This is a genomic window from Mycobacterium hackensackense (genome assembly GCF_025822555.1).
GTDB classification, from domain to species: Bacteria; Actinomycetota; Actinomycetes; order Mycobacteriales; family Mycobacteriaceae; genus Mycobacterium; species Mycobacterium fluoranthenivorans.
Genome location: NZ_JACKUC010000031.1, coordinates 1 through 230,686 on the forward strand (window position 1 = coordinate 1; position 230,686 = coordinate 230,686).

The 230,686-nt window shown below is 67.1% G+C and carries 214 protein-coding genes, 1 tRNA gene, 1 other RNA gene and 5 pseudogenes (1 of these 221 cut by a window edge); 94 read left to right on the forward strand and 127 right to left on the reverse strand.

Annotated features, from left to right (window positions below; all coding sequences use genetic code 11):
• The 8 genes from H7J86_RS20130 to H7J86_RS20165 form a co-directional block, all read right to left on the reverse strand.
• Positions 1 to 1,877 (reverse strand): glycosyl hydrolase 53 family protein (locus H7J86_RS20130; RefSeq protein WP_267293063.1); only part of this gene is annotated, 1,877 nt, incomplete at its 3' end.
• 1,156 nt (positions 1,878 to 3,033) lie between these two features.
• Positions 3,034 to 3,525, reverse strand: coding sequence for a Dps family protein (locus H7J86_RS20135; protein ID WP_187096034.1), 492 nt, complete (start codon positions 3,523 to 3,525; stop codon positions 3,034 to 3,036).
• A 47-nt stretch (positions 3,526 to 3,572) separates the two neighbouring features.
• Positions 3,573 to 5,318, reverse strand: a complete 1,746-nt coding sequence (locus H7J86_RS20140) for a DUF2339 domain-containing protein (protein ID WP_267293065.1) — start codon at positions 5,316 to 5,318, stop codon at positions 3,573 to 3,575.
• A 44-nt stretch (positions 5,319 to 5,362) separates the two neighbouring features.
• Positions 5,363 to 6,055 (reverse strand): response regulator, encoded by a 693-nt coding sequence (locus tag H7J86_RS20145; protein WP_235632669.1) that lies wholly within the window; start codon positions 6,053 to 6,055, stop codon positions 5,363 to 5,365.
• The gene (gene macS, locus H7J86_RS20150; protein ID WP_267293067.1) at positions 6,016 to 7,146 is read right to left on the reverse strand and encodes a MacS family sensor histidine kinase; all 1,131 of its coding nucleotides are present in this window, start codon (positions 7,144 to 7,146) and stop codon (positions 6,016 to 6,018) included. Before macS ends, H7J86_RS20145 begins: the two co-directional genes overlap by 40 nt.
• A gap of 14 nt (positions 7,147 to 7,160) precedes the next feature.
• Positions 7,161 to 7,913 (reverse strand): amino acid ABC transporter ATP-binding protein, encoded by a 753-nt coding sequence (locus H7J86_RS20155; protein WP_267293883.1) that lies wholly within the window; start codon positions 7,911 to 7,913, stop codon positions 7,161 to 7,163.
• A gap of 29 nt (positions 7,914 to 7,942) precedes the next feature.
• Complete coding sequence (locus H7J86_RS20160) at positions 7,943 to 8,827, reverse strand: amino acid ABC transporter permease (RefSeq protein WP_235632691.1); 885 nt, start codon at positions 8,825 to 8,827, stop codon at positions 7,943 to 7,945.
• A gap of 32 nt (positions 8,828 to 8,859) precedes the next feature.
• Positions 8,860 to 9,762 (reverse strand): ABC transporter substrate-binding protein, encoded by a 903-nt coding sequence (locus H7J86_RS20165; protein WP_090353878.1) that lies wholly within the window; start codon positions 9,760 to 9,762, stop codon positions 8,860 to 8,862.
• 181 nt (positions 9,763 to 9,943) lie between these two features.
• Here H7J86_RS20165 and H7J86_RS20170 point away from each other — a divergent pair, with 181 nt between their 5' ends.
• The 6 genes from H7J86_RS20170 (at position 9,944) to H7J86_RS20195 (ending at position 16,792) form a co-directional block, all read left to right on the forward strand.
• Complete coding sequence (locus H7J86_RS20170; RefSeq protein WP_372517323.1) at positions 9,944 to 10,567, forward strand: HdeD family acid-resistance protein; 624 nt, start codon at positions 9,944 to 9,946, stop codon at positions 10,565 to 10,567.
• A gap of 104 nt (positions 10,568 to 10,671) precedes the next feature.
• Positions 10,672 to 12,120: a cytochrome ubiquinol oxidase subunit I gene (locus H7J86_RS20175; RefSeq protein WP_267293069.1), complete on the forward strand. Its 1,449-nt coding sequence runs from the start codon at positions 10,672 to 10,674 to the stop codon at positions 12,118 to 12,120.
• Positions 12,121 to 12,130: 10 nt separating this feature from the next.
• Complete coding sequence (gene cydB / locus H7J86_RS20180) at positions 12,131 to 13,171, forward strand: cytochrome d ubiquinol oxidase subunit II (RefSeq protein WP_267293071.1); 1,041 nt, start codon at positions 12,131 to 12,133, stop codon at positions 13,169 to 13,171.
• Positions 13,172 to 13,191: 20 nt separating this feature from the next.
• The gene (gene cydD, locus H7J86_RS20185; protein ID WP_267293885.1) at positions 13,192 to 14,790 is read left to right on the forward strand and encodes a thiol reductant ABC exporter subunit CydD; all 1,599 of its coding nucleotides are present in this window, start codon (positions 13,192 to 13,194) and stop codon (positions 14,788 to 14,790) included.
• Entirely contained in the window at positions 14,768 to 16,285 is a 1,518-nt protein-coding gene (locus tag H7J86_RS20190; protein WP_267293073.1) for an ATP-binding cassette domain-containing protein, read from the forward strand. Before cydD ends, H7J86_RS20190 begins: the two co-directional genes overlap by 23 nt.
• A 15-nt stretch (positions 16,286 to 16,300) precedes the next feature.
• On the forward strand, positions 16,301 to 16,792 hold the full coding sequence (locus H7J86_RS20195; RefSeq protein ID WP_187096039.1) for a DUF4190 domain-containing protein: 492 nt from the start codon (positions 16,301 to 16,303) through the stop codon (positions 16,790 to 16,792).
• Here the strand turns inward: H7J86_RS20195 and H7J86_RS20200 are convergent.
• The 6 genes from H7J86_RS20200 to H7J86_RS20225 form a co-directional block, all read right to left on the reverse strand.
• Positions 16,789 to 17,652 carry an acyl-CoA thioesterase II gene (locus tag H7J86_RS20200; protein ID WP_090353868.1) on the reverse strand — a complete coding sequence of 288 codons (864 nt, stop codon included), beginning with the start codon at positions 17,650 to 17,652 and terminating at the stop codon, positions 16,789 to 16,791. The two genes, H7J86_RS20195 and H7J86_RS20200, sit on opposite strands and share 4 nt — an antisense overlap.
• Positions 17,653 to 17,676: 24 nt before the next feature.
• A complete protein-coding gene (pyk, locus tag H7J86_RS20205) occupies positions 17,677 to 19,098 on the reverse strand; it encodes a pyruvate kinase (protein ID WP_090353866.1) in 1,422 nt (473 codons plus the stop codon).
• Positions 19,099 to 19,148: 50 nt separating this feature from the next.
• Entirely contained in the window at positions 19,149 to 20,663 is a 1,515-nt protein-coding gene (locus tag H7J86_RS20210; protein WP_267293075.1) for a glutamate synthase subunit beta, read from the reverse strand.
• Entirely contained in the window at positions 20,656 to 25,212 is a 4,557-nt protein-coding gene (gene gltB / locus H7J86_RS20215; protein ID WP_267293077.1) for a glutamate synthase large subunit, read from the reverse strand. Before gltB ends, H7J86_RS20210 begins: the two co-directional genes overlap by 8 nt.
• A gap of 80 nt (positions 25,213 to 25,292) precedes the next feature.
• Positions 25,293 to 25,688 carry a DUF2752 domain-containing protein gene (locus tag H7J86_RS20220; RefSeq protein WP_090353861.1) on the reverse strand — a complete coding sequence of 132 codons (396 nt, stop codon included), beginning with the start codon at positions 25,686 to 25,688 and terminating at the stop codon, positions 25,293 to 25,295.
• Positions 25,678 to 26,070: an NINE protein gene (locus tag H7J86_RS20225; RefSeq protein ID WP_090353859.1), complete on the reverse strand. Its 393-nt coding sequence runs from the start codon at positions 26,068 to 26,070 to the stop codon at positions 25,678 to 25,680. Before H7J86_RS20225 ends, H7J86_RS20220 begins: the two co-directional genes overlap by 11 nt.
• A 199-nt stretch (positions 26,071 to 26,269) precedes the next feature.
• Here H7J86_RS20225 and H7J86_RS20230 point away from each other — a divergent pair, with 199 nt between their 5' ends.
• Positions 26,270 to 27,616: an HNH endonuclease signature motif containing protein gene (locus H7J86_RS20230; RefSeq protein ID WP_267293079.1), complete on the forward strand. Its 1,347-nt coding sequence runs from the start codon at positions 26,270 to 26,272 to the stop codon at positions 27,614 to 27,616.
• Between the two features lies 1 nt (position 27,617).
• Here H7J86_RS20230 and H7J86_RS20235 read toward each other — a convergent pair whose 3' ends face one another.
• From H7J86_RS20235 to H7J86_RS20250, 4 genes are read right to left on the reverse strand one after another with little or no spacing between them, the layout of a single operon-like run.
• Complete coding sequence (locus H7J86_RS20235) at positions 27,618 to 28,010, reverse strand: universal stress protein (RefSeq protein WP_267293081.1); 393 nt, start codon at positions 28,008 to 28,010, stop codon at positions 27,618 to 27,620.
• Positions 28,007 to 29,560 (reverse strand): tripartite tricarboxylate transporter permease, encoded by a 1,554-nt coding sequence (locus H7J86_RS20240; protein ID WP_267293083.1) that lies wholly within the window; start codon positions 29,558 to 29,560, stop codon positions 28,007 to 28,009. The genes H7J86_RS20235 and H7J86_RS20240 overlap by 4 nt, the downstream gene beginning before the upstream one ends.
• 1 nt (position 29,561) lies before the next feature.
• Positions 29,562 to 30,071 (reverse strand): tripartite tricarboxylate transporter TctB family protein, encoded by a 510-nt coding sequence (locus tag H7J86_RS20245; protein ID WP_090353853.1) that lies wholly within the window; start codon positions 30,069 to 30,071, stop codon positions 29,562 to 29,564.
• Positions 30,068 to 31,048, reverse strand: coding sequence for a Bug family tripartite tricarboxylate transporter substrate binding protein (locus H7J86_RS20250; protein ID WP_267293085.1), 981 nt, complete (start codon positions 31,046 to 31,048; stop codon positions 30,068 to 30,070). The genes H7J86_RS20245 and H7J86_RS20250 overlap by 4 nt, the downstream gene beginning before the upstream one ends.
• Positions 31,049 to 31,158: 110 nt before the next feature.
• Between H7J86_RS20250 and H7J86_RS20255 the strand changes: the two genes are divergently transcribed.
• The 4 genes from H7J86_RS20255 to H7J86_RS20270 are packed head-to-tail and all read left to right on the forward strand — an operon-like array spanning position 31,159 to position 35,356.
• Positions 31,159 to 32,742: a sensor histidine kinase gene (locus H7J86_RS20255; RefSeq protein WP_267293887.1), complete on the forward strand. Its 1,584-nt coding sequence runs from the start codon at positions 31,159 to 31,161 to the stop codon at positions 32,740 to 32,742.
• Positions 32,735 to 33,400 (forward strand): response regulator, encoded by a 666-nt coding sequence (locus tag H7J86_RS20260; protein ID WP_267293087.1) that lies wholly within the window; start codon positions 32,735 to 32,737, stop codon positions 33,398 to 33,400. The genes H7J86_RS20255 and H7J86_RS20260 overlap by 8 nt, the downstream gene beginning before the upstream one ends.
• A gap of 40 nt (positions 33,401 to 33,440) precedes the next feature.
• A complete protein-coding gene (locus H7J86_RS20265) occupies positions 33,441 to 34,622 on the forward strand; it encodes a serine hydrolase domain-containing protein (RefSeq protein ID WP_267293889.1) in 1,182 nt (393 codons plus the stop codon).
• A complete protein-coding gene (locus tag H7J86_RS20270) occupies positions 34,622 to 35,356 on the forward strand; it encodes a type 1 glutamine amidotransferase (protein ID WP_267293089.1) in 735 nt (244 codons plus the stop codon). Before H7J86_RS20265 ends, H7J86_RS20270 begins: the two co-directional genes overlap by 1 nt.
• On the opposite strand, the gene H7J86_RS20275 is transcribed toward H7J86_RS20270, so the two are convergent.
• A complete protein-coding gene (locus tag H7J86_RS20275; RefSeq protein WP_267293891.1) occupies positions 35,335 to 36,684 on the reverse strand; it encodes a TIGR01777 family oxidoreductase in 1,350 nt (449 codons plus the stop codon). The two genes, H7J86_RS20270 and H7J86_RS20275, sit on opposite strands and share 22 nt — an antisense overlap.
• Before the next feature lie 97 nt (positions 36,685 to 36,781).
• On the opposite strand from H7J86_RS20275, the gene H7J86_RS20280 reads away from it, so the two are divergent.
• A complete protein-coding gene (locus H7J86_RS20280; RefSeq protein ID WP_267293090.1) occupies positions 36,782 to 37,450 on the forward strand; it encodes a phosphoribosyltransferase in 669 nt (222 codons plus the stop codon).
• Here H7J86_RS20280 and H7J86_RS20285 read toward each other — a convergent pair.
• The 19 genes from H7J86_RS20285 to H7J86_RS20375 all read right to left on the reverse strand — a co-directional run bounded on the left by H7J86_RS20285 (position 37,447) and on the right by H7J86_RS20375 (position 57,396).
• Positions 37,447 to 37,755, reverse strand: coding sequence for a DUF308 domain-containing protein (locus H7J86_RS20285; RefSeq protein ID WP_267293092.1), 309 nt, complete (start codon positions 37,753 to 37,755; stop codon positions 37,447 to 37,449). The genes H7J86_RS20280 and H7J86_RS20285 overlap by 4 nt on opposite strands.
• A 28-nt stretch (positions 37,756 to 37,783) precedes the next feature.
• On the reverse strand, positions 37,784 to 38,599 hold the full coding sequence (gene wag31 / locus H7J86_RS20290; protein ID WP_090353841.1) for a DivIVA-like cell division protein Wag31: 816 nt from the start codon (positions 38,597 to 38,599) through the stop codon (positions 37,784 to 37,786).
• Between the two features lie 190 nt (positions 38,600 to 38,789).
• Entirely contained in the window at positions 38,790 to 39,092 is a 303-nt protein-coding gene (locus H7J86_RS20295; protein ID WP_090353839.1) for a YggT family protein, read from the reverse strand.
• A gap of 131 nt (positions 39,093 to 39,223) precedes the next feature.
• Entirely contained in the window at positions 39,224 to 39,886 is a 663-nt protein-coding gene (locus H7J86_RS20300; RefSeq protein ID WP_090353838.1) for a cell division protein SepF, read from the reverse strand.
• A gap of 64 nt (positions 39,887 to 39,950) precedes the next feature.
• The gene (locus tag H7J86_RS20305; protein WP_267293094.1) at positions 39,951 to 40,706 is read right to left on the reverse strand and encodes a YggS family pyridoxal phosphate-dependent enzyme; all 756 of its coding nucleotides are present in this window, start codon (positions 40,704 to 40,706) and stop codon (positions 39,951 to 39,953) included.
• 13 nt (positions 40,707 to 40,719) lie between these two features.
• Complete coding sequence (pgeF, locus tag H7J86_RS20310; RefSeq protein WP_090353835.1) at positions 40,720 to 41,421, reverse strand: peptidoglycan editing factor PgeF; 702 nt, start codon at positions 41,419 to 41,421, stop codon at positions 40,720 to 40,722.
• A gap of 5 nt (positions 41,422 to 41,426) precedes the next feature.
• On the reverse strand, positions 41,427 to 42,578 hold the full coding sequence (gene ftsZ, locus H7J86_RS20315; RefSeq protein WP_090353833.1) for a cell division protein FtsZ: 1,152 nt from the start codon (positions 42,576 to 42,578) through the stop codon (positions 41,427 to 41,429).
• A 206-nt stretch (positions 42,579 to 42,784) separates the two neighbouring features.
• Positions 42,785 to 43,726: a cell division protein FtsQ/DivIB gene (locus tag H7J86_RS20320; RefSeq protein ID WP_267293096.1), complete on the reverse strand. Its 942-nt coding sequence runs from the start codon at positions 43,724 to 43,726 to the stop codon at positions 42,785 to 42,787.
• Positions 43,726 to 45,111: a UDP-N-acetylmuramate--L-alanine ligase gene (gene murC, locus H7J86_RS20325; protein ID WP_220388603.1), complete on the reverse strand. Its 1,386-nt coding sequence runs from the start codon at positions 45,109 to 45,111 to the stop codon at positions 43,726 to 43,728. Before murC ends, H7J86_RS20320 begins: the two co-directional genes overlap by 1 nt.
• Positions 45,112 to 45,143: 32 nt before the next feature.
• Complete coding sequence (gene murG / locus H7J86_RS20330) at positions 45,144 to 46,196, reverse strand: undecaprenyldiphospho-muramoylpentapeptide beta-N-acetylglucosaminyltransferase (protein ID WP_235683703.1); 1,053 nt, start codon at positions 46,194 to 46,196, stop codon at positions 45,144 to 45,146.
• A gap of 62 nt (positions 46,197 to 46,258) precedes the next feature.
• A complete protein-coding gene (gene ftsW, locus H7J86_RS20335; RefSeq protein ID WP_372517324.1) occupies positions 46,259 to 47,845 on the reverse strand; it encodes a putative lipid II flippase FtsW in 1,587 nt (528 codons plus the stop codon).
• A gap of 152 nt (positions 47,846 to 47,997) precedes the next feature.
• A complete protein-coding gene (gene mraY / locus H7J86_RS20340) occupies positions 47,998 to 49,077 on the reverse strand; it encodes a phospho-N-acetylmuramoyl-pentapeptide-transferase (protein ID WP_090353826.1) in 1,080 nt (359 codons plus the stop codon).
• Positions 49,074 to 50,558 carry a UDP-N-acetylmuramoyl-tripeptide--D-alanyl-D-alanine ligase gene (locus H7J86_RS20345; RefSeq protein ID WP_267293102.1) on the reverse strand — a complete coding sequence of 495 codons (1,485 nt, stop codon included), beginning with the start codon at positions 50,556 to 50,558 and terminating at the stop codon, positions 49,074 to 49,076. Before H7J86_RS20345 ends, mraY begins: the two co-directional genes overlap by 4 nt.
• Complete coding sequence (locus H7J86_RS20350) at positions 50,555 to 52,078, reverse strand: UDP-N-acetylmuramoyl-L-alanyl-D-glutamate--2,6-diaminopimelate ligase (protein WP_372517312.1); 1,524 nt, start codon at positions 52,076 to 52,078, stop codon at positions 50,555 to 50,557. Before H7J86_RS20350 ends, H7J86_RS20345 begins: the two co-directional genes overlap by 4 nt.
• Before the next feature lie 47 nt (positions 52,079 to 52,125).
• Positions 52,126 to 54,075: a peptidoglycan D,D-transpeptidase FtsI family protein gene (locus H7J86_RS20355; protein WP_267293106.1), complete on the reverse strand. Its 1,950-nt coding sequence runs from the start codon at positions 54,073 to 54,075 to the stop codon at positions 52,126 to 52,128.
• Positions 54,072 to 55,094: a cell division protein FtsL gene (gene ftsL, locus H7J86_RS20360; protein ID WP_267293108.1), complete on the reverse strand. Its 1,023-nt coding sequence runs from the start codon at positions 55,092 to 55,094 to the stop codon at positions 54,072 to 54,074. Before ftsL ends, H7J86_RS20355 begins: the two co-directional genes overlap by 4 nt.
• Positions 55,091 to 56,236, reverse strand: a complete 1,146-nt coding sequence (gene rsmH, locus H7J86_RS20365; protein WP_187096055.1) for a 16S rRNA (cytosine(1402)-N(4))-methyltransferase RsmH — start codon at positions 56,234 to 56,236, stop codon at positions 55,091 to 55,093. Before rsmH ends, ftsL begins: the two co-directional genes overlap by 4 nt.
• The gene (locus H7J86_RS20370; protein WP_090354020.1) at positions 56,211 to 56,645 is read right to left on the reverse strand and encodes a division/cell wall cluster transcriptional repressor MraZ; all 435 of its coding nucleotides are present in this window, start codon (positions 56,643 to 56,645) and stop codon (positions 56,211 to 56,213) included. Before H7J86_RS20370 ends, rsmH begins: the two co-directional genes overlap by 26 nt.
• 346 nt (positions 56,646 to 56,991) lie before the next feature.
• Positions 56,992 to 57,396, reverse strand: a complete 405-nt coding sequence (locus tag H7J86_RS20375) for an SCO2097 family morphological protein (protein ID WP_090353819.1) — start codon at positions 57,394 to 57,396, stop codon at positions 56,992 to 56,994.
• Between the two features lie 258 nt (positions 57,397 to 57,654).
• Between H7J86_RS20375 and H7J86_RS20380 the strand changes: the two genes are divergently transcribed.
• The 4 genes from H7J86_RS20380 (at position 57,655) to H7J86_RS20395 (ending at position 61,754) form a co-directional block, all read left to right on the forward strand.
• Entirely contained in the window at positions 57,655 to 58,278 is a 624-nt protein-coding gene (locus tag H7J86_RS20380; RefSeq protein ID WP_170847078.1) for a GNAT family N-acetyltransferase, read from the forward strand.
• A 34-nt stretch (positions 58,279 to 58,312) separates the two neighbouring features.
• Positions 58,313 to 58,984, forward strand: coding sequence for an LppM family (lipo)protein (locus H7J86_RS20385; RefSeq protein ID WP_090354017.1), 672 nt, complete (start codon positions 58,313 to 58,315; stop codon positions 58,982 to 58,984).
• Between the two features lie 120 nt (positions 58,985 to 59,104).
• Positions 59,105 to 60,199, forward strand: coding sequence for a bifunctional (2E,6E)-farnesyl/geranyl diphosphate synthase (gene idsA2, locus H7J86_RS20390; protein ID WP_090353817.1), 1,095 nt, complete (start codon positions 59,105 to 59,107; stop codon positions 60,197 to 60,199).
• A 4-nt stretch (positions 60,200 to 60,203) separates the two neighbouring features.
• Positions 60,204 to 61,754, forward strand: coding sequence for an alpha-(1->6)-mannopyranosyltransferase A (locus tag H7J86_RS20395; RefSeq protein WP_267293110.1), 1,551 nt, complete (start codon positions 60,204 to 60,206; stop codon positions 61,752 to 61,754).
• Here H7J86_RS20395 and H7J86_RS20400 read toward each other — a convergent pair.
• Positions 61,723 to 62,127 carry an Rv2175c family DNA-binding protein gene (locus tag H7J86_RS20400; protein WP_090353814.1) on the reverse strand — a complete coding sequence of 135 codons (405 nt, stop codon included), beginning with the start codon at positions 62,125 to 62,127 and terminating at the stop codon, positions 61,723 to 61,725. The genes H7J86_RS20395 and H7J86_RS20400 overlap by 32 nt on opposite strands.
• A 45-nt stretch (positions 62,128 to 62,172) precedes the next feature.
• Between H7J86_RS20400 and H7J86_RS20405 the strand changes: the two genes are divergently transcribed.
• Entirely contained in the window at positions 62,173 to 63,399 is a 1,227-nt protein-coding gene (locus tag H7J86_RS20405) for a protein kinase domain-containing protein (protein WP_372517313.1), read from the forward strand.
• 6 nt (positions 63,400 to 63,405) lie between these two features.
• Here the strand turns inward: H7J86_RS20405 and H7J86_RS20410 are convergent, their stop codons facing one another.
• Genes H7J86_RS20410 through H7J86_RS20420 form a run of 3 tightly spaced genes read right to left on the reverse strand, consistent with a single transcriptional unit; the run spans position 63,406 to position 66,230 of the window.
• The gene (locus tag H7J86_RS20410) at positions 63,406 to 64,791 is read right to left on the reverse strand and encodes a class II 3-deoxy-7-phosphoheptulonate synthase (protein ID WP_187096059.1); all 1,386 of its coding nucleotides are present in this window, start codon (positions 64,789 to 64,791) and stop codon (positions 63,406 to 63,408) included.
• Positions 64,792 to 64,843: 52 nt separating this feature from the next.
• Positions 64,844 to 65,344, reverse strand: coding sequence for a polyadenylate-specific 3'-exoribonuclease AS (locus H7J86_RS20415; RefSeq protein ID WP_090353810.1), 501 nt, complete (start codon positions 65,342 to 65,344; stop codon positions 64,844 to 64,846).
• Between the two features lies 1 nt (position 65,345).
• Positions 65,346 to 66,230: a hypothetical protein gene (locus tag H7J86_RS20420; protein ID WP_090353809.1), complete on the reverse strand. Its 885-nt coding sequence runs from the start codon at positions 66,228 to 66,230 to the stop codon at positions 65,346 to 65,348.
• Between the two features lie 83 nt (positions 66,231 to 66,313).
• On the opposite strand from H7J86_RS20420, the gene H7J86_RS20425 reads away from it, so the two are divergent.
• Positions 66,314 to 67,555, forward strand: coding sequence for a glycosyltransferase 87 family protein (locus H7J86_RS20425; protein ID WP_267293114.1), 1,242 nt, complete (start codon positions 66,314 to 66,316; stop codon positions 67,553 to 67,555).
• A 9-nt stretch (positions 67,556 to 67,564) separates the two neighbouring features.
• Here H7J86_RS20425 and H7J86_RS20430 read toward each other — a convergent pair whose 3' ends face one another.
• From H7J86_RS20430 to H7J86_RS20450, 5 genes are all read right to left on the reverse strand, one after another.
• The gene (locus tag H7J86_RS20430; protein WP_090353806.1) at positions 67,565 to 68,266 is read right to left on the reverse strand and encodes a lysophospholipid acyltransferase family protein; all 702 of its coding nucleotides are present in this window, start codon (positions 68,264 to 68,266) and stop codon (positions 67,565 to 67,567) included.
• A 100-nt stretch (positions 68,267 to 68,366) separates the two neighbouring features.
• Entirely contained in the window at positions 68,367 to 68,753 is a 387-nt protein-coding gene (locus tag H7J86_RS20435) for a hypothetical protein (protein ID WP_090354015.1), read from the reverse strand.
• Complete coding sequence (locus tag H7J86_RS20440; protein ID WP_267293116.1) at positions 68,750 to 70,003, reverse strand: ArsA family ATPase; 1,254 nt, start codon at positions 70,001 to 70,003, stop codon at positions 68,750 to 68,752. Before H7J86_RS20440 ends, H7J86_RS20435 begins: the two co-directional genes overlap by 4 nt.
• Positions 70,004 to 70,020: 17 nt before the next feature.
• The gene (locus H7J86_RS20445; RefSeq protein ID WP_090353803.1) at positions 70,021 to 70,464 is read right to left on the reverse strand and encodes an SRPBCC family protein; all 444 of its coding nucleotides are present in this window, start codon (positions 70,462 to 70,464) and stop codon (positions 70,021 to 70,023) included.
• 38 nt (positions 70,465 to 70,502) lie between these two features.
• On the reverse strand, positions 70,503 to 70,895 hold the full coding sequence (locus tag H7J86_RS20450) for a polyketide cyclase / dehydrase and lipid transport (protein ID WP_267293118.1): 393 nt from the start codon (positions 70,893 to 70,895) through the stop codon (positions 70,503 to 70,505).
• Positions 70,896 to 70,991: 96 nt separating this feature from the next.
• Here H7J86_RS20450 and H7J86_RS20455 point away from each other — a divergent pair, with 96 nt between their 5' ends.
• Entirely contained in the window at positions 70,992 to 72,773 is a 1,782-nt protein-coding gene (locus H7J86_RS20455; protein ID WP_090353800.1) for an AMP-dependent synthetase/ligase, read from the forward strand.
• Here the strand turns inward: H7J86_RS20455 and H7J86_RS20460 are convergent.
• The 4 genes from H7J86_RS20460 to H7J86_RS20475 all read right to left on the reverse strand — a co-directional run bounded on the left by H7J86_RS20460 (position 72,770) and on the right by H7J86_RS20475 (position 76,291).
• Complete coding sequence (locus H7J86_RS20460) at positions 72,770 to 73,924, reverse strand: glycosyltransferase family 4 protein (protein WP_267293120.1); 1,155 nt, start codon at positions 73,922 to 73,924, stop codon at positions 72,770 to 72,772. The two genes, H7J86_RS20455 and H7J86_RS20460, sit on opposite strands and share 4 nt — an antisense overlap.
• A 10-nt stretch (positions 73,925 to 73,934) precedes the next feature.
• A complete protein-coding gene (locus H7J86_RS20465) occupies positions 73,935 to 74,759 on the reverse strand; it encodes a peptidase (protein ID WP_372517325.1) in 825 nt (274 codons plus the stop codon).
• A 1-nt stretch (position 74,760) separates the two neighbouring features.
• Positions 74,761 to 75,921: a peptidoglycan hydrolase RipC gene (gene ripC, locus H7J86_RS20470; RefSeq protein ID WP_090353797.1), complete on the reverse strand. Its 1,161-nt coding sequence runs from the start codon at positions 75,919 to 75,921 to the stop codon at positions 74,761 to 74,763.
• A 148-nt stretch (positions 75,922 to 76,069) separates the two neighbouring features.
• The gene (locus H7J86_RS20475) at positions 76,070 to 76,291 is read right to left on the reverse strand and encodes a hypothetical protein (protein ID WP_090354012.1); all 222 of its coding nucleotides are present in this window, start codon (positions 76,289 to 76,291) and stop codon (positions 76,070 to 76,072) included.
• Between the two features lie 187 nt (positions 76,292 to 76,478).
• Between H7J86_RS20475 and H7J86_RS20480 the strand changes: the two genes are divergently transcribed.
• Positions 76,479 to 78,263, forward strand: coding sequence for a DEDD exonuclease domain-containing protein (locus H7J86_RS20480; RefSeq protein ID WP_235632664.1), 1,785 nt, complete (start codon positions 76,479 to 76,481; stop codon positions 78,261 to 78,263).
• Here the strand turns inward: H7J86_RS20480 and trpD are convergent.
• Positions 78,247 to 79,317 carry an anthranilate phosphoribosyltransferase gene (gene trpD / locus H7J86_RS20485; RefSeq protein WP_267293122.1) on the reverse strand — a complete coding sequence of 357 codons (1,071 nt, stop codon included), beginning with the start codon at positions 79,315 to 79,317 and terminating at the stop codon, positions 78,247 to 78,249. The genes H7J86_RS20480 and trpD overlap by 17 nt on opposite strands.
• A 147-nt stretch (positions 79,318 to 79,464) precedes the next feature.
• Between trpD and ctaE the strand changes: the two genes are divergently transcribed.
• Genes ctaE through qcrB form a run of 4 tightly spaced genes read left to right on the forward strand, consistent with a single transcriptional unit; the run spans position 79,465 to position 83,709 of the window.
• Complete coding sequence (gene ctaE / locus H7J86_RS20490) at positions 79,465 to 80,076, forward strand: aa3-type cytochrome oxidase subunit III (protein WP_090353794.1); 612 nt, start codon at positions 79,465 to 79,467, stop codon at positions 80,074 to 80,076.
• The gene (qcrC, locus tag H7J86_RS20495; protein ID WP_170847077.1) at positions 80,073 to 80,915 is read left to right on the forward strand and encodes a cytochrome bc1 complex diheme cytochrome c subunit; all 843 of its coding nucleotides are present in this window, start codon (positions 80,073 to 80,075) and stop codon (positions 80,913 to 80,915) included. Before ctaE ends, qcrC begins: the two co-directional genes overlap by 4 nt.
• Positions 80,912 to 82,078, forward strand: a complete 1,167-nt coding sequence (gene qcrA / locus H7J86_RS20500) for a cytochrome bc1 complex Rieske iron-sulfur subunit (protein WP_187096062.1) — start codon at positions 80,912 to 80,914, stop codon at positions 82,076 to 82,078. The genes qcrC and qcrA overlap by 4 nt, the downstream gene beginning before the upstream one ends.
• A complete protein-coding gene (gene qcrB, locus H7J86_RS20505) occupies positions 82,075 to 83,709 on the forward strand; it encodes a cytochrome bc1 complex cytochrome b subunit (RefSeq protein ID WP_090353789.1) in 1,635 nt (544 codons plus the stop codon). Before qcrA ends, qcrB begins: the two co-directional genes overlap by 4 nt.
• Before the next feature lie 87 nt (positions 83,710 to 83,796).
• Here qcrB and H7J86_RS20510 read toward each other — a convergent pair whose 3' ends face one another.
• Together H7J86_RS20510 and H7J86_RS20515 are read right to left on the reverse strand one after the other, a co-directional pair.
• On the reverse strand, positions 83,797 to 85,434 hold the full coding sequence (locus H7J86_RS20510) for a SulP family inorganic anion transporter (RefSeq protein WP_267293124.1): 1,638 nt from the start codon (positions 85,432 to 85,434) through the stop codon (positions 83,797 to 83,799).
• Entirely contained in the window at positions 85,434 to 85,808 is a 375-nt protein-coding gene (locus H7J86_RS20515) for an ArsR/SmtB family transcription factor (RefSeq protein WP_090354011.1), read from the reverse strand. Before H7J86_RS20515 ends, H7J86_RS20510 begins: the two co-directional genes overlap by 1 nt.
• A 73-nt stretch (positions 85,809 to 85,881) precedes the next feature.
• Here H7J86_RS20515 and H7J86_RS20520 point away from each other — a divergent pair, with 73 nt between their 5' ends.
• Positions 85,882 to 86,301 (forward strand): DUF5313 domain-containing protein, encoded by a 420-nt coding sequence (locus H7J86_RS20520; protein ID WP_090353786.1) that lies wholly within the window; start codon positions 85,882 to 85,884, stop codon positions 86,299 to 86,301.
• Positions 86,302 to 86,308: 7 nt separating this feature from the next.
• Here H7J86_RS20520 and H7J86_RS20525 read toward each other — a convergent pair whose 3' ends face one another.
• The 4 genes from H7J86_RS20525 to ctaC form a co-directional block, all read right to left on the reverse strand.
• Entirely contained in the window at positions 86,309 to 86,932 is a 624-nt protein-coding gene (locus tag H7J86_RS20525; RefSeq protein WP_267293126.1) for a DUF2561 family protein, read from the reverse strand.
• Positions 86,932 to 87,753, reverse strand: a complete 822-nt coding sequence (locus H7J86_RS20530) for an MmpS family transport accessory protein (RefSeq protein WP_090353783.1) — start codon at positions 87,751 to 87,753, stop codon at positions 86,932 to 86,934. The genes H7J86_RS20525 and H7J86_RS20530 overlap by 1 nt, the downstream gene beginning before the upstream one ends.
• A gap of 128 nt (positions 87,754 to 87,881) precedes the next feature.
• Complete coding sequence (locus tag H7J86_RS20535) at positions 87,882 to 88,301, reverse strand: cytochrome c oxidase subunit 4 (RefSeq protein WP_090353782.1); 420 nt, start codon at positions 88,299 to 88,301, stop codon at positions 87,882 to 87,884.
• Between the two features lie 12 nt (positions 88,302 to 88,313).
• Positions 88,314 to 89,417, reverse strand: coding sequence for an aa3-type cytochrome oxidase subunit II (gene ctaC / locus H7J86_RS20540; protein WP_443677660.1), 1,104 nt, complete (start codon positions 89,415 to 89,417; stop codon positions 88,314 to 88,316).
• Positions 89,418 to 89,506: 89 nt separating this feature from the next.
• Between ctaC and asnB the strand changes: the two genes are divergently transcribed.
• Entirely contained in the window at positions 89,507 to 91,438 is a 1,932-nt protein-coding gene (gene asnB, locus H7J86_RS20545) for an asparagine synthase (glutamine-hydrolyzing) (protein WP_267293128.1), read from the forward strand.
• On the opposite strand, the gene H7J86_RS20550 is transcribed toward asnB, so the two are convergent.
• Positions 91,435 to 92,406: a carbohydrate kinase family protein gene (locus H7J86_RS20550; RefSeq protein WP_090354009.1), complete on the reverse strand. Its 972-nt coding sequence runs from the start codon at positions 92,404 to 92,406 to the stop codon at positions 91,435 to 91,437. The genes asnB and H7J86_RS20550 overlap by 4 nt on opposite strands.
• 232 nt (positions 92,407 to 92,638) lie before the next feature.
• Here H7J86_RS20550 and H7J86_RS20555 point away from each other — a divergent pair, with 232 nt between their 5' ends.
• Positions 92,639 to 93,136 (forward strand): Rv0361 family membrane protein, encoded by a 498-nt coding sequence (locus H7J86_RS20555; RefSeq protein WP_235632663.1) that lies wholly within the window; start codon positions 92,639 to 92,641, stop codon positions 93,134 to 93,136.
• Position 93,137: 1 nt separating this feature from the next.
• Here the strand turns inward: H7J86_RS20555 and H7J86_RS20560 are convergent, their stop codons facing one another.
• Positions 93,138 to 93,494, reverse strand: a complete 357-nt coding sequence (locus H7J86_RS20560; RefSeq protein WP_090353777.1) for a HesB/IscA family protein — start codon at positions 93,492 to 93,494, stop codon at positions 93,138 to 93,140.
• Positions 93,495 to 93,557: 63 nt separating this feature from the next.
• The gene (locus tag H7J86_RS20565; protein WP_090353776.1) at positions 93,558 to 94,604 is read right to left on the reverse strand and encodes a glycerate kinase family protein; all 1,047 of its coding nucleotides are present in this window, start codon (positions 94,602 to 94,604) and stop codon (positions 93,558 to 93,560) included.
• A gap of 70 nt (positions 94,605 to 94,674) precedes the next feature.
• Here H7J86_RS20565 and H7J86_RS20570 point away from each other — a divergent pair, with 70 nt between their 5' ends.
• Genes H7J86_RS20570 through H7J86_RS20595 form a run of 6 tightly spaced genes read left to right on the forward strand, consistent with a single transcriptional unit; the run spans position 94,675 to position 100,291 of the window.
• Positions 94,675 to 95,340, forward strand: coding sequence for a DUF3043 domain-containing protein (locus H7J86_RS20570; RefSeq protein ID WP_090353775.1), 666 nt, complete (start codon positions 94,675 to 94,677; stop codon positions 95,338 to 95,340).
• A gap of 4 nt (positions 95,341 to 95,344) precedes the next feature.
• The gene (locus tag H7J86_RS20575; protein ID WP_090353773.1) at positions 95,345 to 95,884 is read left to right on the forward strand and encodes a bifunctional adenosylcobinamide kinase/adenosylcobinamide-phosphate guanylyltransferase; all 540 of its coding nucleotides are present in this window, start codon (positions 95,345 to 95,347) and stop codon (positions 95,882 to 95,884) included.
• A complete protein-coding gene (gene cobT, locus H7J86_RS20580) occupies positions 95,881 to 96,921 on the forward strand; it encodes a nicotinate-nucleotide--dimethylbenzimidazole phosphoribosyltransferase (protein ID WP_267293130.1) in 1,041 nt (346 codons plus the stop codon). The genes H7J86_RS20575 and cobT overlap by 4 nt, the downstream gene beginning before the upstream one ends.
• A gap of 13 nt (positions 96,922 to 96,934) precedes the next feature.
• Positions 96,935 to 97,657 (forward strand): adenosylcobinamide-GDP ribazoletransferase, encoded by a 723-nt coding sequence (locus tag H7J86_RS20585; RefSeq protein ID WP_267293132.1) that lies wholly within the window; start codon positions 96,935 to 96,937, stop codon positions 97,655 to 97,657.
• Positions 97,658 to 97,681: 24 nt separating this feature from the next.
• Positions 97,682 to 99,064, forward strand: a complete 1,383-nt coding sequence (locus H7J86_RS20590) for a protein adenylyltransferase SelO (RefSeq protein WP_267293134.1) — start codon at positions 97,682 to 97,684, stop codon at positions 99,062 to 99,064.
• A gap of 57 nt (positions 99,065 to 99,121) precedes the next feature.
• On the forward strand, positions 99,122 to 100,291 hold the full coding sequence (locus tag H7J86_RS20595) for a zinc-binding dehydrogenase (protein WP_090354007.1): 1,170 nt from the start codon (positions 99,122 to 99,124) through the stop codon (positions 100,289 to 100,291).
• Here the strand turns inward: H7J86_RS20595 and H7J86_RS20600 are convergent.
• A complete protein-coding gene (locus tag H7J86_RS20600) occupies positions 100,288 to 101,394 on the reverse strand; it encodes a branched-chain amino acid aminotransferase (RefSeq protein WP_090353767.1) in 1,107 nt (368 codons plus the stop codon). The two genes, H7J86_RS20595 and H7J86_RS20600, sit on opposite strands and share 4 nt — an antisense overlap.
• Before the next feature lie 22 nt (positions 101,395 to 101,416).
• On the reverse strand, positions 101,417 to 102,553 hold the full coding sequence (gene gcvT / locus H7J86_RS20605; protein WP_187096070.1) for a glycine cleavage system aminomethyltransferase GcvT: 1,137 nt from the start codon (positions 102,551 to 102,553) through the stop codon (positions 101,417 to 101,419).
• A gap of 42 nt (positions 102,554 to 102,595) precedes the next feature.
• On the opposite strand from gcvT, the gene H7J86_RS20610 reads away from it, so the two are divergent.
• Both H7J86_RS20610 and H7J86_RS20615 read left to right on the forward strand, forming a co-directional pair.
• On the forward strand, positions 102,596 to 103,684 hold the full coding sequence (locus H7J86_RS20610) for an adenylate/guanylate cyclase domain-containing protein (RefSeq protein WP_090353764.1): 1,089 nt from the start codon (positions 102,596 to 102,598) through the stop codon (positions 103,682 to 103,684).
• Positions 103,685 to 103,689: 5 nt separating this feature from the next.
• On the forward strand, positions 103,690 to 105,207 hold the full coding sequence (locus H7J86_RS20615; RefSeq protein ID WP_267293136.1) for a leucyl aminopeptidase: 1,518 nt from the start codon (positions 103,690 to 103,692) through the stop codon (positions 105,205 to 105,207).
• A gap of 11 nt (positions 105,208 to 105,218) precedes the next feature.
• On the opposite strand, the gene H7J86_RS20620 is transcribed toward H7J86_RS20615, so the two are convergent.
• Positions 105,219 to 105,557: an oxidoreductase gene (locus tag H7J86_RS20620; protein ID WP_090353763.1), complete on the reverse strand. Its 339-nt coding sequence runs from the start codon at positions 105,555 to 105,557 to the stop codon at positions 105,219 to 105,221.
• Positions 105,558 to 105,703: 146 nt separating this feature from the next.
• Here H7J86_RS20620 and sucB point away from each other — a divergent pair, with 146 nt between their 5' ends.
• From sucB to H7J86_RS20650, 6 genes are read left to right on the forward strand one after another with little or no spacing between them, the layout of a single operon-like run.
• Positions 105,704 to 107,431, forward strand: coding sequence for a 2-oxoglutarate dehydrogenase, E2 component, dihydrolipoamide succinyltransferase (gene sucB / locus H7J86_RS20625; protein ID WP_267293138.1), 1,728 nt, complete (start codon positions 105,704 to 105,706; stop codon positions 107,429 to 107,431).
• Positions 107,431 to 108,351: a TIGR01777 family oxidoreductase gene (locus tag H7J86_RS20630; protein ID WP_267293140.1), complete on the forward strand. Its 921-nt coding sequence runs from the start codon at positions 107,431 to 107,433 to the stop codon at positions 108,349 to 108,351. Before sucB ends, H7J86_RS20630 begins: the two co-directional genes overlap by 1 nt.
• Before the next feature lie 9 nt (positions 108,352 to 108,360).
• Positions 108,361 to 109,023 carry a lipoyl(octanoyl) transferase LipB gene (gene lipB / locus H7J86_RS20635; RefSeq protein WP_267293142.1) on the forward strand — a complete coding sequence of 221 codons (663 nt, stop codon included), beginning with the start codon at positions 108,361 to 108,363 and terminating at the stop codon, positions 109,021 to 109,023.
• Complete coding sequence (gene lipA / locus H7J86_RS20640) at positions 109,020 to 109,952, forward strand: lipoyl synthase (protein WP_267293144.1); 933 nt, start codon at positions 109,020 to 109,022, stop codon at positions 109,950 to 109,952. Before lipB ends, lipA begins: the two co-directional genes overlap by 4 nt.
• A 16-nt stretch (positions 109,953 to 109,968) precedes the next feature.
• The gene (locus H7J86_RS20645) at positions 109,969 to 110,721 is read left to right on the forward strand and encodes a DUF4191 domain-containing protein (protein ID WP_187096075.1); all 753 of its coding nucleotides are present in this window, start codon (positions 109,969 to 109,971) and stop codon (positions 110,719 to 110,721) included.
• A gap of 53 nt (positions 110,722 to 110,774) precedes the next feature.
• Positions 110,775 to 112,502: an amidohydrolase gene (locus H7J86_RS20650; protein ID WP_267293146.1), complete on the forward strand. Its 1,728-nt coding sequence runs from the start codon at positions 110,775 to 110,777 to the stop codon at positions 112,500 to 112,502.
• Here H7J86_RS20650 and H7J86_RS20655 read toward each other — a convergent pair.
• A complete protein-coding gene (locus H7J86_RS20655; protein WP_267293148.1) occupies positions 112,499 to 112,957 on the reverse strand; it encodes an RDD family protein in 459 nt (152 codons plus the stop codon). The two genes, H7J86_RS20650 and H7J86_RS20655, sit on opposite strands and share 4 nt — an antisense overlap.
• 117 nt (positions 112,958 to 113,074) lie before the next feature.
• Here H7J86_RS20655 and glnA (H7J86_RS20660) point away from each other — a divergent pair, with 117 nt between their 5' ends.
• The 4 genes from glnA (H7J86_RS20660) to H7J86_RS20675 all read left to right on the forward strand — a co-directional run bounded on the left by glnA (H7J86_RS20660) (position 113,075) and on the right by H7J86_RS20675 (position 116,378).
• Positions 113,075 to 114,511 (forward strand): type I glutamate--ammonia ligase, encoded by a 1,437-nt coding sequence (gene glnA, locus H7J86_RS20660; protein WP_090353750.1) that lies wholly within the window; start codon positions 113,075 to 113,077, stop codon positions 114,509 to 114,511.
• A 101-nt stretch (positions 114,512 to 114,612) separates the two neighbouring features.
• Complete coding sequence (locus H7J86_RS20665) at positions 114,613 to 115,464, forward strand: hypothetical protein (protein ID WP_187096077.1); 852 nt, start codon at positions 114,613 to 114,615, stop codon at positions 115,462 to 115,464.
• A gap of 35 nt (positions 115,465 to 115,499) precedes the next feature.
• Positions 115,500 to 115,925: a DoxX family protein gene (locus tag H7J86_RS20670; protein ID WP_090353746.1), complete on the forward strand. Its 426-nt coding sequence runs from the start codon at positions 115,500 to 115,502 to the stop codon at positions 115,923 to 115,925.
• 24 nt (positions 115,926 to 115,949) lie between these two features.
• On the forward strand, positions 115,950 to 116,378 hold the full coding sequence (locus tag H7J86_RS20675) for a DoxX family protein (RefSeq protein WP_372517314.1): 429 nt from the start codon (positions 115,950 to 115,952) through the stop codon (positions 116,376 to 116,378).
• Between the two features lie 3 nt (positions 116,379 to 116,381).
• On the opposite strand, the gene H7J86_RS20680 is transcribed toward H7J86_RS20675, so the two are convergent.
• The gene (locus tag H7J86_RS20680; RefSeq protein WP_090353745.1) at positions 116,382 to 117,011 is read right to left on the reverse strand and encodes a PaaI family thioesterase; all 630 of its coding nucleotides are present in this window, start codon (positions 117,009 to 117,011) and stop codon (positions 116,382 to 116,384) included.
• A gap of 205 nt (positions 117,012 to 117,216) precedes the next feature.
• Complete coding sequence (locus tag H7J86_RS20685; RefSeq protein WP_267293150.1) at positions 117,217 to 117,633, reverse strand: hypothetical protein; 417 nt, start codon at positions 117,631 to 117,633, stop codon at positions 117,217 to 117,219.
• On the opposite strand from H7J86_RS20685, the gene H7J86_RS20690 reads away from it, so the two are divergent.
• Positions 117,602 to 121,906: a cadherin-like domain-containing protein gene (locus tag H7J86_RS20690; protein ID WP_267293152.1), complete on the forward strand. Its 4,305-nt coding sequence runs from the start codon at positions 117,602 to 117,604 to the stop codon at positions 121,904 to 121,906. The two genes, H7J86_RS20685 and H7J86_RS20690, sit on opposite strands and share 32 nt — an antisense overlap.
• On the opposite strand, the gene H7J86_RS20695 is transcribed toward H7J86_RS20690, so the two are convergent.
• Positions 121,903 to 124,869 (reverse strand): bifunctional [glutamine synthetase] adenylyltransferase/[glutamine synthetase]-adenylyl-L-tyrosine phosphorylase, encoded by a 2,967-nt coding sequence (locus tag H7J86_RS20695; protein WP_267293154.1) that lies wholly within the window; start codon positions 124,867 to 124,869, stop codon positions 121,903 to 121,905. The two genes, H7J86_RS20690 and H7J86_RS20695, sit on opposite strands and share 4 nt — an antisense overlap.
• A gap of 31 nt (positions 124,870 to 124,900) precedes the next feature.
• Positions 124,901 to 126,241, reverse strand: a complete 1,341-nt coding sequence (glnA, locus tag H7J86_RS20700) for a type I glutamate--ammonia ligase (protein WP_090353738.1) — start codon at positions 126,239 to 126,241, stop codon at positions 124,901 to 124,903.
• Between the two features lie 102 nt (positions 126,242 to 126,343).
• On the opposite strand from glnA (H7J86_RS20700), the gene H7J86_RS20705 reads away from it, so the two are divergent.
• Complete coding sequence (locus tag H7J86_RS20705; RefSeq protein WP_187096082.1) at positions 126,344 to 127,402, forward strand: ABC transporter permease; 1,059 nt, start codon at positions 126,344 to 126,346, stop codon at positions 127,400 to 127,402.
• 10 nt (positions 127,403 to 127,412) lie between these two features.
• Here H7J86_RS20705 and H7J86_RS20710 read toward each other — a convergent pair whose 3' ends face one another.
• The 3 genes from H7J86_RS20710 to H7J86_RS20720 form a co-directional block, all read right to left on the reverse strand.
• Positions 127,413 to 128,963: an alpha/beta hydrolase gene (locus tag H7J86_RS20710; RefSeq protein ID WP_267293156.1), complete on the reverse strand. Its 1,551-nt coding sequence runs from the start codon at positions 128,961 to 128,963 to the stop codon at positions 127,413 to 127,415.
• Positions 128,964 to 129,069: 106 nt separating this feature from the next.
• Positions 129,070 to 130,578, reverse strand: coding sequence for an alpha/beta hydrolase (locus H7J86_RS20715; protein ID WP_267293158.1), 1,509 nt, complete (start codon positions 130,576 to 130,578; stop codon positions 129,070 to 129,072).
• 47 nt (positions 130,579 to 130,625) lie between these two features.
• Positions 130,626 to 132,038 carry a WS/DGAT/MGAT family O-acyltransferase gene (locus H7J86_RS20720; RefSeq protein ID WP_267293160.1) on the reverse strand — a complete coding sequence of 471 codons (1,413 nt, stop codon included), beginning with the start codon at positions 132,036 to 132,038 and terminating at the stop codon, positions 130,626 to 130,628.
• A gap of 159 nt (positions 132,039 to 132,197) precedes the next feature.
• Between H7J86_RS20720 and panB the strand changes: the two genes are divergently transcribed.
• Positions 132,198 to 133,028 carry a 3-methyl-2-oxobutanoate hydroxymethyltransferase gene (panB, locus tag H7J86_RS20725; RefSeq protein WP_090354001.1) on the forward strand — a complete coding sequence of 277 codons (831 nt, stop codon included), beginning with the start codon at positions 132,198 to 132,200 and terminating at the stop codon, positions 133,026 to 133,028.
• A 12-nt stretch (positions 133,029 to 133,040) separates the two neighbouring features.
• On the opposite strand, the gene H7J86_RS20730 is transcribed toward panB, so the two are convergent.
• Both H7J86_RS20730 and H7J86_RS20735 read right to left on the reverse strand, forming a co-directional pair.
• Entirely contained in the window at positions 133,041 to 133,820 is a 780-nt protein-coding gene (locus tag H7J86_RS20730) for an enoyl-CoA hydratase/isomerase family protein (protein ID WP_267293162.1), read from the reverse strand.
• A 13-nt stretch (positions 133,821 to 133,833) separates the two neighbouring features.
• Positions 133,834 to 134,502 carry a TetR/AcrR family transcriptional regulator gene (locus H7J86_RS20735; protein WP_267293164.1) on the reverse strand — a complete coding sequence of 223 codons (669 nt, stop codon included), beginning with the start codon at positions 134,500 to 134,502 and terminating at the stop codon, positions 133,834 to 133,836.
• Between the two features lie 153 nt (positions 134,503 to 134,655).
• Here H7J86_RS20735 and H7J86_RS20740 point away from each other — a divergent pair, with 153 nt between their 5' ends.
• The 4 genes from H7J86_RS20740 (at position 134,656) to H7J86_RS20755 (ending at position 139,522) form a co-directional block, all read left to right on the forward strand.
• Complete coding sequence (locus tag H7J86_RS20740; protein WP_267293166.1) at positions 134,656 to 135,399, forward strand: DUF1989 domain-containing protein; 744 nt, start codon at positions 134,656 to 134,658, stop codon at positions 135,397 to 135,399.
• A 22-nt stretch (positions 135,400 to 135,421) separates the two neighbouring features.
• Positions 135,422 to 136,024, forward strand: a complete 603-nt coding sequence (locus tag H7J86_RS20745; protein WP_090353727.1) for an urea amidolyase associated protein UAAP2 — start codon at positions 135,422 to 135,424, stop codon at positions 136,022 to 136,024.
• 23 nt (positions 136,025 to 136,047) lie between these two features.
• On the forward strand, positions 136,048 to 138,021 hold the full coding sequence (locus H7J86_RS20750) for a 5-oxoprolinase/urea amidolyase family protein (protein WP_372517326.1): 1,974 nt from the start codon (positions 136,048 to 136,050) through the stop codon (positions 138,019 to 138,021).
• Positions 138,022 to 138,082: 61 nt separating this feature from the next.
• Positions 138,083 to 139,522, forward strand: coding sequence for a CYTH and CHAD domain-containing protein (locus H7J86_RS20755; RefSeq protein ID WP_187096088.1), 1,440 nt, complete (start codon positions 138,083 to 138,085; stop codon positions 139,520 to 139,522).
• Positions 139,523 to 139,539: 17 nt separating this feature from the next.
• Here H7J86_RS20755 and rnpB read toward each other — a convergent pair.
• Positions 139,540 to 139,921, reverse strand: an RNA gene (gene rnpB / locus H7J86_RS20760) — RNase P RNA component class A.
• 23 nt (positions 139,922 to 139,944) lie between these two features.
• On the opposite strand from rnpB, the gene H7J86_RS20765 reads away from it, so the two are divergent.
• Together H7J86_RS20765 and H7J86_RS20770 are read left to right on the forward strand one after the other, a co-directional pair.
• On the forward strand, positions 139,945 to 140,376 hold the full coding sequence (locus tag H7J86_RS20765) for a helix-turn-helix domain-containing protein (protein WP_090353722.1): 432 nt from the start codon (positions 139,945 to 139,947) through the stop codon (positions 140,374 to 140,376).
• A gap of 10 nt (positions 140,377 to 140,386) precedes the next feature.
• Positions 140,387 to 140,827, forward strand: a complete 441-nt coding sequence (locus H7J86_RS20770; protein WP_267293169.1) for a VOC family protein — start codon at positions 140,387 to 140,389, stop codon at positions 140,825 to 140,827.
• Here H7J86_RS20770 and H7J86_RS20775 read toward each other — a convergent pair.
• The 4 genes and pseudogenes from H7J86_RS20775 to H7J86_RS33700 form a co-directional block, all read right to left on the reverse strand.
• Entirely contained in the window at positions 140,824 to 142,194 is a 1,371-nt protein-coding gene (locus H7J86_RS20775; RefSeq protein WP_267293170.1) for an HNH endonuclease signature motif containing protein, read from the reverse strand. The two genes, H7J86_RS20770 and H7J86_RS20775, sit on opposite strands and share 4 nt — an antisense overlap.
• 21 nt (positions 142,195 to 142,215) lie before the next feature.
• The gene (locus H7J86_RS20780) at positions 142,216 to 142,911 is read right to left on the reverse strand and encodes a trimeric intracellular cation channel family protein (RefSeq protein ID WP_263987750.1); all 696 of its coding nucleotides are present in this window, start codon (positions 142,909 to 142,911) and stop codon (positions 142,216 to 142,218) included.
• Between the two features lie 12 nt (positions 142,912 to 142,923).
• Positions 142,924 to 143,574, reverse strand: coding sequence for a methyltransferase domain-containing protein (locus H7J86_RS33695; RefSeq protein WP_235683705.1), 651 nt, complete (start codon positions 143,572 to 143,574; stop codon positions 142,924 to 142,926).
• Between the two features lie 93 nt (positions 143,575 to 143,667).
• Positions 143,668 to 144,621: pseudogene (locus tag H7J86_RS33700) on the reverse strand (NAD(P)/FAD-dependent oxidoreductase); the annotation flags it as partial.
• Between H7J86_RS33700 and H7J86_RS20795 the strand changes: the two are divergent.
• Positions 144,521 to 145,087 carry a helix-turn-helix domain-containing protein gene (locus H7J86_RS20795; RefSeq protein WP_267293171.1) on the forward strand — a complete coding sequence of 189 codons (567 nt, stop codon included), beginning with the start codon at positions 144,521 to 144,523 and terminating at the stop codon, positions 145,085 to 145,087. The pseudogene H7J86_RS33700 and the gene H7J86_RS20795 sit on opposite strands and share 101 nt — an antisense overlap.
• A 1-nt stretch (position 145,088) precedes the next feature.
• Here H7J86_RS20795 and H7J86_RS20800 read toward each other — a convergent pair whose 3' ends face one another.
• Entirely contained in the window at positions 145,089 to 145,721 is a 633-nt protein-coding gene (locus tag H7J86_RS20800) for a TetR/AcrR family transcriptional regulator (protein ID WP_267293173.1), read from the reverse strand.
• Positions 145,722 to 145,916: 195 nt separating this feature from the next.
• Between H7J86_RS20800 and H7J86_RS20805 the strand changes: the two genes are divergently transcribed.
• Positions 145,917 to 146,468: a redoxin domain-containing protein gene (locus tag H7J86_RS20805; protein WP_267293175.1), complete on the forward strand. Its 552-nt coding sequence runs from the start codon at positions 145,917 to 145,919 to the stop codon at positions 146,466 to 146,468.
• A 91-nt stretch (positions 146,469 to 146,559) separates the two neighbouring features.
• Complete coding sequence (locus H7J86_RS20810) at positions 146,560 to 147,690, forward strand: redoxin domain-containing protein (protein ID WP_267293177.1); 1,131 nt, start codon at positions 146,560 to 146,562, stop codon at positions 147,688 to 147,690.
• 13 nt (positions 147,691 to 147,703) lie between these two features.
• Here the strand turns inward: H7J86_RS20810 and H7J86_RS20815 are convergent, their stop codons facing one another.
• Positions 147,704 to 148,273 (reverse strand): TIGR03086 family metal-binding protein, encoded by a 570-nt coding sequence (locus H7J86_RS20815; RefSeq protein ID WP_267293179.1) that lies wholly within the window; start codon positions 148,271 to 148,273, stop codon positions 147,704 to 147,706.
• A gap of 94 nt (positions 148,274 to 148,367) precedes the next feature.
• On the opposite strand from H7J86_RS20815, the gene H7J86_RS20820 reads away from it, so the two are divergent.
• Entirely contained in the window at positions 148,368 to 148,958 is a 591-nt protein-coding gene (locus H7J86_RS20820; RefSeq protein ID WP_267293181.1) for a CGNR zinc finger domain-containing protein, read from the forward strand.
• A 20-nt stretch (positions 148,959 to 148,978) separates the two neighbouring features.
• Here the strand turns inward: H7J86_RS20820 and H7J86_RS20825 are convergent, their stop codons facing one another.
• Genes H7J86_RS20825 through cobC form a run of 4 tightly spaced genes read right to left on the reverse strand, consistent with a single transcriptional unit; the run spans position 148,979 to position 152,959 of the window.
• Positions 148,979 to 150,061, reverse strand: coding sequence for a bifunctional RNase H/acid phosphatase (locus H7J86_RS20825; protein WP_267293182.1), 1,083 nt, complete (start codon positions 150,059 to 150,061; stop codon positions 148,979 to 148,981).
• Positions 150,058 to 150,786: a zinc ribbon domain-containing protein gene (locus tag H7J86_RS20830; protein WP_187096096.1), complete on the reverse strand. Its 729-nt coding sequence runs from the start codon at positions 150,784 to 150,786 to the stop codon at positions 150,058 to 150,060. The genes H7J86_RS20825 and H7J86_RS20830 overlap by 4 nt, the downstream gene beginning before the upstream one ends.
• Positions 150,786 to 151,913 carry a Nif3-like dinuclear metal center hexameric protein gene (locus tag H7J86_RS20835; RefSeq protein ID WP_267293184.1) on the reverse strand — a complete coding sequence of 376 codons (1,128 nt, stop codon included), beginning with the start codon at positions 151,911 to 151,913 and terminating at the stop codon, positions 150,786 to 150,788. Before H7J86_RS20835 ends, H7J86_RS20830 begins: the two co-directional genes overlap by 1 nt.
• A complete protein-coding gene (cobC, locus tag H7J86_RS20840; protein ID WP_267293186.1) occupies positions 151,910 to 152,959 on the reverse strand; it encodes an Rv2231c family histidinol phosphate aminotransferase CobC in 1,050 nt (349 codons plus the stop codon). Before cobC ends, H7J86_RS20835 begins: the two co-directional genes overlap by 4 nt.
• Positions 152,960 to 152,975: 16 nt before the next feature.
• On the opposite strand from cobC, the gene H7J86_RS20845 reads away from it, so the two are divergent.
• From H7J86_RS20845 to H7J86_RS20855, 3 genes are read left to right on the forward strand one after another with little or no spacing between them, the layout of a single operon-like run.
• Positions 152,976 to 153,641, forward strand: a complete 666-nt coding sequence (locus H7J86_RS20845) for an HAD hydrolase-like protein (RefSeq protein ID WP_187096099.1) — start codon at positions 152,976 to 152,978, stop codon at positions 153,639 to 153,641.
• Positions 153,634 to 154,152 carry a low molecular weight protein-tyrosine-phosphatase gene (locus H7J86_RS20850; protein ID WP_308204854.1) on the forward strand — a complete coding sequence of 173 codons (519 nt, stop codon included), beginning with the start codon at positions 153,634 to 153,636 and terminating at the stop codon, positions 154,150 to 154,152. The genes H7J86_RS20845 and H7J86_RS20850 overlap by 8 nt, the downstream gene beginning before the upstream one ends.
• Entirely contained in the window at positions 154,149 to 154,985 is an 837-nt protein-coding gene (locus H7J86_RS20855) for an SURF1 family cytochrome oxidase biogenesis protein (protein WP_267293188.1), read from the forward strand. The genes H7J86_RS20850 and H7J86_RS20855 overlap by 4 nt, the downstream gene beginning before the upstream one ends.
• Here the strand turns inward: H7J86_RS20855 and H7J86_RS20860 are convergent.
• A complete protein-coding gene (locus tag H7J86_RS20860; protein WP_267293190.1) occupies positions 154,930 to 155,889 on the reverse strand; it encodes a cobalamin biosynthesis protein in 960 nt (319 codons plus the stop codon). The two genes, H7J86_RS20855 and H7J86_RS20860, sit on opposite strands and share 56 nt — an antisense overlap.
• A gap of 37 nt (positions 155,890 to 155,926) precedes the next feature.
• Here H7J86_RS20860 and H7J86_RS20865 point away from each other — a divergent pair, with 37 nt between their 5' ends.
• Positions 155,927 to 156,754 carry an oxygenase MpaB family protein gene (locus H7J86_RS20865; protein WP_187096102.1) on the forward strand — a complete coding sequence of 276 codons (828 nt, stop codon included), beginning with the start codon at positions 155,927 to 155,929 and terminating at the stop codon, positions 156,752 to 156,754.
• A gap of 11 nt (positions 156,755 to 156,765) precedes the next feature.
• A complete protein-coding gene (locus H7J86_RS20870) occupies positions 156,766 to 157,161 on the forward strand; it encodes a VOC family protein (protein ID WP_187096103.1) in 396 nt (131 codons plus the stop codon).
• Here H7J86_RS20870 and H7J86_RS20875 read toward each other — a convergent pair.
• Entirely contained in the window at positions 157,092 to 157,724 is a 633-nt protein-coding gene (locus H7J86_RS20875; protein WP_267293192.1) for a TetR/AcrR family transcriptional regulator, read from the reverse strand. The two genes, H7J86_RS20870 and H7J86_RS20875, sit on opposite strands and share 70 nt — an antisense overlap.
• Positions 157,725 to 157,861: 137 nt before the next feature.
• On the opposite strand from H7J86_RS20875, the gene H7J86_RS20880 reads away from it, so the two are divergent.
• Positions 157,862 to 158,890: an aldo/keto reductase gene (locus H7J86_RS20880; protein WP_267293194.1), complete on the forward strand. Its 1,029-nt coding sequence runs from the start codon at positions 157,862 to 157,864 to the stop codon at positions 158,888 to 158,890.
• 234 nt (positions 158,891 to 159,124) lie between these two features.
• Positions 159,125 to 159,859: a class I SAM-dependent methyltransferase gene (locus H7J86_RS20885; RefSeq protein WP_267293195.1), complete on the forward strand. Its 735-nt coding sequence runs from the start codon at positions 159,125 to 159,127 to the stop codon at positions 159,857 to 159,859.
• Here H7J86_RS20885 and H7J86_RS20890 read toward each other — a convergent pair.
• The 4 genes from H7J86_RS20890 to H7J86_RS20905 all read right to left on the reverse strand — a co-directional run bounded on the left by H7J86_RS20890 (position 159,798) and on the right by H7J86_RS20905 (position 162,801).
• The gene (locus tag H7J86_RS20890) at positions 159,798 to 161,135 is read right to left on the reverse strand and encodes an NAD(P)/FAD-dependent oxidoreductase (protein ID WP_267293197.1); all 1,338 of its coding nucleotides are present in this window, start codon (positions 161,133 to 161,135) and stop codon (positions 159,798 to 159,800) included. The genes H7J86_RS20885 and H7J86_RS20890 overlap by 62 nt on opposite strands.
• A gap of 163 nt (positions 161,136 to 161,298) precedes the next feature.
• Positions 161,299 to 161,586, reverse strand: a complete 288-nt coding sequence (locus H7J86_RS20895) for a DUF1905 domain-containing protein (protein WP_267293199.1) — start codon at positions 161,584 to 161,586, stop codon at positions 161,299 to 161,301.
• Between the two features lie 9 nt (positions 161,587 to 161,595).
• Complete coding sequence (locus H7J86_RS20900) at positions 161,596 to 162,243, reverse strand: class I SAM-dependent methyltransferase (protein WP_267293201.1); 648 nt, start codon at positions 162,241 to 162,243, stop codon at positions 161,596 to 161,598.
• Between the two features lie 33 nt (positions 162,244 to 162,276).
• Entirely contained in the window at positions 162,277 to 162,801 is a 525-nt protein-coding gene (locus tag H7J86_RS20905) for a P-loop nucleotide/nucleoside kinase family protein (protein WP_220388597.1), read from the reverse strand.
• 244 nt (positions 162,802 to 163,045) lie between these two features.
• On the opposite strand from H7J86_RS20905, the gene H7J86_RS20910 reads away from it, so the two are divergent.
• Together H7J86_RS20910 and H7J86_RS20915 are read left to right on the forward strand one after the other, a co-directional pair.
• Positions 163,046 to 163,729 carry a GAP family protein gene (locus tag H7J86_RS20910; RefSeq protein ID WP_267293202.1) on the forward strand — a complete coding sequence of 228 codons (684 nt, stop codon included), beginning with the start codon at positions 163,046 to 163,048 and terminating at the stop codon, positions 163,727 to 163,729.
• 188 nt (positions 163,730 to 163,917) lie between these two features.
• Positions 163,918 to 164,301 (forward strand): DUF4345 domain-containing protein, encoded by a 384-nt coding sequence (locus H7J86_RS20915; RefSeq protein ID WP_267293897.1) that lies wholly within the window; start codon positions 163,918 to 163,920, stop codon positions 164,299 to 164,301.
• A gap of 84 nt (positions 164,302 to 164,385) precedes the next feature.
• Here the strand turns inward: H7J86_RS20915 and H7J86_RS20920 are convergent, their stop codons facing one another.
• Positions 164,386 to 164,949, reverse strand: a complete 564-nt coding sequence (locus H7J86_RS20920) for a hypothetical protein (RefSeq protein ID WP_267293204.1) — start codon at positions 164,947 to 164,949, stop codon at positions 164,386 to 164,388.
• A gap of 287 nt (positions 164,950 to 165,236) precedes the next feature.
• Here H7J86_RS20920 and H7J86_RS20925 point away from each other — a divergent pair, with 287 nt between their 5' ends.
• Complete coding sequence (locus tag H7J86_RS20925) at positions 165,237 to 165,800, forward strand: shikimate kinase (protein WP_267293206.1); 564 nt, start codon at positions 165,237 to 165,239, stop codon at positions 165,798 to 165,800.
• A 117-nt stretch (positions 165,801 to 165,917) separates the two neighbouring features.
• A complete protein-coding gene (locus tag H7J86_RS20930; RefSeq protein ID WP_267293208.1) occupies positions 165,918 to 166,535 on the forward strand; it encodes a nucleotidyltransferase domain-containing protein in 618 nt (205 codons plus the stop codon).
• Between the two features lie 119 nt (positions 166,536 to 166,654).
• Here the strand turns inward: H7J86_RS20930 and H7J86_RS20935 are convergent, their stop codons facing one another.
• The 14 genes from H7J86_RS20935 to H7J86_RS33420 form a co-directional block, all read right to left on the reverse strand.
• Complete coding sequence (locus tag H7J86_RS20935) at positions 166,655 to 167,707, reverse strand: protein kinase family protein (protein ID WP_267293210.1); 1,053 nt, start codon at positions 167,705 to 167,707, stop codon at positions 166,655 to 166,657.
• A complete protein-coding gene (locus H7J86_RS20940) occupies positions 167,700 to 168,233 on the reverse strand; it encodes a GNAT family N-acetyltransferase (RefSeq protein WP_267293212.1) in 534 nt (177 codons plus the stop codon). Before H7J86_RS20940 ends, H7J86_RS20935 begins: the two co-directional genes overlap by 8 nt.
• 112 nt (positions 168,234 to 168,345) lie before the next feature.
• Complete coding sequence (locus H7J86_RS20945) at positions 168,346 to 169,140, reverse strand: HAD family hydrolase (protein ID WP_267293899.1); 795 nt, start codon at positions 169,138 to 169,140, stop codon at positions 168,346 to 168,348.
• A gap of 62 nt (positions 169,141 to 169,202) precedes the next feature.
• Positions 169,203 to 169,688 carry a GNAT family N-acetyltransferase gene (locus H7J86_RS20950; RefSeq protein ID WP_267293214.1) on the reverse strand — a complete coding sequence of 162 codons (486 nt, stop codon included), beginning with the start codon at positions 169,686 to 169,688 and terminating at the stop codon, positions 169,203 to 169,205.
• A 3-nt stretch (positions 169,689 to 169,691) separates the two neighbouring features.
• Positions 169,692 to 170,417: a Type 1 glutamine amidotransferase-like domain-containing protein gene (locus H7J86_RS20955; RefSeq protein WP_267293216.1), complete on the reverse strand. Its 726-nt coding sequence runs from the start codon at positions 170,415 to 170,417 to the stop codon at positions 169,692 to 169,694.
• Between the two features lie 420 nt (positions 170,418 to 170,837).
• A complete protein-coding gene (locus H7J86_RS20960) occupies positions 170,838 to 171,515 on the reverse strand; it encodes a hypothetical protein (RefSeq protein WP_267293218.1) in 678 nt (225 codons plus the stop codon).
• A gap of 77 nt (positions 171,516 to 171,592) precedes the next feature.
• Positions 171,593 to 171,976, reverse strand: coding sequence for a hypothetical protein (locus tag H7J86_RS20965; protein ID WP_267293220.1), 384 nt, complete (start codon positions 171,974 to 171,976; stop codon positions 171,593 to 171,595).
• Between the two features lie 410 nt (positions 171,977 to 172,386).
• Entirely contained in the window at positions 172,387 to 172,920 is a 534-nt protein-coding gene (locus tag H7J86_RS33630) for a DNA cytosine methyltransferase (protein WP_372517315.1), read from the reverse strand.
• Positions 172,921 to 172,989: 69 nt separating this feature from the next.
• Positions 172,990 to 173,337 carry a histone-like nucleoid-structuring protein Lsr2 gene (locus tag H7J86_RS20970; protein WP_267293222.1) on the reverse strand — a complete coding sequence of 116 codons (348 nt, stop codon included), beginning with the start codon at positions 173,335 to 173,337 and terminating at the stop codon, positions 172,990 to 172,992.
• A gap of 252 nt (positions 173,338 to 173,589) precedes the next feature.
• Positions 173,590 to 174,471, reverse strand: coding sequence for a glycoside hydrolase family 5 protein (locus H7J86_RS20975; RefSeq protein ID WP_267293224.1), 882 nt, complete (start codon positions 174,469 to 174,471; stop codon positions 173,590 to 173,592).
• Positions 174,472 to 174,876: 405 nt separating this feature from the next.
• Positions 174,877 to 175,689, reverse strand: coding sequence for a hypothetical protein (locus tag H7J86_RS20980; RefSeq protein ID WP_267293226.1), 813 nt, complete (start codon positions 175,687 to 175,689; stop codon positions 174,877 to 174,879).
• Positions 175,690 to 176,877: 1,188 nt separating this feature from the next.
• Entirely contained in the window at positions 176,878 to 177,225 is a 348-nt protein-coding gene (locus H7J86_RS20985) for a histone-like nucleoid-structuring protein Lsr2 (protein ID WP_267293228.1), read from the reverse strand.
• Positions 177,226 to 177,500: 275 nt separating this feature from the next.
• Positions 177,501 to 177,815 carry a contact-dependent growth inhibition system immunity protein gene (locus tag H7J86_RS20990; protein WP_267293230.1) on the reverse strand — a complete coding sequence of 105 codons (315 nt, stop codon included), beginning with the start codon at positions 177,813 to 177,815 and terminating at the stop codon, positions 177,501 to 177,503.
• Entirely contained in the window at positions 177,812 to 179,812 is a 2,001-nt protein-coding gene (locus H7J86_RS33420) for an RNase A-like domain-containing protein (RefSeq protein WP_267293232.1), read from the reverse strand. Before H7J86_RS33420 ends, H7J86_RS20990 begins: the two co-directional genes overlap by 4 nt.
• Positions 179,813 to 180,437: 625 nt before the next feature.
• On the opposite strand from H7J86_RS33420, the gene H7J86_RS21000 reads away from it, so the two are divergent.
• Positions 180,438 to 180,707 carry a hypothetical protein gene (locus H7J86_RS21000; RefSeq protein ID WP_267293234.1) on the forward strand — a complete coding sequence of 90 codons (270 nt, stop codon included), beginning with the start codon at positions 180,438 to 180,440 and terminating at the stop codon, positions 180,705 to 180,707.
• A gap of 71 nt (positions 180,708 to 180,778) precedes the next feature.
• On the opposite strand, the pseudogene H7J86_RS33705 reads toward H7J86_RS21000, so the two are convergent.
• Positions 180,779 to 180,886, reverse strand: a pseudogene (locus tag H7J86_RS33705) (MspA family porin); the annotation flags it as partial.
• Positions 180,887 to 181,674: 788 nt separating this feature from the next.
• Between H7J86_RS33705 and H7J86_RS21005 the strand changes: the two are divergent.
• Positions 181,675 to 182,160, forward strand: a complete 486-nt coding sequence (locus tag H7J86_RS21005; RefSeq protein WP_267293236.1) for a GNAT family N-acetyltransferase — start codon at positions 181,675 to 181,677, stop codon at positions 182,158 to 182,160.
• Positions 182,161 to 182,209: 49 nt separating this feature from the next.
• Here the strand turns inward: H7J86_RS21005 and H7J86_RS21010 are convergent, their stop codons facing one another.
• From H7J86_RS21010 to mobF, 8 genes and pseudogenes are all read right to left on the reverse strand, one after another.
• A complete protein-coding gene (locus H7J86_RS21010; protein ID WP_267293238.1) occupies positions 182,210 to 183,865 on the reverse strand; it encodes a DUF5677 domain-containing protein in 1,656 nt (551 codons plus the stop codon).
• A gap of 523 nt (positions 183,866 to 184,388) precedes the next feature.
• Complete coding sequence (locus H7J86_RS21015) at positions 184,389 to 185,579, reverse strand: hypothetical protein (protein ID WP_267293240.1); 1,191 nt, start codon at positions 185,577 to 185,579, stop codon at positions 184,389 to 184,391.
• 584 nt (positions 185,580 to 186,163) lie between these two features.
• Positions 186,164 to 187,354 carry a restriction endonuclease gene (locus tag H7J86_RS21020; protein WP_267293242.1) on the reverse strand — a complete coding sequence of 397 codons (1,191 nt, stop codon included), beginning with the start codon at positions 187,352 to 187,354 and terminating at the stop codon, positions 186,164 to 186,166.
• A gap of 501 nt (positions 187,355 to 187,855) precedes the next feature.
• Positions 187,856 to 191,206 carry a DEAD/DEAH box helicase gene (locus H7J86_RS21025; protein ID WP_267293244.1) on the reverse strand — a complete coding sequence of 1,117 codons (3,351 nt, stop codon included), beginning with the start codon at positions 191,204 to 191,206 and terminating at the stop codon, positions 187,856 to 187,858.
• 164 nt (positions 191,207 to 191,370) lie between these two features.
• The gene (locus tag H7J86_RS21030) at positions 191,371 to 192,231 is read right to left on the reverse strand and encodes a hypothetical protein (protein ID WP_267293246.1); all 861 of its coding nucleotides are present in this window, start codon (positions 192,229 to 192,231) and stop codon (positions 191,371 to 191,373) included.
• A 191-nt stretch (positions 192,232 to 192,422) separates the two neighbouring features.
• Positions 192,423 to 192,815, reverse strand: a pseudogene (locus tag H7J86_RS21035) (integrase core domain-containing protein); the annotation flags it as partial.
• 231 nt (positions 192,816 to 193,046) lie between these two features.
• Positions 193,047 to 193,526, reverse strand: a pseudogene (locus H7J86_RS33730) (AAA family ATPase); the annotation flags it as partial.
• 491 nt (positions 193,527 to 194,017) lie between these two features.
• Positions 194,018 to 194,902, reverse strand: a pseudogene (mobF, locus tag H7J86_RS33735) (MobF family relaxase); the annotation flags it as partial.
• 507 nt (positions 194,903 to 195,409) lie between these two features.
• On the opposite strand from mobF, the gene H7J86_RS21045 reads away from it, so the two are divergent.
• The 4 genes from H7J86_RS21045 to H7J86_RS21060 all read left to right on the forward strand — a co-directional run bounded on the left by H7J86_RS21045 (position 195,410) and on the right by H7J86_RS21060 (position 198,725).
• Positions 195,410 to 195,607: a helix-turn-helix domain-containing protein gene (locus H7J86_RS21045; RefSeq protein WP_267293248.1), complete on the forward strand. Its 198-nt coding sequence runs from the start codon at positions 195,410 to 195,412 to the stop codon at positions 195,605 to 195,607.
• Positions 195,608 to 195,972: 365 nt separating this feature from the next.
• A complete protein-coding gene (locus H7J86_RS21050) occupies positions 195,973 to 197,112 on the forward strand; it encodes a site-specific integrase (protein ID WP_267293250.1) in 1,140 nt (379 codons plus the stop codon).
• A 179-nt stretch (positions 197,113 to 197,291) separates the two neighbouring features.
• Positions 197,292 to 197,993 (forward strand): GIY-YIG nuclease family protein, encoded by a 702-nt coding sequence (locus H7J86_RS21055; protein WP_267293251.1) that lies wholly within the window; start codon positions 197,292 to 197,294, stop codon positions 197,991 to 197,993.
• Between the two features lie 411 nt (positions 197,994 to 198,404).
• The gene (locus H7J86_RS21060) at positions 198,405 to 198,725 is read left to right on the forward strand and encodes a hypothetical protein (RefSeq protein WP_267293253.1); all 321 of its coding nucleotides are present in this window, start codon (positions 198,405 to 198,407) and stop codon (positions 198,723 to 198,725) included.
• A gap of 10 nt (positions 198,726 to 198,735) precedes the next feature.
• Here the strand turns inward: H7J86_RS21060 and H7J86_RS21065 are convergent, their stop codons facing one another.
• The 5 genes from H7J86_RS21065 to H7J86_RS21085 form a co-directional block, all read right to left on the reverse strand.
• Positions 198,736 to 199,668 (reverse strand): hypothetical protein, encoded by a 933-nt coding sequence (locus tag H7J86_RS21065; protein ID WP_267293255.1) that lies wholly within the window; start codon positions 199,666 to 199,668, stop codon positions 198,736 to 198,738.
• A gap of 191 nt (positions 199,669 to 199,859) precedes the next feature.
• Positions 199,860 to 199,931: transfer RNA gene (locus tag H7J86_RS21070), tRNA-Val, on the reverse strand.
• Positions 199,932 to 199,967: 36 nt separating this feature from the next.
• On the reverse strand, positions 199,968 to 200,426 hold the full coding sequence (locus H7J86_RS21075) for a peroxiredoxin (RefSeq protein ID WP_267293257.1): 459 nt from the start codon (positions 200,424 to 200,426) through the stop codon (positions 199,968 to 199,970).
• Between the two features lie 79 nt (positions 200,427 to 200,505).
• Entirely contained in the window at positions 200,506 to 200,931 is a 426-nt protein-coding gene (locus tag H7J86_RS21080) for a DUF3052 domain-containing protein (protein WP_090353684.1), read from the reverse strand.
• Positions 200,932 to 201,023: 92 nt separating this feature from the next.
• On the reverse strand, positions 201,024 to 201,608 hold the full coding sequence (locus H7J86_RS21085) for an Rv2240c family protein (protein ID WP_187096117.1): 585 nt from the start codon (positions 201,606 to 201,608) through the stop codon (positions 201,024 to 201,026).
• Positions 201,609 to 201,765: 157 nt separating this feature from the next.
• Here H7J86_RS21085 and aceE point away from each other — a divergent pair, with 157 nt between their 5' ends.
• The 8 genes from aceE to H7J86_RS21125 all read left to right on the forward strand — a co-directional run bounded on the left by aceE (position 201,766) and on the right by H7J86_RS21125 (position 212,068).
• Entirely contained in the window at positions 201,766 to 204,555 is a 2,790-nt protein-coding gene (aceE, locus tag H7J86_RS21090; RefSeq protein WP_267293259.1) for a pyruvate dehydrogenase (acetyl-transferring), homodimeric type, read from the forward strand.
• A 103-nt stretch (positions 204,556 to 204,658) separates the two neighbouring features.
• The gene (locus H7J86_RS21095; RefSeq protein WP_187096119.1) at positions 204,659 to 205,945 is read left to right on the forward strand and encodes a PucR family transcriptional regulator; all 1,287 of its coding nucleotides are present in this window, start codon (positions 204,659 to 204,661) and stop codon (positions 205,943 to 205,945) included.
• 128 nt (positions 205,946 to 206,073) lie between these two features.
• Entirely contained in the window at positions 206,074 to 206,979 is a 906-nt protein-coding gene (locus H7J86_RS21100; RefSeq protein ID WP_267293261.1) for an ACP S-malonyltransferase, read from the forward strand.
• Positions 206,980 to 207,061: 82 nt separating this feature from the next.
• Positions 207,062 to 207,355, forward strand: coding sequence for a meromycolate extension acyl carrier protein AcpM (gene acpM / locus H7J86_RS21105; protein WP_090353678.1), 294 nt, complete (start codon positions 207,062 to 207,064; stop codon positions 207,353 to 207,355).
• Positions 207,352 to 208,602, forward strand: coding sequence for a 3-oxoacyl-ACP synthase KasA (gene kasA, locus H7J86_RS21110; RefSeq protein WP_090353676.1), 1,251 nt, complete (start codon positions 207,352 to 207,354; stop codon positions 208,600 to 208,602). Before acpM ends, kasA begins: the two co-directional genes overlap by 4 nt.
• Positions 208,603 to 208,628: 26 nt before the next feature.
• Positions 208,629 to 209,882, forward strand: a complete 1,254-nt coding sequence (kasB, locus tag H7J86_RS21115) for a 3-oxoacyl-ACP synthase KasB (RefSeq protein ID WP_090353675.1) — start codon at positions 208,629 to 208,631, stop codon at positions 209,880 to 209,882.
• A 34-nt stretch (positions 209,883 to 209,916) separates the two neighbouring features.
• Positions 209,917 to 211,338, forward strand: a complete 1,422-nt coding sequence (locus H7J86_RS21120; protein ID WP_090353674.1) for an acyl-CoA carboxylase subunit beta — start codon at positions 209,917 to 209,919, stop codon at positions 211,336 to 211,338.
• Positions 211,339 to 211,423: 85 nt separating this feature from the next.
• Positions 211,424 to 212,068 (forward strand): dihydrofolate reductase family protein, encoded by a 645-nt coding sequence (locus H7J86_RS21125; protein WP_090353672.1) that lies wholly within the window; start codon positions 211,424 to 211,426, stop codon positions 212,066 to 212,068.
• A gap of 18 nt (positions 212,069 to 212,086) precedes the next feature.
• On the opposite strand, the gene H7J86_RS21130 is transcribed toward H7J86_RS21125, so the two are convergent.
• Both H7J86_RS21130 and H7J86_RS21135 read right to left on the reverse strand, forming a co-directional pair.
• A complete protein-coding gene (locus tag H7J86_RS21130) occupies positions 212,087 to 213,595 on the reverse strand; it encodes a glycerol-3-phosphate dehydrogenase/oxidase (protein WP_267293263.1) in 1,509 nt (502 codons plus the stop codon).
• A complete protein-coding gene (locus H7J86_RS21135; protein WP_090353669.1) occupies positions 213,592 to 214,176 on the reverse strand; it encodes a TetR/AcrR family transcriptional regulator in 585 nt (194 codons plus the stop codon). Before H7J86_RS21135 ends, H7J86_RS21130 begins: the two co-directional genes overlap by 4 nt.
• 20 nt (positions 214,177 to 214,196) lie before the next feature.
• Here H7J86_RS21135 and H7J86_RS21140 point away from each other — a divergent pair, with 20 nt between their 5' ends.
• From H7J86_RS21140 to H7J86_RS21150, 3 genes are read left to right on the forward strand one after another with little or no spacing between them, the layout of a single operon-like run.
• Positions 214,197 to 215,777: an FAD-binding oxidoreductase gene (locus H7J86_RS21140; protein ID WP_187099451.1), complete on the forward strand. Its 1,581-nt coding sequence runs from the start codon at positions 214,197 to 214,199 to the stop codon at positions 215,775 to 215,777.
• Entirely contained in the window at positions 215,774 to 216,664 is an 891-nt protein-coding gene (locus tag H7J86_RS21145) for a diacylglycerol kinase (protein WP_090353668.1), read from the forward strand. The genes H7J86_RS21140 and H7J86_RS21145 overlap by 4 nt, the downstream gene beginning before the upstream one ends.
• A gap of 58 nt (positions 216,665 to 216,722) precedes the next feature.
• A complete protein-coding gene (locus tag H7J86_RS21150) occupies positions 216,723 to 218,027 on the forward strand; it encodes a methyltransferase regulatory domain-containing protein (protein ID WP_267293264.1) in 1,305 nt (434 codons plus the stop codon).
• Here H7J86_RS21150 and H7J86_RS21155 read toward each other — a convergent pair.
• On the reverse strand, positions 217,964 to 218,608 hold the full coding sequence (locus tag H7J86_RS21155) for a TetR/AcrR family transcriptional regulator (protein WP_090353665.1): 645 nt from the start codon (positions 218,606 to 218,608) through the stop codon (positions 217,964 to 217,966). The two genes, H7J86_RS21150 and H7J86_RS21155, sit on opposite strands and share 64 nt — an antisense overlap.
• Positions 218,609 to 218,689: 81 nt before the next feature.
• Between H7J86_RS21155 and H7J86_RS21160 the strand changes: the two genes are divergently transcribed.
• Complete coding sequence (locus H7J86_RS21160; RefSeq protein ID WP_267293266.1) at positions 218,690 to 219,553, forward strand: SDR family oxidoreductase; 864 nt, start codon at positions 218,690 to 218,692, stop codon at positions 219,551 to 219,553.
• Entirely contained in the window at positions 219,550 to 220,998 is a 1,449-nt protein-coding gene (locus H7J86_RS21165; protein ID WP_187096126.1) for a flavin-containing monooxygenase, read from the forward strand. Before H7J86_RS21160 ends, H7J86_RS21165 begins: the two co-directional genes overlap by 4 nt.
• Here the strand turns inward: H7J86_RS21165 and H7J86_RS21170 are convergent.
• Together H7J86_RS21170 and H7J86_RS21175 are read right to left on the reverse strand one after the other, a co-directional pair.
• Positions 220,995 to 221,507 carry a DUF3145 domain-containing protein gene (locus tag H7J86_RS21170; protein WP_090353990.1) on the reverse strand — a complete coding sequence of 171 codons (513 nt, stop codon included), beginning with the start codon at positions 221,505 to 221,507 and terminating at the stop codon, positions 220,995 to 220,997. The two genes, H7J86_RS21165 and H7J86_RS21170, sit on opposite strands and share 4 nt — an antisense overlap.
• A gap of 111 nt (positions 221,508 to 221,618) precedes the next feature.
• Positions 221,619 to 222,443, reverse strand: a complete 825-nt coding sequence (locus tag H7J86_RS21175) for a serine hydrolase domain-containing protein (RefSeq protein ID WP_267293268.1) — start codon at positions 222,441 to 222,443, stop codon at positions 221,619 to 221,621.
• A gap of 121 nt (positions 222,444 to 222,564) precedes the next feature.
• Between H7J86_RS21175 and H7J86_RS21180 the strand changes: the two genes are divergently transcribed.
• Positions 222,565 to 224,208, forward strand: a complete 1,644-nt coding sequence (locus tag H7J86_RS21180) for a peroxidase family protein (protein ID WP_267293270.1) — start codon at positions 222,565 to 222,567, stop codon at positions 224,206 to 224,208.
• 4 nt (positions 224,209 to 224,212) lie between these two features.
• Here the strand turns inward: H7J86_RS21180 and H7J86_RS21185 are convergent, their stop codons facing one another.
• Positions 224,213 to 225,061: a chemotaxis protein CheY gene (locus tag H7J86_RS21185; protein WP_267293272.1), complete on the reverse strand. Its 849-nt coding sequence runs from the start codon at positions 225,059 to 225,061 to the stop codon at positions 224,213 to 224,215.
• 115 nt (positions 225,062 to 225,176) lie between these two features.
• Here H7J86_RS21185 and H7J86_RS21190 point away from each other — a divergent pair, with 115 nt between their 5' ends.
• From H7J86_RS21190 to H7J86_RS21205, 4 genes are all read left to right on the forward strand, one after another.
• Entirely contained in the window at positions 225,177 to 226,262 is a 1,086-nt protein-coding gene (locus H7J86_RS21190; protein WP_267293274.1) for an S-(hydroxymethyl)mycothiol dehydrogenase, read from the forward strand.
• Positions 226,259 to 226,879, forward strand: a complete 621-nt coding sequence (locus H7J86_RS21195) for an MBL fold metallo-hydrolase (protein WP_267293276.1) — start codon at positions 226,259 to 226,261, stop codon at positions 226,877 to 226,879. The genes H7J86_RS21190 and H7J86_RS21195 overlap by 4 nt, the downstream gene beginning before the upstream one ends.
• Positions 226,880 to 226,881: 2 nt before the next feature.
• On the forward strand, positions 226,882 to 227,739 hold the full coding sequence (locus H7J86_RS21200) for a DUF7161 family protein (RefSeq protein WP_267293278.1): 858 nt from the start codon (positions 226,882 to 226,884) through the stop codon (positions 227,737 to 227,739).
• Positions 227,740 to 227,802: 63 nt separating this feature from the next.
• Positions 227,803 to 229,164 carry a styrene monooxygenase/indole monooxygenase family protein gene (locus H7J86_RS21205; RefSeq protein WP_267293280.1) on the forward strand — a complete coding sequence of 454 codons (1,362 nt, stop codon included), beginning with the start codon at positions 227,803 to 227,805 and terminating at the stop codon, positions 229,162 to 229,164.
• On the opposite strand, the gene H7J86_RS21210 is transcribed toward H7J86_RS21205, so the two are convergent.
• The gene (locus tag H7J86_RS21210; protein ID WP_267293282.1) at positions 229,161 to 229,889 is read right to left on the reverse strand and encodes an SHOCT domain-containing protein; all 729 of its coding nucleotides are present in this window, start codon (positions 229,887 to 229,889) and stop codon (positions 229,161 to 229,163) included. The genes H7J86_RS21205 and H7J86_RS21210 overlap by 4 nt on opposite strands.
• A 65-nt stretch (positions 229,890 to 229,954) precedes the next feature.
• Here H7J86_RS21210 and H7J86_RS21215 point away from each other — a divergent pair, with 65 nt between their 5' ends.
• A protein-coding gene (locus H7J86_RS21215) for a class I SAM-dependent methyltransferase (RefSeq protein WP_267293284.1) crosses the window boundary here: on the forward strand, positions 229,955 to 230,686 show its 5' portion. Its footprint extends 357 nt past the window's final position; 732 of the gene's 1,089 nt are visible here — the first part of the coding sequence; its start codon is at positions 229,955 to 229,957; the stop codon falls past the right edge of the window.

The following is a 230,686-nucleotide window of genomic DNA, read 5'->3' on the forward strand; positions in this document are numbered from 1 at the left end:
GACTCCGAGGAATCCGACCCACCGGACGCCCCGGTGGTGGTCGTCGCCCGCGGCTTCGGCTTGGGCCAGCGGAGACCGGGGCGGGACTTGACACCCGTGGAGCCGGCCTCGGAACCGTCGGCTGCCGCAGCGGTATCGCTCTTGGCGACATGACGCGGGCCGAACCGCCACGTCTTACGCGGTCGATCGGCGCCGGACTTGGCGTCGGTCGATGACTTGACGTCGGTAGCCGTCTGGGTGGTGGTGGCGGACTGGTCGTCGGTGCCGGCCGTATCGGTCGACGCCGCCGGGGTGGTTGCCGGTTCGGTGGCGGCGACCGGTTCCGCTACGGTTGCCGGTTCGGTCACGGTGACGGGTTCGGCCACGGTGACCGGCTCCGTCACGACCGGCTCCGTCACGGTGACGGGTTCGGTCACGACCTCCGGCTGGGACCCCACCTCCGCCGCCGTAGTGGCGGAGGCTTTCACGGGCGCCTCGCCGGTCGCCGCCTCCACCGTCGCGGTCTTGGTGACCTCCGAGGTCCCCGCGTTCGTCACTGCCTCAGCCGTGGTCGCATCGACGGGTGCGGCCGCGACACTGAGCGCCGACACGGTCGCACCGGCTTTGGCAGCGGCGGTGGTCGGCGTCCTCGTGAGCGCCTTCTTCAGATTCGCGATCGCATTGGCGATCGAACTCGCCACGTTGAGGGCCATCTTCACCGGGGACATGACGACACCGGCGACGGCGTTGACGATCTGGTTGACCGCCGCGGCGACCTGCTGCGCGAGCGCACTGAGCGACCCCGTCACCGTGCCCGGCAGCGTCCCCGGGAAATCGATGACCGCCGACGGATTGGCGATCAACTGCTTGACGATCCCCGCCGCGTACTTGGCCACCCAGTTGTAGGTGAAGAGTCCGAAGTTGTACTCGGCGTTGGAACTGTTCGGGTAGGTGTCGTGGGCGGTGTACAGGAAGATCGGGCCGCCGCCGTCGAACGTCTGCCAGTAGTTGATCAGGTCCGCGATGAACTTGGCCTGCTTCAACTGCTCCGCTTCGGAACCACCCACGGTCGAATAGCCGTACTCGCTGATCCAGATCTTCAGGTCATCGTCGCCGTTGGCGGCCATCAGCGCGCGGATCGCCTTCACCTGCTGAACGGCAGACAATCCACCGGGCAGGGTGGCGTTGACACCGGAACTGAACGGCAAGCTCTGGCTGTAGGGATGAAACGACAACGCGTCGAAGAAGTCCTTGGCGCCCGCCGCGTACATGGCCGCCACGAAGCCCACCGGGTCAACCGACAGGCCGGGGACTCCCCACCCCGCTCCCACCACTCCACCGATGACCTTGATATCGGTGTTGACGGCCTTGATGGCGGTGTAGGCGGCCTTCAGGATGGCGGTATACGCCGCGGGATCCGACGGATTCCACTCGAGGGCACCATTGGGCTCATTCCAGATCTCATAGGACGAGATCGCACCGGCGAAAGCTCCCGTGGAGTAGCGATTGGCCACAACCGAGGTGAAATCCGCGAACTGCGAAGCGAATTGGGAGAGCGCCGCCGCCTGATCGGTACTGGGATGGGCACTGCCGATACCGCCACCCGCCCAGGACGGCGCATGACTGATAGACGCCAGGATGCCCATTCCGCGCTTCTGCGCCTCCGACACGATCATGTCGGTGACGGACCAGTTGTACTTGCCGTCCGCAGTCTCGACCGCGTTCCACGGAATGCCGATCCGGACGTCACTGGCGCCCACCGACTGCAGGGCGTCCAGCGCCTTGTTGATCAGGGACTGCCGTTCCGCCGTCGTGGTGGCATTGGCCACCTCGTAATAAAGGTAGGACTCGGCAATTCCGACCGTGGCAGCCTGCTCGTCAACGGCGGCTGTGTTCACGATGTCATAGGACGCATGCCGGATCGCTGGCAAGGACACTGGCGATGCGAATTGACCCGGCGATCCCGCTATTAACGCCGTTGCTGTCACCGCAATAGCGCAGCGCGTGGCGACCTTTTTGACCGGCTTATGCACCGCATGCCGGATCGCTGGCAAGGACACTGGCGATGCGAATTGACCCGGCGATCCCGCTATTAACGCCGTTGCTGTCACCGCAATAGCGCAGCGCGTGGCGACCTTTTTGACCGGCTTATGCAAAGAATTACTCATGGCTGACTCCTGTTCGAACGCAGTGTTATTCGTGAATTTGAATAACTTCGATATGCGCTCACGTTAGGCGCCGCCGAGCTGGCGATATACGGACTTTAGTCCTCGCCCGAAGGCAATAGGTCCTCGACTAGGACCAGCTGATACTTCGAGTTATTTACGCCCATGCTCAATCAAATCTGGCAAATATATTGAAGATTGTAGATCTCTAAATATCACCCCTCATCATTGCTATTTGGCAAATTTTCTATACGCTTCTCCAGATTAAGAGCAAATGCGGACGGCATTTGGATTGCAAGCACTTCCATTGCAGCACAGTACTTTCTGATCGGTTTCACTGATCGACCTCGCGGTTCAGGGACTGCGATAACGACCGACTATGCGGGTATGGCAAATATCACTTCACCCCGGTTCTCCCTGACTCACATGCGCTTGCGCGCAGCCTTGGACAACAATTATCTGTTGCATAGTTGGGCTCCCGACCCCGATTCGATCCGGTGCCGCAGCTAATATGTAGCTGACAAATGTTTCGCGTGTTGCACCTGAGGCTTGAGGTATGTCGCGGTTTCAGTTGCGCTCCGACATCCAGTGGGAGTTGATGCGGGATCCGCTTCCGGTACCTACGGGCAAGAAGGCAGGCTTTTCGAGATGCCACCAGATCGCATGGAGAGGATCATCTATTGCTACCGGCGTGGGCTGCAGTGGCGGGATGTGCCCGCAGTTTTGGGCCTGGCAAACGATCTGGACGTGACCCCGTCGGATAGGCGAAGAAGGCACCTGGGATAGATCGCCGCGCGCATCAGCACGCCACGACATCACCCGCCGCACGGAGGGCTGGGCCGCATTTCACCATCTGGCTCGTCGATCTAGCGGACACGTTCTACCTTGCTCACACCTTGCGATTCTCCGACTTGATGAGCCAGGCCAGTTTCTCCAGGCCGTCGATCAGCTGATGCAGGATGTCCGCGGTGGTCGGATCCTCGTCGTCCACGGCGTCGTGCACATCGCGCAGCGTCTGCACTGCGGCATAGATACGTGTGGCGATCAGGTCCACCACCTCTGCCGTGCCGCGCTCGTAAGGAGGGAACTCCGGCAGCGTGGTGGTGGCGGCCACGGTGTCGGAACGGCCGTCCGCGACCGCATCGAGTGCCCGCAAGCGCTCGGCGACGGTATCGCTGCCCGCACGTGCGAAGTCGACAAGCTCGTCCAATTGCAGATGGAGATCCCGGAAGTTCGTGCCGACGACGTTCCAGTGCGCCTGCTTGCCCTGCAGATGCAGTTCGATCATGTCGACCAGGACCTGCTGTAGGTGGGCGCTCAGCGCTGCGGAAGCCTGGAATCCCTTGACATCGGTTTCGGTGCGGCGAGTTGACGTGGTCATGCACATTGCAACCCGGCATTTTCTGGAATGATTCCAGAAAATGCCGATCAGTTCCGGTGCTGCTGGCTCAACAGTCGGGCATAGCCGGCACCCATACCCAGTAACACCAGGCCGACCACGATGAACACGGCCACCCGGAACATGCCGTCGAGCGTGCCCAGGTCGAACACGAAGAGCTTGGCCACGGCGGCGGCGACCAGCGCCATCCCCGCACCGATGGGTAGTGACCGGTCCTCACGGGCCCGCCGGGCCGCGTAGCCGAACAGCGCTGCCGCCAGGGCGATCCAGCAGATGGTCGCAGCCATCTGCCCGGCCAGGAAGCCCCCTTCGGGGCCCGCGATCAGAACGCCGGCCGTCACGGTGAACACGGTGACGGTATAGACCAGGATGGCTGCCGCTCCGGCCAGCAGCAGTCGCGCGCGGTCACCGTCGAGGCGCGACCGGGTCGCCCAGCACTGCGCACCCGCGTAGCCGCCCAGCAGCACGCTGGAGATCAGCACCGACACCGCGTCCGGTGCCGTGAGCACCGTTGCCGACGTCAAGGTGGCCGGTCCGGCCATCGACAGGAGATATAGCCCCCCGAAACCACCGAACAGCACCGCGGACCACTGCGCGGCGACGCTGTGCCGGCCCGCCACCGCGGCGAGTATCGCCATGGCCAGCAGCAGCGGCCCGGCCACCGGCGCGGCGAAACCCACGCCGACGGCCACCAGTGCAGAGACGGCCGATAACGCGGTCCACACCTGGCGCACCGGCGCCGTCACTCCGGGGATGCGGTGCCCTGACAGCACGAGCGCCAGCACCGCAGCCGACAACGCGGCGGCCATCAGGGCCGCGACCACCTCGTGCACCGTCGCCCCGACCGCCAGCACCGGAAGCGCCCCCGCGGCCGCCAGCAGCGCCACCGGCCCACGATGGGTGCTGTGCGGCAGCACCACCAACGCCGATCCCAAGGCGAGGATCGCCGCGAGCGCGCACGCCCCGGCCAGCCACGCATCGCGGCCCGAGCCGAACGCCACGCCCATCAGCGCGAGCATCACCGGCGCGCTGCCGGCCGCCGTGCGCGCCGCGAAGGTCCACACCCAGTCCCGGCCGATCTGCACCGGCAGGGTCGCCGCCGACAGCGCAAGCATGAAACCGACCAGCAGCAGCGTGACACCACCCGCCACGATCGGCGCAAGCACGATCAATGGCACCAACACCAGCAGCGCCAGCTGTTCGGTGTCCCAACGCCGCGCCAGCAGCAACCCGCCGCCGCCCACCATTGCCGAGACCGCCAGCCCGGCCGGCGCGGGCAGCCAGTCGTACATGGTCGTGACCGCAAGAACATCGATGTAGGCAGCAGCGATTCCGGTGGCGGCCAGCGCGATGGCGCCCACCGCCCCACCGGGGCGCGACCGCTGCCACAAGGCACACGCCACCAGGGCGGCCGCCAGCGCCACGCCACCGGCCACCCGCACGGGCGGGGCGAGCAGGCCGGCCTGGGCGGCGAGCACCACCAGCAGCACCACTCCGATCAACGTCACCGCGACCCCGGCCGCGGCGAGCGCCTTGCCGATCCAATTCGTCGGCTCCCGAGGCACCGGCGCCGGCTGCGGCTGCGGCTGCGGCTGCGGCTGTGGCTGTGGCTGTGGCTGTGGCGGGTAGGGCCAATACACCGGCGCGGGCACGGCGGGTTGACCGTTGAGCCGGACGCCGAGGTCGTACAGCTCGGCGGAGGCACGGGTCAACTGGCCGGCGATGGCGGCGAACTCGGCCGACAGCCGGACGAGAGCCTGCTGGGGTTCGGTCATACCCGCCATCGTGACGCGGGTGCGGACCCAGCGGATGAGTAGGACTACTCGACTTCGGGTTCGCGATCCAGGCCGTGTTCGATCGCATAGCGGGCCAGCTCGACCCGGTTGGCCACCTGCAACTTGCGGAAGGTGGCCTGCACGTGGTTCTCCACGGTGCGGTGGCTGAGCGACAGACGCTCGCCGATCTGCTTGGCGGTCAACCCCTTTGCCACGTACCGCAGGATCTCGGTCTCCCGGTCGGTGAGGCTGGGGCCGGCCGGTCCGGGGTGTGGGTTCTGCGCGATTCGCCGGTACTCCCCCAACACCAACCCGGCCAAGCCCGGTGTGAACACCGCCCGGCCCTGCGCGGTGGCGCGGACCGCGTCACCCAGCTCCGCCTTGGAGGCGCTCTTGACCAGATAGCCGGTGGCGCCGGCCTTCACCGCCTCCAGCACGTCGTCGCGCTCATCTGAGGCGGACAGCACCAAGACCCGTGATGCCGGCGAGACAGCCAGCACCTCGAGGGTGGCCTGCGCACCGGTGCCGTCGGACAGTCGCATGTCCATCACCACCACATCGGGCTTGACCGCCCCGGCCCGCCGCCGCGCCGACCCGACGCCATCCGCGGTGGCCACCACCTCGAACCCGGCCTCGGCCAGATCGCGTGCCACCGCGTCTCGCCAAATGGGGTGGTCGTCGACCACCATGATGCTCGTCATCGCGTTGTCGATTCCCGTGGCACCGTCAGTTCCCATTCCGTCCCACCACCCTCCGACGTCGTCAGGACGGCGTCGCCGCCCAACGCCTGCATCCGCCCCCGAATGGATTTCGACACCCCGACCCGCCCTTCGTTCTCGGCCTCGGCCAGCCGGCCGGCCGGGATACCGGGGCCGTCATCGCGGATGCTCACGACCACCGATCCACCGAGATCCTCCAGGAGCACATAAGCCTTCGCGCCCGGGCCAGCGTGCCGCTCGACGTTGGTCAGCACATTGACGGTGGCGGCCAGCACCTCGTCGGCCACCCGGGCGTCGAGGTATACCGCGGCAGCGGGCAAGCTCACCGCGACGCGGTCGGATGCATATCCGCGCAATAGCGCACCGAGATCGGTCACCGATATGCCCCCGTCCTGCGCGGTATCGGCGACGCTGACCAACCGCCGCAGCGCCCGCTCCTGCTCACCGGCCACCTCGGCCAGTTGCGCTGCCTCACCGCCGATCTCGCGACCCCGCCGGGACACCAGGGCAAGCACCTGCATGACGCCGTCGTGCACCTGCCGGGACAGGCGTTCGCGTTCGGCCAGCGCCGCGGCCAGGCGGGTGGCCCGCTCCAGTTCGGCGTGCGCGCGCCGGGCTGTGCTGGCCGCCATGCCGACGGCCAGCCCCACCGCCAGCTCGATGAGGATGGTCGGGGTGCGCACCAGATCGACGGCAATGGTGCCCTTCAGCGCCGCCGCGGTGCCCATCACGATCAGACCCGTGACCATGCCCGGCACCGGCCCGGCCAGAATCGCCGACGAGACAACGGCATTGGTGGCCCACAACGTGGTCGGCCAGGCTTGGTTGGCCGACGTCCACTGTGCGGAGGCGACGACCGGCGTGGAGGCCATCAGCACCACGACCACCGCCACCTCGGCGAGCACCCAGACGCGGTTGCGGCCGAACCCGCGCAGATACGCCACCGCGCACGCCACGCTCCACACCGTCAGCACACCGAACAGCACCATGCCCAGCACCGGACGATCCAGCTCGGAGTTCTTCGACACGAAGAACACGCCCGCGTAGACCCAGCTGAACAGCCTGAACACCTGCGCGGCCCGCCACAGCGGGGCCGCCGGGTCGGACATGCTCCGCACCGCGGCTACATCACCTTGGACAGAAAGGCTTTCGTGCGTTCGTGCTGAGGGTTGGTCAGCACGTCACGTGGAGCACCGCTTTCCACCACGACACCGCCGTCCATGAACACCACCTTATCGGCGACCTCACGGGCGAAACCCATCTCATGGGTGACGACGACCATGGTCATGCCCTCGCTGGCGAGGTTCTTCATCACCCCGAGCACCTCCCCGACCAATTCGGGATCCAGCGCGGACGTGGGTTCGTCGAACAACATCAACTTGGGGCTCATCGCCAGCGCCCGCGCGATCGCCACCCGCTGCTGCTGACCGCCGGACAACTGGGCCGGGTAAGCATCGGCCTTCTCACCGAGCCCGACCTGCGCAAGCAGATCCTTGCCCCGCGCCAACGCGGCGTCGCGCTTCATACCCTTGACGTGGACGGGCGCCTCGATGATGTTCTCCAGCGCCGTCCGGTGCGGGAAGAGATTGAAATGCTGGAACACCATGCCGATCTCGCGACGCTGCTTGGCCGCGTCCTTCGGGCTCATCTCCAGCAGCTTGCTGCCCCGCTCGCGATACCCGACGAGTTCGCCGTCGACATACAGCCGTCCCGCGTTGACCTGTTCCAAGTGGTTGATGCAGCGCAGGAAGGTCGACTTGCCCGAACCGGATGGCCCGACCAACACCAGCACCTCACCCCTGCCGATCTCCAGGGTGATGCCCTTCAACACCTGCAGGGCGCCGAAGCTCTTGCAGACCTGTTCGGCCTTGACCATGGGCTGCGCGGGAGCCGAGTTTTCCACTGTCACATTCCACCTGTCCCGGCTTGTGCTTTGGCCAGTGCCTCAAGCTGTTTGGTGGTCAGCTTGCGCGAGGCGCCCCGGGAGAAGTACCGCTCCAGGTAGTACTGACCGACCATCAGCACGCTGGTGACCGCCAGATACCAGGTCGCGGCGACCATCAGCATCGGCACGGGTTCGAAGATCCGGCCACCGATATCGCGCACCGCGATGCCGTACAGGTCATACGAATACGGCACGGCCGTCACCAGCGAGGTGGTCTTGAGCATACTGATGATCTCGTTGCCGGTCGGCGGGATGATCACCCGCATCGCCTGCGGTAACACCGTGCGGCGCATGGTCATACCCCAGGACATGCCCAGTGCCGTCGAGGCTTCGGACTGGCCCTCCGGCACCGAGGAGATGCCGGCACGGATGATCTCGGCCATGTACGCGCCCTCGTTGAGACCGAGGCCGATGACCGCGAGCAGGAACGGAATCGAGAGCGACTGCAGGTTGAACGTGAAGAACGTCGGGCCGAACGGGATACCCAGCTGGAGATTCTTGTAGATGGTCGGGAACAGGCCCCAGAACACCAGCTGCACGTACACCGGGGTACCGCGGAAGATCCAGAGAAACACCCAGGACACCCACCGGAACACCGGATTGGGCGAGAGCCGCATCACCGCCAGGATGATGCCGAGCAGGATCGCCAGCACCATCGAATAGATGGTGAGCTGCAAGGTGTTCCATGCACCCTCGAGCAATCGCTGGTCGAACAGGTACTTGCGGTACACCGACCAGCGGTAGGCGTCGTTGGTGGCCGCGCCGTAGAGGAACAGCGCGGTCAACGCAACGATCACCGCGGCCCCCACCCACCGCCACGGGTGGCGCAGGGGCACCGCGTGTATTACCGGTGGAGCCTCCGGAGCATCGGTAGTGGTCAGCTGATCGCTCCGTTGATCACCGGTTTGTCGATCATGCCCGGCTCGACACCCCAGTTGGCGGCGATCTGCTTGTAGGTGCCGTTGTCGATCAGATGCTGCAGCGCCTGCACCAGGGACTGCGCCAGCGGCGAGCCCTTCTTCACCGGCCAGCCGTAGGGCGCGGATTCAAAGGTCTCCCCGGCGGTCACCAGCTTGCCGTTGCTCTGCTTGATGGCGTACAGCGTGACCGGGGAGTCCGCCGACATGGCGTCGGCCTGGCCGAGCACCACCGCGTTGGTCGCGGCATCCTGGCTGTCGAACTTGAGGATGTCGATGGCCGGTTTGCCGGCATCGGTGCACGCCTTGCTCTTGGCGGGCAGTTCGTCGGTCTCCTCGGTGGTGGTGGCCTGCACCGCCACCTTCTTACCGCAGGCGTTGTTCGGGTCGATCGAGCCGCCCTTCGGCTGGGCCCACTGGATACCGGCCGAGAAGTAGGTGACGAAATCGACCGCCTGCTCCCGCTCCTTGGTATCGGTGAACGACGACATCCCGATGTTGAAGGTGTCACCCTGCACCGCGGGGATGATCTTGGCGAAATCGGACTCGCGGAACTCCGCCTGCAGCCCCAGCGTGGCCGCGATCGCGTTGACCAGGTCGACGTCGAATCCGACGATCTTGCCGGTCTCATCCTTGAACTCGTTGGGGGCGTACGGAATGTTCACGCCCACCACAAGCTTGCCGGACGACTTGATCGCCTCGGGAACGGTGTTGGCGATGGATTCGACCTTCTCCGCCGACGCGGCCTTGGTCGTGGAGGACGGTGCGGCGGAGTCCTCGTTCTTGGCGCAACCCGACAGGGCCAGCGCACCCGTGGCGACGAATACCGCCGCGACGCGCCACACCCTGGTCCGGCGACTCATACATCCAACTGACACGTTTCCTCTTTCCTCGTCGGTGGTCATCCACCTGCGTCGACTTCCGACATCTTTGTGCCCCAAGGCGAAGACGTTAACCACAGTGGCCCCAGCTCGCAGCGCCGGTAACCGAAGGTTAACGATCTTCTGATCATGGTGTGCCGTAATCGTCCAGCGGTGTTTGACGCTGTGGGAGACTGCGCCTATGACAACCGTCGCTCCCCCAAGCCTGCTGCCACACCTGTGGAAATCCACCCTGGTCTCGGGCGTTCTCGCGGTGGCACTCGGCGCCGCAGTGCTCGCCTGGCCGAAGATCTCGATCGTCGTCGCAGCCAGCTTCTTCGGCGCCTATCTGCTGATCACCGGTATCGCGCAGGTGATCTTCGCGTTCAGCCTGCACGTGTCGGCCGGCGGCAGGGTACTGCTGTTCATCAGCGGCGCGGCATCGGTGATCCTGGCCGTGTTGTCTTTCCGCCACCTTTACGACGCCGTGCTGCTGCTGGCGATCTGGATCGGCATCGGGTTCGTGTTCCGGGGTGTGGCCACCGCGGTATCGGCGATCAGCGACCCCACTCTGCCCGGCCGGGGCTGGAACATCTTCGTCGGCGTCATCAGCCTGATCGCCGGCATCGTCGTGCTGGCCTCACCGTTCGATTCGATCGCCACGCTGGCCCTGGTGACCGGCATCTGGCTGGTGGTCATCGGTCTGATGGAGGTCGTCACCGCCTTCGGCATCCGGTCGACCTCCAAGAAACTGACCGAGGCGCTGGGCGGAGGTCTGAGCCAGGAACCGGCTCAGACGTCGTCATGAGTTGTCTGCACCACGTTTTCTACGCATGCGGACCATCAGCTACTACAGTGTGTCGTAGTTCTACAGAGCCGTAGAGAGACCCGCAGCCCGGGGAGTTGGTGCACATGGACGCGCTGGACGTGTCGCGATGGCAGTTCGGGATCACCACCGTCTACCACTTCATCTTCGTCCCGCTCACGATCGGGCTTGCCCCGCTCATCGCGGTGATGCAGACGGTGTGGGTCATCACCGGCAACACCGCGTGGTACCGGCTCACCAGGTTCTTCGGGAAGCTCTTCCTGATCAACTTCGCCCTGGGCGTGGCCACCGGCATCGTCCAGGAGTTCCAATTCGGGATGAACTGGAGCGAATACTCCCGATTCGTCGGCGACGTGTTCGGGGCGCCGCTGGCCATGGAGGGCCTGGTCGCCTTCTTCTTCGAATCGACCTTCCTCGGGCTGTGGATCTTCGGTTGGACCAGGCTGCCCCGCCTGGTGCACCTGGCCTGTATCTGGATCGTCGCCATCGCCGTGAACGCCTCGGCGTTCTTCATCATCGCGGCCAACTCGTTCATGCAGCACCCCGTCGGCGCGCACTACAACCCCGAGACCGGCCGCGCCGAATTGACCAGCATCAGCGCCCTGTTCACCAACAACACGGCGTGGGCGGCGTTCCCGCACGCCGTCGCCGGCGCGTTCCTGGTGGCCGGAACCTTCGTGGCCGGGGTGTGCGCATGGTGGATGGTGCGCACACCCGACTCGGATGAAGCACGCACGATGTACCGCCCGGCGACCATCGTGGGCTGTCTGATCGCCTTCATCTCCGCGGCGGGCCTGTTCTTCACCGGTGACGCCCAGGGCAAGCTGATGTTCCAACAACAGCCGATGAAGATGGCGTCGGCGGAATCGTTGTGCCACACCGAAGTCGACCCGAAGTTCTCCGTCCTCACCGTCGGCACGCACAACAACTGCGACAGCGTCACTCACCTCATCGAGGTGCCCTATGTGCTGCCGTTCCTGGCCGAAGGCAAGTTCACCGGCGTCAAGCTGGACGGCGTCAAGGATCTTCAGGACAGCTACCAGGAGAAGTTCGGTCCCGGTGACTACCGGCCGAACCTGTTCGTCACCTACTGGTCTTTCCGCGCGATGATCGGATTCATGGCGGTGCCGATGCTCTTCGCACTCACCGCGCTGTGGCTCACCAGGGGCGGACGAATACCGCGGCAACGCTGGTTCGCGTGGTTCGCACTGCTCACCCTGCCCACCCCGTTCCTGGCCAACAGCGCCGGCTGGGTGTTCACCGAGATGGGCCGGCAGCCCTGGGTGGTGGCACCCAACCCCACCGGCGACCAACTGGTGCGGCTCACCGTGCAACAAGGGGTGTCCCACAACTCCGCGGCCATGGTCTGGCTGTCGCTGATCCTGTTCACCGCGCTCTACGCGGCGCTCGCGGTGATCTGGTTCTTCCTGATCCGGCGTTACGTCGTCGAAGGACCACTCGAGCACGACAGCGAACCCGTCCCACCCACACCACCCGGCGAGGACGATGTCGCGCCGCTGTCGTTCGCCTACTAGGAGGTGCACCATGGACCTGCAGACGTTCTGGTTCATCATCCTGGCCGTGCTGTTCATCGGCTTCCTGGTGCTGGAAGGTTTCGACTTCGGCGTCGGGATGCTGATGGCGGTGTTCGGGCGAGTTTCATCAGGTGACCCCGAGAAGCACCGCCGCGCAGTCCTCAACACCATCGGCCCCGTCTGGGACGGCAACGAGGTATGGCTGATCACCGCGGGCGGTGCGATGTTCGCGGCCTTCCCCGGTATGTACGCCACCATGTTCTCCGGCCTGTACCTGCCACTGCTGGCCATCCTGCTGTCGATGATCATGCGCATCTGCGCCATCGAATGGCGCGGGAAGATCAACGACCCGAATTGGCGGCGGTGGGCCGACATCGGCATCGCCGTCGGATCATGGGTGCCCGCGCTGCTCTGGGGTGTCGCCTTCGCCATCCTGCTGCGGGGCCTGCCGGTGGATGCCGACCATCAGATCCACCTCTCGGTCGGCGACGTCCTGAACCCGTACACCCTGCTCGGCGGGCTGGCGACCTGCGGCCTGTTCCTGTTCCACGGGGCGGTGTTCCTGGCGCTGAAAACCGAAGGCGCCGTGCGTGATGACGCGACCAAGTTCACCATCCGGCTTGCTCTGCCCGTGACGGTCATCGTCGCCGGCTTCGGCCTGTGGACTCAGCTGGCGTACGGCAAGGACTGGACCTGGCTGGTGCTCGGTGTCGCCGTGGTGGCCCAGCTGGGCGCGGTGATGCTGGTGTGGAGCCGCGGTGGGGACGGCTGGGCCTTCACGGCCACGGCTACGGTGATCGCCTCGGTGGTGGTGCTGATATTCGGCTGCCTGTACCCGAATCTCATTCCCTCCACCCTGGATCCGGCGTGGAGCCTGACCATCCACAACGCCTCGTCGACGCCCTACACCCTGACCATCATGAGCTGGGCCGCGGTGTTGGTCACGCCCCTGGTCATCGCTTACCAGGCCTGGACCTATTGGGTGTTCCGGCAGCGCATCTCGGCCGACCGCATCCCCGACCCCGCGGGACTGTCACCGCGCCTGCCGTGACACTGCGATCCTCCCCCGCCATGCGGCGCTACCTCGTCGCGTCCGCGGCATGCGGGGTGCTGATCGGCGGTGCCACCGTGGCGTCGGCTTGGGTGCTCGCCCACCTGGTGGCCGGGGTGATCACCGACCCGGCGTCGCGCACCGTCGCGCATTGGTCGGGGCAACTACTGATCCTGGCCGGGCTGTGGGCCATCCGCACCACCGGATCATGGCTACAGGCCCGGCTCAGCCAGCGGGCCGCGACGGCGGTGATCGGCGAACTCAGCGCCGAGGTGTTGCGCTCGGTGACCGCCCGAGCCCCGCACGAGCTGACCTCGGTCCGCGACGAGGCCGCGGTGATCCTCACCCGAGGGCTGGATGGGTTGCGCCCGTACTTCACCGGGTATCTGCCCGCGGCGGTCCTGGCCGGGATCCTCACGCCGCTCACGGTGATCGTGATCGCCGTCGCCGATCTGCAGGCCGCCGTCATCGTCGCGATCGCACTACCACTCATCCCACTGTTCATGATCCTCATCGGCCGGCTCACCGCGGATCGCTCGGCGGCCGCACTGGCGGCGATGACGACGCTGCAGTCCCGGCTACTCGACCTGGTCGCCGGGATCCCCACCCTGCGGGCCCTGGGCCGGGCCGGCGGGCCGACCCATCGGATCGCCGAACTGGCTGCCGCGCATCGCCGTTCGGCGATGGCCACGCTGCGAATCGCCTTCCTGTCGGCCGCCGTGCTGGAACTGCTCGCGACCCTGGGCGTCGCACTGGTCGCCGTCAGCGTCGGGTTGCGGCTGGTGTTCGGTGAGGTGACGCTGGCCGCCGGGCTGACCGCACTGCTGCTGGCCCCCGAGGTGTTCTGGCCGTTGCGCCGAGTGGGTGTCCAGTTCCACGCCGCGCAGGACGGTAGGACCGCCGCCGACGCGGCGCTGCGCCTGCAGGTTGCCGCTCCCGTCCGCACCCCCGGGCACCTCACCCCGCACGCCGGCACCATCCGGCTGGACGAGCTGACCGTCGTCAGGCGCGACGGTCCGGCACCGGACCGGCTGAGCGCCACCGCATTTCCGGGTGAAGTGACCGTGCTCACCGGGCCCAACGGCAGCGGCAAGTCCACCACCTTCGAGGTGATCTTGGGTCTGTCCCCGGCCTCGTCGGGCCGGGTGCTCATCGGCGACACCGATATCGCCGACGCCGATCTGCCGACGTGGTGGCCGCAGGTCTGTTGGCTGCCACAGCGACCGGTCCTGCTGCCCGGCACGGTGCGGAGCAACCTGGAACTGTTCGGGCCGCTGGCCGATATCGACAAGGCCTGCCGCGCGGCGGGTTTCGACGATGTGCTCGCCGCCCTGCCCGACGGCCTGGACACGGTGATCGGGCGCGGCGGGGTGGGGTTGTCGCTGGGCCAGCGGCAGCGGCTGGGCCTGGCGCGCGCGCTGGGGTCGACCGCACCCGTGCTACTGCTCGACGAACCGACCGCGCACCTGGACGCCGGAACCGAAAGCCGGGTACTAGAGGCGATAACGGAGCGCGCCCGAGAGGGCGCCACCGTGCTGGTGATCGCCCATCGGACACCGGTGCTGGCCGTGGCCGACCGGGTGGTCACCGTGGGAGGTGCCCTCAGTGTCCCCTCGTGAGGTGCTGAGCCTGCTGCGGCCACGATTGCCGCGGCTGGCCCTGGCCGTGCTGTTCGGCACCCTCGCCCTGGGCAGCGCACTGGCCCTGGCGACGGTGTCGGCCTGGCTGATCACCCGGGCCTGGCAGATGCCGCCGGTGCTGGACCTCAGCGTCGCGGTGGTCGCCGTGCGCGCACTGGGCATTTCGCGGGGCGTGTTCAGCTATTGCGAACGGCTGGCCATCCACGACGTCGCACTGCGCTCGGCCGGCCACGCCCGGGCCGGACTGTACCGCCGGCTGACCCAATTGCCACAGGACACCGCCCTGCGATTGCACAGCGGCGAATTGGTGGCGCGCCTGGGCAGCTCGGTCGACGAACTCGCCGATGTGCTGGTGCGGGCGGTGCTGCCGATCTGCGTCGCGGTACTGCTGTCGGCAGCCGGGATCACGATCATCGGACTGATCTCGCCCGCTGCCGCAGCGGTGCTGGCCGGCTGCTTGCTGGTGGCCGGGGTGCTGGCGCCGTGGCTGGCGGCCCGCGCGTCGAACGCCGCCGAACAGCTCGCCGCCGACCAGCACAGCGCCCGCGACACCGCCGCCGTCCTCGCCCTGGAACACGCCGCCGAATTGCGAGTGTGCGGCCGGCTCCCCGAGGTGATCGCCGAATCCGAGCGGCGGCAACGGGATTGGGGTCACGAACTGGACCGCTCGGCGGCGCCCGCCGCGCTGGCCGCCGCCGCGACCACCGCCGCCATCGGCGCGGCGGTCCTGGCCGCGGCCTTCATCGGCATCACCCTGGCCCCCGTCACCGCACCGACCACACTGGCCATCCTCATGCTGGTGCCGTTGTCGGCGTTCGAGGCGACCACCGCACTTCCGGCCGCAGCCGTGGCCTTGGTGCGCGCCCGGCTGGCCGCCGGCCGGATCGGCGATATCGTCGCGCCGGTTCCCGATGGCCGGCAGCGGCCCGCTACCCCGGAGGTGGCGCTGGAACCGGGCGGCCGGCTGGCCGTGATGGGACCGAGCGGATGCGGAAAAACCACCATGCTCATGAGAATTGCCGACGAATATCCCGAGAGTCCCCTGACTGCAGCATTTTTCGCCGAAGACGCGCACCTGTTCGACACCACCGTGCGGGACAACCTGCTGGTGGCCCGCGGGGATGCGACCGACGGGGAACTGCTGGCGGCACTGGACAGGGTGGGACTTCGGGAGTGGCTCGACCGGCTGCCCGACGGGCTGAGCACCATCCTGACCGGCGGTGCGGCGGCCGTCTCCGCCGGACAGCGCCGGCGCCTGCTGCTGGCCCGCGCGTTGATCTCCGACTTCCCCGTCGTGCTGCTCGATGAGCCGACCGAGCACCTGGACGAGGCCGACAGCGACCGGTTGCTGCGCGGATTGCTCACCCCCGGTGAACTGTTCGCCCGCGAGCGCACCGTCGTCGTCGCCACGCACCACCTGCCCGCGGACATCGGCGCTCCGACGGTGAAGTTACGCGGCACACCGGATCAGTGAGTACCCTCACCATCCATGAGCTCCTATGGGCCGTACGGCGGACAGTACGGCGAGCAGTATCCGGGTCAGGGCCCCTATCCCCCGCCTCCCCCGCAGCCCTACGCCGGCTACAGCCCACCACCGATCGGTCCGCGTAACGGACTCGGTATCGCCGCACTGATCCTGGCCGTCGTGGGACTGCTGTTCTCCTGGACCATCGCCGGTGGCATCATCCTCGGGCTGGTCGCCCTGATCATCGGGTTCGCGGCACGGGGCCGCGTCAAACGCGGCGAGGCCACCAACGGCGGACTGGCGCTCTCCGGAATCGTGCTGGGCGCCTTGGCGATCGTGCTCGGGCTGGTGTTCATCCCGGTCTGGATCGGCTTCTTCTCCCAGCTGGGCGTCGGTGACTACGTGGACTGCATGCAGAAGGCCGGCAACGACCGGGCCGCCCAGTTGCAGTGCGAGAACAACATGCGCGACAAGATCGAGACGGACTACGGAGTGACGATCACGCCCACGCCCTAACGAGGCGGGAAGTACTTGATGATGCCCTCCTGCATCACCGTCGCCACGATCTGACCGTCGCCGCGGAAGAAGTGACCGTTGCTCAGGCCGCGCGAGTCGGCCGCCACCGGCGACGACGTGGCGTACAGCATCCACTCGTCGAACCGCACCGGCTGGTGGAACCACACCGTGTGGTTCATCGTCACCGCGAAGATCCGATCGAAACCCCAGGACAGGCCGTGCCGGGTGATGATCGGGTCCAGCACCGTGGTGTCCGACGAATACACCAGCGCCGCGGCATGCAGCACCGGATCGTCGGGCATCGGGCCGTCAGCGGTCAGCCAGACCCGGTTGTGCTCCAACCGCTCGCCCTTGTCGCGCATCACCCACGCCGGGTCGTTCGTGTACCGCCACTGGATGGGTTTCAGCGCAGCGACGAACAGCGGCACCGTCTCCTCGTAACCGATCAGCAAGTCGTCGATGGTGGGCAGGGTCGCCGGATGCGGCACGTCGGGCAGCGCAACGTTGTGCTCGAGTCCGCGGCCACCGGCCAGATGTGACACCAGGGCGGTGCCCAGCAGCACCCCGTCCTGGGTGACATCCACGCGGCGATTGGCGAACCGCCGTTCGTCGCGCAACCGAACCACTTGGAATTCCAGATCTTTGGCCGGATCGCCGCCCGCGATGAAGTGCATCGACAACGTGGTCGGCGGTAGGTGTTCGGGCACCGTGCGGCTGGCCGCGACGAACGCCTGCGCCATCATCTGGCCGCCGAACGTGCGAACGGGGTTCAGGCTCGGATGCGTTCCGGTGAACGCATCCTCGCCCACCCGGGTGAGGTCAAGGACCGTCAGCAGTTCCTGAAGGTGCTCTGCCGACAAAAGTCCCCCCGGTTTCTCTACACCCTAAGCGTGGTCGTCCTCGCCGATCCGGTGCACATGGATCAGGTTGGTCGAGCCTACTGTGCCCGGCGGGGCACCTGCGACGATGACCACCAGGTCACCGCGCTTGTAGCGGCCCAGCCCCAGTAGGGACTCGTCGACCTGCTTGATCATGTCGTCGGTGGTCTGCATGTGCGGGACGATGAAGGTCTCGGTGCCCCAGGTCAGGGCGAGCTGGCTGCGCACCTCCGGCAGCGGGGTGAACGCCAGCAGCGGCAGCGGGGTGTGCAGCCGGGCCAGCCGGCGCACGGTGTCACCGGACTGGGTGAAGGCGACCAGCGCCTTGGCGTCGAGGCGTTCGCCGATATCGCGTGCGGCGTAGGAGATGACGCCCCGCTTGGTACGCGGCGTGTGGGTGAGCTGCGGCACCGCCGTGGAGTTGTCCTCGACCGCAGCCACGATGCGGGCCATGGTGCGCACCGTTTCCAGCGGGTATTTGCCCACCGAGGTCTCACCCGAGAGCATGACGGCGTCCGCACCGTCCAGCACGGCGTTGGCGACATCGGACGCCTCCGCGCGGGTGGGTCGCGAGTGGTCGATCATCGACTCCAGCATCTGGGTCGCGACGATGACGGGCTTGGCGTTCTCGCGGGCCATCTGGATGGCGCGCTTCTGTACCAGCGGCACCTCTTCCAGCGGGAGCTCGACACCCAGGTCGCCGCGGGCCACCATGATCGCGTCGAAGGCCAGCACGATGGCCTCCAGGTTGTCGACGGCCTCCGGCTTCTCCAGCTTGGCGATGACGGGGACGCGGCGCCCGACCCGGTCCATCACCTCGTGCACCAGCTCGATATCGGCCGGGGACCGCACGAAGGACAGCGCGATCAGGTCGACGCCGAGGTTGAGCGCGAACTCCAGATCGGCGATGTCCTTCTCGGACAGCGCGGGCACCGAGACGTTCATCCCGGGCAGGGAGAGGCCCTTGTTGTTGCTGACGCGGCCACCCTCGGTGACGGTGCAGACCACGTCGTTGCCGTCGACATGCTCGACCACGAGTCCGACGTTGCCGTCGTCGACCAGCAGCCGGTCGCCGGGAGAGGCGTCATTGGCCAGCTGCTTGTACGTGGTGGACACCCGGTCATGGGTGCCCATGAAGTCGTCGACGGTGATCCGGATGGTCTCACCGGCCTGCCACAGCGTGGCACCGGTGGCGAACCGACCCAGCCGGATCTTGGGTCCCTGCAGGTCGGCGAGGATGCCGACCGCGTGCCCGGTGGCATCCGAGGCCGCCCGGACGCGCCGGTAGCTCTCCTCGTGGTCGGCGTGACTGCCGTGGCTGAAGTTGAGTCGCGCCACGTCCATTCCGGCTTCGACCAGGGCTTTTAGCATCTCGTCGGTGCCGGTCGCCGGGCCGAGGGTACAGACGATCTTTCCGCGTCTATTCACGTCACGTGAGCATAGTCATGATCGATTCAGATGACCATTCAGACGGAGTCTCACACGACGGCCAGGGGCAGGGTTCCGGGTCGCACCGGCGCGGGCAGATCCGACTCCCCCATCAGGAACGCGTCGACCGCATGCGCGGCGCTGCGGCCCTCGGCGATGGCCCACACGATCAGCGAGGCCCCGCGGTGGGCGTCTCCGCAGACGAACACCCCAGGCGCGTCGGTCTGCCAGTCCGAACCGCACGACACCGTGCCACGTCTGGTCAGCGACAGGTCCAGGCCGTCCAGCAGGGCCATGTGTTCGACACCCTCGAATCCGATCGCCAGCAGCGCCAGATCGCACGGGATCTCCATCGGCTCGCCGACCGGTGTGATGATCCGGCGGCCATTCTCGTCGCGTTCGACCTTGACCTCGGCGATCTCCATGGCGCGCAGATTGCCGGTGGTGCCGTCGGCCCCGTCACCGATGAAGCGCTGCACGGCGACCTCGAACCGCCGCGCCCCGCCCTCGGCGTGCGCGGGCGAGGTCCGCAGCACCAGTGGCCAGGTCGGCCACGGGCTCACGGATTCGTCACGGAGTTCCGGTGGTTCCGGGTTGTAGTCGAGTTGGGTCACCGAGATCGCGCCCTGCCGATGGGCGGTGCCCAGGCAGTCCGCACCGGTGTCCCCGCCGCCGATGATCACCACATGCTTACCCGCCGCGGACAGACCCGAGGCGCCGTCGCCCTCGCACTCCTTGTTGGCCGGCACCAGGTGTTCCATCGCGAGGTGCACCCCGTCCAGATGACGGCCCTCGACCTGGTTGTCGCGCGCGCGCAACGCACCCACCGCCAGCACCACGGCGTCGTACTCCGCGCGCAGGCGGTCCACCGTCAGGTCGACACCCACCTCGCAGTCGGTGACGAAACGCGTTCCCTCGGCCCGCATCTGGGTCAGACGCTGGTTGAGCGTCGACTTCTCGAGTTTGTACTCCGGGATGCCATAGCGCATGAGTCCGCCGATCCGGTCATCGCGTTCGTACACGGTGACGTGATGGCCTGCCCGGGTGAGCTGTTGCGCCGCAGCGAGACCGGCAGGTCCCGACCCGACGACCGCGACGCTCTTACCGGTCGAGATGGCCGAGGGCTGCGGCTCCACGGTGCCGGCCAGCCAGGCCTGGTCGACGATCGTCTGCTCGATCCGCTTGATGGTGACGCTGCCACCGGTCTGCTCGTCGGAGATGGACAGCACGCACGCCGCCTCACAGGGCGCCGGACACAACCGCCCGGTGAACTCCGGGAAGTTGTTGGTGGCGTGCAGCCGATCACTGGCGGCATCCCACCTGCCACGGCGCACCAGGTCGTTCCATTCCGGGATGAGATTGCCCAGCGGGCATCCCGCGGTGCCGGAGTGGCAGAACGGGATACCGCAATCCATGCAGCGCCGCGCCTGCTGGGACACCTCGGCGGCCCGCTTGCGTGGTTCCTGCGACTCATAGACTTCGCGCCAGTCGCCGACGCGCTCGTCGACGGAGCGTTTGGCCGCTTCGCGTTTGGTGACTTTCAGGAATCCGGTGGGATCAGCCACGGCTAGCCTCCATGATCGCGGTATCCACGTCGCGCCCTTCGGCTTTCGCCATCCGGGTGGCCTGCAGGACACGCTGGTAGTCGGTCGGCATGACCTTGGTGAACTCGGCGCTGCGCCGGGGCCAGTCCGAGAGCAGTGACCGCGCCACCGTGCTGTCGGTGAACTGGGCATGCCGGGCGACCACCTCGTGCAACCAGGTCAGGTCCTCGGGTTCGAGATGCTGCAATTCGACCATTTCGGGGTTCACCTTCGCCGGATCCAGACCCAGGACGAACGCGATCCCGCCGGACATCCCGGCCGCCATGTTGCGGCCGGTGTCACCGAGCACCACCACGCGGCCGCCGGTCATGTATTCGCAGGCGTGATCACCCACGCCCTCCACGACCGCCAGCGCACCGGAGTTGCGGGCGCAGAACCGCTCCCCTGCCCGTCCACGCAGGAACACCTCACCCGAGGTGGCGCCGAACACCAGCGTGTTGCCGGCGATCACGTTGTCCTCGGGCAGGAACAGCACGTCATCCGGTGGCCGGACGATCACCCGTCCACCGGAAAGGCCTTTGCCCACATAGTCGTTGGCATCACCGACGAGTTCGAGGGTGACCCCGGGCGGCAGGAACGCACCGATCGACTGCCCCGCCGACCCCGTGAGAGTGACATGGATGGTGTCATCGGGCAGACCAGTGGCACCGTAGCGCCGCGTCACCTCGGCGCCGAGCAGTGTGCCCACGGTGCGGTTGACGTTGCGCACCGGCAGTTCCAGCCGGACCGGGTGGGCGTCCTCCAAGGCCCCCTCGGCGAGCTGGATCAGCGTCTGATCGAGCGCCTGATCCAGACCGTGATCCTGATCCCGCAGCCGTCGGCGCTGGGGCAGCTTGGCTCCGTGCGCATCGGTCGGCTGCACGAAGATCGGACTCAGATCCAGACCGCGGCTCTTCCAGTGCGCCACACCCTGCGCGGTGTCGAGCATCTCCACCCGGCCGATCGCCTCGTCGAGGCTGCGGAACCCGAGCTCGGCGAGATAGATACGGATGTCCTGGGCGATGAACCGGAAGAAGTTCTCCACGAACTCCGGCTTGCCGTTGAACCGGGCCCGTAGTTCAGGGTTCTGGGTGGCCACGCCCACCGGACAGGTGTCGAGGTGACAGACGCGCATCATGATGCAGCCCGCGACGACCAGGGGCGCGGTCGCGAAACCGTACTCCTCGGCCCCGAGCAGCGCCGCGACCATGACATCGCGGGCAGTGCGCATCCCACCGTCGCACTGCACGGTGATGCGATCACGTAAACCGTTGAGCACCAACGTCTGCTGGGTGTCGGCCAAGCCGATCTCCCAGGGCGCGCCGGCGTGCTTGAGGCTGGTCAGTGGCGCCGCACCGGTGCCGCCATCATAACCGGAGATCAGCACCACATCGGCATGCGCCTTGGACACCCCGGCGGCGACGGTGCCGACACCGACCGAGCTGACCAGCTTGACGTGGATGCGGGCCTGGTCGTTGGCGTTCTTCAGGTCATGGATGAGCTGCGCCAGATCCTCGATCGAGTAGATGTCGTGGTGCGGCGGTGGCGAGATGAGACCCACTCCCGGTGTGGAATGCCGGGTCTTGGCGACATTGGGATACACCTTGTAGCCCGGAAGCTGGCCGCCTTCACCGGGTTTGGCGCCCTGGGCCATCTTGATCTGGATGTCGGTGGCGTTCACCAGGTAATCGCTGGTGACCCCGAACCGGCCCGAGGCCACCTGTTTGACCGCACTGCGCCGCTTCGGGTCGTACAGCCGGTCGACATCCTCGCCGCCCTCACCGGAGTTGGACCGGCCACCGATGTTGTTCATCGCGATGGCCATGGTCTCGTGCGCCTCCGCCGAGATCGACCCGTAGCTCATCGCCCCGGTGTTGAACCGGGACACGATCGAGTCGACGGGTTCGACCTCCTCCAGCGCCACCGGCGGCCGCACGCCCTTCTTGAACTCGAACAGCCCGCGCAGCGCGCCACCCTCGCGGTTGAGCCGGTTCACTTCCTCCGAGTACTGGGCGAAGACGTCGCTGCGGCCGGTACGGGTCGAATGCTGCAGCAGGAAAACCACTTCCGGCGTGAAGAGGTGAAGTTCGCCGTCCCGGCGGAACTGGTACTCACCGCCCACCGACAACCGCCGGTGGGCCCGCTCGGTGGGGTTCTCCGGGTAGGCACGACGGTGCCGGAATCGGACCTCTTCGGCGAGCACGTCCAGCCCGACACCGCCGAGTTGCATCGGCGTCCCGGTGAAGTACTCATCGATGACCTCACGGTCGATGCCGATGGCCTCGAAAGCCTGCGCGCCGGTGTACGACGCCACCGTCGAGATGCCCATCTTGCTCATCACCTTCATGACGCCCTTGCCGAGCGCCTTGAGGTAGTTGCGCACCGCGGTGGCCGGCTCGATACCGGTCAGTTCACCCTCGCGGATCAGGTCCTCGATGGATTCGAAGGCCAGGTACGGGTTGACCGCGGCGGCACCGAAACCGATGAGCATGGCGATGTGGTGCACCTCGCGGGCGTCACCGCTTTCCACCACCAGCCCGACCCCGGTGCGTTCCTTGGTGCGGACCAGGTGGTGATGCACCGCCGAGACCGCCAACAGCGACGGGATGGGCGCCCTGGTGTGGTCGGAGTCGCGGTCCGAGATCACCAGTGTGCGAGCACCTTTCGCGATCGCTTCGCAGGCGCGGGCGCGCAGGTCCTCCAACGCCTCGGCCAGGCCCTCGCCACCACGTTCGACGTCGTAGAGGGCGCGCAGCACCGCGGTCCGCAGGCCCGGATGTTCACCGTCGTCGTTGATGTGCACGATCTTGTTGAGCTCGTCGTTGTCGAGCACCGGCCAGCCCAGCATGATCTGGCGCACCGAGGCCGCGCTCGGCTCCAGCAGGTTCTCTTCCGGACCCATCACCCGTCCCATGGACGTGACGACCGCCTCCCGAATGGCATCCAGCGGCGGGTTGGTGACCTGCGCGAACAGTTCCACGAAGTAGTCGTAGAGCAGCCGGGACCGCTGTGAGAGCACCGCGGTCGGGGTATCGGTGCCCATCGAGCCGAGCGGTTCGCCGCCGGAGGCGGCCATCGGGGTGAGCAGGATGCGCAACTCTTCCTCGGTGTATCCGAAGGACACCTGGCGGCGCACCACGGACTCGTGATTCGGTTGCACCCGAGCGCGATCCGGCAGGGTGCTCAGATCGAGCAGGCCGGAATGCAACCACTCGCCGTACGCCTCGGCCGAGGCCATCTGATCCTTGATCTCGTCATCGGACACGATGCGGCCGGCCGCCGTGTCGATCAGGAACATCTTGCCGGGCTCGAGACGTCCCTTGGCCACCACTTCGCCGCTGGGGATGTCGAGCACACCGCTCTCGCTGGCCAGGATGATGCGGTCGTCCATGGTGCGCCACCAGCGCCCTGGCCGTAATCCGTTGCGATCCAGTACCGCACCGACGACGGTGCCGTCGGTGAACGTGACACAGGCCGGACCATCCCATGGCTCCATCAGCGACGCGTGGAACTGCCAGAAGGCCCGGCGCTGCGGGCTCATCGTGGTGTTGTTCTCCCACGCCTCGGGGATCATCATCAGCACCGCGTGCGGCAGGCTGCGCCCGCCCAGGTGCAGCAGCTCGAGCACCTGGTCGAATGACGCGGAGTCTGAACCGTCACGGGAGCAGATGGGCGAAAGCCGGCTCAGGTCACCGGGAATGAGGGCGCTGGCGAGTTTGGCCTCGCGGGCGTGCATGCGGTTCCGGTTGCCGCGGACGGTGTTGATCTCGCCGTTGTGGGCGACGAATCGGAATGGGTGCGCCAGGGGCCAGGACGGGAACGTGTTGGTGGAGAAGCGGCTGTGCACGATGGCGATGGCACTGGTACACCGTTCGTCGCGCAGGTCCGGAAAGAACTGCGGCAGCTGCATGGTGGTGAGCATGCCCTTGTAGGCCATGGTGCGGCTGGACAGCGACGGGAAGTAGACATCCCCCGCCTCGGCGCGCTTGCGCAGCGGGTAGACCCGCCGGTCCAGGTCCAGGCCGCCGAGCCGGGTGCCGGCACGCTCGGGTGCCGCGACGAACAGCTGCGACATGTACGGCATACAGCTGACCGCCGTGGTGCCGACATCGGCACCGGCCGGATCGACCGGAACCTCGCGCCAGCCGAGCACTTCCAGGCCTTCCTCGGCGGCGAGGGTCTCGATTCGGTCGCGGGCGGCCGTGCGCTCGACCGGATCCTGCGGCAGGAAGCAGATGCCCGCGGCGAAGGTGTTCTCACCGTTCGCGTTCGGTGCGGGTAGCGCGAAATCGACGACCGCGCCGAGCAGTTCCACCGGCAGCTGCAGCAGGATGCCGGCACCGTCACCGCTGTTGGGCTCGGCACCGGCCGCGCCGCGGTGTTCGAGATGTTCCAAAGCTGTCAGGCCGTCGGAGACGATGCCGTGGGTACGACGTCCGCGAATGTCGGCGATCATGGCGACGCCACACGAATCGGACTCGTTGTCCGGGTCGTAGAGACCCTGTGCTTTGGGAAGTGCCGAGAACAGCAACTGACTACCTCGCAGTCTTCGAGATGGTGTCGAGGGACTGCGTCGGCCCGAAACGTCAGTGTATCAGCGCAGACACCTGTCTACACACCGATAAACGTGGGGACCAGCGGGAACCCCGGCCAGTTACGCACGACCGTCCAGAGTGCGGCCGCGGCGATGACCGTGACCGTGGCCGCGGTGGGCATCAGCTTCTGGCCGCGGCGCCACCGCACCACCAGCCAGCTGAGCAAGATCGGTAGCCCGACGAGCAGGAAGACGTTGTCCACGACCGCGGCGCCGACATTGCCGGTCAGCAGATCGTGGGTCATCCGCAGCCCGCCACAGGCCGGGCAGTTGAGGCCGGTCAGCATCTTGAACGGGCAGCCGGGAAACAGGAACCCCGGGCGGTGCGGGTCGGCCAGACCGATGTAGAGCAGACTTCCGGCCAGCACCGCGCCGGTGCCGATCGCGCCGTACTGGGCGGTCTTAAGTGCCATCGCGCAGGGGGCGGCCCTGCGGGTCGCGGACCTTGTCGGTGAGCAGCAGGATGGCGTCGATGATGCCCCAGATCACCGCGCCCAAGCCGCAGGTGACGAGCCCGACCAGCAGCTGGGCGATGCCCAGGCCCGTGTAGCCCAGGTACATGCGGCCGATACCGACCAGGCCGAACAGCCCGAGGAGCTGCAGCAGGCCGGCCACCACCTTTGATTTGTCCGAGAAGGGCTCACCGGTGAGCGGGTGCCGGCCGTACGGCGCGGCCGGGTCGTAGTACGCACCCGGGTAGGCCGGGGGCGGATACGGCGGTGGGTAGGGGTGCGCTCCGGGCGGGGGCGGCGGGATGCTGCCCGGGTCGACACCATAGGGCGGCTGATCGGTCATGGCTTCAGGATGCCAGAGATCGGGGTCACTTCGAGGCCGCACGGCAGATCAACGTGGGAGACGGCCGCGGTCGGCGCACGGCGCGTGGACGAGAGGCGCGAATTCAGTTCTGTCAAGGGGCCTTTCGTGATCTGTGGATGACTTCTTGGGCTGTGGATAACGTCTGATCTTGTCGGTGGTTCGTACTAGTGTTCGAGTCATGGAGGGTGTGGTCGATCTGGAGGCGGTGCTCGACAAGCTGTCGGGCGCGGTCTTTGACGATGCCTCGGTGGCCGAGTTGCTGGATGTTCAGACCGTGTTGGAGCGGGTGTATCGGCGGGTTCCGGCGATACAGCATCGGGTGATGGCGGCGGTGAAAGCCCACGCCAGCCCCGCCGACTTGGGGGCCCGTAGTTGGCGGGATGCGTTGGGGATCCGGTTGCGACTCTCCCCGCAGGAGGCCGGGCGCCGCTTGGCCGAGGGGGAACTGCTGGCCCCGCGGCGGGCGGTGACAGGGCAGCCGTTGGCGCCGGTGTATCCGGGTACCTCGGCTGCGCAGGCGCGCGGGGAGATCACCGCCGAGCATGTCCGCATCATCACCACCACCATGAAAAAGATTCCGTTTCGGGTGGATGAGCCGACCCGCGCCGATGCCGAGGCCCGCCTGGCCGGGTACGCGAGCGCCCATGACCCGGACACGTTGCGCGCGCTGGCCAAGCATCTGCTGGCGGTGCTGGACCCGGACGGGCCCGAACCGAGTGATGACGAGGACGTCGAGCGGACCGAGGAGCGCCGGACGTTTGTGCTGGGCCCGCAGGACGAGGACGGCAACAGTGAATTCCATGGCACCCTCACCGCGCAGGGGCGGGCGTATCTGGAACCGGTGCTGGGCAAGCTCGCCGGGCCGGGCATGTGTAATCCCGCCGATGAGTCCCCGTGCACCAAGGGCACCCCGTCGCAGGAGGCGATCGACGCCGATACCCGCACCCGCGGGCAGCGCCAGCACGATGCGTTGATCACCGTCGCCCGTGAGGCGTTGATGTCCGGGGACTTGGGTGAGCACAACGGGCTGCCGGTGACGGTGGTGGTGAGCACCACGCTCACCGAGCTGGAGGCTGCGGCCGGGGTCGCTCATACCGGTGGCGGGTCGAGGGTGGCGATGCGTGATCTGATCCGGATGGCCGGGCACGCCCGCCACTATCTGAGCATCTTCGACGAGCACACCGTGGTGCCGCTGTATCTGGGTCGGGCCAAGCGGATCGCCTCACCGGGGCAGCGTCTGGTGCTCACCTACCGCGACCGGGGCTGCACGTTCCCCGGGTGCCGGGTCCCGGCGTATGGCTGCCAAACCCACCACGCGGTGCAGGATTTCGCCCAGGGCGGCGCCACCGATATCGACCAACTGGTGCTGGCCTGCGGCCCGCACAACCGCCTGGTCAAAGACGGCGGCTGGACCACCGTCCTCACCACCACCGGCAGTGTCGAATGGATCCCCCCACCGCTACTGGACACCGGCCAAGCCCGCACCAACCTCTACCACCACCCCGAACAGATCCTGGACGGGTAGCTCAGAGATCCTCGGGTTTCACGGCCAACACCGGTTTGCGGCATTCCAGAAGAAGTTGCTGGGACACGCTGCCCAGCAACAGCTTTCCGACCGGGTTGCGGTGCCGGATGCCGATCACCAACAGGTCGGCATCCGGGCTGTCCATCGCGTCGAGCAGCTCCTCGGCCGGGTCGACACCCACCGGTTGGGACACCTCGAAGGGCACACCGGACGCCTCGAGCTGGTCCCGAAGGGCCTGCAACGCACCGGACTGCGCGAACTGGGGGTCGGCGAGCGCATCGCCCTTGGTCGCGTTGATCACCCGCAGGGTGGTGTTGCGCAGCCGGGCCTCGATGACCGCGTGTTCCACTGCGGCACTGCCGAACTGGTCCGCGGTGTATCCGACCACGATCATGACGCCGAGCCTTCCTTGAGAGCCTTCTGCTGCTGGTCGGCGTCATCCTCGACGATCAACAGGGTTTCCTCGCTGCGGTGCATCAACCGCAGGATCAGCGGCATCAGCAGCAGGACCGCCATGAGCACATAAGTGGCGATCGCGACCGGCTCGGTGAACAGACTGCCCCAGTCTCCGCTGCCCAACTGCAGACTCTGGCGCAGCTGGCGCTCGATGCGCGGACCGAGGATCACGCCGATGATCAAGGGCAGCACCGGCAGACCGAACCGGCGCATCATCAATCCCAGCAGACCGAACACCAACAGCAGTGCCAGATCCAGCGGCTGCACGTTCACCGCGAACGCACCGAGCGTGGCGAAGAACAGGATGCCGGCATACAGATACGGCCGCGGGGTGCGCAGCAGTTTCGCCCACAGCGGCGCCAACGGCAGGTTCAGCACCAGCAACAGGAAGTTGCCGATGAACAGGCTGGCCACCAGCGTCCAGATCAGCAGGGGTTCCTTGTCGAACAGCGTCGGCCCGGGCTGGATACCGTAGGACACGAACGCCGTCAGCATGACCGCGGCGGTCGCGTTGGTGGGCAGGCCCAGCGACAGCATCGGCACCAGAGTGCCTGCGGCCGAGGCGTTGTTGGCCGCTTCCGGACCGGCGACACCCTCGATCGCGCCCTTCCCGAACTCCTCGGGATGCTTCGACAGCTTCTTCTCGGTGATATAGCTCAGGAACGTCGGCAGCTCGGCACCACCGGCCGGCAACGCACCGAACGGGAAGCCGTACGCGGTACCGCGCAGCCACGGTTTCCAGGACCGCTTCCAATCCGATTTGCTCATCCACGGCCGACCGACCGGGATCACGTCAGCGGGCCGGCGCCGCAGATGCGCGGCCACCCACAGCGCCTCACCGAGGGCGAAGATCGCCACCGCGATCACCACGATGTCGATACCGTCGGACAGCAACGGCAGCCCGAACGTCGCGCGCGGTTGGCCCGTCAGGAAATCGATGCCCACGATGCCGATCGCCAATCCCAGGAACAGTGAGATCGCACCGCGCAATTTGGAAGATCCGAGCACGGCGGTCACCGCCACCAGCGCGAACAGCATGATCGCCAGATACGAAGGCGCACCGAGCGTCACCGCGAACCGCGATACCGCCGGCGCGAACAGCACCAGCAGCATCGTGCCGATGGTGCCGGCGACGAAGGATCCGATCGCCGCGGTGGCCAACGCCTGGGCGGCGCGGCCGGCCTTGGCCATCCGGTTGCCCTCGATCGCGGTGATCACCGACGAGGATTCACCAGGCGTGTTCAGCAGGATCGAGGTGGTGGACCCGCCGTACATCCCGCCGTAGAAGATGCCGGCGAACATGATGAAGGCCGCGCTCGGACTGACGTTGTAGGTGATGGGCAGCAGCAGCGCCACCGTCATCGCCGGGCCGATACCCGGCAACACCCCGACCGCGGTACCCAGCAGCACGCCGATCACGGCGTAGAGCAGATTCATCGGGGTGGCCGCCTCGGCGAACCCCTGCATGAGCCAGTTCAGGTTGTCCATATCAGAGGATCCCGTCCAGAATGCCTGCGGGCAGCGGAATTCCGAGCCCGGAGTAGAACGCGTAGAAGCTGCCCACCGACAGCACGCCGCCGATCACCAGATTGCGGATGTAGTGCTTGCTGCCCAGCACGGTGGCCGCACCGGCGAACATCAGACCGGCCGTGATCGCCCAGCCCAGCGGTTTGACCAGAACGATGGTGGCCACGAACAGCGCGACCAGCAGCCCGACGGTGCGCCAGTCGCTGGGCATATCGGGGTCGATGTCCTCCCCCGCATCCGCTTCACCGACCGACCCGCGTGGGATCGCGACCGCCAGGATCACCGCCAGCACCAGCAGCACGATGCCGATGAACATCGGAAAGAACTTGGGCCCCACCGGATCGACCTGCGCATAGCCACCGGGCAGGGTGAGCGCGTTGTAGATCAGGAACCCGCCGACCGCGACGAGAACGACCACCACCAGGTACTGGGCCTTGTCCACCCGGCGTGTGCCGGGATCCGGGGCGCTCACAGCAGCCCCAGTTCGGTCAGGGTCGAGGACACCCGCTGGTCCTGATCCTTGAGGAACTGTTCGAACTTCTCCCCGGTCATGAACGCGTCACTCCATCCGTTACGCACCAGGGCCTCCTTCCATGCATCGGTGGCGTGCAGGTCTTCGAGCACCTTGACCAGCGCCTGCCTGGCGTCCTCGGAGATACCCGGTGGCGCCAGGACACCGCGCCAGTTGGTGAAGGTCAGATTGATTCCCGCCTCGGTCAGCGTGGGGGCGTCGACGCCCTCGACACGTTCGGTCCCGGACACCGCCAGCACCCGGACCTGGCCGGCCTCGATCTGATCCACGTACTCGCCGAGTCCGGAGGTGCCCACGGCGACCTTCTTGCCGAGCAGCGCGGTCAGCAGATCGCCGCCACCGTCGTAGGTGATGAAGTTGACCTTGCGGGGATCGACACCGACCGCGCGGGCGGTCTCCATCGGGAACAGGTGATCAGGTCCGCCGGGCGAGGAACCACCACCGATGGTCACCTTCGCGGGATCGGCCTTCCAGGCCGCGACCATGTCCTGCACCGTCTTGAACGGTGAATCCGCCGGAACCAGAATGCCTTCCTGCTCCTCGACCATCTTGGCCAGTGCGGTGGCATTCGAGGCCCGCGCCGAGGATCCGTTGGTGTACACCGCGCCGACCACCCCGAGCCCCATCATCATCATGAGGTCGCCGTTGCCCCGTTCGTTCATCAATCGGGCCATCGCCACGGTGCCGCCGGCGCCGATGACGTTGAAAACCTCGACACGCCCGGTGATATCGCGATCCTCCATGATCTTCACCGCGGTGCGGGCGGTCAGGTCATACCCGCCACCGGGGCTGTTGGGCACCATCATCCGCAGTCGATGCAGGCCGCCGGCCTGTTCGCCGCGGGTCACCCCACACGCGGTCAGCAGCAGTGCCACTGCCAGCAGCACGGCCAGTCCCGTCTTGGAACGCACGGTCATCCCCCATCGTCTCCTGTGATGTTCGGCAATACTGGACCCGCACAGTGATGCGGGTCACGCATGAGTTCGCAAAGGAAGTTGTGGTCGTTAAGTTCACGAAGCGGGTGCTGATGCTGCCGGGGCGCAGCCTGGCCGGCCAGTTCCTGCTGTTCCAGCTGGTGGTGGTGGCGGTGGTGCTGATCGCGGTGGCCGCGGTGTCGGTCGCGCAGTCCACCCGCGAGTTCCGCGACGTCCGCGGCCAGCGGATGATCGCCGTCGCCGAGAACGTGGCGTCCACCCCGATCGTCCGGGACCGTTACGCAGACCCCTTCGCCGCCCGGATCCTCGCCCCCGAGGTGGACCGCGCGGTGGCCCTGTCCGGGGCCGGCCTGGCCGAGATCCTCGATCCCGACGGCCGGGTGCGGGTGTCCACGGACCCCGCCCGGGTCGGTTCCCGAATGGACCTTTCCGCCAGCCGCGCCGACGAAGGCCGAGCCTGGTTCGGCGACGGCGATATCGACGGGGTACGCAGCTTGATCGGTCAGGTCCCGATCCTGGCCGCCAGTGGTGCGGTGCTGGCCGTCGTCTCGGTGAGCGAACGCTACCCGACGGTGTGGGAGCTGATCGGCGGCGCAGGCGAACGACTGCTGCTGTATCTGAGCCTGGGTGCGGTGCTCGGTTTGGCGGCGTCATGGCTGCTGTCACGGCGGATCAAACGCCACACCCGCGGGCTCGAGGTGGCCGAGATCGCCGGCCTGGCCGATCACCGGGAAGCGTTGCTGCACAGCATCCGTGAGGGCGTGGTGGCGGTCAACCCCGACGGTGTGGTCACCGTGCTCAACGACAGCGCGCAGGAACTGCTCGGCCTCGGCGCCGAGGCCGTCGGGCGCCGCGTCGACGAACTCGGCCTGGAACGCGCCGTGGTGGATTTCCTGATGTCGGGTGAGGAGGGCCGCGACGTCATCATCGCCACCGGCAAGCACGTCCTGGCCCTCAACCGGCGGGCGGCCCGCAGCCAGGGCCGGCACATCGGTACCGTCACCACGATGCGCGACAGCACCGAATTGGCCGCGCTGCAGGCGCAGTTGTCCTCACACCGCAGCGTCACCGACACCCTGCGTGCCCAGACCCACGAGTTCGCCAATCAGCTGCACACCATCTCGGGGCTGGTGCAGCTCGGCGAGTTCGACGCCGTCCACGAATTGGTCGGCACCCTGACCCGGCGCCGGGCGCAGATCAATGATGCTGTCACCCAACGTATCTCCGATCCGGCGGTGGCCGCGCTGCTGATTGCCAAGACCTCGCTGGCCGCCGAGAGCGGAGTCATCCTGACACTCGATCCGGACAGCCGGCTGCGGGCCCTGTCACCGGCGCTGGCCACCGATGTGATCACCCTGCTGGGCAACCTGATCGACAACGCGGTGGACGCCTCGGTGGGCGCCAACCGGGCCGAGGTGAACGTCACGGTGTGCGATGCCGACGGCCTCACCCTCACCGTCACCGACTCGGGACCCGGTGTGCCACCGCATCTGCGGGAGTCGCTGTTCGCCCGCGGGGTGACCTCCAAACCGGCTGGTGCAGGCGGTCTGGAGAAACAGCGTGGTATCGGGCTGGCCCTGGTCCGGCTGGTCACCACACAGCACGGCGGACACGTCGAGATCACCGACGGTCCCGATGGCGGTGCCTCGTTCGTGGTGCGGTTGGCCCATGCGTGACGTGCTGATCGTCGACGACGATTTCATGGTGGCCGAGATCCACCGTCGCTTCGTCGACCGGATCGACGGTTTCCAGGCGGTCGGCGTGGCCCGCACCGGGGCGGACGCGCTGAGCGCCGCCGAAGAGCTGAGTCCCGATCTGATCCTGCTGGACGTGTACCTGCCCGATATGTCCGGGCTCACCGTGCTGCAACGGCTGCGTGCCTGCGGCAACCACGTCGGCGTCATCATGATCACCGCGGCGCGGGAACTGGACACCGTCCGCGGGGCCCTGGACGGCGGCGCCGCCGACTACCTGATCAAACCGTTCGAGTTCGACCAGCTGCACGTCAAGCTGGGCACATTCGCGGCACGCGCCGACGCACTGGCCGCCGACGGCGGCGCCGACCAGACGATGATCGACGCGCTGTTCAGCGGCGCCACCCCCGCCGCCGCACCGGTGCTGCCGAAGGGTCTGGGCGCCGAAACCGGCCAGTTGGTGCTCGACGCCGTCCGCACGGCCGAAGAGGTGTCCGCCGCGGAATGCGCCGACCGGGTCGGTATCTCCCGGGTGAGTGCGCGCCGCTACCTGGAGCACTACCTCGGCACCGGTCTGCTGGAACTGCGTCTGCAATACGGTGCCGGCCGCCCCGAACGCCGCTACCGGATCGCCGAATAGCGTGTCCGTGACGCGGCGGTGCCTGGCGCTGATACTGACGATGATGGTCGCCGGCTGCGCGCCGGCCACCCCGCCGAGCGCACCCGGCACCGATTCCGCCCAGGCCGAGGCGGTCATGCGGATCGTCCGCGACACCGTGACCCAGGCACACCTGAGATCGGCGATCGTGCGCGTCACGATCGGTGGCGCGGAAGTGGTCACCCGGGCCGTCGGAGAGTCGATGACCGGCGTGCCCGCCACCCCGGCCATGCATTTCCGCAACGGCGCCGTGGCCATCTCGTATGTGTCGACGCTGCTGCTCATCCTGGTGGACGAGAAGAAGGTCAGCCTCGACGACAAGCTGTCGACATGGTTGCCCGACATCCCGCACGCCGACCGCGTGACACTCGGCCAGCTGGCCCAGATGACCTCCGGCTACGTCGACTACGTCATCGGCAACACCGCGATGAACGACGCGCTCTATGCAAACCCGTTCCGGCACTGGACAACCCAGGAACTACTGGACTTCGCGGTGCATGAGCCACTGCTCTACGAGCCCGGCACCAACTGGAACTACGCCCACACCAACTATGTGCTGCTCGGACTGGCCCTGGAGAAGGCCACCGGCACCGATATGCCGACATTGTTGTCCGAGAAGGTACTACGCCCGCTGGGGTTGACGAACACCGCCGCGGCCGAGACCGCGGCGATCCCGCCACCGGTACTGCACGCGTTCAGCTCCGAACGCCGGGCGGCACTCAAGATCCCGGCCCGCACCCCGTTCTACGAGGAGACGACGTTCTGGGATCCCTCCTGGACCATCACCCACGGTGCGATCCAGACCTCGAACATCTACGACCTGGAGGCCACCGCGGTCGGGATCGGATCCGGTCGGCTGCTGTCCGCGCAGTCCTACCGCAGGATGGTCTCCACCGAGCTGCGCGGCCAGACCCACGCGCAGCCGGGCTGCACCACCTGCGCCGAGATGACCGACGGCTACACCTACGGGTTGGGCCTCGTCATCTCCGGGAACTGGCTACTGCAGAACCCGATGTTCGCCGGGTACGCCGCCCTGGAGGCCTACTTACCGGCGCGCAAGATCGCCATCGCGGTCGCCGTCACGTTCGCCCCGGGTGCGTTCGACGATCAGGGCGATTACCGCAACGAAGCCGAGGCCCTGTTCCGCAGGATCGGCGCCGAACTCGCCCCCGAGGATGCGCCACCGGTGCCCCCGGCGAAATAATGGCGCGCGTGGCGCCCAAGGTTCTCTTCCTCTACAACGAACACCTCGCTTCCGAAGCCCTGCTGGGCGAGGCGTTCACCGAACAAGGCTTCGATGTGCACACGTTCGAGGTGGTGCCCGCGGAGCGGGTCGACGACCCCGCCGGTGACGTGGTCTTCCCCGCTGCCGCCGACTACGACGTGCTCGTCCCGCTGGGGGCGCGGTGGCCGGTGTACGACGAAGCCCTGCGACGCACCTGGGTGGGCGCGCAGACCCAGCTGCTCCACGACGCCGCCGACGCCGGCGTGGCGATGCTCGGGGTGTGCTTCGGCGGCCAGCTGATCGCCCAGGCCTTCGGCGGCACCGTCAGTCGGGCCCCGATCGCCGAGATCGGCTGGACCGATATCAGCACCGACCAGCCCGACCTGGTGCCCGGCGGCGCGTGGTTCGAATGGCACTTCGACCGCTGGACGCTGCCGCCCGGCGCCGTCGAGGTGGCCCGCACCGCCAACGCCTCGCAGGCGTTCGTCCTCGGGCGGGCCCTGGCACTGCAGTTCCATCCCGAGATCGACCACCGGCTGCTGTCACTCTGGCTTGCCGAGGACCGTGACGGCGAGGTCATCGGGCACGGTCTCGACCACGACGAAATACTCTCCAGGACAAACGAATTGAAGGACGACACCGCCAAACGGGTGCGCGGCCTGGTGGACGGTTTCCTCAGGCACGTGGCACGTCAGCCGTGCCCCAGCTCGTGAGCCAGCGCGGCCCCGATATCCGGGCGGCGAAACCGGTGCCCGAGACGCTGCAGCCCGACGGGCAGGACCCGCTGGTCGGCCTCCGCGAGTTCCCGCACGCCCTGCTCCCCCAGCAGTAGCTTCGGCCCGAACGACGGCACGGGCAGCAGCGTCGGCCGGTGCAACACCTGCCCGAGCGCGGCGGTGTAGTCGGCATTGGTCACCGGCTCGGGCGCCACCGCGTTGACCGGTCCGGCGAGCCGGTCGTCGTAGAGCGCGCGGTAATAGATGTCCAGCAGATCGTCCAGCCCGATCCACGACAACCATTGCGCGCCACTGCCCAGCCTGCCGCCCAGCCCCGCCGCGAACAGCGGCCGCAGCAGTCGCAGCGTGCCACCCGCGCTGGATTGCACCACGCCGGTGCGGACGTTGACCACGCGCAGCCCCGCCGCGGCGGCGGGGCCGGTCGCGGCCTCCCAGTCGGCGACGACATCGGCCAGGAACCCCTCGCCGCGATCGCTGGTCTCATCCAGCGGCTCGTCGCCGCGGTCGTATCCGTAGAAACCGATCGCCGAAGCGCTGACGAAAGCCTGCACCCCGGATGTCCGGGCAGCCAGTTCGGCCAGGGCCCGGGTCGGGCCGATCCTGCTGTCGCGGATGGCCGTGCGATGCCCTTCGGTGAACCGGCCCGCGATGGACGCACCGGCCAGATGTATCACCGCGTCCACCCCGGCCAGCAGTCCGGCGTCGGGTTGGGACGGATTCCATTGGCGCTCATGGGATCCGGTGGGCTGATGACGCACCAGCCGGATCACCCGGTGACCACCGGAGGTCAGGAAGGCCGCCAGCGCCGAACCGACCAGGCCACTGGCGCCGGTGAGGGCGATGACCAGCGCTCCCGTGCCCGACGCCGCGGCGTCACGGTGGGCGGCCAGGTCGTCGGCGAGCTGAGCGTGCCGGTAGACGAACATCGGCCGCAGCGCGGCCGCCGGCACGACCGTCTGCACGGTGTCGGACACCCGTGTCGAATCCGGTCCGGTCGCGGCGAACTCGTGGATGTGCCGCCACTGCCCGATCGCCCGTGCCGGCCATGACCGCAGACCGTCGGAGTCGAGGGTGTCGACGAAACGGTGCGGTGGGTCGTATCCGGCGGGATCGTGGCGGGCGATCCAGCGCAGGCCGCCCGGTAGCCCCAGTGCGGCCCGGCCGTCAGCCAGTGACGGTGTCTCGGCGACCACCGTCATCGGCTGCCACGGCGGTACCAGCCGTCGCATCGCACCGGGGCGGGCGTGCCAGGCGAACACCGTGTCCAGCGGATGATCGACGACGCTGTCGTATTCAATGCCCATCTTCATGCCCATCGCTGATTTGCCACCTCCGCAGCCGGGGTACCCCACCCGGATTCGCCGTACGCTCGAAGTGTCCCCCATCACGAAGCCGAGTCCGATGAGAAAGACCCTCCGGCGCACCGCCGCGCCGGGCAGGTTCGCCGACCGCCGGGATGCCGGCCGTGTCCTGGCCGGCCATCTGTCGCCCTATCGCGGCCGGACCGATCTGCTGGTCCTCGGCCTGGCCCGTGGTGGGGTGCCGGTCGGGTGGGAAGTCGCCGCCCACCTGAACGCCCCGCTCGACGCGTTCCTGGTGCGCAAACTCGGTGTACCGGACTGGACCGAGCTGGCCATGGGCGCCCTCGCGAGCGGCGGCGGGCTGGTGCTCAACCGAGACCTGATGGACAAGCTGAGGGTCACCGAGGAACAACTCCAGGAGACGATCCGGGCCGAGACCGCCGAGTTGCACCGGCGGGAGTGGGCATATCGCGGCAACCGGCCGCCACCGGATATCGAGGGCCGCTCGGTGATCCTGGTCGACGACGGATTGGCCACCGGGGCGAGCATGTTCGCCGCGGTGCGCGCGGTGCGGGCCGGCGGCCCCGCCGCGGTGGTGGTGGCGGTCCCGGTCGGCTCCGATTCGACGTGCCGGGCGTTGCGCGCCGAAGCCGATGCGGTGATCTGCGCGTGCTCGCCGCAGGACTTCAGCGCGGTCGGGCAGGTGTACGACGACTTCCGTCAGACCAGCGACGACGAGGTCCGACGGCTGCTGGCGACCCGGCCTTAGCTTTTGTGCTCGGCCTCGGCGTCGGTTTCGGTTTCGGGCGCCTCGTCGGCGGTATCCGCCGGGACGGGCTCTGCCGCGACAGCCTCTTCGTCGGGGTAGTCCTGGACCGCCTCGGGCTCTTCAGCCGCGGTGTCCTCGTCGGCATTCTGCCGGGACCGGTCGCGCAGCGCATCGACGATGAGCAGCACCACGCCGATGACGCTGGCACCGATGCAGACCCAGGCGATGACCTCATTGCTGGTGACCACCGCGGCCACCAGCGAAGCCAAGCCGACAACGGCGAGGACGAGCGCAATGATCAGCATTGATCGACGTTAACCGACGAGGGGCCGGTCAGTTGTTTCCGCGGTTGAACTGGTTGAAGCCACCGGAATCGTTGGTCGCACCGGAGTCCACGGGTGCGGCCGAACCGCGCTGCCCGAGCTCTTCGAGCTGCGATTCGAGGTAGGTCTTCAGACGGGTGCGGTACTCGCGCTCGAAGGTGCGCAGCTGCTCGAGGCGTCCTTCGAGCACCGTGCGCTGCTGGTTGATGGTGCCCATGATCTCGGAATGCTTGCGCTCGGCGTCGGCCTGCAGTGCGTCGGCCTTCTCCTGCGCCTGGCGCAGCTGGGTCTCCGACCGGGTCTGCGCGTCGGACAGCAGCGCGTCGGCGCGCTGGCGGGCATCGGCGAGCGTGGTCTCCGCGGTGTGCCGGGCCTCGCTGACCAGGGCATCAGCCTGGGCGCGGGCATCGGAGAGCAGCTTCTCGGACTCCGCCTTGGCGGATCCGGTGAGCCGGTCGGCGGTGTCCTGAGCCAGGCTGAGCACCTTGGCGGCCCGGACGTGGTGGTCTTCGGATACCGGGGCTGCCGGCTGGGCCACCGGCGCCGGGGCCTCGTACACCGGCTGCACCACGGGCTCCGGCTCGGGCTCGGGCTGGTAGGCCGGGATCGTCTGGGTGGGCTGTGCACCCCCGGCACGCGCTCCGGCCAACTCCTGATCGAGTTCGGAAACCCGCTGGCGGAGGTCGGCGTTCTCCTCGATCAACCTGGTGAGTTCGTTCTCCACCAGGTCGAGGAAGGCATCGACCTCATCCTCGTTGTAGCCGCGTTTACCGATGGGCGGCTTACTGAAAGCGACGTTGTGAACGTCGGCTGGTGTGAGCGGCATCGCCTGCCCCCTTGAAGTCTGGACCGTCAACCGGTTTCAAAGTGTAGAGCGTCGGTACGAGTAACTGGCGTCCATCCTGTCACAGCAGACCCGGCGGTTGCAGAGGAGGTTCATAATTAAGAGCGAATTTCAATCTTCGACGCTGGTCGGAAGTGGATCCAGCGCCGGAGCCGGCGCGGTCGGACGACGGTCAGCCGGCCGAGCCCGCGGCCGCCCCGAAGGCCAGTTGCATGCCGATGAACGCGACCAGAAGCAGCACCATGATCGACAGGTCGAAGCGCACCGCGCCGATGGTCAACTGCGGGATCAAACGCCGCAGCAGCTTCACCGGAGGGTCGGTGACGGACAGGATCAACTCGAGGATCACCACCGTCACACCCTTGGGGTGCCAGTCCCGACTGAACGACCGGATGAACTCCACGACCACTCGCGCGATCAACAGGAGCCAGAACACGAACAGCGCGAAACCCAGGATTTCGAAGAACAGCGCCAACGGAAGCCGACCTCACTACGGCGGAAAAACGTGATTGCAAACCGGTGGGACCAGCCAGTCCCTCGGGATTCAGCCTACTCGGCATCTCCGGTGCGCCCCCTGCCAGGAACTACCGACAGGGGGTCGACCGGCTACTGGTAGGAGTAGAAACCCGCTTCGGCGATCCGGCGGCGCTCTTCGGCGCTGACGTCCACATCCGCCGGGGAGAGCAGGAAGACCTTGGTGGCCACCTTGTCGAAGGAGCCGCGCAGCGCGAAGGCCAGGCCGGCGGCGAAGTCGACGAGTCGCTTGGCGTCGGCGTTGTCCATCGACACCAGGTCCATGATGACCGGCGTGCCGTCGCGGAACCGCTCACCGATGGTGCGGGCTTCGCTGTAGTCCTTGGGCCGCAGCGTGGTGATCTTGGCCAGCGGGCTGCCGGCCTCGAACAGTTCGGCCATCCGGCGGGGCTCCATGGCCAGCGCGCCCCGGGTCGGAGCGGCGGGAAAACGCGGGGCGGGACGGTCGAACTCGCGCGGGGCACGCAGGCGGCCTTCGAATCGCGGTGAGTCGTATCCACCGCGGTATGCGCCCGGGGCCATCTCCATCTCGCGCTCGTACTCGCGGGGACCGCGGTCCTCGAAGCTCCGGCTATCGCGCGCGTCGCGCACTCCGTAGCCGTCCTCCTCGAACCGATCCTCCGCGCCGCGGCGCGGGTACGACCGTGACGGACGGTCGTCGTCGTAGTAGTCGTCCTCGTACTCGTCCAGCGGCGCCATACCGAAGTAGGCCTTGACCTTGTGCAGTGTGCTCATCGCCTGCCCCTTCTGCTGCTGATAACTATGTGGTTTGTGATGAAGATGTGACTGGAGTGACTACTCAGGGTGACGTTAGCGGGCGTTGACCCATCAACGCGGTACCGACACGCACACACGTGGATCCGTGTCGCACAGCTACTTCGAGATCGCCGGACATCCCGGCCGAAAGTCCCAGCCGGTGGGTGAAACCCCGCTGCACCCGGTCCCGTTCGGCGGCCAGCTGGGCGAAAGCCTCGTCGGTGTCCCAGCCGAGCGGCGGAATCCCCATCAGGCCAACGAATTCCAGGGCGTCGATGGCGTGGGCCGCTGCGCACAGTTCCAGAATCAGATCCGGCCGGCTGACCGGCACCCCGCCGCGGGCGGGATCGCCGTCCAGACTCACCTGCAGGTAGATCCGCAACGGCTCGGTACGCCGGCCCGCGGCGATCTCCTCCTCGGCGGCCCCACCGAGCGCGGAGATCAGCCGGGCACTGTCCACCGAGTGGGCGGCGTACGCCCACCGGGCCACCGCGCGCGCCTTGTTGCGCTGGATGCTGCCGACCATGTGCCAGCGCACCGCACCGGGCGGTTCGCCGGGAAACGCCGCGGCGACGGTGGCCGCCTTCTCGGATGCCTCCTGTTCGCGCGATTCACCGAACTCGGTGCAGCCCAGGCGGCGCAGGATGATCACATCGGAAGCCGGAAAGAACTTGGTGATGGGCAGCAGGTCGATATCGCGGACATCGCGTCCGGCCGCCTCGGCGGCGGCGGCCAGCCGAGCCCGGACCGCGGCCAGCGATCCGGCCAACTCCGCGTCCCGGTGCGGGGCCCCCGTCATGTCGTGAGCACCGTCATTCCATCCACACCAACGACGCCAGGCGTCCGGTGGGCGCGTCGCGCCGGTGACTGAACAGTGCGCGGTCCTCGACGGTGCAGCGCGGGTCGATATCGATGGTCGTGATCCCCAATGTCGTCAATTGGCGGGCGATTCCGGCCCGGATGTCCAACCCGGGGGTGCCCTTCTCGGTGGTCGTGCGACTGCCGGGCAGCGCGGCTTCGACCTCGTCGGCCATGAGGGCGGGCACCTCGTAGTGGCGGCCACTGACCGCGGGGCCGAGCAGCACCGAGATATCGTCCGGCGAAGCACCCAGCGCCACCATCTTTTCGACGGTGCGCGCCACGATGCCCAGCTGCGCCCCGACCCGGCCGGCATGTGCGGCGCCGATCACCCCGGCCCGCGCGTCGGCCAACAACACCGGAACGCAGTCGGCCGACAGCACCGCCAGCGCCAGCCGCGGCGTCGTGGTCACCAGCGCATCGGTGTCGTCGACGGTGGCGCCCGGGTCACCGTCGACCACCACGACACGGTCGGAATGCACCTGATTCATCCAGACCACGCCGTCGGCACCGATGGTGTCGGCCAGGCGTTTCCGGTTGGCCGCAACGGCGGCCGGGGCATCGCCGACGTGATCGCCGAGATTGAAGGTGTCATAGGGCGGCCGCGAGACACCGCCCTGGCGGGTGGTCGTCACGCGCCGAACCCGGACGGGCACGGCGTCTAGTGGCGCATGAAGGGCGGCACGTCGACATCGTCGTCGGAGATGCCGCCGTCATCAGGTCCGCCGATGCGCACCGTGGCCCCGTTGGTGTGCCCGGCCGGGACGCTGACCGCGTCGGCCGGTTCGAAGACCGTGGAGCGCACGTTGCCCGAGGCCGCGGGCGCGATGGTCTGGGCACCCCCGGTGACGGGTTTGCGGCTCGGGGTCACGCTGTCGAAGCCGGCCGCGATGACGGTGACCCGGACCTCGTCGCCCAGCGAATCGTCGATGACGGTGCCGAAGATGATGTTGGCGTCCGCGTGCGCGGCCTCCTGCACCAGCGAGGCGGCCTCGTTGATCTCGAACAGACCGAGGTCACTGCCACCGGCCACCGAGAGCAGCACGCCCTGGGCACCCTCCATGGACGCTTCCAGCAGCGGCGAGTTGATGGCGATCTCGGCGGCCTTGAGTGCACGACCGTCCCCGCGCGCGGAGCCGATGCCCATCAGCGCGGTGCCCGCGCCGCTCATCACACCCTTCACGTCGGCGAAGTCGACGTTGATCAGACCCGGCGTGGTGATCAGGTCGGTGATGCCCTGGACACCGTTGAGCAGCACCTCATCGGCACTGCGGAACGCGTCCATCAGCGAGACGGCGGCATCGCCCATCTGCAGCAGCCGGTCGTTCGGGATGACGATCAGGGTGTCGCAGCTCTCGCGCAGCGACTGGATGCCGTTCTCGGCCTGGTTGGACCGGCGCTTGCCCTCGAAGGAGAACGGCCGGGTGACCACGCCGACGGTCAGCGCGCCGAGCTTGCGTGCGATGGATGCCACCACGGGCGCGCCACCAGTGCCGGTGCCACCGCCCTCACCTGCGGTGACGAACACCATGTCGGCGCCGCGCAGCAGTTCTTCGATATCGTCCTTGGCGTCCTCGGCGGCCTTGCGGCCCACCTCGGGGTCGGCGCCTGCGCCCAGACCGCGGGTGGAGTCCCGGCCGACGTCGAGCTTGACGTCGGCATCACTCATCAACAGCGCTTGGGCGTCGGTGTTGATGGCGATGAACTCCACGCCCTTGAGACCGTGTTCGATCATCCGGTTGACGGCATTCACGCCGCCGCCGCCGATGCCGACCACCTTGATGACCGCGAGGTAGTTGTGCGGGGGGGTCATGGGTGCCTTCCTCCCAGAATGTTCGAGTCCAGTGCGAAACCTTCAACGAAACCCTCAACCTCAACCATAGGTTTAAAGTTATGTCAAGTAGTTCCGCGCAAACAGAACGGTAGGGCCGCCCGCCCGCCACGCCGGGCAGGCGCGCCGAAGCAACGCGACAAAAATTCGATCTGTGAATCGGTACGGAGCTAGGACTATTCGCAGGACTATTTGACCGTCGGCAGGTCCGGGCTCGACACGTCATAGGTACGGCCCGGCTGGGTCAGCAGCGCCGCGAGTTTGGCCGCCTTCTCCTCGGTGCGATCGTTGGTGCCCCACACCACCACCCGGCCGTCGACGAGGGTCAGCGTGATCGCCGCGACCGACGGCGCCGCGATCCGGCTGACCTGCCCGGCCACCTCCGGCGGCAACGAGGTGAGCACCTGCAGCGCCGCCTTGGTGGCGGGATCCTTGGGACCGGGGGTATCGGCGTCCAGGTACGGAAGCCCCGGCGGCGGTGGCCCGGTGACGAAATCGACACCGTCCTTGTCGTAGAGGTGAGGGCCGTCCGGAAGGTCCTTCACCACCAGCGGTATCCGCTCCAGCACGGTGATGCGCAGGGTGGACGGGTACTCGCGCTGCACCCGAGCGCTGGCCACCCGGCGCAGCGTGGCCACCCGTTCGGCCACCGAATCGGTGTCGACCTGCAGCAGCGGCGTGCCGGCGGGAACGGCGGCCGCCGCGGTGATCTCGTCCTCGGTGAGCACGCTCAACCCGGTTATGACGGTCTCGCGCACGGACATGACCGGTGTGAAGTACAGCACCAGGCCCAGCGCCACGGCCACCACCGACGCCAGCGCCGACCACATCAGCAGTTTCAGACCGCGGATGACCCGGCGGGCCGGCACGGCCTGCTGGGGCTCCGGCCGGCCGGACACCTTGCGTTTGGCCGCCCGGCGCGCCTCCTCGATCGCCATGGCGCGCGCCTGCGCGGCGCGGCGCTCCTCGCGTTCACGCCGTGCACGCCGGCGCGGTCCTTCGAAATCCTCTGCCGCCTCGGCGGTTTCGGGCTCCAGCGGAGACTCGGCGGACTCCGAGGACTCGGCGGCCTCGGCGGGCTCGACCTCGGGCTCCACCGGCTCGACGGGTTCCGGTCCGGGTTCGGTCATCACCGCACCGGCCGACGCGCCAGCGCGTCGAGGATTTCGCGGCCCAGCAGGGTGACGTCACCGGCACCCATGGTCACCACCACGTCCCCCGGTCGGGCGACCGCCGCCACCCGCTCGGCCACCGCCGAGAAATCCGGCACGTAGTGCACCGCAGAGGTGACGTGCTCGACGATGCTGCGCCCGCTCACCCCCGGGATCGGCTGTTCGCGTGCGGCATACACATCGAGCACGAACACCTCGTCGGCGGCGCTCAGCGCCGTGCCGAACTCGCGCGCGAAAGTCTCGGTCCGCGAATACAGATGGGGCTGGAACACCACGATGGCCCGGCCCTTGGACTCCGCCGCCAGCGTGCACACCGCCGACAGCGCGGCCGTCACCTTCGTCGGGTGATGGGCATAGTCGTCGAAGACCCGGACCTCGGCCGCGGTGCCCACCAACTCGAAGCGCCGGCGGACGCCCTCGAATCCGGCCAGCGCCTCGAGCACGACATCCGGGTCCGCGCCGGCCTGTACCGCCGCCAACAGCGCGGCGAGCGCATTGAGTGCCATATGCCTGCCGGGTACCGACAACCGCATGGTGCGCGGGTGCGTCTCCCCCGCCAGTTGCACCGTGGCGATCGCGCTGGTGCCCCGCTGCTCCCATTCCAGCAGTGCGCCCGCCAGATCGGGGTGCCCGGCACTGCCGTAGCGCAACACCCGGATCCCGAGTGCCGCAGTACGTTCTGCGAGGGCGGCTGCCCCCGGGTCGTCGACGCAAACCACCAGGGCACCGCCCGGCGTCAGACGTTCCATGAACGCGTCGAACACGGCGACGTAGGCCTGCTCGCTACCGAAGAAATCCAGATGGTCGGCCTCGACATTGGTCACCACCGCGATATCGGGCCGGTACTGCACCAACGATCCATCGCTCTCGTCGGCCTCGGCCACGAAGAAGGGACCGCTGCCGTGATGCGCGTTGGTACCGGCCGCGCCGAGGTCACCGCCCACGGCGAACGACGGGTCGAAGCCGCTGTGCTGCAACGCGACGATCAGCATGGACGTGGTCGTGGTCTTGCCGGCCGTCCCGGTCACCATGAGCGTCGTGTCACCGGCCATCAACTTGGCCAGCACGACCGGACGCAGGATCACCGGGATACCGCGGCGGCGGGCTTCGACGAGTTCGGGATTGGTCTTGGGGATCGCGGCATGGGTGGTGACCACCGCGGTGGGACCGCCCTCGAAGATGTCCAGCGCCGCGGCGTCGTGGCCGATCCGGATATCCGCACCCCGGGCCCGTAACGCCGCCACACCGCGTGACTCCTTGGCATCCGAGCCCGACACCAGCCCACCGCGGTCCAGCAGGATTCGTGCGATACCCGACATACCGGCGCCGCCGATACCCACCATGTGCACCCGCGCCAGTTCGGGCGGCAATCCCTTCACGACGTCGACTTCCGGTGCGCGCGGCCCTGCCGGGCCACCTCCAGCGCCACCTCGGCCACGGCGCGGGCGGCGTCGCGGTGCCCGGCCAGCGCGGCCGCGGCCGTCATCCGGCGCAGGCTCTCGGCATCGGTGAGCAACGGCAGCACCCGCTCGGCGATGAAGCCGGCGGACAGTTCGGCGTCGTCGACGAGCAGACCGCCGCCGGCCGACACCACCGGCAGCGCGTTGAGCCGCTGTTCCCCGTTGCCGATCGGCAACGGGACATAGACGGCGGGCAACCCGACCGCGGTGACCTCGGCCACCGTCATCGCACCGGACCGGCAGATGGCCAGGTCGGCGGCGGCGTAGGCGAGGTCCATCCGGTCCAGATACGGCACTGCGACGTACTTGCCGGCCCCGGTCAGTTCGGGAAGATCCAGGGTGTTCTTCGGGCCGTGCGCGTGCAGAACCGAAACCCCTTTACCGACAAGATCTTTGGCCGCCGCCGCCACAGCCCGGTTGATCGACTGGGCACCTTGGGAACCACCGAACACCAGCAGCACCACGGCGTCCTCGTCGAATCCGAAGGCCGCGCGGGCCTGCGCCCGCAGCGCGGTGCGATCCAACGCGGTGATGCTGGCCCGCACGGGCACCCCGACCACCTCGACGTGCCGCAGACCGGGATCGGGTACCGCGGCGAGCACCCGCCGGGCCGATCGGGCGCCGACCCGGTTGGCCAATCCGGCGCGGGCGTTGGCCTCGTGGATCACCACCGGAACCCGGCCCCGGGCGGCCAGATAGGCCGGCAACGCCACGTACCCGCCGAACCCGATGACCACATCGGCGGCCGTCTCGTCGAAGATCGCGCGGGTCTCGCGGATCGCGTTGCGCACCCGCCACGGCAGCCGCACCAGGTCACCCGACGGTTTACGGGGCAGCGGCACCGGAGTGATGAGCCGCAGGTCGTAACCGCGTTCGGGTACCAGCCGGGTCTCCAGCCCACGGGCGGTGCCCAGTGCGGTGATACGCACCTCGGGGTCCAGCTCGGTCAGGGCATCGGCCACGGCCATCGCGGGTTCCACATGTCCCGCCGTCCCGCCACCGGCGAGAACGACCGATATCCCCGTACTGCTCACCCGTAACGCTGACCTTCCAATGCGCGGGCCCGCCGGCCCTGCTGACGCGGTTCGCCGGTCGCTCCGCGGCCGGCCCGGGCCGGCTGGCCGGAGCGCTGGCCGCCTCCATGATGCCCTGCGCGCCGTCCCGACCGATCAGCCGGATGGTCGGTTTTGCGGCCGGCGCCGGTCTTGGCTTTGGCGGGCGCTTTGACGGGGGCTTTCGCGATGGCCTTCTGCGGCTTGCGGCCGGACTTGTCACCCTTGGCTCGCATCCGGTCCCGCGCCATGTCGATCCGCGGCGGCACGTACGGCTCGGGCAGCGGCAGTCGCAGCAGGCGGTTCACCCGATCGTCGCGGCCGGCCCGCAACGCGGCCACCGCCTCCGGTTCGTGCCGCGCCGCGTTGGTGATCACTCCGAGAATGAAAAGCGTTGTGGCCGTCGATGTTCCGCCGGCCGAAATGAGTGGCAACTGCAGGCCGGTGACGGGCAGCAGGCCGATGACATAGCCCACATTGATGAACGCCTGGCCCAGCACCCACAGCGTCACCGTGGCGGTGAGCAGCCGCAGGAACGGGTCCGCCGAGCGGCGCGCGATGCGCATCCCGGTGTAGGCGAACAAGCCGAACAGGCACAGCAGGCCCGCCGCGCCGATGTAGCCCAGTTCCTCACCGATGATGGCGAAGATGAAGTCGTTGTGCGCGTTGGGCAGATAGTTCCACTTGGCCGTGCCCTGGCCCAGGCCGTCGCCGAACACCCCGCCGTTGGCCAGCGCGTACCGGGCCTGGCGGGACTGATAGCCCGAACCCATGGCGTCCGCGCCGGGATTGAGCCAGGACTGCACCCGGTCGGACCGGTAACCGCGGGACATCGCCAAGATCGCCGCGGCGACCACCGCAGCGCCCAGCGAGCTCACGAACACCCGCAGCGGCAAGCCGGCGAACCAGAGCAGACCGAGCAGGATGATGGCCAGCGAGACCGTCTGGCCGAGGTCGGGCTGCAGCACGATGAGGGTGGCGGCCAGCAGTGCGGCCGGCACCAGCGGGACCAGCATCTCGCGCAGCGAGGCCTGTTCCATGCGGCGCGCGGCCAGCAGGTGTGCCCCCCAGATGGCGAAGGCGATCTTGCACAACTCCGACGGCTGCATGGACAACCCGGCGACGACGAACCAGCCGCGCGAGCCGTTGGAATACGTGCCGATACCGGGGACGAGCACGAGGGCGATCAGCACCACCGTCACGGCGAAGGCGGGCAGGGCCAGCCGGCGCATGAGCGAGATCCGGGTGCGCAGCGCGATGTAGAACGCCACCAGGCCGACGCACGTCCACAGCACCTGCTTGCCGAAGATGGTCCACGGCGAACCACCCTCGTCGTAGGAATGCACGCCGGAGGCGGACAGCACCATGATCAGTCCGAGCGTGATGAGCAGCCCGGTGACGGCGATGATCAGATGAAACGACGTCATCGGCCGGCTCAGCCAGACGCCGAACCTGGTGCGGGGCTCGCCTTTCGGCGGCACCGCTTTGACAGTCTCGACCGGCTCCTGCTTCGCGCTGTCGTCGGCTTTGCTGGAACGTCGCAGCCTGGAGCGCAACGCGGTCAGCAAGCCGTCCTCCGGCGATTCACAAGAGTCACAGGTGTAACACCCGCCCCACTAGTCCCTTGCACCCGAGAATCCTCCCCCGGCCCGCGGCCGAGCGCCGGGACATCCGAGGCGTGTCGCGATAACGATCAGGCAGCAAACGGCCTAAGCGCCTACGCGCCGACGGCCGACAGCCATTCGCCGTAGAACAGCGCCACACCCAGCCCGCACGCGATGGCGGTCAGTAGCCAGAACCGGATGATCACCGTGGTTTCCGCCCAGCCCACCAACTCGAAATGGTGATGGAACGGCGCCATCCGGAACACCCGACGACCCGTCGTGCGGAAGGCCAGGATCTGCACCACCACCGAGGTCACCTCGGCGACGAAGAGCGCCCCCAGCACCACCGCCAGCATCTCGGTGCGGCTGGTCACCGACAGCCCGGCGATGATGCCGCCCAGCGCCAGCGAACCGGTGTCCCCCATGAAGATCTTCGCCGGGGCGGCATTCCACCACAGGAACCCCACACAGGCACCCGCGGTGGCCGCGGCGACCAGCGCCAGATCCAGCGGATCGCGTACGTTGTAGCAGCCCAACCCGGGACTGCTCGCGCAGGCGTTGCGGTACTGCCAGAAGGTGATCAGCACATAGGCCGCACTGACCATCGCCATGGCACCGGCCGCCAGCCCGTCCAGCCCGTCGGTGAAGTTCACCGCATTCGACCAGGCGCTGACGACCACCACCACGAACACCACGAACACCAGCGGCGCCAACGTCACGGTGGCGATCTCACGCACGTAGGACAACCCGGCGCTACCCGGGGTCAACCCGTCACCATTGCGGAACTGCAGCACCAGCGCACCGAACAGGATGGCGGCGCCCAACTGGCCCACGGTCTTTGCGGTCTTGTTCAGCCCCAGATTGCGCGAGCGCCGGATCTTGATCATGTCGTCGACGAAACCCACCACACCGAGCGCGGTGGCCAGCCCCAGCACCAGCAGACCCGATGCGGACGGGCCCTCGCCGTCGAACGCCAGCCCGACCAGATGGGTGCCCAGATACCCGGCCCAGATGCCGGCGACGATGGCCACCCCGCCCATCGACGGCGTGCCGCGCTTCTTCTGGTGACTGGCCGGGCCGTCCTCGCGGATCTCGTGGCCGAAGCCCCGCCGGGTGAACAGCCGGATCAGTGCCGGGGTCAGCACGATCGACACCGCCAGCGCGATGGCGACGGCGATCAGGATCTGCTTCATGCGTCAGCCACCGCGTCGGCGAGCACACCGAGCCCGGCCGAGTTGGACGCCTTCACCAGCACCACGTCGCCCGGGGCCAGTTCGGCGCGCAGCAACGCCAGCGCGGTGTCGGCGTCGGGGACGAGCACGGATTCACTGCCCCACGACCCTTCCATCACCGCCCCCTGGTGCATTGCGCTCATCGCTCTCCCGGCTCCGACAACAATCAGTCGAGACACATCTAAGCGCACCACCAGGCGTCCGATGCGATCGTGTTCGGTTATCGCGTCCTCGCCCAGCTCGGCCATCTCGCCCAGCACCGCCCAGCTCCGCCTGCGTTCACCACCGGAACGCGCCATCCAGGCCAGCGCCTTGAGCCCGGCCGCCATCGAATCGGGATTGGCGTTGTAGGCGTCGTTGATCACGGTGACCCCGTCGGCGCGGGTACTCACCTGCATCCGGCGCGCCGAGACCGGCGCGGCCGTCGCCAGTGCCGCGGCGACCTGGGGCAGGCTCGCTCCGCACTCGAGCGCCACCGCGGCCGCGGCCAGCGCGTTGGAGACCTGGTGCTCGCCGTGCACCGCGAGCGCGACATCCACCTCATCGCCGCCCGCATGCAGGGTGAACCGCGGCCGGGCCAGGTCGTCGAGGGTGACCGGACCGGCCCAGACATCGCCGCCGGACGTCCGCGACACCCGGACCACCCGCGCGGCGGTCTTGTCCGCCATGGCGGCCACCGCCGGGTCGTCGGCGTTGAGGATCGCCACCCCGGATGACGGAACCGCTTGTGGCAGTTCAGACTTCGTCGCTGCGATGATCTCGCGTGAGCCGAACTCGCCCAGGTGCGCCGTGCCCACGTTGAGCACCACCCCGATCGACGGGGGCGCGATCGCCGCGAGCGCCGCGATATTGCCCGGATGGCGGGCAGACATCTCCAGGATGAGGAAGTCGGTGTCGGTGGTGGCGCGCAGCACCGTCCACGGATGCCCGAGTTCATTGTTGAACGAACCGGGCGGGGCGATCACCTCACCCAGCGGTACCAGCACGGCGGCGAGCAGATCCTTCGTCGACGTCTTGCCCGACGATCCGGTCACCCCGATGATCCGCAGGCCGTCGGCCGTGAGTTCGGCGGCGACCGCCTGCGCGAGCCGTGCCAGCGCGGCCAGCACCGCCGCGCCCGAACCGTCGGCGTCGTATTCCAGTGCACCCGAGGATGTGTCCGTGGCGTCGGTGACGTCCAGGGGCGGCACCACGATGGCGGGCACCCCGACGGGCCGGGCCGCCAGCACCGCGACCGCCCCGGCCGAGACCGCGGTCTCGGCGAAATCGTGTCCATCCGTCTTGGCCCCGGGTAACGCCAGGAACAGGCCGCCGGGCGTGATCTTGCGGGAGTCGAACTCCACGGTGCCGGTGACGACGGTGGCCTCGGCGTCGGCCCGCGTGATGTCGGCCAACTCGCCGCCGACGATATCCGCGATCTGCGCGACGGTCAGGGTGATCATGTGCGTGACCTCAACATCTCCAGCGCGGCCGCCAGCTCCTCGCGGTCGTCGAAGGGCCGGGTGTGGCCCTTGGCGGTCTGCCCGGACTCGTGGCCCTTACCCGCGATCAGGACGGTGTCCCCCGGACCTGCCCAGGCCACCGCGTAATCGATGGCCGCCCGCCGGTCCCCGATCTCGACGACCTCGGCCCGCAGGCCGGCCGCGCCGCCCAGGATGGCGGCCCGCACCGTGGCGGGGTCCTCATCGCGCGGATTGTCGTCGGTGACGACCACCAGATCGGCCAGCTCGGCGGCCACGCGGCCCATCGGTGCGCGCTTGCCCGCGTCCCGGTTGCCGCCCGCACCGAACACCACCGCCAGCCGGCCGGTTCCGCGCAGCGTCTGTAGCACCGCCTCAAGGGCACCCGGCTTGTGCGCGTAGTCCACCAGGGCCAGAAAGTCCTGGCCCCGGTCGATGGCCTGCAGTCGGCCCGGCACCGCGGCCTCGCGCAGCCCGGGGGCACTCTGCTCCGGCGAGACGCCGACGACATCGAGCAGGGCGAGCGCCAGCAGCGCGTTCGCCACGTTGTAACGGCCGGGCAGACCGATACGCAACCGGTGATGCACCCCGGCCGGATCGACGGCGACGAACTCCTGAGCGCCCCGCCCGACGGCGTGCACCTCGTCGATGCGCCAGTCGGCGTCGGAGCCGGTCGTGCTCACCCGCACCGGATCCACCGACCGGGCGGCGATCTGGCGGCCCCACTCGTCGTCGACGCACACCACCGCGTGTGCGGCGTGGGTGGGTGAATCCGGTTCGAACAACTTGGCCTTGGCGTCCAGGTAATCGGCCATCGTCGGGTGGAAATCCAGGTGATCGCGCGACAGGTTGGTGAAACCGCCCGCCTCGAAGGCCAGGCCGTCCACCCGCCCCTGCGCCAGCGCGTGACTGGACACCTCCATCACGACGGTGTCCACCCCCTGCTCGACCATCACGGCGAACAGGGCCTGCAGATCGGGTGCCTCCGGCGTGGTGAGCGAGCTCGGCTGATCGCGTCCGTCGATCCGGACGCCGACGGTGCCGATCAGGCCGGCCACCCGTCCGGCCGCCCGCAGCCCCGCCTCCACCAGAAACGTGGTGGTGGTCTTACCGGACGTCCCGGTGACACCGATGACGCGGAGTCGCCGGGACGGATCGCCGTAGACGGCGGCCGCGAGCTCACCGAGCACCGCCCGAGGCTCGGGATGGACCAGCACCTCGACCTCATGGCCCGGCGGCAGCAGTGCCAGCCCCTCCGGGTCGGTGAAGACCGCCACGGCGCCGGCGGCGATCGCGTCGGCGGCGAACCGGGCGCCGTGCACCGCCGAGCCCGGCAGCGCGGCGAACAGATCACCGGGTACGACGTCCTGGCTACGCAGCGTGACCCCGGTGACGCGGGTGTCTTGAGCGTTCGAGGCGGGCACGCGGCCGGCTCCGATACGCGCGGCCAACGGGCGTAAGAATTCGCCGGCGGGATGCGAGGGACGCAGTTTCATGGCCATGCCACAGTACCGGTCGGGTCATGGCCCACCGCAGGTGTGGATCTGGCTCAGTCGGCCTGCAGGACCAGCGGCGGTCCCGGGTCCGGGGACAGCGGCACGTTCTCCCGCTGCAGCAGCCACGCGGCGATGTGGTGGAACAGCGGCGCCATCGTGGTACCCGGCTGGCCGTCGGCCGTCCGGTGCGGATTGTCGGCCATGATGCCGACGACGTAGCGCGGATTGTCCGACGGCGCCATCCCGGCGAAGGTGATCCAGTAGTGGTCGTCGTAGTAGCACCCGCACGCCGGGTTGATCTGCTGGGCGGTGCCGGTCTTGCCTGCGATCTGGTAGCCCTCCACCGCAGCACCGGAGCCGGTGCCCTGCTGGATCCCGCGCGGGTCCTTCTGCACGACGGCGCGCAGCATGTTGCGCACGGTCTGGGCGGTCTGCGGCGAGACCACCCGGATACCCTCGGGCTGCGGCTCGTCGGCCCGACTGCCGTCGGCACCGATGACGGACTTGATGATCCGCGGCGGAATGCGCACCCCGTCGTTGGCGATCGCCTGATACATGCCGGTCATCTGCAACAGGGTCATCGAAAGACCCTGTCCGATGGGCAGGTTCGCGAACGAGCTGCCGGACCACTGGTCGATCGGCGGTACCAGACCGGAGCTCTCACCGGGCAACCCGACATTGGTGCGCTGACCCAGGCCGAATTTCTCCAGCATGTCGTAGAAGCGTTCCGGTCCCACCCGCTGAGCGAGCATCAGGGTGCCGACGTTCGAGGACTTACCGAACACACCCGTCGTCGTGTAGGGCATCACGCCGTGCGGCCATGCATCGCGCACGGTGACGCCGCCCATATCGATCGAGCCCGGAACCTGAAGTACCTCATCGGGATTGGTCAGACCCAGCTCGATCGCGGTGGACGCGGTGACGATCTTGTTCACCGATCCGGGTTCGAACGGCGAGGACACCGACGGGTTGCCCATCTGGCGCTCACCCTGGCGGCCGATGTCCTGGCTGGGGTCGAACGTGTTGTCGTTCGACATGGCCAGCACTTCACCGGTTTTCGCGTCCAGGACCAGCGCGGAGACGTTGTTGGCGCCCGAGGCGTCCTTGGCCGCCTGCACCTGCTGCTGCACGTAGTACTGGATGTCGTCGTCCAGTGTCAGCTGCACCGACGAGCCGTTGACCGCGTCGTGCTTGTTGCGCATGCTGCCCGGGATCATCACGCCGTCGGAGCCACGGTCGTAGGTGACCGAGCCGTCGGTGCCCGACAGCTTGGCATCGTAGGAGTCCTCCAGGCCGAGCAGACCGTGTCCGTCCCAGTCGATGCCGCCGACGATGTTCGCGGCCAACGATCCACCCGGGTACTGCCGGATGTCCTGGCGTTCGGTGCCGACCTCGCGGAACTTGGTGGTGATGGCGTCGGCGACGGCGGGGTCCACCGAGCGGGCCAGGTAGACGAAAGAGTCTTTGCCACTGAGCTTCTTGAGCAGGGTGGCCTCATCCGGCTTGTCGTTCAGCCGGGTGGCGATCTCCTTGGCGATCGCCCGCAGACGCTGCGCTGGATCCGGCGCATCGGGATCGGCGGCCTTGGCGTCGGCCAGTTCTTTCTGCACCTTGGCGGGCTGGAAGGTCAGCGCGCGCGCCTCGATGGTGAACGCCAGCTTGTCGAAATTGCGGTCGACGATGCTGCCGCGCACGGCCTTCTGCACATCGGTGACCTTCAGCTGGCCGAGCGCCTCGGCGCGCAGGCCCGCCGCGTTGGAGATCTGCAGGTTGAACAGCTGGGCCGCGGCGACCACCAGGACCAGGAAGATGACGACATTGCCGACGCGGTGCCGGAAGACGAACGACGAACTGCGCGAAATGGTTTCGCCGCCGGGCTTGAAGGGCTGACGGATACGCCGCTCGGTGGCCGAATGCTCCTGGGTGGGAGCTGGGCGGGTGGCCGGGGCGCGCCGCTTGGCGGGCTGGGCGGGCTGGGCCGGCTTCTTCCTGCGGCCGATCATGCCGGTGCGCCCAACGGCGCGGCCGGGCCGGGCTGCGCCGGGAGCTGCGGGGTGGCCAGATGCGGCGCGCCGTCAACCGGCACCGCGGGCGGCACGGCCTCCGGTGCGACCGGGGCCAGGACTTCGGGTGCGGGCGCGGCGGGCAGCACCGGGATGGTGACCGGCGGGACGGCGGCAAGCGGGACCGCCGGTGCGGCCGTAGGGGTCTCGGGGAGCCGGACGACGACCTCACGGGGATCCACGACTCGCGGTCCGGGCGGGACCGGGACCGGGGCTGGGGCGGCCGGCACGGATGCGGCCGGCCGGGCGGGTGCTGCCGTCGCCGGATTGTCGTCGGGCAGCGGGGTGTTCAGTGGCGGTGGCGGAACGCCCTCGGCCGGCTTGGGTGTACCGACCACCATCCAGTTCCCGGTCGGATCCTGCACCAGATGGGCGGTGTCACGGGACGGGATCATGCCGAGGTTGCGGGCCGCCTCGGCCAGTGCGGGGGCGGCCTGCGCCTCCAGCACATCGCGTTCGAGGCCCTCCTTCTGCTGCAGCAGGGCCTGGTTGAGCTGCCGTGCGTGGCCGAGCTGGTAGGACCGCTCGGCGGCGTCGGTGGACAACCACAACGTCATCCCCAGACCGACGCCCAGTGCGCCGATCACGAGCACCACGAACGGCACCCGCGCCACCATGGCGCGCGGGTTCAACTCGATCGAGGCCAGCCGGGTGATCAGCCGTTCCCGCAGCGGGATCCGGACAACCTTGGGAGCCTTGGCTTTCCGTGCCTTCGCCCGGGCCTTGGCCTGCTTGGCACTCTTGGCCATGGTCGGCGCGGGCGCAGACCGCGGGATCGGGCTGGTCTGCGGCGCCGACCGCTGCGGCCGGTGCGTGCGCTGTTCGGGCGCCGGGCGGCGGGCGTTTCGCCGCCGGGGCTGCTGCTCCGGCTGCTTCTTGCCGTCCTGCGCCTTCTTCTTGGGGTTGCTGCGCCGGCGCTCATCGGTGCCGCGCACCGGTGCGGTTCGCTTGACCTTCATGAGTCATCCTTTCCGGCAACCTTTTCCAGCGCGCGCAGGCGCACCGATGCGCTGCGCGGGTTACGTGCGATCTCGTCGGCATCGGCCTGCTCGGCGCCGCGGGTCAACGCGACGAACTCGGCTTCGTAGCCGGGGAGTTCGACGGGCAGGCCGGGCGGGGTGCGGGACGCGGTCGCGGTGGCGAACAGCCGCTTGACGATCCGGTCCTCCAGCGACTGATAGGCCATCACCGCGATCCGGCCGCCGCCGGTCAGCGCATCCAGGGCCGCGGGTATGGCGGCACTGAGCGACTCGAGCTCGGCGTTGACGGCGACCCGCAGTGCCTGGAAGGTGCGCTTGGCGGGGTGACCTCCGGTGCGCCGGGTGGCGGCCGGAATCGCCTCGTACAGCAATTCGACGAGTTCGCCTGTGGTGCGCAACGGTTCGCGATCCCGTCGGCGCACGATGCGACCGGCGATACGGCCGGCGAACTTCTCCTCGCCGTACTCGCGCAGGATCCGGGCCAGCGCCTTCTCGTCGTAGGTGTTGAGAATCTCGGCCGCGGTCAACGGTGCGTCGGGGTCCATCCGCATGTCCAGCGGAGCGTCCTGTGCGTAGGAGAACCCGCGCTCGGCGCGATCCAGCTGCATGGACGACACCCCGAGATCGAAGAGCACCGCATCGACCTCGGCTTCGTCCCGGTCGTCCCAGTACCCGTCGTAGCGGGTCCGGACGAACTTCATCCGGTCGCCGAACGGTGCGAGCCGGGCGGTGGCGATCGCCAGGGCGTTGGGGTCCCGGTCCAGGCCCACCACCCGCAAGCCCGGGAAGTCGGTGAGGAAACGGTGCGAGTGCCCGCCCGCGCCGAGGGTCGCGTCCACCAGCACGGCGCCGGTGCCATCGGCGTGGCGGCGGGTCAGTGCGGGGGCGAGCAGTTCGACGCAGCGGTCGATCAGGACCGGAACGTGGCCGTGAGCGGCGCTGTCCTCAGGCGTGCGGTTGTCGGACACCTTGGCCCCCCGGCGCTGGAGATGGTGAGCCCGTGGGGCGAGGTCTCTGTCCGAAGTGATGGACCTGGCGTCGGGGAAGTACGCCAGGGCCGGTTCGGGCAGAGGCCACGCTGCACGGGCATCGTGATCAGAGAATGTCGCGAAGAGTGTCATCGCTGGCCGCGGAGAAAGTCTCTTCGTGGGTGTCCTGGTATTCCTGCCACGCTTGCGCGTCCCAGATCTCCAGGAAGCGAATCGAACCGGTCACCACGCACTCCCGGGAGAGATTCGCGTAGCGGCGGTGTTCGGCGGACAGGGTGATCCGGCCCTGTGCGTCGGGGTGTTGTTCGTCGGTTCCGGCTGCCAGGTTGCGGACGTAGGCACGTTCCTGCGGGCTGCCCCGCCGCGCCTTCTCGTCGAGCTCGATGATCATCGATTCGAACGCCGCACGTGGATAGACGGCAAGGCTGCGGTCCTGACTCTTGGTGACCATCAACCCTCCTGCCAGTGCGTCGCGGAACTTGGCGGGCAACGTCAGTCGCCCCTTGTCGTCGAGCTTGGGCGTGTAGGTGCCGAGAAACATCTCGCCACCTCCCAGCACCCCTCCGGAGCCCCGGCCGCTCCGTTGACTGCCACTTTACCCCACTTTCCCCCACTAAGCGCCATTTGCTGCCACGAACTTGGTCGCACACCCCACCTCGGCCCACTCAGACACCCATCCGACGCCACCGACCACCACCCACAGGGGCCACCCGGAACAAAAAGGCACAGGTCAGCCCAGATCAAGGCGTCCGACGCCCTGGTGGGGGAAAGTGGGGAGAACGCCCGGCACCCGCCCTGGCCGACAGCCCTCCCAGCCGACACGCCGGGCGTTTCCGGGCACAAAAAAGGGGCAGTCCCTTACGGAACTGCCCCGGAACCGGAACCGGTCACTCGTCGAAACGACGCCGGAAGCGATCCTCCATCCGACTGGTGAACGACCCACCGCCGCTCTTGCCTCGCTTACCGCGGGCCGAACCGCCGGCCGGAGCCGACTTGTCCCGCGGGCCGGCCACGCGCGGACCGGTGACCGCGTACACCACGCCACCGAACATCAGCACGAAGCCGATCACCGACAGGACCGGGAAGCTGCCGATCATGGTGGCCTTGAACGCCACACCCGACACCAGCAGGGCCAGCCCGATCACGAACAGCGCCGCGCCCTGCAGCCGGCGGCGGGTCGACGGGGCACGCAGCGTGCCACCCCGGACGCTCGAGGCGAATTTGGGGTCCTCGGCGTACAACGCGCTCTCGATCTGGTCGAGCATGCGCTGCTCATGATCGGAGAGTGGCATCCGTCCCTCCTCAGGATCGATGCAGCGTCGTTGCAGCCGCGGCCATGTCGTCAAGTCGATTACGTCCGCGCGTACGGACGCTTAATAACCATGATACGAGGTCGATCTGACCCGTACCACCTACTTGACCGACGATTCTATGACGTCGAACACGGAAAGCTGTTCAGCACCCATGCCACACCCCCGGAACGCCGCCGCGCGGGACCGGCATCCGATAATGGAGGGGTCCGAACACACCCAGACCGCGAAGGGCACCCGTTGGCGACGTATCTGGTGGATCTGTCGCCTGCGACGATGCAGCGGCGACTCGACGAGGCCCTCTCGGTCTACGTCGATGCCATGCGCTATCCCCGCGGCACCGAGAACCAGCGCGCCTCGATGTGGCTGGAGCACAGCCGGCGCCCGGGCTGGAAAGGGGTGGCGGCCATCGATATCGATACGGCCGCGCCGGCCGGCCCCGACGGCACCCCCGACCCGAACTCCGGCGACCTGGTCGGCATCGCCTACGGCTATTGCGGCGCACCCGATCAGTGGTGGCAGCAACAGGTGGTGCAGGGGCTACGACGCGTCGGCGTCGACCAAGCCCACGTCAATGCCCTGATGTCGAGTTATTTCGAGCTCACCGAACTGCACATCCACCCCCGCGTCCAGGGCCGTGGACTGGGCGAAGCCCTGGCGCGCCGACTGCTGGCCGGCCGCGACGAGACCCATGTCCTGCTGTCCACACCGGAGATCAACGGTGAGGCCAACAGGGCCTGGCGGCTGTACCGCAGGCTCGGTTTCACCGATGTGATCCGGGGCTACCACTTCGCCGGCGATCCGCGGGCCTTCGCCATCCTGGGCCGGTCGCTGCCCCTCGACGGTGCCGGTCTGGCACGATGACCGGGTGCCGCACCAGCTCGCCGCAACGAACCCGATGAGATCGAGGCACCCCCACCGACGGGCGCGGGCCCTGGTCCTGCTGTTGCTGATCCTGACGCCGCTGGCCGTCGGGTGCGTCCGGGTGCGGACCTCGATCACCGTGTCCCCCGACGACCGGGTGTCCGGCCAGATCGTGGCCGCGGCCAAAGCGCGCAACGCCGACGACAAAGGCCCGCAGCTGCTCAACACCCTGCCGTTCAGCAACAAGGTGGCCATCTCGCAATACGACCGCGGCGACTATGTGGGCTCGCAGGCGGTGTTCTCCGACCTCACGTTCGCCGAGCTTCCGCAGCTGGCCAATATGAACCGGGACGCCGCGGGGGTGGACATCTCGCTGCGGCGCGCCGGTGAACTGGTGATCCTGGAGGGCCGGGTCGATCTGACGACGCTCAACGACCCCGACGCGGACGTGTCGATGAGCGTGTCGTTCCCCGGCGAGGTGACCTCGACCAACGGCGACCAGGTCTCCAGCGATGTCGTCGAGTGGAAGCTCAAACCCGGCATCGTGACCACGATGAACGCGCAGGCGCGCTACACCGACCCGAGCGCGCGCTCGTTCACCGGCGCCGCGATCTGGCTCACCGTCGGCTCGTTCGTGGTGGCCGGGATCATCGGCGCCGTCGCATGGATGGCGCGTGACCAGTCGCCGAAGGTCGGCCAGGACTGACCAGAGCCGGCTGATCGGTGCCGGACGCGGCACCGCTGGCTACTACAAACTCGTATCGAAGCTCTAGGCTGGGAACCGTCGGGGCCGATTCGGGGCAGCAGAAAGGGGCATCCGCTGACCGTGGATACAGCGGCACCATCAGCAGTGCAACTGGCCGGCGCCGTCGTCGACCAGTTACGGCGCTACCTGTCCGATCGCCGCCGCGACAGTGCCTATATCGGTCCCGAGTACGCCGAGCTCACCGCCGCACTCGAAGAGTTCGTGCTGCGCGGTGGGAAGCGGATCAGACCCGCGTTCGCCTATTGGGGCTGGCGTGCGGTCGTGGGCGCGGACCGCGACCCCGCCACCGACGATGCCCGCGTGCTGCGCCTGTTCTCGGCGCTGGAACTTCTGCACGCCTGCGCGCTGGTGCACGACGACGTCATCGACGCGTCCGCGACGCGACGCGGCCTGCCCACGGTGCACCGGTTCTTCACCGACCTGCACCGCACCCGCAGCTGGCACGGGTCCAGCGAACAGTTCGGTCTCTCGGCGGCCATCCTGGCCGGCGACCTGTCCCTGGTGTGGGCCGACGATATCGTCGCCACCGCCGAACTGCCCGCGGAAGCGCATATCCGCGTGCACAAGGTGTGGGCCGATATCCGCACCGAGGTGCTGGGTGGCCAGTTCCTGGACATCGTCGCCGAATCCAGCGGCGCCGATTCGGTGGCCTCGGCGATGACCGTCAACACCTACAAGACCGCGTCGTACACGGTGTCCCGCCCGCTGCAGCTCGGGGCGGCCGCCGCGGGTGACCGGCCCGATGTGCAGGCCCTGTTCCACCAGGTCGGCACCGATCTCGGCGTGGCCTTCCAGCTGCGCGACGACGTGCTCGGCGTGTTCGGCGACCCAGCGGTCACCGGCAAGCCGTCCGGTGACGATCTGCGCTCGGGTAAACGCACCGTGCTGCTGGCCGAAGCCGTCGAGCTGGCCGAGCGATCCGACCCGGTGGCGGCCAAACTGCTGCGCACCTCGGTCGGCAGCGAGCTGTCCGATGCGCAGGTGCGTGAACTGTGCCAGGTCATCGAGTCCGTGGGCGCGCTGGCCGCCGTCGAGGACCGCATCGACACCCTCAACCGCCGCGCGCTGGATGCACTGCGCTCCGCCCCCATCGACGAGCACGCCAAGATCGGCCTCGCCGAGATGGCCGGCCTGGCCTCCAACCGGTCCGCCTAGGAGAATGACCACCCCGACGACGATCGGCCACGAACCGGACGGGCCCGCGGGCGCACTGCGCCGACACCTGGCCCGCCTGTTGTTGTTCGCGGGCTCGCCCGAGGCCGGTCCGGCACGGTTGGGCTTCCTGGGTGCGGTCCTGATCACCGCGGGTGGTCTGGGTGCGGGCAGCACCCGGCTGCACGATCCCCTTCTGGAGTCCCTGCACCTGTCCTGGCTGCGGTTCGGGCACGGCCTGGTGCTGTCGTCGGTGCTGCTGTGGGGCGGTGTGGCGCTGATGCTCATCGCGTGGCTGGGTCTGGGAAAGCGGGTGGTGGATCGCACCGCGACCGAATACACCATGCTGGCAACCACCGGATTCTGGTTGCTTCCCCTGCTGCTGAGCGTTCCGGTGTTCAGCCGGGACACCTACTCGTATCTGGCTCAGGGCGCGCTGCTGCGCGACGGATTGGACCCGTACCTGGTCGGCCCCATCGACAATCCGAACTCCTTACTGGACAACGTCTCCCCCATCTGGACCACCACCACCGCGCCCTACGGGCCGGCTTTCATCCTGGTGGCGAAATTCGTCACGATGGTCGTCGGCAATCACGTCGTCGAGGGCACGATGTTGCTGCGGCTGTGCATGCTTCCCGGACTCGCCCTGTTGATCTGGGCCGCCCCGCGGGTGGCGCGCCACGTCGGCGCCAACGGCGCGGTCGCGCTGTGGATCTGCGTGCTCAACCCGCTGGTGATCATCCATCTGATGGGTGGTGTGCACAACGAGATGCTGATGGTGGGCCTGATGATGGCCGCCATCGCCCTGACCTTCGGCGGCCGCCCGGTGTGGGGGGTGAGCCTGATCGCGATCGCCGTGGCGGTGAAGGCCACCGCGGGAATCGCGTTGCCCTTCATGGTCTGGGTGTGGACCCGGCAGCTGCGCAGTCGGCACGGGTACGGCCCGGTCAAGGCGTTCACGGTGGCGACGGCGGCCTCGGGGGCGATCTTCGTGGCCGTGTTCGCCGTGCTGTCCTGGCTCGCCGGTGTCGGCCTGGGCTGGCTCACCGCGCTGGCCGGGTCGGTGAAGATCATCAACTGGCTGACCATTCCGACGGCCACCGCGAACATCGTCAACACCGTTGGCGGGCTGTTCATCCCGATCAACTTCTACGCCGTGCTGGACATCACGCGAATCGCCGGCGTCGCCGTCATCGCGATCGCGCTGCCCCTGCTGTGGTGGCGATTCCGCCATGACGACCGCGAGGCGTTGACCGGCATCGCGTTGGCGATGCTGGTCGTGGTGCTGTTCGTGCCGGCCGCGCTGCCCTGGTACTACACCTGGCCGCTGGCGGTGGTGTCGGCGCTCGCCCAGTCCCGGGCGGCGATCGCGCTGATCGCCGGCTTCTCGACGTGGATCATGGTGATCTTCAAACCCGATGGGTCCCACGGCATGTACTCGTGGATCCACGTCGCGCTGGCCACCGCGTGCGCGGTCGGCGCGTGGCGACTGCTGGCCACCACGCCGGAGGACCGGGAACCCGAGGTCAGTACGCCATCGCCTGAGCCCGCCGGATGACCTCGCGGGCCTGATGCGAGTGCAGGGCATCCACCGGTCGGGCGTTGGGCTGCCGTTCGGTGCTGCCGTCCCGGCTGATGGTCAAGGACGGGTCCGGGGTGAACAGCCACCGCACGATCTCGGTCTGGTGGTAGCCACCGTCCTGCAACACCACCAGTAACCCCTGCAGCGTCTTCACGACGTGACCGGTGTCATCGAAGAAGATCTTGGGCACCACCACCGCACCGTTGCGCCGCACGCCGACCAGATGGCCATCGCGCAGCTGCTGGTGCACCTTGGTCACCGAGATGCCCAGGAGGGCCGACACCGCGGCCAGGTCATAGACGGATTCGTCGGGGTCCAGAACGTCGTCGGCCGCCGGAATACTGCTCACCGCACAGAGTCTAGGGGTCAGACCGACTCTCGTACCATGTGTTCGATGGACACCTACCAGCGCGCCGACCCGCTCGTGGGCACCTTGCTGGACGGGCGCTACCGCGTGGACGGGCCGATCGCGTCCGGCGGGATGTCCACGGTGTACCGCGGGCTGGACGTCCGGTTGGACCGGCCGGTCGCGCTGAAGGTGATGGATTCCCGGTATTCCGGCGACCAGCAGTTCCTGACCCGGTTCCAGCGCGAGGCCAAAGCCGTGGCGCGGCTCAAGGATCCCGCCCTGGTCGCCGTCTACGACCAGGGCGGCGGCGGGGCCAGCGGACAGGCCCCTTTTCTGGTGATGGAGCTGGTCGAGGGCGGCACGCTGCGCGAGCTGCTCAGTGAACGCGGGCCGATGCCACCCCACGCGGTGGCCGCCGTGCTGACCCCGTTGTGCCGCGGGCTGGCGGTGGCCCACGCCGCCGGGTTGGTACACCGCGACATCAAACCGGAGAACGTCCTCATCTCCGACGACGGCGAGGTCAAGATCGCCGATTTCGGATTGGTCCGTGCGGTCGCCGAGGCCGGAATCACCTCGACGAGTGTGATTCTCGGCACCGCCGCCTACCTGTCCCCCGAACAGGTCGGCACCGGGGAGTCCACGCCGCGCAGCGATGTGTACGCCGTCGGGGTGCTGGCCTACGAACTGCTCACCGGTGTCACCCCGTTCACCGGTGACACCGCACTGACGGTGGCCTACCAGCGGATGGATCACGACGTGCCGCCGCCGAGCGCCGCGATCGCCGGGGTGCCCAGACAGTTCGACGAACTGGTCGGGCGTGCGACCGACCGCGAACCGGCCGCGCGCTACGCCGACGCCGGCGATATGGCCGACGCGCTGGCCGAGGTGATCGACGAGTTGGGACTGCCCCCGTTCCGGGTGCCGGCTCCGCAGCAGTCGGCACAGCACCGGGCCGCCACCATGTTCGGCTCCCACACCACCCACCAGGTCGACGGCCGAGCGCGCACCGTGCACGTGCCGAACCCGACGCGTGAGTACTGCGCCGATTTCGCCGACGAGCTGGGCAGCGCGCTGGCCGAACCGGAAACCGAGCCCGAATACGCGCCGGTGCCAACACAATTCGCCGGGATCGCGATCGACGATTTCGAGTGGGCACGCCAGCGGGCCAGGCGCGCCGCAATGATCTGGCTGCTGGTGCTGGTCACCCTGACCGGGCTGGTCGCCGCCGGCGCGTGGACGCTCGGCAGCAACCTGCCCGGGCTGCTGAACTAGCGGGCGCTAGCCCCGCAGCATTTCCGCGACCAGGAACGCCAGCTCCAGGGATTGCTGGGTGTTCAGCCGCGGATCGCATGCCGTCTCGTAGCGGCCGGCCAGGTCGTCATCGGAGATGTCCTGCGCACCACCGAGACATTCGGTGACGTTCTCACCGGTGATCTCGACGTGGATACCGCCCGGGTGGGTACCCAGCGCGTGGTGCACCTCGAAGAAGCCCTGCACCTCGTCGACGATGCGGTCGAAGTGCCGCGTCTTGTATCCGGTGGAGGATTCGTGGGTGTTGCCGTGCATCGGGTCGCACTGCCAGATGACCTGATGCCCGGACGCCTGCACCTTCTCGATGATCGGCGGCAGCGCGTCGCGCACCTTCTGGTTGCCCATCCGGCTGACCAGGGTGAGCCGGCCGGCCTCGTTGCGCGGGTCCAGCTTCTCGACGTACTCGACGGCCAGCTCCGGCGACGTGGTGGGACCGATCTTGATGCCGATCGGGTTGGCGATGGTCTCCACGAACGCGATATGGGCGCCGTCGAGCTGGCGGGTGCGCTCACCGATCCACACGTAGTGCGCGGACAAGTCGTACAGCCGCGGCTCGTCGAACTCGGTGGACAGCCGCAGCAGGGCGCGCTCGTAGTCGAGCACCAGGGCCTCGTGGCTGGCGAAGATCTCGGCGGTCTGCAGGTTACGGTCGTCCACGCCGCAGGCGCTCATGAAGCGCAACCCGCGGTCGATCTCACCGGCCAGCGCCTCGTAACGGGCCCCCGCCGGCGAGGTCCGGACGAATTCGCGGTTCCAGTCGTGCACCTTCTGCAGCGATGCCATACCCGAGGCGGTCAGCGTCCGCACCAGGTTCATCGCGGCACTGGCATTCGCGTACGCCCGTACCAGGCGCGAGGGGTCGTGATCGCGCACGGCGGCATCGGGGGCGAATCCGTTGACCATGTCGCCGCGGTAGGACTTCAACCCCAGCGCGTCGGTGTCCGAGGACCGCGGTTTGGCGTACTGGCCCGCGATCCGGGCCACCTTCACCACCGGCATGCTGGCGCCGTAGGTCAGCACCACCGCCATCTGCAGCAGGGTGCGGATGTTGGCCCGGATATGGGGCTCGGTGTTGTCGACGAACGTCTCGGCGCAGTCCCCGCCCTGCAGCAGAAACGCCTCGCCACGGGCGACGGCGGCCAGCTGCACCTTCAGGTTCTCGATCTCGGTGGGCACCGTGATGGGCGGCACGCTCTCCAGCACCGTGCGCATCGCCTTGGCCTGGTCGGCATCCCAGCTGGGCTGCTGCAGCGCGGGCTTGGCCAGGGCGGCGTCCAGGCGGTGGCGCAGATCCTCGGGCAGGGCCGGCAGCTCCGGCAGCTGGTCGATGGGTACGTCGACGGTCCAGTTCACCGCTCTATGGTAACCGCGCCCGCACGCCGATTTTACCGGCCATACGCCCAGCTCAGGCTCGTGCGGCCCAGCCCCCGTCGTCACTCATCAGCTGGAACCGACGCAGATTGTGACGTGCGTCAACCAGTGCGTCATGGGAGTCGGTGGGCCGCGGTGGCATCCGCGGGCTGCCCCGCTCCTCCCAGAACTGGCGCAACTCCCGGGTGAACCGGGGCATCGCCGGTGGCAGATCGGTCATCGGCCCCCACAGCTGACACAGCACGACGTGGTCATAGGCGCCGACCCAAGCCCACAATTCGATGGTCTCGTCGCCGTCGATATCGAAGAAATCCTCCAGCTCGGCCCGGATCTGCCTGCGCGAGCGCCACAGCTTCGACGACGGCGACGGCAACTTGGGCAGCACGTTCTTGCGGACCCAGCTGCCGGCCCGGTCCGGATCGAACTCGGTGGATATCGCGTAGTACTCGCGGCCGTCTTCGGCCACCACCCCGATCGAGATGAGCTCGATGGTGCGGCCGTTGTCGATGAACTCGGTGTCGTAGAAATAGCGCATCTCAGCGGGCTTCCTTGGTTGCGAGGGGCGCCGCGGGCGCAGGGGCTGCGTGGATCTCCCGGTCCAGTTCCTGGTCGACCAACGCGTCATCGGGGAATTGTGGTTCACCCGCCACGATGTGCTGGAGCCACAACTTGGCCTGCACCACCGGCCGGCGCAGATGACGCTCGCGTTCGAGCGCCTTGTGCATCTTCCTCGGCCGGGTGGTGTACCGCCACCGCGCCCACGGCGCGTGCGGGCGCGACAGCCGGATCGCCCCGACGATCAGCAGCGGGGTGATGAACATGCCGACCAGTCCCGTCCACACCTTGCCCTTGAGCAGCACCACCACGGCCAGCGCCAGCGTCAGCACCGCGACGGCGATCACCACGGCCCGCGCTTGCCAGGTGTCATCGGCCCGCCAGATGCCGATATCGAAGAAGGACAACGGGTTGAACCCGAGCACCAGCAGGCCGGCCACGGCGATCGCGACGAACACGGCGTCCACCGAGGTGCGGCCATCCTCGGCCCAGTACACATCCTGCAGGTGCAGGATCAGGGCGAACTCGTCGAGCACCAGTGCCGCGCCGATCCCGAAGAACACCGCCGCGACCGTGAATTCGGGCACACCACCGTTTACCGCGAGGGTCACCATGGACACTCCGGACACCATCACCAGAATGACGCCGATCACCACATGGTGCAGGTGCACGCCGCCGCCGACCGAGAGGTTGCGCGGTTGCCACCACTTGCGCGGCGCGTCGCCCGCGGGATGGCTGCGGATGTAACGGACGATGAGGCGGGTCAGGAAGAACGTGAGGATGAATGCGATCAGGCAGCACAACAGCGGCAGACGATCGCCGGTGATGAAGTCGAGCTGGATCCGCAGATGCACGGTCGAGAACATACGCCGACCTGCAACCGAAACGCGGCACCAGTCGTCCTGCGCCGTCCGGCGCGCCGGACCCTCCCGATAGGCTGGGCGGCGAGATGAGCACTCAGGCGGGTTTACGGACGACTGTGGCGTGGCGGTTGGTCCAGCTGCTGATCCTGGCCGCCCTGGCCTGGGCCGGATGGCGCCTGCTCGGCCATGAGCCCTACCGCATCGACATCGACGTGTACCGGATGGGCGGGCGGGCCTGGCTGAACGGCACCCCGCTGTACGCCGACAGCACCAAGTTCCAGACGCAGGCCGGCCTCGACCTGCCGTTCACCTATCCCCCGCTGGCGGCGATCGTCTTCGCCCCGTTCGCCTGGCTCTCGTTGCCCGCGGCCAGTGTGGCCATCACCGTGACCACGCTGGTCCTGCTGATCGTGTCCATGACCATCGTGCTGACCCGCCTGGAGGTGGCCGCGACGTGGCAGCACCGGGTCTGGCTGGCCGCGGCGATGGTGGCCCCGGCGGTGGTCTTCCTGGAGCCGATCCGGTCCAACTTCGCCTTCGGCCAGATCAATGTGGTGCTGATGGCGCTGGTGATCGCCGACTGCGTCCCGCGCAAGACTCCGTGGCCGCGCGGGCTGCTGCTCGGTGTGGCCATCGCCGTCAAACTGACCCCGGCGGTGTTCCTGCTCTACTTCGTGTTGCGGCGCGATACGCGCGCGGTGCTGGTGACGGCGGCATCGGCCTGCGCGGCCACCGTCGTCGGATTCGCCCTGGCGTGGCGGGATTCGTGGACGTATTGGACCGAGACGCTGCATGACACCGACCGCATCGGCAACGCGACGCTGAACACCAACCAGAACATCTCGGGCACGCTGGCCCGGCTGGGGATCGGCGAGGACGAGCGCTTCGTGCTGTGGGCCGCGGCGTGTGTCGCGGTGCTCGGCCTGACGGTGTGGGCCGTCCACCGGGTGCTGCGGGCCGGCCAGCCGGTGCTCGCCCTGATGTGCGTGGCTCTGTTCGGGCTCGCGGTGTCACCGGTGTCGTGGTCGCACCACTGGGTGTGGGTGTTGCCGGCGACGCTGACGGTCTCGGTGCTCGGGTTCCGCCGGCGTTCGGCGCCGCTGCTGCTGGTGGGTGCCGTCGGGATCGCGCTGATGGTGTGGACACCGATCGTCTTGATGCCCGAGCACCACGAGACGGCGGCCTCGCTGTGGCGTCGCCTGCTCGGCGCGTCCTACCTGTGGTGGGGCCTGGCCACGATCGCGGTGGCCGGAACCGTGGCGCCGCGCCTCGCGGAGCGGCCGGTCGCACCGGTCGGCGCCGACCCGCAGATCACCGCGGCGACGTAGGTCGGCGGGTCAGCCCGCCTTGGCGGCGGGTTGCGGGCACTTGCCCTCTTTGACGTCGGCGGCGTACAGGTCCACGTATTCCTGGCCGGACAGCCGCATGAGTTCGTACATCACCTCGTCGATGACCGCGCGTTCGATGAACCGGTTACCGGCCAGCCCCTCGAAACGGCTGAAATCCATCGGCTTGCCGAAGCGGACCTCGACGCGGCCGAAGTGCCACATCTTGCTGCCGGGCGGGTTGACGGAATCGGTGCCGATCATCGCGACCGGAATCACCGGGATCCCGCTTTCCAGCGCCACCCGCGCCAGCCCGGTCTTGCCCTTGTAGAGCCGGCCGTCCGGTGACCGGGTGCCCTCGGGGTACATCCCGAGCAGCTTGCCCTCGGCGAGGATGCGCTGGGCGGTGGTCAGGGCGGCGGCGGCGGAATCGGCGTCGGTGCGGTCGATCGGCACCTGCCCGGTCGACGAGTAGAAGAACTTGGTCAGCTTGCCCTTGAAGCCGGTGCCGGTGAAGTACTCGGACTTGGCCAGGAAGGTGATGCGGCGCCGGAGCACCAGCGGCAGGTAGAAACTGTCCGCGACGGCGAGGTGGTTGCTGGCCAGGATGACCGCTCCGGAGTCCGGAACATATTCCAGCCCCTGCACTTTCGGCCTGCCCAGCAGACGCAGCAGGGGGCCCATCAGGATGTGCTTGTAGAACCAGAAAAACATGGACCCTCCTGCGCCGACGCCCCGACGAGCGTTCCGCGACAACTTTACCCACGCAATGTTGCGACGACCACACAGCAGCCTGAGAGTTCGTCGGCCCGCGTCACTCCTGGAAGCTCACCGGGATGTGCTCGTAGCGACCCGACGGGGCCGGGTCCGGGTCTGGGTCACCGCCGTGCCGCGGCGGGCCCGACGGGTCGTCCGGTGGCGGCGGGGTGGGTTCGGCACCGGGCTCGGCGACCATGGCGCGCACGATGGTGAGCAGGGCGACGCTGTGCTCGGCGATGACCGACAGCAACGGATGTTGTTCGCCGGCCACCAGCGCGGCCAGCGCACAGACCGGACACCACACCTGCTGGCACTGTCCCTGGCCGGCACCGGCGGCCGCGGCGCGCGCAGCCGCCACCCGCACCGCCGGGTCCAGGCGGTCCAGGATGGCCTGCGCCAGCTGCCGCAGTTCGGGAGGGAGATCGTGGTGCACCCCAGTCACGCCGGCCACACCTTTCGATCGGGGCGGAATCGCACCGTGAGTTCGGTGCCGCGCAGCTGCGCATCGATGACGAGGCAACGCCGCAGGACCGAGGCCAGCCGCACCCGGCGGCGCATACCGCCTGAACCGATGATCAGATCGTCGTCGACTCGGCCGAGCGTCAACGAACCCGGATCCACGTGCGGCAACTCTAGCCGCATCCGGTACACCGCTTCGAGCCCAGTTCCGGATTCCCGGTCCACCACCGGCCGCAACGGACCCGGCGGTGGCGCACCGTCGCGCCGCCGGGCACCGTCGAGCAGTTCACCGAGCGCTTTGGGCCCGATCGGTTCACCGGCCAGATGCGGCACCAGCACCAGCTGCACGTCGCCGATGGCGGCATCCAGCTCGTCCAGGACGGTGCGCTGCTCGGCGATCCGCTCGGTGTACCAGTCGAACGCGGGATGTTCGGGCAGGTTCCGGTACTCGAATGAATCGTCCTGCACCAAAATCTGATTGACCAGCAGTTCGGCCACCCGCACGCCCATCAGGGCCAGCGACCCGATGGTGCGGATCGCCTCGGCGGCCACCACCCGCTCCGGGGTGAGCACCAGGTGGGCACTCACCCGCTCGACGTCCGCGAGCAGCGCCGACAGCGACTCGGTGCCCGCGGCGACCCGCTCGACCAGCATGACCACACCCGCCGATACGGGGTCGGTGCTCGACGGGGACAGGCGCCGGTGCCGGGGCCACATCCGCTCCAGGTACAGGCCGAACGTCGCGGGCAGGGTGAGCATCCGCAGTGCGTCGGCGGTGGAGGCACAGTCCACGACCACGTGATCCCAGCGACCTGAGTCCGCCAGCTCCCCCACTTCGTACAGGCCGAGCACTTCCTGGACTCCGGGCAGCGCCGAAAGTTCTTCGGGGGCAACATTTCCCAGATCGGATTCGGGAAAGCGGTCGGCGAGCAGACCGGCGATGTCACGCCAGCGGTTCTCCAGCAGGGCCAGCGTGTCCAGGGCCAGCGCATCGAGGTGACCCCCGGAGGAATCGGCGACCCCGGCGTCCAGGTCGGCGAGCACCCGGGTGGGCGCACGGTCGCCGGTGGGGGTCACCACCACGCCGAGCACGTCCCCTGTGGAGTGCGCCTGGTCGGTCGACACGATCAGCACCCGCTGCCCGCTGCGCGCATCACGAACGGCGGTGGCGGTGGCCAACGTGGACTTGCCTACCCCACCCTTGCCGACGAACAGGCTGATCCGGGCGGGCACGGGTGCTTGCTCACCACTCAGCTCACACCCACCTCGACTCGCTTCTTGAGGTCCTTGAGCGCGGTGTCGGTGAGTCGGCGTTCGGCCTTGCGCTTGAGCAGGCCGATCATCGGGATCAGCAGGTCGACGGACAGCTCATAGGTGACATCTGTCCCAGAGCCCTTGGGCGACAACTTGTATGCGCCCTCCAGACCGCGCAGCAGCGAACTGGACACCAGGGTCCAGGTCACCGATGTGCGGTCGGCGGGCCACTGGTAGGCGAACACCATGGTGTCCTTGAGCACCGCCGCGTCGAGCACCAGGCGGGCCGTCTTGGGATTACCCTCGCCGTCGGCGTCGAGCACTTCCGCTTCCTTGTACTCGGCCACCCATTCCGGGTACGAGCCGATATCGGCGATCACGTCCATCACCGTCGAGGGATCGGCATCGATGTAGATCGTCTGAGCCGTCTTCTCTGCCACGCACAGAAATGTACCCGCACCGCCAAACGGGCTGCTCGCTATCGGGCCAGCCGTGACACCCCGACCGGCCGGTGCCGCTCCAGCCGGGTCTTGACCTCGAAGGCCATGTTCTTGCCGGCGACCCGGCGCACGTGGTTGAGCTTGGCCAGATCCATCCGGGCCACCTCGTGGGCGGAGGCCCCGGCCGGCTCGGCATGCAGGAAATAGTGCAGGATGACGCCGTCCATCATGGTTTCCAGCCAGACCTCCATGGTGCCGGTCAGTGCACCCGTGACGGTCCAGCGCACCCCGACCGGGCCGCGGTCCTCGACGACGGTCAGGTGCAGATCCGGCCACCAGCGGCGCCAGCTCGCCGGGTCGTTCACCGCCCGCCCGACATCGTCGGGATCGGCGCATACGAAGGTCTCGTCAGAGATCTGCACGCTGCTCATGGCTGTCCAGCATCACACATGCGATACCGCCGGTCCGAGGCGGGCGACTAGGCTGTCGCGCGGAAGTTCCGCCACGGACCTAGAGGGGCCAAGATCGTGCGTGAGTACAGCGTTCCGGCAACGTTTCAGATCGGCGCGAGCGACACCGTCGTCGACGCCGTCTACGCGCACGAACGGGATGACCCGAACCATGTCATCCTGCAGCGCCAGACCGGCGCCGGCTGGACCGATGTCACCTGCGCCCAGGCTGCCGCCCAGATTCGTTCTGCCGCTTTGGGTTTGATCGCCGAAGGCGTGCAGGCCGGGGACCGGGTGGCGATCCTGTCCGCCACCCGCTACGAGTGGCCGATCCTCGACTTCGCCATCCTGTCCATCGGAGCGGTCACCGTACCCATCTACGAGACGTCGGCGGCCGAGCAGGTCCGCCACGTGCTGGACAACTCCTCGGCGGTGCTGGTGTTCGCCGAGTCCGACGCGCACGCCGCCACCGTCGAACAGATCAGGGACACCCTGCCCCAGCTGCGCAAGGTGCTGCGCGTGGCGGCGCTGGACGCCCTGGCCGAGACGGGCGCCGGCGTGGACGCCGCCGAACTGGACGCCCGCCGCGCGGCCATCAAATCCTCGGACCCGGCCACCCTGATCTACACCTCGGGCACCACCGGCCTGCCCAAGGGCTGCCAGCTGACCCACGCCAACCTGCTCTCGGAGATCCACGGCGCCAAGGCCTGCTTCCCCGATCTGCTGGCCAAGGGCGAGCGGATGCTGGTGTTCCTGCCGCTGGCGCACGTGCTGGCGCGGGCCATCACCGTCGCGGCCTTCACCAACAAGGTGGCCCTCGGCTTCACCAGCGATATCAAGAACCTGGTGCCGACGTTCGGGGTGTTCAAGCCGACCCTGGTGGTCTCGGTGCCGCGGGTGTTCGAGAAGGTCTACAACACCGCCGAGCAGAACGCCCGCGACGGCGGGAAGGGCTGGATCTTCGGCCCTGCCGCCGACACCGCGATCGAGTACAGCAAAGCCCTGGACACGGGTGGGCCCGGCCTGCTGCTCAAGGCCAAGCACGCGGTGTTCGACGCGCTGGTCTACGGCAAGCTGCGCGCCGCGCTGGGCGGGGACTGCCGGGCCGCCATCTCCGGCGGCGCGCCGCTGGGCGCGCGGCTCGGGCACTTCTACCGCGGTGTCGGGCTGACCATCTACGAGGGCTACGGCCTGACCGAGACGAGCGCGGCGATCACCGTCAACCAGGTCGGCGCGCTCAAGGTCGGTTCCGTCGGAAAGTTGTTGCCGGGCAACAGCATGCGGCTCGGCAGCGATGACGAACTGCTGGTCTCCGGCGGTGTGGTGTTCGGTGGCTACTGGCAGAACGAGGAGGCCACCGAAGACGCCTTCACCGACGGCTGGTTCCACACCGGTGACCTCGGCGCGATCGACGACGACGGGTTCCTGACCATCGTCGGCCGCAAGAAGGAGATCATCGTCACCGCCGGCGGTAAGAACGTCGCGCCCGCGGCGCTGGAGGACCGGCTGCGGGCCCACCCGCTGATCAGTCAGGCCATGTGCGTGGGCGACCAGCAGCCGTTCATCGCCGCGCTGATCACCATCGACCCGGAGGCGTTCCCCGGCTGGAAGCAGCGCAACGGCAAGGATGCCGCCGCGACGGTCGGTGACCTGGCCGACGATCCGGACCTGATCGCCGAGATCCAGTCGGCGGTCGACGAGGCCGACCAGACGGTGTCCAAGGCCGAGGCGATCCGCAAGTTCCGGATCCTGCCGGTGGATTTCACGGAGGACACCGGCGAGCTCACCCCGACGCTCAAGGTGAAGCGCAAGGTGGTCGCGGAGAAGTTCGCGGCCGATATCGAGGCGCTGTACTCCTAAGCCGGTTCGGCGCCGCTGAGCAGCCGGTGCAGGCGCGCCCCCTGGGCGCTCCACTGCCAGTGCTGCACGGCCCACTGCCGACCCGCGGCGCCCATTGCCGCAGCGGCATCCGGGTCGGCCAGCACACCGCTGACCGCAGCCGCGATGGCGGCCACGTCGGTGCCGTCGACGACCACACCGGTCTCCCCGTCGCGCACCGTCTCCGGTGCACCCCCGGAGCGGCCAGCCACCACGGGCACCCCGCATGCGGAGGCTTCCAGGTAGACGATGCCCAGTCCCTCGACGTCCAGACCGGCGCCGCGGGTGCGGCACGGCATCGCGAACACGTCGGCCATGGCGTGATAGGCGGGTAGCTCCTCGCCGGGGACGCCGCCGGTGAACACCACATCGTCGGCGACCCCGACCGTGCGGGCCAGCGTGTGCAGGGTGTCCCGATAGGGCCCGCCACCGACCACGACCAGCGCGGTGCCCGGTACGGCGTCGCGGATGGCGGGCAGCGCGCGGATCAACATGTCCTGGCCCTTGCGCGGCACCAGCCGCGACAGGCAGACCACCACCGGCCGCTCCCCCAGCCCGTGCCGGGCCCGCAGTTCGGCGCGGGCGACCGAGTCGGGCACGAAGCGGTCCACGTCCACTCCGGGTGACAACCGCTCCAGGCGAGCCTGGGGCCCGAACGCCGAGGCGAACCTGCCCCGGGTGTAGTTGCTGACATAGGTGACGACGTCGGTGTCGTTACCGATGCGCCGCAAGGCATTCCGCGCCACCGGCAACATCGACCAGCCCACCTCGTGGCCGTGCGTGCTGGCGATCACCCGGTCCGCCCCGGCCGTGCGGGCCAGCGGTGCCAGCAGCGCCAGCGGGGCGGCCGCGCCGAACCAGACGGTCTGGATGCCACGTTCGGCGATCAGTGCGCGCATCCGACCGGCCACCGTCGGCTCGGGCAGCATCAGCGTGGTGGGATGGCGCACCACGTCGTAGCCGAGCTGCCCGGCGGCACTGTCGTACTCGGGAGCGCCCTTCCACTTCGGCGCATAGACGGTGAGCTCGTGCCCGCCGGACTGCAGCAACTGGCCGACGAACGCCTCCAGATAGGACTGGATGCCACCACGGCGCGGCGGAAAATCGTTGGTCACCAGCAGAACCCGAGTCATCGTGACCACGCTATCCGCTCATCCAGTCCCGCCAGCCGGCCAGTACCCCGTCCAACCCGGTGCCCAGGGTGTCGGCCACCGCCACCGCCACGTCCGGGTGCCCAGGCTCGCTGGCCCGCAGGTACAGCGCTTTGAGCGTGGCCGGACCGTAGCGGGCGGCGATATAGCGGCTGAACCACCAGGCCTGGTCGTAGGCGGCCGAGCGCTGCGGCCCCACGGCGTCCAGGTCGGCGTCGGTGGGCAGCCGCGCCAGGGTGGCCGCGGCGCCCGGCCCGGGTACCGGAGTCGCCGGCCGCCCCACATAATCGGCGACCCCCTCGGCGAGCCAGCGCGGGGCGTCGGCGGCGGTGTGGGCCCGCGCCGCATAGTGAAAAAGCTCGTGCCGCAGCACGATCCGCAGGGAGTCCGGACTCATCGCGGCAGCCCCGGGCGCGAACACGATTCCGTCGGCGGTGGTCGCGGCCGCGATATCGGGACCGTCGAAGCCCAGCACCCGGAACTGCTCATCGGTCTCGGTCGCGATCACGACGATATCCCGCGGCCAGTCCGGTCCCCAGAATGCGGTGACGGCCGCCGCGGCGGCGTCGAGTTCGCCGGCGATCCGGTCCAGCAGCGGCTGGGTGTGGGCGCCGCCGAGGCCGCGCAGGTGTGCGGTGCGGCCATCAGAGAGGGGCAACGGCTGCGTGTCGGCCGCGGCCGTTGCTGCCGATGAGGTGGGCGCTGCCGATGACGTGGGCGCTGCCGATGAGGTGGTCGCCGGGCCACCGGGCTGCCGGCACCCGGCCGACAGGACCCCGACAACCAGGAGCAGGAGGGCCGACGCCCGCCGGGTCAGGTCAGTAACGGCGGACGTTGTAGATCGGCGCGTTGTTGACCGGCGCGACGCGGACGGGCACACCGAAGGTCGATGCGTGCACCATCATGCCGTCGCCGATGTAGATGCCGACGTGGGAGGCATCCGAGTAGTAGGAGATGACGTCACCGGGCTGCATCTGGTCGGTCGAGACCGGCTGGCCACCGGCGGCCTGCGCGTAGCTGGAGTGCGGCAGCGAGACACCGGCCTGCTGGAAGGCCCATTTGACCAGTCCGGAGCAGTCGAAGGCGCCGGGCCCCTCGGCACCCCAGGAGTAGGGCGAACCGATTCGGGTCAGCGCGGCCTGCACGGCGGCCATGCCCTCGTTGGTACCGCTGACACCGGGCACCACCGCACCGTCCGGCGGCGGCGCCATATCGCCGGGCGGGATGCTCTCCGGGGGCGCGGCGAGGATGGCGGGATCCTGTCCCGGCAACGCTGCGGGCGGCGGTACGTCGGCCGGCGCCGGCGCGGCGGGCGCGGGCGGAATGGCGGCCAGCGCCTCTCGCTGCGCCGGGGTGAGCACCTGGTACTGGGACTTGACGACGGCGATCTGGACCTGCAATTTGCTTTGCTTGGATTGCAGATCGGCGCGCACCGCGGCGGCCTGCTCGGCGGCCGTCTTGGCGTCGGCGGCCGACTGGGCCGAGGCCGTCTCAGCCTGCGCGGCCCGCAGGCTGGTGGTCCGGAAGTTCTGCATCTGCGCCGACATCTCGGTGGCCATCACCCGCTGCACAGCGAGCTGGTCGATCAGCCCCTGCGGCGACGCGGCGGTGAGCATGGCGTCCAAGCCGTCCGTCCGGCCGCCCATGTACTGGGCGGCAGCGATCCTGTTGACCGAGGTCTGGAAGGTTGCCAGCGCAGTCTTGGCGGTATCGGCGGCGGCGAGGTCGGATGCGTGCTTGGCCTCGGCCGCATGCTGTGCTGCCAGCTTGTTGTCCAGATCCAGCTGTGCCGCGTGCATGGCCTCGGTGGTTGACTCGGCCTGCCGAGAAAGTTCGTTGAGCTTTGCCAGCGCATCGTCGGCCGGATCGGCGTGCACACCTCCGGCAAGGAGGCTACCGAGGACGGTCAGGCTCGCTAACGCACCGACTAGGGCTCTCTTGACGCCACGCTTTGGTCGGTGTGTGCGATCAGGCCTCAAGGTTTTGCGTCCTTAAACTGCTTACGATCCGCTCGAACTCAATTAGGTCTCAGACAGGTTACGAAACGGCATCGAGCTTGTCCAACAGGAGACGCAAATTTAACAGCCCATCGGGATGAATTTTTGCCTCCGCAGAGTGTGCGTGTCATCACGCCACACCTGTTCTACCACCTCTGTCCTGCGACCGTCGGATCGGCACCAGCCTCAGCCGCGGCGCCAGACCGGCGTCGGCCAGCACCTCCAGCGCCCGGCGCTCGTCGTCCAGCAAAGTTTCAGGAACCCCGAGCAGCACGCTGACCACACAGTCCTGACATCCGGGACCACGCACCGCGCAGTCATCGCAGTCGATCACCACCGTGCCGGTGTCCAAGTCCGGACCGGGACTCGGATCCGGCCGGCGGTTCCCGGTCTCCCCGGTTGGCTGCTCTACAGGCTTCACGGCACGCCCTCTCATAATCTTTTCGGTCAGCGATGACTTTTTCGCTCTGTGCCGCACCGTAACGAGGGGTACCGACAGATCCCGCCGCTCGTCGGTCTACCCAGATACCGTCTCCCCTGTGTCGCAGCTGAGCTTCGCCGATGTCGAGCCGCTCGCCGATATCGCACTCGCCGACACCACCTTCGTCGTGGTCGATCTGGAGACCACCGGCGGACGGGCCGCCGGTGACGGCCATGACGCCATCACCGAGATCGGCGCGGTCAAGGTGCGCGGCGGTGTGGTGCTCGGTGAACTGGCCACGCTCGTCGACCCGGGCCGGGCCATCCCGCCGCAGATCGTTCAGCTGACCGGCATCACCTCGGCGATGGTGCACGACGCCCCGCGGATCGACAGCGTGCTACCCGCTTTCCTGGAGTTCGCCCGCGGCGCGGTGCTGGTGGCCCACAACGCCGGGTTCGACATCGGGTTCCTGCGGGCCGCGGCCGAGCGGCTGGGGCTCACCTGGCCGCGCCCGCCGGTGCTGTGCACCGTGCGGCTGGCACGCCGGGTGCTCACCCGCGACGAGGCGCCCAGCGTCAAGCTCTCGGCGCTGGCCCGGCTGTTCGGCGCCGGCACCACCCCCACGCACCGCGCGCTCGACGACGCCCGCGCCACCGTCGACGTGTTGCACGGTCTCATCGAGCGGGTCGGCAACCAGGGTGTGCGCACCTACCCGGAACTGCGCGCGTACCTGCCCGACAAGGCCGCACCCCAGCGCCGCAAGCGCCATCTGGCCACCGGCATCCCCGGCACGCCCGGGGTCTATCTGTTCCGCGGCCCGGGCGACGAGGTGCTCTACATCGGCACCGCGGTGGACCTGCACCGCCGGGTCAGCCAGTACTTCACCGGAGCGGACCCCCGCACCCGCATGAAAGAGATGGTGGCGCTGGCCACCCGCGTCGACCACGTCGAGTGCGCGCATGAGCTGGAGGCCGGGGTGCGTGAGCTGCGACTGCTGGCCGCGCACGCACCGCCGTACAACCGGCGTTCCAAGTTCCCCCGCCGGTGGTGGTGGATCGTGCTCACCGATGAGGCGTTTCCGCGTTTCTCGGTCGTCCGGGCACCGCGCAGCGCCCGCGCCCTCGGCCCGTTCACCGCGCGTGGCGACGCCGCCGCGACCGCGGAGATCCTGGCCCGCGGGACGGGTGTGCGCACCTGTACGGCGCGGCTGTCCCGAACCGCCGAACACACCTGCGCCGACCACGAACTGGCCCCGTGCCCCGCCCCGCGCGGCGCCGATGCCGCCGGCTACGCCCCGGCGACCCGGGCGGCCGCCGCGCTCATCGAGGGCACCGACAGTTCGGCGTTCGGCACCCTGCTGGCCCAGATCGAAGCGCTGGCCGGCCTGCACCGGTACGAGAGTGCCGCCCGGCTGCGCGACCACACGGCCGACGCGGTGGACGTGGTGTGCCGCGGCCAGCGGCTGCAGGCGTTGTCCGCCGTCGACGAACTGGTCGCCGCCCGGCCCGACGGCCGCGGCGGCTGGGAGCTGGCGGTCATCCGGCACGGACAGCTGGCGTCGGCCGGATGTGCGCGCCGCGGCGTGCCCCCGATGCCGGTGGTGGACGCCATTTGCGCTGCGGCACAGACGATTCTGACCGAATCGGCACCCCTGGGCGGGGCTCTGGTCGAGGAGACCGGACTGATCGCACGGTGGCTGGCCGGTCCCGGCGTGCGCATCGTGCGCGCCCAACCGGGCTATGCCAGCCCCGTCGGGTCCGCCGCCCGCTGGGCCGACTGGGCGGCGGCGGCGCGGTCGGCCCGGCTGGCCGCGCAGCAGCAGGACGGCACCGACCTCGCCGACGACCGGTTCGGAATCGACCCGCCGGCCCGAAAGGCCGTTACCGTCAAGCTTTCTGGGTGAACCTGGCCCACTTGGCCAGCAGCTGCTCGGCCGCACCGGAATCGATCGCCTCGGCCGCCCGACGCAGACCGGTCTCCCAGGCCGGGACCCACTTGGCGTCGCCGGACAGTCCGGCGTGCGCCACCATCGCGCCGGCCGCATTCAGCACGACCGCATCCCGCACCGGCCCCATCGCCCCGCCCAGTACCGAGCGCACCGACGCGGCATTGGCCTCCGCGTCCCCGCCGATGAGCTCGCTGAGATCGGCCCGCTGGAAGCCGAACGCGGCCGGGTCCAGCGTCAGCCGCTCCACCGTGCCCGCCTGCACCCGCCAGATGGTGCTGGTCGTGGTGGTGGTCAACTCGTCGAGACCGTCATCGCCGTGCACCACCAGCACGCTGGATCCCCGCGCGGCGAACACCCCGGCCATCACCTCGGCCAGTTCCCCCCAGGCACAGCCGATCAATCCGGCCCTCGGCGAGGCCGGATTGGTCAGCGGGCCGAGCAGATTGAACACCGTCGGCACCCCGATCTCGCGGCGCACCACCGAGGCGTGCCGGTAGGACGGGTGGAACTGCGGAGCGAAGGCGAAGCCGATACCGACCTCGCTCAGACTGCGCGCCACCTCCTCGGGTCCCAGGTCGATGCGGACGCCGAGGGCTTCGAGGGTGTCGGCACCGCCGGACAGCGACGAGGCGGCCCGGTTGCCGTGCTTGATCACCGGCACACCGGCCGCGGCGACGACGATCGCGGCCATCGTGGACAGGTTCACCGTGTTGGAACCGTCGCCCCCGGTGCCGACGATGTCGACGGCGTCGTTGCCGACCGCACCCGACGGCAGCCGCCGGGCGTGTTTGAGCATCGTGTCGGCCAGTTCGCGGACCTCGGCGGAGTTCGGCCGCTTCATCTTCATCGAGACGGCGAACCCGGAGATCTGGGCGGGTGTCGCGGCACCGGTCATGATCTGGTCCATCGCCCAGCCCGCTTGCCCCCGGAGCAGATCCTGGTGTGTCGTCAGCCGGCCCAGAATTTGAGGCCAGGTGGTGGTGTCGAGTTGCGGTTCTGCGGAAGGCACCAGGTGATGCTATCGCCCGGTCGGGCACGGTCCCACGGCCCGATCACGAGGCCGGTATGACGCGCACCCGACCCGAGCCCGACACGATCGAGACCAATTCGGAACCCGGGTGGAGTTAATCAACTACAAAGCGTCATACTTGCACCTGTGACGAGCGCTGTAGGGACCTCCGGAACCGCGATCACATCTCGCGTACATTCGCTGAACAGGCCAAACATGGTCAGTGTCGGCACCATCGTCTGGCTTTCCAGTGAACTGATGTTCTTCGCTGGTCTGTTCGCGATGTATTTCACTGCGCGGGCCCAAGCACACGGCGTCTGGCCGCCGCCCCCCACAGAACTGAACCTGTGGCTGGCCGTGCCCGTCACCGCCGTGCTGATCGCCTCATCGTTCACCTGCCAGATGGGCGTGTTCGCGGCCGAGCGCGGCGACGTGTTCGGGCTGCGCCGGTGGTACGTGCTCACGTTCCTGATGGGCGCATTCTTCGTCGGCGGCCAAGGCTACGAGTACATCCACCTCGTCGAGCACGGCACGACCATCCCGGGCAGCGCCTACGGCTCGGTCTTCTACCTGGCGACGGGCTTCCACGGGTTGCACGTCATCGGCGGTCTCGTCGCGTTCATCTTCCTGCTCGCGCGAACCCGGATGAGCAAGTTCACGCCGGCTCAGGCCACCGCCGCGATCGTCGTCTCGTATTACTGGCATTTCGTCGACATCGTGTGGATCGCGTTGTTCGCCGTCATCTACTTCGTCCGATGACCGGCTCGCCGATGAGAAGGGGTTCGATGACCACCAAGTCACGCCGTCGGTTGCACCGGCGCCTGTCAGCGGCAGTGTTGCTGCTGGTCGGCCTCGGTGCCGCGGGCGCCGTCGCGGCCACGCTGACCCCCACCCCGCAGGTGGCGGTCGCCGACGAGTCACAGTCGGCACTGCTGCGCACCGGCAAGCAGCTGTTCGACACGTCCTGTGTCAGCTGCCACGGTGCCAATCTGCAGGGTGTGCCCGACCGCGGCCCGAGCCTGATCGGCGCCGGCGAGGCGGCCGTCTACTTCCAGGTCTCCACCGGCCGCATGCCGGCGATGCGCGGCGAGGCCCAGGCCCCGCGCAAGGACCCGGTGTTCGACGAGCACCAGATCGACGCGCTGGGCGCCTACGTTCAAGCCAACGGCGGCGGTCCCGTCGTACCGCGGGATGCCAACGGGCACATCGCCGACGAGTCACTGCTCAATGGTGACGTCGCGCGCGGTGGCGACCTGTTCCGGCTGAACTGCGCGTCCTGCCACAACTTCACCGGCAAGGGTGGTGCGCTGTCCTCCGGTAAGTACGCCCCCGATCTCGGTGAGGCGTCCAAGGTCCCGGCGCAGGTGTTCACCGCGATGCTCACGGGTCCGCAGAACATGCCGAAGTTCTCCGATCGTCAGCTCTCCCCCGAGGAGAAGGTCGACATCGTCAGCTACGTGCGGGAGGCTGCGGCCACCCCCAGCCCCGGCGGCTACGGACTGGGTGGATTCGGTCCGGCGCCTGAAGGTATGGCGATCTGGATCATCGGAATGGTGGCCGCGATCGGTGTCGCGATGTGGATCGGAGCCCGCGCATGAGCGCCAACACCCCTGACATACCGACCGACGCCCAGCTGGCCGAGATGTCGCGTGAGGAGCTCCTCGAGCTCGGCGGCAAGCTCGACGGCGTCGAGATCGTCTACAAGGAGCCGCGCTGGCCCATCGAGGGCACCAAGGCCGAGAAGCGGGCCGCGCGCACCGTCTCGTACTGGCTGCTGTTCGGCGGGTTCGCCGGTCTGGCCCTGCTGCTCGTCTTCTTGTTCTGGCCCTGGGAGTACCAGCCCTACGGGTCCAAGGGCGAGTGGGCCTATTCGCTGGCCACTCCCCTGTACGGCCTGACGTTCGGGTTGTCGATCCTGGCGATCGGTGTCGGCGCGGTGCTCTACCAGAAGAAGTTCATCCCGGAAGAGATCACCATCCAGGACCGCCATGACGGCGCCTCCCCGGAACTGCACCGCAAGACCATCGCCGCCAACCTGAGTGACGCCCTGGAGACGTCGACCATCAAGCGGCGCAAGCTGGTCGGGCTGTCGTTGGGCATCGGCCTCGGCGCGTTCGGGCTCGGCACCCTGGTCGCCTTCGCCGGCGGTCTGATCAAGAACCCGTGGAAGCCGGTGGTGCAGACCGCCGAAGGCAAGAAGGCCGTGCTGTGGACCTCGGGCTGGACGCCGCGGTTCACCGGCGAGACGATCTTCCTGGCCCGTGCCACGGGCCTGCCCGGCGAGTCGCCGTTCGTGAAGATGCGCCCGGAGGACATCGACGCCGGCGGTATGGAGACGGTGTTCCCGTGGCGCGAATCCGATGGTGACGGCACCACGGTGGAATCGCACGAGAAGCTCGGCGAGATCGCCCTGGGTGTCCGTAACCCGGTGATGCTCATCCGGATCAAGCCCAATGACATGCACAAGGTGGTCAAGCGTCAAGGCCAGGAGAGCTTCAACTTCGGTGAGCTGTTCGCGTTCACCAAGGTGTGCTCGCACCTGGGCTGCCCCTCGTCGCTGTACGAGCAGCAGACCTACCGCATCCTGTGCCCGTGTCACCAGTCGCAGTTCGATGCACTGCATTTCGCGCGGCCGATCTTCGGTCCGGCCGCCCGGGCGCTGGCACAGCTGCCGATTACCATCGACAAAGACGGCTATCTGGTCGCCAATGGTGACTTCATCGAACCTGTCGGCCCGGCATTCTGGGAGCGCAAATCATGAGCCCTGACCTTGCCAAGCTCGCCGCCCACCAGGGCGACGCGATTGACTCGCGGTTCCATCCCTCCGCCGCGGCCCGCCGCCAGCTGAACAAGGTGTTCCCCACCCACTGGTCCTTCCTGCTGGGTGAGATCGCGCTGTACAGCTTCATCGTCCTGCTGATCACCGGTGTCTACCTGACGCTGTTCTTCGATCCGTCGATGGCCGAGGTCACCTACAACGGCGTCTACCAGCCGCTGCGCGGTGTCCAGATGTCGCGGGCCTACGAGTCGGCGCTGGAGATCAGCTTCGAGGTGCGCGGCGGCCTGTTCGTCCGCCAGATCCACCACTGGGCGGCACTGCTGTTCGCGGCGTCGATCATGGTGCACATGGCCCGCATCTTCTTCACCGGTGCGTTCCGCCGCCCGCGTGAGGCCAACTGGGTCATCGGCTCGCTGCTGCTGATCCTGGCGATGTTCGAGGGTTACTTCGGTTACTCGCTGCCCGACGATCTGCTGTCCGGCATCGGCCTGCGTGCCGCGCTGAGCTCGATCACTCTGGGTATCCCGGTCATCGGCACCTGGATGCACTGGGCGCTGTTCGGCGGTGACTTCCCCGGGAACATCATCATTCCGCGCATGTACGCCCTGCACATCCTGCTGATCCCGGCGATCATCCTGGCGCTGATCGCCGCGCACATGATGATCCTGTGGTTCCAGAAGCACACCCAGTTCCCCGGCCCCGGCCGTACCGAGAACAACGTGGTGGGCGTGCGCGTGATGCCGGTCTTCGCGGTGAAGTCCGGTGCGTTCTTCGCCATCATCACCGGCATGCTGGGGCTGATGGGCGGCCTGCTGCAGATCAACCCGATCTGGCAGCTCGGTCCGTACAAGCCGTCTCAGGTGTCCGCGGGTAGCCAGCCCGACTTCTACATGATGTGGACTGAGGGCCTGGCGCGTATCTGGCCGCCCTGGGAGTTCTACCCGTTCGGCCACACCATCCCCGCGGTCTTCGGTGTCGCGGTCCTGATGGGTGTGATCTTCGGTCTGCTGATCGCGTGGCCGTTCCTGGAAAAGAAGTTCACCGGAGACGACGCTCACCACAACCTGCTGCAGCGTCCGCGTGACGCACCGGTCCGCACGGCCATCGGCGCGATGGCGATCTCGTTCTACATGCTGCTGACACTGGCGGCCATGAACGACATCATCGCGCTGAAGTTCCACATCTCGCTGAACGCGACGACGTGGATCGGCCGCATCGGCATGGTCGTGCTGCCCGCGATCGTCTACTACATCGCCTACCGCTGGGCGATCGGTCTGCAGCGCAGCGACCGCGCGGTGCTCGAGCACGGTATCGAGACCGGCATCCTCAAGCGGCTGCCGCACGGTGCCTACATCGAGCTGCACCAGCCGCTCGGCCCGGTCGACGACCACGGACACCCGATTCCGCTGGAGTACCAGGGCGCAGCACTGCCCAAGAAGATGAACAAGCTGGGCTCCGCCGGAGCACCGGGCACCGGCAGCTTCCTGATCCCCGATCCCATCGAGGAGAACGATGCGCTCACCGAGGCGGCCCACGCCGCCGAGCACCGGGCGCTGACCGCCCTGCGGGAGCATCAGGGCACCGGCAGCAACGGATCCAACGGGCACCACTAGAAGTACGACGCAGAAGGGCCCGCACAGCGAAAGCTGTGCGGGCCCTTCTGCTTTGGCGGACCACTCCCCTCCCCCGGGGTGGGATCCCTACCGGGCGGTGACGTGGGTGCGCGCGTGGGCCACGGCATCGTCGAGGTCGTCGACCAAGTGATTCTCGTGCCGCAGGGCCTCGATGACCCCGACATTGGTGAGCAGCTCTCGATGCTCGGGCCGGATGCCCTTGATGATGACGGTGATACCGCGGGATTCGAGTTCACGCGCGATCTCGGCCAACGTGTTCGCACCGGTGGCATCGAGCATCCCCAGTTGGGACAGCCGGATGATCACCACCGAGGTGTCGGGGTGGCGGTCATCGATGATCGTGGCCGAGATCCGTTCCGCGGCACCGAAGAACATCGCACCGTCGAGCCGGAGCAGCGCGATCCGCTCGTCACCGGGTTGAGCCGGGCCGGGCAGGTCTTCACGGGTGACGCTGCTGCGTCGGGCCAGGCTGCGCAGCGCGAACACGGCGGTGACGGCGATACCGATCTCGACGGCTTCGATCAGATCGAAGCAGACGGTCACCAGTGCCGTCAGCGCGAAGGTGACGGCATCGGAACGGGTGGACCGCACGATCCGCGCAATGGTGGGCCACGAGACCATCCGGAACGCGGTCACCATCAGCACCGCCGCCAGCGCGGCCAGCGGGATCGCCCCGACCGGACCGCTGACCAGGTAGACGACCGCCAGCAGCAGTACCGCGTGCACGATCGCCGCCACCCGGGTGCGCGCCCCGGAGCGCACGTTGACCGCGGTGCGGGCGATCGCGCCGGTGGCGGGCATACCGCCGAACACGCCGGAGGCGACGGAGGCCAGCCCCTGGCCGAACAGTTCCCGATTGGGGTCATAGGGCCCGGTCGGTGACATGGTCGCCGCGACCCGCGCCGAGAGCAGAGATTCGATCGCGGCGAGGGCGGCGATCGCCAGGGCGGCCCCGGCGAGGTCGCGCAGCGCCCCCAGGTCGGTGTGCGGCCACACCGGGGTGGGCAGTTGTGCCGGCAGCGCGCCGATCCGGGCGGCCGACAGCCCGCAGACGGCGACCAGGACGGTGGCCGCGATCACGGCCAGCAGCGATGCCGGCACCGCGGGATGCAGCCGCGGCAGGACCAGCATCAGGCCCACGACCAGCGCCACCACCGCCGCCGCGGGGGCGGCCGCCGCCGGATCGATCCTGGCCAGCACGGTGACCGCCGCAGCCAGGGGTGACTCGCCCGGAGGTACCGGTTGTCCGATCGCGGAAGGGACCTGCTGGAGGAAGATGATGACGGCGATGCCGAGGGTGAAGCCCTCGACCACCGGCCAGGGCAGAAATGTCACCGCCCGGCCCAGCCCGGCGATCCCCGCGACCATCACGACGACGCCGGCCAGCACGGTGACCAGGGCGACGCTGCTCAGCCCGTACTGGGTGACGATCGGCGCGAGGACCACCGCCATAGCCCCGGTCGGCCCGGATACCTGCACATGCGAACCGCCGAACACCGCCGCCACCACCCCCGCCACGACCGCGGTGACCAGGCCTGCGGCGGCTCCCACACCCGAACTGATGCCGAAGGCCAGCGCCAGCGGTAACGCGACCACGCCGACGGTGAGGCCGGCCAGCACATCGCGGCGCCAGGAGCGGGACAGGCCGGCGTAGTCACCGCGCCGCGGCAGCAAGCCCAGCACGGCCGGCGCCCACCGGCTCATCAGCGCGTGCCGATGGGGGGCAGTGACTGCACGACATCGAGTTGGTCGCGCCGGGCGGCCAGGGTATCGGTGAGGAAGACCCGGGCGATGCGCAGCAACTCGGCGACCTTCGGGTGCGCCAGCTGGTAGTACACCGCGTTACCCACCCGCTTGCCCTGGACCACGTGGTGGCGTTTGAGTACGGCGAGGTGTTGAGACAACACGGTCGGCTCGATATCGGTGTCGCCCAGGATGGCACTCACCGGGACCGGGTCGTCGCTCATCGACACGATTTCCAGCACCCGGATCCGGGCCGGATGAGCCAGGGCCTTGAACAGGTTGGCCTTGATCTCATAGAGCGGTCGCTCCGGACCGTCCAGGACATTGTCGGGCACGACGTGCACACTCCCTGCAGACTATGGATTGAGTAAATTCGCAATTCATCATATCGCGCATTACCCTGACCGAATGTCCACTGGTCAGACCCCCTCCAGCACGCCGGGCCCCCTGCAGTACATCGCGTACTGCTACGGCAAACGGTTACCCGACTCGATGCGCGCGTGGGTCGCCCGAGATCTGGCCGGACCCGGGGCCACGGTGCGGATGATGATCCGGGTCGCCATCCCGGCGATCTTCATCCTGGCGCCGATCTGGTTCATCCCGATGTCGCTGTACCTGCACGCCAGCATGACGCTGCCGATCTTCCTGCCGTTCGTGTATTTTTCGCACGCCCTCAACAAGATCTGGCGCCGGCACATGCTCGCCAAGCACGGACTCGATCCGCACCTGGTCGACGCCCTGTCCCGGAAGAAGAACGCGCACGTCCACGAGGCCTACGAGCGGCGGTACGGCCCCCGCACGGGCCCCGCCAGCAGCCACGACGTATAGCGCGAGGCTAGACGGCCTGCGCTCCGGTGACGGCGCGCAGCTCACGCAGCGAGAACCAGGGCACCGCGACCATCCCGACCGTGATGAGCCCGCCCACGATATAGGCGGCCCAGGCCCCGGTGTCCTTGCCCGTCGCCATCAGGTAGGTGCCGATGGCCACGGCGAGAACTCCGCCGCCCACCGCGCAACCGATGGCGGTGGCGCACCGCACGTACACCTGGTCGACGATCGCGGGCAGCGCCGGCGGCCTGCCGTCGGAACCCGAGGTGACCGCACGGCGCCGGCCCGCCGGCCGGCCGGCGACGGCCGCGATATCGTCGACCGCCGATCCGGTGCCGCCACCGGTCACCGCACGTGCCGGACGCACGGTGTTGTCCCGACGGGCCCGGATCAGCAGCGGGATGGCCGCGGCGATGACCGCCGCCGACACCCCGATGACGGTGTAGAGCACCCAGGGCGTATCGGAGCCGGACAGTTCGGCGCGGACCGAACCCCGCCCGTTGCTCAGGTCGACCAGCGCGACGGTGGCCGCGACTCCGGCGCCGAGTGCGAGCAGCCAGATCCCGGCGCAGACCCCGAGCAGGATCCGGTCCAGATTCTCGGGCCCGGAAAGCTTCCTGTCGCCGGTCATCAGCAGCTCGTCTGGGCGGCGTTACCGGTGTTGGAGGACAACACGGTGCCGTCGCTGGTCGTGATCGAGCAGTTCAGCCGGCTCACCAGGAACAGACTGGAGGCCTGCACGGATCCGACTTCGGACTGCGAGATGGGCGTGACCGTCAGCGACCACGGGATGTACACGTTGCGCTGGGTGCGACTGCGCCCGGACGCGTCGATGTAGGTGACGGTGATGATGTCTCCCGGTGCCTTGGTGCCGGTGACCGAATAGGTCACCTGGCGTGGTCCGGCGGGCGCGGTGCTCGTCGGGGGTGGCGGAGGTGCCGTGGTGGTGACAGGGGGCGGCGCCTCGGTGGTGGCCGGGGGTGGCGGCGGGGGCGGCGGCTCCTGCGTCACCGTGACCGTCTCCGGCGGTGGTGGAGGTGGCGCCTCGGTCGTCGGCGGCGGCTCCGGGCTGGGCGGCGGGGGCGGCGTCGTCGTGGTGATCTCGTCCTGGACCGGCGGCGCCGACGTCGTGGTGGTCGCCGGCGTGGCCAGATTGGTGTTGTCGGTGCGGGTCACCAGCACCGCGACGGAAGCGACCAGCGCGACCGCGGCGACGATGGCCACCACGCCGACCACCCACGGCCAGCGCGGCGGACTGTCCGGCGCGTCATCGGGTACGGAATCGTAGCTGTCGTAGTCGTACAGCGCCGGATCCGGCGGCACATACGGGGAGCTGACGAACTGCTCGGATTCCGGTGCGGAGTATGCCCGCGAATGGATCTCGGTCTCACCGGTGCTCGGCGCCGGCTCGTCGCCCGCACCGGGTTTGTCCGGTCCTGAAGGCCCGCTCATCTCACACTAACCCTCGGCCTATCCGTCTCGATTACTGCCTCGGCAACACTACCCAACCGAGCGGTCGAGCGGATCAGGCGACGCGGCACGCCAGAGAACTGACGCATGGTTGTGACCTGCGAGACGGGTCAGTGCTTCTCGGGACCGATGTAGTACTCGAAGACCAGACCACCGGCGGTGAACAGGACGAAGCAGATACCGGCCACGATCAGCCACGGCAGCCACAGTGCGGCGCCGACGGCTGCGGTCGAGAAGGACAGGGCGATCAGGACCGGCCACCAGCTGTGCGGGCTGAAGAAGCCCAGCTCGCCGGCGCCATCACTGATCTCGGCGTCTTCGTAGTCCTCGGGCCGGGTATCCAGGCGCCGGGCGACGAACCGGAAGAAGGTACCGGTGATCAGGGTCAGCCCGGTGGTCAGCACCAGCGCGACCGTGCCGGCCCACTCGATGCCGCCGTTGGCGAACATCGCGGTCAGCACGCCGTACACCACGGCGGCCAGGGCGAAGAACGCCGTCAGGAACTCGAACAACCGCGCTTCGATATGCATGAGTTGTCCTTACTACTTGCTCGCCTGGGCTGCAGGCACGCCGACCTGCTCGCCGCGCCGCGTGTCGAACGGATGGGTGGTGACCGCCAGCGGATCCTGGTTGATCGCCTGCAGCGCTTCGGCATTGGTCTTGCCGGCCTGCCGCTGCTGCAGATAGGCCTTGAAGTCGTTGGGCTCCACGACGCGCACCTCGAAGTTCATCATCGAGTGGTACGTGCCGCACATCTCGGTGCACCGCCCGACGAACGCGCCGGTCTCCTGAATCTCGCTGACCTGGAAGACGTTGTCGGAGTTGTTCGCCTTCGGGTCGGGCATCACATCGCGCTTGAAGAGGAACTCCGGCACCCAGAAGCCGTGGATCACGTCGGCCGAGGCGATCTGGAACTCGATGCGCTTGCCCTTGGGCAGCACCAGGATCGGGATCTCGGTGGACGTGCCGAGGGTCTCGATCTTGTCGAAGTTCAGGTAGGTGCGGTCCTCGGGGTTCAGGCCGCGGATGGCACCGACGCGCTCCTCGCCGTGCTCGTCCACGCCCTCGGGCTTGGACACCATGGCCGCCTTCTTCTCCGGGTCGGCGCCGTCATAGTTGAGCGTGCCGTCGCCGAAGGCGATCTTCTGGTACCCGAACTTCCAGTTCCACTGGAAGGCGGTGACGTCGATGACGACCTCGGGGTTGGGGTCCTTGTGCAGCATGCGCTCCTGGACCACGACGGTGAAGTAGAAGAGCACCGAGATGATGAGGAACGGCACCACGGTGAGCACCAGTTCCAGCGGCATGTTGTAGCCGAACTGACGCGGCAGCTCGGTGTCGGTGGCCTTCTTCCGGTGGAAGGCGCTCGCCCAGAAGATGAGCGCCCAGACGATGGCACCCACGACGAACGACGCGATCACCGACCAGACCCACAGGTCGCGGTTGAGCTTGCCTTCGGGCGTGATACCGGTGGGCCAGCCGAGGCCGAACACCTCCTGCCAACTACAGCCGCTGAGCAGGATGGTCATCCCGCCCAAGACCAGTGACAACGCCACCAACTTGTACCCGCGAGCGGTCACGTTGGCGCCTCCTATAGAAGTCGGTGGACCGTCGAACGGTCGGTCGGCTCGGTATGTACTACGCAGCGTAGACCACCGGTGGGCGAACCCGCGAAGCGACCTGCCAACTCGGGCACAGTGCGGGTTAAGCCCTGGTGATTCGGCATACTGGCGCAGTGTGCGGACTGCTGGCCTACCTGACTGACCCGTCCGTTGAGACCTCCCCGGCCCTGGTGGACGCGGTGTCCGGAGCGTCGCATCTGATGCGTCACCGGGGCCCCGACGAACCAGGGACATGGGCCGATGACGATGTGGTGCTGGGCTTCAACCGGCTGTCCATCATCGACATCGCCCACAGCCACCAGCCGCTGCGCTGGGGACCTCCGGAGTCCCCGCAGCGCTACGCGCTGGTGTTCAACGGGGAGATCTACAACTACCTCGAGTTGAGGGAGGCTCTGCGTTCCGAGCACGGTGCGGTGTTCCACACCGACGGTGACGGTGAGGCGATCGTCGCCGGTTACCACCACTGGGGCACCGACGTGCTGGCCCGGCTGCGCGGCATGTTCGCCTTCGCGCTCTGGGACACCCAGACCCGGGAGCTGATCTGCGCGCGCGATCCGTTCGGGATCAAACCGCTGTACATGGCCACCGGGCCGGGTGGCACCGTGCTGGGCAGCGAGAAGAAGTGCCTCGTCGATCTGGCCCCGACGGCCGGGTTGGACCTGGATATCGACGAGCGTGCCGTGCAGCACTACACGGTGCTGCAGTACGTCCCCGAGCCCGAGACGTTGCAGCGCGGGGTGCGTCGACTGGAATCGGGCAGCTACGCCCGGATCCGCCCGGGTTCGGCGCCGGAGATCACCCGCTACTTCATCCCCCGGTTCGCCGCGGTCCCGTTCACCCCCGGTGGCGAACAGGCGCGCTATGACGAGATCACCGCGGCGCTGGAGGACTCCGTCGCCAAGCACATGCGCGCCGATGTCACGGTGGGCGCGTTCCTGTCCGGCGGTATCGACTCGACGGCCATCGCCGCGCTGGCCATGCGGCACAACCCGCGGTTGATCACCTTCACCACCGGTTTCGAGCGGGAGGGCTTCTCCGAGGTCGACGTCGCTGTCGCGTCGGCCGAGGCGATCGGTGCGCGGCACGTGGCCAAGGTGGTCAGCCAGGAGGAGTTCGTCGCGGCGCTGCCCGAGATCGTCTGGTATCTCGACGAACCCGTCGCCGACCCCGCGCTGGTGCCGTTGTTCTTCATCGCCCGCGAGGCCCGTAAGCACGTCAAGGTGGTGCTCAGCGGCGAGGGCGCCGACGAGCTGTTCGGTGGCTACACGATCTACCGGGAACCGTTGTCGCTCAAGGCATTCGACTACCTTCCGCGGCCGGTGCGGCGTTCCTTGGGCAAGGCGTCCAAGCCGCTGCCCGCCGGGATGCGCGGTAAGAGCCTGCTGCATCGCGGATCGCTGACTCTCGAAGAGCGCTATTACGGGAACGCCCGCAGCTTCTCCGACGATCAATTGCGCACCGTGCTGCGCAAGTTCAATCCGGACTGGACCCACACCGATGTGACGGCGGGGCTGTACGCCTCGTCGGCGGGCTGGGATCCGGTGGCGCGCATGCAGCACATCGACCTGTTCACCTGGTTGCGCGGCGACATCCTGGTCAAGGCCGACAAGATGACGATGGCGAACTCACTGGAACTTCGGGTGCCGTTCCTGGACCCGGAGGTGTTCGCGGTGGCGTCCCGGCTGCCGTACGACCAGAAGATCACCCGCACCACCACCAAGTACGCGCTGCGCCGCGCGCTGGAACCGATCGTGCCGGCGCATGTGCTCAACCGGGCGAAGCTGGGCTTCCCGGTGCCGATCCGGCACTGGTTGCGTGCCGGCGCCCTGCTGGATTGGGCGTACGAGACGGTGGCCACCTCGCAGGCCGGGGATCTGATCGACCTCGCCGCGGTGCGGACCATGCTCGACGAGCACCGCGACGGGGAGGCCGATCACAGCCGCCGGTTGTGGACGGTGCTGATCTTCATGCTGTGGCACGCCATCTTCGTCGAAGGCAGCGTGACACCGCAGATCGCCGAACCGACCTACCCGGTGCAGCTCTAGAGCGCCTGCGAGATGTCCGCGGCGGCGTCGGGGCCGTAGGCCTCGGCGATGCGCGCGATGCCGGCGTCCTTGTCCCAGGTCCACTCCTGCGGGCCGGTGGCTTCCAGCACCAGCACGGCCACCAGTGAAGCCAGCTGGGCCGAGCGCTCCAAGCTCAGGCCGGCCGAACGGCCGGTGAGGAATCCGGCCCGGAAGGCGTCGCCGATACCCGTCGGGTCGGCCTGATGGGTCTCGGGCACCACGTCGACGTGCACGAAGGTCCCGTTGGAGGACACCAGGTCCACGCCCTTGGCGCCCAGGGTGGTGACGCGCAGGCCGATCTGGCCCATCACCTGGGCTTCGCTGAGGCCGGACTTCTGCAGCAGCAGGTCCCATTCGTAGTCGTTGGTGAACAGATAGGCGGCGCCGTCGATGAGGCGGCGGATCTCCTCGCCGGACAGGCGGGCCAGCTGCTGGGACGGGTCGGCGGCGAAGGGCAGGCCCAGGCTGCGGCATTCCTCGGTGTGGGCGAACATGGCGTCCGGGTCATTCGCGCCGATGATCACCAATTCCGGTGTGCCGGTACGTGATACGACATCCGCCAGCTTGATGTTGCGCGCTTCGGACATCGCCCCGGGGTAGAACGAGGCGAACTGGGCCATATCGACGTCGGTGGTGCAGACGAAGCGGGCGGTGTAGGCCTGCTCGGAGATCAGCACATTGTCGGTGTTGACGCCGTGGTCGTTGAGCCACTGCCGGTAGTCGCCGAAATCCGATCCGGCCGCGCCCACCAGGGCCGCCTTACCGCCCAGGACACCGATGGCGAAGGCCATGTTGCCCGCGACACCGCCGCGGTGCACAACCAGGTCGTCGACCAGGAAGCTCAGCGACACCTTCTGCAGATGTTCGGGCAGCAGCTGCTCGGAGAACTTGCCTGGGAACTTCATCAGATGGTCGGTCGCGATCGAACCGGTCACCGCAATGGTCACAACGTCGTCCTTCATGTTCATTAGCGAATCTCACCAGCGTACGGGTGTGCCACGGGCATCGGCGCCCCGGTGCGCTAGCCTGCCTGAAAGTCCGATTGACGGTCACGTCCGACCGGCGAGTCCAAGCCTAGACACCGAAACGTAGCCGATGTCCTTTCCTCCTCCGGGTCCTCCTCCGGGATTTCCACCGCACCAGATCTCCGGTGCCTACCCTGGCACGCTTCCGCCACCGGTGCAGTACCCCAGACGCCGGCGCTGGCCGCTCGTCGCGGCGATCGTGGGTGTCATCGCGGTGATCGCCGCCGCGGTCGGCATCGTCGTGGTGGTCGCGGGACGCCAGGAGCCCGGCACGCCGATCACCGCGGCGACCGCAAAACCGGCGATCCAGGAGTTCCTCGACGCACTCGCCGACGGGGACGAACAAACCATCGCCCGGCACACGCTGTGCGGGCTCTATGACGCGGTGCGCAACCACGATTCGGATCTGGCCCTGGCGGATATGAGCGGCGACGCATTCCGCAGGCAGTACAAGCGGGTCGAGGTGACCTCGATCGACAAGATCGTCTACCTGTCACCGACCCAGGCGCAGGTGCTGTTCAGCATGAAGGGCACGCCCGCGCCGTCGGGGCGGATGCCCGTCGCAGCCACAGACGAGCGTCAAGCCGTCGCCCAGGTGCTGGCGCAGGACGGCAAGATCCTCGTCTGCAGCTACGTGCAGCGCACGGAGTAGATCAGTTGAACGAGTCGCCGCAGGCGCACGAGCCGGTGGCGTTGGGGTTGTCGATGGTGAAACCCTGCTTCTCGATGGTGTCGACGAAGTCGATGGTGGCGCCCTGGATGTACGGCGCGCTCATCCGGTCGACGGTCAGCGCGACGCCGCCGAAATCGGTGGTCAGATCGCCGTCGAGGGTGCGGTCGTCGAAGAACAGGTTGTAGCGCAGGCCGGCGCAGCCGCCCGGCTGCACGGCGATACGCAGCGCCAGGTCATCGCGGCCCTCCTGCTCCAGCAGCGCCTTGGCCTTGCTGGCAGCGGCGTCGGTCAGCACCGCACCGTGGGTTTCGGTGGTGGTGTCGTCCTGAACAGTCATTGCTTCTCCTGATTGCATGCGTACGTGCATTCGCGATGTGTTCAACGGTACCTTGTCCGGGCGCTATTCCCGACTCTCTGGCCAACCGGATCCGGTGCGTTGAGCCAGTCCGGTCAGTTGGTTGGCGGCATCGGCCATGGCCAGCTCCACCGATCCGGCGAACTCGGTGATCGAATACGCCGCGGCGATACCCGCCGCGGTCAGCACCGCCGGTTCGAGTGTGACCTGACCGGCCAGTACCAGCACCGGGGTGCCGCGGCGGCGGGCGCCGGCGGCCAGTGCACTGACCACCTTGCCGTGCAGCGACTGATCGTCGAACCTGCCCTCGCCGGTGATGATCAGGTCCGCAGCCGCCACGTCGCCGGCCAGGCCGGTGTGCTCGGCGATCACCGCGGCCCCGGATTCCCGGCGGCCGCCCAGTGCCAGCAGAGCCGCACCGATCCCCCCGGCAGCGCCCGCACCCTCCCTGTCGGCGATGCCGGGACCGAGTTCGCCGGCCCACTCCGTCAGGCGGGCTTCCAGCACCGCCACGGTGTCCGGGTCGGCCCCCTTCTGCGGGCCGAACACCGCCGCGGCGCCCATCGGCCCCAGCAGCGGGTGCTCGACATCACTCGCGGCGATCAGCTCGACTCCGGCGAGCCGGGCCCGGGCCTTGTCCAGTCCGCCCAGCGCCTCCACCAGTCCCCGCCCGCCGTCGGTGCAACTACTCCCGCCCAGTCCCACCGCGATCCGGCGGGCGCCCGCATCCAGCGCGGCCGCGATCAGCTCGCCCACTCCCCCGCTGTGCGCCGCGAGCGCGGTCTGCACCGTCGGCGGCCCACCCAGCAGGGTGAGCCCGCACGCCTGCGCACATTCGATATAGGCGGTGTCGCCGTGCAGCACCCATTCGGCGCTCACGCGGTCCCCCAACGGCCCGCTGACCTGGGCATACCGCAATCCGCCCAGCCGGCTGGCCAGGACGTCCACGAACCCCGGCCCGCCGTCGGACTGGGGGGCCAGGGTGAAGGTGTCGCCGTCGCGCGCCCGGGCCCAGCCCGCCGCGATGGCCTCGGCGGCCTGCACCGCGGTCAGGCTGTCACCGAAACAGTCCGGGGCCACCAGCACATGCATCCGCCCAGCGTAGGACGTCCGATCCGGAGCCGCTCACCAAGGAAATCCCGTTCGGAAGTACCCTGTGAGCGTGAATCTGCTGGGCCGCAAGAAGGACAATCCGCAACCCGACGACGTGGCCGCCGCCACAGAATCGACTGCCGCCGGGGAGGGCTCGACCGCCCCCAAGGGCCGGCCCACGCCCAAGCGCAGCGAGGCCGCCCGCCGGCGCGGGCCCGTCGCGCCGGCGCCGCTGACCACCGCGGAAGCGCGTAAGCGCCGCAAGGAACTGGCCGCGTCCAAGCCCAAGCTGACCAAGGAAGAGCGCAAGGCCGAGAAGGTGTCCCGGCGGGCCGACATGGCCGACCGGCGGGAACGGATGATGTCCGGCGACGACGCCTATCTGCTGCCCCGCGACAAGGGCCCGGTCCGCCGGTACGCCCGCGACATCGTGGACTCCCGCGCCAACCTGCTCGGCCTGTTCATGCCGGTGGCGCTGGGCCTGGTGCTCATCACCCTGGCCGTGCCCGCGGTGGCGGTCCAGAAGTACGTGTCCTTCGGCATGCCGGTCCTGCTGCTGGTGATGGCCGTCGACGGCGTGCTGTTGGGCCGACGGGTGAACCGCAAGGTCGACGAGAAGTTCCCCGACAACACCGAGAGCGGTTTCAAACTCGGCTTCTACGCCGCCAGCCGCGCCTCTCAGTTGCGCCGGATGCGCGCGCCGAGACCGTTGGTCAATCGCGGCGACGACGTCTGAGCGCGTGCGGGTACTGGTCCTGGGCGGGATCCGTTCGGGTAAATCGCACTGGGCCGAAGCCGCCATCTCGGACACCGCGGGCGAACCTGTGCGTTATGTGGCCACCGGCCGTACCGACCCCGCAGACCCGGAGTGGTCCCGGCGGGTGGACACCCACCGCAGCCGTCGGCCCGCGCACTGGTCGACCGTCGAAACCACCGATGTGGCAACCGAATTGCGCGCCGACCCGCGCACCCCGACGCTGGTGGACGATATCGGTGGCTGGCTGACCGCGACCATGGACCGCCTCGGCGCGTGGACGGGCGGATCGGTGCGGACCGACATCGACGAACCCTGCGACGAACTCTGCGCGGCGATCACAGGATTCGATGGGAAGCTGACCCTGGTGAGCCCCGAGGTGGGGCTGACAGTGGTGCCCGCGACCGCGGGCGGCCGGCTGTTCGCCGATGAACTGGGCACGCTCAACCAGCGATTGGCAGCACTGTGCGACCGCGTGGTGCTGGTCGTCGCCGGACAACCTTTAGTCGTGAAGGAGGCCAGGTGAGCGCATTCCCCGCGATCACCCCGCCCGATGCCGAAGCCCTGCAGGCGGCACTGGCCCGGCAGAACACGCTGACCAAGCCACCCGGCGCGCTGGGCCGGGTGGAGGCGCTGTCGGTGTGGGTGGCGTCCTGTCAGGGCGCGTGCCCGCCACGGCAGTTCACCCGCGCGCGGGTGGTGGTGTTCGCCGGTGACCACGGCGTGACCGCCTCCGGTGTGTCGGCCTTCCCCTCTGAGGTGACCCCGCAGATGGTCGCCAACTTCGATGCCGGTGGCGCGGCCATCAACGTGCTGGCGACGCTGGCCGACGCCACCGTGCGGGTGGCCGATATCGCCGTCGACGCCGAACCCCTGAGCCCGGCGATCGGCGCGCACAAGGTGCGCCGCGGCAGCGGCAACATCGCGATCGAGGACGCCCTGAGCGAAGCGGAGACCACCGCGGCGATCCAGGCGGGGCGCGCCATCGCCGACGAGGAGGTCGACAGCGGCGCAGACCTGCTCATCGCGGGCGATATGGGTATCGGGAACACCACGCCCGCAACCACGTTGATCGCGGCGGTGACTCGGTCCGAACCGGTGGCGGTGGTCGGCCGTGGCACCGGAATCGACGACACCGGCTGGGCCCGCAAGGTGTCGGCCATCCGCGACGCGCTCTACCGGGGGCGCACCGTCACCGGCGATCCCGAGGCACTGCTGCGGGTGTGCGGTGGCGCCGACCTCGCGGCCATGGCCGGCTTCCTGGCCCAGGCCGCGGTCCGACGGACCCCGGTATTGCTGGACGGCGTGGTCGTCACCGCCGCGGCACTGATCGCCGACCTGTTGGCCCCGGGCGCCCGGGCCTGGTGGCAGGCCGGGCACCGGTCCACCGAACCGGCGCACACACTGGCGCTGGACCATCTGGGGCTGGTGCCGATCGTCGACCTCGGGATGCGCCTGGGCGAGGGCACCGGCGCCGCCGTGGCGCTTCCCCTGGTGCGGGCCGCGGTGGCCACGCTGGCCTCGATGGCCACCTTCGACGAAGCCGGAGTCTCCGACGCGTGATACCTCCGGCCCTGTGATCGGTTCGCTCGCTTCGGCTTTCGCCTTCGGCACGGTGTTGCCGGTGCGTGTCGATCATCCCTTCGGCCGGGGCGCGCTGACCGCGTTGCCGGTGGTGGGCGCCGCGCTCGGCGGCCTGGCCGCGCTGACGGTCTGCGGTGCCGCCCAGCTGTACCCCGGCGGGGCGTTGGCCGGGCTGCTCGCGGTGGCCTTGCTGCTGTTGTGTACTCGCGGCCTGCACATCGACGGGTTGTCCGACACCGTCGACGGACTCGGTTGTTACGGGCCGCCCGAACGCGCGCTGGCGGTGATGCGCGGCGGTACCGCGGGCCCCTTCGGCGTGGCGGCCGTGGTGCTGGTGATCGTGTTGCAGGGCTTGGCTTTCGGCGCGCTGACCGCCGTCGGCGTGGTGGTCGCCGTCACCGCGGGACGGGTGGCGATCGTGGCCACCTGCCGGCGCGGGGTACCGGCGGCCCCGGGCAGCACACTGGGTGCCCTGGTGGCCGGTTCCCAGCCGTGGTGGGTGGCAGTGGGCTGGACGCTCACCCTGGTGGCCGCCGCGGTCCCGGCGGCGCCGCGGTGGTGGCAGGGACCGGTGGTGGTGTTGGCGGCACTGGCCCTGTCCGTGGTGTTGGTCGGTCACTGCGTGCGCCGTTTCGGCGGGATCACCGGTGACGTACTGGGCGCGGCCTGCGAACTGACGACGACGGTGGTGGCCCTGGGTCTGGCCGTGCACTGAGCCGGCCTGAGTACTGTCGAAACCATGATTGCGCTGGGTGACCGTTTCGCCCGCACGCTGCCGGAACTGTCCGTCGCCTGGCAGGCTCAGGCCGCCGCCGATCCGGTACTGCTGGTGCTCAACGAACCGCTGGCCGCCGAGCTGGGCCTGGCGCCCGACTGGCTGCGCAGCGATGCCGGCCTCGGGTTTCTGACCGGGACCGCACTGCCCGACGGTGCCGCGCCGGTGGCCCAGGCCTACGCGGGCCACCAGTTCGGCGGCCTGGTGCCACGCCTGGGCGACGGCCGCGCGCTGCTGCTCGGCGAACTGCCCGACGGCCGGGACCTGCACCTCAAGGGGTCCGGACGCACCCCGTTCGCCCGCGGTGGCGACGGCCTCGCCGCGGTGGGGCCCATGCTGCGCGAGTACGTGATCAGCGAGGCCATGCACGCGCTGGGCATCCCGACCACCCGCGCGCTGGCCGTGGTGGCCACCGGTGTCACCGTGCACCGCGAGACACCCCTGCCGGGTGCGGTGCTGGCCCGCGTGGCCAGCAGCCATCTGCGGGTCGGCAGCTTCCAGTACGCGGCGCTGACCGGGGACGGAAATCTGTTGCGGCGCTTGGCCGATTACGCGATCGAGCGACACCATCCGGAGGCCGCCGCGGCCGACAACCCGTACCTGGCGTTGCTGCACGCGGTCATGCACGCCCAGGCCACCCTCGTCGCCGGGTGGATGTCGGTGGGGTTCATCCACGGCGTGATGAACACCGACAACATGACCATCTCGGGCGAGAGCATCGACTACGGGCCGTGCGCGTTCATGGAGGCATACGACCCGGCGACGGTGTTCAGTTCGATCGACAGTTGGGGCCGCTACGCCTACGGCAACCAGCCGACGGTGGCGGCCTGGAACCTGGCCCGGTTCGCCGAGACGCTGCTGCCCCTCATCGATCCCGATGTCGACGCCGCCATCGAGATCGCCACCGCCGCCCTCGACGTCTTCAAGGGCAGCTACCAGCACGCGTTCCAGGCCCGGATAAGCGCCAAACTCGGTATCGCGCAAGAAAATCCGGAACTCGTCGACGATCTGCTGGCGCTACTGGAGCAGCAGCGGGCCGATTTCACGTCGTTCTTCCGGTCATTGAGCGCGGGCACCGTACCGGACGGGTTCGGCGACTGGGCGCAACGGTGGCAGGCACTGGGCCCGGATATCGCGGCCATGGACCGGGTCAACCCGCTCTACATCCCGCGCAACCATCTGGTCGAGGCCGCCCTGACCGCCGCCACCGCCGGCGATCTGGACCCGGTGCGCGCACTCGTCGCCGCCGTCCGCGAGCCCTACACCCCGCGTCCCGGGCTGCAGCACTATGCCGAACCTGCGCCCGAGGCGTTCGCGTCGTGCTACCGGACGTTCTGCGGCACCTGAGGGGCCCAGCAGCCGAAACCGGCGGTACCGCATAATGCAGGGATGACCGCCCCCACCATCCGCGCCGTGACCTGTCACGCCGGCGTACTCGACGTCGTCGACCTGCCCGCGCCGCGCCCGGCCAAGGGCCAGCTGGTGATCGACGTCGCCCGCACCGGCATCTGCGGCTCCGACCTGCACGCCCGCACGCAGGCTGACGAGCTCAAGGGCGTGATGGACGAGATCGGCTACCACGACTTCATCTCCAGCAGCTCCACGGTGGTGATGGGCCACGAATTCTGCGGTGTGGTCGCCGAACGCGGGAAGGGCGCCGCCAGGGAGTTCAAGGTCGGCACCCCGGTGGCGGTGTTCCCGATGGTGCGGGCCCACGGCGGTGTGCACATGACGGGGCTGTCGCCGCTGGCCCCCGGCGGCTACGCCGAACAGGTGCTGGCCGAGTCGTCGATGAGCTTCGCCATCCCCAACGGTCTCTCGATGGACGTCGCCGCACTCACCGAGCCCATGGCCGTCGCGCTGCACGCGGTGCGGCGCAGCGCCGTCTCCCGGCGCGACACCGCGGTCGTCATCGGCTGCGGCCCGTTGGGCCTCGCCGTCATCTGCCACCTCAAGGCCCGCGGCGTGCAGACCATCGTGGCAAGCGACTTCTCCCCCGGCCGCCGGGCGCTGGCGACACGGTGCGGCGCCGACATCGTCGTCGACCCGGCGGTGGACTCGCCGTATGACGCGGCGCGAACCAAGGGCACCATCACCGAGGCACCCGCGCTGTTCGAGCTCGCCGTGGGGTCCATGGAGAAGCTGCGCAAGGTCCCGGGCTGGGTGCACCTGTACCGGTTGGTCGACTCACTGGGCGGCGCAGATCCCAAGCGCCCCATCGTGTTCGAGTGCGTCGGCGTTCCGGGCATGATCGACGGTGTCATCGCCGCGGCACCGATGGGCACCCGCGTGGTGGTCGTCGGGCTGTGCATGGGCGAGGACAAACTGCGCCCGTCGATGGCCATCGGCAAGGAGATCGACCTGCGGTTCGTGTTCGGCTACACCCCGCTGGAGTTCCGCGACACCCTGCACCTGCTGGCCGACGGCAAGCTCGACGCCGGCCCGCTGATCACCGGCACCGTCGGACTCGACGGTGTGGCGGCGGCGTTCGACGCCCTGGCCGACCCGGAGAAGCACGCGAAGATCCTCATCGATCCGCGCAGTGCGGCCAAGGAGCCGGTCCCGCCGGTCTAACCGAGGTTGGTCATCCAGCCGTGCGTATCGGCGAAGGTGCCGCGCTGGATCCCGGTCAGGGTGTCGCGCAGCGCCATGGTGACCTCACCGGGCTGGCCGTCGGCGATGGTGAACTCGCCGTCGCGGTGCTTGACGTGCGACACCGGGGTGATGACGGCGGCGGTACCGCACGCGAACACCTCGGTGATCTCGCCGGCCGTCGCCTTCTTCTGCCACTCGTCGACATCGATCTTGCGTTCCTCGACGGCGTAACCCGCGTCGGTGGCCAACTGCAACAACGAATCCCGGGTGATACCGGGCAACAGCGAACCGGACAGCTCCGGGGTGACCAGCCGCGCCGTGCCGCCGCTGCCGAACACGAAGAACAGGTTCATCCCGCCCATCTCTTCGACGTAGCGGCGTTCGATGGCGTCCAGCCACACCACCTGATCACAGCTCCGCTCGGCGGCCTGTGCCTGCGCCAGCAGGGACGCGGCGTAGTTGCCACCGAACTTCGCGGCGCCGGTGCCGCCGGGCGAAGCCCGCACGTACTCATGCGACAGCCACACGCTGACGGGCTTGATCCCACCCTTGAAGTACGCCCCGGCCGGTGAGCCGATGACCAGGTAGCGGTACTCGTCGGCCGGCCGCACCCCCAGCCCGGGTTCGGTGGCGATCACGAACGGGCGCAGGTACAGCGACTCCTCACCGCCGGCCGCGGGCACCCACTGGTTGTCGACGGCGATCAGCTGACGCAGCGACGCCAGGAACGTCTCGGTGGGCAGCTCCGGGATGGCCAGCCGACGCGCGGAGGCCTGCAGCCGCGCCGCGTTGGCTTCCGGCCGGAACGACACCACCGAGCCGTCGGCCCAGCGGTACGCCTTCAGACCCTCGAAGATCTCCTGCCCGTAGTGCAGCACGATGGCCGACGGGTCCAGCTGCAGCGGGCCGTAGGGCAGCACCGCCGCGTTGTGCCAGCCGTCGGCCACGGTGTAGTCGATCGAGACCATGTGGTCGGTGTGGTACCGGCCGAATCCGGGATCGGCCAGGATGGCGGCTCTTACCTCGTCGCTTGCCGGTGACGTGTTGCGGGCAAGCGTGAATTCGAGGGGACCGTCTGTCATGGTCAGATTGTATCGCCCGAGGCTAGCGGGTTTTGACTGCCACAAACGGGGGTGCCACCACTTCGCATTCCAGCGCGCGGCCGCGGACGTCGACGGTCACCGTCTGCCCGTCGGCGATCCCGGCGGCGGTGTCGATCAGTGCGAGCGCGATGCCGACCTTCAACGTCGGCGAGAAGGTTCCCGACGTCGTGACACCGATCGGGTTCCCGTCGTTCAACACGGTGAGATCCGCCCGCAGCACCCCGCGCCCGAGCGCCTTGAGCCCACGCAGCGTGCGCCGCGGTCCGGCCTGCTTCTCAGCCAGCAGCGCCTCCCGGCCCCAGAAGGCGTCCTTCTTCCAGCCCACGGCCCAGCCGGCACGCGCCTGCACCGGCGAGATGTCCAGCGACAGTTCGTGCCCGTGCAGCGGGTAACCCATCTCGGTGCGCAAGGTGTCGCGCGCGCCCAGCCCGGCCGGTTCCCCGCCGGCGGCGCGCACCGCGTCCAGCAGCGCGTCCCACACCACGCCGGCGCGGTCCCACGCGGGCAGCAACTCGTAGCCGTGCTCGCCGGTGTAACCGGTACGGCACACCCTGGTGGGGACCCCGTTGTATTCGGCGTCCGCATAGCCCATGTAGTCGAACTCCGTGGGCAGGCCCAGCACACCGAGCACCTCGGCCGATTTCGGCCCCTGCACCGCGAGCACCGCGTACGAGCGGTGCTCATCGGTGATGGTCAGCCCGGCCGGGGCGTGGCGCTGCAGTTCGGCCACCACCGCGGCGGTATTGGCCGCGTTGGGCACCAGGAAGATCTCGTCCGGCGAGACGTAGTAGGCGATCAGATCGTCGATCACGCCGCCGGATTCGTTGCAGCACAACGTGTATTGCGCCTTACCGGGCCCGATCCGGGTCAGGTCGTTGGTCAGCGCCGAATTGACGTATGCCGCCGCACCCGGGCCGCGCACCAGCGCCTTGCCCAGATGACTGACATCGAACAGGCCCACCGCGGTCCTGGTCGCGTTGTGTTCGGCGACGGTGCCCGCATACGCCACCGGCATCAGCCACCCGCCGAACTCGGCGAAACCGGCTCCGAGCGCTCGGTGGCGGTCCTCCAGGGGGCCATGCAGGACCGAGCCCGATACGGTGCTCGATTCGGGGGCGGTCGACTCTTGGGCACTCACAATCCACCACCCTAAAGGGGATCGCGCTGGCACACTTGCACCGTGGTCGATTTCGACGCGCTGGAAGCCGCGGGAATCGCCGATGCCCGCCAGCGCGCCCCGCTCATCGAGTATCTCGACCAGCTCGGCTTCACCGCCGCGGAGATGGTCGAGGCCGAGTCCCGCGGCCGGCTGTTCGGCCTGGCCGGCGATGTCCTGCAGTGGTCCGGGCCGATGCTGTACTGCCTGGCCGACGCGGCCGCCGAAATCGGGGTGCCGCTGGCAGATGTGGAGCGGGCCTGGGCGGCACTGGGCTTGACCGTCACCGACTGTGCGACCAAATCCTTGAGCCGCGCGGATGTGGAGGCGCTGCGTACCTGGGCCGAGATGCGGCTGGTCGTCGGTGATGTCGCGGCGACGGGATTGCTGCGGGTGATCGGCGCCGGGATGGCGCGACTGGCCGAGGCCGAATCGTCGATGATGCGGGCCAGCTCCCCGGAGGTCCAGATCGAGGTCTCCCACGACGAGCTGGCCACCGCCCGCGCCTACCGGGCAGCGGTCGGGTATCTCCCCCGCATCGGCGCCACGATCGAGGCGGTACACCGTCAGCATCTGATGAGCGCCCGCACCTACTTCGAACACGTCGTGCGCGACGAATCACCGACTGTGGTGTGCGGCATCGGTTTTGCCGACCTGTCCGGATTCACCGCACTGACCCAGCTGCTCAGCGCCGCCGAACTCTCGGACCTGCTCAACGAGTTCGGCGCCACCGCGGCCGACGTGGTGCACGCGGCCGGCGGGCGGGTGGTGAAGTTCATCGGCGATGCCGTCATGTGGGTGAGCTCCACACCGCAGCAACTGGTGGCAGCGGCCGTCGCCCTGGTCGAGAATGTGAAGGCACGCGATGCGGGGCTGCAGGTGCGGGCCGGGCTGGGCTATGGCGAGGTGCTGGCCATCAGCGGTGACTATTTCGGCAACCCCGTGAATCTGGCGGCCCGTTTGACCACCAACGCCGAACCGGGGCAGATCCTGTCGTCATCGGCGCTGCGTGATGCGCTGCCCGAACACGATTTCGCACCCGCGCGCTCCTTCACCCTGAAGGGGTTCGATGTCCCGGTCACGGCGTACCCACTGCAATCACTTATAGGGTGATCCCCGTGAGCAGCGCATCCGGATACCAGGCCCCGTCCGTCACCGTCAGTTCGTCCCTGCCCCGCCGCGGCGGCGGCGACGCGGTTCTCATCGTCGGCGTGGTGGCCGGCGACAACGGCGAGGGCAGGCCCCGCGTGCTCGGCGACCATCTCGACGCCGGCGCGGTGGCGGCCATCGAGTCCGGCCTCGCGGCACTGGGCGGCACCGGCGGTGAGGGCCAGCAGCACCGGCTGGTGATCGCGGATCTTCCGGTGGCCAGTGTGCTGACGGTCGGTCTCGGCGAGGAACGCGACGAATGGCCCGCCGACACCCTGCGCCGGCTGGCCGGCAGCGCCGCCCGCAGTCTGGACAAGGTCGGTTCCGTCGTCACCACCCTCACCGCACTCGATCTCGAGGCGGTCATCGAGGGACTCATCCTGGGTGCGTACCGATTCACCGAGTTCCGCAGCGACAAGACCGCCCCCAAGGACAAGGGCCTGACCAAGATCGTCGCGCTGGCCGGGGACAGCAAGGCGGCCACCAAGGCGCTGGCGCAGCGGGCGGTGGATATCGCCACGGCCGTGGCCACCGCGCGGGATTTCGTCAACACACCGCCGAGTCACCTCTACCCCGCCGAATTCGCCAAGCGGGCAAAGGCTCTGGGTGAGGCCGCCGGACTCACCGTCGAGATTCTGGACGACAAGGCACTCGTCAAGGGGGGCTACGGCGGCATCGTCGGTGTCGGCCAGGGCTCGTCACGCCTGCCGCGGCTGGTCCGCCTGACGCACAAGGGCGCCGGTCGCAAACCGAAGCGCGTCGCGCTGGTCGGTAAGGGCATCACCTTCGACACCGGCGGTATCTCGATCAAGCCGGCCGCCGGGATGCACCACATGACCTCCGACATGGGTGGCGCGGCCGCCGTCATCGCCACCGTCGTGCTGGCCGCCAAGCAGAATCTGCCGATCGACGTCATCGCCACCGTGCCGATCGCCGAGAACATGCCGTCCTCGACCGCGCAGCGCCCGGGCGATGTGCTGACCCAGTACGGCGGCATCACCGTCGAGGTGCTCAATACCGACGCCGAGGGCCGGCTCATCCTGGCCGACGCCATCGTGCGCGCCGGCGAGGACGATCCCGACTACCTGATCGAGACCTCGACCCTGACGGGCGCGCAGACCGTGGCGCTGGGCGCCCGCACCCCGGGCGTGATGGGCAGCGACGAGTTCCGCGACCGGGTGGCCCGGCTGTCACAAGCAGTCGGCGAGAACGGGTGGGCGATGCCGCTGCCCGAGGAGCTCAAGGACGATCTCAAGTCGACGGTCGCCGACCTGGCCAATGTCAGCTCCTCGCGGTACGCCGGGATGCTGGTGGCCGGGACGTATCTGCGCGAGTTCGTGCCCGAGGGCGTCGAGTGGGCGCATATCGACATCGCGGCCCCGGCGTACAACACCGGCGGCCCATGGGGTTACACGCCCAAGGGCGGGACCGGCGTGCCGACGCTGACCCTGTTCGCGGTGCTCGAAGACATCGCGCGCAACGGGTAGCGCAGCGCGCGTCACTCCTCCAGTTCGCTGCGCAGCGCGCGCTGACGTTCGATGCGCCGCCGGGCGTCGTAGTCGCGCATGCGCTGCGGGTAGCCCACCTTCTGCACGTCGTAGACCGGGATGTCGAGTTCCCGGCTCAGCCGCCGCGCGCCGGCGTCACCGCCGGTGCGGCGCCTGGTCCACTCACCGTCGGCGGCCACCAGCACGACGGTGACCTCGGTGACCGTGGTCTTGGGCTCGACGAATGCCTCCACGCCGTGATGGGTGGCGACCCACTGCCGCAGGTAATCCAGATCGGCTGCGCCACGAGCACCACCACCCGAGCCACGCCATCTATCGAACAGTCCCACCCGGCGAAACTCCTCTCTTTGTCACCTTCGATGGTGCCAGAACGGCAAGTACCGACGTCTGCGACGACCGAGCCGGGCGGACGTGACAGGATGGGTTCTGCACCGCATTCCAACCGCGACGACGACTGTTCGAGGAGTCACAACCCATGGCCATCTCCGTCCAGATGCCCGCACTCGGTGAGAGCGTTACCGAAGGGACCGTCACGCGGTGGCTCAAGCAAGAAGGCGATACCGTCGAGGTCGACGAGCCGCTGCTTGAGGTGTCCACGGACAAGGTCGACACCGAGATCCCGGCACCGGTATCCGGAGTGCTGACCAAGATCATCGCCGCCGAGGACGATGTCGTGGAGGTCGGCGGCGATCTCGCACTGATCGGCGAGGCCGGCGAATCCGCTGAAGCCGCAGCAGAACCCGAGCCGTCGGCCCCCGAGCCGGAACCGCAGCCGGAGCCTGAGCCGGCCCCCGAACCGGAGCCCGCGGCGGCCGAATCGGCCCCGGCACCCGCCGCGACCGGTGGCGGCGAATCCACGTCGGTGAAGATGCCCGAACTCGGCGAGAGCGTGACCGAAGGCACCGTCACCCGGTGGCTGAAGAAGGTCGGCGACGCCGTCGCCGTCGACGAGCCGCTGGTCGAGGTGTCCACCGACAAGGTCGACACCGAGATCCCGTCCCCGGTGGCCGGCGTGCTGGTGGCCATCACCGCCGAAGAGGACGATGTGGTCGCCGTCGGCGGCGAGCTCGCCAAGATCGGCGCCGAGGGTTCGGCGCCGGCCGCACCGGCCCCCGCGCCGACGCCGGAACCCAAGCCCGAACCCACACCCGAGCCGAAGCCCGAGCCGAAGCCGGCCGCCGCCACCCCGCCGCCGGCACCCAAGCCGGAGCCGAAGCCCGAACCCACGCCTGCCCCCGCCGCGGCCACGCCGTCCGGTGACGCCAGCCCCTACGTCACCCCGCTGGTGCGAAAGCTGGCCGCGGAGAACGGTGTCGACCTCGCCGCACTCACCGGGACCGGTGTCGGCGGCCGGATCCGTAAGCAGGATGTGCTCGCCGCCGCCGAGGCCAAGAAAGCACCGGCTCCCGCGGCACCGGCACCGGCACCGGCCAAGGCCCCCGAGCCCAAGGCGGCGGCTCCCGCTCCGGCGCTCGCCCATCTGCGCGGCACCACGCAGAAGGCCAACCGGATCCGGCAGATCACGGCGAAGAAGACCCGCGAGAGCCTGCAGACCACGGCCCAGCTGACGCAGACCCACGAGGTCGACCTGACCAAGATCGTGGCACTGCGGGCCAAGGCCAAGAAGAGCTTCGCCGAGCGCGAGGGTGTGAACCTCACCTTCCTGCCGTTCTTCGCCGTCGCCGTCGTCGACGCGCTCAAGGCGCATCCGAACGTCAACGCGAGCTACAACGAGGACAGCAAGGAGATCACCTACTTCGACGCCGAGCACCTCGGCTTCGCGGTCGATACCGATCAGGGTCTGCTCTCCCCCGTCGTGCACAATGCGGGCGACCTGTCGCTGGCCGGCCTCGCCCGCGCCATCGCCGATATCGCCGCGCGTGCCCGGTCGGGCAACCTCAAGCCCGACGAGCTGTCGGGTGGCACGTTCACCATCACCAACATCGGCAGCCAGGGCGCCCTGTTCGACACCCCGATCCTGGTGCCGCCGCAGGCGGCGATGCTGGGCACCGGGGCCATCGTGAAGCGCCCCCGCGTGGTGGTCGACGAGAACGGCAACGAATCGATCGGTGTGCGGTCGGTGGCGTACCTTCCGCTGACCTACGACCACCGGCTGATCGACGGTGCCGACGCCGGCCGCTTCCTGACCACCATCAAGCGACGCCTTGAAGAAGGGGCGTTCGAGGCCGATCTGGGGCTCTAGTGCCACTGCAGGCGCCCGGCGTGATCGCCATCGCCGGGTCATCGGGGCTGATCGGATCGGCGCTGACCACGGCGTTGCGCGCCGCCGATCACCGGGTCATCCGGATCGTGCGGCGCGCGCCGGGTAATGCGGACGAGCTGTTCTGGAATCCGGCCACCGGCGATTTCGACATCGACGCGCTGGCCGGTGTGGATGCCGTGGTCAATCTCTGCGGGGTCAGCGTCGGCGCTGCGCGCTGGTCGGGCTCGTTCAAGCAGAGCCTGCGCGACAGCCGCATCGGGCCCACCGAGGTGCTGGCCGGGGCGGTCGCCGATGCGCAGGTACCCGTACTGCTCAACGCGAGTGCGGTCGGCTACTACGGCGACACTCGCAATCAGGTGGCCGACGAGAGCGCACCGCAGGGACGCGGTTTCCTGGCTCAGCTGTGCGCGGACTGGGAAGCGGCGACCGAAACCGCTGCCGAGGGCGGAGCCCGGGTGGTCCTGGCCCGCACCGGTGTGGTGCTGTCCCCCTCCGGTGGCGCGCTGGCCCGGCTGCGTCCGTTGTTCGCCCTCGGCCTGGGGGCCCGGCTCGGTAACGGCCGCCAGTACTTTCCGTGGATCAGCCTGGAGGACCAGGTGCGGGCGCTGCTGTTCGCCATCGCCGACGACAACCTGGCCGGGCCGGTCAACTTCACCGGGCCGGCGCCGGTCACCAACGCCGAGTTCACCGGTGCGCTGGGCCGGGCACTCAACCGGCCGACCCCGATGATGGTGCCGGGATTCGCGTTGCGCGCGGTGCTCGGCGAGTTCGCCGACGAGGGCCTGCTGTACGGGCAGCGCGCGATCCCCGCCGCGCTGGAACGTGCGGGTTTCGTGTTCCACCACAACACCGTCGGTGAGGCCCTGGCCTACGCCACCAGCGCCGCGCCCGCCGGGTAGCTTGGCTTCATGAGCACCATCCGGGCGTCGACCGCACCCCTTGAGGTCCGGCTGCTGGGCACGGTCGACTACGCCGACGCCTGGGCGCTGCAGCGCGAGATCGCCGAGGCCCGGGTCGCCGGCGGGCCCGACACCCTGCTGCTGCTGGAGCACCCGCCGGTGTACACCGCCGGCAAGCGGACCTTGCCGGAAGAGCGACCGCTGGACGGCACCCCGGTGGTGGACACCGACCGCGGCGGCAAGATCACCTGGCACGGCCCCGGTCAGCTGGTCGGCTATCCCATCATCGGGCTGACGGAGCCGCTGGATGTGGTGAATTTCGTTCGGCGCCTTGAGGAAGCACTCATCACGGTGTGCGCGGGCCTCGGTGTCGACGCGGGCCGGGTCGAGGGCCGGTCGGGGGTGTGGGTGCCCGGTCAGCCTGCCCGCAAGGTCGGTGCGATCGGTATCCGGGTGGCCCGCGGGGTGACGCTGCACGGGTTCGCCCTGAACTGCGACTGCGACCTCGGCGCGTTCGGCGGCATCATCCCGTGCGGTATCGCCGATGCCGGTGTCACGTCGCTGACCGCCGAGCTGGGCCGGCCGGTGGCTGTGAAGGATGTCACCGCCGTGGTCAGCGACGCCGTGAGCGACGCGTTGGACGGGCGCATCCGCGTAGCATTGCCGTCGTGAGTATTGCCCCCGAAGGCCGAAAGTTACTGCGCCTCGAGGTGCGCAACGCCGAGACGCCGATCGAGCGCAAGCCGCCGTGGATCAAGACCCGGCTGCGCACCGGGCCCGAATACACCGAACTGAAGAGCCTCGTTCGTCGCGAGGGCCTACACACGGTGTGCGAGGAGGCGGGCTGCCCCAACATCTACGAATGCTGGGAGGACCGCGAGGCCACCTTCCTGATCGGCGGCGAGCAGTGCACGCGGCGCTGCGACTTCTGCCAGATCGACACCGGCAAGCCCGCCGAACTCGACCGCGACGAACCGCGCCGGGTCGCCGAGAGTGTCCAGGCCATGGGTCTGCGGTACTCGACGGTCACGGGTGTGGCGCGTGACGACCTACCCGACGGCGGCGCCTGGCTGTACGCCGAAACCGTCCGCCAGATCCACGCGCTCAACCCGAACACCGGCGTCGAACTGTTGGCACCGGATTTCAACGCGGTCCCCGAACAACTCGAAGAGGTCTTCGAGTCGCGCCCGGAGGTGTTCGCGCACAACGTCGAGACCGTGCCGCGCATCTTCAAGCGGATTCGCCCCGCGTTCCGCTACCAGCGCAGCCTCGATGTCCTCACCGCCGCGCGTAATTTCGGGTTGGTCACCAAGAGCAATCTGATCCTCGGCATGGGTGAGACCACCGACGAGGTGCGCGCCGCATTGAGCGATCTGCACGAGGCCGGCTGCGACATCGTGACCATCACCCAGTACCTGCGCCCCTCGCCGCGGCATCACCCGGTGGACCGCTGGGTGCACCCCGACGAATTCGTCGAGTTGTCGGCCTTCGCCGAGGGCCTGGGCTTCGCCGGTGTGCTCGCCGGACCACTGGTGCGATCGTCCTACCGAGCGGGCCGGTTGTACGAGCAGGCGGCGCGCGTGCGCCCGCCCGTTTCCTGAGCCGTATCCTTGGCCAATGGCGAAATCACGTAACCCCGCCGCCGACAAGGCCGCAAAGGCCGAGGCCAAGGCTGCCCGTAAGGCTGCGTCCAAGCAGCGCCGCAGTCAGCTCTGGCAGGCGTTCCAAATGCAGCGCAAAGAGGACAAGCGCCTGCTGCCGTACATGATCGGCGCCTTCGTGCTGATCGTCGCGGCTTCGGTGGCGCTGGGCCTGTTCGCCGGCGGGTTCACCACCTACATGCTGATCCCGCTGGGCGTGGTGTTGGGAGCGCTCGTCGCCTTCATCATCTTCGGCCGGCGTGCCCAGAAGTCGGTTTACCGCAAGGCCGAGGGGCAGACCGGTGCCGCGGCCTGGGCGCTGGACAATATGCGCGGCAAGTGGCGCGTCACCCCGGGCGTGGCCGCGACCGGGCATTTCGACGCCGTGCACCGGGTGATCGGTCGCCCCGGCGTGATCTTCGTCGGTGAGGGTGCGTCCACCCGGGTGAAGCCACTGCTCGCGCAGGAGAAGAAGCGCACCGCCCGCCTCGTCGGTGAGGTGCCGATCTACGACATCGTGGTCGGCAATGGCGAGGGTGAGGTTCCGCTGTCGAAGCTGGAGCGGCATCTGATGAAGCTGCCGGCCAACATCACGGTCAAGCAGATGGACTCCCTGGAGTCCAAGCTGGTCGCGCTCGGCACCAAGGCCGGGCCGGCGGCGATGCCGAAGGGACCGCTGCCCAACGCGGGCAAGATGAAGGGCATCCAGCGCACCGTAAGGCGCCGCTGAACCGTTCCGCGTGGCGCGGCGCCTGAGTAATTGACCTGGTCAACAATATCCGGGTGTGTACTGCATGCGAGTGGGCTCCGCATTTCGCGTCCGTCGGCGCCCCGGCCACGCCGCGGACCGCCGGGACTGACGCCGATTTCGTGTTCCACCACGGCCGGGTCTACACCGTGGCCGCCGAGCGGCCGTGGGCCGAAGCCGTCGCCGTGCGGGGTGAGGTCATCGTCCATGTCGGGGACGACGCGGCAGCCCTGGCGCTGGCGGGCCCCGGCACGCGGGTGATCGACCTGGACGGCAGGCTGCTCATGCCGGGCTTCGTCGAGGGCCACATCCACCCGTTTCTCGGCGCCTTCCTGAGCAACGGCGTCGACCTGCAGGTGCCCACCGAGGACGACGCCCTGGCGGCGATCGCCGCCTACGCCGCCGAGCACCCGGACGGCCCGGTGCGCGGATTCGGTTGGCGGGTGGACATGTTCGGGCCCGACGGCCCGACCCGCCAGTCGCTGGACCGCGTGCTACCCGACCGGCCCGGCTTCTTCTTCGCCATCGACGCGCACAGCATGTGGGCCAACAGCAAGGCGCTGGAGGTCGCGGGCGTCGATCGCGACACCCCCGATCCGGTGCCGGGATTCAGCTACTACGCACGCGATGCCGACGGCGATCCGACCGGCTACCTGCTGGAGATCGATGCCGTGCTGGACCTGGTCAACGCCAACGACCCGATCAGTGCCGACGGTATGCGGCGCATGTTGGAGCAGTGGCTACCCAAGGCCGCCGAGGCCGGGATCACCGCGGTGTTCGACGCCGGGGTGCCGCCCGTGGGCGGTGACCAGGCCGATGTCATCGCGCTGTACGCCGATATCGAACGAGAGGGCAAGCTGCCGTTTCGCGTCGTGGCCTCCTACACCGTCAAATCCCCGCCGTTCGACGATGCCGTGACGAGGTTCACCGAGGCACGCGCGCGGGTGTGTACGGAGCTGGTCCAGGTCGGCATGGTGAAGATCGTCGGCGACGGCACCCAGGGCGGGTACACCGCATGGCTGCTGGAGCCCTACGCCGACAAGCCGGACTCGATCGGCGGGTCGCCGTTCACCGAGACGCAGTGGCACCGACTGGTCGGCGAGATCGACGCGGCGGGTATCGATATGCACATCCACGCCTGCGGCGAGCGCACCGCACGGGTGGCGCTGGATGCGCTCGAGGCGGCGATCGCCGCGAATCCGGCCCGCGACCGCAGACACACCATCGCGCACCTGGTCTACCTCGGCGGCGAGGACAGCGCGCGGTTCGGCGCCGGCGGTATCGGGGCGCAGTTCTCGGCCAACTGGTTCTCCGCGGATCCCGACACCGTGGTCAACATGGCCGCCCGTTACGGCGCACCGCGCAAGGACAACTTCTATCGGGTGCAGGACGTGCTGCGCACGGGTGGGCGGGTGTCGCTGGGCACCGACTGGCCGGCGGCCGGATACTTCTCCACCTACAAGCCGCTCGACTCGATCCAGATCGGCGTCACCCGTCAGCTGATCGGGGAACCCGATGCCGAGATCCTGTCCCCCGCCGAGCAGCGCCTGACGGTCGCGCAGGCCGTGCATGCCAACACACTCGGCGCGGCCCACCAGATCCGGATGGCGGACCAGATCGGTTCGGTCGAGGTGGGTAAGCGGGCCGATCTGATCGTGCTCGACGGCAACATCCTCGACGGCGACCCGCACGATATCCATCGAGCCAAGGTCGTGGTCACCATGATGAACGGCCGGATCGTGCACGAGTCCGGAACGGACTAGCGCCGCACCACCGCGGTCGCCGTCCCGCGATCCTGCAGTCCGCGCAGATCGGTGTCGGTGAACAGCGGTGGCACCACCGTCGCGATGAGCAGTCCCCGCCCGATCGCCCGGCCCAGCCCGACATGGTCCCGGTTGTCGACGGGCACCACCATCAGCCCCATCACGAATTGCCCTGGGCTGAAACCGAATAGCCGCACCGATACCACGCCGAGCACGAACCACACGGCCAGGACGGTCGTGGACAGCGCCGGGAGGGACACCAGGCCGACGGCCATCGCGAGCGCCGCGAGACCGTAGCCGATCAGCCAGTCGATCAGCAGTGCGGCGGTGCGCCGGCCGAACCGGGCGATCGATCCCGGACCGTCTTCGGGCATACCGAGCCGTCGCCCCGGATAGTCGCCGGATTCATAGTCTGGCTGCGGACCGGACAACCAGGACGCGATTTCGCGGGCCATGGGCCCAAGCATAGAGCGCGCCCGATGGCGTAACTTCGGCGCAACATATGGTTGACCGGGGTGCAACATCAACTCCCTAGCGTCACCGGCGGGTAACGAGTCAAAGGAGATTTATCAGTGCCAGAAAAGACATCGGACGACCTCTTCAAGCTGATCAAGGATGAGAACGTCGAGTACGTCGACATCCGGTTCTGCGATCTGCCTGGTGTCGTCCAGCACTTCTCGATCCCGGCTTCGGCCTTCGACGAGAGCGTTTTCGAGGACGGCTTGGCGTTCGACGGTTCGTCGGTGCGCGGTTTCCAGTCGATCCACGAATCCGACATGATGCTGCTGCCGGATCCCGACACCGCGCGTATCGACCCGTTCCGCGCCGCCAAGACGCTGAACCTGAACTTCTTCGTGCACGATCCCTTCACCCGCGAGGCCTACTCGCGCGACCCGCGTAACGTCGCCCGCAAGGCCGAGAACTACCTGGCCAGCACCGGTATCGCCGACACCGCTTACTTCGGCGCCGAGGCCGAGTTCTACATCTTCGACTCGATCTCCTTCGACTCCAAGATCAACGGCACCTTCTACGAGGTCGACTCCGAGTCGGGCTGGTGGAACACCGGTGAGCCCTTCGAGTCCGACGGCAGCCCGAACCTGGGCTACAAGGTCCGCCCCAAGGGTGGCTACTTCCCCGTCGCGCCGTACGACCACTACGTGGATCTGCGCGACGAGATGGCCACCAACCTGCAGAACGCCGGGTTCACCCTGGAGCGCGGTCACCACGAGGTGGGTACCGCCGGTCAGGCCGAGATCAACTACAAGTTCAACACGCTGCTGGCCGCGGCCGACGATGTGCTGCTGTTCAAGTACATCATCAAGAACACGGCATGGAAGAACGGCAAGACCGTCACCTTCATGCCCAAGCCGCTGTTCGGTGACAACGGCTCCGGTATGCACGCCCACCAGTCGCTGTGGAAAGACGGCAAGCCGCTGTTCCACGACGAGTCCGGTTACGCGGGCCTGTCCGATATCGCGCGCCACTACATCGGCGGCATCCTGCACCACGCCCCGTCGCTGTTGGCCTTCACCAACCCGACGACGAACTCGTACAAGCGTCTGGTGCCGGGCTACGAGGCCCCGATCAACCTGGTCTACAGCCAGCGCAACCGTTCGGCCTGCGTGCGTATCCCGATCACCGGCAACAACCCGAAGGCCAAGCGCCTCGAGTTCCGCTGCCCGGACAGCTCGGGCAACCCGTACCTGGCGTTCGCGGCGATGCTGATGGCCGGTATCGACGGCATCAAGAAGAAGATCGAGCCGCAGGCCCCGGTCGACAAGGACCTCTACGAGCTGCCGCCGGACGAGGCCGCCAACATCCCGCAGGCGCCCACCTCGCTGGCTGCGGTGATCGACAAGCTCGAGCAGGATCACGACTACCTCACCGAGGGTGGCGTGTTCACCGAGGACCTGATCGAGACCTACATCTCCTACAAGCGGGAGAACGAGATCCTGCCGGTGCAGATCCGTCCGCACCCGTACGAGTTCTCGCTGTACTACGACGTGTAAGTCAGCAGACACCGAGTCGGCCCGTCAGGCATCTGCCTGGCGGGCCGACTTGTTTTGTGCACCCGGCACGCCATGCCGCGATCCCGTAGGCTCTGGCATCCGTGAGCCTCGACGAATTCTGTTCGTCCGATCAATGGAGCATGCTGACCTCGGCTTCCGAGCATTCCAAGCTCGCGGCGGCCCTGGGTGGCTTCCTCATCACCGCGATCGCCCTCTACCTCAAGGGCGAGGTACGCGAGAGCGTGCACACACTGGCGTTGTTCTCCTCGGCGGTATTGATTCTCGTTCTCAGTGCCTTCCTGTCCAGCCTGATCACCGGGACGGTGGTCCCCGCCGACGCCCAGCGGGACGGTATCTGCGCGATCGTCTGGGCACAGGGCGCGTTGGCCACCGCCATGCTGGCCGCGGGCACCGCCGCATTGTTCGGCGGCCTCGGCTGGATGCTGGCCGGGCACGCCATCTCCAAGATGCCCGCCGACGCGGACGAGGACGCCGCGGGCTACACCTTTCTGACCAAACTCGGTACCTGGCTGACGTTCGCCGCGACCATGACCACCACCCTGCTGCTGAGCGAAACCTCGATCGACTACGTGCATTTCGCGTTCGGCGGCACTCCGCCGGGGTGGCTGGTCGACGCCATCGGCGCCGCCGCTGCGGCCGTGGTGGTGACATCGTTGGTTTTCGTGGTGCGCCGCAGCAGGGCGCTGCGACTGGCCGAGGGCGCCGAACCGACCCGGCTGACGTTGGGCGCCCTCAAGGTCGCGACGGTGTGCCTGGTGGTGCTGGCGATCACGGCGTCCTGGCTCGCCCTCACCCTGGCGCGGTTTCCCAAGGACTGGCTGACCACACCGGGTTCCCCGGTCATGTACGCCGTGCTGCTGCTCACGTTCGGGTTGCCCGCGGTGGTCGGGACGGCGATCTGTTACTCCGCGCCCAGCACCGACCAGCGTTAGGCGACATGTCACCTCGCTTCAGTACGGTCGAGGCCATGAACAACCTGAATACTCGCTTGGAAGCATTGACGCCGACGGTGCTGAGCCTGGTCCGCGCCGTGTTCGGTTTCCTGTTCACACTGTTCGGCACGTCCGTTCTCTTCGACTGGCCCATCGCGATGGGTGTGCCGACCGGGAGTTGGCCCGGCTGGTACGCCGGTCTCATCGAGTTCGTCGGCGGGCTGCTCATCATGACCGGGCTGTTCACCCGGATCGCGGCCTTCATCTGCTCCGGCGCGATGGCCGTCGCCTATTTCTGGCAGCACCAGCCGCTGGCGCTCTGGCCGATCGTCGATCCCCAGTACGGCGGCAACGGCGGCCTGCCCTCGATCGCCTTCTGTTTCGTGTTCTTCCTGCTGGTGTTCACCGGCGGCGGGCGGTACTCGCTGGACGCGTGGCGGAGTCGCACACCCCAGCCGTAGAGATAAACGGACCGTGGTCCTATTATGGGTGCCATGTCATCGACCCAGATCGAAACCAAGCTCAACGGATTCGCACCCATCGTGCTGTCGGCGTTCCGGATCGTGTTCGGCCTGCTGCTCACCATCCACGGCACCTCGAAACTGTTCGCTTGGCCCATCGCGGCCGGTGCCGGTGGTGCCGTCCCGGTCGGGACCTGGCCGTTCTGGTACGCCGGTGTCCTCGAACTGGTGCTCGGCCTGCTGTTGATCGCCGGGCTGTTCACTCGCGCAGCCGCTTTCCTCGCCTCCGGCGAGATGGCATTCGCCTACTTCAGCCAGCACCAGCCGACGGGACTGTGGCCCATCGAGAACGGTGGCGAGCTCGCCGTCCTCAACTGCTTCGGCTTCTTCCTGCTGGTGTTCCTCGGCGGCGGGTCGATCGCCGTGGACGCCGTCCGCAAGCGCCGGAGCTGACCCTCAGCCGGCCTCGCGCGCCCAGGCCGGCATCACGAAGATGCCCTCGGCTTCGACGGTGACCCCTTCGGCATCCAAGATCCGGCCTCGCGCAAAGGCTTTGACGCCCTCGGTGCGGTCGATCCATGCTTCGGCACGCAACGGGCCCAGCGGGGTGCCACGCAGATACTTGAGCGTCAGGGTGCCGGTGAACCGCGGTTTGACCAGTCCCTCGCTGGCGACCTCGCCGAGGACGTGGTCGAGCACCAGCGCGCAGATGCCGCCGTGCACGCGATCGGGCGGGCCCTCGTAAGGGGCACCGAGGGTGAACTCGGTCCAGCAGCGCCCGTCCTCGGTGTGCTGAACGTCCAGGGGTGGAGCGATCGCGTTGCGCAGTCCGATGGCCGGGTCCGCCCAGGCCACCGGGCGGCCGGTGACCGCGTGCCGCAGGGTGCGCGGCCCCTCGTACTGCCGGCTCTCCAGTGTGGCGGTGACCGCCTCAATCGCGGCTTGGGCGTCGCGGATCACCTGGTCGTCGACGCCGGTCCGAATGCTGGCGTCGACGAGTTTGCGCACGGCGGTCGTCAGCGGGCCGTACAGCGCGTGTAACCGGTCATGTTCGTCGGCGCTGATCTCGGCAAAGGGCTCCCTCATCAACTGGTTCTATCAGCCGGCCCGACCACAACGCCGATCGGCCCGACGCAGGGAGGCAAATCGCGGCCAAGCTGTGTCAGTCACTGCCACCTTGTGGTTTACTGCCAAAGTAATCTGACGGAGCTGTGAATATTTGCCATGAGCGGCAACCGCGTCGAACGGAGGCGTTGGACGTGCGAAGCGAATCCCGTGCGGGTTGCGCACATTATGTCGGGCGAGTCGGCGCACTCGCGGTCGCCCTGGGTATCGGAAGTGCGGTAGCCACAGCCCCCGCGATCGCCTGGGCGGAACCCGAGGGCGCCGACAGCCAGACCTCGACTTCTACGGCTGAGGCGACCAGCACGGCGACGCAGGCCGGCGACACCGCCACCGCCACCGAACCCACCACGGCGGCGGCCACCACGGCAGCGGCCGCCACCACGAGCCCGACCACGAAGGCCGCCCCGAAGAAGTCCCGGAAGAACGACCGGAAGCACAGCGCCTCCCCGACGGCCAAGACATCATCGCCCAAGACCACCGCCGCGGCGGCCACCGCGCCGCAGGCGTCCAGCACCCCCGACACCACCAGCGCGGCGACGGCCACCACGGAGGTGCGTGCGCTGCCCACCGCATCCGCGGTCACCACGACCACGCTGAGCACCGCCACCGCCACCATCGGTTCGGCCCGCGCCACGGCGGTCACCCCCGCAGTGGTGGTGGCCCGCGCCGGCGCCGCGATCAGCACCGCGCTCAACCAGTTCTTCGCCCGCATCCTCGGCGCCGTCCATTCGATCGTCTCTCCCCTGTCCTGGACCATGGCAGCCGCCGCGCGGCGCGAGATCGGTCAGACCGAGGACACCAGCATGAGCCTGGCGACGGCCACCGCCGTGGCCAACCAGCAGCCGGTCGTCGACGCACCGGTGCTCGGCGAGCCCGATCCCACCACCGGCGCGGTGTCCGGGCAGATGGTCGCCACCGACCCTGAGGGCAAGACGCTGAGCTACGCCCTCGTCACCGGCCCCACCCTGGGCACCGTGACAGTCAGCAAGACCGGCAACTTCACCTATACACCGACTGCGGCACAACGTGTTTCGGCGGCAGTCACATCGGAGCCCGATGCCGAGTTCACCGTCTCGGTGTACGACGGCACCACCGCCAAGGTGCTGAGCACCGTGGCGGTTCCCATCGACCCGACACCGGTCCATCTGCTCAGCCCGGTGAGCACCGGCCAGGTCAGCGCCGTGGCCGCCACCAACACCCGCGCCTACCTGAGCAACAGCGCCACCGGCACGGTCACCGTGGTCAACACCCTCGACGGCACCGTGGTCACCACCATCGCGGTGGGCGGCAACCCCGTCGGCATCGCGGTCAAACCCGACGGCAAGTTCGTCTACGTCGCCAACACCAACTCCATCTCGGTCATCGACGCGGCGACCAACACCGTCAGCCGCACCATCGCCCTCACCATCACCCCGACGAGCATGGTCATCGCGCCCAACGGCGGCACCCTGTACGTCGGCAATGCCACCGGCAAGATGGCGAAGGTCAGCACCTCGACCAACAAGATCACCGGGTGGGTGTCCGCGGTGGGCGTCACGTCGGTGATCGTCAGCCCGGACGGTAAACGGGTCTACGCCACCACCCCGTCCGGGATCGTCGCCTACACCGTGTCCACGGGCACCACGAAACTCGTTGCCGTAGCCGGCACTTCGCCCACCGCCATCGCGGCAAGCAAGGACGGCAAGAAGCTCTACGTCCTCACCGACGGCAGCACGGTGAACGTGCTCGACACCGGCAAGTTCACCTCCCTCGGCACATTCGACACCACCTCGGCGGTGCGGGCGGCGACGGTCAACAAGGACGGATCGCTGCTGCTGGTCACCACCCAGAGCGGTGATCTGCAGGTGTACGACACCGCGACCAGCACACTGCTCACGACGCTGCACACCGGTGACACCGTGAACGGTATCGCCGCCAGCCCCGACGGTATGCAGCTCTACACCGCGGGTGATACCGCCATGGGTGTGGTGTCGCTGGTCCCGGCCAATGTGACACCGGTGGTGAGCCTTCCCAGCAGCACGTCCAGCGTGGTCACCGGGGTGATCAGCGGAGCGACCGGGGTGACCGACGCCGACGGCGACCCGCTGGCGGTCACGGTGCTCACCAAGCCGACCAAGGGCACGGTGACCTTCGGCACCGACGGCACCTTCACCTACACCCCCACCGCCGCAGCCAGGCACAAGGCCGCCGCGGACACCGCGCTGACCGCCGACCTCACCGACACGTTCACCTTCACCGTCAGCGACGGTCGCCGCGGCGTCGTGCAGCAGACCATCACCGTCACGGTGGTTCCGGCGAACAAGACGCCGACGTTCAAAACGACCACCGGTAGCCCCAATTCGTCGACCGGTGTGGTCACCGGGTCGGTCAAGGGCACCGACGGTGATGCCGACAAGCTCTACTACGACGGCACCCTCGCGACGTTGACGGGCACCGTGGTCGTCGGCGCGGACGGCAAGTTCACCTACACCCCGACGGTCACCGCGCGGCATGCCGCAGCCGCCGGTGGACCCACCACCGACACCTTCGCCGTCACCGTCGACGACGGCCACGGCGGTGTCCTTTCCGTACCGGTCACGGTGACCATCCGCCCGAGCAACGCCGCGCCCACCGTGGCCACCGTCAGCACCCTGACGACCAGTTCCACCACCGCACGGGTGACCGGCCAGATCAGCACCACCGATGCCGACAACGACACGCTGGCCTACACGGCCACCGGCGCCACCAAGGGCACGGTGGTGGTCAATGCCGACGGCTCGTTCAGCTACACCCCGAACGCGGCGGCCCGCGCCCTGGGCACGGGCACAGACACGTTCACCGTCACCATCAGTGACGGCCACGGCGGCACCCGCGCGGTCACCGTCAAGGTCAATGTCGTTGCCTCGGCTGCCGGTAACGCCCTGCCGGTGAACCCGACCTACTCGACCAACGTGAACACCACGACCGGCGTCGTCACCGGACAGATCGGCGCCACCGACGCAAGCACCCTCACCTATGCGCGCGAAACCGACGTGGCCGGTTCGCTCGGCGGCGTCACCGTCAACTCCGACGGCACCTACACCTACACCCCCAGCCCGGTGGCCCGCTACAACGCCTGGTTCACCCCGGGCGCCGACGTCGCCACCTTCACCGTGTCCGCCTACGACGGCCAGGACGGCATCCCGATCGATGTCACCGTGCCCATCACGGCGTGGCACCCCGACAGCGACGGCACCCTCACCCTGGCGGAGCTGAAGGCGCTGTCCGGGGCCGAGGACGTCGATGTCACCCTGACCTCCAGTGGCAAGGTCCGCGCGATCTCCGGCACCTTCACCGTCAGCACGGTGTCCGGCGCCGCCGACGCGGCGGCCGTCCTGAACAAGGTCGCCGGACTGCTCGGAGCACCAACCGGATTCGCCGATCAATCCCGGATCACGGTGTCGTCGGTCGACTACTCCGGCAGCGTCTTCTACCGGCTGAGCCAGACCGTGAACGGTGTGCCGGTGGTGGGCAGCGAGGTGGTGCTCTCCACCGACAGCGCCGGCCGCGTGACCGGGCTGGTGAGCAACTACGACCCTGCGATCAGCACCGTGAACACCACGCCCACAGCCGGTCTCGCCACCGCTGCTGCCGCCGAAGCGATCGCCAAGGCCGACGCCGTCAGCGACTTCGGCGGAAGTCCCAGCCAGGCCACCAAGGATGCCTTCGCGGCGACCTTGATCTTCGACACCGACCTGGTCATCTACGACCAGGATGTCAGCACGAACCTGAGCACCGGCGCGCGGTGGAACCCGGCCACCCTGGCGTGGCGGGTGACAGTCTCCTCGGACCCCGCCAGCCCGTACCCGTCGGTCGGCGCCACCTACTACATCTACGCCAACGGCACCAAGGCCGGCACCATCTTCTCCGACTTCTCCAGCGCGCAACAGGCTTTGGCGCCCATCCGGTCGTCGGGCACCGACCTGCAGGGCAAGACCCGCACCGTCAGCGCGGGCAACACCGGGACCGCGTTCGTCCTGAGCGACCCGACCCGCAACATCACCACCTACGTGACCACCTACGTCGGCACCGGCTGGGTGGGCCAGCCCAGCATCCCGGGCAGCACCGTCACCTACTCCTCCAGCTGGGGCACCTCGGCCGTCTCCGCACAGTCCAACATGACGCGGGTGTACGACTACTACACCTCGGTCCTCGGTCGGGATTCCTACGACGACAACGGCGCTGCTGTCGTGCTCAGCATCGACTACAACCCCAGCGGGTCGTCGGCGGCCGGGTGGCGCAACGCCGCCTGGACCGGTCGCGAGCTGGTCTTCGGTGACGCCGGGAACACCCAGGCCGCCCTGGATCTGGTCGGCCACGAATACACCCACGCCGTCATCCAGTATGTGAACGGCCTGGCCTATCTCGGCGATTCCGGGGCGCTCAACGAGGCCTACGCCGACATCATGGGCGCTCTGATCGAGAACAAGACCGGAAGCGGCAGATGGCTTTTCGCCGAGGACGCGGCGGGTAATCCGTACCGCAGCATGGAGGATCCCTCGGACTACAGCCAGCGGGAGAGCTACCCCCAGCGCTATATCGACCCGTGCGGCTGCACCGACAACAACACCGACGATTTCGACTATGTGCACAGCAACAGCGGGATCCTGTCCTTCGCCGCGTACAAGATGATGGACGCCACCAAGAACGAGGTGTCCGGCGAACAGTGGGCCCAGGTGTACTACGAATCGCTGTACAGCCTGCCGTCGACGGCGTCCTATATCGACGCCCGCTACGCCATCCTCAGCAGTGCCCGCGCCAACGGGTTCACCGCCAAGCAGATCGCCGCGATCAAGGCGGCCTTCGATGCCGTGGCAGTCACGACGTCGGCGCTCTAGGCTCCGAACACCTTGCGCACCACGGCTTTCGCCCGCCTGGTCACGCGCAGGTAGTTGTCCAGGAACTCGCCGCCATCACCGTTCTTCCACCCCGAGGCCAGGGCCACGGCGTTGAGCTGGCGGCCCGGTCCGGGCAGCTGATCGGTCGGCTTGCCCCGCACCAGCACCAGCGCGTTGCGGGCCCGGGTGGCCGTCAGCCATGCCTGGCGCAGTTGATCGATATCGCCCTCGGCGATCAGTTCGGCGGCCCCGATCGCGTCCAGCGTCTCCAGGGTCGAGGTGTTGTGCAGGGCCGGGATCTTGTCGGCGAAGCGCATCTGCAGCAGCTGCACCGTCCACTCGACATCGGCGAGCCCGCCCCGGCCCAGTTTGGTGTGGGTGTTCGGATCGGCCCCGCGCGGTAACCGCTCGGCATCGATGCGGGCCTTGATGCGCCTGATCTCCTGGACGGTCTCCGGTGAGATGCCGCCCTCGGGGTAGCGGGTCTTGTCGATCATCCGGAGGAAGCGCTCCCCCAGATCCGGGTCACCGGCCACCTTGTTCGCGCGCAACAGGGCCTGCGTCTCCCAGGGTTGCGCCCACTGTGTGTAGTACGCCTCGTACGACGCAAGGGTGCGCACCAGTGAGCCGTTGCGGCCCTCGGGGCGCAGTCCGGCGTCCACCTCCAGCGGCGGATCCGAGCTCGGTGTCCCCAGCAGTGTGCGCACCTGCTCGGCCACCCCGACCGACCAGCGCACGGCCGCCGACTCGTCGGCGCCGGCAGCGCCTTCGACGGGCTCACACACGAACATCACATCGGCGTCGGACCCGTAGCCCAGTTCGCTGCCGCCGAGCCGGCCCATCCCGATCACCGCGATTCGCGCGGGGGCGCCGCCCGCCGGCGTCCGGTCCCTGATCACCACGTCCAGCGCCGCTTGGAGCACCGCCACCCAGATCGAGGTGAGGGCACGGCACACCTCGGTGACCTCGAGCATGCCGAGCAGATCCGCCGAGGCGATCCGGGCGAGCTCGCGGCGCCGCAGGGTGCGCGCCGCGGCGATGGCGCGGGCCGGATCGGCGTGCCGCGCAGCCGAAGCCACCAGGGCCCGCCCCACCGCATCCGGATCGACCTCGAGCAGTTTGGGCCCCTGCGGTCCGTCGGCGTAGAGCTGGATGACCTCCGGTGCCCGCATCAACAGATCCGGCACGTACGCCGACGTCCCCAGCACGTGCATCAGCCGTTTGGCCACCGCGCCCTCGTCGCGCAGGGTGGACAGGTACCACCGCAGGTCGCCGAGTTCCTCGCTGATGCGCCGGTAGGACAGCAACCCCGCATCCGGGTCAGGAGTGTCCGACAGCCAGTCCAGCAGGGTCGGCAGCAGGACCTTCTGCACCTGCCCACGCCGGCCGCTCTCGCTGGTCAGCGCTGCCAGGTGGGTCAGCGCGCTCTGCGGCCCCTCGTAGCCGAGCGCGGCCAACTGCCGTTCGGCCGCCTCGGTGCTCATCGCATGGAAGCCTTGTTTGCCCACCGATTCCAGCAGCGGCTGGTAGAACAGCTTGGCGTGCAGGCGCGACACCCGCATGCTCTGGCGCTTGAGTTCCTCCCGCAGCACACCGACGGCGTCGTGCCGGCCGTCCGGGCGCACATGCGCGGCGCGCGCAAGCCAGCGCATCGCCTCCTCGTCACCGTCCTCGGGCAGCATGTGGGTGCGCTTGAGCCGCTGCAGCTGCAACCGGTGTTCGAGCAACCGCAGGAACTCGTAGGAGGCGGTCATGTTGGCGGCATCGTCGCGGCCGACATAGCCCCCGGCCCCGAGTGCGGCCAGCGCGTCGACGGTCGACGCCACGTGCAGCGAGTCGTCGTTGCGGCCGTGCACCAGTTGCAGCAGCTGCACCGCGAATTCGACATCGCGCAGCCCGCCGGTGCCGAGTTTGAGTTCGCGGGACCGCACCCCCGCGGGCACCAGTTCCTCCACCCGGCGCCGCATCGCCTGCACGTCGGCGACGAAATCCTCACGCTCACAAGCGGTCCAGACCATCGGCATCAGGGCGGCGATGTACTGGGCCCCCAGTTCGGCATCGCCGATGGCGGCCCGGGCCTTCAGCAGCGCCTGGAATTCCCACGTTTTCGCCCAGCGCTCGTAGTAGGCGATATGCGACTCCAGGGTGCGCACCAGCTGGCCGCGCTTACCCTCGGGACGCAGGGCGGCGTCCACCTCGAAGAAGGTGTCGCTGGCAAAGCGCATCATCTCCCCGGCCACCCGGGTGGTGAGGGTGTCGGCGTTCTCGGCGACGAAGATGACGTCCACATCGCTGACGTAATTCAATTCGCGTGCACCGCATTTGCCCATCGCGATGACCGCGATCCGCGGCCCCGGGGTATCCGCGCCGCACACCGATGCGGTGGCCACCGCCAGCGCGGCGGCCAGCGCGGCGTCGGCCAGGTCGGACAGGTGCGCGCCGACGGTACCGAATTCCACGACCGGTTCGTTCTCCACGGTCGGCGCCAGATCCAGGGCGGCCAGCACCAGCAGCCGGTCCCGGTACAGACTGCGCAACGAGGCTTGTACCGATCGGATGTCGGTGGTGCTCTGCGCGACCGCGACGAACTCCTTGCGCAGCTGCGCGGCGTCGGGCAGGGTCACCCGGCCGGCCAGCAGGTGCCAGGACTGGGGCCGCGCCACGAGATGGTCGCCGAGTGCCGCCGATCCGCCGAGCACCGCGAACAGCCGACCGCGCAGCGCCTTGTCCTTGAGCAGCGCCCGGTTGAGTTCATCCCAGCCGCCGCCCAGTTCGTCGGCCAACCGCACCATGGTCCGCAGCGCGGTATCGGCGTCGGGGGCGCGCGAGAGCGACCACAGCAGTTCGACGTACTCGTCGGTGTTCCAGCCGAGCCGGTCCAGCCCGGCGCGTGCGGGTGCTTCTACCAGCCCGAGCCGGCCCACGCTGGGCAGCTTGGGGCGCGATGTGGCGGGTTTGGGCACGCCCAAACGTTACCTGGGGCGAGCGAAGCGACTACAGCGACAGGTAGTTCTTCAGCTCGAACGGGGTGACGGTGCTGCGGTAGTTCTCCCACTCGGTGCGCTTGTTGCGCAGGAAGTAATCGAAGACGTGCTCCCCCAACGCTTCCGCGACGAGTTCGGAACCTTCCATCTCGGTGAGGGCGACACCCAGCGAGGACGGCAGTTCGCGGTAGCCCATCGCCCGGCGTTCCTCGGGCGTCAGGCTCCACACGTTGTCCTCGGCCTGCGGCCCGAGCGCGTAGTTCTTCTCGATACCGCGCAGGCCGGCGGCCAGCAGCACCGCGAAGGCCAGGTACGGGTTGCAGGCCGAATCGGGACTGCGCACCTCGATACGCCGGCTGGACGCCTTGCGCGGGGTGTACATCGGCACACGCACCAACGCCGACCGGTTGGACGCGCCCCATGACGCGGCCGTGGGCGCCTCGCCACCGTGCACCAACCGCTTGTAGGAGTTCACCCACTGGTTGGTGACGGCACTGATCTCGGTGGCGTGTTCCAGGATGCCGGCGATGAACGACTTGGCCACATCCGAGAGTTGCAGCGGGTCGTCGGGGCTGTGGAAGGCGTTGTTCTCGCCTTCGAACAGGCTCATGTGGGTGTGCATGGCCGAGCCCGGGTACTCGCCGAACGGCTTGGGCATGAACGACGCGCGCACCCCGTCGGCCAGCGCGACCTCCTTCACCACATACCGGAAGGTCATCACGTTGTCGGCCATGGAGAGCGCGTCGGCGTAGCGCAGGTCGATCTCCTGCTGGCCGGGCGCACCCTCGTGGTGGCTGAACTCCACCGAGATACCCATCTGCTCCAGCGCGTCGATGGCGTGCCGGCGGAAGTTGGGGGCCGCGTCGTGCACGGCCTGATCGAAGTAGCCGCCGTTGTCGGCGGGAATCGGCACCGAGCCGTCATCTTCGCCGGGCTTGAGCAGGAAGAACTCGATCTCCGGATGCACGTAGCAGGAGAAGCCCAGATCACTGGCCTTGGCCAGCTGGCGGCGCAGCACATGCCGGGAGTCCGCCCAGGAGGGCGAACCGTCGGGCATGGTGATATCGCAGAACATCCGCGCCGAGTGGTGCTGACCGCCGCTGGTGGTCCACGGCAGCACCTGGAAAGTGGACGGGTCGGGTCGCGCCACGGTGTCCGATTCGTACACCCGGGCGAAGCCCTCGATCGACGAGCCGTCGAAGCCGATGCCCTCTTCGAACGCACCCTCCAGCTCGGCGGGGGCGATCGCCACCGACTTGAGGTATCCGAGGACGTCGGTGAACCACAGCCGCACAAACCGGATATCGCGTTCCTCCAGCGTGCGCAGCACGAATTCCTTCTGGCGGTCCATGACCGAAGCCTAGGCAGCGGCTGTTAAATCCGTGTTACACGCGAGGATCGGCTTCGCGCGGGCGGCGCGCGATCTGGCGTGATGGCGTGATTCAGTACAGCGGTGAGCAGTCCATCCCACCAAGACCTGGCGGCCGCCGCGGAGTTGCGCACACTGGCCGATTCGCTGGGTGCCGCGACTGCTGCGGCAGCCGCCGCCGAATGGGGCGACGACACCGCCTTGCGCGCCGAGGCCGCCAAGGCGCGGTCCACCCTGGCCACGCTGACGCAGCTGCACGACGACGCCATCGCCGAAGCCCCGGCCGAGGTGGTGCACGCGGTGCGCCGCGCCCGGGTGGCGGTGGCCGAAGCCGTCGTGCAAGTCGCCCAGGCCCGTGCGGTGCACCCCAGCCGGGTCCCACCGGTGCGGCCGTCGCTATCGGGCGGCGTACGCCGGGTGGCCGACGAGGTCCGCCATATCGTGGCCGACCGGCCGCGCGCGGTGCTGCTGCGGATCGTGATCACCCTGGGCGTCAGCCTGAGCTTGGTGGCGTTCTATCACCTGACGGGTCTGACCCGCTACGACGCGGGCCGGCTGACCCTGTACCTGTTCGCCGCGGTGGTCGGCAGCGTCGTGTGCACCAACGCGTTGTGCTTCGAGGCCGACCGCGTGCGGCGCGCGCTGGTCGCCGGCGACCCGGTGTGGCGGGTACTGGTGACCAAGAACCTCGCGATCGCCGCGGCGGTGCTGGGCGCGGGCCTGCCGGTGATCACCGTGCTGGCCGTGGCGGGCGACGGCAATTTCGTCGCGATGGTCGACCAGCTGCTCACCATGGTCTTCATCTGGCTGGGTGCCGCCAATGTGTTGTCGGTGGTGTATCCGCTGCGCCACGAACCGATTTCGGCGCGCCTGCACGACGGAACCTGGCTACCGTTCGCGTTCTCCTTCGCCCTGTCCTACGGGGTCGGGCTCACCGTGAACCTGATGATCTACTGGCGGTTGTGGTCGCGCCAGACGGCGTCACGCGAGCTGGTCGGCGGGGACTGGGCGGCCTTCGCCCTGGTGCTGGGCAGCGCGCTGAGCAGTTGGGTGCTGCTGACCGTGTTCGCCGTCACGTGCAGCCGCCATCCCCGGCTGCGTGCCCGACTGTCCCGCGAAATGGTTGCCTACCAGAAGAATTGAGTTCAGCACCTCAACACTGCAGGCCGGCAGGTGGTGGCGTCAGCGCGGTCAGGAAGTTCACCACGGCGGTGTCCACGCAGGCGTCGCCGTTGAACACCACGGTGTGCTGGGTGCCGTCGAAGGTGATCAGCGAGGCATCGAGTTCACGGGCCAGGTCCACCCCGGCCTGGTACGGCGTCGCCGGGTCGCGCGTGGTGGACACCACCACGGCCTTACCCGCCGGCAGGGCGGACGCGTCATGGGGCACGGTGGTCGGCGGCACCGGCCACAGCGAGCAGATATCGCGCGGCGCATATCCGGTGAACGTCCCGTACTCCATGAACGGCGCGGCCGCGCGGGCCCGCTGATCGGCCTCGGCCCACACCGCCGGATCCTTCGGGTAGGGCCCGTCCACGCAGCGGATCGCGGCGAACGCGTCCTGCTGGTTTCCGTAATGGCCGGCCGGGTCCCGGTTCCAGTACTCGTCGGCCAGCGTCAGCAGGTCACCGGCGTCGGTGCCGCGGGCCAGCCCGAGCAACCCACTGGTCAGGTACTTCCAGTACCGCTTGGTGTAGAGCGCGTTCGCGGTGCCGGTGATGGCATCGGCGTAACCCAGCCCGCGCGGGTCCGAGGTGCCCCCGGGACGCAGCACCAACGGGTCGATCAGCTGGTGGTAGCGGTTGGAGAACTGGGCGGGGTCGGTGCCCAGCGGGCAGTCCGGTGAGCGTGCGCAGTCGGCGGCGTAGTCGTTGAACGCCGCTTGGAATCCGGCCAGCTGGTTGATGTTCTCGTTGATGGGATCGGTGCCGGGATCGACGGCCCCGTCGAGCACCATCGCCCGGACTCGGTCCGGATAGCGATCGGCGTAGGCGGCGCCCAGTTCGGTGCCGTAGGAGAACCCGAGGTAGCTGATCTGTTCCTCGCCCAGTGCGGCGCGCACCACGTCCATATCCCTGGCCGCCGACGCGGTGCCGATACTGGCCAGGAATTGCGGACCCATCCGGTCCAGGCAGGACTGGGCAAACTGCCGGTAGACATCCTCGATATGCGCCACCCCGGCCGGGCTGTAGTCGGCCAACGGCTCGCGGCGGTAGGCGTCGAACTCCGCGTCGGTGCGGCACCGCACCTGCGGGGTCGAATACCCGACACCGCGCGGATCGAAGCCGACCAGGTCGAAACCCTGCGCGATGGGGGATCCGGCCAGGGCGACCGCCATCCCGGCGACGGTGTCGACCGCCGACGCGCCCGGGCCGCCGGGGTTGACCATCAGCGTGCCGATCTTCTGCCCGCTGGCCGGGACCCGGATCACGGCCAATTGTGCTTGTGCGCCTTGCGGATTGGCGACGTTCGGGTCCACCGCATTCCAGTCCACGGGCACCGCCACGTCGGCACACTGCGCCGTCGGCAGCAGGCGCTCGATCTCGGGGCCGGCGCCGAGGAAGCGCTGACAGCTCCCCCACACCGCCGGCCGGCCGTACACCGATTCAGGTGCCGCCACCGCGGGTGCGCACAGCACGCCGGCCACAATCGGGAGGGCCAGCAGCATTGCGAAAATCCTGCCCGCCAGCCACATGGCGCTCATGTTTGCACAGCCCGTGGGCGGGGTCGCCCGCAGTATCCCGCCGGTGATGATCAGCAACCAGACAGTGACGGGGCCGTTATCAAAGACGCGCGACCGGCGCGGCTACTCAGCAGCGGCTGCCTTCCGGTGGCACCGCCACGTCCACGAGGTATTTGGCGGCGATCGCGTCCACGCAACTGTTGCCCTGGAACACCACGGTGTGCTGGGTGCCCTCATACGTCAGCAACGTGCCGCCCAACTGCTTGGCCAGATCGACACCGGCCTCGTACGGCGTCGCCGGGTCGTTGGTGGTCGACACCACCAGGGTCGGCGGCAGGCCGGACACCTTCAACTCGTGCGGTGTGGAGGTCGGCGGCACCGGCCAGAAGGCGCACGTGCCGAGCGGGGCGTGCCCGGTGAACTCGCCATAGCTCATGAACGGAGCGACCTCGCGGGCCCGGCGGTCCTCGTCGATGACGGTGGCGCGGTCGGTGATGGGCGGCTCGTCGACACAGTTCACCGAGATCCGGACATCGGTCGAGTTGTTGTAGTGACCGTCGGCGTCGCGGCCCATGTACAGGTCGGCCAGCGCCAGCATGGTGTCGCCGTGCCCCTTGGTCAGCTCGGTGAGCGCCTGGGTGAGGTGGCGCCACAGGTTCGGCGAGTACAGCGGCAGGATGGTGCCGACGACGGAGTCGCTGTAGCTCAGGCCGCGCGGATCCTTGGTCGGGGCCGGCTTGTTCACCAGCGGGTCGACCAGCGAGTGGTAGACGGCGACAGCCTTGGCGGGGTCGGTGCCCAGCGGGCAGTCCGACTTGGTCGCGCAATCGGCGGCGTAGTTGTCGAACGCGGTCTGGAACGCCTTCGCCTGGCGGATATCGGCCTCCACCGGATCGGCGTTCGGGTCCACCGCGCCGTCGAGAATCATCGCGCGCACCTTGTCCGGGTACCGCTCGGCGTACTCCGCTCCGATGCGGGTGCCGTACGAGTAGCCCAGGTAGGTCAGCTTGTCATCGCCGACGGCCTGCCGCATCGCTTCGAGATCTTTTGCCACGCTTACGGTTCCGATGTTCTCCAGGAACTCGTCGCCCATCTTCTCCTGGCAGCGGGCGACGAAGGCCTTGGTCTCGGACTCGATATGGGCCACCCCCTCCGGGGTGTAGTCGACCTGCGGGTCGGCCCGGATCCGGTCGTTGTCGTCGTCGGAGTTGCACCACAGGGCCGGCTTGGACGAACCGACACCGCGCGGGTCGAAGCCGACCAGGTCGAAGCGCTCACGCACCGAGTCGGGCAAGGTGCCCACCATCGACACCGCGGCGTCCACCCCGGACTCCCCTGGCCCGCCGGGGTTGACGAACAGGGTGCCGACCTTCTGACCGGTGGCCCTGAAGCGGATCATCGCCAGTTGAGCGACCTCACCGTCGGGCTTGTCGTAGTTCACCGGTACGGACAGGAAGCCACAGTCAGCACCCGACGGTATGCGCGCTTCACCCGAGCCCGCCTTGCACGGTGACCATTGCACCGGGCTTCCGGGCCGGGGCGCAGAGATCACCGCTCTCCCGTCGACAACATTGCTGCATCCTGTGACAAGGAGCAGCACCATGGCGGCCGCGACGACGCCGCGCGTGAGCTTCATGGCTGACCATGCTGCCATGCGCCGATATCGGTGCTGGTGAGCGCTACCTAGACGCGGTTGGTCGCGTCGAGCAACTCATCGAGGGCGAGGGCGAAGTCGTCGGCCATGTCCCACAGATCGGGTAGCAGCTCGGGACAGGAGATGATGCCGATATCGAGCTTGCCGTTGAGCGACATGACCGTGATGTTCAGCCCCGAGCCGTGGAAGATCGGACCGAGCGGATACATCGCCTTGACCTCACAGCCGAGCAGGTAGAGCGGAACCTGCGGGCCGGGCACGTTGGAGACCACCAGATTGTGCACGGGTGCCGCCGCCGACAGGTTGCTGCGGGCGTAGACACGCATCGCGATACCGAACACGGCGGGCGCGGCGAACTGCGACCAGTCCTGCAGCAGTGTCGCGCCGATCGCGGAACTATGTTGCTTGGCAGTTGAATTGGCCGCCGAGATGGCTTTCAGCCGATCAACTGGGTCGTCCACGTTGGTGTGCAGCGAGGAGAACATCCCCGACACCTGATTGCGGCCGGGCCGGTCGGATTTGTCGTGCACCGACACCGGGATCATGGCCACCAGCGAGGATTCCGGCAGTTCGTCGCGGTCGAGCAGGTAGCGGCGCAGCACCCCGGACACCAGTGCCATCACCACATCGTTGACCTTGACCCCGAAATGGGCTCGCACCTTCTTGATATCGCCCAGGTCGAGCTCGGCGAACGAGATGTTGCGGTGCCCGGTGACATTCGCGTTGAAGGTGGTCTTCGGCGCGGCGAACGGCGCGGCCATGGCGAGCCCCTTGGTGGCCCGGCGCGCGGTGTCGATGACCGTGGACAGAGTGGAGGGCAGCATGTTCACCAGCTTCAGCGGCCGGGTGGCGAACGTGAGGGCGCCGTTGACGGCGATCTCCAGTTCGGATGCGCTTCCGGCCCCTTGCACCGGGTCCGGCGGCGGGGCGTCGGGTTCGGTGCTGCACAGCGTCGACATCAGGTTGGCGCCGGTGACGCCGTCGACGGCGGCGTGGTGCACCTTGGTCAGCAGGGCCAGCTTTCCGCCGGCGTGGGCATCGGTGCCCGCGATGTTCTCGATGACCCACATCTCCCACAGCGGCCTGCTGCGGTCCAGCGGCAGCGACGCGATATGCCCGCAGATCTCGGCGAGTTCGGCGCGCCCACCAGGTGCGGGCAGCCCGATCCGGTGCAGATGGCGCTGCACGTCGAAATCGTTGTCCTCCACCCACACCGGATGATCGGGGTTGAACCTGCTGTCGGCGAGTTTCTCCCGGAACTCCGGCATCGCCTTGATCCGCATCGCCAGGTCGTCGCGCAGCCGGTCGAAGGTGTAGCCGCCGGGCATCGTGGCGGTGTCCAGTTCCAGGATCGAGCAGACGTGCAGAGGCTGCGCCGCGGTTTCGAGGTAGAGGAAACTGGCGTCGAGACCGCTCAGTCGTTGAAGTGCGCGCCTTTGCATGAGGCCGATGGTAGGTCCGCGCCGCGACGGTGTGAGGAAATCCACTTAACCCGGCGTTCAACTTCACGGGTCCGGGTGGCAGACTTGTCGCTGTCAGAAGACCCGGGGACCGTTGACGGCCTCGAGGATCTACCCGACAACACACATCGAAGGACAATGATGTCTGAGCAGTCCGTTTATGGTGGCACCAGCACGCCCGTGAAGGTCCGCACCCATCATCTGCAGAAGTGGAAGTCCGAAGGCCACAAGTGGGCCATGCTCACCGCCTACGACTTCTCCACCGCCCGCATCTTCGACGACGCCGGGATCCCGGTCCTGTTGGTCGGCGACTCCGCCGCCAATGTCGTCTACGGCTATGACACGACGGTGCGGGTCACCGTCGACGAACTCATCCCGCTGGTCAGCGCCGTCGTCCGCGGTGCGGCACACGCGCTGGTGGTCGCCGATCTGCCGTTCGGCAGCTATGAGTCCAGCCCGGCCCAGGCACTGGCCACCGCGACCCGTTTCATGAAGGAGACCGGCGCCCACGCCGTCAAGCTCGAGGGTGGCGAGCGGGTGGCCGAGCAGATCGCCACGCTGACCGCGGCCGGTATCCCGGTGGTCGCGCATATCGGCTTCACCCCGCAGAGCGTGAACAGCCTGGGCGGCTACCGCGTTCAGGGCCGCGGCGACGCGGGCGATCAGACCATTCACGATGCGATCGCGGTGGCCGAGGCCGGCGCGGTCGCCGTGGTGCTGGAGATGGTGCCCGCCGAGCTGGCCACCCAGATCACCGGCAAGCTCACCATCCCGACGATCGGTATCGGCGCCGGCCCGAACTGCGACGCGCAGGTGCTGGTCTGGCAGGACATGGCCGGGATGACGTCGGGCAAGACCGCCAAGTTCGTCAAGAAGTTCGCTCAGGTCGGCGACGTATTGCGCAGCGCGGCAACGCAATACGCCGACGAGGTGGCCAGCGGAGTATTCCCGGCCGAGGAACACTCCTACTGATTCGGCTCTGAGTCAGGAAAACTCGGGCGCCCGCTTGCCCAGGAACGCCGCGATGCCTTCTCTCCCGTCGGGAGAGGAGGCATTGCCGGCGATATGGCGGGCCTCATGCTCCAGCTGGGCTTCGTAGCCGGCCGAGTACGTGCTCAACAGCAGCTTCTTGACCGCCGAGTTGGATCCGCGCGCACCGGCGGCCACCTTGGCGGCCAGCGCCTCCAGCCACTGGGGCAGCTCGGCGTCGGGCACCACCTCGGTGACCAGTCCCCACGCCAGCGCCTCGGACGCCTTGAGCACCCGGTTGGTGATCATCAGGTCCTGGGCGCGGCGCAGTCCGACCAGACGCGGCAGCACATAGGACGCGCCGCCGTCGGGGCTCAGGCCCGCCTTGGTGTAGGCCATCGTGAACGATGCCGATTCGGCGGCCAGCACCAGGTCGCCCGAGACGCCGAGGGAGAATCCGGCACCGGCGGCCACCCCGTTCACGGCGGTGATGAGCACGGCATCCATCCGCGCGAAGGTGGACATCGCCCGGTGCAGATCGTTGGCGATGCCCTTGACGAACACCCCGGGGTCGGGCGCGGCAGCCATCGACTTGAGGTCCCCGCCCGCGCAGAAGAAGCGTCCCGCGCCGGTGAGCGTGACCACCTTCGTCGCCTCGGTGTCGCACAGCGAGGCCGCGACGGCCAGCTCGCGGGTCATCGCGTCGTTCATGCCGTTGGCCGCGTCCGGCCGGTTCAGCACGATGCTGGTGACGGGCCCCGACTGAGCGAACTTCAGCGTTTCGAATTCGGTCATGTCGCACACCGTATTACGTCGCCACGGTGGCGTGTAACGCGAGGCGGGTTTCGGCGGCGGCCCGCAGCGCACCGAAATCACCGTCGTAGCCCAGTGTGCGCAGCGCACCGTCGGCACTGATCCACGGCTGTTCGGGCGGGCAGGCCCCGTCATCGGACCGGCGGTTGATGGCCGATTCGACGAGCCGGAACGGAAGGTCGTCGGCATCGGCCGAACCGCCGTACTCGGCGATCACGGCCGCGGCCAGCGCCCGGTAGCGCTCGCGCAGCTCGGCGCGCCGGCGGCGGAACTGCGCGAACCGGTCCACGCGCAGCTCGGGCAGCAGATACAGGGCGCCCAGGTTCCAGGTACTGCGGCACAGCTGCGCGACGTCCGACACCATCAGCGTGTAGAGCTGGTTCACCGCGGGGCCGCCTTCGGCGACCAGTTCGGTGGCCAGTTGCAGGGGCGCCTCCACCGTGCCGGCCAGCAGCGCATCGAGGATGTCGTCCTTGGTGGCGAAGTGGTGATACAGCGAGGCCTGGCGCATCCCGACGGCATCGGCGATCCGCCGCGTCGAGGTGTTGGCGTAGCCGTGTTCGGTGAACAGTTCCGCGGCGGCATCGAGAATCTCGTCACGCGGGGTGCGTCCCGGGCGACGCGGTTTCTCGAGCCTCGGACGTCCACGACCCTCGCTGCTCATGGGGCCATTGTGGCATCCGCCGTTCGAGGTGCCATATTTCCTGTCATTTGATAGAAATAACTCCGAAGCTTGTACATGCGGACGTAACAGACCCGTCACCAGCACGGAATGCCCGCCATCAAAACTTTCAAGTGACAGTTAAGGAGGCCGAACATGGCAGACACGAACTCGACCGAAGGGGCACGGTCACACGCCCGCGCCCAGGCCGCGGCGGCGCAGCTACGAGTGCCGCCGACGCCCGCGGGTGTGAGCGAACTGCGCTGGGCGGAGGCCATCCCGGCCGGGTCCTATGCCACCAAGGTGCTGGGCCGGGGCACCCGGCTGCGACTGGCCGATCCGGTCGGCGGCGCGTGCGCGCACCTGTTGTTGTTCCGCGCCGACGCCCCGTGGGAGCGGCTCAACGTCGCCGACACGGTGAAGGTGCCGTGGCAGGCCTACCTCGGGGCCGGCCATCCCCTGCTCTCCGATCAGGGCCGGGTGCTGGCCACCGTCGTCGCCGATACCTCGGGCCACCACGACACGCTGTGCGGGCTGCCCTCGGCCGGGCAGGCCCAGATGCTGCTCGGCGTGCACAAGCACGGCCTGGACATCCGCGATGTGGCGCCCTCGGTGTCGTTCTTCAAAGGCGCCCGGGTACAAGCCGACGGCGGACTCGTCTTCACCGGCAGCTCCGGCCCCGGCGGATCCGTCGACCTGCTGATCCATCTGCCCGTCGTGGTGGTGCTGGTCAACACCGCGCACCCGCTGGACCCCGAACCCGCGACCACCGACCTCGATGTGCTGGCCTGGCGGGCCGACCACGAACTGACCCGTCCTGTCAACGACGACCCCGAATATCTGCGCGCCCTGTTCAACACCGAAAGTACCTGGGCCGCTGCACAGAACAGTGCCTTCTAACCGAGACGAGGACCGCATCACCATGACCACTTTCGACGTTGCCGCCTGCGCACCGTGGTCGGCCATCGTGCCCGCCGGCAAGACGTTGCAGATCATCGACCTGTTCGGCAACCAGGCCGTGGACACGCTGTTCTACGGGGTGACCGCCGGCCGGCCCGACCCGGCACTGCGCTACAACGCGCAGACCACCGTTGCCGCGCAACGCAATATCTTCCTGTCCACCGGTTCGGTGTTACGCGCCTCCGACGGCACCGCGCTGATGACCATCGTCGACGACGAGGTCGGCAATCACGACACCATCGCCGGCGCGTGCTCGAAGGAATCCAACACCCTGCGCTACGGCCACCACACCGTGCACCAGCACGCGTGCGCGGAGAACTTCCTGGCCGAGGCCACCAAATGGGGAATGGGCAAGCGCGACATCGTCTCCAACGTGAACTTCTACATGAATGTCCCGGTGGACGACGACGGCACCCTCGGTATCGTCGACGGGCTGTCGGCACCAGGCAAGACGTTGACCCTGCGGGCCGAGATCGACACCTTGGTCCTGGTGTCCAACTGCCCGCAGATCAACAACCCGTGCAACGGGTTCAACCCGACGCCGGTACAGATGGTGATCTCGTGACGATCGAGGTGCTGCGGCCGGGCATGCTGACCACGGTGCAGGATTGGCCGGGGCGAGTCGGCTACTGGCACATCGGCGTTCCGCCGTCGGGCCCGATGGACGACCTGTCCTTCCGGATCGGCAACCGGGTGCTCGGCAACGACGAGGGGCTGCCGGGCCTGGAGTGCACGCGCGGCGGACCGGCCCTGCGTTTCCCCGAGGGTGGCCGGGTCTGCGTGACGGGCGCACCGGTGCCGGTCACGCTCGACGGCACGCCCGTGCCGCAATGGCAGTCGGTCACGGTGCCCGCCGGCGGCCTGCTCGATGTCGGCATGCTCTCCGGCCCCGGGATGCGTTGTTATGTGCTGATCGCCGGGGGCCTGGTCGAGCCCGAATATCTGGGCAGCACAGCCACCTTCACCTTGGGGACGTTCGGCGGGCATGACGGCCGGCCACTGCGCGAGGGCGATACCCTGGCCGCCGGAGTCGATCCCGGCCCGCACCAGGACTGGCCCGACCGCGATGCCAGGGCCGCGATCGAGGAGCAGCCCAGCATCGGGCATCGCTGGGAGATCGCGGTCACCGAGGGCCCGCACGGCGCACCGGAGTTCTTCACCCGCGAGGACATCGACACCGTGGTGGGCACCGAGTACACGGTGCATTTCAACTCCGACCGCACCGGCGTCCGGTTGGAGGGCCCCAAACCGCATTGGGCGCGCACGGACGGCGGCGAGGCGGGTCTGCACCCGTCCAACATCCACGACAACGCCTACTGCGTCGGCGCGCTCGACTTCACCGGTGACACACCGATTCTGCTCGGGCCCGACGGTCCGAGCCTGGGTGGATTCGTCTGCCCGGTCACCGTGGTCGGCGGTGACCGGTGGAAGCTGGGTCAGTTGGCGCCCGGTGACACCGTGCGTTTCGTGCCGGTGCGCGCCGACCGGGCGCCGTCGCTGCGCACCATCGACTCGGACCGACGGGCGTCGTTGCCGTCTGTGCTGTCCACCGGTGGTGACGGTGATGACGGCCTGCTGAGCCGGTTCGCCGCCGCCGACGGCACCAAGGTCACCATGCGCCGCGCCGGCGACGGCGGGGTGCTGGTCGAATACGGCGAGATGGTGCTCGATCTCGCCCTGCGGGCCCGGGTGCACGTGCTCTACGAACACCTGCTCGCCCGGCAGATCGCCGGGATCACCGAGCTCACGCCGGGTGTGCGCTCACTGCAGGTGCAGTTCGACCCGGCCGCGCTGCCGATGGCCGAGATGGTCGATCTGATCGCCCGGGCCGACGAAAGCCTGCCCGCGACAACCGAACTCGTCGTACCCAGCCGGACCGTGCGGCTGCCGCTGTCCTGGGACGACCCGGCCACCCGCGAGGCCATCGAGCGCTACATGCACGGTGTGCGCGCCGACGCGCCGTGGTGCCCGTGGAATATCGAGTTCATCCGGCGGGTGAACGGCCTGGCCGACGTGCAGCAGGTGTATGACACCGTGTTCGACGCCGACTACCTGGTGCTCGGCCTGGGCGATGTGTACCTGGGCGCGCCGGTGGCCACTCCCCTGGATCCCCGCCACCGGTTGGTGACCACGAAGTACAACCCGGCGCGCACCTGGACCCCGGAGAACGCCGTCGGGATCGGCGGGGCGTACATGTGCATCTACGGTATGGAGGGTCCCGGTGGCTACCAGTTCGTCGGGCGCACCACCCAGGTGTGGAACCACCGGCATCCGGCCGACTCGGCATCCTTCGAGCCGGGCACCCCGTGGCTGCTCCGCTACTTCGACCGGATCAGCTTCTACCCGGTGAGTGCGGACGAGTTGCTGGACCTGCGCGCCGATATGGCGGCCGGCCGCGGGCAGGTGCAGATCGCCGACGGGCAGTTCGAACTGGCCGGCTACCGCGACTTCCTGGCCGCGCACGCCGACTCGATCGCGGAGTTCCGTGCCCAGCAGGCAACGGCGTTCGGCGCCGAACGCCGGGCCTGGGACGCCGCCGGAGAGTTCCGCCGGGCGGGCTGAGCCGTTTGTTCACCTCGATGTGGCACCCTGTTCACGACTTCCAGCCAGACCGAAGGTGAAAATGCCTGCTGCCAAGCCCAAGACCTCCCGCCACACCGAGGTGGAGCGCAAGTTCGACGTGCTCGAGACCACCGTGTCACCCTCATTCGAAGGGCTGGCCGCCGTGACACGGGTGCAGCATTCACCGACCCAGACACTGGAAGCCGTCTACTACGACACCGCGGACTACGACCTCGCCGCGCACAAGATCACGCTGCGCCGCCGCACCGGCGGCACCGATGCCGGCTGGCATGTCAAGCTGCCGGCCGGCCAGGACACCCGCACCGAGGTGCGGGCCCCGCTGGAGGACTCCGTACCCGAGGAGATCCGCGATGTGGTGGCGGCGATCGTGCGGGACCAGCCGCTGGCGGCGGTGGCCCGCATCTCCACGCAACGCTCGGTGTCGCTGCTGTTCGGCGTCGACGCGACGCCGGTCGCGGAGTTCTGCGACGACAGCGTGACGGCCACGGCGCTGCGCCCGGACAGCGAGCCGCAGGCGTGGCGGGAGTGGGAGCTGGAACTGGTCGGCGACGCTCCGGCCGAGGTGCTGGAGCGCTTGGCCAACCGGTTGCTCGACGCCGGCGCCGTCCCGGCCGGACACGGCTCGAAACTGGCCCGGGTGCTCGACGTGGGAGCGCCGGAGAAGGCGCCGGCCCCGCTGGACCCGGTGCACCGCGCCGTGGCCGAGAACGTCGAAGCCCTGCTGGAGTGGGACCGCGCGGTGCGCGCCGACGTGTGGGATTCGGTGCACCAGATGAGGGTGACCACCCGCAAGATCCGCAGCCTGCTGGCCGAGGAGGCGGGCACCGACAACGCGTGGATCCTCGACGAACTCAAGGAGCTGGCGGCGGTGCTGGGCGTGGCCCGCGATGCCGAGGTGCTGGCCGAGAAGTACGAGCGTGCCCTCGATGCGCTGCCGGAGAACCTGGTGCGCGGACCGGTGCGGGAACGTCTGGTCGACGGGGCCAGGCAGAAGTACAAGGCCGGCTGGCGGCGCTCGCTCGCCGCGATGCGCTCGGAGCGCTACTTCCGCCTGCTCGACGCACTCGAAGCCGTGGTGGCCTCCCCCACCACCACCGCCGAAGGCGAGCCCGCGCAGGTGACCGTCGAAGGCGCCTACCGCAAGGTCGCCAAGGCTGCCAAGGCCGCGAAGGCCGAGGGCACCGACGAGGCGCTGCACCGGATCCGCAAGCGCGCCAAGCAACTTCGCTACACCGCGGCCGCACACGGAGAGACCGCCGTCGCCAACGGCGCCAAGACCATCCAGACGCTGCTCGGCGATCACCAGGACAGCGTGGTCAGCCGCCATCACCTGCTCACGCAGACCGATGCCGCGCACGCCGCGGGCGAGGACACCTTCACCTACGGGCTGCTGTATCAGATCGAGGCCGAGATCGCGCTGTACGCCGAGGACGAGATCGGCGCCGCCCTGAAGTCGCTGCGCAAGGCAGTGGGACGGTGACGGGGCGCCGATAGGGGCGGACGAGTTGGCCTGTAAGCCGGATTCTGTGCTCGGCTCCTCGTTGCCGAGGTGCCAAGCGGCGACCATCCATCTGGACACACCGTCGCCGGGTGCCTCAAGCGGCCTACCCGCAAGCTCGGGCGAGCAGCCCTCGAACGCTCGCGCAGCCGCAACCAGGTTGCGGCCTTCTTGGCCTTGCTTCGGGTGGGGTTTGCCTAGCCGCCCCGGTCACCCGGGGCGCTGGTGCGCTCTTACCGCACCGTTTCACCCTTACCGTCTCCGGCGGTCTGTTTTCTGTGGCACTTTCCCGCGAGTTTCCTCGGATTGCCGTTAGCAATCACCCTGCTCTGCGAAGTCCGGACTTTCCTCGAATTTCTCCGCGGTCGCCCGGCCAACTCGTCCGCGCGGGTTACCTTAGCAACATGGCGCAGGTACCTCCAGCCCGCTATTTACTGCGGGCCAAGGATCTGGCCGACGCGCGGTACGCCGATCCGCTGACCGTCGACGACTTGGCGGCGGCCGCAGGACTGTCCCGGGCCCATTTCAGCCGGATGTTCACCCGGACGTTCGGCGAATCGCCGCGGGCCTATCTGCAGACCCGGCGCCTGGAGCGGGCGGCAGCCCTGCTGCGCTATACCGAGCGATCGGTCGCCGATATCTGCGCGATGGTCGGGCTCACCAGCGTCGGCTCCTTCACCACCAGCTTCGCCCGTATCTATGGCTTGCCGCCGGCGGCGTACCGCGCCTCGTTACCGCCGGCGAGCAGCTACGCACGGGTGCCGAGTTGCATCCTCAAACGGGATACCCGAAAGACAGCACATCTGGAGAAGACGGGCACCGGGCAGTCCTCGTAGCGTCGAGCCCATGATCAAGATCGCAAATGCCCACCTGTGGGTACACGACCAGGAAGTCGCCCTCAAGTACTGGACCGAGAAGGTCGGATTCGAAGTGCGCCAAGATGTTTCACTTCCGGATATGGACAACGTCTTTCGGTGGCTCACCGTGGGTCCGCCCGGCCAGGACGACGTGTCCATCGTGTTGATGGCGGTGCCCGGCCCACCCTTCATGGACGCGGCCACCCAGCAGCAGGTCCGTGAGCTGACCGCCAAAGGATTCGCCGGCACGATCTTTCTCACCACCGAGGACTGCCGGTCGAGCTACGAGGAACTCAAGGCCCGCGGTGTCGAATTCACCGAGGAACCACACCAGCAGCCCTACGGGATCGACTGCGGGTTCCGCGACCCGTCGGGCAACAGTGTGCGACTGACCCAGCCGGCCGATATGAGCGCGTTCGCGCGACCCTAGAAGGGTGGCGGATTCGCCTCGGCGCGGGCGCGATTGAGCGCCCGTTCGCGGGCGATGCGGTAGGCCCGCTCGTGCGCCCGGGGTCGTGCGCGGGTGGGCATCGCCAACCCGCGGGCCGGGGTGGGTGGGGGCGCTTGGGCGCGGGCGAGCACGCCGGTGCGGGCGGCCAGCTGCGGAAAGAACAGCGCCCCATCGGGTGTGCTCTGGTAGACCCGACCAGTCGGCGAGATGAGCGTGAGGGAACCGTCGGGCCCCTGGACGTCGGCCCACCCGGGGAAGAACGTCTTGACCAGATGATGGGTCCGGCAATACAGCTTGGTGTTCGACGGATGGGTGACACCGGCCGGCCACGGGACGGTGTGATCGATATCGGACACCTCCGCCGGTGCATTGCAGCCGTACCACCGGCACGTCAGATCCCGGGCCCGCACAAAATCGGCCAACCGCGCCGAGGGCCGGTAACCAGGTTCGGTGGACAACGCCGGTGGCCGCGGTACCGGCCGGCACCGGGCCCGCGCTGCCATCTGGCGCACCTGTTCGGCCGGGATCGCCCCGTAGCCCGGCAGCAGCCCCGGCGTCTCACTGTCGCCCTCGACGGTGGCCTGCTCGGCCAATACATGGATGACGATGCTGCCCGCGGGCGCCTCAGCGGTAGCGGCCGGGCATTCGGCCGAGCCGCACATGCATGCCAGCCGGGTCGCGCCTTCGCTGAGAGCACGCAGCGCGTCGGCGCGACGCTCGGCATGCATACGGGGGTCGTTCGGGCACACGGTGCGCGCCAGCTCATCGAGCCTCTTATCGAACACGGCGGCATCGGCCGCGTCGGCAGTGCCGATAACGTCGGCCAGCCCGTTGCCGGCGGGCGTCACGTCGATCCTGCGCTCGGCGCGGCGCTGCTTGGCCACCCGGATCGCCTCAGGGTCGACCTCCAGCACCAGCCAGTCGACCAGCTCGGCGACCCTGTCCCGTGAACGCGCCGCCCACCCCGGCGCCTGGGCGGCCACCCGCTCATCGACGATCCCGAGCAGATCGGGATCGACGATCAACGCGGTGCGCGCCGCGATCGCGGTGAAATGCCCGTACTCGAGATCACCGGCCAGGAACACCTGAGCCAGCCGCGGCAGCCGTTCGATCAACGTCCGGCCGTGCGCCATCTCCGTGGAGGCCCGTTGCCGTCCGATCCCCAGCTCGGTGGCCACCTCCACGGCCACCAACTCCCAGTCGTCGACCACCCAGTCCTGATGGGTGTTGCCCAGCTCAGCCATCCGAACGCCGGTGTAGTGGCCCAGCGCGATCAACCGCCGCGCCGTCGCAGCCCGCTCAGCTCGCAACTCCCCGCGCGCGGTGGCGAGATGCGAGTCGAACATGTGTTCGATACTACTGCGACCCTATGACAAGTCCCCACGCTCACGCGCGATCCGCACCGACACCCTGGGCAAGCGCTGTCCGGGGCGCCGGGCCACCGCGTAGTCCCAGGCCAATCCCTGGCCGAGCTGCCAGCCACGCCACCGCGCCAGCAGGCACATCAAGGCCCCCACCGCGGTGCCCACCAGCGCTCCAGCGGTCGACAGCCCGGCGTACCAGAAGCCGATGACCACCGCGCTCGCCACCACGGCGCAGCTCGCGTACAAGGTGTTGCCGCCGAAGATCTGCGGGATCCGCTGGACGAACAGGTCCCGCAGCGCACCTCCGCCGACCGCGGTGATGGTGCCGAGCAGCAGGGCCGGCAGCCAGCCCAAGCCCAGCGACAACGTCTTCTGCGCGCCGACCGTCGCCCAGCAGCCCAGCGCCAGCGCATCGATCAGCGGGAACGAGACGTTCCACAACCGTCCGCGCACCGGCAGGACGAAGGCGACCGCCGCCCCCGCGATGGCCGTCAGGGCGTAGAGCGAATCGGTGAGCGCCACCGGCGGCCCGTGCTGCAGCAGCGTGTCGCGGATGATGCCGCCGCCGAGCCCGGACAACAAGGCAAGAGCCGCGAAACCCACGGGGTCCAAACGCTTGTCGCGGGCCACCATGCCGCCGAGGATCGCGTTGGTGAAGACGCCCGCCAGGTCGAGGGCACGAAACAGTTCGACGAACACGCCTGAGGGTATCTACGTCCGGCGCTGCAACACCATCACGTTGTCGATCAGGTGACCGTGCTCTCCCTCTGGACCCGTCGCCTCCCGCTCGACCGGTTCGGCCCGCAGCCGATCCCAGCCGTCGCCGAGGTCCAGCGCGGCCAGCACCTCCTCGACGCTGGGGAACGGATAGTCCTTGTGCTTGGACCATGGCGGCGCGGCCCCGTGATCGACGATCACCAACCGCCCGCCCGGCGAAACGGCAGCGGCCGCCCGGCGCAGCACCGCGGTGCGGTCCAGCGGCACCGTCGAATGCAGGAACTGCGCCGACACCAGGTCGAACTCACCCACCGGAAAGGTCTCGGTCAGATCATGACGCTGAAAGTCGATGCGCTCCAACAGTTCACCGGCATCCTCGGCCGCCCGGTCCAGCGCCACACCGGAGATGTCGGTGGCCACCACCTGCCAACCGTTGCGGGCCAACCAGATCGCGTCACCGCCCTCGCCGCAACCCAGATCCAGGGCGCGCCCGGGTGGCAGCGCGCCGGCGATATCGGCCAGGTGCTTGTTCACCCGTCCACTCCAGACGCGTTCGCGTTCACCGTAATGCCGGTCCCAGTGCTGCTGCGCGGTCGACTCGAATACCGGCCACGGCGTGCCGGGCAGACCGACGTCGTCGGCCATCAGGCTCTGCATCACCGCGGCCCCCGCCATCGATCCGGACGCCACCGCCGCGGACACCTGCGGCATGCCGGGACACAGGTCGCCGGCCGCGAACACGCCGGGCACCGAGGTTCGTTGCATCGGATCGACGGCGACCGCGTCGACGGCAACCGGCGAGGGCGGCGCCAGGGCAAGCCCGAGTTGCGCCACCAGATCGCCGCGTTGGCGCAGACCGACCGAGGCGAGCAGCCCCCGGCGCGGCAACCGGCCACCGTCGGCGAACACCACCTCAGCCAATTCGCCTTCCTCGGAATGCAATTGCGCGATCGGCCGCTCGTCCACCTTGATCCCGGCACCTGCCAGCAGGTCGAGCTGACCGGTATCCAGTCCGGCGGGCCCATTGGACAGCACGACGATGTCCTCGGTCCACCCGCGCAGCAGCAGCGCGACATGCACGGCGCGGTCCCCCTGTGCGAGCACGGCCAGCGGCTGATCGCGCGCCTCCCAACCGTGGCAGAACGGGCAGTGGAACACCGACCGGCCCCACAGTTCCGCCATGCCGGGGATTTCCGGCATCTCGTAGTGCATGCCGGCGGCCAGCAGCACCCGACGCGCCCGCACGCGACTGCCGTCGGCGGTGGTCAGCACGAAGTCCGCGCCGTCGCGGACCGCGGTCACCACCGTCGCCGACCGCACCTCGACGCTGGGGTACGCGCCGAGTTCGGTGCGTCCGATCTCATAGAGCTGCGCGGGCAGGCGGCCGTCGTGTCCGAGCAGTCCGCCGATCCCGTGTGCCGCGAGGTTGCTCTGTGTGCCGGCGTCCAGAAGCAGGGTGCGACGACGGGCCCGGCCCAGGACCAGCCCGGCGCTCAGTCCCGCGGCTCCGCCGCCGACGATGATGCAATCCCATGTGGTGTCCATACTTCGAGCTTGCCGACACCGCGCATCGATGCCAAGCTGATTTGCCATGCAGGCAAAGTCCGTGGACGACATCGTCCGCAAACGGCTGCGGGACCTACGCACCCAGCAGGGGCTGACCCTGCAGGATGTCGCCACTCGCGCCGCCATCGACGTGTCGACGCTCAGCCGGCTGGAGTCCGGCAAGCGCCGGCTGGCTCTCGATCACCTGCCCCGGCTGGCCTCGGCGCTGGCGGTCAGCACCGACGAACTGCTGCGCGAGCCCGAGTCCGAGGACCCTCGGGTGCGCGGCAGCTCACATACCCGCCACGGCGTCACGTACTGGCCGCTGACCCGCAACGGCCCCACCGGTGGTCGGCACACGTACAAGGTGCGGGTCAGCGCCAGACGCAACAAGCCGCCCGCCGAGTTCCCCGTGCACGAGGGCCAGGACTGGATGTACGTGCTGTCCGGCAAGCTCCGGCTGATCCTCGGCGAACGGGACTTCACCATCGAACCCGGTGAGGCCGTGGAGTTCTCGACGTGGACACCGCACTGGTTCGGCACCGTCGACGGCCCCGTCGAGGCGATCATGATCTTCGATGTGCACGGCGAGCGGATGCACCTGCACAGCTAGTTCAGGTAGGCCGTGCCTGGCGTACCCGTATCGCGGCCAATGCGTTCCTCATCGCCTCACCGAGGATGCGCGTGTCGCCGTGGATGCGCGCCAGCATCACCGCGCCCTGCAATGTCGCCAGAATTGACCGGCTCAGGCTCTCGACATCCGCATCGGGGCGCAACTGCCCTCGGTCGGACATCCTGCGTAGCCCTGCTGCCAACAACGATTCCCAGCGATTGAACGCGCCGGCGAGGCTGTCGGCGTAGGCGTCATCACCCTTGAGCTCGGCAGCCATCGATCCCAGCGGGCAGGCGAACGGACCGCCCGGAGCCCGGTGCGTCTCGACGATCTGATCGACCCACCGCTGCAATCCGGCCCACGAGTCCACTCGGTGAATCTCAGGCTGCGCATCCAGTATCAGTTCCAACTGCCGGCCGATCACCGCGCGCACCAGATCCGCCTTGTCGGTGAAGTAGTGGTACAGCTGGGACTTACCGCAGCCGGCGGATGCCAGCACATCGTCGAGGCTCGTTGCGGCGACGCCCTTCTCGTACATTGCCGTCGCGGCCGCGTCGACGATCGCCGCGCGGCTGCGACGTCCTCGCTCGGTGGCCGGCAGCGCTGATCGCCCCGGCTCGCTCGTGCTCGACACCGAATGAAGATATCGCGCCGTCGCCGGCGCGAGGTGATGAGTCGACGCGTACCAGCAGAGCGATGACGAAACAGTGACACTGCGGGCACAGCCGCAGAATCGCCGGACGCGCACTGATCAGGTCACGTAGAAATGAACCGGACAGTACAGTCAGCCTCAGGGAGCTGCACTCCCTGCATCATCGAAACGAGTGCCATGTCAGTTGCCGTCGGTGCAAAGTTCCCGGTCGGGGTCGAAGTCGAGACATCACACGGTCCGGTCTCCATCTCACAGCTACTGAGCAAAGGACCGGTCATCGTCGGATTCCATCGAATGTGGTGCCCATTCTGCCAACAAGCCGCCCGCGACCTCGTCGCGGTGAGTGACAGATTGGCTGCGATCAATGCGACCGTCGTCCTTGTCTACCGCGAAAGCGTCGCGGAAGTTGACAACTCATGCAGTGAGCGTGGGATTCCATTCCGCTGCGTCAGCGACCACCATCGTGCGCTGGAGATCGCCGCGGACGTCGGACGGTTCTCGCCCGCTCGGTACCTGGCGTTCTCCCCGATGAAGGTGTTACGCGCCGCGCAGTCAGGCAGCCGCATAGGTATGAGTTCAAGGTTCCTGCAAGGACGAGGAACGTTCGTCCTGGACAACACCGGACGTGTGGCCTATGCACACCGCAGCGTGACCGCCGCCGACATTCCGAACATCGCCGATGTCATTGCCGCTGCAGAAGCGGTCGCAGGCGGCCGCTCAACCCCGTGATCGCCGCCCGAACATACGATTATTCACTCTGTACCAAATAGTACAAATTGATCTAAAACATGTCAGCACCACCCAGCCAGAAAGGCATACCATGACCCGAGCGGAACAACCAGCGGCAGAAACGGCATCCGACGAGACCGCCGCACTTCTCCAGGTCTTCGTGACAGAACAGCTCGCCTTGGAGGCCTCGGGCACACCGGCATCGGTGGCAGCGCCGGGTTTTCGGGTCCCGACGGTCCCGCTGTTGGACGTCGACGGCAGGCAGGTGACGTCGGATGACTTGTTGGCCGGCACCCCCGCCGTCATCGTCTTCTACCGCGGGGCCTGGTGCCCATACTGCAATATGGCACTGCGGGCATACGAAAAGGATCTGGTGCCGGCACTGCGGGCCAGAGGCGTGCGCCTCATCGCCATCAGCCCGCAGACACCGGATGGTTCGATGTCCAGCCGCGACATCAACGAGCTGAGCTTCACGGTCGTATCGGACCCGGGCAATCAACTTGCTGCCGCATTCGGGATTCTCACCCAGCCTAGCGCCGAAGCCCATGCGGCCCAACGGTCCTTAGGACTCGACCTTCGCGAGGCCATTGCCGACGGTGGCCTCGGATTGCCGATGCCGACCGTCGCACTCATCGACGAGGACCGCCTGCTGCGCTGGATCGATGTTCACCCCAACTACGCCAAGCGAACCGACCCTCGCGAGGTCCTGGATGCCCTCGACCGCACCCTGGCTGACGCACCCACCGCGAACGCGACCCCGGCGCTGTCGTCCGTGACGTCACGCATGGCCGATCTGGCCGAGACCCTCGGGGTCAAGTCCTGCCTTGTCATGCGTTCCGACCCCGGCTCGATGGTGGTGGCCGCAACGGCCGGACAGGGAGCAGCGCACTACCCTGTCGGAGCCGCCGGGCAGAAAGCCGCGCTCACCCCGGATGCGATCCCGTTGTACTGCGAACATGTCGTCGACAGTGGCGAGGCGGTGTTCATCAGCGATTCCCGCGACGATCAGGTATTCGCCGGCAATGAGGATGAAGTCGAGTTCGGCCTGACCAATTACCTGGGCTTACCGGTACGAAACGCCGCCGGCGAGGTCGTCGGCACCGTGTGCGTGCTCGACGACTCCGCCCGCGACTACGACGATCAGGCTCGACAGGCGCTCGATGACCTTCGATCCGACGTGGAGGCGATCATCGCGCAAGACCCGTCGGCCCTGTCCACCTGATCCCGCCCCGGATTCAGAGTGGGTTCCGCCCGGCCAGCGCGACGAGCCTCTCGGTCGGCGTCGCGCTGGCCCCAACCTCCACCTCGGCACCGAAAAGGCCGTTGGGCCGCAGGGCCGGGACCAGCTGCGATCCAACGGCTTCTGCCAACGTGGCCTCGGGTGCGGTGAACTCAACCGTCGCGCCGACGGCGCCGGCCAGATCCCAACTGTGGATCAGAGTGGAATAGGTGATGATCCCGATGGCCTGTTCGGCGGCCATCGACCCCAGAACGGTGCCGACCGACTGCTCCCAGTCCACGATTGAGGCCCACGCCCGGTGCGAGCGCTCGACAGCCCGCTCCACGACACCCAACGGGTCGGAGCCCAGGATGTCGGTCCCGCTGAAGAGCTCCTCCTCGGTCGGACCACCTTGGCCATCCACCGCCGCGGAGAACGCGTCGATCGAGGCGACCGTATGACTGACCAATGACCGCACATTCCACTCGGCGCAGGGGCTGGGCCCATCCCAGTCGGCGGGGCTGAGCCCCGAAACCAACGTCACCAGACGCCGGTCGGCCTGTTCCAGCAATTCGATCGAGCCCATCTGCATCTCCCTCTATAACGGTAACAAGATATGATTACCGTTAGTTTCTAACGCATCGCCCTAACGGTGTCAATGCTGAGATATCGTTAGCAAGGTGAGGGAACCGTCGAGGCTGGACAGCGCGCAGGCACTTGGGTTCCCCGTGGCCGATGAGCCTCTCGCGGTGGACCTCGCCGACACGCTCATCACCGCGACCGACCCCAGTACGGATCTGCTTGCCGATGAGGCGACCTGCCGCCGCTGGTGGGACCTTCAACGTGATCGACTGCCCGAGGGCGCCGGAATACCGTCGCTTTCGGCGACCGCCGAACTGCGCCAAGCCGTTCGGGACATTCTCGACGCTCACGTCGGCGGCACCGCACCCAGGCAGACAAGTATCGACCGGGTGAACGTGGCCGCACAAGCTTGCGCGTCGACGCGCAAGCTTGTGCGGACCGGCAGCGGATGGGCGTCCGAGACCACGCTCATCGCACCGCACGAGCCCCACCAACTGGCGTTGGCGGCGGTTGCCGTGAGTCTGATCGAGATTCTCGCCGGACCCACGCCAGACCGATTGCGGCGGTGCGCGAACCCGACGTGCAGCATGCTTTTTCTTGCGCAGGATGCCCGCAGGAGATATTGCACCCAGAACATCTGCGCCAATCGGGCTCGGGCAGCCCGGCACTACCGCCGCCACCACACCTGAGCGGCGCTACCGCGGCAGGATCACACGGTCGGCAGATACGCCGTCTGGTTGACCAGCCGCACCGAGGCCAGCCCGTCGGGGTAGAACTCCGCGATGCTCAGCGAGGCGAGGTCCAGATGCAGCCGGTAGAGGATGCCGGCACTGCCGTCCAGGGCAAGGCGCAGAAGTGTTTTGATCGGCGTCACGTGCGACACCACGAGCACCGTGGACCCGCCGTGCTCGGCGACGATTCGGTCACGTGCCCGGCGCACCCGGCGCGCGACGGCGTCGAAGCTCTCCCCGTCCGGGGGTGTGATGCTCGTGTCGCGCAGCCACCGACCGTGCAGTTCCGGATCCCGTTGCACCGCTTCGCCGAACGTCAAACCCTCCCAGGCCCCGAAATCGGTTTCGATGAGGTCGTCGTCGATGGTGACGTCCAGACCCAACACCTTCGCCGCGGCGGCCGCAGTGTCATGGGCCCGCTGCAGGGGTGAGGAGATGACGGCGGACACGCCGCCCTGCTCCCCCAGGTAACGCGCCGCCGCATCGGCCTGCGCGCGACCCAGTTCGGTCAACGGCGGATTGCCGCGGCCCGAGTACCGCCGGTCCACCGACAGTTCGGTCTGGCCGTGCCGCAACAGCATCAGCCGGGTGGGCTCGCCGCGCGCACCGGTCCAGCCGGGTCCCGAGCTCGACCCGGCGGGTTTGTCCCCCGGGTCGTCCTGCGCGGCGTCCATCGCCTCGTTGGCCAGCCGGTCGGCGTGGGAATTGCGGTCCCGCGGAATCCACTCGTAGCTCACCGCGTCGAACTGGCGGGCCGCCTGGGTGGCTTCGCGGTGCAGCTCCAGCAGGTCGGGATGCTTGACGCGCCAGCGGCCCGACATCTGTTCCACCACCAGTTTGGAGTCCATCGAGACCGCCACCTCGGTGGCGCCGACCTCGGCTGCCGCCGTCAAACCTGCGATCAGACCCCGGTATTCGGCGACATTGTTGGTCGCCATGCCGATCGACTCGCGGCGTTCGGCCAGCACCGCGGAATGGTCCGCGCTGAAGACGACCACGCCGTAGCCCGCGGGTCCCGGGTTGCCCCGCGAACCACCGTCGGCCTCGACGAGAACCTTCACGGCTTGATCCGCAGCAGGATCGCCCCGCATTCCGGGCAGCGCAGCACCTCGTCCTCCGCGGCCGCCGAGATCCGGGCCATCTCACCGCGGTCGATCTCGATCCGGCAGGCGCCACATCGCTTGCCCTGCAACAGACCGGCGCCCGGACCACCCTTGGCCCGCTGCTTCTCGTACATCGCGACCAGGTCGGCATCCAGACCGGAGGTCAGCTCGGTACGGCGCAGCCCACCGACATGGCGGGCCTGGTCGATGACGACCAGCGCCTCATCGCGCGCCAATTGCGCCGCAGACAGATCGTTGTGCAGGGTGTCGATGCGGGCGAGCGCCTCGGACCGCTGGGCCTGCAACGCTTCACGACGCTCCATCACCTCCAGCATCGAATCCTCCAGCGCGGACTGGCGGCGCTCCAACGTCTCCAACTCGTGTTGCAGTTCCGAGAGCTGTTTGGGGTTCACCTCGCCACCGTCGAGCAGCGACCGGTCCCGGTCCTCACGCTGCCGGACCCCGTCGATCTCGCTCTCCAATTTGGCGACCTGGCCGTCCAGGTCCTCCAAGGTGATGCTCAGCACGGCGAGTTGGTCGTTGGCGGCCCGGTGTTCGGCCTGCGCCTCCTCGAAACGCTGCTGCTCGGCGAGGTTGCGGGCCCGGTGCTCGACCCGGCTCAGCTCGGCGTCCAACTCGACCAGCGTCAACAGCGAACGCTGTTGGGTGAGTGCAGCTTTCATCAATGATGTCCTTCTTCGATATTCCATGGGTCGGTGCGCACCGTGCTCACGCGCACCGGAAGTTCAGCGCCGAAACGCTTCGTGAGGAGAGCGGCCGCCTGTCCGCACCACGGGTATTCACTGGCCCAGTGCGCCACGTCCACCAGAGCGGTGCCGAACTTGCGGCGGTGCTCGTCGGCCGGATGGTGGCGCAGATCCGCGGTCACGTACACCTGGGCATCGGTGCGGGCGACCGTGTCCAGCAGCGAGTCGCCCGCGCCGCCGCACACCGCCACCCGCGAGATCAGCGCTTCCGGGTCACCGGCCGCCCGTACCCCCCACGAGGTGGCCGGCAGCTGGCCACGCACCCGGGACACGAACGCCGACAGCGATTCCGGTTCGGGCAGCGCGCAGATCCGCCCGATACCGACCCCGGAGGGCAGCGGCGCCAAGGCGAACACATCGAAGGCGGGTTCCTCATACGGATGCGCGGCGCGCAATGCCGCCAGCACCCGCGCACGCACCGCCGACGGCGCGATCACCTCGACCCGGTCCTCGGTCACGTGTTCCAGGGTGCCGACGGTGCCGATGGCGGGGTCGGCGCCTTCCCGCGGCAGGAACTGCCCAGTGCCACTGGAACTCCAACTGCAGCAGGAGTAGTCGCCGATCTGGCCCGCCCCGGCCGCGAACAGCGACACACGCACCCGCTCAGCGTCTTCGGCGGGAACGAAGACCACCCACTTGTCCAGGCCGGAGCGGGACTCCGCCGGCGCCAGAACGTCCTGCACCACCAGGCCCAGCGCCTCGGCCAGCGCGTCGGAAACCCCGGGCAGCGCCGCGTCGGCGTTGGTGTGCGCGGTGAACAGCGATCGCCGCGAGCGGATCAGCCGGTGGATCAACGACCCCTTGGCGGTGCTCGCCGCGACCGTGTCCACCCCGCGAAGCAGCAGCGGGTGGTGCGCCAGCAGCAGACCGTCGTCGGGCACCTCGTCGACCACCGCCGCGGTGGCGTCCACCGCGATGGTCACCGACGACACCGGCTCCGACGGGTCACCGCACACCAGGCCCACCGAGTCCCAGTCATGCGCCAGCGCAGGCGGATACGCGGCGTCGAGGACCTCGATCACGTCGGACAGCAGGACACTCACCGCAGGCCCTCCACCAGTAGCGGCCACTCCGGCCGGACCGCTGCTCGCAGATAGTCACCCTCGAGCCCCACGAAGGTGTCGCAGCGGCGCACCGCAATCCCCTTGCTGTCCAACTGTTTGCGTGCCAGTTCGGCGTCGGCGACGCGCATCAGGACGAACGGGGCGCAGCCGTCGACCACCTCGATGCCCGCCGCCCGCAGTCCGGACACCATCTCGGTGCGCAGTGCCGCCAACCGGCGGGCGCCGGCCTCGGCCTCGGCGACGGCCTCCGGGGCACAGCATGCGGTCACGGCTTCGAGCTGCAGCGTGCCCAGCGGCCAGTGCGCCCGCCGGGCGGTCAACCGCTCCAACACCTCGGGCGCGCCCAGTGCATAGCCGACTCGTAGTCCGGCCAGCGACCACGTCTTGGTCAGGCTGCGCAGCACGACGACGTCGGGCAACACCAGCCCGGCCGCCGATTCGGGCTCCCCCGGCACCGCGTCGGCGAACGCCTCGTCGACCACCACGATCCGGCCCGGGCGGCGCAGCGCCAGGATCTGCTCGCGGGTGTGCAGCACCGAGGTGGGGTTGGTCGGGTTGCCGACGACCACCAGATCGGCTTCGTCGGGCACTCGGGCACCGGTCAGCGAGAACGGCGGCGCCAGCACGACGTGTTCGGTCGGAATGTTCGCGGCGCTCAGCACCGCCTCGGGTTCGGTGAACGACGGGGCGATCAGCGCGGCCAGGGTCGGCGACAGGTGCGGCAGCAGCGCGAACCCCTCCGCGCCCCCGGCCAGCAGCGCCACCTCGTCCACCCCGCGGCCGTGCCGCTCGGCAACGGCTCGCACCGCCCGGTCGGTATCGGCCGCGGCGGGATAGTGGCCCAGATCACCCAATCGTGCACTCAACCGGTCCACCAGCCACGACGGCGGCCCCTCGGCGCGCACGTTGACCGCGAAGTCCAGCATGCCGGGCGCGACGGCCTGATCGCCGTGATAGCGCGCCGCCTGCCGGACCCCGTGAACCACAGCACGACAGTAGTGCGCCGCAGGACACCACAGGTACATCGGCGACAATGAACGGGTGACTGACACGGTGATCGAGACCCCGCAGCTGGTGTTGTTCGACCTCGACGGGACCCTCACCGATTCCGCGGACGGCATCGTGGCCAGCTTCCGGCATGCGCTGGACACCGTCGGCGCGCCGGTGCCCGACGGCGACCTGGCCGGCCGGATCGTCGGGCCGCCGATGCACCACACGCTGAGCGAGATGGGGCTCGGCGACCGTGTCGAGGCCGCGATCACCGCCTACCGCGCCGACTACACCACCCGCGGCTGGGCGATGAACAGCCTGTTCGACGGGATCCCGGCGCTGCTGGAGGATCTGCGCGCCGCGGGCGTGCGCCTGGCCGTGGCCACCTCGAAGGCCGAGACGACCGCGCACCGCATCCTCACCCACTTCGGCCTGGACGGCTATTTCGAGGTCATCGCGGGCGCCAGCTCGGACGGCAGCCGGTCCGCCAAAGCCGATGTGGTCGCGCATGCCCTGGCCCAGCTGAGCCCGCTGCCCGAGCGGGTGCTGATGATCGGCGACCGCTCCCACGACGTGGAGGGCGCCGGTGAGCACGGTATCGACACCGTCGTGGTCGGCTGGGGTTACGGCGGCACCGATTTCGACGGCCCCGACGCTCCCGCGCCGCTGCACCGGGTGTCGACCATCGCCGACCTGCGGGAGGTGCTGGGTGTCTGACCGGCGGGCGGGAGCGCAGCGACCCGGGGAACAGCTTGTGCACGTCACCTTCATCTGCTCGGGCAACATCTGCCGGTCCCCGATGGCCGAGAAGATGTTCGCCCACCAGATCTCCGAACGCGGCCTGGCCGATGTGGTGCGGGTGACCAGCGCGGGTACCGGTGGCTGGCATGCGGGCGAGCCCGCCGACCGGCGCACCAATCAGATACTGCGCCAGCACGGATACCCGACCTCACACAGTGCGGCCCAGATCGACGACGACCACCTGGCCGCCGACATGGTGATCGCGATGGGCCGCAACCACGCGCGCTTCCTCAAGGAGATGGGGGTGCCGCCCGAGCGGCTGCGGATGATGCGGTCGTTCGATCCCCGTTCGGGCGCCTTCGCCCTCGATGTGGAGGATCCGTACTACGGGTCGCTCACCGACTTCCAGGACGTGTTCGACGTCATCGACGCGTCGTTGGGTGGGCTGCACGATTGGGTCGACGAGCGGTTGGGTTCTGGGCGATGAGGCGCTGGGCGTTCCTGTTCCGGCCCCAGTGGCTGGCACTGTTCGTCGTGGTGATCGCGTTCGCGTGGCTGTGCTTCACGGTGCTGGCACCCTGGCAGTTGGGCAAGAACACCAAGACCTCTCGGGAGAACTCGCAGATCGCCAGCTCGCTGTCGGCCGACCCGGTACCGCTGACCAGCGTTCTGCCCCATCAGGATTCGTCGGCCCCCGATCAGCAGTGGCACCGGGTCAGTGCCACCGGGCACTATCTGCCCGAAGCACAGGTGGTGGCGCGGCTCCGGTCGGTCGACGGGGATCCGGCCTACGAGGTGTTGACCCCGTTCGCGGTGGACAACGGGCCGACGGTGCTGGTGGACCGCGGCTATGTCAAACCAGACCAAGGCACTGCGTTGCCGCCGTTCGCCGCCCCGCCGGCCGGCCCGGTGACCATCGTCGCGCGGCTGCGTGATGCGGAGCCCGTGCTCACCGGCAAGGATCCGTTCCGGGCCGACGGTGCGCAGCAGGTGTACTCGATCAATCCGCCCCAGGTCACCCAGGTGACCGGGGTGCCCCTGGCCGGTTCGTATCTGCAGTTGGTGGACAACCAGCCCGGCGGCCTCGGAGTGATTCCGCTGCCGCACCTGGATGCCGGGCCGTTTCTGTCCTACGGCATCCAGTGGATCGCCTTCGGCATTGTTGCGCCGATCGGGCTGGGCTATTTCATCGTCGCCGAGGTGAAGGCCCGCCGCCGGGAGAAGGCCGGTGGCAAGCCTGACGCCCAGCCCGAGGTGCCCGACGTCACGCCCCAGACGACCGAGGAGAAGCTCGCCGACCGATACGGGAAGCGACGCTGACCGCAGCCACGGTGGCCAGCGCCTGTACGGCGCGCGACAGCCGCACCGCTCGGCGCAGATCACGCGCTTGGGGTGCGGGACCGTCACCGAGGGTGGGGCGCATCTCGAGGCGGTGCGCGTATTGGGTGGGTCCGCCCAACTGCACGCGCAGCGCTCCGGCGAACGACGCTTCGGCGACTCCGGCGTTCGGGCTGGGGTGCTTTCCGGCGTCGCGACGCCATGCCCGCCACGCCGCGGCCGGCGCGCCGGACACCGCGACCACGCACAGCCCCGTCGCACGCGCCCCGAGATAGTTCATCGCGTCATCGAATCGCGCTGCGGCCCAGCCGAACCGCTCGTACCGCGGCGAATGGTGACCGATCATCGCATCGAGGGTGTTGGCGCCCCGGTACACCAGCAGCCCGGGCACCCCGGCGACCGCGCCCCACAGGATCGGCGCCACCTGCGCATCGGAGGTGTTCTCGGCCACCGATTCCAGGGCCGCCCGCGCCAGGCCGTCGGCGTCCAGCGCGGCCGGGTCCCGGCCGCACAGCGACGGCAGTAGAGCCCGGGCGCGAGCGAGGTCGTCATCGCCGAGCCGGTCGGCCATCTGCGCACCCGTACGGGCCAGCGAAGTTCCGCCCAGCACCGCCCAGGTGCTGACCGCCGTGATCGCAAAGGTCCACGCCGGGCCGCGCCGCGCCGCGGCCCGCTCGGCCGCCACCCCGACCGCGCCCAGCGCGCCGAGCAGCACCGCAGTGTGGACGACGCCGGCGGACCGGCGGTCGGCGTAGGTGTGTTTCTCCAGGGCCGCGGCGGCCGCTCCGAAGGCTGCCACCGGGTGGCCGCGCTGCGGATCGGCCCAGCACAGGTCGGCGAGATAGCCGGCCGCCAGTCCGGCCGCACGGGCAGTGTGTTCAAACACGACGGGCAGCGTCTCACAAGGTGCTCTACTCGAGTACATGAGGCTGGGACCACCGCGCCGTCCGCGACGCGTCATCGACCTGCTCAATCCGGCCGCGGCGCTGGTGCCCGCCGCGAACGTCATCATGCAGTTGTCGCTGCCCGGCGTCGGCCATGGGGTGTTGGAGAGCCCGGTGGACAGCGGCAATGTGTACATGCATCCGTTCAAACGGGCCCGCACCACCGGCACCTACCTGGCGGCGGCCACCTACGGCACCGACGCCGACCGCGCGCTGATCCGGGCCGAGGTGGACCGCGTCCACGCGCAGGTCCGGTCGCGCCCGTCAAGCCCGGTGCGCTACAACGCTTTCGACCCGAACCTGCAGCTGTGGGTGGCGGCGTGCCTGTACCGCTACTACATCGACCAGCATGAGTTCCTGTACGGGCCGCTGGATGACCAGTCCGCCGACGCGATCTACGCCGACGCCCGCACGCTGGGCACCACGCTGCAGGTGCGCGAGGAGATGTGGCCGGCGGACCGGGCCGCGTTCGACGACTACTGGAAACGCACACTCGACGATCTCCGGATCGACGAACCGGTGCGTGAGCACCTGCACGGTGTGGCGTCGGCGGCGTTCCTGCCGACGCCACTTCGGCAGTTGGCCGGCCCGCCGATCCTGTTCGCCACCAAGGGATTTCTGTCGTCGCGATTCCGCGCCATGATGAATCTGGACTGGACGCCGGACGACCAGCGCCGGTTCGCCTTGCTGTTGATGGGACTGCGTATCGCCGATCGCGTCGTGCCGCGGGAGGTCTGGCAGTTCGGCTATCGGTTGTACCTGTGGGATATGCGGACCCGGGCGCGCCTGGGTAAACGAGTGGTCTGAAAGGGGTAGTCATGTCATTCGCGGCACTGAACCATGTGGCGGTCACGGTCAGCGATATCGGCGTCAGCGGGCCTTGGTACCGGGCACTGATCGGGTTCGATCCGGTGCTCGACGAGCACACCGACGCCGGCTTCCGGCATCTGGTGTGGGCGCTCGACGGCGGCACGTTGTTCGGTATCCACCAGCACGACCGGGCGATCGAGCCGGGCGAGTTCACCGAGTTCCGGGCCGGGCTGGACCACGTGGGGTTCGGCTGCGCGTCGCGCGCGGAGCTGGAGTCATGGGCCTCGCGGCTCGACGGGCTGGGCATCGCGCACGGTGGCGTGGTGGACGCGCATTACGGGTCCGGGCTCAGCTTCCGGGATCCCGACGGGATCGCGCTGGAGTTCTTCGCGCCGCCGGAATAGTCCGCGCGCATTCCGTCGATGAAGAGTCCGACGAGCCGCCGGTTGTAGTCGAATTCGACCCCCGGTGCGGGCTGACACAGCAGCGTGACGCCGTACAGCGCGTCGTGTGCATCGATATCGGAGCGGATCTCGCCTGCGTCACGGGCCGCGTCGACGAGTGCGGTCACGACCGGGTCCATCTGCTGCTTGAAGTAGGCGAAGAGGGCATCGGAACCTGGGGCGGTCGAGTTGAGCGCGCCCGCGAGACCGCGCTTCGTGGAGACGAATTCGGTGAACCGGAACAGCCACCGCACCAGCGCTTCCAGTGGCGGATAGCGTGCCGCGCAGCGCGGCCCCTCGGCGGCGCAGGCGTCGATCTCGTGGGCCAGTACCGCGGCGACGAGATCCGCCCTCGTCGGGAAATGCCGGTAGAGCGTACCCACGCCGAACCCGGCTTCGTCGGTGATCTCCTTTGCCGGGGCATCGACGCCGGAGCGCGCGAAAACCGTCTTGGCCGCCTCAAGCAATGTATCGAGGTTGCGCTGCGCATCGACGCGTTTCTTGCGCCCGCTCTCAGTGCCCATTCTTGACCATCCCGCCCAAGCGATTGTTTTCCGGAACTTCATTCCGTATATTTCCGGAAAGGCGTTCCGTTTTGTGGTCAGCATAGGACATGGGGGCGCCCAAACCGACCATCCGAGCTTCCCCAGGGGGACGTGTCATGCGCTACCGCAATCTCGGCCGCACCGGAATCAGGGTCAGCCCCTATGCGCTGGGCGCGATGATGCTCGGGGCCCCAGCCCAATTCGGCAATCCCGACCACGACGACTCGATCCGCATCATCCATCGCGCACTCGACGCCGGGATCAACCTCATCGACACCGCCGACCGCTACGCCGACTCCGAAGTGGTCGTCGGCAAGGCAATCAAGGGCCGCCGGGACGACATCGTGCTGGCCACCAAATTCAGCGGCGCCATGGGCGACGATCCCAACCGTAGGGGCACTTCCCGGCGGTGGATCATGAAGGCCGTCGAGCACTCGCTGCGCCGCCTGCAAACCGACTACATCGACCTGTACCAGATCCACCGACTCGATCCAGACACCGATCTGGAGGAGACCCTCTCCGCGCTATCCGACCTGATTCATGCCGGCAAGGTACGCGCCATCGGCTCGTCCACCACCCCGGCGTCCGATCTGGTGGAGGCACATTGGATCGCCGAGCGGCGCGGGCTTGAGCGCTTGCGCTCCGAACAGCCGCCGTACTCGATCCTCAACCGCGGTATCGAGACCGAGGTGCTTCCGGTCGCGCAACGCTTCGGCATGGGTGTGCTTGCATGGGGCCCGCTGGCGCAAGGCATGCTCACCGGCCGGGTGCGAAAGGGCCGGCGTACCGACGCTCGCCGCGCCGATCTGATGAAGGTGTTCAGTGACGAACGGCGCCTCGACGCCGTCGAGCAACTCATCCCCCTGGCGGCCGACGCCGGCCTGTCGATGCCCCATCTGGCGATGGCGTTCTGCATCACCCATCCCGGCGTCACCAGCGCAATCATTGGGCCGCACAGCATGTCTCAGCTCGATGACCTGCTGTCCGGGGTCGACGTCACGCTCGACGACGACCTACTCGACCGGATCGACGAAATCGTCCCACCCGGCACCGACGCAGGTCGCCTGGACCAGGCCTATCTGCCTCCCGCGCTACAACAGGTTCCGCTTCGACGGCGGCCGCTCACCGACCGATCGGTGGCCTGACCGCCGTCAGATCGACCGACCCCTCGTGGCTCGGGATACCAGGCACGTACCCCGCGGGGCGCCAATTCTTCGTCAGCCAGATAGTTGACGCAGCCGGGACCACCGGAGAGCATCACCACATCGGGGCCGTCACCCACCACGCCGACATGCAGGGCAACCTCGTCCCTCGATCTCACGGAGACGGCCTTCATGATCTCGAATCCCCTTCATCACCCGGTGTCCGAGAATGGAGCAGTGCCTGATGCCGTTGGACCTCATCCACAGTACGACGTCTTCGCAGACGAATTCCTCGAGCACGCCCGCAGCGGCCTGTTCAACGCGCACTACGACCGACCCGCATGTCTGTCGCTCTTGGGTGACGTTTCTGGGGCGACCGTCCTGGACGCGGCGTGTGGACCAGGGCTCTACGCCGAGGAACTGACCGCACGCGGTGCCAGGGTGATCGGTTTCGACCAGAGCCCGCGCATGGTCGAACTGGCGGCACAGCGCGTTCCCACGGGCGACTTTCGCATCCACGACTTGGCCACGCCACTGGATTGGGTCGCCGATCAATCGGTCGACTTCGTGCTCTTCGCCTTGGCCCTGGAGTACGTCGATGACAGGGTGGCGGCGTTACGCGAACTTCGGCGCGTCCTTCGCCCCGACGGTGCTCTGGTCCTGTCGCGCCAACATCCCACCGGCGATTGGATCCGCCACGGCGGCAACTACTTCGAAGCACGCGTCATCGAGGAGACGTGGAGCCGTGGATGGCATGTCCGCTACTGGCTGACACCACTCGAGCACACCTGCGAGGAGTTGCACCAAGCCGGCTTTCTCATCGAGCGACTGCTGGAACCGCGGCCCACCGAGCAGGCGGCGGCCATCGACGAACAGAGGTACGAACAGCTGAACCGAGAGCCCACCGGCTTCATTGCCATTCGGGCGATCCCGAATCCGCGGGGAGACCGGGCATCAGCCGGCGCACGTTGACCAGCAGGATCCGCGCGAACAGCGATGGCTCCTGCAGCCGGGCGGGTGGGTCGATAAGGCTGCGCACGCGCAGAAACCGTTCGGCCACGGCGATATCGGCGCCCGCCGCGGTCAACGCGGCCCGCTGAGTCCAGGCACGCAGCCGATGCTTCAGGGTGCGTTCACTGTCCGGCACCGGTTCGCGATCGTTGGCCCGATTCGCCGCCCACACCGGCTCGATGTGTTCAGCCGCGGCGCCGTAGAACCGCCGGGCAATATCGCTGCGCCCCGCGCGCAGACAGTCACGCAGGGCGAGCGCCTGCAGCGCCGCCACCGTCATCCCCTGCCCGTAAAGCGGGTTGAGGTGGCACAAAGCGTCGCCGAACACCACCAAGCCATCCGGCACTCTGGCCACTCGGTCATAGCGTCGCCACACCGCGGCCGTGTCGCGTGAAATCGAGATCTCACCCACTGGCGTCGCGTCCCGAAGCCCCGCCACGATGCTCTCTGGGAGCATCTCCTCGGCGGCGGCCAGCATGCCCGCGAAATCTGTTGGTGGGCGGCCGAGTTGAGCGGGACGTGCGATCGCCAACATCCAGGTGTCGTCCTCGTACGCCACCAGCAGCGCCGCCGGAGCCCGGATGCCGCCGTTGATGAACGCCATCCGATGTGCGATACTGCCCGACTCGATGTGCATCAGATGGCTGGAGTAACCCCACACCGACGGCAGCTGTTCCTCGTGCCCCACGCCGAAACCTTGGCGGTTCAGATAATGCGTTGCGCGCGCTGACCGGCCCGTCGCGTCCACCACCAACTCGGCCGGCAGATCCGTCGTCCTGTCGTCAGCACGGTCGACGATGCGCACCCTCGTGACCGCGCCGCCCTCGATGACCGGTTCGATCGCATCGTGGTTGTCGAGGATCGTGACATTGGCCAACGCGGCAACGCGGCGTCGCACGTGAAATTCCATGAACGGTCTGCTGCCCTGGTAAGCCGCCAGGGATTGCGGATCCGCCAGCCGGCCGGTGGGATTCAACTCGTACCCGGCCACGCGGACGTAGACCCGCGACAGGTCACCTCCGACGTCGACTACGGCGCCGGCCGCAGCCAACTCCTCCAGCAGACCGGGAAACAGCGCACCGAACTCCTGGGTGCCGCGGCTGAGAAAGTTGTGCAAATGACGCCCTTGGGGCACCCCGGTACGTTGCGCAGGTTGGTCAGGCAGTGGATCGCGCTCGACCAGCGTCACCGACTCGTAGAACTCCGAGAGCACCCGGGCGGCCAACAGGCCCGCCATGCCCGCACCCAAAACCACTGCCTGCGAACCCACCTCAACCATCACGGTCCCCCTCGGGTAGCGGCGCAGATGCGCCGTCGGCTCCCCCAGCCGAGTCCCGACCGTACCTCGAGATTAAGAAAAATAAGAGAAACTTGTGGTTACGTTAAGATCGGCCGTCCGACTAGGGGCCGACGTGCAGCCGAACCCTCACCTCATCGCCATCGTCGATACCTTCGGGACGGCGTAGCGCGATCTTCAGCGGTACCAGATAGACGCCGTCCTTCGGGATCAGTGATGTCGTCACCTCGGTGTCGCCGATGCGCACCCGCGCAGGGATGACACCCCAGCCGTAGGTCAACTCGCCGAGGTGAGCCCGCAGGAAGTCGTCGACATGTGCGGGCGTGGCGACGAAGAAATACGGTGCGGGGCCACGCCACTGGAACACCTCGGCCTCGAACTCCCAGTCCACGGCTCCACGCTAAGGCTGCGGGAGCTTCGGCGCGCGCGGAAGCGCAGCCAGCAGATATCCACGAAGGGTCGCAACCTCGTGTGGATAGGGCTGGCGTTCTATGTAAGCGCTCAGCACGAATCCAGCCGATTGAAGGCTGCCCTCAACGAAGCCACGTCGGTAGAACTGGAAGTCCAGATCAACTGGGCTGCCCAGCATTTCCTCGACGTGGCGAAGCTCATCACCAACGTGGAACGAGACCAAGACTGTTCCACCGGGCCGGAGAATGCGGGAAAACTCGTTGAAGACGGCGGCCAGCTCGGTTGGCGCGATGTGGATGATCGAATACAGCGCGACGATTCCGCCCCAGGCATCATCAGGGAAAGGCAGTCTGCGCATATCTGCCACCTGAAAGTCGACGGCAGGATGTGCAGCTCGGGCGGTACCGATCATGCCGGGTGACAGATCGAGCCCGATTGTTCTGGCGCCGCGGTCATGCAGATAGCGGGCGACGTGGCCGGGACCGCAACCGATGTCGGCAATCGCACCGAGACCGTCGACCGCGGAAACAACGAGGTCAAGCAGCGCACGGTCGAGCGGTTTGTCTGCGAGTTCGCCGAGGAATTGGTCGGCATAGCGTTTGGCGACGGCGTCGTAGCCAGCCTGCGTGTTATCCACAAACCCTCACCTCTCGGTCTCTGCGCGGTCGAGCTAATGGCCAGGATGCAAGGATGACGCCGAAAGCGCGGAAACCACATCCTCCACGAGATCAGTGATCGACACCTCCGTCGAGGTATCCAGCACGACCACGGGAGTGATGCTCAGCGGTCCGGCGTTCACCGCCCAACCTTCCCAATCGGTGTTCAGCCGCTCGCGGTCGCGATGGATCTCGTGGCGGGAGCGCTGCCGGTAGCGCTGCCTGATGATGTGCTCGGGAGCGGTGCACCATACTTCAACACCGCGGTTAGCACCGGAGCGGCGCAACCCGTTCACCGCATGTTGCGTGTCGCGGATTCGGTACCACCACGATTCAACAACCACCATGCCGTTCAGTTCGGCAGCCTGCGACCACATCAGTTCTGAGGCAATCGCGCCGAGGTGTGAGCCGGGCAGATCCGTCTCTGTCTCCGCCAGCTGCTCCTTGACGGAGTCTTTGGACAGAAATGGCGCCGACATCGCCGCAGCGAGAGAAACGCCCGCAGTGGTCTTACCCACGCCCGGAAGGCCATTGATCATGACTACTTCCCGGGCCACGTCATCACGATGCCATATGCGGCAACCGCCGAGTTGCGGGAAAACGAGGGTGAGCGCGTACGGTACCTCACCGCCGACCGCTGGTATGGCTATCCCACGATGCCGCCGACGAAGACGCAGCACCACGTGATTGCTTCTTAACGGGGCCCCGTAGGGTCGGCGAGATAATCGTCTGTTGTGCGTCGGGGCCACCGTCGCTCCGATGGGCCGGGGGGCCACGATCACGATGACTGTGCTGCTGCTGACGTTGACAGGGTTCGCCTTGCTCGACTCCCTCAGCGTCCTGAACATCGGGGTCGTTTCCGCGGTGGTGTACGGGAGCCGGTTAAACCGTCAATCGGCCTTGCCTGGTGGCGTGAGCTTCATTGCCGGTGTCTTCGCCGTGACCACTGTCTTTGGCCTGAGCGCCGTGCTCGGCCTCGGCCTACTCACCGATCTGACCAACTTCAACCTGACGCCCACCCTGAGGTATTGGGGGGAGTTCCTGGTGGGACTGATCCTGATCGGCTTGGCGTTCTTCCCCCTGGTCGCCCAATCGACGGCACCGGGATGGGCGATGGCGGCGATGCGTCAGCGGCCTTGGTTGCTCGGGTTTGTGGGCGCTGCAGTGGGCTTAGGCCAGGCTTCCACGGCCGTGCCCTATCTGGCTGGCTTGGCCATGATCGCCGCACACCAACCCCGACCACCGGAATGGCCGATCATCGTCATCGCGTACTGCGTCATCGCGGTATTGCCGTGCATGCTTGTTCTTGCGCTCTCGACCAGCCGAAGTAAACGGGCCGATCGCGCCCAGCGCCTCTTGGTGCGAACCTTGACCCGGTACGGGCCCATCGGAGTCCGCGTTCTCTTCCTCGTTGCGGGGGTCGCGTTGATTTCCGACGCAATCGTGCACCGCAACCAGTGGTGGTAACGCTCAACGCAGCAGGCGTTGGGTGGAATCACCCGCTGTTCTGGATAACTATCGACTACGAGACGTAGTAGTGCTTCACTGGAAACGTGAGTAATCACGCTTTGACATCGCCGTCAAAGTCAGCGACGCCCCTACCGCCCGACCGGATCTCCACGACCCAGCGCGACCACGGACGCCGTTGGCTGCAGGTGACTCTTGGTGTGCTCTCGGTTATCCCTGCCCTGTCAGGCTTGGCCGGGATTCTGGCAGGTCCGAAGGCTCTGCCGGGTGACAAGAGTCAGCTGGATGCAACGGCCGACAGCGAGTACCGGTTCGTCAATGCCTTCTGGTTAGCCACCGCTCCGGTAATTTGGTCAGCCATCCCGCACATCGAACAACGAACAGGGCTCGTAAGGCGTCTTACGGCCGTCGTCTTCATCGGCGGCCTGGCGCGCCTTGTCTCGTGGCGAACGACGGGCCGACCGCACCACGTCTTCGTCGCGGCAACTGCACTCGAGCTCGTCTGCGTTCCGGCCGTGATGGTTTGGCAATCCCGTATTGCGCGCCGCGCAAGAGAAACCTCACCGCGCTGAGCCGCGCGACACAGTGGACTGGCCGCTCGGAGCGCAGGTGGAAACTCATGCCGGCGCTGACCTTGGCTTGTAGATCAGAGAGCGTCATTCGCCCGGCTGGCTGTAGACCATGAATCCGTAACGTTGCAGCGGCTCCAGCATCGGAGAGACCGACCAGCCGTTGCTTTGCACACCTTCCTCAGCACGGGTAGCAATAACCAGAAGCTGCCCACGATCAGCGCCGAAGCAATACCACTGAAATCCGTTTCGTGCGAGGTCGCGCTGCATCGGCGGCTCCGAACGATACCGAGCCACCAGCAGGAACGGGTCGCTGGACTCGCGATTTCGTGACCGGCACTGCGCGCTGAATGTTGCATCTCGCAATGTCAGTCCCTGCGTGGCAAACAGATACAGGTGGCCCAGTCCCTGGAAACGGCTGCCACCAATGCTGATTCGTCGAAGCTGTGGCTCGCACACGGAGGGCAGCCATTCCGCCGGAGTCCCAGATACGGCGTTCACATTCTCGAACCTCGGATCCTGCTTGGGACCGAGAATTACGGGAGTACCCGCGATCAACCGGGCGGGCATTGCGGTGACGATGGTGACGCTTGCCAGAAGTAAGCAGCCCAAAACCGCCGCCAGTCTCGCCGCCAGACTTGTCGCTGTCATCTCGAACTCCTCTGAGCCACAGGCTACGCCGCCTTAGCCGGCGTTTGCTGCGCCGCGGGGCGCTTGACCCTCGCACTGCGCCGACGAAGTCGGCGTGCTCGCCGGGGGCGGACCGCTTACGCTGCTACAGCAAGAGATGGCCGATGCCCTTGCCCGGTGTTGCACTTCGACGAGGCGATTGTTGTCACGAGCGGGGTTGAAAAGTTCCGCATCGCCTTCCGGCGGCGACCTTATGTTCGAGATCGCCAATGCTGCCGTAGTGCGTAACGAACGAAGGCGGTATCCAAGTGGAACTCGACTCCCGGGCCCAGAACAATCTGAAGACCTCCCCGGTTGATCTCTTCCCCACCGAGCGTTTCAATAACGCCATGCCTGCTCACACCGCCGTCCTGGTGACCGGAATGTCAGGCGTGGGAAAGACGACCGCCCTCGACGAGTTGGCGCGACGTGGGTACACCACCGTCGACACCGACGACGCCCACTGGATTGACATCGTCGATGGGGAGCCGCTGTGGCGCGAACCGCTCATCAACGACCTACTGAGTCGACCGCCTCAGACACCCATATTCATCCAGGGCACCGTCGCCAACCAGGGCGCCTTTTACCATCGCTTCGACGCGATCGTTCTGCTCAGCGCACCGCGTGACCTCATCTTCGATCGTCTCGCTAGGCGTACCAACAACCCGTTCGGTAAGACGCCACAACAGCGCCAGCGGATCGCCGACGACATTGCCGAGGTCGAGCCGCTACTTCGACAAGCGGCCACCCACGAGATCCAGACAACCCGGACGCCGGCCGAAGTCGTCAATTTGTTGATCGACATCGCAGTAGGCCAAGCAACAGCGCATTGAGGACATCAAGATTGGAATCCCCCGACTCGGAGACAATCGGGACATGCCCTCACTAACCGCCGACATCAGCGCAACCAAAGTGCTCGCACGCCGACCACAGCCCACTCCGGCCAACTCATGAGTGGCCGAGAACTCACCTCAGCTGAGATCACCGGGCTTTGGCATGCGTGGACCCCGGCCGAAGTGTCACGCCGACTCTCCTCCGTCGCTGCGCCGTGGTGCGTCACCGCCGGATGGGCGCTAGATCTATTCACCGAAGGCGCAAAACGTGAGCACGACGACATCGAAATCGCGGTGCCAGCATCACGATTCGGCGAGATCCAGGAAGCGTTACTCGATTTCGAATGGGACGTAGTCGGTGATGGCCGGGTCTGGCCGTTCCCTGAACAACGCGACACCCACTTTCAAACCTGGCTCCGGGAACCTGCAACGGGGATCTACCGCGTCGACGTCTTCCGTGAGCCAACAATCGCTGGCAGATGGGTCTGCCGACGCGATACCTCGATCACCCTGCCCTACGAACAAGTCATCCTTCGGAACCAAGATGGCATCCCATACGTCATTCCCGAGGTGGCATTGCTGTTCAAGGCCAAACATCTGCGGGACAAAGACCAGACCGACTTCCGCAACGTGCTCCCAGCAATGGACCCAACCAGAAGAAGTCGACTTCACAAATGGTTGTCTCAAGTTCACCCCGGCCACCCCTGGATCGAAACTCTGGACGCCCAGAGGTAACACCCAGGGACGGGCCAGTCTCGGAGAACCGTCCTGGATCAGCATCAGGAAACACCGAAGAGACGAATCCCGTTGATCGACTTCGCATGTTCAACGGCGTAGCCACAGAAGTCGCGAGATCACACCATCACATCCAGTGTGGCTGCGAGCGCCCTGGACGGGAACGGTGTTTCAAAGTGACCACCGTGCAGGTGCCAGTAATGGTCGTTGATCAGTGCGGCCGTGGGCGCGAGTCGTCGGACGATGTCTGACAGTGGGCCCAACCCTTCTCCGAGCGTATCGGCGCGGGGCAGGTCCCGAAGCCACGCGTTGCGGGCACGAGCATGCGGAAAAGCCATGGCCTTGCCCAGAATCGCGTTGGCCAGTTCGGCCGCACAATATGCGACGTCGTGATCGACATGGGTGGCAAGAAAACGCCGCTCTGCGTCGTCAAGCTCAAAATGAGCAGCCGCAGCAAGGCCGAAATCGGACACGATCAGGTTTTGACCCGTCGTCATGATGTTGTCGAGGTGTACATCGAAATGCACCAAGCCACGGGCACGCATGCGTTGGGTAACGCCGAGCAGCTGCGCCACCACATCTTCGGCAGACACGGCCACATCCATTGCGCCACAACCCCATTTGCTGTCAATCCAGTCCCGTAGCACCCACGGCACGTACTCCATGAACAGCACCACAGCCGCAGTCGCTGTCGAGAGCGCCCGCAGTCGCGCTTCGACCTCCGCCGAGCCCGCCCAAAAGTTCACCGCGCGGACAATGTCGGCCTCGTCAGCTTCGCGTCGATCGATACTGGGCAGGATCCGCCAGTGGTACAGGAGCGGAAAACGGCCGTACCCGTCCTCGGCGATCCAGCCGCTGACCATCTCGTGAGTCGCGACTTCTCGCCAGGCGTTGAATCCAGCTGATCCTTCTCCGACCCCGTAGTGGTACCACGGGGGAAGACCGAACAGGTTGCGCGTGTTGCCTGGTCCAGCATCCAGTTCACGATCGGACAATCTGATTGCCTTCACGAATACCGGCATCCCGGCGACCGTGACGGACCGGGTCGCTCCCCCGATCCCGACCCGTGGCCACGTGCCTGCATCCAGCAGACGGCGTATCCCATCGTCCGAAAGTGCGGACAGTTTCGCCGCGATCGTGTCGCGACTGGCCAACCGATCGGGCTCACCCATCAGATGCTGTCTGATATGTCGGGCCCTGCCGCACCAAGTAGATCAGCGGCCGGCCGCGATCATCGACGGTCTCGTGGTGGCGTTGAAAGCCAAGCTTGTCCAAGACACGCAGCGAGGGTTCGTTCCATCCGCCGACGGTTGACCAGATTCGGCTGCGCCCCGTGGCGAATGCCGCGTCCATCACCGCCTGAGCCGCCTCCGTTGCATAGCCGCGACCGTGGAATCGCTTGAGCAGTTCGTAGGCGATCTCGGGTTCGTCGAGGCTGCACCGCCCGATGATGAGACCGCAGTACCCCAGCGGTTCGTTGTCAGTGCGGCGACGAATGGTGAGTAGCCCGATGCCCGTTTCGCGTGCGCGGCTGCGTTGCTCGGCCAACCTGTGGCGGACATCCGCCACTGACTCGGCGGTTCCGCCCTCATGCTCACCAAGCAATTCATGATTCCACTCAGCGTCGCCCTCGTCGCGCAACTGCAGGCTCAGTCGCTCAGTGAGGATCGATGGTTGCATCGCGAAGTACCGCATCATCGGACTCCTGCTCTCGCGGTCGTACCCAAAGCTACCGAACGTCCGGGGCGGCCATCATCGAATATCACCAGCGGGAGCAGCGTTGAGCGCCCGGGACGTCGTCGCTGTTGAATCACCAAAACCATTGCGACAGCGCAGTAGCCAGACCGTCGTCGGCGCCAGGTGGGCAAACTTGGTCTGCTGCAGCCTGTACTTCGGCCGGCGAGTGGCCCATGGCCACGCCGTGAGCGGCCCAGGTCAGCATCTCCGTGTCGTTGATGCCATCACCGACGGCCAAGGTCTCAGTTCTCGGTACTCCCAGCTCGACGCGTAGCCGCTCCAGCATCGCGGCCTTACTTACTCCGGCTGCGGTCAGGTCAGCCAGTGGCTCATCGGAATAGCAGCAGCAACGGACTCCTGGAATATCGACGCCGGTCAGAACATTGGCCAGCGTCCGGCCGCTGCGCCCGGGCCAATGCACTGCTAGCCGCGTCGTCGAGGTGGCAGCCAACTCATCGAGGCTCAGTAGTTCGACGTCACCGAAGTGCATATCCGCATCGTCGACCAGACCGGTGGCCCTCACTCCGACTCCGGCGTTCTCCGCCACCAAGACGGCGCCAGGCAGCCGATCGCGCAGTACCGCGATCGGATCGCGCAGGTCGAACTCGATGCGCTCGACGACCCGCCCGGTAGCGGCGTCGAGCAGCGTCGCGCCGTTGGAGCAGACCGCGAATCCGGCGGAGAGATCGAGTTCACGCAGGAAGGGCATTGTTGCCGGGGACAGCCTGCCAGTGCACAACACCACGTGGGCACCTGAAGAAACGACAGCGCGCACTGCCGATCGCACGGCGGCGCTGATCGTTTCGTGCGCCCGAGAATCAGTGGCCGGCGCGACGTGCAAGGTGCCGTCGATGTCGAGGACCACCATTTCCGGGCGCCCCGCCGCGAACGTCACACCGCATTCTACGACCGGCGGCCACCGGAATCGGCTCACTCAACCTCTGAGGGGTGCGAGGCCAGCGATGAGTCTCGAGCCTGCATCTGGATTCGTATCTGCGGCGCTGTGCCCGTTCGAGCGACTTCGACGAACCCCAGACGGTGGTAGAGCCGGCGAGCGCCGGCATTGACTTCCAATACCCGCAGCCGCACGCTCTTGTGTTGCGCGAACGCGTCATCGCGGATGCGTTGCAGGATGCGCCCTCCGATGCCGCGGCCTTGATGGTCTGGGGCGATCTCGATCAAACCGACGTAGAGGTGATCGTCGTGGTGGTCGACGTTGAGGCGCCCGATATCGACGCCGTTCACGACGATGACCTGGGTGACGTCCACGTCGAGCGTGCGCTCCAGATACGAGCGTTGGTCGGCGTCATCCCACCCCCACACCCGGTCGACATAGGGCCCCAGAGTGTTCTTGTGCAGGCGGAAGAAGAACTCGAAGTCGCCGTTGTTGGCGGGCCGAAAGTCTATCGAGTCCACGAGCTACAACCGCCGGACATCGAGCGCGGTCTCTACTGCCGCACCGTCGCGCGCATCTACGAAATACGCCCCTGCACCGCCCTTTTCGGCAACGGCTTCCACGAACTCGTTGCCGCGATAGAGCAACCCGGCACCGTCATCGGTGGCGTAAGCGGCGGGCAACACCCCGCCACCCACCAGTTCATGCAACAGTGGGCGGCGCTGATCTTCGGAGTCGTAGTGCACACCGTTGGCGTACGGCACGAAACCCAAGCCGTTGGTAACCGGTTGGAGCTGCGGCCCGAACGAATCGGTGGTGCCGCCTGCATGCCAACAGATCGATCCCGCCGAAACCCCGGTCAGCACCACCCCTGCCTGCCACGCCGTGCGCAGTGCGGCATCGAGTCCGTGCAGGCGCCACATCGCCAGCAGACCGGCGACACTACCGCCGAACACCCACACCACATCGTGCTCCAGGAGATGCGCGGTGATGTCGGCGACGGTGGGCATCGGGAACAACGCCACGTGCGAGGGGATGAAACCTCGGCTTTGCGCCGCCTCGGTGAGATGGTGCAGCACGGCTTTGTCGTCACCCATCGCGGTGGCCAGCAGACAGATCCGCGGTGCGCGACCGTTGACGCCGGATAACTCCACCGCGAAGTCAGTCAGCGCGGTGAAGGTGAAGCGAGTCCGCCGTCCCGGGCCGATTCCACCACTGGTCGCCAGAATGGTTGGGGCGTCCGCAGGCATAGAGCGACCGTAGGCGGGAGTTTCACGCTGTTCAACTGAATACGGCTGGGTTGCTACGCCTTCTGCGGTTGCGGTGGCTTCCAACGCCCGTTGAGGGCTCCGGCGACAGGAGTGCTTCCTCCGGCGTCGAGAAACGGGTCCACCAGGAAAAACAAGAGTGGGCGCGGACGGTATCGAACCGCCGACCGCTGGTGTGTAAATGGTTTTCTGCCCTATTTGTGGCGTCTCTGCTGGCGTATTCTCGTCGCATCTTTGCAGTTCAGCGCGTCGCAGCCGTTTCGCGACGTCGATGGTCTTTCGCCGGTTTTTGCGCGTCTTGGCACACTCTCGGCACAACGGGGGGTTGGTCGGAGGCGGTCATTTCCAGGGCGCCAGATGTTGCACGCAGGCTCGTCTGGCCCTCGCTCGGGCTCGAATGGATCAGCCACCGGCGAGCAGCCGTAGTGCGGCGTGGCCGCGACGCGCAGTCGTTGTGGTGGCGATCCATGACGAATGGTCAAGACTTTGCAGGGCCGTCCACAACGCCTGGATGCGTCGGCGGTCGTTGCCGATCATCCGAGTGCGGTCACCAATGGGATCGGTCGCCGCGCACGCTAGAACCGCGGCATCATCGAGGTGTCGTCCGCGGTCTCGGGTGTCTTGCGTGTATGCCGCGCCTTTGAGCACCAGTGCCCCCAGGACATCGGGAACGCTGAGCGTGATAATGCCCGCGTCGGTGTTGACCTCGCAATTCACCGTCTTGCGCAGCGCCGACGTGCCGCCGGGGATCGCGAACGCCTTGCGATTCAAGACTGTGGGGTGCCGTTGCGGTGGGAGATGGTCGGCGACCATGACGTCGACGGTTTCTGTGTCTGTGTCGCCACGGACGAATCGGTGCGCCGGCCCGTCACCAACCGGCTCCCGCAGTGTGTAGCCGAGTCGCTCCAATTCATACCGAACACTGCTGAAAGTGGTTGCGCCAGTCTCGATGTGCAACACCATGTCAACATCACGGGTGGGTCGGCTCAGCGGCAACCCCGCCTTCACGGCATGCAGCTGCACCATCAATCCACCGACCAGGGTCCACTGAGTGTGCGGGATCGCCGTGACGATCTCCACCAGCTGCGGCCACGGCGGCGACCACCCTTATACCGGGGCCTCAACGTGCCAGATCGGCCGACCGTCAGCGCCGGAGGTCATCCGGACAGCCGTCCGGACGTGGACTGCCGTGCACCTACATGACCTGACCTGAACGCGTCGAGCAAGTCCCCGAGAACGCGCAGACCAGCGGCTGACTCACGCGTGTCCAGCGACTCGGCCAGGTCCACCGCGACCGCCGAGGTGAGTACGTGATCGACGGCACACCCGGCATTCTCGGGTACCACCCGCACCGTCATTTCACCGTCGACGTCATCGAACAGTCCTAACGTCATCGCCCACGCGTCGAAGTCACGAGCCGGCACGTAGCCATCTGCTCCCCTCTGCACCGGGGTGAGGTCGAACAACTCCGAGGTCGCCTTGTCGCGCAGCGCGCTGACCCCTGAGGGCAGCAGTCCGGTGTCGTTGCCCCACCCCTGCATCCGATGAACTGTCGCGCGACGACGCGTCATCCAACACAGCTCAGAGGCACTGCTAACACGGAGTCGATGACGCAGCCGCGACAGCGCCGAGCCAGCTAGCCAATCGACAGGCTCGCCGCAGAGCAATGCCAAGGCAGCCCACGCCGTAGCAGCGGTCCACGGCCGGCCATTGTGACGACGCTGCTTGGCCAACCGGTGCACCGAGGCACCGTCTAGAAGTAGTGCACCACCCACGGTGCGGGTCACGGTGAGCTCACCCGCCCGGGCCAGGCGCGCGATCTGCCGCGTCGAGACCCCAAGGATCTCGGCACCGGCGCCCGCCGTCATCTCACTCACACATATATGGTCGCGCACGAGACCCATATTGACAATAAGTCCTGTTAGGAGTTCTGTTATTGCCGGAAGTCACGTCAGTTATGCCAGATCTCTGTGAAATGCGGCGGGAGCGCTTCCCCGATCATTGCGCGTATATTGGTGTGCCCAAAGCGTGCAAGCGTGTCCCCCCATTTGAATCCCACTGGAAACGTCTGCAGTAACTGACACTCAAGCGGGCTGAGGACTCGTGTCTGCCACGGATGAATCGTGCGGTCGCTCCCGATCCGGCCACTTGCCGTCGTGATAGTTGCGGCCGGCCGACCGGGAGACATGCGCGCGTAGCTTGACCGCCGGAAACCGGTGATAAGCCGGATGTTGCCGTCAGCCCCCCTCACTAATGGACGTGGAAGTAGCTGTCCAAAACCGAAACAGCTCACCGCCTCCACGTCCGCGGTCGTCTTCCCGCAGGCGGTGCAAGTTTCATTGGTCCAGGCGGAACCTCCGCTGCCGGGTCGTATGCCTGCCACCATGTCGTACCGTCGTTGATCCCAGACAGGAACGAAGTGCAGCGGGCGCTCCGGGTCTGCGGACAACTTCGGAGTTCCGGCGTCAAGTTTGGGCAGCGCCATCGTCTTGAGGGCGGACGCGAGGGTGATCGGCGCGTCGGCGTGGGTCGGCCGGGGAAAGGTAGCCAACCGCTAGCGAGCCGCCTCGAATGCCTCCACGACCTCGGCTTTTATCCGCCCCCGAACAGCCACTTCATACCCATTACTCCGCCCCCACTCTCGGATCGCCGCAAGCCGTTCTCGGTCAAACGACTCAGTTGCGCGAACTGATCTGATGCGACGGACACGGCTGCCGCTAATCCTGGATCCAGCCTCCACGTACGGCTTCAGTGACTTTTCGAACTTAGCGACATTCGAGTCCGAAAGATCAATCTGGTACTCGACTCCGCGTAGCGAGAACACGACCCGTTCACCAGTACCGTCTGGAATTTCAGAGCCATCAATGTCGTCGAACAGTTGGTGAACAACGCGCTCAGCCATGAGGAACTCCTTATAAATTCCAACTATTGGCCGACAACCGTATCAGTGCGCGCTTCTAGCAAAAGGACGACACTCCGCGGACATTCTTTCTTAACCCGAATGCCTAGTCCTGCAAAAATCTGGCAAAAGGCTGCGCATTTGATCATTGGTGGCCGCTCCTCGCTGGTTGGCGCGCACACCCACAGTAAGTTGGTTCGAGGGAACGAGCAGTGGGCCTCCCGGCTGGAGGCCCACTGCTCGTGTCGGTGCCTGCTACACCAGACCAGCGACCGTGTCGTAGTACGGCTGCTTCTGCGCGCCTGAGCTGTCCAGGATCCCGTAGGCCGCGCCATCGCCAGCGGTGTCTTGGTAGCAGAAGAACCAAGCGGGCGGGTTGGTGGGATCCTCATTGGCCAGTTGCCATGTCAGCCAGTTGGAAGCGTCAACGAGGCTGACGTCTGCTGGCGTGATGTAGCCGACCTCGGTGAAGGCCATCCCTCGGGTGTCTCCGTTGGACGCCTGCACCGCCTTAAGTGCGTTGATCTGCGCAATCCCAAACGGGTTCGTAGCCGGATCCGCCCAGGTCTGAGTATTCGTAATGCTGTAGGGGTGATAGCCCAAGAGGTCGTAGTCGCCACTCTCGCCGCCGGCGTACATGCCGTTGAGGAAGTCCACCGGCGAGTAGGTCTTGCCAATCGGAGACGTGTAAGTCGGATACGCGGCCAGCCCTCCCGAGATGATCGTTGATCCAACAGCTCTGATCTTCGGCGCCGCGGCCTTGAGGTACTTCACGTAGTTCGCCGGTGTGCCGATGCTGAACGCGAGAAGGTTGGGCTCGTTCCACACCTCGTAATACGGAAGGGCACCGAAGATTTCCACGCATTTGCCCACAAAGTTGCCGAATCCCGTGGACGGATGATTGAACGGGTAGTGGATGCCCAGGCATGGCATCGGGGTCAGGTTGCGAGCGACCAACGCATTGTTCACATTCTTGACTGGCGTGTAGTTGGTCGAGCCGAAAGGGTTACTCAGCAGGCCCCAGTCGACCGCGAATCGCACTGAGGTAAAGCCCATTGCAGCGATGCCGTCTAGTGTGGTGGCCAGATTGGCGGCCGACAACTGGCACAGGTTGCTCTGGTTGATACCGATGGTCACTTCGATTCCCCTTCTTTGGGCGCATTAGACTCGAAGCTGGCCGATAGCGGAGGATACTTGTTGTATTCTTCCCGCCTGAGCTCCTGCGGGGCCAGCCGATCTTCCAACATTGCAGGCGTTGGAAGTATTACAGGCTTAGTCCACCAGTCACGTAGCTTTTTGAACATTTCGTTTCCCCTCCTAAATTCCAAGAGCTTCTCTACAGCAGTTTCCATAGTGGTGCCAGAAAGCTTCGATGAAGTGACCATGAACACAAATTTGGCGACCGTAAACGACACTACCGCCTCAGGTCCGCCGAACGGCGGACATATCTGAGAGGACGCTGCTGGCATCGTCAAGGCATCCTGACAGCGCCTGGCACTAATTCGATATTGCCGTTTACACGGCCCTCCGGGGAGGGTCTTATTATCGCGTTTCCACCGGCCCAATGGGAACCGTCACGGAGTCACTCCCCCACGCCCAGGCTGAAGGGATGTAGGGCGGCCATTCATAGAATTGCTCGATATTGAGGGCCCTGAGCAGATTACCTAGTACCGTCTGGGCAATCACGTCAAAGATCTGGTCGACGCCGTGAAAGTGGGCAGCGGCGTTGGTTTCCTCAACGACAAAGTAAAAGGTGTGCGTGGAGTTCGGCGTGGTCGCCACCGATTCCGACGGCGTGTAAGTGTAGGTAAACGTGCCGTCCCCATGATCGGTCACCGCGGTAGTGCCATCTAGCGTTGTCGGGGTGTACTGAATGGTCAGCGGATCGCCATCGACATCAGAGGCGGTGATCTCGCCGGTGTAGGTGCCGTCAACGTTCTTGGTCGGGACGGAAATAGAGACCGTGGGGGCGGTGTTGTTGAACGTCTTCTTGAACCAGCTGAAGATGCCGTGGACGGCGTTCGTCAGTGGATTCGTGGAGGCCGTCACAGTCGCTTTGGCGGCGGCGACTGCCGATGTCGCACCTGCGGGCGTGGGATCCGCGTTGCCCCAGGGCACTCCGGGGATCAACTGTTGGGCACTCGCGCGGTCGGGTGCGGTGCCATCGGCATTCTGGGGCGGCACGGTGTAACCGGTGATCTTGGGGGGCGTTTTGAAGTACTGCACCTGTACGTGGTGCACGAACGACTGGATGGCCTGATTGATCGCCACTAAGGGATTGGTCCGTGCCGGAATGGCGCTCTGCGCCTTCACGGTCGGCGCCACCGAAGTCACGGACGCCGTCGGCGCGATCATCGGCGTGTGCTTTGGTGTGACGTTCGCTGTCGCCAACACCGGGCTGGCATCGGGCGGGGTGACAGTAGCTGGTTTGACCGCGGGAGCTGGCTTGTGGACCGATCTGATCGGCCGCGGAACCGTACTCTGCTCGTCCTTGTTATCTTCTACGGCTTCGGTTTTGGCTGCCGCACTTACGGTACTTGCGCTATTGCCCGGTCGGTGACGCGGCCCCTTCCGCGTAGGCGCGGTGACATCGGTCGAGTTTGACCGCGCGGGATTTGACGTAGCGAGCTTGTCTTCCGATCCGCTATTGGTCTCATGCTGGGCGGTGGTCGATGGGCTCGTCGTACCCCCAGATTCCTCGGTGCTGGCACTGGCAACGGCGGCACCGCTGGTCAGTGCAGCTCCAACGCCCAGTGTGATGGCGCCAGCGCCCAACCACGCCACGACTCCCGGTTTGACCACCTCAGCGCGATGCTGTCCGCCCACCCTCGTCCCTTTCCACCAAAATCAGAACTGTGCACAAGCTGAATACCATGCACCAGCACACTCAGGCGACAATTTCCACCACTATTCTGAAAGTGTTTCACCTCGATGATCACTACCGAAAACGCCCAAATCTCCTCGCCGCACGAATTTTTCAGTAGCCGACCGAGGAACGTCGACGAATAATTCCGGCGAATTTGCAGATCACAGGCTGCCATACGCTTGCGATGGCAAGCTGTCACCGATAGCTGGATGGCCGGAATTCCGATACACGTAGTCATCCGCGATGCCGGCGGGTGCGACCGTGCCCTCGGAGACGCATCCCCAGCGTTCGGAGACACCATGGCCGAGTGGTGAACTGTAGACGGCTCGACGCGTCTTGTCGCCGAGGCTTACCTGGACGACCGGAGGACGATCCTTGTACGGTTTCCCAACGGCGTCGAATGATGGTTCGGCGACTGTCCGCCCTCCATTTGGCAGGCATTCACGTCAGCTTCCAGGGTCAATACATTGCTGCCGTTCTAGAATTCGAACCAAACGGTAGGTGGAGCGATTAGTTGATAATGCACAGCGACCTGAATACCGCCAGTCGACCTACTCCCGATGTAGCCATCCACCGCGGAAATACGCCGCGCGCAGATCTGGATACTTCGGCTTACTGAAGCGACTTTCCGGCGAAGCCAAGGTCCATTTCACCGCTTCAGTAGACAGGTAGTGGAGCTAGTGAGCAGCCTCGAACGCTTCCACGATCTCACCCTTAATCCGTCCGCGCTCAGACACCTCGTAGCCGTTGCTCCGTGCCCAGTCACGAATCGCCGCAAGTTGCTCCTTACCGGTAGGACCGCTCGCTCGAACGGAACTGGCGCGACGCACACCTCGCCCGCGCAGCTTCGAGCCAGCCTCGACATAGGGCTTCAGCGCCTTCTCGAACTTGGCGACATTCGTCTTCGAAAGGTCAATCTGGCACTCGGTCCCACGCACCGAGAACACCAGGCGTTCGCCCGCGCCATCTGGAATTTCAGAACCATCGAGATCGTCAATTAGTTGACGTACAACTCGCTCGGCCATGAGGTACTCCTTCACTTATCAACTACTGACTCATCACCGTACCAGCGTGCAGAACTGGCAAACTGGAGGCGATACCGGATGTCGCAATAAGACTGATATTGCCCATTGGGATGCCCTGCGCAAAATTCTGCCGCGGTCCTTTCTAGACACCGATACCGATGAGCGGCAGACTCTCCACCAACAGGGCAGACCCCGGAAGGCTCAGCGACCGCGGTCCTCCGCAGGCGCCCATCGGGCTCTGCGCTAGGTCGTAGCTGGAGGGCCAACCGGATTCGTTATGTCACTTGTCGAAAGCGGGCAGCGATCCCCGCTAACCACGACGCGTATGTTTCTGGCGCAATGGCGACGTAGTAAGAGTGCCAGGCATCGAATAGCGCTCGCTTCAACTCCGATTCCGGGTGTGTCGCGATGATCTGATCGATTTTTGCCGCGAGCTTGGCTGCTTGCTCGGGTGACACCTTGTTTTCCGCCAAGTACTGCTCCACGACCTCCTGGCTGTCGTTTGCATCGAGTGACCAGTCTTCGTGAAAGTACGCTCCGAAGAACTGTTTCAACCTCGTCGATGTGTCGAAATCGTCTGTGCGCGTCATGGCTTCGGGAATCCAGTCAGCACACGAAAACCACCCGCACCATCGCCCACCAAGACGAGTCGGGCGGCTGTACCCGCCACGACGTCCTCCGTATTACGCATTATTATCAATCCTCCGTTGAATGGGGCGTCCAACTGTAGTCGTCCGATCGCCCCGCCTTGCACCCAGCTTTCGATTACAGCAGCGTTGTATTCGAGGACCGCGTTGGCGGCTGCTGAGGCCTCTTCGAGAGAGCCAAATGTCGATGCAGCATCCATTTTGGGATTTTCCGCCAGTCGGGCCGTAAGTTCTGCATCGGAGAGTCCGACGTGTCTGCTTAGGAGATGTCCACCGAGCGTTTCGCTGGTGGTGAGTAGCTGAGATGTGGCATCAAGCCTACCGATCTGAGTGACACTGCCGAGTGCGCCTCGGGAGGCTAAGGTTTCGGGGCCGAAAATGGCGAGTGGTGCCTGTTGGGCGAGTTGCGCGCTCATTCCTCCGGCGAAGTACGCCATATTAGGGGCAGCTATAAAGCTGTTGATTTGATCTACAGCGGGCGAGAGCGGATTAGTGACCTGCTGAACAAAACCTTGGGCGACGTTGCCCCAGGATTCGAAGACCCCAGGTGCACCTGGACCTGCCACGCCGAAGAGAGTCTGAGCACCTTCAATCCCGGCATCCCAAGTTTCACGGAAGTTTTCAGCGAACCCAGGTTCATACACCGCTTCCGTCGGGGCTGTTGCAGCCTGAGGAATTGTGCCGTTGGCGATCTGGGTGTTGAGCTGAGCAGCTCCAGCGACCACTTGATTGACCTGTTGGTCCATCTGAGCGGCCGGGACGCCGTCGTTAGCCATCACCTGCCGCAAGACCGCCAGGTCTTGCGGGCGCGGCATGAATGCCGGTGTCTGTGCTGGCGGCGGTTGCGTCGATGTCGTAGGTGGACTGGTCAGTGCCGTGGCCAGGTTCTCTGGGGTGACCCGCACGCCGGTACTGCCGCCGGAGCCGTCGAGCGCTACTTCCATCTCGTCCGGGTCAGCGGTGATCGGGTACACCGCGTCCGGGCGGGGCGTGATGGTTTGGGTGAGGGTGCTGCCCTGGGCGGTGAATTGGGTGGGTTGGGCGGTGCCGGTGGCATCGCGTGCCCACGGGGCCGAGAAACCATCACCGGTAGCAGTACCTGAAGCGTCGAGGATGGAGACGGTTTGGTCGGGATTGACCCGCAGGCTGCCGCCCTCGGGAGTGAGATTCGTGGCGTCGAAGTCGTATTGGGTGGGGGACGACGGGTCGGTGAGGGTGACCAAGGTTTGGTCGCCATCGGTTTGCCCGATGTGGGTGACGCTGAACCCGCCCCGCACCCCCTGCGAAGGATCCGATGATGTGGTGCGCGTGGCGCCGCCGTTGCGCCGCGACGCCGCTCCGGCGCCGGCCGCGGCCAACCCGACCACCAGCGCAGTCGCGGGCCCCGTCGGATCATTCGGTGCTGCCGGGTTAACTGTGGTGGTGGACTGCTCACCGGGGGCGTATTCGCCCTGAGCGGGGATGACAATGGTCGGAGTCTGCTGCTGCGCAGCGGGTGGTGTCGCCGTCTGTGCAGGTGCTGTGCCCTGCGGCGGCGAGGGCGGCTGGGCGGTGTTCTGCTGCCCCTGTGTCGGTGGCGCCTGCTGCACTTGGCTGGGCGCCTGTGCCGGCTGCGACGGATCGGCTTGGCTGGAAATCCGGGTGTTCACACTGCGATTCGGGCCATCGGCGGACCAGCGGTTGTTGGCGTTGGTCTGCTCAGTAAAACTTGACCCCGACCGCTGGTTGCCTGACTCGCCGCTCGATCCGCGGGCAGAGGATCCCCCACGGTTGCTGTCGTTGTTCGACTTCTTCTTGTTGTCGGCCTTCTTCTTTTTCTTGTTGTCCCCGGGTTTGGAGTGATTCCCGCCCGGTGACCCGGGTTTGGGGGTGGCCCCGGCCTGCGCCATGACTGTGGGATCGCTGCTGATCAGCGGCACCACCAGGCCCGCGATCGGCACCAGAAAGGCGGTTAGGCCCGCCGCCACACCGAGCCGCAACCACCGACCGCGGTCACCGACCGATCGGGCCGGCACCGCCCGGTGTCGGCCTCGGTATGCGCGGCCGGCAGTCGACACCAACGGTGAAGTAATCGCGAGCCCTGATGTGGGCCCCGCGGCGGCATCGGCGTGCGGCAGTAGTCCCTGGTCTCGCGATGCTTCGAGCAGCCTCAACCACGCGCTGATGGGTGCTACCGGGCAAAGAACCGTTCGATCGTCCGCGACGGCGACATGAGTGCTGGCCGTGTCGGTGGCAGCACGCCGACGCCGCGTCACAGCGCCTCCCGCGCCGTGACGATATGACCGGCTTGCCATCCCTGCACGTTCCAACTCCGCAGGTCAGACCGCGACAATCCCCCCATGACATCTCCCCCTCGACATCCAAATCGGAGTCCGTCAATCAGACGGGCTCTGCAAGGTGTAGTCGGGGGCGAACGCCAAAACCGAACGTCAGCGAACGGTGATCTAGCCCACAGCAACATCAGCGCCAATCGCGGCTACGCTTCGACACCACCAACACACGGTGGCCAGAACGTCACGACACCCAGACATCAACGGCCCACCGAACTATCGATTCGGGGGAATCATGCACTCAAGCGACAGCGCACAGTTTCAGTTCAAAGACTTCGGTGCGCTCTTGGCCGGCCTGGGCATGCTGGTCGCCGGCTTCGCCGTCATTACCGCGCTGCCCGGCTGGGTCACCCACTGGGGAACCGTCGCGGTCTACCTCACGTACTTCCTGTACATGTCCATCGCCGGACGCCTCTTCTGGAAAGGCACCGACGCCGCCTGGGCCGCGATCAAACCCCGCACCACACCCGCAGCGCCAATCACCCACGAACGCATCGACACGTAGCACCGAGCTGACAGCCTGTGTTCAGCAACACGCCCAACATTTGAATCGTCAGCGCGATCACCCACGCGCCAGAGGTCTTTCGGTTCGCCGTAAAGAGTTTGGGTGTCGTCATCGTTGTCGATACGGACCCGGATCGTTTAGGACCGGATCATCACCTGACCACCGCAACCATCGGATTCTTCCTGGGCGGTTCTCGGAGATGCGGGAAATTTCTCATTTGAGCTGATACACAATGACTTTGGGCCGCATCGCGTCTCGGCGAGAGCCGTCGTTTCCCGTCAGATCCGGCGCATACTCGTTGAATAAGCGATGGCAAATGTGAGAGCAGATCGCTGAGGGCTCGCGCCACCCTCTCGTCTCGAGCCACATGGCCCGGGCCGCTTGACCGGAAGGAGGCTTTTATGGCGATCCCGGTTCGGATCCGGGGAAGGACCTTCCGCGTGTGAGGCTGATTTAGCTGCACTAACTTTCTGTCTGTGCTGGTCAAAGCCTTGCGGATAGGCCGAATTGGACCCTCTGGAGCACCTGGTCTGAAAGTTTGGCCCTATTTTGGCCCCATAAAAATGGGGCTCAAACGAGCTCCGAGTGTCCGCACGCCGAGGGGGCGGTCGGGGCTAGGGCTCAAAGAACGAGTCGTCGGATTGGCATCCGTGCCACGATGTTCTGGCTCCAACTCGATGCCACCGAGCCTATGACCATGTCGCCGCTTTCGATGTCGTGCACAGAGTGTCTTGTCGATTTCGACCCGTTTCGGAGGGTTCTTTCCCAATTCGTTCCCAAATCGGAAGTCTTTGCGTTTACGTGTTAGCTGGCGGACGGTGGCGAGGTGGCGCGGCGGCGGCAAACACGCTCGATCTTTGCTGGCAGATTGCGCTGCCACGCAGGCGCTCCCCGGGGCGATCCGACCCGCGAACGGTGACCTTAGCGGTGCGCTCGGCCGTTAGGGCAGACTGAGAATGTGCCAGGAATGTCGATCCGACCGGCGCTGGTCGAAGAACTTAGGAATGCGTTGGACGACCGGCAGGCCCTCGAGGCTGTCGTAGGCCCTGTCCCCGACGGCTGGCCTGAGACGCGCGAGATGTTCACCTACGTGATCGAGCGCTTGGCCGAGCATCCCGAGGAGGTTGACTGGCGGGTCTACTTCTTCTTCGATGGGGATGGAGTTCTTGTCGGCTCGGGCGGCTTTCAGGGACCGCCCGATAAAGACCGAGTGGTCGAGATCGGCTACGAAATCGCCCCATCATTTCAACAGCGTGGCCTCGGTACCGCTGCTGTATCGGCTCTCGTCGAGCAGGCCAGGCGCAGCGGCACTGTCGGTACGGTAATTGCGCGTACGGCGACGGAATTTAATCCATCCGTACGAATTCTAAAGCACCTCGGGTTCTCCAACACTGGACTGGCGAAGGCGCCGGATTCTGATGACGATGTCTGGCAGTGGCAGCTCGACGTGTAAGACCCTTACACGGCCCAAATCGAATCTTCGCCCGCCCGGTCGGATTGGATCAGATGCCGCTCTCGGAATCTGAGGTTGCCGGACTCCACGCATCCTCGGGCATGTCAACTTCCTCAAGCCATCCGAACGCCGCTTGCACTGTGGAATCTGCAACACCGAGTATGTCCAGGCTCGCTCTAATGAGCCCGTAGAGGGCAATGAGCCAAGACCGTGCGATGTCATCGCTGCCCCCAGAGGGTAGGGACATGCTCGGGATTAGATGGCCACGGTGCAGGACATTGAGACATGGCTCCATACAGTGGATTTCAATCGACCACCATTCGGAGTGCGAGATGCCGCTCTGCATTTGGTAGGCGTGTCGGTATAGGTCAGCTAACCCGCATTCGTCGGCCATCTGTCTCAAGGATTTGCCGGCGAAGTTCGCGCTGATGTCGACGGCCCGGTGGTCGAGGACATCGTCGTTGTGACTTGCGTTCTCAATGACGGATACCGCCTGTTCGACGCCATTGACCAGCCAGTCGCTCGGCACTCCTTTTGCGAGCAACGCGTATAACTTGGCTTTGCCCGCGCCATAGTCCTTGTATCGCCGATAGATTTCCTCTTGGTTCTGGGTAGCCATCCAAACCAGCAGTATCCGATTCTCCACGAGGGTTCGGCCGACGTCCGAACCGTGCTCCGAGCACCAGAGATCGGGCGATCCAAGCATCGCTATTACCTCGCGCGCTGCGCGCGCAACTAATCCCGTGTGGACCTCTTCACGTGATGGGTCGTACAGTCTGGACGGACTTTTCTCCACCGCCTCGATATAGCTCGATGTCAAGTCCATTGCTCGCTGCTGGAAACCTTCGCGGAGCAGACCCGAGGACACGGATTGTGTACGTGGGGGTTCGTCGGAGGGAGTTGCGGCGGCATCGTCGACTTGTTCGTCGGGCCTCGTATCCCGCGCGCGCATGCAGCGTGTCGTCATCGAATTCACACCCCAGAAGATCTTCGAAAAGCGAATGCTCTCATTGAAGCAATCGCAATCACGGCCAAGCATTGCACCGCGCATGGCGCCCCACATCGCCCTTATGACGCAATCAGCCTCCGAAACTGTGGCTGGGTCGTTTGGGTAGGGCTGGAGGAGATCGACCGTGTCTTGACTAGTCGTGAGCGTCCCCGCCTGAACACGGCTCCATATGGCGATGCACTTGATGATCGCCTCGCGATGCCCATCAGTCATGGCCTCCAAGACCGCCGTGGCAAGTCGATTGATCTCAGCTTCACCTGGAGGTTCCATCGCCAAGCCAGTCAACCACTCAGCGGGTCTGTCTGGGTATGACGACAGCGTTCGGCGGACGCCGTCGGACAGCAAACCGAGCCTCGCCGCATGCGAGGTCACGACTTCGATCGCCTCGGGATTTGTTACCGAGAGTCGTTGTAGGCCTGAAAGACGTCCGTCGAGGCACTCGGCCAGGAACGCTGGCTCGGCACTTCCCTCAAGTTCGTCCAACACACGCCTCTGCCAGCGCACAAACTTCACTGCCCGCTCGCTGCCCAGTTCCGAAAGCGCTAGGACTGGCCAGAGAAGATCCGGTAGGTCGTCTCTCACCCAATCCCCGACATTGAGTAACCCAGTCGCCGCAAGCGGCGACATGAAAACTCTTCCGCGTTTCACGTGGCCCGCCAAAGGCCCGGAGTGCTGGTTCGGACGCGGCACGCTCATGTCGTGACCTTAACGCGACGCACCGACAACACGCGGCGACGATGCACGCAGCTCCTATACGAGCCTTGCGGATCCGTGACCGGACCGTCGCTAAGAACGACGAACACAATGGCGCACCAACAACGTATTCGAAAACACGGTCTAGAACAGGCCTGCCTGGAGTTGTGGCCGGAGGGCTTGAACTAGATCAATATTAAACCTCGGTGCTTCTCGGCGACGCTGACCGTCGCCGGGTCGCCATGCAGAACAACCGGTTTGACGTGCCTCACATCTCTGCGAGAGTCGCCGAATCCAGCTCGCACTCGTAATAGCATGAGCGATTGGCTCTATGGTTGTATGCCCAGTTCGCATCATCCAGGTTTCAGGTACCCGGTCTCGCTCGCCTTCTCAGCGTTCAACTTCTGCTAATCGACCAAAGCCGAGAAATCTAACCTAGGATAAATGCAGCTGGCGGCAAACGGAACCGTCGCGTCACGGGTCGATGCCGTCGAACGCTCAACCAACCCTCGAACCGCGCCGATTGTTAGTCATGCTCAGGGCCAAACAGCAACTCACGTAGGTCGACCGACAACGACTGCCCGGCCGCGTAGTTCGACTCAGCTTCGATCAACACACGGTTGCCGGGCAGCTCTTCGACAGCTGTCGCGATCATCGCGATCGCATCGTCTCGACGGCCATCGAGAGCTAGGTGCTTTGCAGCCTCCGCAGCAAGCGCTGCTCGGAACAGATTCGGTAACGGATCTGTGCGGGCATTTGGACGGCTGACGACGTTATTTGCCACCAAATGCTCGAACTCTGCTGTTGCCCAAGGCGGTTCCTCACCCGTGACACATGCAACCACAAAGCTTTGCATGCTCGGCGCCTCCAGCTCTGGCACATACTTTTCAACGAATGACTCGGCGTCGGGCATTGCCTTCTCGGGCACTATAAAGCGATTCCAGAGATAGTAGATCGCAATCATCGAAAGGCGCGGCCCACCCTGTAAGCTCGGCGCCAGAACCTCAATCCGCGAACAAATCTCGCGGAGATCAGCTTCGATTGGTCTGGTCGCGCCAGTGTTGTCAGCGTAGTTGCCACGAGTCGGGCGAAGAGCCTCTAGCAAGACATCAACGACTCCCTCGAAGTATCGTCCAGCGGAATCCTTTGAGAATCCGTCAGCCGATGAGACCCACAGTTGAGGCGCGAGTTGCACCTGCAGTATCCCGGGAATCGCGGATCGATACTCGAACGGCTCAACGTCCTCAGTCGAGGCTCGGCGGACGAATTCACGAATTACGCAGTGCGACAGACGATTTAGGCCCTCGATACTGAGCATCAAACCTTGGCCGGCAGGATCGACTGACTCTGCACCGTCGCCAAATGCCCACGTCTCCGGTCGCAGATTCTGAAGTTCATGCACGTTGCTCGACCTAATGTTGTAGGCGCGACCAAGAGCCTTCCTGAGGTCAAAGGCTGACATAGGGCGGATCGCTTCGACGGCGCCTTCACGAAAGTAGTACGGAGTCAAATGGCTAAGCACGAAATCTATAAAACGGCGCCTCGCTCCAGCCCTTTCGGCCTCAAGAATCGCCGCTTGCACCTTGGCCCTTACGTCATCGTCAAGCCCGACAAGGGTCGGATCGATGACGTCTCGCTTTCGCTGATCGAGTGCGTCCCACGGCAGCAGCGAACCGCTGTCGCGCGGCGCTAGGGCTTCCAGCGAGGCGACCATCATGGTGTAACTGAGCGTGGGGTCGTCCGCTACTCGTTGACACGCACTGACAACTTGGCTGATTGCACGCATTGCTTTGATGTAGTTGGACCGATTCAACCCTACGATCTGCCGAACGAAGTGCGACAGATCCTCAACGTCTTGACTTCGAACGATTGCACGATAGTCACATGTTCGCCGAAGTATGTGCGCGGGGCTTGATCTGGGAGGATCCCCCATGTTCGCCGGTATCAAGCGGCGAACTAAGTCGTGGTTAGCGCTGAACGTCGCATTCAGGGCGAAGGACAACACTGTCGCCAGATCGTCAAGCAATTCATCACCGCTGGTAGCCGCGTGAAACGCGTCTCTGCCGTCTGGCTCAACGGCCTCCAACCTTTCAGTCAGACTAACGGCAACCGTACTTATCTGATCCGTGTGGGTCGACGGATATAGCGTGCCCACCCTTAGGTCTATGCGCGGCATGTGTAAAAAGTCGGCGTTTGTGTACAGAACGCGCTGATGATGCGTGACGTACCATGGGACGACCGCTAGATACTTACCCGTCGAAATCTGCAGCATTCTGTTGCCCCTTTTGCGCCCGTTCAACCTCAGTCAATGAGCCCGAATTCCGCGACAACGGCTGGCCACTTGCGAAGGAGAGCGTCGATTTCGTTGGACGACCAGAGCTCAATGTCAGGACGTCTTGCGGCGCGGTTGTGGTCATCGACCCAACGCACTGCCTCCTGTGTGAACGTTCCGGTGGTCGCCACAATCAGACATCGAATCGGCTCACCTTCCCACAGCGGAAGCTTGCCGTGTACGAGGTCCGAGATTTCCGTCGCGCTGACACCCTGAGCCGGTCGATGCTTCGCCTGCACAATTACGCGCTCGTGCCGTTCTGAAACAAGGCCGTCCACAATTCTCCGATACGCCTCTATGTCTCGGCCTGCGTCTGCGGCATTTACGTTCATAAGACGGCGAATCCGGACGTAGGTGCCGGACTGCTCCAAGAACCGGGCAAGGAGTCGTTCGAACCCGTCCGCATCAATACGATCCCAATGAATCGTCGCCGACACCCGACTCGATCCGACGTTTGTGAGCTGCGCAAGATCCTCTACATCGACGAAGACTGGATCGTCGTCGTCGTACAACACCTGTTCGAGGTGTGGACGGAAGACGGGCCAATCCAGTACTGCTATGTCATGTAGGTCATGCGGCTGCGCAAAATGCAGATGTCGGTGTAGGTCTACCTGACGTGGGCCACCCTTTAAGGATTCACCGAGCAGCCGCTCAAGCTCGTGAACCGCCTGCTCGATCGCCATGAGGATCGGCGCGGCTTGAGCTTCTGGCAACTCCTGATCGAGATCCACGGGCACTGAGACGAGGAGCGTGTCGACGGTACGAACTAGCTCTTCGCACCGGGTTCGCACCAAGCGCCGGCGAGCAGCCGCTAATTTGTGTCGATACCGGTGTGCCTCAGTCCGAGGAGCGGCGACAGTGACTTCGAAGGCACGAAGTCCGTCCGGATCGTCATTGTCTAGGTAATCAAGGCGAGCCTGGCCGATTGCTGCATAGTCGATGATTTGAACCACCAACTTCCAGCCATGGATCGCTGGAAGACTGTTCGCGATCTCAGTCCAATGCTCCCCTAGCTGCGTGTACGCGATGTCGTTATCGCTACCCGCCTCGAGGAACGGACCAACCGGCACTAACTCCTCCATGCGCGTCCACACACGATCGAGCTTGTCGAGGTTAAGCGCCACTGCGTCGTAAGCAGCTAGCGCAGCGGAAAGATCCATCGCACCATTCTGATGGACTATCCGGTCCGCATGCATCCCCGCATACGACAGCTCCCAAGCCGAATGCCCGACTGGATCCGGCAGGCCCACGCATCACTTCTCAAATAGTTGCGGACCTGACCCCAATTGAGGCACTCGCTATAACGCATATTCGCCGACGACGAGCGGGGGGGAAATATGTTGTCGATTCCGGGCGGTACGACACAGTGCCGCCGTGACTCGAACGTTCCGAAACGAGCAATTCTCCGAACGCCCTAGCCAGAGGCATTGTGCTGAGAATAGCTGCGCTAGAGGCATTTTCGGCGATATCTTCGCCTGCGTGCGGGCCAGACGAACACAACGACCACGTTGTTACCTTCCGTCGACAATTGCGAACAACGCCCAGCTCGACGAGCCAGCCTCTTCATCATCCGCAGCCGGGGGCCGCGGATGCGGGCCGCTCGTTGGAGGCGAACTTCCGTTCCTCAATCGATACCCGTCTTCTGATTTGCGGGAAGTTAGTTAACCCGAGGGGCCACCTTCAGGTTCGGTCTCGGATGTCGTGAGGGACACGCGCAGGGTTACTTGCGACATTTCTGTTACAAGTTGCAACGCCAATTCCAACCCAGTGTCGATGATCGACTGAACGTCTGCATGATCCTGCGAGGCGACTCGCGCAATCAGGTCATTGGCGGCGTACACGCATAGGGGCGCTGGCTCAGGTTCATCGCGGGCACGTTCGAGCGTCAACGGATCGTGATGGCCCTGAACAGGCAAAGCTGATGTGACGTCAACCAAGTCGACCGTCGTGGCACCACTCTCCAGGAGCGCCTTCAGCAAGCTTCGACTTCGAACTCGCGTGAATTCCAGAAGATCTAGTGCCTCTGATGCTGACACCCCGTACGTATCACGCCAACTCGAAATTCCTGTCTCGGCTAGCCACGAACGGATGTCTTCGCGCGTCGCCGGCGTCTCGGCGGGCAGGTGCGTGGCAACGCTGTGTGCTAGTCGGCGCGACCTAATTCCCGAACTCATCAAAATCAGTGCCGGCAAGGAATCGACCCCGTAGCGGATATATGTGCCCAACTCGGGGCAGAAGCGCGCAAGTACGTCTTGCTCCTCCAAGCGCGCGTTAACGCATTGCACCAAAGCACCAACCGTCCACGACAAATAGTGCTCAAACTGCTCCGTCACAGCTCCAACCATCTGCTCTACTCGCCAAGCCGCAGGGGTCGCCGCAGCCAGGTGTTGTCCCGCCATCTGCGACAGAGACAAACCCGATAACCAATCCTTGAGAAGGGCGACAGGCGAGACCTCTATCTCCTGACCCTTCGCCGTCGTGAGGAATCGCCAGCGCGGAGCCTCGGGTAGATTCAGAAGCGCGTCGAGTATTGGCGGAATCCTCACTGCGACATACGGGTCGCCAACCTCGGGCAGAGTCCCCTCCACCTCTAGGCGCGCGATGTTGTTGGCAAGGCGAATTGCTAGACCGTCAATAGTCCGAGCGGAACCCACAGACGTTCCCGTCCGCGGCCACCGCCGACGCGCCTCCGGGTCGCTGCGTGCGTAAGAGCTGCGCACCGCCTCAGCAACTCGGATACATGCGGCCCGAGAACTGTCCGATTGTGAAGCAGCAAGTGTTGCATCGACGAGTTGCTCAAGGTCCAAATTGTCTGGGTCGATGCTGACGGACTCACCCACCGCGAGATAGTTCCAAACGAATCCGACAAAATCGGAGGCGATATCGTCAGCCGTGAATACCGCATCAGCATCGTCTCGGATGCGGACCTCTAAGTCGGCAAATGCTTCGAGGGCGCCCTCCGAAAGCAAAGCCGACGTGATCGCTAGAGCGTCAGGGTCTGGGTTCAGAAGCTCAAAGTCTTCCTCGGTGGGCTCTGCTCCGCGCACAAGTACGATCCATCCCTCGGTCTCCCGACCTGCTCGACCCGCCCGCCCCATCGCGTTCACGAGTCGTGCTCCGCGAAGTCGGGTGTCCTCCGGTTGACCGGGGAACGGTTGGTCGTACACGACGACAGTTCGCACCGGAAGATTGACACCCTCTGTAAGCGTGGAAGTGCACGTCAAATATGGAAGTACGTCGTTACGGGCAGCCTCTTCTAGAGCCTCAAGCACCTCGATAGGCAGTCGAGCATGGTGGAAGCCAACACCACGGCGTAAGACGCCTACGAGTGGATGCTCGTCACCAATCTGTTCCCGCACAAAATCGATAAGCGGCGCAAGGGCAGGAAACTCGTCATCAGACCTATCAGCAATACCGCGCGCGAGCAGCTGCGCTTGCGGCCGCGTCGATGTGACAACCAAGACGGAGCCGGCGTGACCGAGCGCGGTGATCATGTCGCTTGCAATCTCATATTGCTTCGTCGATAGACCATTGTCAGTCGGTAGATTCTTTTTTCGTGAATTGCCATCGGTTGACTTGCGGACGATGCGCCAATCAATGTCATCGCCCGTAACGAGCGACGCTCTTTGGCCATCCGCCATCCGAAGTCGGATTTCTCCACTGAGCTGCGTTGTATGGCGGAACTTCCAAACGTGGCCTCTCGTCTTTTCAGTCTCCGTCCTGGACCAATGGGCTTTCGTTGTGAAGGCTGCGTGCAAGCGCCTTGGGCCGCGCCAGTCAGATTCGTATTTCAACGGCGCACCGTCGGGTGATAGCCACTTCGCGATACCACCGACATTGCCCATCGCTGCCGAAATGAGGACGATCTTGTGTTCGCGGTCTCGAGTCAGGATTTGAAGAAGTGAAATTACCGATTCAAGAAGGAAGCCGCGTCGAGCCTCCTTGAGAAGCTGCGCTTCGTCGATTATGAACATTCCGAATCGATCCACCACGTCTCCTGGATTGTGTCGGAGCATGTGACCGAGCCGTTCCGGGGTCATGACCTCAACATCAGGAGGATTGGTGTCGGGCTCGAACAGATCCCATATCGTCGGGTAGTCGGCTTGTTCCGAGCCAGCCTCTTTCTGGAGGATTCGAACCCGACTACTCATTGCTCGTCGGACCTCCCTGCCGAGGCTTCGCGTAGGCGTGACATAACACACGCTAGAGTCTTGATTTGCCAGGTGCGCGACTGCGAGAATCTGTGCCAACAGGGTTTTTCCGCCACTAGTAGGGACTGCCAGCACGATCCTCCGAACATCAGGATCCAGGGGCGAAGGCTCGCCTGAAAGCAACTTCCGTTGTGGTTCCCATAACGTCAGAACTGGAGGAGTGCCGACAGTAAACGCTTGCCGAACCAAATCCGACGTTGTTCGCGGTAAAATTTGGGGGTTCCATAATGACCCAGCTTCGGCCTCACCCGACAAGTTCAAAAGGTGAGCTGCTACCCAACGTGCGTTCAGATCGCCGGGACCTGCCTGCCCACTCGCAGCTGCGAGCAGTCGCGAGTTACCGCCTTGCAATCTTGCCGTCCGACCTCGCGCGAAATAAGTGAGTAAATCCTCGATACCCAATATCACCATATGTGTCGTACCAAAAACTGTCGTTGTCAGATCGGGCAACTCTGACACGCGTGCTATCTCAGCAAGTTGCCGACGCCACGTCCCGAGCCATCCGAATAGGGTTCGAGTTTCGAAGCCCAAAAATGCCAGTCCTGCTTCAACGGCGACGGTGTCAATATGATCGAGCACCGGAATGTCAATGCGGATATCTCCACGCAATCGGTTCATAATGGCCGTAGCATTTGGATCGCGCCCCCCGCGACGATAACCGATCGCCGCGGCAAAGCCGAAAGATAGTCGATCGCTGACATTTAGGTCCTCGCCAGTCAAGGCGAGATCAAATATATGAGCGCTTACCAGAAAGGCTTGACGCTGTCTCGCTAAGGTATACCGCCCCCGTGCCTCACTCACTGAGGCAACACCATGGAGATACCACGCTGAGTCTAATAGCGTCTGTGAGATCGTAGTTCTCCGTAGTAGAAGCTGTACCTCGACCTCGGCCAACAATCGCTGCAGCTCGTCGGCAGTGGGCAGGTTCGTGCGACCGCCAAGTGCGCCTGTCAATAAGTTCAGATCTAGAGCCCGCTCCACACGATTTCCTTCACCCGGTCCGCAAAAGATGGAAAGTCTGGAATCGCGACAACGATCGCCTCGCGTTGGCCAGGGTCAGAGTATTCAGGAAATTGTTTCAACAGAGATTTAAAAGATGCCTGGTCGCTAGGGGCCTTTTCCGACGAAGTGCCTACAGACACGCCCACGCCGGAGCGGTCGCTTCGGTCAAACCACAATTCAACAATGTTCGCGTACAGGTCGCCGAGCGCGCCCTCCTTGGCGACTGTCTCACAACCGGCAAGTTTCGCGAGGTACTCGTGGCCGCGATTTCTCAATTGCTTGCTCGCACGTCGAATCGTTGCGCTAACTTTTCCGGCGGCGTCGTGTTTCTTTATCTCCCAGAGTCGGAATACGAGGTCCTCTTCCGGCGGCATGTTTCTGCTGTAGATAACCAAACCGTCGCCGCCAGGTTCCAGTGGATCAGGTTTTACAGAGTGAGCTCGCAAAAGGCGTCGACCGTCCCTGCACACGAGCCGTTCTTCCATCAACCGATTCCAGATCAGCTCCGCTACGTGTCCTTGCACGTGATTTTCGTTCGGGGTCGTACCAGGCAGCTTGAAACCGATGCCGACATACGCTTCCAGGGCGGATTTTTTCGACCCTATTGCTGACGGCCCGCCATCACGTCGCGTTCTCCAGCTCTCGAAGGCAGGAGAGTTTCCGCACCGTATGCGCATCGCGTCTTCAGCTAGCAACTGGGCCAAGCGTTCGCGGTTTTCGTCTGTAAGCTCCGCGCCACCGATTGCATACTCAATCGACGACTGGCTGTCGCTATCGACCAGGCCGAGCATAGACGTGGCCGAAACTGCCTCTTCTGCCGGCACGCGTGCCATCCTCTCTCGTAGCGAGCATTTACGGATGGTACGTGCTCGCGCGAACCAAATGACCAAAGTTGCATGCGTCGCCATGCAGGTCGCGCACCTTATTCAGGGCGGTCGCTCAGACGCTGGAGCAAGTACCAATAATCCGGCGATTTGACGTGTTGCGCGCCATTAATTCCCGCCTCTACCGCGGACTAGCTGTGATGTCCAGGGAGGTTGGTCAGTCGGGTGACCGGTGGCTGGCCTCCGAGGGCGGAGTGGGCTCGGTGATGATTGTAGGAATGCAGCCAGCCCGGTAGGGCGGCGTTGCGCTGCTCGGTGGATTCGTAGAAGCGGGCGTAGGCCCAGCCGTCGGCCAGTGTGCGGTGGAACCGCTCGATCTTGCCATTGGTCTGCGGCCGATACGGCCGGGTGCGCTTCGGTGTGATGCCCAGGTCGGCGCACGCGTCGCGCCAGGCATAGGACCGATAGGCCGACCCGTTATCGGAGAGCACCGGGTCCGCATGTTGGGTCTGGTCCGTGGCGTGCAAGACGCTGATGGTGGGGTCGTTGCGGCGGCTGAAGATCAGATCGCCGACAGCGATCTGATGTCCAAGTGCAGCGGTCACGACTGGCGCGTTCGGATCGATGGTCTCCCTGTGGATGCGTTGGTTTAGCGCGTCGGCCATCTCCTTGGTGTCGCACACGAGCAAACTGTCCTTCCCGGCAGCAATGTCACGCCGATAGGCGGCCAAAGCATCTGTAGCCATGGCGAATTCATCACCGGCATGAAGTCGATTGTTCTTGCGATACCACTCGATCGCGCGCCGCACTGGGGCGGGGCCGCCGTCGCGCAACGCGAGCGAGGCGGCGCGCTCCTCGGGGTTGCGCATGCGCCACACTGCCGACAACTTCTGTGCCCAGGGCAGGTCGGTGCAGAGTTGGGCAAACATGCCGCCGCGGGCCTTGACCGGGGCGAGCTGGTGCTGATCGCCGACGAGGACGGTCTTGGCGCCTGCCCTCGTGGTGGCTGCGAGCAGGCGAAGTAGGTCGTCCGTGCCGACCATGCCCGCCTCATCGACGATCAACAGGTCGCTGTGGCTCAGAGTCAGGGTGTGGTTGTCGAGCTCGTGCAGAGCTTTGGCGATGGTGTAGCCGGTGTCGCCGGCGCCTTCGCGGACCGCGACATCAACCGCATTGCCCGTCGGCGCCAACACGAGGACCCGGCTATCACGGCGGCGACGCGCCATCGCCGCCAGCGCACGCATCGAGGTGGTCTTGCCCGCTCCAGCAGGGCGCTCAGCGGTTGCACCAACCATGGTGAGACAGCGATGTTTTCCACTGCGCGTTGTTGATCCGGCGACAAGCCGTCGATGTCGCTAGGCAAGCCCCACAGTATTGACCGGGGGTCTTGGGCGTCGACGAGATCGAGCACTGCGGCTTCTTCAGCCAGGATCAGATCGAGCGTGAACCGCTCGTGGCCCTCCCGCTCATGCGCCTCGCGCGGCGCTGTCAGCCGCACCGCGATCTCATCGACCGCTTCCTCGACCAGCTCGCGTGGCGAGCGTGCAGTGTCGACCGGAAGCTGAGCGCCGATGACCTCAATAAGGTCGGCACGGGTGAACGCGGCCTTCTCGATCATCGCGGCGGCGTCGGCAATTCGGTGGCGGTCGAACCGCGGTCCATTCGCGTCGAGGCGGTCGTGACGGGCCCTGCGATGGGCCGCCGAATCAACCGCAATGCCACGCTCGTCGGTGCGCCACCCAGCGCGCAATTCCACCCAGGCAAGTTGTTCGGGCTTGCTTGGGCGGGTGGCCTTTTGAGCCGCCGCGAGCTGCGCTGCTGTCAGTTCACCCTCGTCGTTTACGACGAGGTTTCCGGCGGCCCACTCCCGCAGTTGTGTGGAGCGTTGCGACCAGGCGGTGATGCTGCTCGGGTCGATGCCGGCCACTTCTGCCATGCCAGTTCCAGGATCGACGGGCAGTCACTCATAGCCCAACGATTGATGCAGTTCGCGGCGCAGCGTCGCCTGATAGATGACGCCGGCGGCCTTGCCTTCGTGGTACAGCGAGGTACCATCGATCGACACCAACACACCGTCGGCGCGAGCTTGCCGGTTGGGGACGATGACGTGGGTGTGCAGGTGCGGATCACCGGCCCGAGAGGTCTCGTGCTGGTAGGCAATCGCCACTAAACCAGGGAGCCGAACGAGGTCCTTCTCCCCCGTCGCCGGGTTGTGCATCCGGGTGTATCCGGCATGAGTCGCAAGGCATTCCATCGCCTCAGCGATGGCGGTCGTGTGGGCGTCAGCGATCGCCTTATCAGTCACGTCGTCGGCACGGATGGCTCGGATCAGCGACACCGACTTGGGCGCGCAGCACGTCAGATCGAAGCCGTGCACACTGCCATTTCGGAACCCGCGGCCCGACGCGCTGTTGGGCGATTCTCCGCCGACCAACCACCGCTCGACCACATCGGTTTTGGCCTGTCCTCCCGCTCGATCGAGGTCCGATAATCCGACCAATTCGGCCGCGCGGCGGGCGTCACCGGCGCAGAGCCAAACGGGTGCGCGGGTGTCGTGTTCAGAGTAGTACTCCCCCAACCCGCCGCCGGCCTTCTGAGCGTCAAGAGCAGCGCGGGCGGTGTCGTTGTAGTAGTTGATCGACCAGGCCGAAAGTTTGGCAATCGTCAGCATGTTGATCACCTCTCGAACCCGAGATCGCCCGGGGCTCAAAGCCGCCGGGTGGCGAACGCAACGTTCGCTACCGCCAATCTCGCACACCCTTGTGCAAATGTGCCAGTGCAGTATTTGGGGATGAGAAGTATGGAATGGGTTGATGTAAGTGTAACGGGGACTGTGATTTTGGGACGTGATGGTATGTAGTGGTGGTAGTTGGAAGACACCACAGAGGGGTGGCGAAATGCGTTGAGGAAACGAGGCAGATGGTGTTGCCGGTCGCGGGCATGCGCGAGAGACGTGTGCGCGGCGGTGGAAGTGGATGCCGCTGATGAACTCCGGCGCGAATTCTCTGCATGAAGCGTCAGTAGGGGGACTTACAGTTGTGTTAGTCGGCTCGATGGATGCCACACCGGGGCGATCATCCCGCCCGCTGCGGTGCACACCGTTAGGGCATCAATCGCATAGCACCTGCTGGCCGCCTTTCGACGTCGGGCAGGGCCCCTCGAAAGGTGATGAACGAAAATGGAAGACAGCGTATTCAACAACCTGCCCTTCTTGCTGCCGGTTCCACATGCCGCTGAATTGTTGGGTGTCAGTCGCGCAGCCGCGTATCGACTGGCGGCTTCGGGCGAACTGCCGACCCGGCGACTGGGTGGCCGGGTGTACATCGTGACCTCTGGCATTCGCGAACTCGTTGCGTTGCACGTTGAATCTGCCTGAGTACCCGCGTGCCAGGCTGGCGCGAAGCCGTAAGCATCCGCCGCAACGTACATCTCACGGATGCTTCGCCGAGGTCTCGGCAGGGCGATCATTTGATCTGGAGACTCGATGAGGAACGACCCTGACGGGACGCCACTGAAGCGACCCCGGCGCAGCGAACCGATCACACGCCGCACCGCCAAGAATGGCGCGGTTGCCTACACCTTCCAACTCGATATCGGCGTCCGACCGGACGGATCGCGCGAACGACAGCGCTTCACCTTCCCACGCTCGCTCAGGCTCGCCTTGAGTACCGGCGCATCGCCACGGATGTCGCGGCTGGCACATTCGTGAAGCGCAACCCGACGACGGTCGCCGAGTTCCTGATGACTTGGTTGGATAGCCGGCGCGATATCAGGCCCAACACGCTCGCGGGCTATCGGAACCACCTGAAACCCGTCATCGAACATCTTGGTGAGATGACGCTGCAGCAGCTTCGTGCTGCCGACGTCGACGCACTGGTGATTCTGCGGCTGGAAGGCAAGCCAGTCGCGCAGCGGGACAAGCGGGGTCGGCGCGCAGCCGAGGTGCTGACGTTACTGCGCAGCCATCCCGATGGAGCGCAGTACTCGGACGTCTATGCCGCTCTGGGTAATTCGGGTATCAAAGCGCTGGATCGGCTGGTGGCGTCCGGTGAAGTGCTTCGGCCGGCGCGCGGTCGCTACGTCGCCGCACAGCCCGCGGACCCCGAGCGTCCGAAGGTCCCCGGCGGAGTCACGGCACGAACCGTGGTGAGCATGCTGGTGGTGTTGTCGGCAGCGCTCGATGACGCGATGAAGCAGGGTCTGGTGACCAGAAACGTCGCGCGGATGGTCAAGCGCCCAGCGATCAAGCACTACGAGATGGCCACGTGGACACCCGAGCAAGCCACGAAATTCCGAGATCACGTCCGCGATGATCGGCTGGCGGCGTGCTGGCTGCTCACCTTGGCCGGCCTGCGTCGATCGGAAATCCTCGGGCTGCGGTGGTCTGATGTGGACTTCGACGCGGGCACGGTGACGGTAGCTCAGGGCCGGGTGGTCGTCCCAGGCGTCGGGACAATCACCGGCGACCCGAAGTCCAAGCGATCGCGGCGCGCGCTACCGATGCCTGCCGACATCCTGGCCGCGCTGCGAACATTCAAAGCACAGCAGGCTAGCGAGCGCCTCGCATTCGGGAACTCTTACCGCGATAGCGGTCTGGTTGCCGTCAATGAAGACGGTTCGCCAATCCGGCCGGAAACATACTCCTCCGAGTTCGCCCGCCGCTCGAAAATTGCTGGGGTTCCGGCGATACGCCTGCACGATGTCCGCCACACTGCTGCGACGATGCTGCTGGACAGTGGAACTACGGCGATCGCAACCGCAAAGTGGCTGGGTCACGACCCTGCGATCACACTGCGGGTGTACGGGCACGTCTATGACGACGCGTTGGCCGCGGCCGGCGATGCGCTGTTGGCGCGGACTCGTGCTGGAGAGTTGCCATAGAAGGACAAGGAGACGTGTCGAGGACTCACACAGCACTGGTACGCGTATGAGTCGTTGCCTGCCAAGTGCGCTCGGCATCGGACGCTCCACGTTGTACGGGTGCTGTTGGACGAGAACGCTGCGCAGCAACCCAATGCCACGGCACACTGACCACCGAGTTACTGCCTCGAGAGGGAACCGTGAAGAAGGAACCGCACCATGCGCGACCCACGTCGCGTCCGATACCGCTACGCAATTTGCTGGGTGACCTGGACCCGAACACCTGCAAGCTGCACTGCGCAGTATCAGACGGCAACGTTGAACCCATCAACGAACTCGCGACCGACTGGGACGAATGGGTGGGTTGGAGCCGATGGCGCGGTGCACGCGACCACTTCAACCGAGTCTTCATCTTCACCATGGCTAGAGTGCCGAAAACCTCGAACCATTGGCTGTTCGGCGGAGTCTTCGAGGTCACGGGTAGGTCCCCTATCGCCAACGCACGCTCCTATGACCTCAAGCTCCGCGACGACATTATGGGCGAGTACATCAAGCGCCTAGTGATCGACTTCCGTCCAACAGGACGGTTCACACGAAGGAATATGGAAACCGACCTCGACCAGATGACCGTGGCGGCGATTCACGACAAGCCTTACGAGGGTGACGCCTTCCCGGGGCACGACCTCATTAACCACACCTTCCGAGACCTCCGCACAATCGTGCGCCAGAGCCGTCCCGACTGGCGCATCGCGCTGGAATCCATGAAGGGCGTGTATGTCATCCACGATCAGCTCACCGGTGAGCCGTATGGGGCGACTCGACAACGCGCTCGCGGACAGAGGCATCACTATCGAGCCCGATCAGAGCGAACTTGTTCGTCGCGGATACCCGTACACGGTTGACCTGACATGGGCGACCGGCGAAACGGAATGCCTAGGGATTCCCTACGCATCGGTCCAACACCACGTCAACACAGCAATCCACGAGTTCTCCGGGCTCGACTACGTGGTCGACTACGTAACTGCCATCCGTCGTCTACCCGAATCCATCAGCCGGGACGATTTCATCCAACAGAAGCACTGACTCAACCTGCACAACGCACACCGCCCTTGGTTCTTCATCGGACGAGTGCGGTTGCGAGATGGCCGGATCAGGCTGCGGATTCCGGCGTTTGGGCCTCACTGACGACAGCCGACTCGACTGCTTAGGATTGGTCATGCCTCCCTGCCGGGCTGTGATCGCCAGCCGTCGTCGGCATCAGTGAAACCATCCGTGAAACCGGCGGTGTCAGGGCCCGGGCTTAGTTTCGCTGGATGGATACCGGAGACGACAAAGACAACGCAGACCGACCGGATGCGCGGGCGCGCTTCACGATGACCGTGGGCGATCGGCTTCGCGCCTGTGACTTCGCGGTAGCGTTCGGCGAGTACATCCACGACGATGACTTTTCAAAAGTCTGGAAGATTGTGGTCGAGGCAGAGCTGTCCGGGGACACGATCGCGGACGGCCTCGCTCGAACACAGAATCTCTTGCTTTCCTACATCTATCTGTCTATCCCGTTCGACAAGGCATCAGTCGAGAAGATTCGTCAGCAGATTGTCGAGGACGAGCTACGCGGCATGGACCTCGGATGATCAGCGGAGATCAGGGGTCGCGACGGTCTAGCGTGGCATCCGGTAGTTGCCGCAGCTGCTCCCCCAGATGAGGTACTTCGGACAGGAGGGTGGCGCGCCCCGCCTGCCCTCCGAAGCCTCTGTGGGTTCTTAGTACCCATTCATACGTCGCGGCCGCAGGCTTGTTCGCATCGTCGATGAATGGAACTGCCACCTCAACCGACTTATGACCTGGCACTGCCGGAACGTTTATCGCCGGATGGCTGCTAACGATCTCACGGCTATCGTCGGAGTGCTTCACGGTCAGGACGAGCTCACTTGGTGCGGCACGACGCCGAAACCTGTTCGAGATAGTCAAAAGACTCTGCCGCGCTTCAAAATCTGCCGCGGTGAACTTGACGTAAGGATCGAGCATGGGCACCGGCTTGGACCAGGTGCGCCGCCAATCACGATACCGACGCCCGAACGTCACATGCTCTGGACGGTAAGTGCTGTCTCCTGGCGGATTCACATAGACGTAGGCGTGCTTCGGAGTGAGGTCGCGGCTGCCGCTACGGACTACCACTTGAACCTTTACCGGGTCGGTGCTGTGCATCTCCGTCCGGATGAGTTCGCCGAGCTGCTGACTCATACCTGAGTAATCAAAGACCCACGTCGAACTCCCACCACGGGCTGTCAGGTCCAGCGGCGTCGTCGGGCCTGTCAACAGCGATCCTGACAGCTGCCCGCCGCTAACCGAGACGCGGTTGATGCGAATGTCTGCGCCACCGTCGTTGGTGATCGTGGCAACGATGCCGGCTGCTACACCGCTGCGGTCCTCACCTAAGCCGTAGACGGTCGCAACCTTCGCGGTGATCCCGAGTCTTGGTCGATCGTGTCGGTATTTGATCACGTTAAGAACTAGGCCAGCGAGTGAGATCGCTATACCGATCAGACCGAACGCACGCGCCCACCAATCTGCCATGCCGACAGAATGACTCATTCGCGAGGCGAACGTTCCCGGCCGTCGATTACGCCAAAGCCACACCGCAACGGGACAAGGCGCACTTCACACCTAACAGACCACCAAAAACGTTGGCACACTCTCGGCACAACGGGGGTTTTTGAAGTCGCAACCAAGCGCGCTCGCAGGCCCCTGAACTGGAGTTTTAAGAGTGGGCGCGGACGGTATCGAACCGCCGACCGCTGGTGTGTAAAACCAGAGCTCTACCACTGAGCTACGCGCCCCGTCGCAGGCACGGTACACGCCCGCGAAGGCCAGTACTAAATCCGCAAAGCGGCCAGCGCGTCGCGCCACACGGCCGCGTCGCGCACCTCGCCGGGCTGCTTGCACTCGGCGAACCGGATGATCCCGGACCGGTCGATCGCGAAGGTGCCGCGGTCGGCGAAGCCGGACCCCGCATTGAACACCCCGTACTGCTGGGCGACGGCGCCGTGCGGCCAGAAATCCGACAGCAGGTCGAAGGTGAACCCGCTCTGCTTGGCCCACACCTTGTGCGTCGGCGGCGGCCCCACCGAGACCGCGAGCGTGACGGTGTCGGCGGTGTTGTACACCTCGGGATGGCTCTGAATCTCGCCCAGTTCACCGGCACAGATCGGGGTGAAGGCGAGCGGAAAGAACACCAGCAGGACGTCGCGGCCGCGAAAACCCGACAAGGTGACGGGCTGGCCGTGCTGGTTCTTGAGGGTGAAGTCGGGCGCGGCGAGGCCCGCAGTCAGCATCGGCGCACCGCGAGATTGCGGTTACCGCGACGACGTGCGAGTGGGGGCCGCAAAAACTGCAATCTCGGCGCCAACCGGGCTATCGGCTCTTCGCCTTGGACTTCGGCTGCACCAGCCGGCTGGCAATCCAATCGCCCAGGTTGGCCGACGACGTCTGCATCAGCCCGGCCGTGGGCGCCGACTCGGCGATCTCCGCGGGCTGCACGTGACCGGGCTTGCCCGTCTTCGGGGTGATGACCCAGATGACACCGTCATCGGCGAGCGGCGTGATGGCGTCCATCAGCCGATCTACCAGGTCACCGTCGTCATCGCGCCACCACAACAACACCACGTCGACGACCTCATCGGCCTCCTCGTCGAGGAGTTCGCCACCGGCGGCATCCTCGACATCGGCCCTAATATCGTCGTCGGTGTCTTCGTCCCACCCCAACTCCTGAACGACCTGATCCTTCTCGATGCCCAGTTTTCGGGCGTAATTCGGGTCAGAGTCCGTCCCCGCGACCACCGTCTGTCCTCCTTCAAGCTTTTAGCGTTTCCGAGTGCGCTCGGCCTATATTCGCACGCCGGGGCCCATCAACCGAGACTTGGCGGCAAGGTTTATCGATATGCCTTATCGCACATGTTCAGCGCGGCGTCCTTCGCATCGTTGAGTCGGCCGACTCCGTCGTTGAACGCATCCGGCCCGACATCGCCCGCAATCGACGACGCCAAGGCCCGAGCCGCACCCACCCACTCTGTCAGAGCGCTCTTCAGGTCCGGACCCAGCGGGTCGGAAATGCTGTGTTCAACCGCGTCGGCGCTGTGGTTGAGCGCGTCGATCGCCGGGCGCGCGGCGCCGGCGACGTCACCGTTCTCGTTGTACGCGCCGACGTAGTCGTTCACCGCGGAGATGGCGTCCACGCTGCTGGAGCTGAGCGCCTCGCACGAGCTGTGGATGGCACTGGTCGTGACCGACTTCTGTCGCTCGGATTCCTTCGAGCTGGAACTCTCCGCCGACTCGGCGGCCGAGGCCGACACCGACGCGCGGTAGACCGGCGCATCGGCCTTGTCCACCGTGGCGGTACCACTGGTCACGCTGGTGCACCCGACCACGATCATCGCCAGAGCGGCCAGACAACCCAGCACCAGGGCGCCGATTCGTATCCGGACCAGCACCGAAGACCCCCGCCAACTGTTGCGCATTGTTGCCAGACGTTACCGGTTCGGGCTGTCAATCGCCGGATCATTCGGTTACCGAGCAGTAGGCCACCCTGCCCGGTGATGTGGGGCACGATAGAGGCACGATGGTGACGCCACAAGCAACCAGCGCTACGAAGCACCGCCAACCAAGGAGCCCAAGTTGACCACCGAGTTCGCGCGCCAAGACCTGGCCCAAAACTCTGGTACCACAGGCGAACCCGATCGCGTCCGCGTGATCCGCGAAGGTGTCGCCTCCTACCTCCCCGATATCGACCCCGACGAGACCTCCGAATGGCTGGAATCGTTCGACGCGCTCCTGGAACGGTCCGGCCCGGCTCGCGCGCGCTACCTGATGTTGCGCCTGCTGGAACGATCGGGTGAGCAGCGTGTCGCCATCCCCGCGCTGACGTCCACCGACTACGTCAACACCATCCCCACCGAGCTGGAGCCGTGGTTCCCCGGTGACGAGGATGTCGAGCGGCGCTACCGGGCCTGGATCCGCTGGAATGCGGCCATCATGGTGCACCGCGCCCAGCGGCCGGGAGTCGGTGTCGGCGGCCATATTTCGACCTACGCCTCGTCGGCCTCGCTGTACGAGGTCGGCTTCAACCACTTCTTCCGGGGCAAGTCCCATCCCGGTGGCGGCGACCAGGTCTTCATCCAGGGCCACGCCTCCCCCGGCATGTACGCCCGCGCCTTCCTCGAGGGCCGGCTGACTGCCAACCAGTTGGACGGCTTCCGCCAGGAGCACAGCCACGCCGGCGGCGGCCTGCCGTCCTACCCGCACCCGCGCCTGATGCCCGACTTCTGGGAGTTCCCCACGGTGTCGATGGGCCTGGGCCCGATGAACGCCATCTACCAGGCGCGGTTCAACCACTACCTGCACGACCGGGGCCTCAAGGACACCTCGGATCAGCATGTGTGGGCGTTCCTGGGCGACGGCGAGATGGACGAGCCGGAGAGCCGCGGCCTGATCCAGGTGGCGGCCAACGAGGCGCTGGACAACCTGACCTTCGTCGTCAACTGCAACCTGCAGCGCCTGGACGGGCCGGTGCGCGGTAACGGCAAGATCATCCAGGAGCTGGAATCGTTCTTCCGCGGCGCGGGCTGGAACGTCATCAAGGTGGTGTGGGGCCGCGAGTGGGACGCGCTGCTGCACGCCGACCGTGACGGTGCCCTGGTGAACCTGATGAACACCACGCCCGACGGTGACTACCAGACCTACAAGGCCAACGACGGCGCCTACGTGCGGGACCACTTCTTCGGTCGCGACCCGCGCACCAAGGCGCTGGTCGATTCGATGACCGACAACGAGATCTGGAATCTCAAGCGCGGCGGCCACGACTACCGCAAGCTCTACGCCGCCTACCGGGCCGCGATGGAGCACAAGGGCCAGCCCACGATCATCCTGGCCAAGACCATCAAGGGCTACACGCTGGGGCACCACTTCGAGGGCCGCAACGCCACCCACCAGATGAAAAAGCTTGCCCTGGAAGACCTCAAGGCCTTCCGCGATGTCACCCGGGTGCCGGTCAGCGACGCCGCGCTGGAAGAGAACCCCTACCTGCCGCCGTACTACCACCCGGGACCGAACTCGCCCGAGATCCGGTACCTGCTGGACCGGCGGCGCACCCTGGGCGGTTTCCTGCCCGAGCGCCGCACCAAGACCAAGGCCCTGAAGCTGCCCGGCCGCGACGCCTACAAGCCGCTGAAGAAGGGGTCCGGCACCCAGGCCGTGGCCACCACCATGGCGACGGTGCGCACGCTCAAGGAACTGTTGCGGGACAAGGAAATCGGCCCGCGGATCGTCCCGATCATCCCGGACGAGGCCCGTACCTTCGGTATGGACTCGTGGTTCCCGAGCCTCAAGATCTACAACCGCAACGGGCAGCTCTACACGGCCGTGGATTCCGAATTGATGTTGGCCTACAAGGAATCCGAGGTCGGCCAGATCCTGCACGAGGGCATCAACGAGGCCGGCTCGACCGCCTCGTTCACCGCGGTGGGCACGTCGTACGCCACCCACAACACCACGATGATCCCGATCTACATCTTCTATTCGATGTTCGGGTTCCAGCGCACCGGTGACGGTCTGTGGGCGGCCGCCGATCAGATGGCCAAGGGATTCGTGCTGGGCGCCACCGCGGGCCGCACCACGCTGACCGGCGAGGGTCTGCAGCACGCCGACGGGCATTCACTGCTGCTCGCGTCGACCAACCCGGCGGCGGTGACCTATGACCCGGCCTTCGCCTACGAGATCGCCTACATCATCGAAAACGGTCTGCAGCGGATGTACGGGGAGAACCCGGAGAACATCTTCTACTACATCACCATCTACAACGAGCCGTACGTGCAGCCCGCCGAGCCGGAGAACTTCGATCCCGAAGGTCTGCTGCGCGGTATCTACCGCTACCGGGCGGCCGCCGAGAAACGCACCAGCACCGCCCAGATCCTGACCTCCGGCGTGACCATGCCGGAGGCGTTGCGGGCGGCCGACCTGCTGGCGGCCGAATGGGATGTGGCGGCCGATGTCTGGTCGGTGACCAGCTGGGGCGAGCTCAACCGGGACGGTGTGGCGGTGGAGAAGCAGCGGCTGCGGCACCCGGATCAGCCGGCCCCGACCGCCTATGTCACCCAGGTGCTCGGCGAGACGGCCGGCCCGGTGGTGGCGGTGTCGGACTGGATGCGGGCGGTCCCCGAGCAGATCCGGCCGTGGGTGCCCAACACCTACGTCACGCTCGGCACCGACGGGTTCGGTTTCTCCGACACCCGTCCGGCCGCGCGCCGGTACTTCAACACCGATGCCGAATCGGTGGTGGTGGCCGTGCTGGAGGCACTGGCCCGCGACGGGGAGATCGATCCGTCGGTGGCCGTCGCCGCGGCCAAGCAGTACCGCATCGATGACGTCTCCGCCGCCGAGGTGTCCTTCGCCGACACCGGGAGCGCCTAGCCCTCTCCGTTTGTGCGGTTTCATACGCCTCGCCCGGCGTGTCGCGTATGAAACCGCACAAACGCGGTGCATCTCTCACAAAAGAGAAGCGTAGATTTTATCCATGCCCGACAAACGGACCGTTCCGCCCGCCTCGACGCTGGACGTGCTGCAGAGCGTGCCCGAGTCCGCGCTGCGTCGGCTCAAACAGTATTCGGGCCGGCTGGCCACCGAGGCCGTACATGCCCTGGAAGAGCGGCTGCCGGGCTTCTCCGACCTGGAGGCTTCCCAGCGCGCCAGCGTGCAGCTGGTGGTCCAGACCGCGGTCATCAACTTCGTCGAGTGGATGCGCGACCCCAGCAGCGATATCAGCTACACCGCCCAGGCCTTCGAAGTCGTCCCCCAGGACCTGCGCAGACGGGTGGCGCTGCGCCAATCCGTCGAGATGGTGCGGGTCACCATGGAGTTCTTCGAGGAAGTGGTGCCGCTGCTGGCCCGCACCGACGAACAGCTGACCGCGCTGACCGCCGGCATCCTGCGCTACAGCCGCGATCTGGCCTTCGCCGCCGCAACGGCCTATGCCGATCAGGCCGAGGCGCGTGGTGCCTGGGACAGCCGGATGGAGGCCAATATCGTCGACGCCGTGGTCCGCGGGGACGCCGGCCCGGCCCTGCAGTCCCAGGCCGCCGCCCTGAACTGGGATGCCACCGCACCCGCCACCGTGATCGTGGGCTATCCGCAGCCGGACCGCCTGGACCTGGTCAGCGGCGATGTGCACGACGTGGCATTGCGCAACGGCCGTACCGCCCTGTCGGATGTGCACGGCACCTGGCTGGTCACCATCGTCTCCGGGCCGCTGTCCCAGACCGACCGCTTCCTCGCGGAGCTAATGAAGGTGTTCGGCAACGGCCCGGTGGTGATCGGCCCCACCGCGCCGAGCTTGCTGACGCTGCACCGAAGCGCCGCCGAGGCCATCTCGGGGATGCGTGCCGTCACCGGCTGGGGCGGTGCGCCGCGACCGGTGGCCGCCCGCGAGCTGCTTCCGGAACGGGCGCTGCTCGGCGACGCGATCGCGCTGGCCGCACTGGAGACCGAGGTGATGCGCCCCCTCGGCGATGCCGACCCCGCATTGACGCAGACCCTCGACGCGTATCTGGACTCCGGCGGCGCCATAGAAGCTTGCGCACGCAAATTGACGGTTCATCCAAACACCGTCCGCTACCGCCTGAAACGGATCACCGACTTCACCGGCCGTGATCCGACGGTCCCGCGCGACGCGTACGTGTTGCGGGTGGCCATCACGGTGGGTCGGCTTCGGCGTGATTCGGGCCACTTCAACGGGTCAAACGGCAGTGCGAACGGCACATTCTTAGGCCAATCGGCGAATACGGACAGCCAGATTCCGATGTGACAGATCGCAACCTGGTCTCGGCGCGGTCGCATCACGTGCACTTTTGTGGAAACTCCACAAAAGAATAAGACAAGGTTCATAATCTCTTACACGGCACAGACACGACTTCACAGTGTTTTCTTAGAGCCGTGCTTGCATTGCTTGCTCCCGGACAGGGATCCCAGACCCCCGGCATGCTCAGCCCATGGCTGGAGTTGCCCGGGGCTTCCGAGCGCCTGGCCGCGTGGTCGGCGATCAGCGGCCTGGACCTGGCCCGGCTGGGCACCACCGCCACCGCCGAGGAGATCACCGATACCGCGGTGACCCAGCCGCTGGTCGTGGCCGCCACCCTGCTGGCGCACGAGCACGTCACCAAGGCCGGACTGCTCGCCGGTGATGCGGCCATCGCCGGTCACTCGGTCGGCGAGATCGCGGCGTACGCCATCGCCGGTGTCATCTCCCCCGACGACGCCATCAAGCTGGCCGCCACCCGCGGCGCCGAGATGGCCAAGGCCTGCGCGCTGGAGCCCACCGGTATGGCCGCCGTGCTCGGCGGCGACGAGGCCGAAGTGCTAGCCCGCCTGGAGTCCCTGGATCTCATCCCCGCCAACCGCAACGCCGCCGGTCAGATCGTGGCCGCCGGCGCGGTCGCCGCGCTGGAGAAGCTCGCCGAGGATCCGCCGGCCAAGGCCCGGGTCCGGGTGCTGGCCACCGCCGGCGCCTTCCACACCCACTACATGGCGCCCGCCGCCGAGGGCTACGCCGCCGCGGCCGCGGAGGTGCCGACCGCCGAACCGACCAGGACGCTGCTGTCCAACGCCGACGGCAAGCCCGTCGCCGACGCTGCCGACGCGATGTCCAAGCTGGTCGCCCAGATGACCCGGCCGGTGCGCTGGGACCTGTGCAACGAGACCCTGCGGGGTCTGGCGGTCACGGCGATCGTCGAGTTCCCGCCCGCCGGGACGCTCGTCGGCATCGCCAAACGAGAACTGAAAGGCACACCGACCTACGCGGTGAAAGCCCCCTCAGACCTGGATGGGCTCGCCGAGCTCTGATCCCGGGTGTCATAACCGAAGACGTTCCACCAAACACTCCGACAGCCGGAGTGGAGCAACCGAAGAAACAGAAGGAGCCATCGTGGCCGCCAGTCAAGAAGAAATCATCGCCGGTCTTGCCGAGATCATCGAAGAGGTCACCGGTATCGAGCCGTCTGAGGTGACGCTGGAGAAGAGCTTCGTCGACGACCTGGACATCGACTCGCTGTCGATGGTCGAGATCGCGGTGCAGACCGAGGACAAGTACGGCGTGAAGATCCCGGACGAGGATCTGGCCGGCCTGCGCACCGTCGGTGACGTCGTCGGCTACATCCAGAAGCTCGAGGAAGAGAACCCCGAGGCCGCCGCCGCGCTGCGCGATAAGTTCTCGAAGTGACCCGACCTTCCACTGCTAACGGCGGTTTCCCCAGCGTTGTGGTGACCGCCGTTACGGCGACTACTTCCCTCGCTGCGGACATCGAGGGCACGTGGAAGGGCCTACTGGCCGGCGAGAGCGGAATCCGCGTCCTCGAGGACGATTTCGTCACCAAGTGGGACCTTCCGGTACGCATCGGCGGCCATCTCGTCGAGAACCTCGACGAAAAGATGACCCGGCTGGAGATGCGGCGTATGTCGTATGTCCAGCGGATGGCCAAGTACATCGGCAATCAGTTGTGGGACACCGCCGGTCGGCCGGAGGTCGATCCCGATCGTTTCTCGGTCGTGATCGGCACCGGCCTCGGTGGCGGCGAGAAGATCGTCGAGACCTACGACGCGATGAACGAGGGCGGCCCCCGCAAGGTGTCGCCGCTGGCCGTCCAGATGATCATGCCCAACGGCGCTGCCGCCGTCATCGGTCTCGAACTCGGGGCCCGTGCCGGCGTCATCACCCCGGTCTCGGCGTGTTCCTCCGGCTCCGAGGCCATCGCCCACGCCTGGCGTCAGATCGTCATGGGTGACGCCGACATCGCGGTGTGCGGTGGCGTCGAGGGCGGTATCGAGGCGCTGCCTATCGCGGCGTTCTCGATGATGCGCGCCATGTCCACCCGCAACGACGATCCGACCGGTGCGTCGCGTCCGTTCGACAAGGACCGCGACGGATTCGTGTTCGGTGAAGCCGGCGCGGTGCTGATCCTCGAAACCGAGGAACACGCCAAGGCTCGTGGCGCCAAGCCGCTGGCCCGGGTGCTCGGTGCGGGCATCACCTCGGACGCGTTCCACATGGTCGCTCCGGCACCGGATGGCCTGCGGGCCGGTGCCGCGATCAAGCGCGCACTGGAGACCGCCGGTCTGTCCGCCAAGGACATCGACCACGTCAACGCACACGCCACGGCCACCCCGATCGGTGACACCGCGGAGGCCAACGCACTGCGCGTCGCCGGGGTGGAACATGCCGCGGTATACGCACCCAAGGGCGCACTGGGTCACTCCATCGGCGCCGTCGGCGCCCTGGAATCCATCCTGACGGTGCTGGCTCTGCGCGACGGTGTCATCCCGCCGACGCTCAACTATGAGACGCCCGACCCCGAGATCGATCTCGATGTCGTTGCGGGCGAGCCTCGATACGGCGAATACCAGTACGCCATCAACAACTCATTCGGGTTCGGTGGCCACAATGTGGCACTGGCCTTCGGGCGGTACTGAGTAGATAGGAAAGGAAAACTCAGTTCATGGCGGGAGTCTCGACGGGGAACGGTCTGCCCAACGTGGTGGTCACTGGCATTGCCATGTCGACCGCGTTGGCGACCGATGCCGAGAACACCTGGAAGAAGCTGCTCAACGGGGAGAGCGGTATCCGGAAGCTCGAAGATCCTTTCGTCGAGCAGTACGACCTTCCGGTCCGCATCGGCGGGCATCTCCTGGAGGATTTCGAGGACGACCTGACGCGCGTCGAGAAGCGCCGGCTGTCCTACCTCCAGAAGATGTCGACGGTGCTGGGGCGTCGGGTCTGGGAGAACGCCGGGTCTCCCGACGTCGACCCGCGCCGGTTGATGGTGTCGGTCGGCACCGGACTGGGCTCCGCCGAGGAACTGGTGTTCGCGTACGACGGGATGCGGGAACGCGGTCTTCGGGCCGTGTCCCCGCTCGTCGTGCAGATGTACATGCCCAACGGGGCTGCGGCCGCCATCGGTCTCGAGCGCAAGGCCAAGGCCGGGGTGAGCACCCTGATCTCGGCCTGCGCCTCGGGTTCGGAAGCCATCGCCAACGCCTGGCGCAACATCGTGCTCGGCGAGGCCGATATGGCCATCTGTGGTGGGGTGGAAACCCAGATCGAGGCGGTGCCGATCGCCGGCTTCGCCCAGATGCGCATCGTGCTGTCCAACAGCAACGACGATCCCGAAGGGGCCTGTCGCCCGTTCGACAAGGACCGCAACGGCTTCGTCTTCGGTGAGGCCGGCGCCATGCTCGTCATCGAGACCGAGGAGCATGCCAAGGCCCGCGGCGCGAACATCCTGGCCCGCATCATGGGCGCCAGCGTCACCTCCGACGGCTACCACATCGTCGCGCCGGACCCCAACGGCGAGCAGGCCGGCTACGCCATGAGCCGGGCGGTGCAGCTGGCCGGGCTGCAGCCCTCCGATATCGATCACATCAACGCGCACGCGACCGGCACCAGCGTCGGTGACGTGGCCGAGGGCGTGGCGATCAACAAGGCGATGGGCGGCCACCGCCCCGCGGTCTACGCACCCAAGTCGGCGCTGGGGCATTCGGTCGGCGCGGTCGGGGCGGTCGAGTCGATCCTGACCGTGCTCGCCTTGCGTGACGGCGTCATACCGCCCACGCTGAACCTGAAGAACCTGGATCCGGAGATCGACCTCGACGTGGTGGCCGGGGAGCCGCGGCAGGGCAACTACCAGTACGCCATCAACAATTCGTTCGGTTTCGGCGGGCACAACGTCGCCCTCGCCTTCGGCCGATACTGACGACGCGCTCACCGCGAGACCAAGGAGAACCCAGATGACGACCATGGCCCCAGAGACGGCTGCCGAATCCCTTGATCCTCGCGATCCGCTGCTGCGGTTGTCGACGTTCTTCGACGACGGCACCGTGGAGCTGCTGCACGAGCGCGACAAGTCCGGTGTGCTGGCCGCCTCCGGTGCCGTGAACGGGGTGAAGACCGTCGCGTTCTGCACCGACGGCACCGTCATGGGCGGCGCGATGGGCATCGAGGGTTGCGCCCATATCGTCAACGCCTACGACATCGCCATCGAGGAGCAGAGCCCGATCGTCGGTATCTGGCACTCCGGCGGCGCCCGGCTGGCCGAGGGCGTCAAGGCGCTGCACGCGGTCGGCCTGGTGTTCGAGGCGATGATCCGCGCGTCGGGTTACATCCCGCAGATCTCGGTGGTCGTCGGCTTCGCCGCCGGTGGCGCCGCCTACGGCCCCGCGCTGACCGATGTCATCGTTATGGCGCCGGACAGCAAGGTGTTCGTCACCGGCCCGGACGTGGTGCGCAGCGTGACCGGCGAGGACGTCGACATGGTGTCCCTCGGCGGCCCGGAAGCCCACCACAAGAAGTCCGGCGTGTGCCATATCGTCGCCGACGACGAGCTCGACGCCTACGAGCGTGGCCGTCGCCTGGTGGGGCTGTTCTCCCAGCAGGGCCATTTCGACCGCAGCAAGGCCGAGGCCGGCGATACCGACCTCAAGGCGCTGATGCCCGAGTCGGCGCGGCGCGCCTACGACGTGCATCCGATCATCGAGGCCCTGCTCGACGACGACGCCCCGTTCGAGGAGTTCCAGTCCCGGTGGGCTCCGTCCATCGTGGTCGGCCTGGGCCGGCTGGCCGGGCGCTCCGTCGGCGTCATCGCCAACAACCCGCTGCGCCTGGGTGGCTGCCTGAACTCCGAGAGCGCCGAGAAGTCGGCCCGTTTCGTGCGGCTGTGCGACGCGTTCGGCATCCCGCTGGTGGTCGTGGTGGACGTGCCCGGCTACCTGCCCGGTGTGGACCAGGAATGGGGTGGCGTGGTGCGCCGCGGCGCCAAGCTGCTGCACGCATTCGGTGAGGCCACCGTGCCCCGGGTCACCCTGGTGACCCGCAAGATCTACGGCGGCGCATACATCGCGATGAACTCCCGTTCGCTGAACGCCACCAAGGTGTTCGCCTGGCCGGAGGCCGAGGTCGCCGTGATGGGCGCCAAGGCCGCCGTCGGCATCCTGCACAAGCGCAAGCTGGCAGCCGCCGCTCCCGAAGACCGCGAGGCCCTGCACGAGGAACTCGCGCTGGAGCACGAGCGGATCGCCGGCGGCGTCGACTCCGCGATCGAGATCGGCGTGGTGGACGCCAAGATCGATCCGGCGCACACCCGCAGCGTGATCACCCAGGCTCTGGCCGAGGCCCCGCACCGGCGCGGCCGGCACAAGAACATCCCGCTGTAACCACTCGACAACGAATGGCCTGGGAGAATCTCCCGGGCCATTCGTCGTTTCGATGAGTTTTGACGGCGCACCGGGTCTACTGGTCATGGTGCAGCTGCTGAAAGTCCAGAACTTCAACGTCTCCCAGGACGGCTTCGGTGCCGGCGAGGGACAGAGCTTCGAACGGCCGTTCGGCCACGCCGACCCGGGCACCATGTTCGCGTGGGCCGGTGCGACGGCCAGCTGGCCCAACCGCACCGACCCCGGGGGTACCCGGGGCCTCGACGACTACCTCACCCGAGATTTCGCGAACAACATCGGCGCGGAGATCATGGGGCGCAACAAGTTCAGTCCCCATCGCGGCCCGTGGGCGGATCATGACTGGCTGGGCTGGTGGGGTGACGAACCGCCGTTCCACACCCCGGTGTTCGTGCTGACCCACCACGAACGCCCGTCATTCACCCTGTCGGACACCACCTTCCACTTCGTCGACGGCGAGCCGGCGGCCGTGCTGGCGACGGCCCGCGAGGCCGCCGGGGGCAAGGATGTGCGGCTGGGCGGCGGGGCGACCACCATCAGGGAGTTCCTCGACGCCGATCTGGTCGACACCCTGCACGTCGCGGTGTCACCGTTCACCCTCGGTCGCGGATCCCGGCTGTGGGACTCCCCCGACGAACTGCTGGACAGATTCCATTGCGATGTGGTGCCCAGCCCCAGCGGTGTCACCCATCACCTGTTCTGGCGGCGCTGAGCGTCCGGTACCCGCGCTTCAGTCGACGAAGAACTCCGCCGCGACGGCGGCCGCACGTTCGCGATCGGCCGCCACCAGTCCGATCCGGGTTCGGCGGTCCAGGATGTCCTCGGCCGTCAGGGCGCCCTCGTGGGTCACCGCGAACTCGAACTCCGCGCGCAGCACGTCGATGCCGTCGGCGACCGGTTCGGCGGGCTGGGCGCAGGTCGCACCGGCGAGCACCTCCACCGCTTCGGCGCCGAACCGGGCGACCAGTGAAGGTGGCAGTCCGGCAACGGCTTCCCGGGTGGCGCCGACCAGCGGCAGGTTCCTGGTCCGGCACGGTGCGGCCGTGAGGCCGCGCAGCGCGACGGCCCGGTCCAGCACGTCTTCGGCCATGTAGCGGTATTCGGTGAGCTTGCCGCCGATCACGCTGATCACCCCCGCCGACGATTCGGTGACGGCGTGTTCGCGGGAGACGTCGGCGGTCCGGCCTTCTCCGGTATCGATCAGTGGGCGCAGTCCGGCGTAGGCACCGAGCACATCCCCGGGCCCCAAGGCGGTCTGCAGCGCGGTGTTCACCGTGTCGAGCAGGAAGGTCATCTCCTGCGGGGTCGCCTGCGGGACATCGGGAATCGGCCCGGGTGCCTCCTCGTCGGTGAGTCCGAGGTACACCCGACCGAGTTGTTCGGGCATCGCGAAGACGAATCGGTTCAGCTCACCGGGAATCGGAATGGTCAGGGCGGCAGTGGGATTACCGAACGCCGCGGCGTCGAACACCAGGTGGGTGCCCCGGCTGGGCCGCAGCCGCAGGGACGGATCCACCTCGCCCGCCCAGACCCCGGCCGCATTGATGACGGCGCGTGCGCTGAGCCCGAGGGTTTCGCCGGTGAGTTCATCGGTCAGCGTGACCGAGGTCCCGGTCGCCGCCGACGCCGACACCCGGGTCAGGATGACCGCACCATGTCCGGCGGCGGTGCGAGCGACCGCGGTGACCAGCCGGGCGTCGTCGATCAGCTGCCCGTCGAAGGCCAGGAAACCGCCGTCGAGGCCGTCGCGGCGCACCGTCGGGGCGAGTTGTACCGTGCGGGCGGCATCCACCCGGCGCGACCGCGGCAGGATCGAGGCCGACGTACCGGCCAGCTTGCGCAGTCCGTCCCCCGCCACGAATCCGGCGCGCACCAGCGCGCGGGAGGCCCGGCTCATCGACGGCAACAGCGGCACCAGCTGCGGCATCGCCTTCACCAGATGAGGAGCGTTGTGCGACATCAGGATTCCACGTTCGACGGCGCTGCGCCGGGCGATCCCCACATTGCCGGTCGCCAGGTAGCGCAGGCCGCCGTGCACCAATTTGGAACTCCACCTGCTGGTGCCGAAGGCCAGATCGTGTTTCTCCACCAGCACCACGGACAGGCCACGGCTGGCCGCATCGAGTGCGATACCGGCACCGGTGATACCGCCGCCGATCACGACGATGTCGATCAGTGCGGTGTCGGCGAGCGCAGCGAGTTCGGCGCGGCGGCGCGCGGCGTTCAGTGCGGTACTCATGGCTTGAGGTATCCGTTCAGGGCGTGTTGGAGTTCGACGGCCAGCGCCTCGGCGTCCAGGATCGGGGCGACCATCTGCGCGGACTGGACCGCCGACTGGGTGATCAGCAGGCACATGGCGGCCAGCTGCCGGGGATCACCGGCACGCACACTGCCGTGCTCCTGGGCCAGCTTGAGCTGACCGGCGAGCGCGTCGATCAGGATCTGCTGGCTGGTGCCCAGGCGCTCGGCGATGTACACCATGGCCAGCTCGGGTGCGGTGTGCAGCACCGACATCACGATCTCGTCCTGGCGCAGCCGCTGCGCCACCGCCACCATCCGCGCCACCAGGTCGGTGCGCCCCACCCCGCGCTCACCCACGTCCACCAGCACCCGGGTGACCCGGGCGGTCAGCAACGCGGCCAGGATCGACTGGGTGTCGGGCCAGCGCCGGTAGACGGTCGGCCGGCTCACGCCGGCCCGGCGGGCGATCTCGGCAAGAGTCACCCGTTCGATGCCGAACGCCAGCACACAACTGGCGGCGGCATCCAGGATCCGGTCGGCCAGCGATTCACCGCCATCGTCGTTACTGATTGACATCATGTGTAATACTGTAACGCATGATGAAGTGGAATGCCTGGGGCGATCCCGCAGCGGCCAAACCGTTGTCCGACGGGATCCGGGCCCTGCTCAAGCAGGCGCTGGGCATCGAGGAATCGGACACTGCCGACATCACCGCCGAGCAGGTGAAGCTCAGCCCGTCCCGGCTGACGCCCGGCGACTGCGCATCGCTGGAAGCCATCGTCGGCGCCGGCCACTGCCGCGTGGACGACCAGGACCGGCTCCTGCGGGCCGGCGGCAAATCCACTCTGGACCTGTTGCGGCGCAAGGACACCGGCGTTCAAGATGCCCCCGACGCGGTGCTGCTGCCAGGTTCCGAAGAGGAGATCGCGGCGATCCTGGAGTACTGCGCGAGGCAGCGCATCGCCGTCGTCCCGTTCGGCGGCGGCACCAGCGTGGTGGGCGGCCTCGACCCGGAGCGCGGCGACCTGGCCGCGGTGGTGTCGCTGGATCTGCGCCGGTTGGACCGGCTGCTCAGCGTCGACGAGATCTCCGGCGAGGCGGTGCTGCAGGCCGGGGTCACCGGACCCGACGCCGAACGGCTGCTCGCCGAGCACGGCTTCTCCCTCGGCCACTTCCCGCAGAGTTTCCAATTCGCCACCATCGGCGGGTTCGCCGCCACCCGGTCCTCGGGCCAGGACTCGGCCGGCTACGGCCGCTTCGACGATATGGTCCGCGGTCTGCGCGCCGTCACGCCGGCCGGTGTGCTCGACCTCGGCCGGGCCCCGGCCTCGGCGGCCGGCCCCGATCTGCGCCAGCTCATCGTCGGTTCCGAAGGCGTCTTCGGGATCATCACCGCCGTCCGGGTCCGGGTGCACCCGGTGCCCGAGACCACCCGCTACGAAGCGTGGTCGTTCCCGGATTTCGCCACCGGCGCCGCCGCGTTGCGCGCGGTGACCCAGACCGGAACCGGCCCGACGGTGATCCGGCTGTCCGATGAGGTGGAGACCGGGGTCAACCTGGCCACCACCGAGAGCATCGGGGAGCAGCGCGTGACCGGCGGATGCCTGGCGATCACGGTGTTCGAAGGCTCGGCGGCGCACACCGAGAGCCGGCACGACGAGACCCGGGCGGTGCTGGCCGCCCTCGGTGGCACCTCGCTGGGCGAAGCCCCGGCCCGGGCCTGGGAGCACGGCCGCTTCGGCGCCCCCTACCTGCGGGATTCCCTGCTGGCGGCCGGTGCGCTGTGCGAGACGCTGGAGACCGCCACCTCGTGGTCGAACATCCCCGCGCTGAAGGCCGCGGTCACCGACGCCTTGAGCGGCGCACTGGCCGAATCCGGCACGCCGGCGCTGGTGATGTGTCACATTTCGCACGTGTACCCCACCGGAGCCTCGCTGTACTTCACCGTCGTGGCCGCCCAGCGCGGCAACCCGATCGCACAGTGGAACAAGGCCAAGACCGCCGCGTCGGAGGCGATGGTCCGCACCGGCGCGACCATCACCCATCACCACGCGGTCGGCGCCGACCACCGCCCGTGGATGCGCGACGAGATCGGCGATCTGGGCGTGGAGGTGCTGCGTGCGGTGAAGGCGGTGCTCGACCCCGCGGGAATCCTCAACCCCGGCAAGCTGATTCCGTGAACAGGATCACCGTTCTGACCAACCCCGCGTCGGGACACGGCAACGCACCACATGCCGCCGAGCGCGCGATCGCACGATTCCAGCAGCGCGGGATCAACGTGTGCGAGATCGTCGGCACCGACGCCACGCACGCCCGCCGGCTCGTCGACGACGAACTCGCCCGCGGCACCGACGCGCTCGTCGTGGTCGGCGGCGACGGCATCATCTCGGTGGCGCTGCAGGCACTGGCCCTCGGTGACGTCCCGCTGGGAATCATCCCGGCGGGTACCGGCAACGACCATGCCCGCGAATTCCGCATCCCCACAGGCGATCCCGAGGCGGCTGCCGACGTGGTGGCCGACGGAAAGACGCAGACCATCGATCTGGGCCGCATCGTCGATGCCGCGGGTGCGGTCAAGTGGTTCGGAACGGTGATGGCGGCGGGCTTCGATTCGCTGGTGAGCGACCGCACGAACCGGATGAGCTGGCCGCACGGCCGGATGCGCTACAACGTCGCCATGGTCGCGGAGCTGTCCCGGCTGCGGCTGCTGCCGTTCCGGCTCACCTTCGACGACGGGCCGGAGGTCGTCACCGAACTCACCCTGGCCGCTTTCGGCAACACCCGCAGCTACGGCGGCGGCATGCTGATCTGCCCGGGGGCCGACCCGACCGACGGCTTGCTCGACATCACGATGGTGCACTCCGCGTCGCGCACCAAACTGATCCGGCTGTTCCCCACCGTCTTCAAGGGTACCCACGTCAATCTCCCCGAGGTCACCACCAAGCGGGCGGCCGCCGTGGTGGTCGACTCCCCCGGCATCAACGCCTATGCCGATGGCGACTTCGCCTGCCCACTGCCGGTAACGGTGTCCGCGGTGCCGGATGCACTGAAGCTGCTCCGCAGCTAACTTCCCGGTGGTTGCCAGCCACGCATGCAACGATCTCCTGCCAGGACAGGAGGATGTCGTGAACTCAGCCACGCAACGGCGGCGCGCCGACTACGACGAGGCCCCATACGGTTCCTCGGTCCGCCCGGTGCCCTCACCCGACCACCTCGCGGCCGTGGCACACCTCTTCGGGGTCGATCCGCCGGCGGTCGACACGGCCCGCGTCCTCGAGATCGGTTGCGCCTCCGGGGCAAACCTGCTGCCGTTCGCGTCGGCATACCCGGAAGCCACCGTCGTCGGGATCGATCTGTCCGGCGTCCAGATCGCGGCGGGCCGCCACACGGCCGCGGCCAAGGGTCTGCGCAATGTCACCCTGCTACATGGCGATATCGCCGAGTTCGATCTGAACCCCTTGGGGCCGTTCGATTTCATCGTCTGCCATGGCGTGTACAGCTGGGTGCCCGACCATGTGCGCGAGGCCGTCCTCGACACCATCCGTACCGCACTGGCGCCACAGGGCGTGGCCTATGTCAGCTACGACGTCTATCCGGGCTGGAAAACCAAGGAGGTGCTGCGCGACTTCCCCACCCGGTTCGACCATCCCGGCGGTATGCCGGCCGAACGGGCCCGGCGGGCCAGGACCCTCATCGATTTCCTCGGTGACGTGGCCCCGGCCGGCAGCGAACTGGAACGGCTGGTGCTGACCTATCTGTCCACCAGCGGTCAGATCGGGGACAACTACCTGCTGCACGAAGAACTCGAAAGATTCAATTCACCTTGTTATTTCGTGGACTTCGTGGAGCGCCTGGATGCGCATGAGCTGGTGTACCTCGCCGATGCCCGGCCCGACACGATGTATGCCGCGAACTACGCGGAGGAGACAGCGCAGCGCTTGATCGAGGAGTGCGAGAGCCAACTCGAACTGGAGCAGCGCCTGGATTTCGTGGGCAACCGCGCGTTCCGCCAGTCACTGGTGGTACCTGCGTGCCGCGCCGGGCAGATCCGCTACGACGTCGGTCCCGCCCGTTTTCCCCTGCTGCACTTCGCCTCGCGCCTGCCCGCCGCGGACGGCTTCACCCGGTTCGACCACTCAAGCCAGTACTACGGGGAGCCGGGCACCCGGCAGATCTATACCAACGACCACGGTGTGAAGGCCGCACTGGACGTGCTCACCGCATGCTGGCCGCACACGGTGTCCTGGCACCGGCTCACCCGGGCGGTGCGGGAGCGGCTCACGGGCGCGGGGCTGGAGCCGCCGGCGGACCTGCAGACCCGCATCGACATGCTGCTGCAGATGCTGATCGTGCGCGGACTGGTCTGCTACCGACTCGATCCCGTTGCGCCCATCGATGATCCGACCGCGCCGAGCATGTTCACCAGATAGCGGATCGCCTCCGTCGCGGGACGCGCCGGAACGGACGGGTCGATGGCGCGCTGGATACCCAGCCCGATACCCGCGCTCAGCAGAAGATTGCCCAGATCGTCCAAACCCGCCGCAAGGGAACTGGATTCGTCGATCCCCAGATCGGCCGACAGCGCGCGCAACACACCGGCCACCGATTGTGCGGCCTCCTCGCGCAGCGCGGTGATCATCTCGGTGAGTTCGGGGTTGTTCCGCGAGAGCACCACGAACTCGAGCTCGAGCATGGTCCAGCCGACGTCGCCCACCGTGCCCTCGAACCAGGCATTGACGGCCGCGATCCGGCTGTCCAGGTCGGCGTCCGCCATCGCCAGCTCGGCGATCTCACCGAACTTCTCCCGGTGGATGAGTTCGAGGACGGCGCGGCACAGGTTCGGCTTGCTGCCGAAGTTGGAGTAGACCGCCCCCTTGGAATAGCCGGCGTCCTCGGCGACATCGTCGAGGCTGGTGGCCGCATACCCGTGCACCATGAAGCGCCTCCTGGCGGCCCGCACCAACTCGGCGCGGGTCTGCTCCTGGCGTTGCGCCCTGGTCAGCCGCGGCATGTGCAGATCATAAACCGCGGGTATTGATTTGACTCTGAGTATTCAGATACCGTCAGTATCTCGATATGGAAGGGGTCGGCAATGTTCGGTTCGAGGAAGCCGACGGTGGACGGGGCGGTGGTCGTCGTCACCGGGGGCGCGCGCGGCATCGGCGCCACCACCGCGGAACTGTTCGCCGCACGCGGTGCCACGGTGTGGATCGGCGATGTCGACGCCGAGGTCGGCGCCGGTACCGCCGGCCGAGTGGGCTGCCGCAGCGCGCCCCTGGACGTCACCGACCGCGCATCCTGGGCCCGCTTCCTCGGCGAGGTGCAGGCGTCCTCGGGTCCGGTGGACGTCCTGGTGAACAACGCCGGCGTCATGCCGCTGGGACCGTTCGACGCCGAAAGCGAGCAGACCACCGACCTGATCCTGGATGTCAATGTCCGCGGTCTGCTCAACGGTATGCGGGCGGTGCTGCCGGCGATGGCGGCCAGGCGCCGCGGCCATATCGTCAACATCGCGTCGATGGCCGGGATGATCCCCATACCCGGCATGGTCACCTACAACGCCAGCAAGTTCGCCGCCCTCGGTGCGTCGCTGGCCGCCCGGCGCGAGTACGCCGGCACCGGCGTCACGGTGTCCGCGGTGTTGCCCGCGGCGGTCCGCACCGAACTCGCGTCCGGCGCGCCCCTGGGCCGCGGCCTGCCCGCCGTGGATCCGGATGCGGTGGCACGCGCGGTGTTCCGGACGCTGCGCACCCGCGCGGCGCGCACCTCGGTGCCCGGATGGGTCGCGCCCGGATGGGCGCTGGTCGACGCGTTCGTGCCGGAGTCAGTCGAGCGGGCGCTGCGGACCCGCATCGACGACCGGCGTGCGCTCACCGGTATCGACCCGAGCGCGCGGATGGCCTACCAACAGCGACTGGACCGGCAGGCCGACGATCATGCGGGCGTGGTCTCATGACGCGCTCGGTCCGCATCGTCATCATCGGTGCCGGGATGGCCGGGATCGCCGCCGCGCATACGTTCCGCCAGGCCGGTTTCACCGATTTCACCCTGGTGGAGAAGGGCTCCGACGTCGGGGGCGTTTGGCACTGGAATCGCTATCCGGGCCTCACCTGCGATGTGCCCTCGCAGATCTACCAATTCGGTTTCGCGCCGAATCCGGCGTGGAGCCATCTGTGGGCCACCGGTCCCGATATCCAGCGCTATCACCGCGAGATCGTCGACCGCTTCGGGCTGGCCCCACACCTGCGGCTGAACACCGAGATCACCGCGGCGCGTTACCAGGACGGCACTTGGCAGCTCACCACCTCCGGCGGCGACACCATGACCGCCGATTTCGTGGTGTGCGCCACCGGGGTGCTGCACCACCCGTTCATCCCCGACATCCCCGGCATGGACCGGTTCGGCGGCCCGGTGGTGCACACCGCGCGATGGGATCCCGACGTCCAGACCAGCGGCAAGCGTGTCGCCGTGATCGGCACCGGTTCGACCGGGGTGCAGGTGGTCTCGGCGCTGCAACCCGAGGCCGCCGCGGTACTGCACTTCGCCCGTTCACCGCAGTGGATCCTGTGGGCGCCGATGTGGCTGCGCCAACCCCGGGCACTGACGGCGGCACTGCGGCGCTGGCCGGCGTTGCACGCCTTCACCTTCGACCGCCTGCAGTGGATGTCCAACATCCTCGCCGATGTCGTGACCACGCCGTCGTGGCGTCGTCGCGCCGTGCAGGCCTATGCCCGGCTGAGCCTGCGGGCCCAGATCCGCGATCCACACCTGCGGGCCACGTTGACCCCCGACTACCAACCGCTGTGCAAACGCCAGGTGGTGTCGGGCAGCTATTACCGCGCGATCACCCGGCCCAACGCCCTGCTGGTGAGCGACCCGATCACCGAGATGACCCCGACCGGTATCCGCACCGCCGACGGCGCGCACCACGAGGTCGATGTGGTGGTGCTGGCCACCGGGTTTCACGCGCACAACTACATGCGGCCGATGTCGATCGTGGGGCGCGACGGGATCACCCTCGACGAGGCCTGGGTGAAAGGTCCTCGTGCCTACCGGATGACGGCGATCCCCGGGTTCCCGAACCTGTTCACGGTGCTGGGCCCGAACTCACCGACCGGATCGATTCCCCTGCAGTACTCCGCGGAGACCACGGCCCGCTACATCGTGGCCTGGCTCACGCGGTTCCGCGACGGCGAGATCACCGAGGTGGAAGTCACCGAGGAGGCCACCGAAGAGTTCAATGCCGCGGTCGCCGACGCGATCGGCCCCACCGTGTGGAACACCGGATGCAATTCCTGGTATCGCACCGAGGCGGGCACCATCGACCTGTGGCCGTTCGACCGCGCCACGCTCACCCGGATGTTGACCGAACCCGACCCGGCGCACTACCGGGTCAGTTAGCCGACGCCCCTGTTGAGCCAGGTCATCTCGCCGGTGTCGCCACCACCGCGGTAGGGCTCCAGCGATTCGTCCCATGCGGTGCCCAGCACGGTGTCCAGTTCGGCGGCCAGCGTGTCGGCGCCGGAGGCCATCAGCGTGCGCAGACGCTGCTCGCCGACGATGACGTCGCCGTTGGCGCTCATCGCACCGCTCCACAGGCCGAGTTGCGGGGTGTGGCACCAACGGTGTCCGTCGACGCCCTCACTGGGATCCTCGGTGACCTCGAAGCGCAGCACCGACCACGACCGCAGGGCGTTGGCCAGCTGCGCGCCGGTACCGACCGGCCCGATCCAGTTCGTGACAGCACGAAGCTGCCCCGGCATGGCCGGTTGGGGCGTCCATTTCAGGTTCGCCCGCGCCGACAGGGTCGACGAAAGGGCCCACTCCACGTGTGGGCATACCGCCGCGGGCGAGGCGTGAACGTAAACCACGCCAGTCGTCGCATCGGCGAACTGGTTCGACGCACGCATCATCTGCTCCTTCGGCTTCCACTAGGGACGTCTTCCCCAACGACCTGGTGTTACCAAAGCGATGCAGTTGTTTCGTGCGTGTCTATTGTGCCTTGTGGGGCCACAGTTGCGCTAGTGTGCTGCGAATTCTCTCAGGACCTCATCAGAGATTGCCGGCCACAGCGGGTAGGTCCAGTCGCCGAAATCGCGGTCGGTCAGCACCACGAGCGCGAGGTCAACGTCGGGATCGACCCAGAGGAACGTGCCCGACTGCCCGAAATGCCCGAAGGTGCGCACCGAATTGCGGGCTCCGGTCCAGTGCGGAGACTTGCCGTCCCGGATCTCGAACCCCAGCCCCCAGTCGTTGGGCCGCTGTGACCCGAACCCGGGAAGCACCCCGGCCAGGCCGGGGAACTGCACCGTCACCGCGGCCTCGTGCATGGACGCGGACACCAGCGCGGGCCGCAGCAGCTCCCGGGCGAACACCGCCAGGTCTGCCACCGTGGACCGCCCGCCGTACCCGGCGGCCTCGGCCCCGCCGTCCAGCTCGGAATCCGCCATGCCCAGCGGCGCGAACACCGCCTCGCGCAGGTAGGCGTCGAACTCGATGTCCGCGGCATCCTGCAGCGCGCCGGCCAGCAGCGCGAAGCCGTAGTTGGAGTAGATGCGCCGGGCACCTGGCTTGGCCAGCACCTGATCCGACTGCATCGCCACCCCCGACGCATGCGCCAGCAGATGCCGCACCGTCGCCCCGGGCGGGCCGGCCGGGGTGTCGAGTTCGACGGCGCCCTCCTCGACGGCGACCTGCGCCGCGCGTGCGACGAGCAGCTTGGTCACCGATGCCAGCCGGAAGGAATGGCGGACGTCACCGTGGACGGCGAGGATGCCGGACAGTCCCACCACCGCGGCGGCAGCGTTGGGCACCGGCCAGTCGGACAAGGCATCGAGGGCGCTCACGGCTCGAATGGTACGTGCGTGCCCGCGGCCGAACAGCAAGGCGAGTACCGCACTACGCGTATCCGACGGCTCAGCGCCGGGAATGATCGAGGGCGAATCCTCGCCCAACCAAGGGAGCTACATGTTCTCGACACCATTGCTGTTGGTCCGCGAGCCACGTAAGGCGATAGCGCGACTCGGCCTGAAGCCGCCGAACCTACCCGAACCGGTGACCCGCCATCTGCCGAAGATCGTCGAACTGATCAGCGCGGTCGGGCCTCTGCGGGAGACCGCCAGCAGGTTGGTCATCAACTACTACGGCTATGCCACTCCACCTCGCCCCCGCGCACTTTCGCTCGCGAGCGACTACACGAGCTGGCTGAGCCTGACCGACCGCACGTACAGCGGACGCCACCTGCCGCCGTCGACCACACCGCCGGAAGCACTACCCGCAGCCGCCGATGTGACCGGGCTCTACCGCCGCGAGCAGGAGATCAAATCCACCGACACCAGCGCCATGTTCATGTTCTTCGCGCAGTGGTTCACCGACAGTTTCCTGCGGACCAGCCGCGCCGACACGATGGGCAGGAAGAACACGTCCAACCACGAGATCGACCTATGCCAGATCTACGGGCTCAGCGCGGAGAAGACCGCCATGCTGCGCGCGCACGATGGCGGACGACTCAAGAGTCAGCTGATCGACGGTGAGGAGTTCCCGCCGTTCCTCTTCGAACCGCGTGATCCGGGCGGGCCACTCACATTCAAGGCCGAGTTCCGAGGTCTCCACGAGGAAGAATTCTTCATCGAGACGATCCTCGGTGACGTTCCCGACGTCCGGAAGGACTCCGTCTTCGCGGTCGGTCTCGAACACGGCAACTCCACCATCGGCCACACGGTGCTCGACACCGTTTTCCTGCGTGAACACAACCGGATCGCACGTCTGCTCCACCACCAGCACCCGGACTGGGATGACGACCGGCTGTTCGAAACCGCGCGCAACGTCATGATCGTGCTCTTGCTGAAACTCGTCGTCGAGGAATACATCAAACACATCGGCCCGTTCGACTTTCCCCTCCAAGTGGTCCCGTTCATCGCCGACGGCGAGCGCTGGAACAGGCCGAACTGGTGCTCGATCGAATTCAATCTGCTCTACCGCTGGCACATGCTGGTGCCCGACAGTATCGGCGAGGGACCAGACCGGTTGAGCCCAAAAGACTTTCGAAACAACAATCCGTTGGTGATGACCCGCGGAATCGAGTCCCTGGTAACACAGTTCTCCGCGGAACGCGCCGGAAAGATCGGACTTCTCAACACCCCGTACTTCCTGGTGGACCGGGCCCATCCGAACTATCCGTCGGTCGAGGAACGGACCATCACATTGATGCGCCAGGCGCGGTTGAGCTCGTACAACGACTACCGCGAGGCTTTCAGCCTCAAGCGGCTGAACAGCTTCCGCGACCTCACATCCGACGCGGACGTTCGAGCACGCCTGGAGGCGCTCTACGGGCACATCGACAATCTCGAGTGGTACGTCGGCGTATTCGCCGAGGACTACCCCGATTACGCGATGATGGGCGAGCTTTTGACGACGATGGTGGCCTACGACGCCTTCACTCAGGCACTCACCAATCCGCTGCTTGCCCGCAACGTGTTCAACGAACGGACCTTCTCGAAGACGGGCATGGCGATCATCGGAGAAACACGGTCCCTGGAGCAGTTGATCGCGCGGAACTGCACCACACCCGACGCCGTGCACGCGAGCTTTTCCTGCGGGCTCGCAGGCTGATCGTTCAGCGCACCCGAACCAGCAGATCCTCCAGCAGACCGGCCACCGCGGCATCGACCTCCGCGATCACCCGGCGCAGGTCCATGACCCGGCTCGCGGGCGGCTCGGCGTTCAGGCCGGCGCGCAGCACGTTGCAGATGGCGCGGTAGGCGGCGGCATCGGTGGCCTCACTCCAGCGCTGCATCGACTCCGACCAGGCCCGCAGCCGGGCGGCGTCGGCGTGCCCCCGGGCAAGGAGCAGCGCGCGCCGGTACACGTCGCCCGCCCATTCCATCGGCAGCCGCTCGTCCAGCACCGGCAGCAGCGCCTCGTCGAGGAGGGCGTATCCCTCGGCGTGACGCCACTGGTCCAGAGCCGCGATACCTTCGGCGGCACCCGCCAGCGCGGACAACGCCGGGTCGGCGGCGCGACCGGCGATCGCGTGCAAGGCCGCGACGGCGTCGTCGTCGGACGCCAGCACGACGGTGAGATAGGCGACATAACCGTGGGCGGCGCTCTCCGGAGTTCCGGCGAGCAGAAGGGCGGCGCGGTCGGCCCAGTCTTCGGCGACGGCGACGTGCCCGCGAGCCAGCCAGGCCAATCCCAGCTCGGCGGCCTTGACCGCGGCCTGCACCGGATCGGTGCGCACCAGCAGGGCGTGCACCCGCTCGTTGATCCGGACGGCTTCCCGGCCGTGACCCTGCCGCCATGCGGCGCAGGCGTAGGCCGCCAGGTCGTCGACCGCCAGGGTCTGCACGCCCTCGACACGCGCGAAGGTCTCGTAACTCGTATGCCAATCGCTGCGCCGGAACGCCGCGCGGGCAATGACGAGGAGGTCGGCTCCGTGACCGGCCGACAACGAGTGTGACGCCATGTCCCACGGTAACGCGCCGAGCTGGGCCGCGGTGTCGCCTTGACGCTTCCCGCCGGCAACCGGACATTTGTTTGGACACCATTCCATTTTTTGGCGGAGGCATTAGGTTATACGCATGCCTCAGACAGTGCGCGGTGTGATTTCCCGGTCCAAGAAGCAGCCCGTCGAGTTGGTCGACATCATCATCCCCGACCCGGGACCCGGCGAAGTGGTGGTCGACATCATCGCCTGCGGCGTCTGCCACACCGACCTGACCTACCGCGAAGGCGGCATCAACGACTCCTATCCCTTCCTGCTCGGGCACGAAGCCGCCGGCACCGTCGAAGCCATCGGCCCGGGCGTCACCCACGTCGCCGTCGGCGACTTCGTCATCCTCAACTGGCGCGCAGTCTGCGGGGAATGCCGGGCCTGCAAACGCGGCCGCCCGCAGCTGTGCTTCGACACCTTCAACGCCACCCAGAAAATGACGCTGACCGACGGCACCGAACTGACCCCCGCCCTCGGTATCGGCGCCTTCGCCGACAAAACCCTCGTCCACCAAGGCCAATGCACCAAAGTCGACCCCGAAGCCGACCCCGCCGTCGCCGGACTACTCGGCTGCGGCGTGATGGCCGGCCTCGGCGCAGCCATCAACACCGGCAACATCGGACGCGATGACACCGTCGCGGTCATCGGCTGCGGCGGCGTCGGGGACGCCGCCATCGCCGGAGCCGCCCTGGTCGGAGCTCGCACCATCATCGCCGTCGACACCGACAACCGGAAACTGGACTGGGCCAGAACCTTCGGCGCCACCCACACCATCAACGCCAAAGAACTCGACCCCGTCGCGACCATCCAGGATTTGACCGACGGGTTCGGCGCCGACGTCGTCATCGACGCCGTCGGACGCCCCGAAACCTGGAAACAAGCCTTCTACGCCCGCGACCTGGCCGGCACCGTGGTCCTGGTCGGCGTGCCCACCCCGGATATGACCTTGGAGATGCCGCTGGTGGATTTCTTCTCCCGCGGCGGGTCGCTGAAGTCGTCCTGGTACGGCGACTGCCTACCCGAACGCGACTTCCCCACCCTCATCTCGCTGTACCGCCAGGGCCGGCTGCCGTTGGAGAAGTTCGTCTCCGAACGCATCGGGCTCGACGCCATCGAAGACGCCTTCCACAAGATGCACGCCGGCGAGGTACTCCGATCGGTCGTCATCCTGTGAGCGTGCAACGGGTCGTGACCAGCGGCACCTTCAGCCTGGACGGCGGCACCTGGGACGTCGACAACAACATCTGGCTCGTCGGTGACGATTCAGACGTGATCGTCTTCGACGCCGCCCACACCGCCGCGCCGATCGTGGAGGCCGTGGGCGGCCGCAACGTCGTCGCCGTCATCTGCACCCACGGCCACAACGACCACATCACCGTGGCCCCCGAACTGGGCAAGACCCTGGACGCCCCGGTGTTCCTGCACCCGGCCGACGAGATGCTGTGGCGGGAGATCCACCCGGACAAGGATTTTCACAGCGTGCAAGACGGCCTGGCGCTGAGCGCCGGCGGCATCGAGCTGCACGCCCTGCACACCCCCGGGCACTCCCCCGGCTCGGTGTGCTGGTCAGCACCGGCCCTCAATGCCGTCATCTCCGGAGACACCCTGTTCCAGGGCGGCCCCGGCGCCACCGGACGCTCCTACTCCAGCTTCCCCACCATCCTGGAATCCATCAGCAAGAAGCTGGGCACCCTGCCGGATGAGACCGTCGTCTACACCGGGCACGGCGACACCACCACCATCGGTGGCGAACTGGTGCACTACGACGAATGGGTGGCGCGGGGGCACTAGCGATGCACACCGTTGACGCGGTGGCGACGATCCTGTTGTTCGTCATCCTGCTCGGCTGGGTGGGCCTGTCGGTATATGCCGGCGCCATGAGCGTCACACTCAGCGACAGCGGGGCGCCCGGTGTCGCGGCGCTCGGCGTGCTCCTGGCCGTCGTCGGTATACCGGCGTCGGTGGTCACCGCCTATGCGGCGGCGATCGTATATGCCTGGCGGGCAGACGGTTACACGTTCTACTACCCACTGATCGCCCTCGCCGGTGGCACGGCACTGGCGGCATCGGTGGCCGCTGCGGCCTTCGGGCTGGTTCGGCTGGGGCTGCGCATGCACGGCACCGACGCGGACGGCCGCCCGCCCGCGGTGACCGCACCCGCGGTCTACACCTTCGAGCGGGTGCGCGAATACCGGGACGGCAACCTTTTCACCGAGCTCGGCGTCGAACGCTCGACCGGCCGCCGCTACCTGCGGACCCCGATGCCGCAACGCGACGGCGAGTACCGCGAGTACCACGGCATCGACCTCGGGATGTACGAGCTGTTCTGCGCTGATCGTGGGGCGGCGCTTGCCTTCGCCGGGCAGTGCCGCTCCGGGGAGCACGAGGATCGTTGGATGCCACCGCCCGGGGCGCCGGCGGCCACACCACCGTCCGCCGACCGCAAACATCTGGCCGGGAAACGGGCGGTGCTACGGACCGATCACCCCACCGATGCGTCGGGTGTCCCCGTACTCGGCCTGCCGGTGGGTACCGCGTTCGTCCGGATCGTCGGGAACCGCGTCGACCCGGACGGCAGCCTCGCGGTCCGGCTTCCGAAAGACGGCTCCGCGGTCGTCTCCGTCGACGCCGACCAGTTGGGTCTGCACTGACCCTTTGCGATCACGCTGAGCGAGTCCCTACCGACACGCCGACGGTCCACCGATAGTCATGCCATGACGACATCGAGTGGACGCTCCGCGGCGATCATCGGCGCCGGGCAGACCGGCGTGAGCGCGGCGCTGGGACTGCTGGACAAGGGCTTTGACGTCACCGTGTACAGCAATCTGGACCAGCAACAGTTGCGGGACGGCATCCCGGCCAGTGGCACCGCGCTGATCCTCGGCGCGGCCCAGCGCGCCGAGGAGAGCCTGGGGCTCAACACGTATCTGGCCACCGCGCCGCTGTCGACGGGCGAAAGTGTGCGGGTGGTCGACGCGGGTGCCGAGGCGATCGCCTTCGACGGCTGGTTCGACGGCTTCCGCGGGATCGCCGTGGACACCCGGCTCAAGACCGACGACCGGCTGACCCTGTTCCAGCAGCGCGGCGGCCGGTTCGTGGTGCAGCCGGTCGACCCGGAAGGCCTCGATACCATTGCCGCCAAGGCCGACCTGACGCTGGTGGCCACCGGCCGTGGCGGGCTGTCGTCACTGTTTCCCGTCAACCCCGCCCGCACCGCGTACGACAAGCCCCAGCGCAGTCTGCTGGCCTTCACGGTCACCGGGTTGCCGCACGGCCCGGAGGTCTTCGCTCATCGCAGCACGGCCGGCGGAGCACACAACGCACTCACCGTGGTCGCCGATCAGGGCGAGGTGTTCTGGGGTCCGTATCTGCACAAGGACGCCGGACCGACGTGGGCGTTTCTCGGCTGGGCTCGCCCAGGCAGCGACTGGGAACGCCGGTTCGCCACGGTGACCAGCGCCGAATCCGCGCTCACCGTCGCCACCGATCTGCACCGCGACTACATCGACTGGGACCTGCCGGAGGTGACCGAATTGCGGGTCATCGACGAGGACCCGCATTCCTGGCTGACCGGCGCCGTCACCCAGCTGGTGCGGTCAGGGGTGGGCCACACCGCGGGTGGCCATCCGGTGGCCGCGCTCGGTGACACCGCGGTGGCGTTCGACCCGATCGCCGGACAAGGCGCCCAGGGCGGCCTGATCCAGGCGGCCGCCCTGGTGCACAGGGCCGGCGCGCATGACGGTCCCTTCGACACCGCCTGGCTGACAGCGGCTTTCGCAGAGTTCTACGACCACCGCGCCCGGGCCGCCCAGCAGGTGACCCGGCTGTTCCTGGCCGATCCGGAGCTGGCCGCATACGGCAGCCTGTTCTTCGCCGCGGCCAGCGGGAGCAGCCGATTCGCCTCGAAACTGCTTGGCCTGCTGGATGATCCACGCCCGTTCGAGAGCGTGACCTCCGAGGCCACGGCCAAGCAGCTGATCGCCGACTTCGCGGGTGAGCCCGCCGACGAACTGCTGGCCCGTTTCGTGCCGGCAGGGAGGTTCCAGCGCTCCGGGCTGGCCTTGAGCGCGGTCTAAGAGCCCAACAGCCGGCGTTTCTCGGATTCAAATTCTTCCTTCGTCAGTGCGCCGGAATCACGGAGCGCGGCAAGCGTTTTGAGCTGCTGAATACGGACGCCGTCATCGGTGGGGGTAAAGGTCGCGCCGGAATCGGGCACGGCGTCGATGGTGAAGGAGGGCGCCGGGCCGATCGGTACCGGGCGGCGGCGCACCTTGGCGGCCCACACCCGCGCGACGATCAGGTCCACCACGGCCACGCCGAACACCGCGGCGGCCCACCAGGGCAGGTGGGGCACCGGACTGCCGTGCCCGAAGGCCAGCCGCGGGCTGATGAACGCGCTGACATTGCCCTCGGTGGTGATGCGGTAGTCGCCTTCCTCGGCGATCTTGGCCACCCACACCCGCACCCGCGCATCGTTGTTGACCGTGGTGGTCGCGCCGATGTTCTCGGTCACCACGGGCTCGGGCACGCCGGCCGGCGGGTCGGCACGCAACCGCAGGTTCGGGATCGGCAGTCCACCGCCGCTGGTGCTACCGATGATCTGGGTGTGGAAGCTGATGTTGACCTCACCCGCCGGAAGGTGCAGCGTGCTGCGCCCCGGGATCGGCACCTCGCCATAGGCGTCGTACTTGTCCAGTACGAACGCGTTGAGCACCAGCGCCACGACGAACGCGATACCCGACACGATCATGGTCACCACCGCGATCGCGGTGAGGAGTTTGGGCACAGTCGCGGCACTCATGGGCGAAGTGTGTCATGTCCGCTGTCCGGAGGTGCGTACCGCGACGGCGTACTACCGTCATCAAGGTGTCCAGTTCGAGCCGCGAGTCCAGTGTGGTGGTGCGACCGATCCCACCGGGAAGTGCGTTCTATACAGCCGGTTCCCGGCTGCAGGCGGCCGGCCTGAAACGGGCCATCACCCTGTTCGAGCAAGCCGCCCAGGTGGTACCCATCCCCGCTGCCCCTCGGCCCATCGTGCTGGCCGATTACGGCGCGGCCAACGGGCACAACTCGCTGCTGCCGATCTCGGCCGCCATCGCGGTGCTGCGTCAGCGGACCCGAACCGAGCACTCGATCATGGTGACGCACACCGACGTCCCCGACAACGACTTCAGTGCGCTGTTCCGCATTCTCGCCGAGGATCCGGACAGCTACCTGAAGAAGGACCATGCCGCGTACGCCTCGGCGGTCGGGCGGTCGTACTACGCCCAGATCATCCCGTCCAACAGTGTCAACCTGGGCTGGTCGGCCTGGTCGGTGCTGTGGCTGGGCCGGGTGCCCGCCCCGGTACCCGATCACATCCACGCGTCCTTCAGCGCCGATGCGGAGGTGCGCGCGGCACACCAGAAGCAGGCGGCCTTCGACTGGCACGAGTTCGTGGCGTTCCGCGGCCGTGAGCTGTGTCCGGGCGGGCGTGCGGTGGTGCTCACCATGGCCGTCTCCGAGGACGGCGAGTTCGGTTACCGGCCGGTGCTGCAGGCGTTGATGGCCGAACTGACCGAGCTGGCGGCCCGCGGCGTGATCACCGATGCCGAGCTG

Coding starts and splice junctions, on each gene's coding strand:
- H7J86_RS21185 (WP_267293272.1), bottom strand. CDS start 225,061: ATGGCGTCACACTCGTTGTCGGCCGGTCACGGAGCCGACCTCCTCGTC.
- H7J86_RS20235 (WP_267293081.1), bottom strand. CDS start 28,010: ATGATCGTGGTCGGATACACCGCGGACCAGTTCGGCAGTGCCGCAGTG.
- H7J86_RS20815 (WP_267293179.1), bottom strand. CDS start 148,273: ATGGGCTCGATCGAATTGCTGGAACAGGCCGACCGGCGTCTGGTGACG.
- H7J86_RS20905 (WP_220388597.1), bottom strand. CDS start 162,801: ATGATCAATGGCCTTCCGGGCGTGGGTAAGACCACTGCGGGCGTTTCT.
- H7J86_RS20305 (WP_267293094.1), bottom strand. CDS start 40,706: ATGACGGGGGCCCCGCACCGGGACGCGGAGTTGGCCGGATCGCTGGCC.
- H7J86_RS21170 (WP_090353990.1), bottom strand. CDS start 221,507: ATGCGTGCGTCGAACCAGTTCGCCGATGCGACGACTGGCGTGGTTTAC.
- H7J86_RS20985 (WP_267293228.1), bottom strand. CDS start 177,225: ATGGCCGAGCGAGTTGTACGTCAACTAATTGACGATCTCGATGGTTCT.
- H7J86_RS20670 (WP_090353746.1), top strand. CDS start 115,500: ATGAACAACCTGAATACTCGCTTGGAAGCATTGACGCCGACGGTGCTG.
- H7J86_RS21065 (WP_267293255.1), bottom strand. CDS start 199,668: ATGGCAGATTGGTGGGCGCGTGCGTTCGGTCTGATCGGTATAGCGATC.
- H7J86_RS20300 (WP_090353838.1), bottom strand. CDS start 39,886: ATGAGCACACTGCACAAGGTCAAGGCCTACTTCGGTATGGCGCCGCTG.
- H7J86_RS20935 (WP_267293210.1), bottom strand. CDS start 167,707: ATGGGTGAGCCCGATCGGTTGGCCAGTCGCGACACGATCGCGGCGAAA.
- H7J86_RS21135 (WP_090353669.1), bottom strand. CDS start 214,176: ATGATGTCAATCAGTAACGACGATGGCGGTGAATCGCTGGCCGACCGG.
- H7J86_RS20220 (WP_090353861.1), bottom strand. CDS start 25,688: ATGGCACTTAAGACCGCCCAGTACGGCGCGATCGGCACCGGCGCGGTG.
- H7J86_RS20945 (WP_267293899.1), bottom strand. CDS start 169,140: ATGGTGGTCCTCGACATCGACGGCACCTTGCACGTCGCGCCGGCCACT.
- H7J86_RS20285 (WP_267293092.1), bottom strand. CDS start 37,755: ATGCTGATCATTGCGCTCGTCCTCGCCGTTGTCGGCTTGGCTTCGCTG.
- mraY (WP_090353826.1), bottom strand. CDS start 49,077: ATGAAGCAGATCCTGATCGCCGTCGCCATCGCGCTGGCGGTGTCGATC.
- H7J86_RS21085 (WP_187096117.1), bottom strand. CDS start 201,608: ATGCGCAACAGTTGGCGGGGGTCTTCGGTGCTGGTCCGGATACGAATC.
- sucB (WP_267293138.1), top strand. CDS start 105,704: ATGGCCATCTCCGTCCAGATGCCCGCACTCGGTGAGAGCGTTACCGAA.
- glnA (WP_090353738.1), bottom strand. CDS start 126,241: ATGGACCGCCAGAAGGAATTCGTGCTGCGCACGCTGGAGGAACGCGAT.
- wag31 (WP_090353841.1), bottom strand. CDS start 38,599: ATGCCGCTCACACCAGCCGACGTTCACAACGTCGCTTTCAGTAAGCCG.
- H7J86_RS21000 (WP_267293234.1), top strand. CDS start 180,438: ATGCACTCAAGCGACAGCGCACAGTTTCAGTTCAAAGACTTCGGTGCG.
- murC (WP_220388603.1), bottom strand. CDS start 45,111: ATGGTGGGTATCGGCGGCGCCGGTATGTCGGGTATCGCACGAATCCTG.
- H7J86_RS20345 (WP_267293102.1), bottom strand. CDS start 50,558: ATGATCACCCTGACCGTCGCGCAGATCGCGGATATCGTCGGCGGCGAG.
- H7J86_RS20530 (WP_090353783.1), bottom strand. CDS start 87,753: ATGAGCGGGCCTTCAGGACCGGACAAACCCGGTGCGGGCGACGAGCCG.
- kasB (WP_090353675.1), top strand. CDS start 208,629: ATGGCGGGAGTCTCGACGGGGAACGGTCTGCCCAACGTGGTGGTCACT.
- H7J86_RS20590 (WP_267293134.1), top strand. CDS start 97,682: ATGATTGCGCTGGGTGACCGTTTCGCCCGCACGCTGCCGGAACTGTCC.
- H7J86_RS20270 (WP_267293089.1), top strand. CDS start 34,622: ATGGCGCGCGTGGCGCCCAAGGTTCTCTTCCTCTACAACGAACACCTC.
- H7J86_RS20940 (WP_267293212.1), bottom strand. CDS start 168,233: ATGATGCGGTACTTCGCGATGCAACCATCGATCCTCACTGAGCGACTG.
- H7J86_RS20520 (WP_090353786.1), top strand. CDS start 85,882: ATGTCCACTGGTCAGACCCCCTCCAGCACGCCGGGCCCCCTGCAGTAC.
- H7J86_RS21205 (WP_267293280.1), top strand. CDS start 227,803: ATGACGACATCGAGTGGACGCTCCGCGGCGATCATCGGCGCCGGGCAG.
- H7J86_RS20755 (WP_187096088.1), top strand. CDS start 138,083: ATGCCTGCTGCCAAGCCCAAGACCTCCCGCCACACCGAGGTGGAGCGC.
- H7J86_RS21210 (WP_267293282.1), bottom strand. CDS start 229,889: ATGAGTGCCGCGACTGTGCCCAAACTCCTCACCGCGATCGCGGTGGTG.
- H7J86_RS20225 (WP_090353859.1), bottom strand. CDS start 26,070: ATGACCGATCAGCCGCCCTATGGTGTCGACCCGGGCAGCATCCCGCCG.
- H7J86_RS20135 (WP_187096034.1), bottom strand. CDS start 3,525: ATGACCACGTCAACTCGCCGCACCGAAACCGATGTCAAGGGATTCCAG.
- ftsL (WP_267293108.1), bottom strand. CDS start 55,094: ATGAAGGTCAAGCGAACCGCACCGGTGCGCGGCACCGATGAGCGCCGG.
- H7J86_RS21155 (WP_090353665.1), bottom strand. CDS start 218,608: ATGCCGCGGCTGACCAGGGCGCAACGCCAGGAGCAGACCCGCGCCGAG.
- H7J86_RS20735 (WP_267293164.1), bottom strand. CDS start 134,502: ATGAGCAGCGAGGGTCGTGGACGTCCGAGGCTCGAGAAACCGCGTCGC.
- H7J86_RS20830 (WP_187096096.1), bottom strand. CDS start 150,786: ATGAAAGCTGCACTCACCCAACAGCGTTCGCTGTTGACGCTGGTCGAG.
- H7J86_RS20460 (WP_267293120.1), bottom strand. CDS start 73,924: ATGACTCGGGTTCTGCTGGTGACCAACGATTTTCCGCCGCGCCGTGGT.
- H7J86_RS20510 (WP_267293124.1), bottom strand. CDS start 85,434: ATGAGCCGGTGGGCGCCGGCCGTGCTGGGCTTGCTGCCGCGGCGCGGT.
- ftsZ (WP_090353833.1), bottom strand. CDS start 42,578: ATGACCCCCCCGCACAACTACCTCGCGGTCATCAAGGTGGTCGGCATC.
- H7J86_RS20890 (WP_267293197.1), bottom strand. CDS start 161,135: ATGGCGGGCCTGTTGGCCGCCCGGGTGCTCTCGGAGTTCTACGAGTCG.
- H7J86_RS20740 (WP_267293166.1), top strand. CDS start 134,656: ATGGCAGACACGAACTCGACCGAAGGGGCACGGTCACACGCCCGCGCC.
- H7J86_RS20560 (WP_090353777.1), bottom strand. CDS start 93,494: ATGACTGTTCAGGACGACACCACCACCGAAACCCACGGTGCGGTGCTG.
- H7J86_RS20450 (WP_267293118.1), bottom strand. CDS start 70,895: ATGAGCAGCGTGCAGATCTCTGACGAGACCTTCGTATGCGCCGATCCC.
- H7J86_RS20415 (WP_090353810.1), bottom strand. CDS start 65,344: ATGCGCTATTTCTACGACACCGAGTTCATCGACAACGGCCGCACCATC.
- H7J86_RS21140 (WP_187099451.1), top strand. CDS start 214,197: ATGAAGTGGAATGCCTGGGGCGATCCCGCAGCGGCCAAACCGTTGTCC.
- qcrA (WP_187096062.1), top strand. CDS start 80,912: ATGAGCGCCAACACCCCTGACATACCGACCGACGCCCAGCTGGCCGAG.
- H7J86_RS20145 (WP_235632669.1), bottom strand. CDS start 6,055: ATGGGAACTGACGGTGCCACGGGAATCGACAACGCGATGACGAGCATC.
- H7J86_RS20965 (WP_267293220.1), bottom strand. CDS start 171,976: ATGCAGGGGTGGGGCAACGACACCGGACTGCTGCCCTCAGGGGTCAGC.
- H7J86_RS20980 (WP_267293226.1), bottom strand. CDS start 175,689: ATGATCGCGCCGACGGCGTCCGTGACTTCGGTGGCGCCGACCGTGAAG.
- H7J86_RS20775 (WP_267293170.1), bottom strand. CDS start 142,194: ATGTTCGACTCGCATCTCGCCACCGCGCGCGGGGAGTTGCGAGCTGAG.
- H7J86_RS20865 (WP_187096102.1), top strand. CDS start 155,927: ATGAGGCTGGGACCACCGCGCCGTCCGCGACGCGTCATCGACCTGCTC.
- H7J86_RS20910 (WP_267293202.1), top strand. CDS start 163,046: ATGACTGTGCTGCTGCTGACGTTGACAGGGTTCGCCTTGCTCGACTCC.
- H7J86_RS20870 (WP_187096103.1), top strand. CDS start 156,766: ATGTCATTCGCGGCACTGAACCATGTGGCGGTCACGGTCAGCGATATC.
- rsmH (WP_187096055.1), bottom strand. CDS start 56,236: ATGACACTCTTCGCGACATTCTCTGATCACGATGCCCGTGCAGCGTGG.
- H7J86_RS20280 (WP_267293090.1), top strand. CDS start 36,782: ATGAGAAAGACCCTCCGGCGCACCGCCGCGCCGGGCAGGTTCGCCGAC.
- H7J86_RS20420 (WP_090353809.1), bottom strand. CDS start 66,230: ATGTTCTCGACCGTGCATCTGCGGATCCAGCTCGACTTCATCACCGGC.
- macS (WP_267293067.1), bottom strand. CDS start 7,146: ATGTCCGACCCGGCGGCCCCGCTGTGGCGGGCCGCGCAGGTGTTCAGG.
- H7J86_RS20525 (WP_267293126.1), bottom strand. CDS start 86,932: ATGACCGGCGACAGGAAGCTTTCCGGGCCCGAGAATCTGGACCGGATC.
- H7J86_RS20370 (WP_090354020.1), bottom strand. CDS start 56,645: ATGTTTCTCGGCACCTACACGCCCAAGCTCGACGACAAGGGGCGACTG.
- H7J86_RS20955 (WP_267293216.1), bottom strand. CDS start 170,417: ATGCCTGCGGACGCCCCAACCATTCTGGCGACCAGTGGTGGAATCGGC.
- H7J86_RS21120 (WP_090353674.1), top strand. CDS start 209,917: ATGACGACCATGGCCCCAGAGACGGCTGCCGAATCCCTTGATCCTCGC.
- H7J86_RS33630 (WP_372517315.1), bottom strand. CDS start 172,920: ATGGCGCTGCCCAAACTTGACGCCGGAACTCCGAAGTTGTCCGCAGAC.
- H7J86_RS21060 (WP_267293253.1), top strand. CDS start 198,405: ATGGATACCGGAGACGACAAAGACAACGCAGACCGACCGGATGCGCGG.
- H7J86_RS20195 (WP_187096039.1), top strand. CDS start 16,301: ATGAGCTCCTATGGGCCGTACGGCGGACAGTACGGCGAGCAGTATCCG.
- H7J86_RS20275 (WP_267293891.1), bottom strand. CDS start 36,684: ATGGGCATTGAATACGACAGCGTCGTCGATCATCCGCTGGACACGGTG.
- H7J86_RS20140 (WP_267293065.1), bottom strand. CDS start 5,318: ATGACCGAACCCCAGCAGGCTCTCGTCCGGCTGTCGGCCGAGTTCGCC.
- H7J86_RS20240 (WP_267293083.1), bottom strand. CDS start 29,560: ATGGACAACCTGAACTGGCTCATGCAGGGGTTCGCCGAGGCGGCCACC.
- H7J86_RS21020 (WP_267293242.1), bottom strand. CDS start 187,354: ATGGATCTTTCCGCTGCGCTAGCTGCTTACGACGCAGTGGCGCTTAAC.
- H7J86_RS21095 (WP_187096119.1), top strand. CDS start 204,659: ATGCCCGACAAACGGACCGTTCCGCCCGCCTCGACGCTGGACGTGCTG.
- H7J86_RS20855 (WP_267293188.1), top strand. CDS start 154,149: ATGAGGCGCTGGGCGTTCCTGTTCCGGCCCCAGTGGCTGGCACTGTTC.
- cydD (WP_267293885.1), top strand. CDS start 13,192: ATGCGGCGCTACCTCGTCGCGTCCGCGGCATGCGGGGTGCTGATCGGC.
- H7J86_RS20565 (WP_090353776.1), bottom strand. CDS start 94,604: ATGCATGTGCTGGTGGCCCCGGACTGTTTCGGTGACAGCCTGACCGCG.
- H7J86_RS20680 (WP_090353745.1), bottom strand. CDS start 117,011: ATGAGGGAGCCCTTTGCCGAGATCAGCGCCGACGAACATGACCGGTTA.
- H7J86_RS20535 (WP_090353782.1), bottom strand. CDS start 88,301: ATGCATATCGAAGCGCGGTTGTTCGAGTTCCTGACGGCGTTCTTCGCC.
- H7J86_RS20250 (WP_267293085.1), bottom strand. CDS start 31,048: ATGACCGTGCGTTCCAAGACGGGACTGGCCGTGCTGCTGGCAGTGGCA.
- H7J86_RS21190 (WP_267293274.1), top strand. CDS start 225,177: ATGCCTCAGACAGTGCGCGGTGTGATTTCCCGGTCCAAGAAGCAGCCC.
- H7J86_RS20795 (WP_267293171.1), top strand. CDS start 144,521: ATGCAGGCAAAGTCCGTGGACGACATCGTCCGCAAACGGCTGCGGGAC.
- H7J86_RS20350 (WP_372517312.1), bottom strand. CDS start 52,078: ATGGCCATGAAACTGCGTCCCTCGCATCCCGCCGGCGAATTCTTACGC.
- H7J86_RS20385 (WP_090354017.1), top strand. CDS start 58,313: ATGAGATCGAGGCACCCCCACCGACGGGCGCGGGCCCTGGTCCTGCTG.
- H7J86_RS21050 (WP_267293250.1), top strand. CDS start 195,973: ATGACTTGGTTGGATAGCCGGCGCGATATCAGGCCCAACACGCTCGCG.
- H7J86_RS20230 (WP_267293079.1), top strand. CDS start 26,270: ATGGAGGGTGTGGTCGATCTGGAGGCGGTGCTCGACAAGCTGTCGGGC.
- H7J86_RS20155 (WP_267293883.1), bottom strand. CDS start 7,913: ATGGTCAAGGCCGAACAGGTCTGCAAGAGCTTCGGCGCCCTGCAGGTG.
- H7J86_RS20805 (WP_267293175.1), top strand. CDS start 145,917: ATGTCAGTTGCCGTCGGTGCAAAGTTCCCGGTCGGGGTCGAAGTCGAG.
- H7J86_RS20375 (WP_090353819.1), bottom strand. CDS start 57,396: ATGCCACTCTCCGATCATGAGCAGCGCATGCTCGACCAGATCGAGAGC.
- qcrC (WP_170847077.1), top strand. CDS start 80,073: ATGACCGGCTCGCCGATGAGAAGGGGTTCGATGACCACCAAGTCACGC.
- H7J86_RS20430 (WP_090353806.1), bottom strand. CDS start 68,266: ATGTTTTTCTGGTTCTACAAGCACATCCTGATGGGCCCCCTGCTGCGT.
- H7J86_RS20920 (WP_267293204.1), bottom strand. CDS start 164,949: ATGACAGCGACAAGTCTGGCGGCGAGACTGGCGGCGGTTTTGGGCTGC.
- H7J86_RS20655 (WP_267293148.1), bottom strand. CDS start 112,957: ATGGCCCGCGAAATCGCGTCCTGGTTGTCCGGTCCGCAGCCAGACTAT.
- H7J86_RS20675 (WP_372517314.1), top strand. CDS start 115,950: ATGGGTGCCATGTCATCGACCCAGATCGAAACCAAGCTCAACGGATTC.
- H7J86_RS20720 (WP_267293160.1), bottom strand. CDS start 132,038: ATGCAAAGGCGCGCACTTCAACGACTGAGCGGTCTCGACGCCAGTTTC.
- lipB (WP_267293142.1), top strand. CDS start 108,361: ATGAGCACCATCCGGGCGTCGACCGCACCCCTTGAGGTCCGGCTGCTG.
- H7J86_RS20730 (WP_267293162.1), bottom strand. CDS start 133,820: ATGACCGAATTCGAAACGCTGAAGTTCGCTCAGTCGGGGCCCGTCACC.
- H7J86_RS20265 (WP_267293889.1), top strand. CDS start 33,441: ATGATGGTCGCCGGCTGCGCGCCGGCCACCCCGCCGAGCGCACCCGGC.
- H7J86_RS21005 (WP_267293236.1), top strand. CDS start 181,675: ATGTCGATCCGACCGGCGCTGGTCGAAGAACTTAGGAATGCGTTGGAC.
- H7J86_RS20255 (WP_267293887.1), top strand. CDS start 31,159: ATGCTGCCGGGGCGCAGCCTGGCCGGCCAGTTCCTGCTGTTCCAGCTG.
- H7J86_RS20930 (WP_267293208.1), top strand. CDS start 165,918: ATGAGTGGCCGAGAACTCACCTCAGCTGAGATCACCGGGCTTTGGCAT.
- H7J86_RS20355 (WP_267293106.1), bottom strand. CDS start 54,075: ATGATCGGCCGCAGGAAGAAGCCGGCCCAGCCCGCCCAGCCCGCCAAG.
- H7J86_RS20750 (WP_372517326.1), top strand. CDS start 136,048: ATGCTGACCACGGTGCAGGATTGGCCGGGGCGAGTCGGCTACTGGCAC.
- H7J86_RS20880 (WP_267293194.1), top strand. CDS start 157,862: ATGCGCTACCGCAATCTCGGCCGCACCGGAATCAGGGTCAGCCCCTAT.
- H7J86_RS21165 (WP_187096126.1), top strand. CDS start 219,550: ATGACGCGCTCGGTCCGCATCGTCATCATCGGTGCCGGGATGGCCGGG.
- cydB (WP_267293071.1), top strand. CDS start 12,131: ATGGACCTGCAGACGTTCTGGTTCATCATCCTGGCCGTGCTGTTCATC.
- H7J86_RS20320 (WP_267293096.1), bottom strand. CDS start 43,726: ATGACCGAACCCGGACCGGAACCCGTCGAGCCGGTGGAGCCCGAGGTC.
- H7J86_RS21075 (WP_267293257.1), bottom strand. CDS start 200,426: ATGCTGACTGCGGGCCTCGCCGCGCCCGACTTCACCCTCAAGAACCAG.
- H7J86_RS20600 (WP_090353767.1), bottom strand. CDS start 101,394: ATGACAGACGGTCCCCTCGAATTCACGCTTGCCCGCAACACGTCACCG.
- H7J86_RS20260 (WP_267293087.1), top strand. CDS start 32,735: ATGCGTGACGTGCTGATCGTCGACGACGATTTCATGGTGGCCGAGATC.
- H7J86_RS20810 (WP_267293177.1), top strand. CDS start 146,560: ATGACCCGAGCGGAACAACCAGCGGCAGAAACGGCATCCGACGAGACC.
- H7J86_RS21010 (WP_267293238.1), bottom strand. CDS start 183,865: ATGAGCGTGCCGCGTCCGAACCAGCACTCCGGGCCTTTGGCGGGCCAC.
- H7J86_RS33695 (WP_235683705.1), bottom strand. CDS start 143,574: ATGGCCGACGACGTCGGTCTGCCCGGCACGCCGTGGCCGGTATTCGAG.
- H7J86_RS20165 (WP_090353878.1), bottom strand. CDS start 9,762: ATGAGTCGCCGGACCAGGGTGTGGCGCGTCGCGGCGGTATTCGTCGCC.
- H7J86_RS20395 (WP_267293110.1), top strand. CDS start 60,204: ATGACCACCCCGACGACGATCGGCCACGAACCGGACGGGCCCGCGGGC.
- H7J86_RS20770 (WP_267293169.1), top strand. CDS start 140,387: ATGATCAAGATCGCAAATGCCCACCTGTGGGTACACGACCAGGAAGTC.
- H7J86_RS21045 (WP_267293248.1), top strand. CDS start 195,410: ATGGAAGACAGCGTATTCAACAACCTGCCCTTCTTGCTGCCGGTTCCA.
- H7J86_RS20765 (WP_090353722.1), top strand. CDS start 139,945: ATGGCGCAGGTACCTCCAGCCCGCTATTTACTGCGGGCCAAGGATCTG.
- H7J86_RS20175 (WP_267293069.1), top strand. CDS start 10,672: ATGGACGCGCTGGACGTGTCGCGATGGCAGTTCGGGATCACCACCGTC.
- H7J86_RS20425 (WP_267293114.1), top strand. CDS start 66,314: ATGAGCACTCAGGCGGGTTTACGGACGACTGTGGCGTGGCGGTTGGTC.
- cobC (WP_267293186.1), bottom strand. CDS start 152,959: ATGTACCTGTGGTGTCCTGCGGCGCACTACTGTCGTGCTGTGGTTCAC.
- H7J86_RS20645 (WP_187096075.1), top strand. CDS start 109,969: ATGGCGAAATCACGTAACCCCGCCGCCGACAAGGCCGCAAAGGCCGAG.
- panB (WP_090354001.1), top strand. CDS start 132,198: ATGTCTGAGCAGTCCGTTTATGGTGGCACCAGCACGCCCGTGAAGGTC.
- H7J86_RS20970 (WP_267293222.1), bottom strand. CDS start 173,337: ATGGCTGAGCGCGTTGTTCACCAACTGTTCGACGACATTGATGGCTCT.
- qcrB (WP_090353789.1), top strand. CDS start 82,075: ATGAGCCCTGACCTTGCCAAGCTCGCCGCCCACCAGGGCGACGCGATT.
- H7J86_RS21015 (WP_267293240.1), bottom strand. CDS start 185,579: ATGATGGTCGCCTCGCTGGAAGCCCTAGCGCCGCGCGACAGCGGTTCG.
- H7J86_RS21130 (WP_267293263.1), bottom strand. CDS start 213,595: ATGAGTACCGCACTGAACGCCGCGCGCCGCCGCGCCGAACTCGCTGCG.
- H7J86_RS20715 (WP_267293158.1), bottom strand. CDS start 130,578: ATGAAGCTCACGCGCGGCGTCGTCGCGGCCGCCATGGTGCTGCTCCTT.
- H7J86_RS21125 (WP_090353672.1), top strand. CDS start 211,424: ATGGTGCAGCTGCTGAAAGTCCAGAACTTCAACGTCTCCCAGGACGGC.
- H7J86_RS21160 (WP_267293266.1), top strand. CDS start 218,690: ATGTTCGGTTCGAGGAAGCCGACGGTGGACGGGGCGGTGGTCGTCGTC.
- H7J86_RS20405 (WP_372517313.1), top strand. CDS start 62,173: ATGGACACCTACCAGCGCGCCGACCCGCTCGTGGGCACCTTGCTGGAC.
- H7J86_RS20990 (WP_267293230.1), bottom strand. CDS start 177,815: ATGACGCGCACAGACGATTTCGACACATCGACGAGGTTGAAACAGTTC.
- murG (WP_235683703.1), bottom strand. CDS start 46,196: ATGGCCGTGGCCGATGCCCTGACCGAGCTGGACCCCGAGGTGCGTATC.
- H7J86_RS20875 (WP_267293192.1), bottom strand. CDS start 157,724: ATGGGCACTGAGAGCGGGCGCAAGAAACGCGTCGATGCGCAGCGCAAC.
- H7J86_RS20710 (WP_267293156.1), bottom strand. CDS start 128,963: ATGAGCGCCATGTGGCTGGCGGGCAGGATTTTCGCAATGCTGCTGGCC.
- H7J86_RS21180 (WP_267293270.1), top strand. CDS start 222,565: ATGTTCTCGACACCATTGCTGTTGGTCCGCGAGCCACGTAAGGCGATA.
- H7J86_RS20745 (WP_090353727.1), top strand. CDS start 135,422: ATGACCACTTTCGACGTTGCCGCCTGCGCACCGTGGTCGGCCATCGTG.
- H7J86_RS21200 (WP_267293278.1), top strand. CDS start 226,882: ATGCACACCGTTGACGCGGTGGCGACGATCCTGTTGTTCGTCATCCTG.